Below are 230,686 nucleotides of genomic sequence, written 5' to 3' on the forward strand. Positions count from 1 at the left end.
TCTTTAACGGACCGAATCCAAATGGCTAATGCAATCAACGGTCCGATACTGGAAGATAAATGCTTCGGCTCATCCGGAAATTATTAACTTAACATTATATTAATACCCTCTTAACTTATAAATGAAAATTAAATGAAAGGTCGACAGTCCTTAGTTATATTTATTAAGCTCCTTAGCATCCTCTTTCTGCTGTTTTTTGTAGAGGATCAGAAAATATTTCCTCGCCTGACACATTTATTTTCTTCTCAGGGTCTTACGGGCGGACTCGCCTTTCTTGTGATTTGGATAAGCAGTATAATAGCTCTTTTAGTAACTTCTTTCTCATCTCAATATTATATCAGGCTTTTCTTCTCAATACTTATTTTTTGCACAACTATTCTTGGGAGTTCATTTTTTTTTATAAGTAACGGAACTCTGGGCTATGACAACTTGTACATCCTGTTTCAAAATGTCAATTATACAAGAGATGCTTTAATACAATATCCGTATGAAATACTCAAGGCACTCTTATATGCCTCACTGGCATTCACTTTTTTTATTAAGCCTTCGGAAATACTTGTCAACAAACATCGATTTTTGACGTATTTCTTAAACATCATACCTTTTGTACCGATTGTTTTGTTGTTTATAATAACACTGCTAAGGGGTGGATATGGCACGGCCGGAACGCCAATGCAATATAGAATCACAGCCTTAAGTTCCTTAATGGCTGTTGAAAATCTAGCCCAAAATGATAATGTTCGACAAAGGTCGAGCTACAAGGCTCAGCCTGACTCTGTCCCTGTAGATATCGTTTTGATTATGGACGAAAGTGTCCGTGCAGACTTTTATGATATTAATAACGAGAACTTAAACCTCACCAATTACCTGCAGAGTCAGAAAAAGAGAATATACAACTTTGGATTTGCCAGTTCGGGAGCCAATTGCAGTGCGGAGAGTAATCAAATAATTCGCTACACAGTTAATGGAGACAAGCTTGAGGAATCATTTAACACCCATCCGTACATGTGGGAATTCGCCCGCAACGCTGGTTATAAAACTGTCATGATTGAAGGACAAGCAAATAAAGGAAGTTTGAATGACCGCATGACTCAAAATGAACTATTGTACATTGATGAGTTTATTTACTCTGAGGGGAAAAATGACTTTGAGCGTGATCTGGACATTGCTCGTACTATAAAAAAGTTAGCATCCGCTAAACATGCAAAACCCCTATTTATTTACGCTGTTAAAAAGGGACTTCATTTTCCATACTCTGAAAAAGTTCCCGAAAACAAAAAAATATTTAAAAGCAATAGCCTTGGAAACGAAACCGGATCGAGAAATGACCTTATTAACTCGTATAAAAATGGGATAGCATATGTAACTGATCCTTTTTTCAAAATTTTGCTTGAAAAAAACGTTTACGATAATAGTATCCTCTTTTACACATCCGACCACGGTCAGAACTTGATGGATAATGGAACTAAGCAGAGTCACTGCTCGACGAGCAACACTTCACCCTATGAAGGACTCGTTCCATTATTTATCATCACAGATCATAAAAATTATAAAACAAAGTTTGAACAGGCTGTACTTCTAAATGCCGATAGAGCGAGTCACTTTAATATAATGCCTACCATATTGGATATTTTTGGATATAGTCAGTCGGACATTGAAAAGAACTTTGGAAAAACCTTGTTCGACGAAATAACCGAGCCCAGAAAATTCATAACCGGATTGCTAAAGGAGAATAATATCGGGTTTGGCGAAAGAAATACACATAACTGGGTAACTTTGCCGGATTCCATGAAAAGAAAAACAAACCATCGTTAGATTGAGTTTAAAGAGCTAAAATTTATTTATTAAAGCGGGTCATGGTTAACTCTGCTCCTGCACTGACAAAGCTGTAGATCATCTCGATTGAACGGTCGATTAAGGCAGGTAACTCTAATTGCTCATCATCATCAAAGCCACTTAACACATAGTCAACTTGACGGCCTTTAGGATAGTTGTCGCTAATGCCAAAGCGTAAACGGGGGTAGTTGACTCCTCCAACAACCGCTTCAATACTTTTCAAACCATTGTGACCTGCTGCACTACCTTTTGGCTTAAGCCTGATCGTGCCGAACGGCAGAGCCAGGTCATCTACAATAACCAGTACATTTTCAATGGGTATCCTCAATTCTTGCATCCAATAATTAACTGCCCGGCCACTTAAATTCATGTAGGTGGTAGGTTTGATCACATATACCTTGCGTCCCTTGTGAGAAAGCTCCGTATAATAAGCCAGGCGAAGGTTTGAGAATGACGCTTTTTCCCGCTTTGCCAGCTCATTAGCCACCATAAAACCTATATTATGCCGGGTATCCGCATATTCAGGACCTATGTTCCCCAGACCAACGATAAGATACTTCATAAGAATAAAGGATTAGAGAGCAAAGATGAAAGATAAAATCGCGAAGAATAAAAATCAGCGAATCTTTTTATCTGTGGAATGCAAAGAGAAAAATCAGTATGACCTCCAACAAAAAAGCAGTACAGAAATAACCCTGTACTGCCCTTAATCAGTGTAATCTTCTTATAATCGGTGTATTCCCAATTAAAATTATTTTCCTTTTGATTCCTGCTCAGCTTGTTTTAAAGCGCGAGACATGGTTACAGAAACGATAGTGTCATCGCCATTGTTCATAATTTTAAAGTTGTCGAACTTCAATTCATCCACCGCTACAGATTTACCAACCTCGAGTTTCTCAATACTTACTTCAACGTTCTGCGGCATGTCTTTAGGAAGAGATTTAACGCGCAATTTACGTAGCTTCTGAATTAATTTACCCCCTGTTTTAACACCCGGTGACGTGCCTGTTAATTTTACTGGAACTTCCATTACCACAGGTTTGTTGTCATCCAACTCCAAAAAGTCAACATGCAAAGGTAAGTCAGTTAAAGGATGAAAGTCTACATCCTGAATGATGGCTTTGGCTTTAACACCTGCAACATCAAGGTCAACGAATTGAACGTCTGGTGTATAAACCAAACCTTTCAAATCACTTGCAGACACTGAAAAGTGGATTTGGTTTTTTCCACCATAAAGAACTGCTGGCACTAAGCCCTGATAACGCAGCTCTTTAGCGTCTCTTTTCCCTACGTTCTCTCTTGGAGAACCGCTAATAGCAATTGATTTCATTATTATTTATTTTAGTTTGTAAGCTGGTTTAGTTGGTTAGGTGTTTAGTTAGCACCTTCCCTTTTTCAATTTTAATTAGTCTACCTTAAACAGGTCACTTATCGATCCGTGTTCGTTCACATTAGCTATTGCCCTTGCAAACAAATCGGCTGTTGATAATACTTTTATTTTCGGACTCGACGTCTTTAACGGAATAGTATCTGTTACGATCAATTCTGCTAAAGCAGAGTTTTCAATGGTTTCTATGGCCTTGCCTGATAAAACCGGATGTGTACAAACCGCTCTTACGCTGTTGGCACCGTTCTCCATAATTAACCCTGCAGCTTTGGCTAGTGTTCCGGCGGTATCACAAATATCGTCTATCAAAACAATGTCCTGACCGGTAACGTCACCGATTATTGACATCGACTCAATTTCGTTTGCACGTTTACGACGTTTATCACAAATAACAACTTCAGCGTTAAAAAATTTAGCAAAAGTACGTGCCCGGTATGATCCGCCCATATCCGGGGAAGCAATAGTCAGGTTTGGTAAGTTCAATGCTTTAATATGCGGTACAAAAATTACCGAAGCGTCAAGGTGGTCAACCGGAATATCAAAGAATCCCTGGATCTGTGCAGCATGTAAATCCATGGTCATGATCCGGTGAGCTCCGGCCGCTGTAATCAAGTTAGCCATTAGTTTAGCGCCTATTGCTACCCTTGGCTTATCCTTTCTATCCTGACGAGCTAATCCAAAGTATGGTACGACTACCGTTATGTAATGCGCAGAAGCACGCTTAGCCGCATCTGTCATCAATAACAGTTCTACCAAATTATCATTAGGCTGATTGGTGGACTGGATAAGAAAGATATCACATCCTCTGACAGTCTCATTAAAATGAGGTTGAAACTCTCCATCGCTGAATCGCGCGATTGTCAGATCACCTAATTCTTTACCATAAGCTTGAGCGATATTTGTTGCGAGGACGGTGGTTCCAGTACCGGAGAATAATTTAACAGGATTGAATGATAAGGGCATGGCTTGCGGTGTAACCGTATAAAAAAATTCGGATTGCACTGCTGCAATCCGATATTCTTATTTTTAAAAAGTTGCCCGACCAGGATTCGAACCTAGACAAACTGCACCAAAAACAGTCGTACTACCATTATACTATCGGGCAATTCAGTTCGCAAAAGAACTTCCTTTTTGAAATGGTGTGCAAATATAGAACGATATATGATTACCTCCAAATGATTTTAAATATTTTGATTTTTCTTTCTAGAGCATGGCGCGGGGGGTTAAATAGTGTTAAATGGTTGTGGTAGTTCTGGCATTTTCATTTCTAATCGTTATTTTCGGCAGCAATTTTTCCCTATCACAACAGTAAAACATGAATTATCAGAAGATTAACAATATTCTAGGCTGGGCATCTTTCCTCATTGCCGCCACTGTCTATACCTTAACATTGGAGCCAACCGTAAGTTTTTGGGACACTGGCGAATTTATTTCAGCAGCCTATAAACTACAAGTAGTACATCAGCCAGGAGCTCCCCTGTTCTTAATGATCGGTAAAATGTTCTCGTTACTAGCCGGAAGTGATGTAACCCGAGTTGCATTTTGGGTTAATATGAGTTCAGCACTGGCAAGTGCCGCCACAATTTTATTCCTGTTCTGGACCATTACCGCACTGGCAAAAAAGATAATTCTAAAACCGGGAGAAATTGCAAACACCAGCAAACTTGTGACAATAATGGGCTCAGGTCTGGTAGGCGCTCTGGCTTATACTTTTACTGACTCCTTTTGGTTTTCAGCGGTCGAAGCTGAGGTATATGCTATGTCGTCGCTATGTACAGCAATTGTTTTTTGGGCTATATTGAAGTGGGAAGAACATGCAGACGAGCCGCATGCCGATAAATGGCTGGTATTTATTGCCTATGTAATGGGACTTTCAATTGGCGTTCACTTATTGAATTTACTAGCAATACCCGCTATAGCCCTGGTTTATTATTTCCGCCGTTCACAAAACCGCACTTCCCGCGGAGCGATCCTTGCCCTTTTCATCGGAATCGTCATACTTGCATTTATTCAATACGGCGTAGTACAGTACCTAATCAAATTTGCGGCATACTCCGATTTGTTCTTCGTTAACACCCTTGGCTTGGGATTCGGGACCGGTGTTGCATTTTTTGTCGTCCTGCTGATTCTGGCTTTAACGTTTGGAATTCTGTATACCATCAAAGCCAGCAAAACCAGCTTGATGATATCTGCTATCTCATTTGTAGCCTTGATGGCTATAGGTGGCGGTTTCAAAGGACTTATCGTAGCCGCTATCTTACTTGCTCTGTTAGAATATCTTGTTCACATACGTCAAAAGCGTCGTGTGCTGAACCTCGCTTTAGTCAGTATTGTATTCATTATACTCGGATATGGCTCTTATGCGATGATCGTGATTCGGGCTAAAGCAGACCCTACATTAAACAACAGCGATCCTGACAACGCCTTTGCGCTCTTGAGTTATGTTAACCGCGAGCAATACGGAGACAGGCCCTTACTATACGGCCAGTATTTTGATTCGAAACCCATAGATAGCAAAGAGGGAGATATAATTTACCGTAAAGGCAATGAAAAGTATGAAAAAGCTGGCCGTAAGTTTGAACGCATATATGACCGGAATACCATCTTACCACGCATGTACAGTGATGATCCGCAGCATGTCAATTATTACCGCGATTGGATGGGCATGTCAGAAACGGAATCGCCAACTTTTATTCAGAACATCGGCTTTCTGATTAGTTATCAGACAAGTTTCATGTATTCCAGATACTTTGCCTGGAACTTCATTGGCCGGCAGAATGATGAGCAGGGCCACGGTGATTTCATTCACGGCAACTGGCTAAGCGGAATTAAGTTTATTGACAACATGCTGGTAGGAGGCCAGAACGACCTCCCGAAAAGCGAGCTTCAAAATAAAGCCTATAACCGTTTTTACTTTCTTCCTTTTATTCTGGGTATTATTGGTGCTGTATGGCACTTTAGAAAGAATCAGAAGGACGGAGGTATTGTAGCTTTGCTTTTCTTTTTTACCGGCTTAGCAATTGTCCTTTACCTTAACCAGAATCCACTGCAACCGCGGGAACGTGATTATGCATACACTGGCTCTTTCTATGCCTTTGCCATTTGGATCGGCCTAGGAGTAGCAGGTTTGGCATCTTTCATTCGGAAAAAGCTAGACCCTAAAACCGGGGCAATCATTGCTACCGTGATTGGACTACTTGCCGGACCAATCATTCTAGCTAAGGATGGCTGGGACGATCATGACAGGTCGCAAAAGTATACAGCGCGAGATTTTGCAGCAAATTATTTGCAATCATGTGCACCCAATGCCATTCTCTTCACCTACGGCGATAACGATACTTATCCGTTATGGTATGCTCAAGAAGTTGAAAATATCCGCCCGGATGTGCGTGTGGTGAATCTAAGCTTACTGGGTACCGACTGGTATATCCGGCAGATGAAAGAGAAAGTGAATGATGCCCCTGCATTGCCTATTTCTATGGATAACTCGAAGTTTGTACAGGGATTACGTGATGTGATTTATTATAATCCAAATTATTTACAGATACAAGGCGCCGCAGAGCTGAAAGACGTTTTTGACTTTTTGGTTTCTGACAATCCCAACGATCAGCCACCTTCTCAGTACCAGGAAAACGTGAATGAAAACATCCTTCCTACCAAGAATTTGAAGATCACCGTTGATGCTGAGCAGGTTTTGAAAACTAACACTGTTCCGGCAAGTAAGAAAGGTCAGATCGCACCGGCTGTTGAATGGCAGTATAATAAGAACTATGTCACCAAAACGGAGCTGGCTATATTTGATATCCTTGCTCATAACCAATGGAAGAGACCGGTGTATTTTGCTATTACCGTACCGGCCGACAATTACATTGGTCTGGATAGTTATTTATACAACGAAGGCTTTGCTTATAGGTTATTGCCCTTACAAAAAGCAGCAGTAGATTCAGCTGAGCAACAGCGTCCTGAGCTGGTGAATACCAGTGCCATGTATGATCACATGATGAATAAGTTTCAATGGGGAAATTTGAAGACCGTTAGTTATCTTGATCCGGAGTCAGTTAGAATGGTTGCTGTAGTGGTAAACAATTTCAACATTCTTGCAGAGAACCTATATAATGAAGGGCGGACCGAAGAAGCAAAAAAAGCTCTTGACAGATGTCTGAGTGTTATTCCTGATCGAAACTTTTCCCTTAACTTCACTATCCGTAAATTTTACATGGCCGACTTGCTTTACAAGCTTAAAGAAACCCAGAAAGCTAATAAGCTTATTGAGGATACTGCCGACTATATTACGGACGAACTCAATTACCTTCACGGAATATCTAAAACAAAAGAGAACCTTGGCGCACAAGATATTCAACTAGGTATGTCAATTCTGAATGAACTGGTAAAGGTTACAGCAGAAAACGGCCAAACCGCCCTAAATAAGAAGACAGAGAGCCAATATAAAGCGTTGGAATCTAAGTTTGTTGGAGGAAGAAATTAAAAATTAGTAATTTAATGTTCGAAGGCTCAGAAGATCATTTCTCTCTGAGCCTTTTATTTTAATATTTAATGCCCCTCAGATAAACGAGAGTAAAAAAAAGAGCAAGGAGTAAAAATCCTTGCTCTTTTACTTTGTGACAATATTACTTTTTCAATATAGCCGCCTGCTTTAACCTTGCTTACTGGTACTCCTAATGCCTGAATTTGGTTATACTTCAACCACAACACCCATCGAGCAAAACTTTTCGATCCGCTCATTTACAACTTGATCAATATCTTTTTTTCTCAGCACTTCAAGATCTTTAATGATCTGTTCTTTAAGGGTACTGGCCATTGCTGCGGGGTCATAGTGTGCACCACCCAGCGGCTCATTAATAATTCCGTCAATAAGTTTGTTTTTTAACATATTATCAGCGGTCAGCTTCAAACTTTCTGCCGCTCGTTCCTTATGATCCCAGGTGCGCCATAAGATAGCTGAACAGTTCTCAGGAGAAATAACCGAATACCAGGAATGCTCAAGCATTAAAACTCTATCTCCTATTCCTATCCCCAGGGCCCCGCCTGAAGCACCTTCGCCGATAATAACGCATATGATAGGCACTTTCAAAACTGACATCTCTAAAAGATTGCGGGCGATAGCCTCGCCTTGCCCTCTTTCCTCAGCTTCTAAACCAGGGAAGGCTCCCGGTGTATCGATCAGGCTAACTACAGGTTTATTGAACTTTTCAGCAAGTTTCATCAGGCGCAAAGCTTTACGATACCCTTCAGGGTTAGCCATACCAAAGTTGCGATACTGCCGCATTTTCGTGTTAATCCCTTTCTGATGCCCGATAAACATTACCGTTTGACCGTTAAGAGTTCCAAACCCCCCTACAATTGCTTTATCATCACCAACTGTCCTGTCGCCATGCATTTCAATGAAGTCGTCGCACATCATCTCTATATAAGCCATCGTATAAGGCCTTTCCGGATGTCGGGAAATCTGTACATTCTGCCAGCCGGTAAGGTTAGAGTAAATCTGCTGACGGGTATTAATCAGTTGAATTTCCAGCTCGCTCAACGTGCCAGACATATCCACCTTTGTTTTATCAGATACCTGTTTTATCTTATCAATCTGAGCCTGCAGATCAGCTATTGGCTTTTCGAAATCGAATGTTGTATTCATTACACTATCAATGAGCCTGCTAAAATAGCGTTTTTAGATTTGCTATTTAGCCTTTGTTTGAATCTCGTATCAAACGGCTATATTTTTTTAGCTGATCGGGAGTAAGTATGCGCCTTGCCTTCAGATGAGCTTGAAGGTGCGCATTCCGCAATTCTCCCTGGTACAGCCCAATCTGATTACAATAGTAAATGAGCGAGCCTTCATTTGCTTTCCCGGTGGAGAACAGTTCATTTAGTTTCTTTTCATGCTGTAAAATAAACCGGCCCATCTCTTTCGCTTTAAAGTCAAGTGCCTCAACCGCTGCGCCCAGCTGCTGTTTTTGAATGGTGGTTAACTTTAGTCCTTTCTCAAGACCAAGGACCTGTGCAGGCGAAGGATAATTATTCACTTCAGCTACATTAGTCATACCCATTGGCTCGCCCTTTTGGTATGCTATATATTCTTTCGCACTAAGCGAAGCGATGGGTGAAAGGGGAGCAACTTCCGAAGTATCAGGTAGAGCAGCAAGTTTTTTAACCGCTTTACTTTGCGCACTAACACTATTTAAAGTAAATATTAGAATGGAAAAGAAGATAATAAATTTCATTGCAGATTTTAAAGTAAAGATTTGTTCGAAGATAATATTTGATCGTCAACGTTATGGTTTTGGGTGGCTGGCAAGCACCAGATTCGTCAAAAGCTAGAACGGCTTTCAATAAAAGAAATTTTATGCGGAGGATGCATTAAATCAATTCCGCTGCATTTGACTCTGGGAACGTGTCTTTGGGAGATTGAGGATCCTCGGCGTGATCCAACCAGGCAATTGCTTCTTCCTTACGATCAAAAAACTGAGTTACAAAGAGTCCATGGGAATAATCGGCAATTTTATTGGCTGCCAGCTTACTGAATGTACTTTCAGAATGTATCCATGCAAAATAACGCAGACCAGCTTTTTCCATCGCCGGTAACCATACCTTTCCTCCCCACTCAGAGGCGAGTGCCCAATTTCCGAGAATATGCGTATTATCATTTAGTACCTTCGTACATTTATTTGCTTCGAGCAGCTGCAACATTTCTAAACATCCCTTCTTAATGGTTTCGAAATTCTGAAAGCCTTTCCAATTGGTTTCAAGCAAATGCAGTATGGGATTATATCGAATCTCTACTTTGCTGTCGCTATAGAAACTCTGGCCGTCTGTTTCTGGTTTTACCAAATGAGAAGTATCATTTAACGGCAGTGAGAAGAAAAACGTAGATCCTTTTCCCGGTTCACTTTCAATCCAATAGTTTCCATTATGGCGTTTGAGAATCTCCGCCGAGATAAATAAGCCCAGACCCAAACCCTGAAAACGCATGGCCGTATCATCCACCCGGTAGTACCTGTCAAAAGCTTTGTTAAGGTTATCCGGAGATATGCCAATGCCGAAATCCTGAATAGAAACGACCAGATTATTATCCTTCACCCTGGAGGCGACAACTACTTTATCTGCTTCCGGCGAATACTTAATGGCATTTGATAAGAAATTATATAGAACTTGTTCCAGCCGGAACCGGTCACCAAGCAGAATCACCTTATCCGAATGTTCAACAATTATCTTATGCTTTGGTGTCGTTTGCTGTATGCTTTGCACCACCTCCCTCAGCATTTCTTTAAAATAAAACACCGTGTTATTATATACTAGTTTCCCCGAGTTAATTTTTGATACATCAAGCAGGTCAGATATCAAACGCTCAAGACGCAAAAGCTGCTCGGAAGCTTTTACGGCAAATGGGCTCACTTTATGATCTGTACTAATAGCCCTTGCAATCAGCTGAATAGAAGCCTTGATGCTGGTAAGCGGAGTTTTTAGTTCATGACTCGCAATACTCAGGAACTCGTCTTTCTTGTCTGATAACTCTTTGATAGCCCGGGTACTTAACTCTTGCTCAGTAATATCAATTATACTTCCAACATAGCCCTCGAACACTGAATTGACGTAATGCGGATTGGCCTGTGAGAAAAACCATCGATAGGTTCCGTCGGCGGCTCTCAGCTGAAATTTCCCTTGGTATAACGAATGAGTTTGCAAAGTCTCCAACCAGTTACGGCGATAGGCGTCGAAATCGTCAATTAGCATCGCTTTTCGGTATCCATCGCCCAGACTCTCTTCCACAGGCAGGCCTGTAAATTCAGTCCATTTCTTGTTCAGGTAAACACACTTCCCAAACCGGTCAGATTTCCAAACAATAAAAGGTGTTTCCTCAGAAAGATTTCGGAAATAAGCCTCGTTATCCTGCAAGTGTTGCAACTGCATTTTCTGATCATGAATATCCGTATTAATCCCAACCCAATATACTATTTGGCCGTTTGCATCTTTAAATGGGACAGCATAAGCCTGGTGCCATCGAAATTCACCATCATGCCGCCTAAAACGGCTCTCAAGCAAATACTCCGTCCCTTGCTCACGTGCCTCATTCCATGCCCGCCGGTTCATCTCTACCTCATCAGGATGAATTATTTCCTTCCATCGGGGGCCGTCTTTTTCAATAGACCTTATGTCTGCGTATTCAAACCAAGCTTTATTTAAGTACTGTATTTCCCCCTCCGCATTGGTAATCCAAACCTTGTGTGGCATGGTGTCTGCCAGGAATGCAAACTTATTTTTACTGAGTTCCATTTCCTGGTTAGCCGTTACAAGTTCCGTTACATCATTCCCAAAAAATGCGACCCCATCAACTTTCCCATTATGGTCAAATACTGGGGCAAGCATATAATCAAGGTATATTGCCTTCGGCTCCCCGTCTTCATTTATATAATCGAGTTTATAGGCAGTCCCTTTGACAGGTTCACCAGTCTCAAAAACCTTTTGAGCGTTTAGCTTATCCTGTTCACGTCCTGTACTAGCAAAAACTTCTTCGTTAGTCTTACCTAATAAGTCAAGTTTACCTGAAATAGCAGAAATTGCCTTATTGACAAATACATACCGCAGCTCCGGACCCCTGCGGATCGATATATATGCCGGTGTATTCATAAATACAGCCTTAAATTCTTCCTGCTGCGTTTTTATAATATTTTCGTATTCTGCGGCTTTGTGTTCTGCGTCTTTACGCTGGGTGATATCAATAATGTAAGAAACGATATTTCCTTCTTTCTTGTCGTAAAGCGCAGAAGATCCGCAAAGGGCCCAAAACCTTGTTCCATCCTTCCGTTCAAGGTGTTTCTCAAACGGTTTATAATACCCTTCCTTCTCCAGCCGTCCAAGGGCAGCATCAGTCTCATCCTTTGACTCCGGTGTGATCACATGATCCCAACGGATCTTCGAATTGGCAAGATCGGCCCGACTATAGCCAACCATTTTTAAGAAGGCATCATTGGCATCAATCACCACACCTTGATGACTGGAAACCAATATTCCGATCACATTGGATTCGAATAATTTAGCAAATTTATACTCTGCGCTTTTAAACCTTTGTTTCCCGAGAGTAATGGTATCGGTAAGTGCTTGCCGTAATAGAATAAACAGTCCTAAAGCGATGAGGAGTAGAACCGCCAGACTTATTTTAAACGCTGTTAGTGAGATATGTTCGGAAAATAATAAGGCGATGGCCACTGCAATAATCAGCAGCAAAGTAAAGGACGCCCATTCCAACCGCTTGTAAAATAAACTATTATTCATTTTATCTGTTCCCCGATACAAAATACACAAATTATACCTTGCAGCAATTAGCAAACGCAGTTTTCAGACCATAAGTATCTCTATTTAAGTCAATGATGGAATCGTGAAGGAGAATTTGCTTCCCTGGCCAGCAACACTCTCAACCGCCAGCGACCCTCCGTGACGTTTAATAATTTCGGAAGAAATGTATAATCCTAATCCCAAACCTGAATATTGTACACCAGAGACGTCGACCCGGTAGAACCTGTCAAAAAGAAAAGGAAGTTTTTCAGGTGGAATACCAATGCCAAAATCCTCCACCGTTACCTTAACCATTATCCCTTCCCTGCTAATGTTTATCAAGATTTTGTCTGAAAGCGGAGCATATTTAACAGCGTTATTTACCAGGTTGACTACAACCTGGTCCAGCTTCTGGCGATCTGCATATACCTGCAAAGTGGTGTCTCCTGTTGTAATCAGCTGGTGCGTCCCTTCTAATCGAACATGGTCACAACACTCGTCAATAAGTGATGAAACCGTGAACAGCGACTTATTCAATGACAACTGGCCTTGCTCAATTTTGGTGCTGCTTAACAGGTCGTCAACAAGGCTGCTCAGCTTACCGAGGTTATAATTCGATTTCTCTACCAATGTCCTAAGCTTTTCAGAAGTCGCTTCGGTTTTTATTACTCTGCCCATGAGCTGTAACCCCGCTTTCAAAGTAGTGAGGGGGGTTTTCAATTCATGACTGGCTACGCTAATGAATTCATCTTTTTGCTGCTGTTGCTTTTTCTGATCATCTATATTCGTGCTGGTGCCAAACCATTTGATGATACGGCCCTCGGCATCCCGAATGGCTGTAGCTCTGCATAAGAACCAAACATGTTTGTTCTTTTTACGATCTGCAAACCGAAGTTCCATTTCAAAATCACTTCCATCGTCCACTGCTTTACTCCAGCTATGCAGGAATATAGGCGCGTCATCAGGATGAAGAATGGGAATTAGGCTAAGATCACCGAAATCGCGAGAAAATCCAGTAAAATCATACCACTGCTTATTGAAATAATTCAAAACTCCGTTAGCCTGGGCTGTCCATACAATTTGGGGCATTGAATTAGCCATTTGCCGGAATTCTTGTTCACTTTCTTCAGCCCTGTTCCGGCTAAGTACCTGGTCTGTGACGTCAATAGCTACAGCCAAAAGGCGCTTCGTACTTCCGGGTTCAGTTTTTATGGCTTCATAAATGAAGTTAAGGTAGGTTAATTCAGTCAGGCCATTACGAAGCAGATAAATAGGCAGTTCACTGGCAGTAAATCGCTCTCCGGTGTTATATACATTTTGTAGAATTTTTTCCAGACCCTGGTCCCGTGCCTCAGGCAAGCCATCGAAAATAGGTTTTCCTAATATCTCTTTTGAGGTTTTCTCCCATAACTCAAACATTTTCTCATTGGCTATTTCTACCACAAGGTCAGATCCTCTCAACACGCACATTGCCACAGGAGCCTGCAGGATCATAGTCCTGAAATTCTGCTCACTGTCTTCTAACAATCGCCGGGCTATGATCATCTCCGTTACATCAATAGCCATGTTAAGAACTCCGTAGATCTCACCCTCCGGATCCCGCAGAGCTTTGTAAGTAAAATTAAAATATCCGGTTTGAAGGACACCATCAATTACCAGATTTACTCGATCATGCTTTCCCCAATACGTTTCACCTGTGGTATATACTTTTTGAAGCAATTCAAAAAAAGGTTGACCCTCCAGCTCCGGAAGTGCATCAGCCAGATTCATCCCTATCACACTTGCAGGCTTCCCCCACAGTTTGAGCATGGCATCATTGGCTATTTGAATTTTCATTTCCGCACCCATGTAGATGGCAGTAGCAACTGGAGCCTGCTCCACCAGGTAATGATACCGCTGTTCGCTTTTCTGTATTTGCTTTTTAATGACTACCTGATCAGTAACTTCATTTGCTATCACCATAACACCCGAAACTCTTCCGTCAGATTCGACATAAGGCTCATAAATAGCATTTATAAATACGCTTTGAACACTTCCGTTTCTGACAAACTCTAATTCGAGTTCTTTGGCTTCATGCCGTTCTCCAGACTGATAGACCTTCCTTAATAGTTTTTCATAGTGGGTATCCGCAAATAGCCGAATAACCTCGAGAAGCGGCCGGTTAATAACTTCCGAGTACGATTTTTTCCAATATTCCAAAGCCTTGTCATTAACAACTTCGATTATAAAATCAGATCCCTTAAAAATGGATATGGCAGCCGGCATTTGGCTAAATAAATTTCGGAGATGCCTTTCACTGTCAATAAGCAATTCTTCGTGTGACTTTTCCTTTGTGATATCCTGCAGGGTTCCATTAAAGCGATAAGGATGTCCCTGCTTATTAAACAAAACTTTGCCTTTTACCTTTACCGTCTTTTCGTTAGCACCTAAGGGGCCCATGAGCTTATGCTCTATATTATAGACGCCACCGCTTACATTATTGATAGCGTCGTTAATAGCCTGCAATACCCGGGGCCGATCAGGGGCAGGCACCATTTTCAAAGCAGTGGCAAAGTCCACGTTTTCACCTGTTAAATTAAACCAATCGCGGAGCTGGCTATTGACCGTAAAGATTTTGCTAGCGAGATTTAAATCCCACACGCCCAGGTCAGCAGCATCAATTGCAAACTCATAGGTATCTCTGGTTTCTTGCAGTTCTTCAAATGCTTTTATCTTCTCAGTCGTTTCATAGCAGGTCACAAACACACCCTGTGGAATACCACTTTCATTATTGAGGGGGCTATAACTATAAGTCCAGTAAACATTTTCGAGACGGCCGTTACGATATACTGGCAGTAACTGATCTTCATACGAAACAGTCTCTGCATTCTCCATTACGCCCCCAATTATGGGTCCTATTGTATCCCATATTTCCTTCCAGGTATTATAACCGCTGGTGCCCAGTGCATTTGGGTGCTTGCCATTTTCACCCAAACCAGGGCGGTAGGCATCATTGTAAAATTGAATCAGTTCAGGTCCCCAGAATAGAAACATCGGGACCTGCGAATGAAGAATAATGCTTATGGCAATACGCAGACTTTGGGGCCAATTATCGGGACTTCCAATACTCGTTTCAGACCAGTTGAATGAACGGATTAGTGCTCCCATCTCTCCACCGCCCTTCAAAAAGGGGTAATTTACCATTGATATTTTCATTGTACTGAACTGAGATCGCGACTTTAGATATTGGCTCGCTTTAAACCAATTATTTTGCCTAAAATCCAAGGTATTATTTTTTTCTTAAAAATCTGTGTGCCTGCAATAGTTAAAACACTGTGGTCCAGTACGCTCCTAAATCCAGCTTATTAAAATTTACTTTTTCGCAACCATTAAGCTCGCAATGTGTTAGATATAGACATTTACTTAAATCTAAAAGTTATGAGTTTATTTAAAAATCTCCTTATTGGTGCGGCAGTTGTCGCTGGCGTTAATTATATCACCAAAAAAAGACCGGACGGAAGGTCAATGATGGACGATCTTAAAGAGAAAGCCCCCGAGTGGATGAATAAAGCAAAAGAATTTGGAAACACTCAAAAAAACCGTTTTAGCGAAACTACTGATCAGTTTAACCGAACTTCAGATCAGTTTTCACGTAATACGCCCACTACCGATAATTATTAACGTCTAAAGGCTCCGAAGACCCGGAGCCTTTAATTTTTTTCCCATTCCAAACAGTCATCCCTTTATAACGACTTACAAGTCAAAGCTACCTGCGTGAAAGTGGTGTTTAGTTTTCTTAATTTCATTCCCGTTAATTTCAAGACTTAGTATATTATCTTCATCGACTGCATCAGCAAGTTCGTTTTTAACGGAAGTCAGATAAGCTATAGTGTCTGGACGCTTTAACTTTTCGATATTTAAGTTTAATCGTTTTGCGTCTTTGATAGTTTTCGGAGGTACCGACTGCTCAAGCTTCGTCTTTTCATTCTTGATTTTTAAAATGTTCAAGTAAATCTCCTGACCGGCTATAACAGCGGCAAAAAGGCTGGTCACGAAGGCAAACCGTCTGATTGCTCTCTCGAGCTTGGCGTTTTTCTTTATCTTTTCCGGAAAATGAAAGTTAAATTCAAAATTAATGATGGACGAATTCCCGGTTTTTAACTCCTTAATTTCGAAATGATACCACTGATAAATATCTTCCTTATCCAGCCCGAATAGGTTGACCATATACTGATGCGTCTGCAGAATAATATTATTTATCTTTAAAAACGTTTCCAGGGGGAGGTAAGAATAATCCAGATAAACAGAGATAGACGGAAAACCGTCGTTAACGGTTTCCTCTTCAAGGTCTTCTGTTGCTGTCGTATTCATCTTATTAAATATACAGATTATCGAAGCAAACATTAATCCGAATGGTCTATTTTGTGAAGCCAGATTCAATAGTCAGGCAGATATGGGGAAAAGGTGATACCATCCTTTTCGTTTTTGCCGGTGCCTCCGCGGAGTTTGCCTTAAATAAAGCAGTAGACTGGCTTTACTACACCGGTAAGCTCCCCTCCGACCCTCTAGGACGCCTATTCAGCACTGTTTCTTATGCCCGTCAAATTGTATTTTCAGAACAAGAGGCCGCACTGAAGGCAATTGACAAGATCGCTTCCATACACAAGGCTGTAGAGAGCAAGCGCGAGAGCCAAATCCCCGACTGGGCTTATCGTGATGTACTCTTTATGCTTATCGACTATTCCATCCGGGCCTTCGAAGTGTTAGAGAGGCAGCTTTCTGAGGAAGAGAAAGCCGAAGTTTTTAATGTTTTTCAGAGGGTAGGATTACAGATGAACCTTCAAGGATTGCCTTCTACCTATCCTGGCTGGATAATAATGCGTGAAGAACATTTAAAGGAAAACTTGGCAAACAGTCATTTCACAACAGATTTGTACAAGCAATATCGTGAGCATCTTGGTCTGATCAGATACCAAATCTTATTGGAAGCCCAAGTCATGGTGGTACCAAAACGGGTAAACCAGCTCCTGTCCTTAGGTGAATTCCCCTGGTTGTCGCCAATATTAGCTTTCTATAAATTAAGCAGAGTAGTCAAAATGGATAGGTTGATCAAAAACCTAATCCTCCCAAAAGCCTATCAAAAAGAGATAGAGAATTTGGATGTTGATTTGGATGCCTAGAACCTGGAATTGATTTCGGCGTTTGGACCTGAATTTATGTGATGAGAGGATTAACGGGATTGATTTGGATGTCTGGAACAAATTACAACACAGATGATCATCGGAAATTGCGAACCCAACACCGCAGAATTAGCAGAATGATCTTCCGGATTTTAAGTATTTCGGTGATCCTAATTTGAAACCGTTGTTTTGCTGATATCTGTGATGGTAATGCCGAAAAAACAGTCATCCATACAGCCGTTGGGTATATAGCCGCAGCTCGAGATCATGCCGTTGTTTTTGGCTTCAAAGCTAATGGCGTTCTGTCTAACATCTACTTTTAGCCAGACCGCAGCTGCCTTTTCATATACCGCATCCAGTGTAATCGCTTGTGCGCCACCCGTATGCGAATTAAGAGTGGCGAAATCCTCTATCCAGGATTCAGTCATTGTTTGCTGCCCTGTCTGTCCGTCCGTGGTATAGCCCTTGTAAATTCTGCCAGCAACCACACCGTTCGACACGGTGATAATGGTCTTCGCACCAAAACCCGCCCACGAATAAGTGGCCACCGTATAGCTGTAACTATTATTTGACTCTTTCTTAAAATCCTTCCAGGCATCCCGGCTCTTCGCAAAATCCGATTGGACGCCATCCTTTTCACAGGCTGACAAGAACATTACAGCAATAAATAAACCCACTAGGTATTTCATCGTTTCTTTTAAGTTAAGATAAAGTACTTGCAATAGCAACGCGTCACAAGAACTTCCCTGGAATTTGTAGTCCGGACGCCCACAACTGGAATTTTAAAATCTATTACTATGGCAAGCTTGTCAGTCTGCTTTGATCATCTTTCCTAATAGCTATACGAAGTCCAGATTGTATTCGCTACACCCCTAGCGATATATTTCTTTATCTGTCTATAATTTACGTCCATATTTGAATCTAAGAATTGTCCATTCCTGAATTTGCCTTACAGAAAGCGAACAAATTAATATCTTAAAGTTCGCAAATGGAAAAACCAAGAAAAGGAAGTAAAGCAGGCCTTCCGCCCGTATTCGATGAAAACCGCAAAATCTTGATTGCCCGGGAGTATTTAACCGGCCAATTGAGCCACGGCCAGTTAGCTAAAAAGTATGGCCTGAGCGGAGAACATACCTCGCGTTATTTTGTCAGATGGTATCAGAAATGGCTGCAGGAAGCCCAGGCAGATCTGGGAGGTGTGGATGATGCTGAGCGTGAAAAGAAGCAATTGGAAAAACAACCATTCGAAGCCAATTTAAAGATCACCGCCCTGGAAATGATGATCCTTACAGCCGAAGACACCTTAGGAATCGATATCGTAAACCGTTCGCTATCTGTAAAGCTATTTCAGTATAAGACATATTAATACAGGAACAGTTTGAAAAAGTACCTTCTCGCCACCTTAATCTGACCTTGCTTTGCTCTTGTTCGTGTCTTGCCACTAAATTAGCGGCAAGACACGAACAAGACACGGACCAGTCCATTACATGAAGCTATTTTACAACTCTAAAAATTTATGAAAATGCCAGGCGAATACATCCGATTGTTTTTTAACTTTAAGGAACATATTTTTATCATGGGCAGGCAGATAGACACAGAGACTACCGAAACTATTGACAACATTATTTTCTATAAGCGGAATGGTAAGTTCCTAATGCGGACAATACAGAAGCAAGCTAAGACTTCCCAAAAAGCTGCCAAAGACTATGGCCGCGCATCTAATAAAGCGAAAGTTCTAAGGCAGCTTTTAGAATCTATGCTTCCTAATCCGAGAGATCGTGACATGCAAAACCGGTTGACTCCTGCTATGCGACAGTTTACGGCCCTGCTGACTGCACGGAAAGGAATTCAGCCAATGGAGAACCCACTAGCAGGCTTTCGTTTTATACTTAGTTCGGACTTAAAAGATTGTCTTCGTTTCTCAATAACAATTAGCCAGCAGCATGATGGCGATGTTGTCATTGAAATTCCTGTTATTAACCCCTTCCAGTCTATAGCTGCGCCGGCCGGAACAAGCAATGTCCAGCTTGAGCTGAGGGTAGTCGGCTTTAATTTAAATGATGCACAAACCTTTGAGGGTAATAGCCAATCGATTTCGATGTCGTATGTTGATGCAATGCAGCCTGCGGTAAATCAAATACTTGAAATATCTGCGCCGACAGGAACCATAATAGTAGTCGCCGCAGCGCTAAGTTACTGGAACAACGAAGGGCAAATTCGTCAAATCGGATTTATGCCAGTGGAGCTTGCTGCCGCGTTTATGCGTTCTTAAGCTTTTATTCAGAATCTACCAGGCAGCGTCTGGATTGGTCTGGAGTCGCGGATCGAAAGTAAATGCAGAAACTTTGACAATCATGATTTTATTGAAATGCGGATGATTTACGTTGAAAAGGTAATTAAATTCATTTTGAATAATTGCCGAGGGCACCTTTAATACAGCCGATCGTGAGGAATTCAACCATCCTTCGCTTATTTCTTGTGTTATGGGATAGTTAGCTACAGTATACCAGTCTTTTGCATTTATAGATAAATCATCAATGAAGATCTCTTTAATATCGAGGTGGTCAGGTATTTCGAAAGTGGTTATAGAAAAATCCCCGGAATGCAAAGAGGCTCCGGTCTTATGAACCGAAAGCTCTAAACATGATAATGCAGCCGATCCACCCGTGTATATAATCTGCCGGCCCTCATAGTTCCACCTGGCATAAATACCGGAAGCGGTTAACAGAGCAGCATAACGGGTTTGGCTGATTCGATAGGTAAACATCCTTTACCTAACCCAGAATGCCGTAATCTATGCGGTGTAATTCGGTCATCACGATGTTAATCCCGGTAATGGTATCTAATAAGTCGATTGGCTGGGCATTGATCCCAATATTGTGATGTGGTAACCAGTTTTTAAACTCTTCTAAGGTGCCAAATGTATCCATCCCTTTATCAAATAACTCGAACAGCTGGATAATATGTTCTGTAACACCCTGATTTAGCGCCTTGCCCTCATTAATGTACTTCCTCAAGGTAGGCTCGGTAAGGGATAGTATATGGGCAAGATCAACCTGTGTTACCCCCGTAAGGCGGATAAAGTCTTTTATGGCAGCTGCTTCTATCCCTCTTCTGATCACGACCATCTTAGCGGACGGAGACTTATAATGAACATGATAGCGTTCAAAGATTTCTTCGAATGAATTAGCTGGATGTTGTTGGGCAACAATTTTTTTATAGGAAATAGGGTTCGCATCGGTTTTGGCTTGTTTTGCCGTCACCTTAACCTTGCTACTTTTATCCGTTGTTTGTGTGTGCTTCCGCATACCTAAATGTAATTATTTTCTTTTTGAATAGAAATTTTTTTTGAATATCTATAATGACGTTTGGAATAATGAATCAAGCGGACTTGACTTGCTTTCTGAACATCAAGATCTCGAAACAATATCTTCCCAGGTTGAGTGAATTAGTCAACCTCATTCAATTGTCTCAGCTTTAGCTGGAGGCCAATAAACAATAAGACTTGATTTGACGTAGCCAGAACATGGATTGTGTATAGACAGTTTAGAGGTTTGGCCAAGGCCTTTAAATCAATGACATTTTATCCACTGGCCAAAGCCAGTGGCAATTGAATAGAAAGCTATCGGAAAACGAAATTGGGAAACGTCATTAAACAAGAAACCCCTCAAAACTTAATTTGAAGGGTTATCGTTGCTCCCAAGCCTGGACTCGAACCAGGGACCCTCTGATTAACAGTCAGATGCTCTAACCAGCTGAGCTACTTAGGAATTTCTGGGTTAACAAAAGCCTTTGAAGGCCTTTGTCCCGTTTGGGAATGCAATATTCGGGATTTAAAATTATTAATGCAATATTTGCGGAAGAATTTTTTTAAAATATTTTATGAGCTTACTTATTATAGGTTCAATGGCCTTTGATGCCATTGAAACTCCTTTCGGGAAAACAGATAAAATTGTAGGCGGCGCGGCCACATATGCCAGTCTATCAGCATCTTACTTTTATGAGGATGTAAAGATCGTAGCAGTGGTGGGTGACGATTTTCACCAGGAGGATATTCAGGAATTTAAAAATCATGGTATAGATGTGGAAGGAATTCAGATAAAAGAAGGTCAAAAATCTTTTTTCTGGGCTGGGAAATACCATAATGACATGAATAGCCGGGACACTTTAGTCACCGATTTAAATGTTTTGGCTGACTTTGATCCTATCATCCCGGAATCATATCAAGATTGCGAATATCTGTTATTAGGCAATCTTACCCCAACTGTTCAAACAACTACCATTGGTCGTTTAAAAAAACGCCCTAAACTAATTGTACTTGATACCATGAACTTTTGGATGGATGTTGCTTTAAATGATCTTTTAGAAACGATCAAGTTAGTCGATGTATTAACTATTAATGACGCAGAAGCACGCCAACTATCGGGAGAATATTCTTTAGTAAAAGCAGCGAATAAAATACTTCAGATGGGTCCGAAATACCTGATTATTAAAAAAGGCGAGCATGGTGCCTTACTATTTCATAAGGATCAGATCTTCTCTGCTCCCGCCCTTCCGTTAGCCGAAGTTTTTGATCCTACAGGAGCGGGCGACAGTTTTGCAGGCGGCTTTATTGGCTATATGGCTAAAGTGGGCACCGTTAACTTCAATAACATGAAAAATGCGGTTATATTCGGATCCGCCCTGGCTTCATTTTGTGTTGAAGAATTTGGAACTGAGAAAATAAAAAACCTAAAACATACAGAGGTTGAGGCACGCGTTCAGCAGTTTGTTAACCTGAGCAGTTTTGTCATCTAAAAATAGTTGATTTCAGCAGGCAGATAAACAGCTGCCTGCTATTATTTCAATATCCCTATTACTTCAAACTTCTCGAAAACGGATTGGGTATGCGGCGCATCTTTAAGCTCCGATGTAAGGTCCTGGCCGGCCCAATGTTCGTAATGTTGCCCTCGCTTCCACAAGCGGCTTTCTGATACGTCATAAATGAATCCCTGGTAAGCTACCCAGATCTCCGGTTTATCCTGGCCGTTACGAAGTGCTAACTGAAATCTAGAGTACTCCTGTAACTCTTTCATACTGCGCTTGATTTCCTGCTCTTCCTAAATCGTTCAAAAAACAAAATATTCATCAGCAGCATGGCCATTGAATAAAAAAAGTCCTCGAGCGGAATCGTGCCAACTCTAAGATCGCAGTTTTCAGCGTTGTTGTACATCACTATCGGAATGGATGTAAGAATCCCGTTAACTATAAAAAAAGGAATCACAGAAACTAAATAAGCAAGATAGAATCGGCTTAAATAAGACTTTTTGCTGAAAAATCCGGCATACAACACAAGCACTCCAAGCAGACTGAATGTTATCAGTGTATACACGCGGGCGTGAAACATTACCAGCATTACAATTGAAAAACAAAGAATAAGACTGTTTATGATGGCTATAAATGTTTTTAAAACATCTTGTTTTACATAATAATCGAGGCACTCATATATGAATATACAAGCGAACGGCACGGTGAAGAAAAATAAGATCTCCTCAATTGGCAGGTTAAATAAATAAACTCCAATTACGTATTCTTCGTTAAACGACCAGACATTTGTAATGGTAAATATGTAATCCCATATTAAAAAAACTAGTCCGCTTACGATTAAGGCAGGAAAAACAAATTTCCATTGCTTATAAAATTGCACACGCTTATCAAATGACAGCAGTATAGGAAATATTATCGTAAGGAAATTAATTAACAGGTAGGCTGATTTCATTTAATCGCTCAGGTTTTTAGATATATTTCTTGAGCAGTTTGACTTCTTCAGGGGTACAGCGATCTGATGTGATCATAAATTTTGCAATACTTGAGCGAAAGGCAGCATTCGCCTGTCCAAAATTCTTTTTTATAAATTGCTTAATGATCATCTGGCGGTCTTCAGTAAGTTCTTTACTGTAACCAAGGAAAGCCGGAGTGTAATGTTGGATGGAAAAACGCATAAAACGAATCTCGAGGTTATTGGGTTCAATCCTTAGTGCTTTCTCGAGCGTTTTTTGAGCCTTAGCTACATATTTCACCTTCTGATATGGATTCCAGCTGTGCTTCGCTTTAAGCGCCTCCAAGGTGCCCGTATAAGCAATGATCAATGGAGATGCGGAATCACGTGCGCTCAATTCAGCATATAACGAATCAGTTACCCTCGAACTCTCTACTGCGAGCATCATTGCCTGTTTAATGTTATCTATCTCTTCACTTCTGGTTTTCGCTGAAGAGACTTCGTACAATATAGTGAAACACAAGAATATCAATAGATACTTCATCTCTAATCTTTAGGCTTGGTTGAATCAAGGTTTATGCCACCGGGATATAAATCGTCCCTAACAACCGCATGTTTTAAACAGGGTAAAATGCAAATCTACAAATTCGTTTGCCGTGTTTAGGTGTAAAGAGTTTTGCTTTATTACCTTTATGGATACATGAATAAGGCTCACATCGCAGTGATTGGTTCTGGCTTTGCCGGACTCGCTGCTGCAGCATCACTTGCTAAGGAAGGTTTCGAAGTAACCATTTTTGAAAAAAATAATCAGGCAGGTGGCCGGGCAGGCTTGTGGGAAAAGGATGGCTTCCAATTCGACATGGGACCAAGCTGGTACTGGATGCCGGAAGTATTTGAAGATTTCTTTAACAAGTTTGGGAAAAAAGTCAGCGATTTCTATGATCTTAAACGTCTGGACCCCGGATACAGAATCTATTATGGCAAGGACGACATGATTGATATTCCGGCCCGGATGAAAGACCTGGAAGCGCTGTTCGAGTCGCTTGAGCCTGGAAGTTCGGTAAAGCTACAAGAATTCCTCCAACAGGCTGAATATAAATACCGTACCGGGATGGGCGATTATGTATTCAGACCATCACATTCTGTTACTGAATACCTGGAACCGGGGCTTATTATTGAAAGTTTTCGTATCCAGATGCTCACGAGTATGAGCAAGCATGTCCGTCAGTATTTTAAAAATCCCAAGCTCATTAAGTTACTGGAGTTCCCGGTTTTGTTTTTAGGGGCAACTCCTCAGAACACGCCGGCGCTTTATAGCATGATGAATTACGCCGATCTGGCATTGGGAACATGGTATCCCATGGGTGGGATGAATGAGATTGTACAAGCTATGATGGATGTGGCGATTGAACAAGGGGTAAAGATCCGCCTTCAGAGTGAAGTGATTAAAATACCAGTGGTTGACGGAAAAGCAACCGGGGTGTTAACAGCTGAAGGCTTTCACTCTGCAGATATGGTGATCGCCAATGCTGATTATCAATTTGTAGATCAAACCTTACTTGAGAAATCTTATCGAAATTATACTCCCAAGTACTGGGAAAACCGCACACTTTCGCCGTCAAGCCTACTCTTCTATTTGGGAATTGATAAGAAGCTGGAAGGAATTGAACATCATAATTTGTTTTTTGATGAAGATTTCGACCTGCATGCAAAGGAAATCTACACAGAACCACAATGGCCCTCTAAACCATTGTTCTACGTTTCATGCACTTCTAAAACAGATCCTAATGTTGCGCCTGAAGGTATGGAGAACTTGTTCTTTCTGATGCCTATTGCACCTGGTTTGGTTGACAGCGAAGAGATGAGAGAAAAGTACTATAATCTGATGATGGACCGGTTTGAAAAAGTGACCGGTCACCGTGTCCGCGATGCAGTGATTGTTAGGCGCAGCTATGCACTAGATGACTTTACAGCCGATTATCATTCCTTTAAAGGGAATGCATATGGACTGGCTAATACATTAAGGCAAACCGCTTTTCTAAAGCCTAAGATGCGTGCAAAAAAGATTAAAAATTTATTATTTACCGGTCAATTAACTGTACCCGGTCCCGGAGTGCCGCCTTCTATAATTTCTGGGCAGGTTGCGGCGAAAGAAGCTCAACGATATTTTAATGATTGAAAGCGTTCGTTAATTTCTTTAAAATTTATAAATTTAGGTAAACCTAATACCTAACGATGAAATTTCTGAAAATTTTGTTAATAATCTTAGCAGTGTTAACTGGGGTTATTGCCATTGGGGCAGAGTTTTTACCAAACACCTATACGGTATCTCGTTCAACAACCATTAAAGCCCCCGATTCCGTTGTTTATCAGAACGTGGTCAACTTCCATAATTTTTTAAAATGGAATCCGTGGAGCAGAATGGAACCGACCGCGATAGTAACCATTTCAGGGGACATTGGCAGCCCGGGTCATTTATATCAATGGGCGGGAAAAGAACTTGGGATAGGAAATATGCAGATCCAGGAAGTAAAACCTTACTCGGACGCTGACATTAAACTCACGTTTGAAGAACCCTTTAAAAGTGATGCTCAAAATCATTTTAAATTTGAAAAGGTTCTGGGAGGGACTAAGGTCACCTGGACTATGAATGACCAAAGTGATGCAACCCTAGATAAATGGATGTACCTGACAATGGATAATATGATGGGGAAGGATTTTGAGAGTGGTTTGAGAAACCTTAAAGAAATGTCAGAGAAAAACAAATAAATATTGCCTTTAAAATTAAGAGCGCCGGATATTCCGGCGCTCTCGTTGTTATGATGAATTAGAAAGGGGCTTTTTTATTCCGCTTCAGCGTAAGCTACACGTTTGGCAGCATTGTCATAAGGCTTTAAGCCTTTTTTAAGCAACTTTCGTGCTACGTGAATACGGGTTTTAACTGTTCCAATTGGAATGGCCAAGTGATCGGCTATCTCATGATATTTATGTCCCTCGAAATACATTGTAAATGGCACATAATATTCAGCTGGCAGCTTTCCCATCGCATTCTTAATGTCATCCATTATGAATTTCGATTCGCCTTGATTCTTGGTTGAACTAAACACCAGATTAGCAGAAGATATGTCGTCAGATTTAGTTACAAAAGAACTTATTTTAACAAACCGACGATAATTGTTAATAAAAGTGTTTTTCATTATCGTATATAACCAGCCTTTAAGGTTTGTACCCTCTTTAAACTTGTTATAATACGTGATGGCTTTAAGCATGGTATCTTGAACCAGGTCATTGGCATCATCTGCATCATGAGTAAAATGAAGTGCATACATCTTCAATGAACTTGCTTGCCGCATTACCAGGGTGTTGAATTCGATCTTAGTCATTTTGTTTAGGTTTTAGGTTAGATAAACAAATATTGTTCGTAATTCAAAAAAACAACGGATTGTTTAAGTAGAATGTATCTTAAAATACACAAACCATGTGCCCAACTTTGAAAAAAATCGAGATATGTATTATTGTGGAGGAAGTTTTAGTTTAAATACAATCGATTTAATAGGCAGTTAATTGAGGGTGACTTTCAGATAATATTTACTTCCCTTTCGAGGGTAACTCCAAACTTTGCCTGTACACTTTTGATTATCTCAGAAGACAGGTCAAAAATTTCATCGCCGGACGCATTTCCGTGATTTACAAGCACCAGGGCCTGATTTTTCCAGGTTCCTGTATTCCCAACAATTTTCCCTTTCCAGCCACACTGTTCAATCAGCCAACCCGCAGCCAACTTAATTCGCTCATTATCAAGCGTGTAATTGACAATGTCCGGAAAAGCAGACTGTATGTGTCTGAATTCTTCAAGGTTAATTACCGGATTCTTAAAAAAGCTGCCCGCATTTCCAATTGTTGCCGGGTCTGGAAGCTTGCTTACTCTAATGGTTGATACTACCTCAGACACATTTTCTATAGAAGGGTTTAATATCCCCCGATTCTGCAATTCCTGACCTATAGCACCATAATTTAATTTAGGGCTGAATATTTTAGACAACTTGTAAGTCACATCTATTATAATGTACTGACCCTTGAGTTCATTCTTAAATATGCTATCGCGATAGCTGAATCGACAATCTAAATTAGTGAACTCGCGAATTTCTCCGGTTTGTATTTCAAATGCCCTGCACGAATGGAACACGTCCATAAGCTCGACTCCGTAAGCACCAATATTTTGGATAGGTGATGCACCTACTGAACCAGGGATTAAGCTAAGGTTTTCAATGCCTGCAAACTGGTTATCGACACAGTAGTTCACCAGATCATTCCAAACTTCACCTCCTCCTGCTGTAACCAGAACAGTGTCGCCTATTATTTCACTATCTATGCCTTTGATGTTAATCCGCAATACTAGCCCATCATAGTCTTTTGTAAAAAGCAGATTACTGCCTCCGCCTAGGATCAATATCGGCTTGCCGGAAATTTGACTGGTGCTGCTTAGCTCTTGCAGATCTTCTAATGTATTAATTTCTGTATACCACCTGGCATAGGCCTGAACACCAAAGGTATTAAGGGATTTTAAAGAGATCTTTTCAAGAATGCGAGGCATGTCAGGGAAGCTTGCGAAAGTGTGAGATACGGAATATCGGCGAATGATGTCATCAAAGAGGTAAACAATCCTTTGAGATGTTGGAAATTATGGATTTCGGCGACATTATATATTGGCCGTATTGCTGATTAGAAACAATACGGCCAAATTACTTAAATGTGAATAGCTCTGTTTTCAGTGGCTGCCATACTTGCCTCGCGGAATGCTTCAGTGTAAGTAGGATGCGCATGGGAGATTCTGGCTATATCTTCAGCGGAAGCTCTAAATTCCATAGCTACCACTGCTTCGGCTATTACGTCGGCAACACGGGGGCCGATCATATGCACACCAAGAATCTCATCAGTATCAGCGTCCGCTAAAACTTTTATCAGCCCATCAGTATCCATACTCGCCCGGGCACGACCACTGGCTTTGAAAGGGAAGGATCCACTTTTATACTTACGACCCTGCTCCTTCAACTGTTCTTCGGTATAGCCTACGCTAGCCACCTCCGGCCAAGTATATACTACCCCTGGAATCAAATTATAATTAATATGAGGTTTCTGACCGGCAATCACCTCGGCCACAAAGGTTCCTTCATCCTCTGCTTTGTGAGCTAGCATTGCCCCCTTGATCACATCACCGATTGCATAAACTCCTGGCACCGAAGTTTCAAGGTGGTCATTGACCGGAATCTTGTTACCACGTTCCTCAGTTTTTATTCCTATTTTATCCAATCCAAGTCCTTCAGTATAAGCAATGCGGCCGACTGCAACAAGGCAGTAATCGCCTTCAAGGGTAACGTTCTCTCCTTTGGCATTTTCTGCGGTAAGGGTAACTTTGCTTCCCTTTACGGTTGCCCCAGTCACTTTATGACTCAGCTTGAATTCCATCCCTAATTTTGTTAAGGACTTCTGTAATTCTTTGCCAAGTGTTTTATCCATGGTACTTATTATCGAATCCATGAATTCGACAACAGTAACCTTTGAGCCAAGGCGAGCATACACAGATCCCAGTTCTAAACCGATGACACCGCCACCAATCAGAATCATATGTTTAGGAATCTCAGTTAGGTTGAGAGCTTCTGTGGAGGTAATTATGCGTTTGCCGTCGGATTTTAAGAACGGTAATTCGGTAGGTTTAGATCCGGTGGCTATTATCACGTTCTTAGCCGTTATACTTTCTTCGGACCCGTCGTCCTTTTTGATGCTAATTGTGTTTTTATCTGTAAAAGAGCCAAGGCCCAGATATGATGTAATCTTGTTTTTTTTGAAAAGGAAGGTTATTCCACCCGTAGTTTGCGCGACAACATCGTTTTTGCGTTTAACCATTTGATTGAGATCGGGCTTCAAATCTTTTAAATTAATTCCGTGCTCCTTAAAGTTATGAAGTGCATTGTGATAATGCTCTGTAGAGTCTAGCAGCGCTTTTGAGGGAATACAACCAACGTTCAGGCATGTTCCACCAAAAGTTGAATACTTCTCAATTACCGCCGTTTTTAGACCTAACTGAGCACAGCGTATAGCTGCAACATAGCCACCGGGGCCACTACCAATAACTACTACATCATATTGCATAAACGGATCGTTTAAAATTTGCCAAAGTTAAATAACCTTATAGAAAAATCAGTAAAACTAATCTTTAATTAAAATTACCTTGAGACAGATGACCTGCACAAGATTTTTACTTAATATAAAATCTTACGTACGGTGAAAAATTAGTTTTCGAGTATCTTAGCATCAACCAAATTGCTTTATTATGATGAAATTTTTCTGTGTTGCATTACTACTGTGGTTCTCTTTACCTGTTTCAGCCCAAAACCCTGACTCGGCTTACATCCGCGAGAATTATATTAAAACAGAGAAGTACATTAAGATGCGTGATGGTATTAAATTATTCACCGCTATTTATACTCCTAAGGATCAAACAAGAAAATACCCTATACTAATAAACCGCACACCTTATACGGTTTCACCCTATGGAACTGATCGATACAAAACCACGTTAGGTCCATCTATGCTATTTGCACGAGATGGCTACATCTTTGTATACCAGGATGTACGTGGGCGCTGGATGAGTGAGGGAGAATTTGAAGACGTGCGTCCTCACAATCCACGAAAGAAGTCCAAAAAAGATATTGACGAAAGCAGTGACACCTATGATACGATTGATTGGCTTGTTAAAAATCTTCCCTCCAATAACGGAAAGGCAGGCATTTATGGCATCTCCTATCCTGGCTTTTATTCTACTGCCTCTCTTCCTGGTGCCCACCCTGCTTTAAAGGCTGTTTCTCCGCAAGCTCCCGTTTCTGACTGGTTTATTGGTGATGACTTTCATCACAATGGCGCGTTTTTCTTAATGGATGCTTTCAATTTTTACTCAAGCTTTGGGGTTCCCAGACCGAAGCCAATAACGCCTGATAAGGGCCCCAAGTCTTTTACCTTCCCCGTGAACGATAACTATAAGTTTTTTTTGGATCTGGGGCCATTAAAGAATGTGAGAGCTAGGTATTTTGCTGACAGCATAAAATTCTGGAACGACCTGATGGCCCATGGCACTTATGATGAATTCTGGAAAGCGCGGAATATCAGAGAACATTTAAACAATGTTAAGCCAGCAACTATGGTTGTGGGTGGCTTTTTCGACGCAGAAGATACCTTTGGAGCTTTGGCAACATATAAAGCGATTGAGAGCAAGAATCCGGTGAATAAGAATACGCTCGTTATGGGCCCCTGGTTCCATGGAGGTTGGGCTCGCGGCACCGGCGAAATGTTTGGCGATATCAACTTCGCTCAGCCAACCAGTACCTGGTATCAGAAAAATGCAGAGTTTCCTTTTTTTCAAAGTTTATTGAAGGATAAAGGGCCTGCTGATCTTCCGGAGGCTCTCATCTTTGAAACAGGGTCTAATACCTGGCGGCGATATGATTCATGGCCGCCGAAAAATGCTGTTCAACGGAGCTTATATCTCCATCAGAATGGCAAGTTGTCATTCACCGCGCCAAAGGAAGCAGCAAGTTTTGATGAGTACATCAGCGATCCAAATAAGCCAGTTCCATATGCTGATGGTGTGCATCTGGGGCGTACTCGCGAATACATGATTGATGACCAACGATTTGCTTCCCGGCGTCCGGATGTGATGGTTTATCAGACCGATATTTTAACAGAGGATGTAACATTATCAGGACCTATAGTTGCTAACCTAATGGTCTCCACTACTGGCACGGATGCGGATTATGTTGTGAAGCTGATCGATGTTCTCCCTGATGATTATCCTAATAACAACCCCAATCCAAACAACGTCGAGATGGGGGGTTATCAAATGCTTATTCGCGGTGAAGTGATGCGTGGCAAATTCAGAAACAGTTTTGAAAAACCTGAGCCGTTTATTCCTAATCAGATCACGAAGGTTAATTATACCTTACCTGATGTTGCGCACACTTTTAAAAAAGGACATCGCATTATGATTCAGGTTCAAAATTCATGGTTCCCACTAGTTGACCGCAATCCACAAAAATTTGTAGATATCTATAATGCAGATGACAACGATTTTCAGAAAGCAGTTCATCGCATTTACCATGACGGCAATAATGCTTCTTCAGTTCAGGTTACTGTAACTGAAAAATAAATAGAAATAACTTATGTTCACAGCGTTATAAATTAAGCAGCTTATAAAAATGTCTGTAAAAATAAAAATTTTAGTAGCGCTATTGATCAGCGCTTGCTTTGTGAAAAACTCCCTGGCTCAATTATCCGTTTATAATAAAACCTTTACAAGAGCGGATTCGCTCCGGGGAAAATTAACACCACTTCGCACTTGCTATGATATTAATTATTATCATTTAGATGTTAAAATTGATATAGATAACAGGCGGATCAGCGGATCTAATCTTTTCAAATTCACTGCGACTCAGGATTTTGACAAGCTACAGTTCGATCTGTTTGAAAATTTGCAAATCAGTAAAATCGAATATCGAAACGAAGAAGTTCCTTTCAAGAGGGAAGCGAATGCTGTGTTCATAGATTTTCCGGCTAAAATCAAAAAATTGACTCGTGACGAGTTTACCGTTTACTACTCCGGAAATCTAACCATCGCGAAAAATGCTCCATGGGATGGAGGATTTGTATTTTCAAAAGACAAGACGGGTAAACCATGGGTATCTGTTGCTACCCAAGGATTTGGAGCCAGCTCGTGGTGGCCCACAAAAGATCATCAAGCAGATGAAGTTGATAGTATGCTGATCAGTGTGGCGGTTCCTAATGATTTGATGGACGTAAGTAACGGACGCCTTCGGTCAATCGAGAAACTAACAGATGGATATTCTCAATACAATTGGTTTGTATCCTACCCTATCAATAATTATAATGTTAGCGTAAACATAGCAGACTACAAACATTTTAGTGATGAGCACAATAACCAGAACGGGAAATTAACCCTTGACTATTACGTGTTGCCCGAGAATCTCGAGAAAGCGAAAACACAATTTGATGATGATGTGAAACCGATGCTTAGCTGCTTTGAAGATTGGTTTGGCTCCTATCCGTTTTACAGGGACGGCTTCAAGTTGATTGAAACACCATTTCTTGGTATGGAACACCAAAGTGCGGTCGCATATGGCAATAAATACAAGAAAGGATACTTGGGTCGTGATCTCTCGGGTACTGGTCTTGGTTTAGACTGGGATTATATCATTGTTCACGAAAGCGGGCATGAATGGTTTGGCAATAACATAACTTCCAGGGATATTGCCGATATGTGGGTTCACGAGGGATTTACAACTTATTCTGAAGGCCTGTATGTAGAATGTCGGAAAGGTAAAGATGCTGGCATTAAATACATTGCTGGGTTGCGCAAAGGCATTAGAAACGAAGCACCAATAATTGGTACCTATGATGTTAATAGCGAAGGATCCGGAGACATGTATCCTAAGGGGGCCAACATGTTGCAAACTATCCGTGCGGTATTAAATGACGATATCAAATGGAAGAAGATCTTAAGAGGATTAAACCATGAGTTTGGCTTGAAAACGACAAGCACTCAGGAAGTTGAAAATTATTTAAGTAAAGAAACAGGAATAAAGTTGCAGCCTGTTTTTGAGCAGTACCTTCGGACCACTAAAATCCCGGAGCTTAGCTATAAGCTTAAAAATAACAAGCTGAGCTATAAATGGACTAACACAGTTGAAGGATTCAAAATGCCAGTTCTGATTCATAATGGCAATAAAAGCCTCTGGCTAAAACCGGAGAATAAGGAGAAAACCATCTCGTTCAAAGGTGATAGCCTTAAGGTTGATGAGGCCTTTTATGTAAATGCGACGCAAACTTCGATTTTGTAAATTATTAAACTGCCTCAATTTAATTAATTATTATTATTCATATGCAACTTTAAGTCAGTTCATGTCGTCATATAGTTATTGCAAATCGTCGCAATAATATTTGACCCTAACTAAATAAGTATATGAAAAACTCTCTTTGCACACTGGCTATTGCAGCGTTACTTATCTCAGCAGCTGAAATCAGCAGCGCTGCCGGTACTGTGGTAACGATTACAAAATCAAAAAAAATTGCCGATGACGAGCGTAATGTATCAGGCTTCAGGGGCATATCTTCTTCTGGAAGTTTCGATGTGAAGATCACAATGGGTAGCAAAGAAAGTTTAAGACTGGAGGGTGATGATGATGTTATCAACGATATTGAAACAAAAGTTGAAAATGGCATTTTAAAAATTCGGAACAAAAAACAAGGAAACTGGAATTGGCGGTCGGTTCGCAGTAAGGTTACGATCTATATTACTGCAAAGTCGTTAAACAGCATTACGCTAAGTGGCTCAGGCGACATCAGTGTCAGTGGTGTCGTTAAGGCAGGCAACCTAACCAATATATTAAGCGGATCGGGAAGCATCTCACTAACCGCCGACGCTGACGAATACTCTGGGACTCTCAGTGGATCCGGAGAACTGCACGTAAGGGGAAACGCTGATAGAGCCATCATAAAAATTGGAGGTTCCGGAGATTTTGACGGCAGAGATTTCAAAACCCTGGAAGCTGACGTTAAAGTAAGCGGATCGGGGAATGTCACAATAAGGGCTGATAAGCATTTGAACGCTGCTGTTAGCGGTTCGGGTGATATTTCCTACATTGGTAATCCAAAGGTGGAAAAAACCAAAAGTGGATCTGGAAGTATCTCAAAATTATAAGAATACAATTGCATAATGGAAGCCAGCGGTAACGTTGGCTTCTTTATTTAATTGAGCTTTCCTTAAATCTGAATTATCTGCCGCTCAGTAAATTCCAATAGGACTAGTTAAGTTATATTAACTTTTTGACATCTATTTCGTACCAGGCGTATTGTCCATTTCTCCAAGACTAGTTTCTAAGAGACCGCGAGCCACTTAGGTTATATCTCAAACTGAAGGCTTGTTGGCTATCTGTAACTCCTTCTAACATATGTAAGGAAAAGGTGAACTTACCTTCGATGTTCCTATACCGGATCGGGATGAAACTAATATCAGTCCTATTGTATTGCTTAGCGGTATAGAACCGGTCCCCGTTTAATAAGTTATGCCCTTGGCCTAAATAAAGCGAATTCGTTACCCCAAAACGCTTATAGCCTGCGTGCATTTCAATCAATAAGCCCGCAGGGGTTTGCCAGTCCCCAATGGTGCGCGTGCGCTCAAACGACATGAGACCACCTGTATTAATAGTCAGTGAATCCAACCCGGTCTTACCGCTAAGATCTACTCCAACCTTAAGAGCGGCGGCTCCATTATCTTGAATATGATCGTCAGGAATTCTGATTGCCGGGAGTGCGTTATGAAACATCATTGCATAATGCGAAGTAAAGAATATACCGGTTTTGTAGTATCCCGAGAGTCCGAAAAGGAAAGTTTCCCTGTTAATATCCGTTTGGCGGCTTGTCCAGTCTATCCAAATGGTCTGGTGACCGAGTCGCGTATTTAACTTAACAAGCATACCCTCAACATTTGGGCGGAGATAAGAAAAAGTATCCTGTAAAATTGCTCTTGGATAATCGTCAAGTAAATTCAACCGGGGAAATGCGCCCATGTAGAAATTCCAGTTGTTCTTTTGGTATTGATAGTAAATAACTGGATCAACCTTTGCGGCAAATTCAGAAGATCCAAATTCATGAATTGCATTAAAGCCGATTCGAATCCGGTGCACACTATCCACTAATAGACCAACTTCCGGGGCAAACCTAGCTCCAAAGATCGTTTGGGAAAACCGATTTGATTTCATGTATTCACGGTTATCCGCGAATGTATGGAGATTAATATTCCCTTCTATTTCCTGCGCGATACTTGTAAAAGACAATGCAAATAACGAGATAGTAAAATAGATTATTCTCATCAAAATTTCGGTTAGCTAATGGTTAGAGGAATTTATTCGGCTGATTCTATCCAAGTTATGAACGAGTGAAAGCAGGATTCAATGTCCAATACTGCAAGAATCTGTTCAGCTATATTTATACAAATGAATAATCCCGCCGAAGCGGGATTATAACCTAATTTAAACGCCCAAAAGTAAACGGGCCGGATCTTCTAACAATTGTTTAACTCTCACAAGGAAGCCAACCGACTCTCGACCATCTATTATCCGGTGATCGTAGGATAGCGCGATATACATGATCGGACGGATAACCACCTGCCCATCCAGTGCCACTGGTCTCTCTACAATGTTATGCATTCCTAAAATTGCCGATTGAGGAGCGTTTATAATAGGAGTTGACATCATAGAGCCGAACACACCACCGTTAGTAATGGTAAAGGTACCTCCTGTCATTTCTTCGATTGTTAATTTGCTGTCACGAGCCTTACCCGCAAGTTCCACTACCGCTTTCTCAATTTGATCCAGACTCATGGATTCTGCATTACGGATAACCGGAACGACTAAACCTTTAGGTGCCGAGACTGCAATGGATATGTCGACAAAATCATTGTAAACAATTTCTTCACCGTCAATTCGTGCATTCACTGAAGGGAAATCCTTTAAAGCTTCGCAGACCGCCTTACTAAAGAATGACATAAAACCGAGTCCCACACCGAATTTTTCTTTGAACTTATCTTTATATTTTCCCCTCAGATCCATAACCGGACGCATGTCCACTTCGTTGAAAGTAGTCAGCATCGCCGTCTCATTTTTAACGGTCACTAAACGTTTGGCAACAGTTTTTCGAAGCGACGACATCTTTTCGCGACGCTCATTTCTTGAGCCAGCAACAACTGGAGCAGTAGCCACTTTAACCGGTTCCGGTTTGGCTTTTGCAGCCTCGGCCGGCTTCGATGCTTTCAGGGCATCTTCTTTGGTCAGACGTCCGTCGGGGCCACTGCCGCTTACGGTAGCGGCATCAACGCCTTTCTCGGACAATATCTTAGCCGCTGCAGGAGATGGAGCTCCTGAAGCGTATGACTTGTCACTTACAGCTGCAGATTGTGTAATTTCTTCCGGCTCTTTGCTAGCTGGCTTTTGTTCTCCTTTTTGAGGACTTCCAGCTCCTTCTTCTATCGTACAAACTGGTGCACCAATAGGAAGGGTGTCACCCTCCTGAGCAATTATTTTTAACGTTCCTGAAGCTTCAGCTGTAAGCTCGAAGGTAGCCTTGTCTGATTCCAGTTCAGCAATAACCTCATCCATCTCAACAAAATCCCCATCATTCTTTTTCCATTGTGATAGTACTACTTCTGAAATGGACTCGCCTACAGGCGGAACTTTGATCTCTAAACTCATATAGCTTTTTTTATAACGTATTAATCAACCTTAACGGCTTTATTCGTTGTTTTTTCAACTTTTTTCTTAACCTCCGGACCCGCAGCATCCTCAAACGCACGGCCGACAACAGAAAGCTGCTGGGCTATATGCTGTTTGGCATAGCCTGTAGCGGTACTGCTGCTTTCTTTGCGTGAAACAACTTTCAGATTTAAGTCAGAACCTGAGAACTTACGGCACATATATGGCCATGCACCCATATTTTCCGGCTCTTCCTGGACCCAAATAAATTGCGTGGCTTTACTGTATTTTGATTTAATACCATCAATCTTCTCAAATGGTGTCGGGTATAATTGCTCAAGACGTACTATCGCCACATCGCTACGCTTATCCGCTTGTTGTTTTTCAAGCAAATCATAATAGACTTTCCCTGAACACAACAGTACACGCTTAACGTCTTTAGCTTTTACAAAACTATCGTCAATTAACTCCTGGAAACTACCTGAAGTAAAATCTTCAAGTTTACTTACACACTGTGGACTTCGAAGCAGGCTTTTTGGCGTAAATACAATTAGTGGTTTTCTGAAATCGCGTTTTAACTGACGGCGAAGTACATGGAAAAAATTAGCCGGAGTAGTGCAGTTAGTTACCTGTATATTATTATCTGCACATAATTCCATGAATCGTTCTATGCGTGCTGATGAATGCTCGGGCCCCTGGCCTTCATAGCCGTGGGGCAATAGCATGACCAAACCATTTGACCGCTGCCATTTAGTTTCGGCTGAGGCAATGAATTGATCGATAATGATCTGCGCTCCATTGAAGAAATCACCGAACTGAGCTTCCCAAACGATTAGTGACAGCGGATTTGCCAAAGCATATCCGTATTCAAAACCCAATACGCCGTACTCTGAAAGATGCGAATTGTATATGTCAAATTTCGCAGTAACATCATTCAGCTGAGCTAAGGGAACATACTCTTCCTCCGAATCTTCAAGCGTTAATACGGCATGTCTATGTGAAAAAGTGCCTCGTTCAACATCCTGACCACTAACACGAACTCTAAAATCTTCTTTGACCAAAGTTCCGTAAGCCAGTAGCTCACCCATTGCCCAGTCGAAAGTCCTAGAGTCGACCATTTTTCGACGATCTTCAAAAAGCTTTTCAATCTTCTTGAAAAACTTTTTATCAGAAGGTAGCGTGCTGATTTCCTTTGCGATAGACAAAAACATTTCTTCAGAAACAGCAGTATTAGAGGGCGCGTGTATCTCCTTAGCCTCTGCCAGGCGCAAGCCTTTCCATGCCCCGGAAAACATTGGATTTACTTCTGAGAAACTCTCGTCTTCCTTGGATTCGTTCAGGCGCTCCTGTAAAAGAGCCCGAAAGTCCTTCTCCATTTCTTTAGCAAGATTAGCATCTACGCTTCCCTGCTCCATGAGCTTTTTGTTATATATTTCTCGTGGATTTGGATGCTTCTCAATAATCTTATACAATAACGGCTGAGTGAACTTGGGCTCATCCGATTCATTATGACCGTACCTGCGGTAACATAAAATATCGATGAATACATCGTTGTGATAAATCTGACGATATTCTACTGCCCTGTTAATGGCATAAACCAGTGCCTCCACGTCGTCGCCATTCACATGGAACACCGGCGATAAAGTCACTTTGGCCAGGTCTGTACAATATGTTGACGAGCGGGCGTCTTTATAATTGGTAGTAAACCCAACCTGGTTATTAATTACCAGATGTATGGTACCTCCAGTTCTATAGCCTTCCAGTTTTGCCATCTGAAGCACTTCATAGGTTATTCCCTGCCCGGCTAGTGATGCATCACCATGAATAAGGATAGGGGCAATCCGAGAATAATCTCCACCGTATTTGAAGTCAATCTTTGAACGAACAATTCCCTCAACAACCGGATCTACTGCTTCGAGGTGCGAAGGATTCGGGCATAAGCTGAGGTGTACTTTCTTTCCGTTGGCAGTCTCTACATCCGTTGAAAAACCAAGATGATATTTTACATCACCGCCAAAAGGAGAACTGGCGTCGTATCCTTTGCCCTCGAATTCAGAGAAAATATCCTTGTACGTTTTATGCATAATATTGGCCAGCACGTTCAGACGACCACGATGAGCCATGCCAATAACGAACTCTTCGATACCCAGTTCAGCACCTTTCTCAATAACTGAATCTAAAGCAGGAATAACCGATTCAGCACCTTCTAATGAAAAGCGTTTTTGTCCCAGGAACTTTGTCCCAAGAAAGTTTTCAAATACTACGGCTTCATTTAACTTTTTAAGGATTCTCTTTTTGGCTTCAATAGAAAAGTTCGGAGTATTTCGCTCCGATTCCATCCGGTTTTCAAACCACTTGATCTTGTCGGGGTTCCGGATATATTTATATTCAGCACCAATGGATTGGCAGTAGGTTTGCTCAAGCAGCTCCCGGATATCCCGAAGTTTTGCGGGACCCAGTCCGACTTCAATTCCAGCTGAAAAAACTGTATCCATATCAGCTTCAGTGAATCCAAAGGTGGCCAGTTCTTTCCCAGGAAAATAAGGGCGACGTTCTCTAACCGGGTTGGTTTTAGTAAACAAGTGACCTCTGTCCCGATAACCATTGATCATGTTCAGGACATTGATCTCCTTTAAAAGATGTGCATGTGTCTCACCACCCACTTCCGCTGTGCCCGAACCCTGGCTAAAATCGAAGCCTTCAAAAAACTTTTGCCAGCCGAAATCCACAGAATTGTTATCCTCTTTATATGATTGGTATAGGGAATCTATGTAAGCAGGGTCGGCGTTACTGAGGTATGATAATTTATCCATTTAACTTTAGTCTATAGCGGCACAAAAATAAGGTTTTCACCTCAGAAACAGCTATAACAAAAGCTGAATTTACAAAATGTCAATGGAGTGCTAATTCCGGCCAGCTAACTTTATTCCAAAGGCTAGAGATTTGGGTAGAGCTATTAATTATCTAAGCTTATGAAAATCTGGCGACATAAAATTCCGTAAGTATGTTAAGCTTATCATCACCAGCGGAAAGCTCTGATATCGTTACAATTGCGATTTTAAAAATGACAATATGCAAACAGTAGCAAGCCTAAAACTATAATCGAATCCCGACCTTCGGAGTTAATAAAATGGCACATGACATTTGAAAATAAAACCTTTTTAGTAATTGGTGCAAGTTCTGGCGTTGGTTTTTCAATTGCAGAAAAATTAGTTGCGAAAGGTGCTGAGGTTTTCTCGACTTCAAGAGACATTAACAAGGATTTCCCAGGGCGTAAAATTCAGTTGGATGTCTTGGGCGAGCTGGACGATTTCAATTTGCAACTCCCTGACCAATTGCATGGCGTGGTCTATTGTCCAGGTACGATTAATCTAAAACCCTTTGCCCGCCTGACCGATCAGGATTTTTTAAACGATTTTAATTTGAATGTGCTCGGAGCAATTAAAGTAATTCGCCAGGTAGTGAACAAACTTAAGAAAGCGGAAGGTTCAAGTATAATCTTATTTAGCACCGTGGCTACTAAAACAGGGATGAACTTTCATTCATCGGTTGGTGTGTCCAAGAGTGCTGTTGAAGGATTATCAATTTCCCTGGCAGCGGAATATTCAAACTCCGGAATTCGCGTTAATACGATAGCACCTTCCCTAACTGATACACCTTTGGCGGCTAACCTTCTTTCCACTCCCGAAAAACGGGAGATTTCGGCAAAACGTCATCCACTTGGCCGGATTGGCCAGGCAAGTGATATTTCATCAGCTGCCTTATTTTTATTATCTGAAGACAGCAGCTGGATTACGGGCCAGGTATTACATATAGACGGAGGGTTATCAGCCTTAAGATCATAGGAAGTTAAAACGATTACCGACAAGCGGTATTTTCAATCTCGGATTTGGTATATGTCAACCGAAGAGTTGGCAACCGAGAATAGACCCTGGGGACATACAAAGCATCTAATATTAAAAATATGACAACTGCAGAAGAACTACAAAATGCCTACGTTGATTATGTATTAACGCAAGGCGGAAAGCCTAAATCTGTCTATCTCTTCGCTAAAGAGAATAATTTGAGCGAGGAAGAGTTCTATAATTTCTTCGGGTCATTTGAAGGAATTGAAGAATCAATATGGACCGGGCTAATTACAAAGGCGCTTACGGAGGTTCAATCCCAGGAAATTTGGGAACAATATACTTCCCGTGAGAAGACCCTCGCATTTTTTTATGGATTTATCGAACTGATGAAGAGCAAAAGGAGCTTTGCACTTTATACGTTGAAGAATTCCGAAAGTGCAATTCGTACACCTCAGGTCTTAAAAGGAGCTAAAAACATCTTTGAAATTTTCGCCTCATTGATCATTGAGGAAGGGCTGGAAACCAGGGAGCTTGCCGATCGCCGGTTTTTCTCAGAAAAATATAAAGATGCGCTATGGGTACAATTTGTGTTCATTATAAATTTCTGGGCGAAAGATAGCAGCGCAGGGTTCGAGAAAACCGATGAGGCAATCGAAAAGGGGATCAATGTTACTTTTGATCTTTTTGAAAAGTCTCCACTTGATAGTCTCATCGATTACGGAAAGTTTATGGTGAACAACGGCGGTTTTAAACAGAACATGAAATTCTAAGTAGATCCTAGTCAGTATTATGAAAGAACAAGATAGTATTCCTACCTCCAAAGGCCAGCGTTCTGCACGCTTCGTCGCAACCGGATTTAAGGTGGGCGGGAATTACATTAAGCACTACTCTAAGAAATTATTCAATCCTGACTTGAACACTGAGGAATTGAATTTAAATAATGCCACTGATATATATGAATCGCTAAGTAAATTAAAAGGCAGCGCATTAAAGGTTGCTCAGATGTTAAGCATGGACAAGAATATTCTTCCGAAAGCTTACGTTGATCAGTTCTCTTTGTCGCAATATAATGCACCGCCACTATCCGGACCGTTAATTGTTCGAACCTTCACCAAATATTTTGGAAAAACTCCTGATCAGATTTACGACTACTTTAATATCAAGTCAACTAACGCAGCATCTATTGGGCAAGTTCATGAGGCTAGCCTGAGAGGCAATAAACTAGCTGTAAAGATCCAATACCCCGGTGTTGGTGATAGTATTTCTTCAGACTTAAAAATGGTTAAGCCCTTTGCCTTTCGGCTCTTAGGGATGAGCCAAAAAGAATTGGAAGTGTACATGAATGAAGTTGAAGACCGCCTACTTGAGGAGACAGACTATACACTTGAACTTAAGCGTTCTATTGAGTTCTCCGAAGCCTGCAAAGAAATTAGCAACGTGGTATTCCCAACGTACTATCCTGAACTATCCAGCAAGCGTATTATTACCATGGACTGGATTGAAGGACAACATTTAAAAGAGTTTATGAAATGTAATCCCTCTGCAGAGTTGCGCAACCAGATCGGACAGGCTTTATGGGATTTTTATAACTATCAACAACATGAATTAAGAGCTGTACATGCGGATCCTCATCCCGGTAATTTTTTGATCACGGCGGAAGGTAAACTTGGGATCATAGATTTTGGCTGCATTAAAGAGATGCCCGATGATTTCTATTATCCATTTTTCGCTTTGACAAGCACTAGCCTATTAAACGATAAGCAAGGCACCATCCACGCATTCAGAGAACTGGAAATGATCCTTCCTAAGGATAACGCTCTACAGGTTGAAACCTACTATAAGGCTTACAAAGAGATGATCCATCTGTTTGCACAACCTTATTTGTTCAACACTTTTGATTTTGGTAAAACTGATTATTTCAATGATTTGTATGCCTACGGAGAGAAAATAGCTAATATGCCTGAATTTAAACAGGCTCGTGGAGTGAAGCACTTTATTTACGTTAATCGCACCAATTTCGGTTTATACAACATGTTGCATGAACTTGGCGCGGTAGTTAAAACGGATACGTACAAGCCAAACGTAGATAGCTTTAATCTTACAGCGACTCAAAAAAAGCTACAGGTACCATGAGGGTAGCGATGAAATTTGATATTGTCCCAAACTTTCTTTTTTATACTGTAGGTCAACAATCAAATTCCGCAACGCAACGCCCGTGTTATTAGAGATACGGCAATCATAGTTGCCAAACGCAAGTAATTTTAATAATTTTCCTATGAAAATTAATTACATTTAAAAAAACCCAAACCAGCATGAGATCAGTCAAACATTTACTTGCTACCAAACCGTCAGTTATCTTTTCCGTTGAAAGCAATACTTCTGTTTTAGAGGCACTTCAGCTGATGATGAAAGAAAATATCAGTTCCCTGTTAATTATCGAGAACGAACAATTAAAGGGAATTTTTACCGAACGGGATTATGCTAGAAAGATTATTTTGCAAGGCCGCTCTTCTAAAGAAACTCCAATTTCTGAAGCCATGACCGCCGACCTTCTTACGGTTGGTCAAACCGACGGTATTGATCATTGCATGCAGGTAATGACCAAAATGCATATCCGACACCTTCCTGTGATGGATAACGACAAAGTTATTGGCATGATATCAATCGGTGACTTGGTACGGTTTGTAATAGAGGATCAAAAAAAGACGATCGAACAGCTAGAAAGTTATATAAATAGCTGAAAGCCAGTCTGAAGCAATCCGGCCAAACAATAAATTTTAACATTCCTAAATTTATCAAACTAAACAATCAGTTTTGTCTTTTACTTTAAATGAGCAAAACAATTCTGATAACGGGAGCGAGCGGCCTACTCGGTAAGCCATTAACCCGTATGCTTTTACAAAAGGGTTACTCAATCCACCACCTCAGCAGAAATCCCGAGCTTCATGGTAATCCCCGGATCACGGTTTTTAAATGGGATATTGACAAGAATGAAATCGATGAAAAATGTCTTAATGGCGTTACAGCCATAATCCATCTCGCAGGTGAGGGTATTGCAGAAAAACGGTGGACAGCTAAACGAAAACAGCAGATTATTCAAAGCCGGACTGCTTCCATAGGCATAATCTACGACTTGCTTAAACGAAATCCGGCCCACCAGGTGAAAAGCATTGTTTCTGCCTCAGCAATCGGTTATTATGGAGACCGTGGTGATGAAGTGCTTACCGAAGATTCTCCGCCTGGAAAAGGCTTTTTACCAATGGCTTGTATAGAATGGGAAAACGCAGTTGATAAAGGAACTGAATTAAATCTGCGGGTTGTCAAACTCCGTACCGGCACAGTTCTAAGCTCTGAAGGCGGAGCACTACCTGAAATTGCAAATCCAATTAAAAAGGGTATCGGAACAGCTCTGGGCAGTGGGAAGCAATGGATGTCATGGATACATATTCAGGATGTTATCAGGATGTATGTTTTTACCCTTGAAAACACCGATATGCAGGGAACGTACAATATGACAGCTCCAAATCCTGTAACAAACGCTGAAATGACCGAAGCACTAGCTAAGATCTTTGACAAAAAGCTCTGGCTGCCTAATGCCCCTGCCTTTGGCCTCAAAATAGTTCTCGGCGAGATGAGTTCTTTAGTGCTCGATAGTAATCGGGTCTCATCTTCAAAGATTGAAGACGCCGGCTTTAAGTTTGACTATGCGCAACTTCCAAATGCGCTGAAAGAGATCTATTCAGATTAATAGAGTTGAATGAGAAGATGTATAACTCTTTCGAATAAAAATCAAATAACTAAATACACTATCAGCATTAAATTAGTCAATTAATCCAGAGACCAGGAACAGACTGAGCCAACTTTCAGCACATAAAACTCTTAAAGGGCTTATACTACTCGTTTTTAAGATCGATAAGTTCGATGTCAAAGTCCAGTACCGAGTTTGGGGCAATACTACCACCTCCTGTCGTGCCATAAGCAGAACTTGAAGGAACTAATATCCGTATCTTTCCACCTTTCTTGATCAATGGAATTGTTTCTTTCCAGGCAAGGATTAAATTATCAAGCTTATCAGTAAAAGCTTTCTCTTTGGTTGCCGAATCGAAAATCGTTCCACTTAAAAGACGGCCGGTATAGGCAACTGTAATAGAAGTGGTTACTTTCACTTCATCAATGCCGCTACCAGGCGTAATTATCTTATAGTAAACACCGCTAGGCAATTTAGTAAACCCTGTTAACGACTTATCAACCATAAATCTATTAATTAAAGCGTCTTCCATTTCCGGCTGCGTTTTAACATCAAAGAGTTCAAGTTCACTATCCAAAACTTCATTGCCTTCAAATATCCCAGATCCATTCCGTCCAAATCCCAGAGTTGAAGGAAAAACAACCCTTACTTTCCCACCCTTATTAATCTTGCTTAACGCTAATCGCCAGCCTTCGGGAACTATATAACCCAAATAACTAGAGTTGTTGGAATAAGAAGCCGATGTGAAATACTCTTTACCATCAACAGATCTGGCAGTGTATGTGAAAAATACGACTTCCGAATTCTTAGGCGGTTGGCCTGTTCCTGCATTTAACACCTGGTAATAGATTCCAGAAGAATCCTTGGTAAGGCTGAGGTTTTGAGCGGTAATATAGCTTTCAATCTTTCGCTCGTCTACCTGCTGGATGGATTCATATTCTTTATCACATGCTGATAGAACAGAAATCAGCAACAAAGAAGTCAAAGTGTATTTTAAAAAAGATCTCATTTTTGGGATAAATTAATTCTTAGCGTTAACCAATTCAATGTCAAAATCAAGAACTGAATTTGAGGGGATTCCATTCTGGCTCTGGCGGCCATAGGCGTAGCCTGATGGAACAATCAGGCGAATTTTACCACCCTTTTGTATTAAGGGGATGCCAATTTGCCAGCCCGGTATTACCTCGCTAAGTTTAAAGTCCACAGGCTCGGTTGACTGCGGAATGGTATTACCGTTTAATAACCTTAAAGTATATTTTGCTGTGATCAAAGTATTACCGGTATAAACCAAGTCGCCAGTCCCTGGCTCAATTATTTGATAATATACCCCTGATTGATGTCTCAAGGCAGGAATATTATTGGTGGTGATAAACTCTTTAATTCGCATTTCGTCAACTGCCAACTGCTCTTCAGGACTAATTCCTTCGTCCATTTTACAAGAACCGAAAGCGGTGACTATCAATAAAAAAGCAAGCAAGATGTGTTTTAATCTCATATGCCCGCAAATTTATCCTTTTATCCGTCAAAATCTAAGGATTAACGTTTTTTAACTAAAATAGTCTAATGATTAAATTTTGATAACATATATAGCCGGCTGAAGACGTTGTACTTTCTTGTATCAAAGAGGGCTATTTCAAAGAATTAAGACAAGGCTATTCCAAACCAACCGGACTTCCACTTTAACTATAGCTTAAGTGCCGCCCAAGTTTAAAGTCTTGTATTATCCTTTCAGGCATTGTTAGTCCTTTGGGAAAGTAATCATCGCTGCATTATAAATATTCAAAAAGGGCTTCCATATTCTATCCATATTACATTAGTCGGTCGAAACAGTCCTATACCAGGTACTCATTTGAAGTCTTAAATCATTCTCAAAAAAAAATAAGCTAGAATAGTTCTTTCAACCTTTAGTTTGAGAGAAAAAAGAGGAGAGTAACTCAGTCTTTAGAATTAGGATCGTACCGCAAAATAAATCCGCTATCTCAGACAGCGGATTTATATTACGATGGAAATTACATGTCGTCAACTGGATTCCAACAACTAAGCAGGTTTTTTCCATACAACCACTTATACGTCATTTTAAAAGCAATACTTGTTTGCCTCAATAAGCTGCCTGGCCACCCGCTGACGTGCTTCCTTAATATTAAAAGGTTCAGCCTTGGTAAAACGGCGTAGTCCTACCAGCATCATTTTAAGTTCATCTCCTTCGGCAAAAGAATACAAAGCTTCTTTACCGGCAAGCGCTACTTTATCTAAAGCTGTTTGAAGATAGATGCGCATCATATCCAGTTGAGCCTTGCAAGATTCTTCACCGCGTTGTTTTACAAGCTTCTCTGTTCTCAGCAAAGTCGATTCAGCGATGTACACATAGCCGATAATATCGGCAATGTTCATCAATATCTCCTGCTCTTTTGCAAGGGTCATCATCAGCTTTTGAACCGCAGCACCTGCAATCATTAAACCGGCTTTCTTCAGGTTTTTTAGGATCTTCTTTTCCGCCGAAAATAATGTATCATCTTCTTCGCCGAATTCAGGGATGGACATCAACTCTCCCGCCACTGCCTGCGCAGATGTCATTAAATCAAGCTCGCCTTTCATGGCGCGTTTTAATAGCATATCTACTATCAGGATTCGGTTAATCTCGTTTGTGCCTTCGAAAATGCGATTAATCCTGCTGTCGCGATAGGCCCGATCCATCGGCGCCTCAGCTGAGTAGCCCATCCCTCCGTAGATCTGTACGCCTTCATCGACGATATAATCCAACATTTCAGATCCCCAAACTTTCAAAATGGCGCACTCAACGGCAAAAGTCTCTGTTGATTTCAATTTAGCTTTTGCCGGATCCATACCTTCTGCTACCAGGGCTTCGTAAGCGTCATCAATGTTTTGTCCCGCCCGATATGCAGCACTTTCAACAGCGTAGTTACGTGTCGCCATTTCAGCCAGCTTGTACCTGATCGCACCGAATTTTGAAATCGGAAGACCAAACTGGACGCGCTCGTTAGCATATATGATAGCTTGCGTCAATACACGACGTGATGAACCGATGGCAGCCACACCAAGCTTTATACGGCCTATGTTCAGTATGTTTACCGCTATCTTAAAGCCGTTCTCGCGTTCAGATAACAAGTTCTCAACCGGTACCGCGCAGTCGGTAAAGAACACCTGCCTTGTTGATGAGCCCTTGATCCCCATTTTATGTTCTTCGGGATTCATAGTGATTCCACCAAATCCTTTCTCGACAATAAAGGCAGACAGGTTTTTATCGTCGTCAATCTTCGCAAAAACAATAAACACATCGGCAAATCCTCCATTGGTGATCCACATTTTCTGACCGTTGATCAGATAATGGGTGCCTTCCGAATTCAATTTTGCTTTCGTACGGCCTGAGTTTGCATCAGAACCCGAGTTCGGCTCGGTAAGACAATATGCAGCTTTCCATTCGCCGGTAGCCAGCTTGGGAATGTACTTGTCCTTCTGCTCTTTATTTCCATAATAAAGAATTGGGAGCGTTCCGATGCCGGTATGAGCAGAAAGCGCCACAGCAAATGAGTGGCCCGGACCAACGCAATCCGCAACCAACATTGAAGTATTGAAGTTCTTTCCAAATCCTCCGTATTCCTCTGGAATAGATACTGCAAGTAAACCGAGTTCACCGGCTTTGTCCATCAGCGCTGGCATGAGGCCTTCTTCCTGATTGTCTATCCTTTCGAGATTTGGAAAAACCTCTGACTCTAAAAAATCCTCACAGGTTTTTTTGATCATCAGTTGCTCTTCATCAAATTCTTCGGGAATAAAAATATCCTCAAAAGAAGTGTCGCGGATGATAAACTCACCGCCTTTAATTGATTTATTCTTTTCTGTGGTCTCCATAATTTAGATTTTAGATGTGAGATATTAGGTCTGAGATATCAATCCTCCAATATTTAGGTTTTAGATATGAGATAATAGATATTAGATCTGAGATTCCATACCCACGATATTTAGATATGAGATATACGACCTAAGATTTCATTCCTACAGTATTTTAAATTGATTTCAACATATTTAAGTCTAGTATTTAACTCAAATCTATCGTCTCAAACCTCATATCTCTTTTAAAGCATTTCAAATATCCCCGCTGCTCCCTGTCCTGTCCCTACACACATCGTCACCATACCGTACTTTTTATTGCGGCGTTTTAATTCGTTAAATATTTGCACTGACAACTTTGCTCCTGTACATCCCAAAGGATGACCTAAAGCGATTGCACCACCATTAACATTTACTATATCAGGATTAAGATCAAGGGTTCGCATAATCGCTAAAGACTGTGATGCAAATGCTTCATTGAGCTCCATCAGATCAATCTCTTCCTTCTTCATTCCTGCTTTTTTTAGAGCCAGCGGAATCGCTTCAATTGGACCTATTCCCATAATGCGCGGAGGCACCCCGGCTACCCCGTAGCTGACTAGCCTGGCGATTGGCTGCACATTTAATTTTTTCAACATGTTTTCTGATACTACCAGAACGAAGGCAGCTCCATCAGAGGTTTGGGATGAATTGCCTGCTGTAATCACTCCATTGGCAGCAAAAACAGGCTTTAGTTTAGCTAGTTTCTCTGTGGTAGTATCTGCACGGGGACCTTCATCAGTATCCACGATATACTTCTTCGTTTTCTTTTTAAGGTTTTCATCAAGATAGGTTTCATTTACAGTGATGGGTATAATTCCATCATTGAGATGTCCGTTCTTTATAGCCTCAACAGCCTTCCGGTGAGAATTAAATGCGAAATCGTCCTGGTCGGTCCTACTTACATTATATTCTTTAGCTACTGCTTCTGCAGTGAGCCCCATGCCCCAATACCAATCCGGGTTGTTTTTTGCCACATCAGGATTAGGTACAAGTTTCCAGCCACCAAACGGCATTCCTGACATCACTTCCACTCCACCGGCTACAATACAGTCGGCCATACCTGAGCGGATCTTCGCAACAGCTATAGCGATGGTCTCGAGTCCCGAGGCGCAATACCGGTTTACAGTAACACCCGGCACTTTGTCGGTATCTAAACCCATTAACGAGATCATGCGAGCTACATTCAACCCTTGCTCACCTTCAGGTGTCGCGTTACCGACAATGACATCATCAATCTCCTCCTTATCCAGGTTAGGGACTGATTGAACCAGGTGCTTAACAACGTCCGCCGCCAGATCATCTGCCCTGGTAAAACGAAAAACCCCGCGTGGTGCTTTTCCCACTGCGGTACGGTATGCTGATATTATATATGCTTCCATATTGGTATTGAGATATGAGATTTGAGACTTGAGAGATTAGATATGCGATATTAGACTGGAATGTAACTTATATGAATAATCTATTGTTCTACTTTGGTTTTGAGCATTTTCTGAAATGCATAAGTCATTTTTTGTATCTCGTCAATCTGCAACAGCAGAGGATCTAAAACCTGATTTGATATCAGGTTTAGTCTACAAGCAATCATTAGCTGTGTTTGTAACTCGTATGATGATCTGTTAGCAATACCCATGAAGTTGTTAAACTCTTTTGGTGAATTTCTACCAGCGCCTTCAGCGATATTGGATGAGATTGAAACTGCTGCACGTCGAGTCTGACTCGTTAACCCAAATCGTTCGTCTAAAGGAAAAGCAGAGGTAGCCGTGTAGACATCGACTGCCAGATCAATAGCTTTATTCCAAATTTTCAACTCCTTTAAATTATTCATTGCTTGCAGGATTTAGCATTCTCAAATCTAATATCGCATATCTAAAATCTATCTATTAATTCCTCAATGGCTTTCCCTTTGTCAAAATGCTCTGTATCCGCTCCAGGGTTTTCTTTTCTGCGCAAAGCGACAGAAAGGCTTCACGTTCCAGGTCTAAAAGATATTGCTCTGATACCAGGGTCGGTGCTGACAGGTCACCGCCGCACATTACATAGCCCAGTTTTTCTGAGATCTTTTTATCATGTTCTGAGATGTAGTTACCAGCGAACATCGAATTAGCTCCGGCGTAGACAATGCCCAGACCACTTTTTCCAAGTACCCTAATATCCTTTCGTGGGACGGGTTTGGTGTAGCCCATATCGGCTAATTCAACCGCCTTCTCTTTTGCATCAGAAATCAGCCGGCTGCGATTCATGGTGATACTGTATTTATCTTTTTCAAGATATCCGAGTTCGAAGGCTTCTACTGCTGAAGTGGATACTTTGGCCATGCCGATGGTTAAAAAGCGATCCTTCAGCGCGTTTTGTTCGATTTGGCCATCCCTAAATTCATCCGACACCCGCAGGGCAAATTCTTTAGTACCCCCACCACCAGGGATCAGGCCGACACCAAACTCGACCAGCCCCATGTAGGTTTCAGCATTTGCTTGTACATGGTCGGCATGCAGACATAATTCGCAGCCTCCGCCAAGAGTTAAATTATGAGCCGCAGCAACTACGGGAATGGAAGAATAGCGTACCCGCATCATCGCATTTTGGAACATTTTTATTGCAATATTTATTTCATCCCAGTCTTGTTCTATGGCAGCCATGAAAATCATCCCGATGTTAGCGCCTGCAGAAAAGTTTGCGCCGTCATTACCTATCACCAGACCCCGGTAATCCTTTTCTGCAAGATCTATCGCTTTATTCAATCCTTGTATCACCTCTCCTCCGATGGTGTTCATCTTGGTATGAAACTCAAGGTTCAAAATGCCGTCACCCAGGTCTGTTATAGTAGTTCCAGAGTTCTTCCAGACTGTGTTAGTTCCACGTATGTTATTCAGAATGATTAACGCGTCTCTACCAGGTACTGGTTTATAGGTTTTCGAGGGAATATCGTAATATTTCTTAACACCATTCTCCACAGTGTAAAAGGAGTTGAATCCCGCACCTAACATTTCGGTTACCCACGAAGCCGGTTCTTTACCGTGTTTCCCCATCTCTTCTATCGATTCCTTCACGCCGATGGCATCCCAAACTTCAAAAGGGCCTAACTCCCATCCAAAACCGGCACGCATGGCATCATCGATGCGATAAAGTTCATCCGAAATTTCCGGGATACGGTCAGACACATACTCAAATAAGCCAGAGAATGAAATGCGAAAGAATTCTCCCGCCTTGTCGGTTCCCTTCGCGAAAACTTTCATTCGTTCCCTTAGGTCATCTATGGGCTTGGTTGCTTCCAGCGTTGTTGATTTGACCTCTTGCTGAGGCTTATATTCAAAAGTTTTGAGATCGAGTGATAAAATTTCACTTTGACCATTACTGCCTTTTACTTTCTTATAGAATCCCTGCTGGGTTTTATCACCCAACCATTTGTTCTCTTGCATTTTCTCAACATACGAAGGCAGGTTAAACAGATTGTGAGATTTATCATCAGGCAGGTTTTGATAGAGTCCCCCAGCAACATTGATCATAGTATCGAGGCCCACAACGTCCGTAGTTCTAAACGTAGCGGACTTAGGGCGCCCTAGTGCGGGTCCGGTAAACTTGTCAACCTCTTCTACGGTCAGGTCCATTTTTTCTACAAGGTGCAAAAGCGACATAATAGAATAAACCCCAACGCGGTTGGCAATAAATGCAGGTGTATCCTTACATAATACGGTAGTCTTGCCAAGGAATTTATCACCATAGTTCATCAGAAAATCTACGACTTCCTGATTCGTCTCAGGAGTTGGAATAATTTCCAACAATCTTAAATACCGGGGCGGATTGAAAAAGTGAGTTCCACAGAAATGAGACTTAAAGTCGTCCGTACGACCTTCGGTCATTAAATGGATTGGAATACCGGATGTATTTGACGTGATTAGTGTTCCTGGTTTGCGGTATTGCTCTACCAGATCATAAATTGATTTTTTAATATCTAAACGTTCAACGACAACTTCAATAGTCCAATCACACGAAGAAATATCCTTCATATTGTCATCAAAGTTGCCGGTCGTTATTCTGGTCACCACCTTCTTAGAGAAAACAGGAGATGGATTTGATTTTATAGCGGTTTCAAGTGCTGTATTAACGATTCGATTCCGAACCGCTTTGCCTTCAAGGGAGAGACCTTTGGCCTGTTCATCCGGAGTTAATTCTTTAGGTAGAATATCAAGCAGCAAAACTTCAACCCCTATATTTGCAAAGTGGCATGCTATACGTGATCCCATAATGCCTGAACCCAGAACTGCAACTTTTTTGATAGCGCGTCTCATAATTATTTAATGTTTGAAAATCCCTAAAGCGTTAATGTGTCTGATATTACTACCTTTTCTTATCTGCCTTTGCCTCTTTGCGTCGGATTATATTCTAATGTTAACTTGTTTATTTTATTTAATATAGCAGTCAATTGACGACGATCATCCTCATCGATGTGTGCATTTAGATATTCATTAAATTTACGAACCACATCTTTGGCAACCTGCTTCTTCTGTTTACCCAATACGGTTAAGAAAATCTTAACTGATCGCTTATCAACCTCATCTGCTTGCCTGTAAACCAAGCCCAACTTTTCCATACTATTTAAAGTTCTCGATAGGCTGGTTGATTTTACACCCATTAACGCAGCTATCTGAGAAACAGCAGTACCCTCTTCCTGAATATTGATCAGCATATACCCTAAAGCCTGCGTTATTCCATACCCAGAGGCAATTTGATTGTATTTATTAGCAACACTTTGCCAAACGATTTTTAAGGAATAATCTACCGTCTCTTCTTGTTTCATTAAACATACTATGCTTGCATAACAAATATGCATAATCCAAAAGTATTATGCAAGCATATTTAAATTAAAAACGCTTGCAAGTTTCACATGTATGTGGGTGAGGTTTTAGGTGGGAAATGAAAGCTTTGATCAGAGAAGTTTATGTGGAAATTATTCCCCAATAACGAAGTTAGGGCATTAATTTCCACATAAAAATTAGCGATCTGGAAAGATTAAAATTACAGGTAAAATTTATAATTGCCGATTTGGATATATCCAAGCAATAAACAGAAATCATAGAAGAAAGCTTTGTTGATTTTGCACAGTTGTTGCCTATTCCTTGATAGAACAACATTAAACTAAATCGTCATGAAAAGTTTTACTTCACGTTTGCTGAAAAATGAGTTGACATCAAAAGATGTAATCATTTCTTTTTTAGGAATTATTTCTACCACAATTCTTGTAATTCAGCTGGTAGACATAAGTATCCTTAACAAATAAACATCTCTTTAGACTGATACCATATTTTCCAGATCACTAAAATTTGGAACGTCTCTCAACCTTCCGGGCTTATTAGCCCGGATTTTTTTTTGCGCAATGATTACTAACCGGCAGTTGCAGGTGATAATTAGATCCATTATTAGTGTGATTCGGCCCAATACAATTAGTTAATCGAACTCCTGTTGTCTTATATTGATTACCAAACAACTTTAATGTATATAAGAGGTACAAGGCTTTGCCCGTAATTTTAAGTGGGGTATAGCCAATTAGAAAGTCTTGGAAGCAACTTTTGAAAGCTCTCTTTCTCAACAAAGAGAATATTTAAACTACCAGCCGAGAGCAGTATCGTCGCCACGGGGATCAGCTCCACCCTGGTAATATCCCCATTTAGTTTTTAGTATTGCATCCACACGACCGATCGGTCCACGCTCTCTCAGTTTGTATCCTTTTCGTTCGAGATTATTTTTGGTGAGACTATCCAATGCTTCTTTTTCGACAACAACTTCATCAGGAAGCCACTGGTGATGAAATTTCCTGGCATTCACTGCTGCCTGCATTCCTTTATCGAACTCGATTACGTTCAGGATTGTCTGAAAGACTGACGTTATTATAGTGGAACCTCCGGGGGTACCAACAACCATGAACAAGTCGCCATCTTTTTCAACTATGGTCGGCGTCATCGAGCTTAACATACGTTTATTGGGAAGGATTGAATTAGCTTCTCCGCCAACCAAGCCATACATATTGGGAGTTCCCGGCTTTACGGAAAAATCGTCCATCTCATTATTGAGCAGGAAGCCAGCACCTTTAACAAAAACCATTGAACCATAAGACCCATTTAGTGTAGTAGTTACAGATACTGCATTCCCCTGACGGTCGACTATTGAAAAATGGGTAGTTTCCTCACTTTCGCCCACATTTACATTCCCTGCCTTAACATCAGAACTCAGCGTAGCCTGATTCCAGTTCAAATCTTTCATTCGCAACTTCGAATAGGAGCTTTCCAGCAACTGGGGCTGAGGCACTGAGTAAAAATCAGGATCCCCCAAATGAGTGGCTCTGTCAGCATATACCCGTCGCTCAGCCTCAACTAAAAGCTGCACAGTGGAATCTGAATTAAAGCCCCAGCGCTTTAGAGGATAAGGCTCAACCGATTTAAGTAATTGCATTAGAGCTATGCCACCACTTGAGGGTGGAGGCATCGTGATGATTTTATAGTCTTTGTAATTTCCAACGATTGGTTTTCTCCATACAGCCTGATAATTCTTCAGATCCTCTGCGCTGATCACTCCCCCTCCCGCTTTCATTTCTGCTTCAATGAAAGCGGCAATCTCTCCACTGTAGAACCCATCTCTGCCTTTGTCTCTTATCTGTGTAAGGGTGTTCGCTAAATCTAGTTGGGACACCAGATCGCCTGCTTTCCATTGGTCGCTCTTAATATAATATCCTTTACCAGGATTATATTTAAGGAAGTCGGCCTGATTTGAGTTAATTTCCCGGGCCTGCTTCTCCGTTAATGCATACCCGTTCTGTGCAAGATCTATAGAAGGTTGCACCACTTTTGCCCAACTTAGTTTTCCATATTTTTGATGAGCCTTCACCATTCCATCCACACTTCCGGGAACTCCGGCAGCTAACTGTCCGTAAAGACTTTTATCAGTTATTGGGTTGCCCAATGAATCTAAATACATATTTCGGCTTGCTGCAGCGGGGGCTTTTTCTCTGAAGTCAAGAGTACTCACCTCACCAGATGCAGAACGATAAACCAGGAATCCCCCGCCACCCAGATTTCCCGCGTTGGGGTAAACAACTGCCAGGGCAAATTGAACCGCTACAGCGGCATCAACAGCATTTCCACCTTTCTTAAGAATATCCAGTCCTACTTTGGAGGCCAGAGGATGAGCCGTAACAACCATCCCCTTTTTATATTCACCACTATTATTCTTGCCTAGTTGCCCGCTCAGGCAAGAGGAAAATAAAACAGTTACAGAAAGTGTAAACGTTAGTAAACTGTATAACGATCTAAATTTCGACCTGTTCGGAATTCTTGTAAATCTTTTCAATTAGTACTTTGTTTTTATCGAGGATAAACTTACGCTTTAAACTTAGTTTAGGAGTCATTTCACCCCCTTCAATACTCCATTCAATCGGAAGTAGTTCAATTTTCTTAACTCGTTCCCACTTTCCGAAATCCTGGTTATAACGATCTACTTCCTCATAAATCTTTTTGATCACTTGCTTATTCCTAATTATTTCAGCATTAGAAGTATACGGAATATCCAATTTTACACACCAATCTTTTAAGGTTTGAAACGATGGGACTATGAGGGCCGATGGAAACCGTTCATTCTCACCCAGAACCATCACCTGCTCGATGAAGATTGATTCTTTGAACTTGTTTTCAAGTACTTGCGGTGCAACATACTTTCCTCCCGCGGTCTTGAAGATCTCTTTTTTACGATCAGTTATACGAAGATATTTTCCTTCAATCAGTTCGCCGATGTCTCCCGTATGAAAGAATCCCTCTTCGTCGATAACTTCTGCTGTAAGATCCGGTCGGTTATAATAACCTTTCATCACGTTTGGACCTTTGCACAAAATTTCGCCATCCGCGGCAATCTTGACCTGTACATCCTTAATTGCTTTACCTACGGTGCCAAACATGGTCTCACCCTTTTTCAGGCCATTTACCGTAATCACGGGCGAAGTTTCAGTAAGTCCATATCCTTCCAAAACAGGCATTTTAGCGGCCCAAAATACTCTTGCGAGCCTGGGCTGAAGAGCTGCACCACCAGATACCAGAGCGAGTATGTTTCCTCCGAGGGCTGCCCGCCACTTACTAAATATTAATTTATTGGCAATAGAGAGTTTGAGTTCATACAAAGGACCGTTTTTCCCTTCTAATTCGTATTTAAGGCCGAGATCTAATGCCCAGAAAAACAACTTACGTTTGAAGCCTGTCAATTCGGCTCCTTTGGCCACAATTCGGTCATAAACCTTTTCAAGCAGCCGGGGAACGGTGGTAAAACCGTGCGGCTTTACATCATTTATATCCGATACAATAGTTTCCATACTCTCAGCATAATACACCGATGCGCCTATGTAGAGATACATGTATACTACCATCCGCTCAAAAATATGCGACAGAGGCAGAAAGCTCAGCGCTTTTTCAAACCCATCGGGGTACATGACAGAAGAATTAAGAACGTTTGAAACGAGGTTATTGTGTGTGAGCATTACTCCCTTCGGAGTACCGGTGGTTCCCGAAGTATAAATAAGCGTTAGAATATCATCCGGTTTAACCTGATCCCGGAAGGTGTCCAGGTTTATTTGATTGTTTTCTTTGCCTAGTTCAATCACTTCCTGCCAGTTAGCGACGCCAACAACTTCCTGGATAGTATATATTTTCAGATTGCTTCCAATGCTTATTCTGGCTTTGTTCAGCTTTTCAAATAAAAGCTCATCTGATACAAAGGCAATTTTGATCTCCGCATCCTTCAAGATGTAACTAACATCATTTTCGGCAAGCGTCGGATACATTGGAACTTGGGTGGCCCCGGTTTGCATAATTCCGAAATCACAAAGGTTCCATTCAGGGCAATTGTTAGCCATGACCGCTACTTTTTCATCTTTTTTGATTCCGAGGGCAATTAAACCCCTGCTTAAATGATCGGATACCTCTAAAAATTCTTCAGTAGAATAACGCCGCCAAACACCCTTCTGCTTACCTGCAAATAAATCCTCTTTCTGGAAATTTTTATGGCAGTGGTCTAAAAGATCAAAAATGCGGGTTACTGACATAGTGAATATAAATTATTGGATAGCAAATTAATTAAAAATAAGGTGGCAGCCAAATCTGACATGTTTGACAAATGTCAGGCAAAAGCGCAGTTCGCGGTAACTGCTGATATACACTACGTTAACTCCCAATTCGGTAGCTAAACCGAATTTATAGCGCTGGTAATGCCTCTCTGGCACCGTTATTGAAAAACCGCTGAAAATTAAATTATGAAAAAAATACTTTTACTTTGTTTAACCGCAGGCATCATTTTGTTTGCTCAAACCGAATCTCAAGCTCAGCAAACTTATAAAAATGCGATAGGTGGCCGCCTTGGTACGGCTAATGGAATCACTTATAAAACTTTTATCTCTGGTGACAGGGCATTAGATTTTATTCTGAATTTCCGTTCAAACAACAATTATTCAACTTTTCGTTTCACTGGGTTGTATGAGATTCATAACAACATCAACAATGCTCCAGGTTTGAGATGGTACTATGGTCCGGGTGCGACTGTTGGCTCCAGAAAATTTAAATCAAATGACAATAGTGATTTATTAGTTAGTATTGACGGTGTTTTAGGTCTGGATTATAAATTTGATGGGGCGCCAATTAACCTCGCACTAGACTGGAAACCTGCAATTGAAGTTACTCCTAACACGGAATTTGACGCTGAAGGTTTCGGATTATCTATTCGGTTTACTTTCTAATATCAATCGTTTTAAAGCAGAAAAGGCTACTCAAAATCGGGTAGCCTTTTCTTTTTATAAAAGTCGATAATTTATTCAAGACCTAACCACTTGCTTCGAACCTTCAGTTGCATCGCAGTTGGATTCTCCATAGGGGTTATGATATATTTAACCATAGGATTCTTTAACAAGATAACCTCGATATTCTTAAGTATTCCATCCCGACTAACTAAAACAGTTATCTTATCACCTACTTTCTTTTGTGCTATTACCCTATCCACATCATTTATTCGAAAACCGTCAATTCCCAGTAACTCGTCGTTTACATTTAATCCGCCGACCCATGCAGCACTACTTCGGGAAACATTTGTTATCGTGACCTTACCATCATCACTAGAAGTTGTCACTCCTAAGAATGGTTCATTTTGACCATCGGCTGTATTTTCCAGGGATAAACCTGCGTAGCCTAAAAATTGCATATAGTCGATAGCTTTAGTACCATTTACGTAGTCCTTGTAAATATTGTCAAATGGCTTTCCGGCGATTTTTTCAGCCATAGCTTTAAATTCACCATCAGTATAGCCTCGATTGTCCTTCTTGTAAAAAGCATTGTACATCTCCTTCATAAGATTGTCCAGGCTCTTTTCTCCTTTGGTTGCATTAATAATTTCAAGGTCCATAACCAACGCAATAAGAGCACCCTTGTTATAATAAGAAATACCTGAATTTTTCGAATTCTCATTTGGACGATACTGTTTTATCCATGCATCAAAGCTGGCTTCAGCAACAGGCTGAACCCGATTTCCTGGTTGATTTTCAACGAGGTTTATTTCTTTAGCGACAACATCAAGATATCTCTCAGGACTGTGAAAGTTTGCCCTGCGAATAATTAGGTTATCATAATACGCTGTAAAACCTTCGGCAATCCACAAATCGCTAGTGTAGTTTTCAGAATCGTAATCGAATGGTCCCAATGCCACTGGACGAAGGCGCTTAACATTCCACACATGAAAGTATTCGTGGGCTACTAATGAGAGAAAATTTTTATAAGTGTTTTCATTGTTATAGCCAAACCTCGATGCACCTAGAACGGTCGAATTAAGATGCTCCAATCCCCCACCGCCTGAGCTATAGTTGTGTACAATAAATACATATCGTTTATTCGGATTTTCGCCGAAAACGCGAGTCGATTCTTCAACAACCTTAGCCATGTCTCTTTTGAGACGCTCCTTATCGTAATTACCTCCGCCGACCATAGCTACTTCATGCTTTACCCCCGAAGCTGTAAATTCAAAGACATCCTGTGTTCCTATTTCTATAGGTGAATCGTACAAAATATCAAAGTTAGGAGCATAAAAAGTATTCGCTTTACCATTAAGGCTTTTTAAACCTGTGGAAATTTTATTCCATCCTTTAATAGGATTAATTGTAATCGTAGAAGGTTGATTAATATCTCCTTTGGGATACATAAAGATGCCGGTAGTTGATAAAAAAGCATGAGATGCGTCCACAAAACTAGTTCGTACTGATACTTCGAAAGCATAAACCCGATAGTTAACTTTAAACCTGTCGGCTTTACCAGTGTTGATTTGCCAGGTATTTTTATTTACTTTTTTAACAGGCAGGCTGGCTCCACTAGTACCCGTTGCTTTTAGATCCTCAACATTTTTTGCGAATTCTCTTATCAGATATGAACCGGGTGCCCAAACCGGCATTTTTACTTCAACCTGCTCCTTTTTATTTCCGGACATTTCCATCTCAATATCTACATAATGAGCTTGTGGTTCCGTAAAGGAAACTTTAAAAGCAATTTTACTCTGAGCGCTTACCAAAGTGTTGGTTGTTGACATAATAACAGCTAAGATTAAAAATTTTAATGCGTATTTCATGCGTATCTTTTTTAACAAAAGTAATTTTTAAAAATTCTCCCCAAAATCAGTGTGTGTTTAAGGGTGTAAAATAGTTGCTACACACAACTGTTTTATATTTAACTAAATTAGATTTACACTGCAAAGTTATGACTAAGCAATTAGCCCTCTCAGTAGAAATAAATGTGGAGGTTCTTTAATGAAAGAGGTTCCAAAACTGATAGTTGTTACAATGATAATCTAGATCAACGAGGTAGGATGAAATTAATTTATGTGTATAAGTTGTACATGACTTTCATACCGAATTATCTAACATGTAGGGGTCCATTCACGCAAAACGAATTGAAAAAGACTGGCGGAGTATTAGCAAAGCTTACTTTAGCAGACTAAATCGCCGTTGCTAATGAATGCGATAAGTTAGTTGGTATCAAACATCGCGGGCCATACAGAACAAGTTAAGCAGTAGAAGGTAATTCCGGAATTATAATAAAGTTTAAGAAACAGTAGACCAAGCGAAATGAAAACCAAACACATTTTTTTTATCACCTTAGCCGTATTACTAACATCATTGGTTATTTATCGCCTCACACAAAGCAGTGGTAGTAAGGCGGCAGGTGGTCCTGGTGCAGGTGGCCCTGGTAAGGGTGGCCCTGTGCCTCCTACAAATGTGGAAGGTATCGTGGTCAGAACAGAAAATTTCAACAATGCCTTGGCTGTTTCCGGATCAATTGAAGCAAACGAACAGGTGCAGATTCGGAGTGAAGTTTCCGGCCTTGTTACAGGTATTTATTTTAAGGAAGGGGCTAACGTTAGCAAAGGTCAATTGTTATTAAAAATAAATGATCAGGAATTACAGGCTCAACTCTCCCAGGCTTTAACCAAACAAAAACTAGCAGCTGAAACTGAATACAGAGCAGGAGAATTGCTTAAAAAAGAAGCCATTAGTAAGGAAGAGTATGATGTGGCACTTGCTGATCTGCGCTCGTTGCAATCTCAAACACAGCTAAACAGGGCACAATTAGCAAAAACACAGATCAGGGCACCTTTTAGTGGTAAGATCGGATTGCGGGCAGTCTCTTCAGGAGAATATTTGACTCCAAGTACAACCGTTGCAAACCTGGTTAGCATAAATCCTGTTAAGATTACATTCTCTGTCCCCGAAAAATACTCCGGTCAGATTAAGCTAAATACTCAAATAAATTTCACAGTTGCCGGATCAGAAAAAAAATACACCGCTAAGGTTTATGCCATTGAACCAAGTATTGACATGACAACCCGGACCCTCCAGCTCAAAGCAACAGCGGATAATTCTTCAGGTGAATTACTCCCGGGATCTTTTGCTAAAATCGACTTGCCCTTATCTAGCTTAAACAATGCAATTCTTATTCCGACAGAAGCTATTATTCCGGTATTAAAAGGTAAAAAGGTTTTTGTAAGCGCCAAGGGAAAGGCAAAGGAAGTAATGGTAGAAACAGGCACGCGTACTGAGAAATCCGTACTGATCACGTCGGGCTTAAACGTTGGCGATACAGTACTAACAACCGGCATGATGGCATTGAAGCCTGAAGTTCCTGTTAAAGTCAAAATTGTAAACAATTAAGTCGCCTAATACCTAAGGCATTAAAAATATTGTTATGAGTATTTCAACCATCAGTATAAAGAGGCCGGTTCTGGCCATCGTAATGAACCTTGTACTGGTTTTATTCGGGGTCATTGGATTCAAATTTCTAGGTGTCAGAGAATATCCTTCCATCGATCCGGCGATAGTGTCGGTTCGCACATCCTATCCGGGTGCCAATTCCGATATTATTGAATCTCAAATTACCGAACCGCTTGAAAAGGTAATCAATAGTATTGATGGCATAAAAAACATTTCTTCATCCAGTAATCAAGGTTCAAGTTCAATTACCGTAGAATTCAACCTGGATAAAAACCTTGAAGAAGCCGCAAATGATGTACGGGATAAAGTTTCGCAAGCCGTACGTCAACTTCCTAAGGATATTGATGGCTTACCGGTTGTATCAAAAGCAGATGCTAATTCCGAGTCAATCATATCTATGACCGTTCAAAGCAATAAAAGAAACCAGCTTGAACTGAGTGATTATGCAGAAAATGTTCTTTCACAAAGATTACAAACGATTCCCGGGGTAAGTGGGGTTCAAATTTGGGGACAAAAGCGTTATGCCATGCGGATCTGGATCGATCCCGGAAAATTAGCTTCCTATAAGCTTACTGCTCTTGATGTGAAGAGCGCACTTGACCGGGAGAATGTTGAGCTGCCTTCCGGAAAGATATCAGGAGATGCAACTGAGCTTTCTATAAAAACTATCGGAAATTTATCTAGCGAGGAGGAGTTTAACAACTTAATTATCAAAAGTGACGGCGATAACATTATCCGTTTACGGGATGTTGGAAACGCAGTGCTGGGACCTGAAAACGAAGAAACGATGCTAAGAGAGTCGGGAACGCCGATGATCGGAATGGCTATTGTTCCGCAGCCAGGTGCTAACTATCTTGACATTTCCAAAGAATTCTATAAACGGTATGAGCAGTTGAAAACTGAATTACCCAAAGACTTTAAGCTGGATATTGCACTTGACAACACGATTTTTATAAAACGTTCGGTAACTGAGGTCGCCGAAACTATTCTCATTTCCTTAACGCTTGTTATTTTAATTATTTACTTGTTTTTCCGGGACTGGAGTATTGCATTCAGACCCCTGATAGATATACCGGTTTCCCTTATCTCCACTTTCTTTATAATGTACCTGTTCGGGTTCTCAATAAATGTACTTACTCTGCTGGCAATTGTTCTGGCTACTGGTCTGGTGGTTGATGATGGAATCGTAGTAACTGAGAATATTTTCAAGAAACTGGAAGAAGGATACAGCCCTATTCAAGCGGCCATCAAAGGGGCGAATGAGATTTTCATGGCGGTAATCTCTATTTCTATCACTTTGGCGGCTGTATTTCTGCCATTGATATTTTTAGAGGGCTTTGTGGGACGACTCTTCCGAGAATTCGGTGTGGTAATAGGCGCCGCAGTGCTCATCTCAGCGTTTGTTTCCCTAACACTGACCCCAATGCTGAACGCTTATCTGATGAAAGCCAATCAGAAGAAAACTAAGTTTTATAATCTGACAGAACCGTACTTTGAAAAGATGACATCTGGCTATGCTGAATCTCTAAGTGACTTTCTTAAAAAACGTTGGCTGGCGTTTCCTATTCTGGGCATCTGTATTGCTCTTATTACCATATTTTGGGTAACCCTTCAAAAAGAGACTGCTCCTTATGATGATCGTGGTTCTGTGAACATTAACGTAACCGCGCCTGAAGGTGCTTCATATGAATATACAGATCGGTTTATCCTGAAACTTACCGAGATGGTCGAAGATTCGATTCCCGAGAAGTTAACTAGTCTTACCGTTACTTCACCAGGATTCAGCGGATCAGGAGCTGCTAATACGGGTTTCATGCGAATCCGCCTGACAGATCCGGGCGACCGGGAGATGTCGCAGGCTGACATAGCTGCAAAATTAACCGGAATCACCAAAGGGTATTCGGAAGCTAAAACCTTCGTAGTACAGCAACCTACAATTTCAGTTAACCGCCGGGGAGGATTACCTATATCATATATCATTCAAGCTCCCAATTTTGAAAAGTTACGCGAAAAACTGCCAGTCTTTATGGAAACCATCGGGCAGGATCCTACGTTCTCGGTGACTGATGTGAACCTGAAGTTCAATAAGCCGGAGATAAACGTTTCCATCGATCGTGAGAAGGCTAAAAATCTGGGTGTGTCAGTTCTGGACGTTGCACAAACTCTGCAGTTTGCACTAAGCGGACAGCGTTTTGCGTATTTCAATATGAATGGCAAACAATACCAGGTAATTGGCCAGTATGACCGCAATGATCGAAATGATCCATTAGATCTTACCTCTATTTTTGTGCGTAATTCTGCGGGGGAACTTATTCAATTAGACAATCTGGTGAAGGTCGAAGAAACCAGCACCCCGCCGCAACTTTATCATAACAACCGTTTTATGTCAGCCACCGTATCCGCCGGGCTTGCACCGGGTAAAAGTATTGGCGACGGTATAGAGGCTATGGATAATGCCGCTGCTAAAGTCTTAGATGACAGTTTTTCGACCGATCTTAGCGGCGAATCCAGGGATTTTAAGGAAAGTTCCTCAAATACTCTGTTTGCTTTTGGACTAGCACTACTTCTTGTTTACCTGATTCTAGCCGCTCAATTCGAAAGTTTTATCGATCCATTTATCATCATTTTGACTGTTCCTATGGCAGTGGCCGGGGCATTCTTGTCTCTATGGCTTTTTGGCCAGACCTGGAATATTTTTAGTCAGATAGGGACGATAATGCTCATCGGACTGGTCACGAAGAATGGAATACTAATTGTGGAATTCGCAAACCAACTGAAAGAACAAGGTAAGTCTGTTCAGGAAGCCATCCGGCAAGCCTCAGTAGCGCGTTTGCGTCCAATTTTAATGACGAGCCTTGCTATTGCTCTTGGAGCTTTACCTATAGCTATGGCATTCGGGGCGGCCGCAAAAAGCCGGATGAGTATGGGTATTGTGATTATAGGGGGAACTTTGTTTTCATTAATATTAACGCTGTTCGTAATCCCTGCAATCTATTCATTATGGTCACGTGCACACAAGCATCAACCCGAGTTTGAAGAGAAAGAACCTCAAAAGAGCCCTATCGCTGAGTTAGTTTAATTCAACGATTGTAATCATTAATCATTAGAAACCGGGCCTTACCCGTCCTACCTTGTTGAAAAACGAATGAAATTTAAACTGCTCAATCTAACACTCACAGCCGCTTACTTGATATTTACAGCCGATGCTATTGCACAAGAAAGGCTGAGCCTTGAAGAAGCAGTGCAAATAGCACTTGAAAACAATTACGATATAAAGTTATCAAACAACAGTGTCGAGATATCAAAAACTGATATTAGTCGAGGTATCTCTGCTATGTACCCCGTGGTAACCGGAAATTTTAGTACTAATAATACAGTATCCAATACCAAGCAGACCTTATCCAGCGGTCAGGTTCAGGAACGTGATGGGGCTAAGAATTCTAATACCTCATACGGACCAGTATTGAACTGGAGGGTATTTGATGGATTTGAGATGTTCGCCCGTTATGATCAGTTAAAGGAATTTCATAAGCTTGAACAGTCAAACCTCAAATTAACGGTACAAAATACCGTTGCCCAAGTTGTTACCAGTTATTACGATCTGGTACAGCAACGCCAACAACTGCAAGCTTTGCGTACGGCACTCGACATTTCGCGTATTCGCTTAAAAAACTCTCAAAGCCGATATCAGATCGGAAAGGCAGCCAAACTTGAGGTATTGGCAGCTACCGTTGACCTTAATACTGACACCACTAATTTACTGCGACAGGCTGACATCTTTCGTAATACAAAAATTTCGCTTAATGAACTCCTTGCCCGTGAACTCAGTACAGATTTTACCGTAGCCGACACGATCATTATTGAGAGAGATTTGAGCCTTGGACAGATTCAGGAAGCTGCCACCAATGACAACCCGGAACTTCAAGGCGCGCAGATTAGCCAGCGAATTGCTGAATTGAATCTCAGGCAGGTTAGGGCCAACCGTTACCCAGATATAAATTTAACATCCGGCTATAACTTCAACCGTTCAACGTCAGAACTGGGCTTTGCTCAACAATCGCAGGGCCGTGGTCTGAACTACGGTTTAACCGCATCCATTAACATCTTTAGCGGGTTCTTGCAGAAGAAAAATGAAAGAATCGCGGATTTACAAATTGATAATTCAAAACTCACGTATCAAAAATTAATTCAAAACATAAACGCACAGATAGCTACGCTCTATCAAAACTATCAAACTAATATCGAGCTGGTCAAATTGGAGCAACAAAACCTAAGTGTAGCACAACAAAACTTAGATATCACCCTTGAAAAATTCAGGCTGGGTAGTGTGGCGCCATTAGAGTTTAGGGAAGCACAGCGAAACTATATAGATGCGAATGCCAGGTTTACTAATGCACAGTTTCAGGCGAAGCTGGCAGAGATTAATCTACAGCAGATAGCAGGCTCGCTTTCTTTGAAATAGACTTTCACTTGAAAAATCTAACTATCAAGCAATTACGCCCGTAAGTTGATAATTTTCGAAAATAAATTATATTTTCACTTAAATAATTTAGAACTATTAAATGAATACTACGTACAACTAGATAACGATCAAACTTTAAAATCACTGTGAATTCGCAAATGGAAGTATATAAGCATAAATCAGCTCTACTAATTGACGACAGTTACATCGATAATCTGATCAATCAAAAGATTTTACAGAGCGACAACTATGCTGAGACCATTAAAGTGATTGACTATCCGAAGATTGCAATTCAGTTTGTGAGGGAAAGCTTGATCACAGGTAAGAGCATTCCAGACGTTATATTTCTGGATCTTCGTATGCCAGAGATGAACGGATTCGAATTTTTAAAAGCCTTAGAAGCGATTCCTGAACTTAAACCAGATCAAATCAAAATATATATTTTATCTTCATCGCTTGATCCGAGTGATCTTAGGAAGATAAAGGCAAACAAGCTTGTAGCGAGATTCATAGGGAAGCCTCTTACGCGCCAGGTTTTATGCGATATATGATATTAAATGTTTTTAGTTGTTGATAGTGGTTCTACCAAAGCAGACTGGATTTTAACCAGCCGTACCCAGGGTTTTTTACTTGAATTTCGAACCAGTGGAATAAATCCCTTTTTTCTTTCTGAAAAAGGGATAATAAAGATCCTTCAAAATGCTTCTGAGATACAGCCTCATTTAAAAGATGTATCAGAAATCTACTTTTTTGGTGCAGGCTGTTCCAGCCCTGATCGCAGAGAAGTGGTATCAAATGCTTTATCCCAGATATTCAAAAATGCGTTTGTTAACGTTGAGGATGACCTGGCTGCAGCCGTTTATGCCACATGTGGAAAGAAGGAAGGTCTTAGCTGTATTTTAGGGACTGGTTCAAACATCACTTATTTTGATGGAGAAAAGATCACACCTGGCAATCATGGATTGGGCTATATCCTTGGCGATGAAGGCTCGGGAACATATTTCGGCAAAAAACTGATCACTTCCTATCTTTACGAGACTCTGCCTCCTCATCTTCATAAAGCCTTCAAGGGGCAGTATAATTTAGATAAAGCCACCGTAATAAAGCAGGTGTATGAGAATCCTGCACCTAACTTTTACCTGGCATCCTTTTGTAAATTCCTAAGCGAACACAAATCTGATCCTTTCATAGTCGATCTGCTAAAAGCCGGCTTTAGAGAATTTATTCAGACTAATATACAGTCCTACTCACAATATAAGCAGCTAACCTGCCATTTCATCGGTTCTATTGCGTTTCACTTTCAAGATGCATTGGTTTCCGTATGTATGGAATACGATATTAAGACCGGTAAAATACTCAAGCATCCGATAGAAGAACTTAACGAATTCATCCTCGAAAGGGAAATGACCAACGTTGTAAGTGCGAAAAAAGAATAAATTGTTAAGCACTTAATATTTTATAAACGAGGTTTCACCTAAAGACTTCCCGTTTGCTCCGGAATGAAATTTAGCCACATACACACCCGGCTCAAGCCAGGAAACATTAAAGGTGACTTCCTCACCTCGCGGGAAATGTAAGAGCTGCCTTTTCGCTCCCTTCATATCAAAAACTACTACCCTTAAGCTGGTTTCAGGAAGTGATTTCGTGTTAACAAATATTTGAGCACGTGCCGGATTAGGGTAAATGCTTACCGTATTATTCCCTTCGGTAAGTGGCACGTCAACTTCCTTTACTTCCTGTTTAAAAATAAGCGAAAATCTCCTGTCTCCAAAGGTTTTGGGATCGCTCTTATCAATGGTGAAGCAATAGGATAAATTCTTTTCGACCTTCGTCAATTGATCCGGATGCAATGAATCTTTTAGGAATATAATGGTCGATGATTGGGGTATATCCGTAAAATTAAGGCTGCAGGATCCGCTGTTGGTAGCATTGATAGATAGTTTTATCGTTTGTACTTCATCCAGTTGAGGCATAAAATTTATCGCCAGCTTCTTTTCATTGGATGAAACACTCGCTAAATTCACTGTACTTCCTCCAAAATATATAGCATCATTGTAGTCGGCGTCAGCAATCTCCTGCGGTCTAAATACTATGGTAGTCTCATCTTTATCATTCTCATCAGCAAGATTTAATCTTAGTACTTTAGCGTTTGACTTAACTACATCTGATATTTCTGGTGTGATGTTTTCACTTAAGATCAAATTATGCGAGGGATGAGCAAGCAACCGAGCAGGATATGAAGACGTTTTGCAGTCCTCCTTAAACGACACAGTACTTCCATCCACAGAAGTTCTCACATAGAAGCCCTGTCCCGTTTGAATATAAGGCGATCCTCCGTTATTGGAGATACCGTTCAGATAGGTGGCTGTTCCCCCGCCTGGCTTGAGAGTGATCACTTCATCATTAACGCCGGCGCTTCGGATTACTTTAGTCCAGTCAATGGCGGACGGGTAAGGATTACCGATGAGATTGTATCCGTTAAAATCACTGTTGGGATAATGGTTGTTGTATAGGGTAATTGCTGGTATATCAAATTTATTGATAATACCCGTGTATACAACCGTAACAGGTTCAGGAGGTGAATAAGGAGCATTGAGTTTAGAAGCATTCAATATATAACTCCCCCTTTGCATTCCTCTGAAAAAGGCTAATAAGCCTTCTCCCGCCGAGAAGTTCTGAGTTATATCTGTTACCGGTGAAAATAGAGAGCTTCCGGGAATAGCATGTGGATTATACCTGGTTAAAGTTTCGGCGTTAGGTTGTGCATTACCGCCCTGATTAAATCCTTTAACAGCTCCACCCGGGCCTGTCACAATAATATAATCTTTTAGCTGCTCCAGTGATTTCTTCTTGCCCGCTAAAATTTGGTCATCATTGAGTGGGGAGGAAATAGACCGATACCCCCTGTATTTCATACTTTCATTATCACCAGAAATATAAACCTGCACATTAACATCGCCTTTCACATCAGTATTGTTGAGCAACGACGAAATACCGGCAGCTTCATCCAATGAAGACAACAACGTTAGATTTCCGTCTGACACTAAAATTGATGAATTGCCAGTCAGACTAACTTGCCCAAATACATTCAATTTGTTAGCGAGAGTAATTACAGCATTACGGCTTTGAATATACGACTTCAGCGAATTCCCGAAAGGTGTCAATTGATCAAAAATTAATGAATAGCCGGTCAAGCTCGTTCCAGCTATCTTCAAGCTGGAATGCTTCGATCCGCTCAGACAAGCACTGCCAATAAAGCCAGGTATCACATTCAATATCAGCGTACCCGTTCCTAACAAAAAGACGTTGTTGTTAGATATATTCAGACTCCCAGAAACAATTAGATCTCCGGCTTCTAATCCTACTTTACCGGCCACTTTATCTACAATCAAGTTATTGAGCGTATGGTTGAATACCGAAGATTGATCAAAATTCAATTTGACCGATGTTGTATCCTTTCCCCGGATGGAAATGCTTGAATTGCCCGATCCAATAAACTTACCATTCCCGGAAAATTTACCGGCCGTGGGAGTTGCTCCATTCACACCCAAAGTAAGCGTTTGCGGAGGAAGGGTTAAGAGACTTGAATTATTCAGTTGCAGATTTTCCCTAATCACAAAGCCATTAGACAAACTTACTCCCGCAGGCCTGTTAATTATAAGCTCTTTGAACGAAGTACCACTACGAATTCTTAATGGAACAATCGCAGCTGCCTCCATATTATCAATAATCAGGGAACTGGTAGTAGATCCGGAGATAAACCCCGCACCTGTGACGTTTCCGTTTATAGTCAGGGTATTGTTGGACGTGACCACCAATCGATCAGAAGGTTTGACTAATATAATATCACCCAACAGTTTGATCATATTAGATGAGGTAGAAGGCGAAAATTCAACGGGCCGCTCAACAATATCAATTATCTTGTCAATTATAATGTGGCCGTAGTAAAAGTCAGGATAACTGGAAATCATTGTATTTAATATGCCTTTAATATTAAGTGTAACGTCCACATATCGGTTGACCTTATTAAAGCTGCTGCCGGGATAGGCAGTCAGGCTACCATTGAGAGTTAAGTTCAGTCCGTTGGTCGGCTCAAGGGAATAACTTTGAACGTTGATGTTAGAAAGATTCCAATATCCAGCGCCGGACCATAGACTATTTCCATGCAAAAAGATATCAGCCTGGTAAGTGGATGACTGCCAAAGATTAATTATTCCATTATTTGTGAGATTACCTTTTATTCGAAGCTTAACGTCATTGACGCCAACCACTAAAGAGCCTCCCTGCTCAATCGTGACGTTACCGAAAGCCTGGGTTGCAAGAAGCGAGGTATTAACACTGACAGTAGTCCCTGACGAGATAATGATGTCATCACCGGCATTAGGCACAGCTCCTCCCCATACACCAACATTGCTCCAATTACCGCTTGCCTGGCTAATCTTAATTGCTGCCAGCAGTTGTTGATTTAGAGAAGTAGTTAGAAGTAGAAAAGTAGTTAGAAGATTTAGAAAAGACTGAAAATTCATTTACCGTTGTTTGATAGACGGTGATGTATGAATGCTTACCTAAATATATACAATTTTAATATTGAAACAAAATATCTTATAACGATATGTAGTAATTCAAATAACGGGGATGAGATGAATCAAAATTGAAGTTGTCTCTGACGATTAAGTGTATAGAGTCCAAAGGATAGTGCTACACCAACTAGAAGTAAAAGACCGCTATCTAAAGGGACGGGATCATCGACATCCCAACATGTAACTCCATCCGCTTGGCACCCTCCGGGACACTTAAAAGGATCACTACATGGTATAGGTTGCGAATTAGCCCCGAATGAGATCATCAGTGCTACAATGAACACTATTAAAAAACGAAAATTGATAAGCGTATTTCTTTTCTCATTCATTTTGATATAGTTACGCAATTAGACTACTAAAACTGTTTTTCAAATATACAATTAACTAAAATGCTTTGTATCTGGCTGACGATTTTAATGCCATCTGATACCTTGCCTTGTTGCCTCTTAAGTCAGTAGATTCCAGAAGTTAAATCGCATTATCCAATGAATTTATGTGGTGGATTTGTTATCCCTAAGATCAATGATCCAGTTAAATATTAATATTCTCCGAGCCAGCTATAGAATCATTTATACCCGTTTTGAAGTTGATCGGGACATTTTAAGAACGTAAGTCCCAAAGTCGAAAACTATGCGACGCTAGACTGCTATAGCCCTACTATAAATTTAGAATGTGCTATCACTTTACTGGTTCCTTTTTCCTTTAGTTCTAGAAAATAAACTCCTTGTGCTAGACGGCTAACGTCGAACTTAATTATCTGATCTGAAGGGAAAGAAGAACTTTTGATTTTGTTTCCTTGAATACTATAAATTGCAGCGTCAATTTCAGGCTGGACGTTTCCAGAATATTGAACCTGGATTACCTCAGCTGACGGGTTGGGATATATTGTAATATTCATCATAGCTTCAAAAGCATTACCAGATAGGTCGATCATTTGCGGGTCAGTGATGGTGATGCTTCCATTTGTATTAAACTGCTTAAGCCGGTAATACCTTACAGTCGTAATCGGTGCTTTATCGACAAATGAAAATTTAATATCGTTCTGAATCCCTGCGTTCTCTACAAGCCCGATATTGCGGAACAGGATATTGTCATTAGAAACCTCTACCTCAAAGTACTTAACTTTTGTTGCGACAACTGTTTTCCATTTCAATTCAACGTTTGACTTAACTTCCTGCGCCGTAAAAACCGGCGCTGCAACCAACTCTGGCTTGAAGATCACTGTAAAACGGTTAGTGCCGTATGAGGCCGGATTTGCCCGATCAATAGAAAATTCGTACACCGATTGCTGTTTCAGATCAATTAATTTTCCTGGTGATAATACGTCCTTCAGGAAGATTTGGTAATCTTCACCAGCGCTCAGATCTGTGAAGCTTAACTTTGCAGCACCGCTCGTATTGGCGTTAACGTACAGCTTCAACTCCTGAATATCTTTGACATCCGGCATCGCATTGATGGAAGTGACCTGACCGTCACTGCTCAAACTACCAATCAGAACAGAATTTCCAGCAAAATATATTGCATCACTATCATCAAATTTTGAGCTTAATCCATCCTTAAATAAAATCAAAGTTTCGTCTTTTAAATCATTCTGCTGAATATTGATCCTTAAAAATTTATTCTTTTGAATGATGTCCTTCACTTTGCCATCATTCAGATTCGTGGCAAGCAATGTGATCGATGGAATTGTCAATAACCTTGGTGCGGCTTGCGATACGGTTTTATGGCTTTCCTTGAAAGTGAGCACGCCGGAATTTAGCGATTTTACATAGAATCCTTGCCCAGGCTGGATATATTGCGAAGCCATTGTTTCACCTGCATTAACGGCTGTTGGAACGTTGGAAATTACTTTCCTTGTGACAAAACCACCGCCTGCTTTATTTATTCGGATTTCATTGACTTCTAACAACCCTTGGTTCTCTGTCCATACGGCATCCCAATTTATGGCTGCAGGGTAAGGATTTCCTATGGCGTTTATACCATTGTTATTATCACCAGTGATTTTGCTATTCACCACGCTCGTTTGAATGTCTCCCTGGTTAATTGTGCCCTTATAATTAGCAGTTACATCTTCAGGAAATCCATAAGGGGTATTCACCTTATTTGCCGTGGCATTGACACGACTTCCACGAAAAAATACAAATGTTGTTTTACCTGCTTCAGCTTTCGTTTTAATTGTCGAAACGGGAATAAATGAAGCAATAGGCGATGCCGGCTCAGAGTAAGTGGTTAAGGTAACGGCATAGGGTTGCGCCCATCCTCCAAGATCAAAACCTTCAGCTGTACCAACGAATGGAGTTTTAGGCCCCGTTATAACGATCTTCTCCTTCAATTGCTGATATAATGTTTTGGAATAATCGTCCTTTACCGGAAAGGAGATCATCCGATTCCCTCTATTGGTCAGGCTGGAAGGACTTCCAGAAAGGAAGCTTTGTACATTAACATTACCGCTTACCTTAGCAATAATTGTATTAATTACGCCAATTTGGCCATAGCTTCCGGCTTTCGATTCCAGTGTTAAATTGTCATCGGCAATCAATTCTCCTTGAAGGACATTAACCAGATTGGTTATTAATATAGGATGAGAAACCTTGACTGTTGAAGCTAGGCCTGTTTTATCAATGGTCAATATTCCATTTAAAATGGCCGGTAAACCGTCGCCGGTAAGCTGATCGCTGGCACCTCTGTAGGTGTAATTGGCATTTGATGAGTAAGTCTTTAAACCTTGAACTTGAATAGACCCAAGTGTGGTCAAAGAAGAGATTCCCTTAGAATTTGATGTTATTAACGTAGCATTCGGAGCCAATGTGAAGGGACCTGGTCCAACTATCGCGTGCTCCTTACATTCCAAAGAACCATAGACTATTAGGTTAGACGCAGGCGATGGAGTTGAAAGAAAGATATTATGGTCTGGTAAAATCTCAATCCGCCGTGCAGACGCAGTAGGAATTTTCGTAGCGGTGATCCAGCCACTGCTACCATCCCTGGAAGTCTGCCAATTGTTTTCAATTGACCAGTTACCGGACGTTTTTGAACGATAAAAATCATTAGAAAGTACGGCTACATTAATGGCAGGAGGATTACCTTCAATTGAGCCTGTCCCGATAACCTTCCCCCCTAAATTTATCGCTCCCATGTTATCTACACTGCGTCGTTTGATATTACCCTGGCCGCTAGCATTAAAGTCAAGATTCCCCGAGACGTTTACTGTTCCGCTGCCAATTTCTAAATTTGCATATCCTGGCGAAGCATAAAAAGTTATACTAGAGCCAACATTTAGGGTACCGTCCCCAACATTAAATATTGTTGGATTAGAATCAACATTATTTCCGTAGATTTCAACTGGGCCCATCACGTTTAAGAATATTCCTGGATTAATCAAAAGGTCAGTATTATCTTTATTCGACTCTCCCACCATTAGCGTGCTGCAAATCGCGTTAATGTCAACGGTAACACTGTGCTCAGATTTAATCCAAACGATATCAGATGATGTAGGTATTTGTTGAGGACTCCAGGTTGTTAATGCACTCCAATTTCCGTCTTTGGCTGAAACAATAGTAATAGCTTGTGATTTAAATGCCAAAAACAACAACAGAAATGAAAAGCAGATTTTTATAAACGTAAAGATTCTCATAGGCAAAATGCAGTCGTTACAATTGAACAACTATTACGCCATCTAAATAAAAAAGTTCGTTTTAATTAAAACAATATCAATGCTACGATTGTGCGCTGCTCAAATAAGCAAATACACACTCCTTTCAGTTAGTTAAGTTGGAGTAAGCGTGGGAATTTCAAAAAAGTGAGAAATATTGTGCAATTAATTTCTCAGTGGGAAATCCCATCTTAGTCACTTTTCACAAATTTGCTCCTTCCCAGCAATTTTTCATTCGAGTTAAGTCTAATCTCCACAATGTAAACCCCAGGCACCAGGCTGTTCATATTGTACTGTAGCAAATCGAAGCTAACAGACTCCCGGGAGAAAACCTGACGACCGTACAAATCAAACACACTTACATTAACCGAACCGTCCGGCCGACGCAATAATTTAAATTCTACCTGGTCTTTTACCGGGTTAGGGTAGATAGCTAAGGCTTCCTTATTGATCTCATTTTCCAGATAATGCACTTTTTTAACTTCGGAATAGATAGTGTCACCAAGTAAGCTGATAATCCTGACCCGGTAATAATTATTACCCGCCAGAGGATAAGAGTCAGTAAAGTCGAACTTAGAAGCTGAGCCTTTTGCGTTAGCAGGCACGAATCCAACGGTCCCGAAGGTTTTTCCGTCTGTTGAGTGTTCAGCCTCGGAACCCATTATCTCGTCATCGCCTGTAATAACCCACTGCAATTCAGCTGCATTATCAGCCTTTTTAACCACGAAGTTCTTAACCTCCAATGGTTTCTTGACAGCAATTGATTTAAAGACGATTGTAAACCTTTTCCCAAAGGTTTCAGACTTGCTCTTATCTACTGTAAAATCATATGTTCCCTGCTTCTTAACTTCCGTTAGAAGATCCGGAAATAATGCATCCTTCAGTAGGATCTGACATCCTTTAAATTTGGGAATGTCGGTGAATCTGAATTTATAGGAACCTGCACGAACTCCATTCATATTTAATCTCACCTCCGCTATCTTGCTAATCTCCGGAACTCCGTTTATTGCAAGGTATCTTCCATCTGATGACATACTCGCGAGGTTTATTAAGCCCCCTGACATATAAATTACATCCTCGTAACCTGCAGTTTCTTTATTACCTTCTTCGAACACTATGGTGGTTTCCTCCGAATTCTGCCCATCAAATATGTTTAGTCTCAGTATTTCCTTACTGGACATAACCTCGTTCGGACCAAATGATATCGGATCAACTGACATCGTGATCTTCTGATCAATCGGCGCCCTCAGAAAACGTCCGGGAGATGCAGACGACTTTGCCCCCTCGGTGAATGAAAGAGTTTCACCTTCTGTTTTAGTAACCACATAAAATCCCTGGCCGGGTTGAATAATTGTCGTGCCCCCATTATTACTTACACCATTTATATAACTTGCTTGCACACCGCCGACTTTATAAATAATAACCGTATTCAATACATTAGTGGATGACTTGGTCACACTATTCCAATCAATACTGCTAGGAAAAGGATTACCAACCAAATTGTAACCATTTGTTGCATCGCCCGGAATAGCGCTGTTATGAAGTACAACAGGAGGAACGCTAAATTTATTTATTGGCCCAAAATAGTTCATTGTGACCGCGTCTGGTGCTGCGTAAGGCGCGTTAACCTTCGTAAAATTAGCAGCATAGCTGCCGCCCTGGCTTCCTCTGAAAAACAAGTAGAAACCGGTGCCGGAAACATTGTGCTCATGGATGGTGGGAATAGTTACAAAGTTAGGTGCGGTAGGTAATGCCGGTTCGTTAAAGCGGGTAATCGTTTCCGCGTAAGGTTGCGCCCACCCTCCCTGGTCAAAACCGTTTGCTTCGCCACCCGCCCCGGTCACTACAATATAATCCTTGATCTGGGCAAACGACTTCTTGCCGCTGGTTATTCCCGAGTCATTAATCGGCGATGACATGACCCTAAAGCCCCTGTTTGCGGAATTTACCCCATCACCCGTAATATAAGATTGCACATTTACATCCCCAATTACGTCTGAATTAGCATTCAGCTTCGTTATATTAGTTGAAATACTCGCCGTAGAAACCATAGTCAAATGACCGGCTGAGTTTATTATACCAGCTGTTGGATTCGCATTACCATACACCCATAACGAATTTCCTAAAAGAACTTCTTCTCCAATACTGTTTACTGTGAATTCTGATAATGCGTTGGTTGTTCCAATTGGCGTTGACTGTACAAACTTTAGACTCTGTGTAAGGACACCGTTAATGACCAACTCACTGCTCTTGCTTCCAATTAATAACCCCTGATTATTAATCGCTGATGTTGATGAAAGACCAAGTGTTCCCAGTGTTAATTTACGCCCGTTCAACTCAATGGTTGCATTACCCAACAGATCGAAATTATTAGACCTAAAATCCACGTTCATTTTAGGAAAGTTTCCATTTACCACATCTGGAATAATTACGCTCTCTCCATCAACGGGCACGCGACAAAGCCAATTTTCTACAGTAGTCCATAGATTATCCGTTCCACCACCAGTCCAAACATAACCTGGCCATATAATAAGATTTATCGCCAGACTAGCATTTGGAGTTACTGTACAGCTGACTGTGTTGGCAGGAGTGCGACTGCTTAAACTAATTATTGTCAAAGATTGTCCGTTATTCGCCGAAGTTACCAGAGCCTGAAAACTTGCAATCCCAGAGGCATCTGCGTTAATATTGTCAACAGTCACAGCTGTACCCGTACCAATTCGATAAGATACAGTTGAGATACTATTGGCTAACAAGCCCGTTAAATTCACTGTCATGTTGGTTCCGCTGGTCACGTTACAAAGTGGCGCCGCCGAAATAGAAGCCAGCGTTGGCGCAGGATTAATAACCAAACTAAACGGACTTGCGACACTTGCGCAACCGGTCGGATTATTCCTGACTGTAATATTTCCCATGTAAGTACCCGCGACAACCCCGGCTGGAGAAACTAGTCCAACCTGTCCGGCAGGAATCGGCGCGTTGTTAATATTTATAAAACCTGCATCAATCGCTGCTTGAGACCAAATAATACTGTATGTCGCCCCAGCTGCAACATTAGTTTGGCTATATGAAAGTGGAGTTGTTTGCGATGCAGCATTATAGCATGCAATGACAACATTGTTTCCCGAAGTGCCGGCGGTAATGGTGGGTACAGGATTTACTGTAACAGTCACTGTAGATACGCCTGCCGCGCATCCATCAATGTAAGAAGTCAAAGTATAAGTAGTGGTTACTGTCGGACTAACAGTCACACTGCCTGTTGTCGGATCGGTAAAAACGGTAGAGGGATTTGACGACCAGACATAAGTTATCGGAAGAACCGCAGGAACACTTACATCATCGATGGCCCAGCTGCTAGCTGTGGTACTCTCATATCTGAATCTAATTCTCAAATTTGATAAACCAATATAATCTGCTAATGAGATGCTTGTTGCTTGCAAAGTTCCGTTTACTCCTGTTATTCCGAAGCTTGTTCCGGTATATTGGGCCAGAAGGTTTTCAGCTGTATATGTAACTCCCCCGTCAGTAGAGATCTCAATAACTGCAGTAGCAGTACCAATTAAATTATATGCCTGCGTAAAATTGAAATTACTTGAATTTTGACCAATTAAACTAAAGACAGACGTCTCCAGTGTTGAAGTTCGTGCGCCATCAACGACAGCAAATTTACCTCCATTAGCGCCGTTATTGTAGGTAATGGTGCTAAAAGTCCTTGGACCGTTGGTTTCGCCCCATGGACCAGCATTTGAATTGTCCCGGCTTGCAGGCAAGAAGTCGCCTGTACTCTGACCATCTCTCCGCCATCCTGCCGGATTTGCTTCACTGAAATTTCCTGAGGAAGTCGAAATACCGGCAACGGGATAGCCGGATGTTGATGATAGAACTGAACTTTCTCCCACACATATTTGAGTAGGCGTAGCAATGGTTGTTGGTGTAGCTTTCACCAATACACTGGCGATACTAATAGTTGAATAAACGGGTGTGCATACCCCGTTTCCTATCACTGCTCTGTAAAGAGTAGTCTGCTGGATATTAGTGTAAACAAGATTCGTTGTGGTATTTGTAACAATTGCCCAAGTAGCACCTCCGTTTATCGATGATTCCCATCTTACAATATTTCCCGTATAACCGGCTAAAGTAATTGTTCCACCGTCACCAACGCAGGCTTCATGAAGCGAAGGGGTAAGTGTTCCACCCGTAGGTAAAGGATTAACAGTGATGGTTGCGACCACGGAATTAGCGGATGCACAAGTTCCATTCTTAACCACTGCACGATAATGCGTTGTTGCGGTAATATTACTGGCTGTTAAGGTGCTGCTTGTGTTAATTATTGGGATACCTGCTGTGGCAAAATTATCCAGTGATGATTCCCATCTGACCACATTGCCGTTTTGCCCGCTTAACGTGAGTACCGTACTGTTTGTTCCCGAGCATACAACACTTCCGCCGCTAATTGTACCGCCGACCGATAGAGGATCAACATTTAGTGTCGCTGTTGCACTGGGAACAGCAGCGCACACACCATTTCCAACCACCGCCCGGTAAGATGTAGTGGCTGTAATATTAGAAACCGTCAGAGTTGTGGTGATATTGTTAATAGGCGACCCTGCTGTAGTAAAATTGTTTAAGGAAGATTCCCATCTCACCACCGTACCGGTATGGCCGCTTAAAGTTAAAGTGGCGCTATTGGTGCCTGAACATACGGTTGCTGCTCCAGCGATTGTACCACCCAAAGAAACCGGGGTAACACTGACGGTTGTTGCCGCGCTGTTTGTAGCAGAGCACACGCCGCTTTGAATAATTGCCCGGTATGAAGTAGTGGCGGTTAAGTTAGTGGCGGTTAACGTAGTCGTGGTATTAGCTATTGAAGTACCTGCTGTAGCAAAATTATTTAATGACGATTCCCATCTGAGAACATTACCAACATGACCGCTTAAAGTTAAAACAGTACTATTAGTGCCTGAGCAAACAGTTGAAGTTCCACTGATCGTGCCACCAACGGAAAGTGGATTGACAGTAATCGTAGATACGGCCGAAAAAGCCATAGAACATGAGCCGCTCTGTACTACCGCCCTGTATGAGGTAGTAGCACTCAAATTACTTGCTGTGAAGGTATTCGTGGTGTTACCTATAGTGGTGCCGGCTGTTGCGAAATTATCCAGAGATGATTCCCAACGGATAACGTTGCCTGTGTGGCCACTTAAAGTTAAAATCGTGTTATTTGTGCCGGAGCATACAGTGACTCCCCCTGCGATTGTCCCTCCTGCGGAAACCGGATCGACGCTTACCATTGCTGCCAGACTATTTGCGATGGCGCAGGTACCATTCTGAATAACTGCCCGATAAGAAGTAGTCACGGTTACGTTGCTGACAATAAGCGTGTTCGTAGTATTAGTTATGGCTGTACCTGCCGTCGCAAAATTATTTACAGAAGATTCCCATCTCACGACTGATCCCGTATGCCCGCTTACCGTTAGTGTTGTACTATTGGTACCAGAACATACCGTGGCCGACCCGGCAACGCTACCACCCACAGAAACGGGTGTTATACTGATGGTTGCCGCAGTACTGCTCGCCGGTGCACATACACCGCTTTGGACAATTGCCCGGTATGAAGTATTTGCTGTCAGGTTACTTGCTGTTAATGTGTTAGTCGTATTAGAAATCGAAACACCTGCAGTAGCAAAATTATCCAGTGATGACTCCCACCTTATCACAGCACCTACATGGCCGTTCAATTTTAAAACGGAGCTATTTGTACCTGAACAAACGGTTGCGTTTCCGCTGACCGAACCGGCAACGGTAAGAGGATTGACGGTTAAGGCAGCAATATTAGATATTACCTGTGAACAACTGCCACTTGGACCGCTGACTACCACATCGTAGTTTCCGGAATTTGTGGTTAAAGATCCGGTTATTGTAAGGGTCGCTGTATTTGCTCCTGTAAAGTTGCCGCCGGAAACGGGAATCCCATTTCTTCGCCAAACATAACTGGCAACACTTCCAGAAGCTGCTGCAGTAAATGATACAGTCGCACCTGCACAAATCGTTTGCGAAACGGGCTGTGTTGTTATAGCCAAACTCTGATTAACAGTCAGCTGCGCATTTGCAGAAGTGACAGGTGCACAGGGAGCACCTCCACTTACCACTACAGTATAAGTTCCGGAGTGTGATACAGCTGCCTGGCTGATGTTTAAGGTGGCGGAGGTTGCTCCTGAAATAACCCCCGCTACGTTATTTACAACATTCCCATCCAGATACCATTGATAAGTCAATCCTGTACCAGTTGCGGCGATTGTAAAGCTAACCGGGAAACTTGAGCAGACCGATTGAGAAGCGGCAGGCTGGGTGGTTATAGCAATCGCCTGATTTACAACTAAAGCGGCGTTGGAGGATACTGCAGGTGTACACGGACCAATGCCAGTTACCTGGATACTGTACAGGCCTGCGTCTGCAGGAGTAACGTTGCTAAGAGTTAAGGTATTAGTAGTAGCTCCTGAAATATTGACTCCTCCCTTTCTCCATTGATAGGTCAATCCGGTACCAGTAGCCGCTACGCTGAAGGTTGCGGTACTTCCGGAACACAATGTCTGAGCGACCGGCTGAGTGTCAATAGCAACAATCTCGTTCACAACTAAGCCCGCATTATTTGACGTTAAAGGTGAACAGGGGCCGGTTCCGGTAACTACCACATTATAGTCGGTGCCTGCATCTCCCGGGGTAACCGAATTGAGATTCAACGTAGCTGAAGTAGCTCCCGCAATATTCGTGGTACCTCTCCTCCATTGATAAGTTAAGCCCGTGCCTGTAGCAACTACCGTGAAACTGACCGGACTTCCGGAGCAGCTTGTTTGCGAAACTGCCGGCTGGGTGATAATGGCAACCACCTGGTTTACCACTAGTGTCGATGTAGAGGATGTCACTGATATACAGGGAGCAGCACCGGTTACTACTACACTATAAGCACCGGCATCGCTGGTTGCTATATTATTAAGTGTTAGCGTTGCCGATGTCGCTCCGGGGATGTTAACTCCACCCTTTCTCCATTGGTAATTAAGGCCGGTACCTGTAGCTGTAACGCTAAAGGTTGCAGCACTTCCTGAACATAGAGTTTGAGTATTTATGGGCTGACTGGTAATGGCCACAACTTCATTGACTACCAGGGCCGCATTAGCTGAAGTAAGCGGACTACATGGGCCGGTACCTGAAATGACCACATTATAATCAGTTCCTGAATCTGTTACTGTAGCTGAAGGAATGGTTAAGGTTGCTGAAGTGGCTCCGGCAATATTAGTTGTTCCCCTTCTCCATTGATAGGTCAACCCGGTACCGGTAGCAGCCACCGTGAAACTTACAGCACTTCCCGAACAGACTGTTTGACTAGCTGCAGGTTGAGTAGTTATAGCAACGACCTGGTTGACTGCCAGCACTGATGTGGATGATGTAACCGGAGCACAAGGACTTGTGCCGCTAACTATTACAGTGTAGTTTCCAGCATCAGCTGTAGTCACATTATTTAGAGCAAGAGTGGAAGAAGTGGCTCCTGGAATGTTAACTCCGCCTTTTCGCCACTGATAGGAAAGGCCTGTCCCGGTAGCAGCAACACTGAATGTCGCGGTACTCCCGGAGCATAGAATTTGAGAGGCTAAAGGCTGACTAGTTATTAAAGGCACTTGATTCACAGTTACCGTGAGTTGCGCTGTTCCGGCTACTGCTGGTGTACAATTACCTGAGGGTAAATTCGTAGTAACAAGAAGGGTTACATTACCATTTGTTATCGCAGGAGTATAAGTCGCACTAACGGTAATCGGATTTGTTCCGGCTGTAACTACGTTGGTGAAAGTTCCACTTGGAGCACTCCACGTCGCGCTGGTAGCATTACCCGTTAATGTAGCTACGACATTTATGGGTTGTCCGGAACACACGGATTGATTCGAGCCGACTGTTACACCGGCAAATTTATTAACGCTGATACCAAAGGTCTGTGACACAGCACTGCTGCCGCATGGATTAGAAGCAACAACGGTAACCGGTTGATTATTCGAAATACTTGCTGCCGATGTTATATTAACCGTTACTTGATTACCAGATTGGGAGGCAATTACAAATCCCGGTGGGAATGACCAGGTATAGCTTGTTGCAACCCCACTAGCCAAAGCTCCGGCAGTATAGGTTTCAGTAGTAACGGGACAAACAGAATTACTTCCTGTAATTCTACCGGGACCTCCATTGGCAAAACTGGGCGCACCTACGTAAGTAGTCATCGTGACAGGATTGCTTGTCACGGTCACTGTAGAAACACAGGGAGCGTTTGACGTCATCACAACACTTATGATTGAGCTTGTTCCAAGCGAAGTGGCTGTATATGTTGCCCCGGTAGCTCCGGCTATGTTTACGCCATTATTTCTCCACTGGTACGTCGGTGCAGTACCTCCGTTTGTAGGTGTGGCTGTAAAGGTCACGGGCGTAGAACCTCCCGGTGATGTTGAGCAGATTGATGTTGAGGTTGAAGATATTGTAACCGAAGGAACCAACGTAGGATTTATTAGTACAGAAGTAGTTCCCGCAGCACTGGCACAACCATTAACAGTTACGGTCAAACTATATGTCCCAGCCATGGCTGCTGTAGCATTGTTAATTACTGGATTTTGTACGGCACTGGTAAAACCATTCGGCCCGGTCCAGGAATAAGTGGCTCCGGTAACAGCAGGTGTGGTTAAATTAATACTACTGCCAGGGCACACAGGACCGTTACTGCTTGCTGCCGGTGTCGCCGGAATAGGATTAACCACTACATTGGTTGTCCCGGCCGTGCTGGTACAACCATCCACGGTTATGATTAAACTATAAACCCCCGCCCTTGAAGCTGTAGCACCCGAGATGGTGGGATTTTGAACGGTACTTGTAAAACCATTAGGCCCTGTCCATGAATAGGTAGCTCCAGCTACTGCAGCCGTCGAAAGATTGATCGTCCCACCCACACAGACCGAACTGTTACTGCTGACAACGGGTGTTGCCGGGACCGCATTAACGACCACAGTTGTAGTTCCTGCGGGGCTGGTGCAACCATTTATAATGATTGTAACACTATAAACGCCTGCCATTGCCGTCGTAGCATTTGAGATCACCGGATTCTGAACCGCACTTATGAAGCCATTGGGGCCGGTCCATGAGTAAGTTGCTCCCGCAACAGTAGGTGTCGATAAATTAATAGGGCTGCCCACGCAAGCCGGGCTGTTACTGCTTGCTATTGGCGTTGCCGGGATGGCATTAATAACTACGGTTGTTGTACCAGCCAGGCTGGTACAGCCATCTAAGGTAATGGATACACTGTACACCCCTGCCATGCCAATTGTTGAGGCCGGTATAACAGGATTTTGATCGGTACTCGTGAAGTTATTCGGTCCAGTCCAGGAATAAGTGGCTCCCGCAACTGTAGGAGTAGCTAAGTTAATGGCGCTTCCCGCACAGACTGCTCCACCATTTGAAGCTGTAGGTCTCAACGGCAATGCATTCACAACGACAGAAGTACTGCCGGGTAAACTTGCACAGCCATTCACAGTTACAGTCACACTGTAATCGCCGGCCATTGCAGAAGTTGCATTAGCAATAGTTGGATTTTGCAGGGAGCTGGTAAAACCGTTTGGCCCTGTCCATGAATAAGTCGCGCCTGTTACCGATGCTGTGGTTAAATTAATTGTGCTGCCCGCGCAGAGCGGTCCGCTATTTCCGGATACAGGAGTCGCAGGAATCGGATTCACTATAACAGTAGTTGTTCCTGCCGGACTTATGCAGCCATTTAAGGTAACGGTCACGCTATACACCCCAGCCATTGCAGAAGCTGCATTTGCAATAGATGGATTTTGATCGGAACTGGTGAAACCTGCAGGCCCCGTCCACAAGTAAGTAGCCCCTCCTATTGTTGCTGTGCTTAGCGTAATATCACTGCCTTCGCAGACCGGACCAGTATTTGAAGCTATTGGCGTAGCTGGAATGTTGTTGACGGTTATAGGAAACTGGCTGCTGGTGACCGGGTTAGTTACAGTGCACGAAGCATTCGAAGTTAAAACAACTGTAACCACACTCCCGTCAGTTAAGCTCGCAGTTTTAAAGGTTGCACTAGTTTCCCCCGAAACATTTAAGCCGTTGATCTGCCACTGATACGCAGGCAACAACCCCCCATTAGTGGGATCTGCCGTAAATGTTACCTCGGTACCTGCACAAACCGCTCCTGAAGGACTAGCCGAAATACTAACTGTAGGTGTCACCGCAGCAAATAGTGATAATGATCCAAAACTTGTGGTTGCGTCAATACCGTTAAAACCCGTTGAACTGCTCGAAGTAATATTACCACTCGCAGCGGTAGTCGTTGTAGCCTGAACCTGCAAACCAGTAATTGTAAATGCGTCCAACCCATTTGCATTAGCTCCAGCGACTGTTATTGTCAAAGCTGAAGATGTTAAGCCATTGGTAGCTGTTCCAAGCGCAGAGATATTTGCGTTAGCTGTAAACGAATAAGTCAGTGTTGACAATGTATTAAACTCCCAGCCAGCCGGCGCGTTGAGCGTCAGGGTTAGAGGAGATCCAGTAAAATCAAAGTCACCACTGACCCCTTCAGTGATTACAATATTCCCCAGCGTAGTATAAGCAGGCGAACCACCACCTACAGCCGTATTACTACAGATATCTTGACCATTAACAGGCGCAGTAACAACAGTTTGCGCGAGAGACAATAAAGATCCCAACAATAAAAAACAAAGTGAGAAAGCTGTTTTAAGAACAGTTGATCTTAATAATCCGCTTATAGAAGAAGTATTCGGAAACCTTTGACCGGTCGATTTATTAACGAAGCAATCTGATGTAAATAGTCCTGTAAAAACTCCCATAGAATCCGGATAAATGTATTTCACAATTACCACTATCAAGCCACATCCAACTCCGTTTCAGGAATCAGAAGCTGCGACTTTAATAAGGGCTATTATAGAATTAGATAATGCTGGACCGGATGGATGGGCTCAACACGGTAATATAAAATAGAAAGACAACGATTTTAATTGTTGTAATCAAGAAAAACGGTATTTACATTAAACGAAACACTTTTTCTTGCTTTCTTTTTAATATACTAAGATAATAAAAGGAAAAACAATTATTTGAGGGGAGATACCAAAGGTTTTTGGCAATTTAATCGCTGCATGGGCTGTATTATCACACATTTCGTGCAAATGCTACACAAACTTATATCTTTTATAAAAGAGTAAAAATATAATACAATAAAATTAAAAATGTATTAAACAGGTTCTCAGAATATCAGGATAAGAATCTCAATACGGGAAATATATCAACAAATGGAGGAAGTAAATCCTGTTAAAATGGAAAGGGAAGAAACTTATTCCCCTATCCCGCCAGCTCCGGATTCACAGTCAAAAACTCCTGATACGCTTCACTCAACTCTTTCGCTGAACGCACTACAAAGTCCTGACCCCAGGGATCCCATGAGATAAATTTGAGTTTTTCCTCACCAGACGTTTCATTATTTTTCGAAGATTTCGAGACCTCTTCAAACACTCCAAAATTGCCTAAAGTATAGTAATTTATACAGGTATATTTACTATCTAATAGATGTGACTTAACTAATTCGAAACCCATGGAGTCAATCCAGTTTTTGATGGCTGTAATTTTAGAGGCATGCATGACGTGCTGATTTTGAAGGTATTAAGCTAACGAAAAAACGCAACTCTAGTTTTATTTATCTTTAAATAAGCGATATCTCTGTTAACGACTGGTAAAAATCTGTATTAGGTATTTTCCTCATTTTGAAAAATTCTTCGCTTTAAAAAAGTCGGTGGGAAGGAGGGCCTGAACTCACAAAATTCTAAGAGCGGGAACTGCAGGAACGATATTGTAGCTTTCCTCGGGTCTGGTTCGTGTCTTGCCGCTAAATTAGCGGCAAGACACGAACCAGAGTAAAGCAAGACACGACCTGGTTCTTCATTAATATGCTTGATTGCCTCTGGTTTTTAAATCGAAGCGGATTGGTACCCTGCCTTAGAAGACAGACCAGGTTGGAAAATGCGTTAGGATAATCTCATAAGTGTAAAACGAGGTTCTGAATAGAAAATATCAACTTTTTGTACTATTGTCTATCCAGCAACTCAACACAGTAGCGAATGGATGTCTTGCAACATCAGTTGTTACATGAGAATCACCTTTTAATAATATAGATATATGTTTTTACTGGGCCTGTTCGTTCATCGATTTCATCTTTAGTCTAAATACTGCTAATTGTTAACAGGTCCTTTAACCCCTTTTTGACTTTTCTTTTTAGTACCCTTTCCTGGCGTTCTATTCATATCACGGTGTTTTTGCATTTCGGCCTTGTTCATCATTCGCCTTTGATTAAACATATTTTGATTTTTATAAATTCTTCCCGACATATCCATGCACTCCCCGTTTGACATCCGAAGCCGTTCCTGGTTTTTTAAAGCATATGATCCGTCGGGATTAACCACGGTTCCATTCTTCAATTTTATTTGGCTTTTAACTTCATTCCTCACTCCCTGCCTCATCTGGTATAGTTTTCCATCCTGAAAATGCAGATGTTCTTCCTGATGTATCCTGTCCCGCTTTTGGATACCACTCCTTGTCTGGTCTCTTTTAAGTGAAGTATCCTGTGCCTGCACAGTGCCAGCAATCATAATAAATGAGATCATAACAGTGTTTAAATTTTTCATGACGATCTTTTTTGATTCAAATTAAAATTACATCCCTTCTTTTGCTGAACTACTGATCATTGTCAATTGGCTTACTGATTCCAGTCTTGTTTGCACCGGCTTTTGATATCAGTGGAAAAGCAAGTCTGTCATTGGATAAAGAGGATTAAACTTCCCTTTTTAAAAAAATTCAATAGCTTATTGACTATAAATTGAAGCCGTAGGATTTTCTATTTTAGAATGGATTATGAATGGAAATTATGACGGAGGAAATATCAGAATTCATGATATCAGTTTTAACCGGTATTGCTTAATACTAGCAAATGTTGTTACTCCTACTGCCTTTTAAAAGACTTAATGCGCAAGAGCCTTTAAAAAAGCTGAGCCAAGCTTCCTTTAATAAAAAAACCCCGAAAAATCGGGGTCTGGGGTGGGAGTTACTGGATTCGAACCAGCGACCCTTACCTTGTCGAGGTAATGCTCTAAACCAGCTGAGCTAAACTCCCGGAAATAAGAAAACCCCGATGAATCGGGGTTTTCAGTGGGAGATACTGGGTTCGAACCAGTGACCCTCTGCTTGTAAGGCAGATGCTCTGAACCAGCTGAGCTAATCTCCCCGTGTTTGGGAATGCAAATATATACCTCTGATGCTATATCCCAAAATAATTTTCACATTTTTAGCTAAGCACCTCTTCCAGAACAAGATGCGATTTTATCTGGCCAAAACTTTCTATGTGCAAACGGTAATATTCAAGAATTTTTGCCAGCAAAGTCCTTCGATCCGGGCCGGAGATGTGAAGCAAATGCAGATTATCAAAGTTACTCTGCAGAAGTTTCAGCCATAAGCTGGTTAAAGGCTGCTCGATTAATGAGCTATGCGGCGGCATCTGTTTTGCGAAATTTCCATTGGTCAGATCAAAATAATTGGCTGAATGGGCAACACTTAAATCTGGGTAAAAGCCCAGGAAGCGGGTTAATCGCAATAGGAAATAGAGATGAAAGTTAGCTGCTCCGGCCTCTATCCTATCCAGGATTTCGATTGCGTGGAAAAGGAATTCAAATAATACTTCGTCGGCGGTTTGCTGTTTAATGGCCTTGTAAAGCACCTCGTTTAAAAATAGTACCAGCGAACTCTTTACAATGTCGTAAGGGATACTTAGAAATACGGGTTGCTGCCTTACTTCTGAAACACGTTGAATATTACCGCTCGATTTATGATAAACCACCATTTCCAGCAGGTGCAAAGGCTGTAAAATATTCATGCTAATTTTTGCCTTTGGCTTCTTCACCCCATTGATCAAATAGGATTGAAGGCCGAACTTCTCGGTAAAGACCTGCACCACAACACTGCTTTCAGCATAGCTGGTAGTTTTTAATACGATGCCCCGGGTTTTATGAAGCATGATTAAATGAGCTTGGGTACGAATACCATAAGGCCTATTAGTACGGCAAGAAAAGTTGTAATTAAAACTGCGGCTGCGGCAACATCTTTCACCACCCCAGCTTTTGTATGATAGTTTGGCGACACCAGGTCAACCAAAACCTCTAAAGCAGTATTGAATAACTCGGCAATTAACACAATACCAATAGCAAAGAAGATCCACAGCCACTCCCCTGTATTCAGTTTTAACAGATACCCAAGCAAAAGAGCTAATAAAGCGCTGAAACTATGAACCTTGAAATTTAATTGAGTACGGAAAGCGTAACTAAGGCCTTTCCAGGCATAGGTAAAGCTCAGAAGGAATTTTTTCATTGTTGCAGGCTGTAAAGGCTTTACTTGCCTTTGTTAGCTTCATCGGCATTCTCAAGTTTTTCCGCATCATCGGCTCTCTGCTCAAGTAGGCCGCGGCGTTCAATCTTCCGGATAAAACTGTAAATGATATACAGAAATCCTAAACCAAAGGCGATGTATCCAATTATCATTGCCCAGCCGTATTTCATCAGTTCAGTATCCTTCAGATAATATCCGAATAAGATGAGCCCAACACCCGCTAAAAATAGCAGTAGACCGCGTTTCAGGTATTTATTAATCATAATAGTATTTACTAACAAACATACACATTAGTTTTTTCGAATATATTCAGCACTTCTTTCGATTTAAATGTTTCATCTGACTGTAATTTCACATCCGGAAAACGCACTATTCACCCAATATACTAAGATTTTAGGCTTTATTTTCATAACTTTGCAACCTTAATTTTAAGGGATAAAGCGCTGATGTACAAAGAATATAAGCAACTTAATTTATCACAAACCGGGAAAGATATTCTGGAGCATTGGAAAGCTAATGACATTTTTGGGAAAAGTATTTCAAATCGTCCGGCTTCCAAACCTTATACATTCTACGAAGGACCACCGTCGGCAAATGGGATGCCAGGCATCCATCACGTGATGGCGCGAGCTATTAAAGATATTTTTTGCCGTTATAAAACGCTTAAAGGTTACCAGGTAAAACGCAAGGGCGGGTGGGATACCCATGGTCTTCCCATTGAGCTGGCTGTTGAGAAGAAACTGGGCATTACCAAAGATGATATTGGGAGAAAGATCTCTGTTGAAGATTATAATTCGGCTTGCCGGACCGAGGTCATGAAATACACTGACATCTGGAACGACCTGACCGAGAAGATGGGTTATTGGGTGGACCTTGAAAAACCTTACATCACTTATCAAAACGAATACATTGAAAGTTTATGGTGGATTTTAAAAGAGTTCTACAATAAAGGGCTTCTTTATAAAGGATATACCGTTCAGCCTTATTCGCCGGCGGCAGGTACAGGATTGAGCTCGCATGAGTTGAATCAGCCTGGCACCTACCGAATGCTGAAGGATACTTCTATCGTTGCGCAGTTTAAAGTTAAACCTGACCAGGTGCATCCGTTGATTCCGACTTTATTTTCTGATGAAGCTGAGGATACGACTATTCTGGCCTGGACAACCACCCCGTGGACGTTACCTGCCAACTGCGCTTTAGCGGTTGGTGAAAAAATATCGTATGTAAAGATCAAAACCTTTAATCAATACACTTTTGCCCCTGTAAGCGTTGTGCTTGCGAAGGAACTTGTTTCTAAATATTTTAAAAAAGAGGCTGAGAACATTTCTTTCCAGGATTATAAGTACGGTGATAAACTTATTCCGTGGGAGATTGCGGCAGAGTTCAAAGGAGCAGATTTATTGAATCTTCGCTACTTCCAGCTAATGCCGTATGTGAGCAATGAAAATCTGGAGAAAAATGCCTTCCGTGTTATACCTGCTGACTTTGTGACTACCGAAGATGGAACGGGCATAGTACATACCGCTTCTGTGTTTGGCGCTGATGACTTTAGGGTTTGCCGGGAGAATAATATTCCCTCGGTAATGGTTATCGACGAGAAAGGAAACGAGTATCCGCTGGTAAACAGGCAGGGAAAATTTGTTGATGAAGTAACGGATTTTGCCGGCCGCTTCGTTAAGGAAGAATATTATAGTGACGAGGAGCGCAAAGATCCGGACTTCAAGCCGACAGACGTCCTTATCGCCATCAAGTTGAAAGAGGACAATAAAGCCTTTGATGTTAAAAAATACGAGCACAGTTATCCGCATTGCTGGCGTACAGATAAACCGGTTTTATATTACCCTTTGGATAGCTGGTTTATTAAAACTACTGCTGTAAAGGACCGGATGGTTGAACTGAACAAAACGATTAACTGGAAACCAGAATCAACAGGTACCGGCCGTTTCGGTAATTGGCTGGAAAACCTGGTTGACTGGAACCTTTCCCGTTCTCGTTTTTGGGGAACACCCTTACCAATCTGGCGAAGCGAAGATGGATCTGAGGAGTTATGCATCGGATCTATAGATGAACTGAATCAGGGCATAAGAAAATCTGTGGAGGCAGGTTTTATGGATGTCGCTTTCGAGCTTAAAGACATGCATCGTCCGTATGTGGATGATGTGATCCTTGTATCGCCCACAGGTAAAAAGATGTATCGGGAAACTGACCTGATTGATGTCTGGTTCGATTCGGGTGCAATGCCTTATGCCCAGTGGCATTTTCCATTTGAAAATAAGGAAGAATTTAAAAATGCTTACCCGGCAGATTTTATAGCCGAAGGTGTAGATCAAACCCGGGGGTGGTTCTTCACTCTACACGCAATAGCTGTGATGCTAAGCGAAACAAGTGACGAGATTAAAGCCATCAATAAAGAGATAGGCAATAGTGGTATATCTTTCAAAAATGTCGTTTCAAATGGCTTAGTGCTTGATAAGAACGGTAACAAAATGTCGAAACGCCTTGGCAATGGTGTTGACCCCTTTGAAACCATAGATAAATATAGTGCCGATGCCACACGTTGGTATATGATCAGTAATGCATCGCCGTGGGACAATTTAAAATTTAATATTGAAGGTCTTGATGAGGTAAGGCGCAAGTTTTTTGGCACCCTATATAACACTTACGCTTTCTTCTCCTTGTATGCGAACATTGATGGTTTTGCTTACAAGGAGGATGAAATAGATATTTCCCAAAGACCTGAAATTGATCAATGGATCATTTCATTACTTAATTCACTAATAAAGGAAGTCGATTCGTACTATGCTGATTTTGAACCTACAAAGGCTGCACGAGCAATTCAGAACTTTGTTGATGAAAATTTAAGTAATTGGTATGTTCGTTTGTGCAGGCGTCGCTTTTGGAAAGGAGAATATACCATTGATAAGATTTCAGCATATCAAACCCTTTACACCTCTTTAACAACAATCGCAAAATTGATGTCGCCCGTTGCGCCCTTCTTTAGCGACCGCTTATTTCTGGATCTAAATTCGGCAACCAGCAAAGAGCAGTCTGAATCAGTGCATCTGGCTGATTTTCCTGAATATAGAGAGGCCTTAGTTGATAAAGCGCTTGAAGAGCGAATGAGCCTGGCTCAGGATATTTCTTCTATGATCTTATCATTAAGGAAGAAATCTGGCATCAATGTACGTCAACCCCTATCAAAAGCATTGTTGCCCGTGTTGGATCAAGGCTTTGGAGCTAAAGTGCAGATGGTCAAAGATTTGATATTGTCAGAAACTAATATAAAAGAGATTCAGTTTATAACCGATACCGCTGGCGTTATCAGCAAAAAGATAAAGCCAAACTTTAAAGCACTCGGCGCGAAAGTAGGTAAGGATATGAAGCTGGTAGCTAATGCCATCAACTCCTTCAGTCAGGCTGATATAAGCCAGCTCGAATCAGAGGGTCAGATTGCTATTCCCGAAACACAATATACTATTGATCTGGTTGACGTGGAAATATATGCGGAAGACGTTCCCGGCTGGCAGGTAACTTCTTTGGGCAACCTGACGGTCGCTCTGGATGTAACCATTACTGAAGAGCTTCTTCAGGAAGGGATTTCACGGGAGCTGGTCAACCGGATTCAAAATTTGAGAAAAGAATTGAATTTTGAGGTGACGGATAAAATTGACGTACGTATACAGGAGCACCCATATATCGCGCAGGCGGTAAGAAATAATTTATTATATATTTGCGCCGAAATCCTGGCAAATTCATTAATAGTTGATAATGAAGCCGCTGAAGGAAAAAAAGTTGTCATAGATGATAAAGAAATCATGATTTTAATAACAAAAGCCTAACATGGAGAACAACGAAAACAACAATAGAGTAAAAACAAGGTATGCTGATTCAGAATTGCAGGAGTTCAAAGACATCATCCTTGAAAAACTGAGAGTAGCCAGGGAAGAACTTGGTTTATTAACACAATCTTTAAGTAGCCCGAATACGAACGGAACAGATGATACTGCGGGAACTTATAAGACTCTAGAGGATGGGTCTGCAACGTTAGAGAAAGAATCAATAAACCAATTAGCGTCCCGTCAGAAGAAGTTTATCGAGAATTTGGAAAGCGCATTGGTACGCATAGAAAATAAAACTTATGGCGTTTGTCGCGAAACGGGCAAACTTATTCCAAAAGAACGTTTACGTGCGGTTCCGCATGCAACTTTAAGCATGGAGGCTAAACTCAAGCAGGGATAAATGAAGGGGTATACCAAACCGTTTCTGGCGGTTATTATAATTTTAATAGCCGACCAGGTGCTTAAGTTCTGGATTAAGCTGAATATGTCCCTTGGACAAGAGTTTAAGCTGCTTGGCGACCGCGTGCTTATTCATTTTACGGAAAACAATGGAATGGCATTTGGGATGGAGTTCGGCGGTGAGGCCGGTAAACTGGCGTTAACGCTTTTCCGTATTGCTGCGGTCTGTGCAATTGGCTATGCAGTCGTCTACATGGTGAAGAAGAAATACCATCGTGGCCTGATAATTAATGTGTCACTTATCTTTGCAGGAGCTTTAGGAAACATTATTGACTCTTCGTTTTACGGGCTAATATTCAGCGAGAGCAGTTACTATCAGCCCGCAGTACTATTTCCTGCCGAAGGCGGTTATTCTAGCTTATTCCACGGTAAAGTGGTTGATATGTTCTATATGCCTATTCTGCAGGGCATCTATCCTTCCTGGTTTCCTTTTTGGGGTGGTCAGGAATTTATCTTTTTCCGCCCGGTGTTTAATATCGCTGACTCGGCAATATCAATCGGTGTGATCATGATCCTGATTTTTCAGAAAAGGTATTTTAAAGAAGAGAAGAAAGAAGAATTGTATCCCCACAGCGAAGTGATCGAAGAATAAATACAATGTCCAAATAGGTAGCTATGCAAATGTGCAAATGCCTGCGACTTTATCACAAATAATGAATTGACTCCCGTTCTCAAAAACGGGAGTTTTTTTCTGCAGATGCATCACACTATCACAATTACAATTCATTTGCACATTCGCACATTTGCACCTCCTGCTTATGGAATTGGCATGAATATTACATCCTAAAGAAAAGTCAAATACTTAAAACACCATTTATATGAAAAAAATATTAGCCGTTGCGCTCTTAAGCGTTTTCACCCTTTCCGCCTTCTCACAGAACATTGATACCCGTCGCAAAATAGAAGTCACCGGTTCTGCCGAAACAGAAGTCACCCCGGACATTATTTATATCTCAATCTCTTTAAAGGAGTATTTTAAAGACAATAATAACCGTAAGAAAGTAGAGATAGAAGAACTGGAACGTCAGCTGCAAACCGCTGTAATTAATGCCGGTATACCAAAAGAGAATTTTACCATTAACAATATTTCAAGCTATACCGACTACTGGACTAAAAAGAAAGACCCGAACTTTCTGGCTAGTAAACAATATCGAATAAAGGTTTCCGAGCTTACAAAGCTAAATGATATTATTTCTGCTGTTGATCCTAAAGGCATCGCTTACAGCAACATTGATGGTTATGACTATTCTAAAATAGAGTCCTTAAAAAAGGAGTTGAAGGTAAAGGCACTCGTGGCGGCCAAGGATAAAGCCACCTACCTGGCCGCGGCAATTGGTCAAAAAGTTGGGTCGGCAATAGAAATTCAGGAGATTAACAATGAGTATTATCCGCAGCCAATGTACCGCGCGAATACCATGATGAAAGCTGAAATGGCTGATGCGAATCAAATGCCTGATATCGATTTCAAGAAGATCAAACTCAACTACCAGATGAGGACAGTGTTTGAAATTCAGTAATTATTACCTAGAGTCTAAAAAAGCCCTTTGAGCAATCAAAGGGCTTTTTTAATTGCAATGTAGGCGGATAGAATAGAGCTATACAACATAACTCCCCATTTCATTTACTTGTATCAACTCAACAATATTTACTCTTTGCTATGTAAATTCTTAACTTCGAAACACAACATAAGGATATGGATACGCTGGTTGAAAAAAGAAATGATGTTCCTTCTAAAAAAAAACTCTTTTACAGCATCAGGCCTGAGTTGCGTGATTACCTGCTTAAGTACGATCGGGAAGTAAAACTACCTGTACAATATTCTGACCTGCTCCGCTTTAACCTGAAAACACCGTTACGCGACAAGGAAGGGAATGATACTCTATGGCATACCGTATTCTATGATGAACGCGAGATGTCGGAACTGTTTCCAAACCTTACCCATATCTATGCATTACTTAATACTGATGGCGACGTTAAAGTAATGGAGCACTTATCGGTAGCACGAATTGATTATTGCCTGTTCGGAAATTCGAAACCATTTAGGGTAAGGATCATTAACAGGCTAAATGATAACTACGACCATTTTTACGTTAAAGTTGCTGATGCTTCGCGAGTTTACGGGCTAGAGCTGGAACATATATTATCACCTAACCGCATTACCTATTTAACCGATAACAATACCTTAATTGAAGAACACATAGCGGGGCTTCCTGGTGATGTCTTCATTGATCATTACATCACTAACCAATCAAAATTTAACCAGATACGGATCAGTAAAGAGTTCATTAAGTTTAATGAACGGTGTTTTGTAAGACTGCTTGGCGATATGCGCTCATACAATTTCGTAGTCGACATTACGCCGGATATAGAGGGTAATCAATATCGTATCAGAGCGATAGATTTTGATCAGCAATCATATGAAGGGAAGCTAAGGCTATACTTACCGCATTACTTCAAGGAGAACATAAAACTGGTTCAGCTCGGAATGAAGCACATGACTGAAAAAAGCATGCTGCAATATCAGGAGGAAGAGCGTACACTGGTTTCTCATCGCGTTCGGTCCGCTCACTACCGCTTAAATGACCTTTTCAATGTAATGTGTATTGATCATATCTCGCCGGTTGAGAAAGTAATGCAGTTAGGCGAAGAACTCTCAAAACACCACAATAACCCTGTCTTTAGTCGCTGTATCACTATGGGACAAATCGTTTACGAACTCCTGAATTTGATCGTCGGCAAACGATTGAGCTTATAACTGAGGTCGGATACACCCAGGATTCATCATGATATCTATCCCTCTGGCTTAATTATTGAAATTAAGAATCAATTTTAGAGTAATTGTGGAATTGAGGTCGCAACAGCTGATCCTTCTATTAAGTTGAACCAAAAAGTTTAAACAATCATTAATGCAGACAGCAAATAATTCAAAGATCAAGTGGGTAGAATGGGTGTCACATCTCATGGATGAACAATTCAGAATTCCGGGGACCAGCTTTAGGTTCGGACTTGACCCCATATTAAACTTAATCCCTGTGGTTGGCGATCTTTCAGGATTTGCTGTCTCAGCAGCACTTGTTGCAACAATGGCTAAACATGGTGCCAGTGGTAAAGTCTTGACATTAATGGTTCTAAATATAGTTTTGGACGCTACAATAGGAGCTATACCCATATTAGGCCAAATTTTCGACTTCACATATAAAGCCAATACCAGAAATATCAAGTTGCTAAGAGCACATTACGCTGAGGGCAAACATACAGGAAGTGGCAAAGGGGTTATTTCAATGATTGTTATTGTACTAATACTCTCATTTGTTCTGATCACTTTCGCTGCCTGGAAGGTACTGGAATGGCTATTGAGCCTTTTTTAAATAAGAAAGCCATTGAGCTATCAACGGCTTTCTCTATTGTTAGGCAGAAAAGGGTCTTAATATACATAACTGTTTTTACTCCGGTTATCTGATATTCTTTCATCTTGAACCCGGTCTTTGTTATGCTTTAAGTCCAGACTGATATACACCTCAGTGTCATCAATACCGCAGGCCATTTGCATAGGTTCACGGGTTATTTTGAAATAAGTATCATACCCAATGGGCAGACTTTCCAGTTGCGGTTTGACTTTGACGGGGGTTAATGTGATATTTACGGATGCTATGGCCTTAGAAGTAGTTTGAGTCTTAGCGAGGCAGTAAGTATAACCTCGTTCAATCAGAAATCCTAATAGGTGAGGAGTCAAAACTGTTTTCATAACGTATGGATTTAGTGTTCGGTTTTAGGTTTATAGCTTAAGTAAATATATCTATATTATACCCCTGTGTAAAGAGTGTTAATACTCAAAAGCGTTGCGGTAAGTACGCGATATTTATCTTAAAGCTTTCTATCAATAGTTTAGCAAAAACTTACCCCAATGTGTACAGTCTCGCACCAACAACTATAGAAAACACCAAACACCCAAAAGAGAGAGACTAATTTCTCGGGTAACAAATATATTAAATTAATACAAACAAACAAGACTTACTTTTCTATCTATAATCTTTTTCGCAGAGTAATTTTCTTACAATAAAATAGGTTTTTACGATGCTGGAAAGCATAAGAAATATTACAGGCGTAGAAGAAATTAGAAATTATTTAATAATACCACTCCTGAAAGCATGCATTATTAAGGCTGCGGAGTTGGGAACTCCGGTTTTCTCAATCAGGCTTTGCCGATGACCTTCGACAGTACGCCGGCTGGTAAATAGCTTTTCTGCAATTTCATTGTTCGTGAAACCTTCGGCAATCAGTTTTAATACTTCTAACTCACGCTTGGTAAAGTCATTAAATCCATCAATATCGGCCTGAGTGGCTTCGTGAGTAGATAATTTGGCGAACATTCGCAGACTGAGCTCCGAACAAATATATCGCCCACCCGCCATAACGTGTTTTAAAGCGAAGATCAATTCATCCTTGCTTACGTTTTTTAATAAATAACAGTGTGCTCCGGCATTAAATGTTTCAGCTACATACTTTTCATGATCTGACATGGAAAGTATGACAATCTTTAAATTCTGAAAATTCGAGCTTAAGTATTTAATTAGTTCATTACCCGTCATTCCGGGCATGTTGAGATCAGCAACAATTAGATTTACACCGGCTCCTTCCTCAAGAATACGTATCGCTTCCTTTCCGTTTGCAGCCTCTCCTATTACCTTGATGTTCGCTTCGTTATCGAGCAAGGATTTAATACCGTTTCTAACGATGTTATGATCTTCAGCTAATAATACACTTATCAAAATATAGAAAGATTTTAAAATACAGGTTCCTCAATATAAATACCGGTAGAAAGTTTTCGAAAGCAAATATGGAATTAGTTAGACACATCAAGGTATGTATTTATACCTGTTTAGAAAAATACTTATCATTTCCCGACTAATAATAGAGCGGAAAATACGTATGTAAATATAACAGTAAAACTTCGTTATAAGTTTTACCATTAAGTAGCCAGGGAATTGCTAAATGGTATGTAAGGATTTAGATATATTCAAATCCTGTATATGGCACTAATACAGAAGGAATTCTTATCCCATGTTCAGTTTGGTTGTTTTCAAGGAGCGATGCCACAATACGGGGCAAAGCAAGTGCACTTCCGTTAAGGGTATGGGCAAGTTGAGGCTTTCCTTCCTTTCCCTTATAACGGAGTTTTAACCGGTTACTCTGATAATTCTCGAAATTAGATACGGACGATACCTCCAACCAGCGAGCCTGCGCCGCACACCAAACTTCCATATCATATGTTTTGGCGGAAGTAAAACTCATATCGCCGCTACACAGGCTTAGTACACGGTAAGGCAATTCGAGGGCTTTTAATAATGACTGCACATAAGTACTCATCTCCTCAAGGATATCATAGGAATTGTCGGGGTGAACAACCTGCACAATTTCAACTTTATCAAACTGATGTAAACGATTTAATCCCCGAACATGTGCTCCGTAGGAACCCGCTTCTCTGCGAAAGCATGGGGTATAAGCACAATTCTTTATAGGTAATTCCTCTTCCTTAACAATTACATCTCTATACAAGTTGGTCACAGGCACCTCAGCAGTAGGAATCAGATAAAGGTTATCAATACCAACGTGGTACATCTGTCCTTCTTTATCGGGTAATTGCCCTGTCCCAAAGCCTGAAGCTTCGTTCACAACAATCGGCGGCTGTATTTCGCGGTAGCCCGCTGCCGAGGCCTGGTCTAAAAAGAAGTTAATTAAGGCCCGCTGCAATTTGGCTCCTTTCCCTTTATAAACCGGGAAGCCTGCACCGGCAATTTTGTTGCCCAGCTCAAAATCTATAATATCATATTTTGTAGCAAGTTCCCAGTGCGGCAATGCATTCTCCGGCAGCTCCGGCATTTCACCATATTCATAGGCAACTACATTCTCTTCGGGAGTTGATCCATCAGGGACAGATTGGTGGGGTAAGTTCGGAAACTGCAGTAACAGATTTTGAAGTTGAATTTCCTTATCGGCGAGTATGTCACGAAGTTGGTTTGTTAATTCCTTGGTTGAAGATGTTCTTGCTTTTACTGCTTCGGCTTCCTCCTTCAGCCCCTGGCGCATCAGATCGCCAATTTGCTTCGCGCTGGCATTGGCTTCTGCCACCAAAGACTCTAATCGGGTTTGCGTGGCCCGGCGTTCTTCATCCAGCAAAATAGCCTGATCTATCAATTCTGGCTGTTTAAACTTCTTGAAAGCCAAACGTTCCAAAACTCTGTCTCTATTTTCGCGGATATAACTAACTTGCAACATCGGATTTCTTAATTTTTTGACAAAGATATAAACAGTTCGGAGTTTGAAGTTTAGAGATGACATTTTTAGTGTTCTCTGCAAATTCCTGTTCAACCCCTTTAATACCCCATGACCGGCAAACTTTATCTGGTACCCACTCCGATTGGCAATCTGGAAGATATGACCTTCAGAGCTATACGTGTATTGAAAGAGGCAGATCTTATTCTTGCGGAAGACACCCGCACCAGTGCACCTCTGTTAAAGCATTTCGGAATCGAAAAAAAGGTTTTCTCACATCATCAGCATAATGAGCATAAGTCCGTAACAGAAATTGTTCGCTTTCTGAAAGAAGGCCAACAGATTGCGTTAATTTCCGACGCCGGCACACCCGCCATTTCTGACCCCGGCTTTCTGCTGGTGCGGGAGGCTATTAAAAATAACCTGCAGGTGGAATGTCTCCCAGGCGCAACCGCCTTTGTTCCCGCCCTGGTTAACTCTGGCCTATCAGCCGACAGGTTTACATTTGAAGGGTTTCTTCCCGTAAAAAAGGGGCGTCAAACGCGCCTTAAAAGCTTGATCGAAGAAGAAAGGACAATGATCTTTTATGAATCTCCCCACCGGTTATTGAGAACCCTGGAGGAATTTGGCCAATATTTTGGAGACCAAAGGCAAGCATCCGTATCACGTGAATTAACTAAGATGTTCGAAGAAACAGTAAGAGGAACCTTCGCATCCATCAAATTGCATTTTGAGACCAATACTCTAAAGGGAGAATTTGTAATTTGTGTTGAAGGGAAGGTTAAAGAGCAAAGAATAAAAAGCAAAGACAATCAAGCGATTTCAGATAAAAGTACTAATCATTAAATAATCGAAAATGTTAATAGATCAATATATAACCGACGATCAGGATCCTAAAACTACAGAAAAGGTTATAGGAAAACTTCGTGACATGCTTACCTCTGGTGAGGCCATTGTATATCTGGCCATCCAAAAAAAGCCGGCCGTTACCCTGATTCCTGATTGCATTGCTGTTACTAACAAGCGACTGATCTTTTGCCTCCCGGAAAATCTTGGCCTGACCACCAATTTTATCACCTTCACCTGGGAAGATATTAAGGAAGTATCCTTCAAAGAAGAGTTTTTTGGCAGCAAATTCATCGCTGTGCCTCAACGTGGCGAAAACGTTGCAATAGATTATATTCCAAAAGTGCAGGCGCGGAAGCTTTACCAGTTTTCAAACGAACAGCTTGAAAAACAAAAAGAATTGAGTCGCAATACAAACTTTGAAGAGAGAAAGCCAATAAGCGAACTGGCGGAGGATCCTGAATACGCATCGTACACCGAAATCGAAAAGGAAGAAATTCCATATCTCAGTCAGCATTCTTCTCCCGAATCAGCGCCGGAAGCCGATGATGAGGTCACCTTAAAATTGAAAAAGTTGAAAAATCTTTTCGAGAAACAACTCATCACTCAGGAAGAATACGAGAGTAAGAAAGCTGATATTTTATCCCAACTATAAGCGCAGGTGAAGAAAAATTATGCCTATGCGCTGTTAAGTGCTTTTTTACTCTGGCTTTCCTGGCCCCCTATGCCATTCACTGCGCCTCTGTTATTTGTTGCACTTGTTCCTCTATTGCTGGCAGTGGAAAACATTTTAACCCGGGATATATTCCCAAAGGGACGAAAGATTTTCCGCGTCAGTTTCTTATGTTTTGTCGTCTGGAATACAGCTTGCATTTTCTGGGTATTTAATTCTCTTCATGCAGTAATGCCTACCTGGATGGCTGCAATTATTTCCATTATACCATTCGGATTAGGCGCGTTGCTAATGGCAGTAGCATTCTGGTTGTATTATAGGATGCGTCGTATCAGCAGTCGATGGTGGAGTTATATAGCGCTTGTGTGTTTCTGGATGGGTTATGAATATCTGCATCAAACCTGGGACTTGTCATTCCCATGGATGAACCTTGGAAATGGTTTCGCCGGCATGCATTCGGTGGTACAATGGTATGAGTTCACTGGAGTCTACGGCGGCACATACTGGGTATTAATGTCGAATATCCTGGTATTTGAAACCTTTCTTGCTTTTAAGGCATCACCCAAACTCAACAAACATCACTGGCAACTGATATCGCGTTCGGCATTACACATCCTCGTTCCGATGGTGATTTCCCTTTTTATGTATTATAGATATCAGGAGAAACCAAACCCTGCTAATGTGGTGGTAGTGCAGCCCAATATTGATCCGTATGCAAAGTTCTCATCTTTAGCATCTTCAGAACAAGTAGCTACTTTAATAAGACTGTCAGATTCTTTGGGGCAGCCGAATACAGAATACTTTATATGGCCGGAGACAGCTATCCCGGAATATACAAATGAGGCCTCGATACGAACAGATCGCAATTATAACTTAGTAGCTCAATTTCTGTTTAAGTATAAAAATGGGAATGTAATCTCGGGTATCTCGAGTTATGCAGTTTTTGACTCGCTGGTTTCATCCTCAGCCAGTTTTGAAGAGGGTCTTGGAGCATATGTCGATAAATACAATGCTGCTATACAGATAGAAAATTCGCCAGAAGTGCAGTTCTATCATAAATCTAAATTAGTTCCGGGAGTTGAACAAATCCCATTTTCGGCGTTAAGCTTCTTACAACCAGTTTTTTCCGGCTTTGGAGGAGGCGGCAGTTATGGTAGCCAGCCAAAACCTTCTGTTTTTTACTCACAAGGTGGTATCGGTGCTGCACCGGTAATTTGCTACGAGTCGATCTGGGGAGAATACGTTGCGGATTACGTCCAGCAGGGCGCACAGTTCATCGCCATCATTACTAATGATGCCTGGTGGGGAAATACACCCGGCAAAGACCAGCATCTCTTATATGCCAAATTAAGAGCAATAGAAACAAGGCGCTGGGTAGCTCGTTCGGCAAATACAGGAATTTCAGCTTTTATAAATCAGCGTGGTGATATTGTTAAACGGTCCGGATGGTGGAAAACCGATGCTTTAAACGCGGATATCAACTTAAACGACGAGCAAACTTTCTATGTTAAGCACCAGGATTATATCGCTATTGCCGGCTGCGTCGGAAGCGTAATATTTGGGATGTTTATAATTATCCGTTTGTTTAAAAGAAAGAAAGCTCTTACAATGCACCAGATTTAAACCAAATCTTGTAAATTGATCATTGAACGAATAATCCACCCTTAAATAACCATCAAATGAGTAATGATCGTCGTAAATTTCTACAGCATCTAAGCGGCCTTGCTGGCTTGGCAGTACTGCCGGGCGTGTTCAGTGCCTGTTCCCCGAAAGTGAACTCCCAGGCTAATCTCGCAGCTAAATACCCCTCTGATTTATTCTTTGACATCTCCCTTGCACAGTGGTCGCTTCACAAGGCATTTTTTGCAAAGGAAATTGACCCGCTTGACTTCCCCGTTATTGCTAGAAAGCAATATGGCATCGGTGCGGTAGAGTATGTAAATGCTTTTTACAAAGACAAGGCAACAGACACTGCCTATTTGAATGAACTATTGAAACGCTGTAAGGACAATGATGTGAAAAATCATTTGATTATGTGTGATGGGGAAGGCAACCTGGGAGAACCGGACGAAAAGAAACGACTAACTGCAGTAGAAAACCATTATAAGTGGGTAGATGCTGCCAAGTATTTAGGTTGTGCAACTATTCGGGTTAATGCTTTCGGCGTAGGTACCAGGGAAGTCGTACATCAGGCTGCCGTTGATGGCTTAAGTCGCTTAAGTGAGTACGCAAAAAAAGAAAACATCAATGTAATCGTAGAAAACCATGGGAGCTACAGTTCTGACGGAACGTGGTTGTCATCTGTAATGAAGGAAGTGAATAAACGAAATGTAGGTACGTTGCCTGATTTCAATAATTTCTGCGTAGAACGCGAAGGCGGAAAAGAATGGGGCGGACAATGTATCAAAGAGTACGACCGCTATAAAGGAACGCTTGAAATGATGCCTTTCGCGAAAGGCGTGAGCGCTAAAACCATTGATTTCAATGAGAACGGTGACTGTGTAGAAACCGACTATTATAAGATGCTGAAGATCGTTAAGGATGCAGGCTTTAAAGGATATATTGGGATTGAGTATGAAGGAGAAAAGCTTTCAGAACCAGAGGGAATAAAGAAAACAAAGGAGCTACTGCACAAGGTAGGCTCCGGTCTTTCTTAAGTTAAAATGCACCAAATAAGAAAAAGCTGCTTAAAGCAGCTTTTTTTATTTAACAAGCACTCAAATACCCAACCTATTTTATCGGATCGTGATTCTCAATAGTCAGAACTGAAAACTTCCAAATCCCATCCTCTCCTCTTTTAAAGATGAAGTTATAGTTGCCTGATGATCCAATTGGAGCCTGATCGGGTGGCGTTAAGGTTAATGACCAGGTTCCGGCCAGATAGCCCAGATCTCCTGATGCCCCTGAACGTTCACTTTTCCCATTAAGATTGCTGGTATGAGGCATTTGTCGGATAACAAAATTTTTTGCCACCTCCTCCTTACCTTTATATATCGCGCGACCACTAATCATGATCACATCATCTGTGAACATGGAAATTACAGCGGCGGAGTCTTTTTTGTTCCACGCGTTATAAAGTGCAGTGTTTAAAGAATCTATTGAAGCAACTGAAGCTGCATCTGCAGAAGCGCTGTTTCTGTCGTTTGTACTTTGATTACATGCTGCCAGCAAGACTGCAGATAGAATGATAAAAGCAAGTTTTTTCATCTTGGTTAATTGTTTTGTTACTAAATATAGCACAATAACCGTAAAAGGAAAAAACTCCCTAACTCAAATATTTCCCTACAATCGGAATTCTGCGGCCCATACCAAAAGCTTTGGGCGACACCCTCAATATTGGCGGGGCTTGCTTGCGTTTAAATTCTGCTACATTAACCATTTTCAAAACTCTGCATACGAGGCTCTCTTCAAAGCCCTGTGCAATAATACTGGCTGAACTTTTCCTGAGTTCTATATATTGAAACAGGATTTTATCTAAAACATCATATTCTGGCAGAGAATCGGAGTCTTTTTGTCCGGGCCGAAGTTCTGCAGAAGGTGGTTTAACAATACTGTTCAATGGGATGATTTTTTGGTCCCGGTTGATATATTCAGCCAACTTATAGCATTGAGTTTTATAAACATCTCCCAATACGCCTATAGCACCCGCCATATCCCCGTACAGTGTGCCGTAACCGACAGCGCATTCGCTTTTGTTGGACGTATTTAGTAAGATGTAGCCGAACTTATTAGACATGGCCATCACCGTGATAGCACGACAACGAGCTTGTATGTTCTCTTCAGCAACATTAAACGGAAGATCCTTGAATACTGGCTTCATCATGTTTTCAAAAGCCGAAGCCGCCTCCTTTATCGGAATAATCTCATGCTTGCAACCCAGGTTTTCGACCAGATCAAGAGCATCTTTCAACGAATGTTCAGTGGAATATTCTGACGGCATTAAAACTGCCATGACATTTTGAGGCCCTAAAGCTTCCGCGGCGAGCGCACAAACAAGGGCCGAATCAATACCACCTGATAATCCCAGCACTGCTTTGCTGAATCCTGATTTGTCAAAGTAGTCCTTAATCCCCATCACCAGCGCATTATGAATCTGCTCAATATCATTCTGCGGATTGTGAACAACAGGTTGATAATGCTGAATTTTGCCGTCGGCGAACTCGTAGATCTTCACCTCTTCACGGAAATAGGCCATCTCATCAAGAAGCAGCCCTTCATTATCAAACGCAAGTGAACCACCATCAAAAATAATCTCTGTTTGAGCACCTACATGGTTCACATACAACAGGGGAAGATTGTATTTTCTGCAGTTATCGCTCAGGATCAGCACCCGTTCTTCATCGTGATTATAAGAGAAAGGTGATGCGGCAATATTGATCATCAGTACCGGATTCTCTTTAATAAGCTCATCCATGGGCTCATCCAGATACATCGGGTTATCATTGATGTTCCAAAGATCTTCGCATATTGTCAGAGCAATCGTCTGACCCATAAATTGAATGCAACTGAACTTAGCAGCGGGTTCAAAATACCGGTACTCGTCAAACACATCGTAGTTAGGAAGCAAAGCCTTATGCGCTACCGACTTTACCTTTCCATCTTCAATAAAATATGCTGAATTAAATAAATCCTTTCCCTGAACTTTCGGATTGGCCGTTGGCAAACCAATAATGCAAGCAATACCATTACAGACTTCAGTTATTTTATCAGCAGATTGCTTACACAGCTCAACAAATTCGGTGAACTCCAGAAAATCAGCTGCGGGGTAACCACATACTGAAAGTTCTGGAAATACGATGAGATCTGCTCCCTGTTGCTTAGCATCATGAATTGCAGCTATGATCTTTTGGGTATTCGAATCGAAGTTGCCAATATGGAAATTGAGCTGTGCGAGTGCTATTTTCATTGTTTAATTTATTGGGTACTCACTCCTGAAACAAGGCGAACTGACCTAGAAAAAAATCCCCAGGTTTAATGCGATGTATGAGTTCTTTGCTTTTGCTTCACCATCAAAAACATCGGTAAAACCATTACTGTATGTCAATCCGGTAAGCAAATTCATATTTTCACCCATTTTCCATTCAGCACCTCCGCCTAAAACCAAACCGGCTCTGAACATATTTACCATATCGCCAATGTCTTTGTTTTTCTCGTCTGGGGTAGCAGCGTTAGTAAACATAATATCTTGCTTGCTGCCAATGTTAATTCCGGTGTTTATACCAAACTGGCCATAGAAGCGTCTGTTATCAGTTTCAATACTTTTTAACTTAAGTGTCAAAGGAACTTCAAGATATTGAAGTTTATAAATAGAGGTGCTAACTCCCGGCTCAGCGGCTTTAGCGTTTAGTGTACTGACAGTTAAAGCAGTCGAAAAATAATAATTATCAGAAAAAGGGATATCAGCTAATACTCCATAAGAAAAGCCAGTCCGCATTCCGTCAGGCTCAATCGCGGGTGTTTGACCCGAAGGAAACGTAAGCCATCCAAATGTAGGTGATGTGGTAAAGCCCAGCTGCACCTTATTGCCTTCTGTGTACTGTGCATTGGCTAATAAAGGCGCTAAAAAAATAGCCAGGAAAAGTAGTCTGTTCTTCATGTAATGTTGCTTAAAAAAAATTTAAATAGTTTGAAATAATTGTATGGATGCAAAAACCATTAACATCGTTTCATATTTTCGCTGTCTAAACAGAAATGATGAAGTTTAAAAGATGCCCGCGAATCTACCTGATTTTTCTCACATGCCTTTCAATAGCTTCCTGCAAAAACGAAAAGGAAGTTGATTTGAGCCACATTAAGGTTAATCTTTCAATTGAACGGTTTGATAAAGAGCTCTCCACGCTAACGCCCTCGCAGGTTTCTGTTAAAGCTCCGCTGCTAAAGCAAAAATATGGCCACTTTTACGCCGATTTTATGGAGAGCATCCTCGGTGTTGGACCTGTTACTGACACTTTATACTATCCGCAATTAAGGGCTGTATTGAATAATCCAGACTACAAGGAACTGGCCTCCGAAGTGTCACGCACCTTTCCCGATCTGCAGGATCAGCAGGATGAACTTACCGAAGCCTTCAAGCATATCAAATACTATTACCCTAAAACAAAACCACCCCGCCTGATCTCATTTTTCTCTGGCTTTTCCGTTCAAACCCCGGTAGGGAATGACTATATCGGCATTGGTTTAGACATGTTTCTGGGCCGTCAGTCAAAATTCTATCCGGCGCTGCTACAAAGTATTCCGCAATATATTTCCAGAAGATTTACTAAAGAAAATATTACGCCACGTATTGTTGAAGGCTTTATCAGAGAAGATATGTTTCCGGATATTGATTCAGATCGCTCACTGCTGTCTAAAATGATCTATAACGGGAAGATACTTTACATGTTGGATGCGGTAATGCCGGGCATAGCTGATAGCTTAAAAGTGGGATATACCTCTGGACAGATCGATTGGGCACGAACTAATGAACCCGGAGTATGGGCTTATTTTCTCCAGAATAACCTGCTGTATGAGACAGACTATATTAAGTTTCAAAAATATCTTACAGATGCACCCTTCACGCCCGGTATGGGCGACGACTCTAAATCTGCTCCCAAGTTAGGAGTATACACCGGCTGGCAGATTGTTAAAAAGTATATGGAGCGTAATTCGGAAGTTACCTTGCAGGAGTTGATGAAAGAAACCGACTCCCAAAAGATCTTGAACGGCTCCAAGTATAAGCCACGGTAATTTGTTCTGAAGGTGGCTGCTACAAGAAAAAGGCTCATACCGCGAATGCGATATGAGCCTAAATAAAATCGATAAAGCAATTATCTCATAATATCCAGCACAGCCTTTATAGAGACCACAATTCCAATAACAAACAGAATATTAGAAACGATGTCAATAAACTGCCATGTACCTGTAAAACGAAGCATCACACCAACCAGCCCAATAATAATTCCGATAGTCATTAGCCGATAATGACTAGTGGCATTAGCGTTGTCTGTATGTGCGCTCTTAGTATATGTTTCCTTTAAGTTTTCCATCTTACCTTTTTGATGGCGCTAAATTACAAATCTATTTCAGAAAAGATGAACACAAATTGCGGAAAGCAGTTGCATTTGTTATTGCCTGACTATTTCGTAATCGGTTAGTTTAATGTACTGGTCCGCAGTCTTAAATATCCAGGCACCTTCTGCTTTCCCTTCCGTTATTATTTCCATTTTTTTCACGAGGATTTTTTGCTCTTTTATTTCCAGGAACACACCTGGCCTTGGCGAAAAAGCTGCCACCCGGCGTTGCAACTCTTTTCCGGTTTGTTCCAAATCAAACTTGCAAAGTTCAGATGGTACCTGCCCACGATAGCCTGCCTCTTCATTAGCCTCAATAGGCCGAAGATCCTCCAAGTCGCCATTTTGGAAAAAAACTGGTAAAGCGCCGACCATTGCTTCGGCTACTTTATTAAATAGCGATTCAGATGTTTCATCTTTGTCCAACTTTATCTTCTCTTTAATGAATACTTTTCCCTGGTCGACCTTATCGGTCATTTGATGAATGGTGTATCCTGTGAAGGCTCTGTTTTCATACACGGCCCATTTCCAAGGAATGGGGCCTTTTTCTTCTGGCAGTAACCCGCCATGAAAATTGATAGCCCCCATTGGCGCAAGTTCTAATAAGTTTTTAGGAAATATCTGATGATAGCCCACCACAATAATTCTATCAATGGAATAACTTCGCAATTCTTCAATAAACGAAGCATCCTTAACCGATTCAGGGCGGATATAACGTATTTGATATCGGTCACATAGTTCCACAGCCAAATTATGATAAGAGGATTCAATAGGCGGAAAAACCACTACTTCTGGAAAAGCTTTCACTTTTTCGAGAACATTCAGACCATCCATTAGTAACTTATGGATGCCAAACAATGCAATCTTCATCTTGTAAACCTAATAAAGTTTACAGAAAAAAAATGTTTAAGAATCTATTTTTTTTTCAAACACTTGGCTTTCTTAGATGCAGTGCAACAGCAGCTTAGTCGGACAGAATTGAGCTGAGAAGTGAAGGTGAATCCGCAAAAACACAATTGGCTCCACATTTGTTCAGAGAACGTAAATAGAATATCCCTGATACACCTATAATTTGTGCTTATGTGTTAATCTCAAAAAGTTAATACTTTTAGGCAACAACAATTAACTTAAAACATGTCTCAAAGTAAAAAAAAGATCCTCATTTCTTGTAGTGCCCCTTCATCGCTAATTAAATTCCGTGGGAAACTAATTGAAGAACTAGTAAAAAACAATAAGGTGTACGTTTTTACCCCCAAAATCACGGATGAAAAAATGAGGGTGAAACTGACCCAGATGGGTGTTGAGATTTTCGAAAATTCGTTACAGCGAAACAACATTTCTATAGTTTCCGATTTGAAATATGTGCTTTCTTTAGGCCGAACCATTCGTAAAATTCAGCCTGACGTATTTTTTTCGTACACTTTTAAGCCCCTGATTTTTGGTTCAATTGTAGCCTCGTTAATGAATGTTAAAAACAAAGTGGCCATGTTAACTGGTTTAGGATACAGTTTTACGGATACAGGCAAGAGCACCGGCAAATCAATTACACAAGCGTTGCTGAAATTTAGCTTAAAACTTAACCGGGACCTGAAGATCGTTTTTCAAAACCAGGATGATCGGCAGGAGTTGCTTTCCAAAAACATAATTGATCAAAAAAGCAGAACATATATTGTAAACGGGTCTGGCGTAGATCTCGATTTTTACGAGTACTCTAAGCCTGAGGAGAATAATATTCGGTTTTTGCTTATTGCCCGGTTAATTAAAGCCAAAGGTGTTCAGGAATTTTATCATGCTGCCAAAATTATTCACGAGAAATATCCGTCCGCCAAGTTTAGCATCGTTGGCTCGTACGATAATAGCCAGATAGATAGCATAGATTCGAACTTGCATCAGGAGATTATTAATAGCAACTTTATCGATTATACTGGCTGGGTAGATGACGTCAGACCATATATAGTAGATTCTTCAGTTGTTGTACTCCCATCATATAGAGAAGGCACGCCGCGGTCGATTTTAGAAGCAATGGCCATGGGGCGTGCGGTAATAACAACAGATACACCTGGCTGCCGGGAGACTGTGAATACCGACCCGATATTAGTTAACGGTCATCTTGTACCGATAAAGAATATCTCAGAACTCGTTTCCAAGATGGAATCGTATATATTAAATCCGAGCGACCGCTTAAAGGATGGCATTAACGGCAGGGCTTACGCTAAAGAAAAGTTTGATGTTCACAAAGTAAACCAGCAAATGCTGTCGATTTTATTGCCAGAAAATTAGATGAATTCCCTTACTAACGAGCGTTACCCCCGGAGTTAAACATAATCATGATGTATAAACATTTTTTTAAGAGGCTGCTTGACTTCATCTTTGCTATTGTAATTTTCATACTGGTCTCTCCGATTTTCTTAATAACGATACTTATCTTGAGCATTTATTATCGTGACAACCCATTTTTTACGCAACTCCGCCCAGGTTTAAACGGCAAAATTTTCCGGTTGTTAAAATTTAAATCCATGGTCAATAAGTATGATCACCGTGGAGAATTGTTGCCTGATGCTCAACGAATAACTGCAGTCGGAAAATTATTGCGGAAAACATCTCTGGACGAGATGCCGCAGCTAATTAATGTAATGGCAGGTGATATGTCGTTTATTGGCCCGCGGCCATTACTAATTGAATACCTACAATATTATACTGAGCGTGAAAAATTGCGTCATCATGTAAGACCTGGAATAAGCGGTCTTGCGCAGGTTTCAGGCAGAAACAATATAGATCTGCCTCAAAGGCTCGAATTAGATGTTCAGTACGTTGAAAACCTCTCGTTTGCAAATGATTTTAAAATTGCGCTAAAGACAATCCAAAATGTGTTGAGCGGAAAAGACATCACCATTATCACTTCAGACAAAAGACTTAAAGACTATCGACCTGAAGATCCAAATTTGAAACGAAACGTGGAGATTCAATAATTAAACTCACAGAGGGTCACTAACCAAGTTTCATATAGAAATGATCAAATCGAAGATATTTATCTGCATTCGATGAAAATTCCGGATATAAAGATTAAAGTACATGGATAATTAATGAACATGTCCAAAGACTGAAATTTCAATATTTCCAAAAACACTTATTTGCCAACACCTGTTTTAGATCTATACTTACACATCTATTGAAAACTACTGACATGGCAAAGTATTCGAAAAAAGCACAGGATAAGGTGGAAGAAACTATGCATGAAATGAAGGAAGGAAAGCTTAAAAGCGGCTCGGGTAAAAAAGTAACCAACCCTAAACAAGCTGTGGCCATCGGCCTGAGCGAAGCCCGCAAAGAAGGTGCAAAAGTTCCTAAAAAGAAGGAATAGCAATTTTCAACTTTTATCTGCTAAGCTCGCTGCAGTTGCAGACCAGATTCTCATTACGTCCTGTAAACTGCGCTGTAATATCACACAGCATTGCCTTTCCTTTATTCTGGCTGAAAGGCGTTTCCGCCCGTCTCAGAATAGCTTACAACATTTAATAACCCAATGCGCCACTGAAGTACTACTATTTACGCACCATTTGAGTAGTCAGGAATTTCGTTCAGGGGTGGTTGAAGTTCAGCTCAGGTTTGATGATAATTTTCGATCGTCAACTTGATCTTTTATTTAAAAGTAAATCTGGAATTGAAATTAGGGGAACCGGTATTTAAAACAGCGAATTATTAAAATTCGAGACTGTCTTTTTAAACCCGCAAGCGCGCGGTAATTTTTTCTGGCACATATTGAATGGATGGAAGCATTTGCGGATCTGCCAGGAACAAAAAAGAGGCCCCTTAGCAATAAAGCTAAAGGGCCTGAATTTAAATTTTGTTTTAGGAACGGTTCGCTTATCCGTTGGATAATGCTGCGGCACCACTCACAATCTCTGTAAGCTCTGTGGTAATGGCAGCCTGGCGCGCCTGGTTGTAAGAGAGTTTTAACGCCTTCAACAAGTCTCCTGCGTTCTCCGTTGCTTTATCCATAGCAGTCATCCGAGCGCCGTGCTCTGAAGCGTGGGAATCAAGAATAGCTTTGTAAACCTGGATCTTGATAGATTTAGGAATTAACTTCTCTACAATTTCTTCCTGGGCTGGCTCAAAGATGTAATCGATTTGTTTTGATGAATCGACGTTGTTAATTGACCGTGGCACGGGGAGTAACTGCTCTGAAGTAAGAATCTGTACGGCAGCGTTTTTAAACTGATTGTAGACCAGTTCTACGCGGTCATAATCACCGTTGGCAAAGCCTTCCATTATTGACTCAATAATTTTTGAAGAGTTTGCAAAAGTCAGATTGGTGTACAGCTCGTGGTTGTTACCGATGACGTTGTACTTGCGTTTCTCGTAGAAATCATGTGCTTTCTTGCCGATTGCAACAATTTTTACATTGCCTTTCCGGAACTGCTCAGGGTATTTTTCAGCGATAAGGTTATTGGTGGTTTTGATCACGTTCATATTGAACGCACCAGCCAAACCACGGTTAGACGATACCGTAATAATTAATACTCTTACCGGCTCACGTTCCTGGATGTAAGGGGAATTAGATTCTTCCAGACTGGCTGAAAGGTTACCCAACATTTCCTTCATCTTATTGGCATACGGACGCAGCTGTACAATTGCGTTTGTAGCCCGCTTTAACTTAGCTGCCGAAACCATTTTCATGGCTTTGGTGATCTGCTGAGTTGACGATACAGACGCTATACGGTTTCTTACTTCTTTTAAATTAGCCATTTTCTAAGTACGAAGTACTTAGTATTTAATACTTAGACCGAACGATCTAAATACTAAGTACTAAATACTAATATCTCATTTAATACTTTCCAGCCAGTTCTTTAGCCACTGTCTCCAACGCGTTGGTGATGCTATCGTCCAATTTTCCAGCTTTAAGGCCAGCTAAAACTTCAGGATGACGTTGCTCTAGTTGCTGAAGATATTCTGCTTCAAATTCTTTGATCTTGTTTATAGGAACATTACGCATTAGGTTTTTAGTACCTGCGTAAAGAACTGCTACCTGTCTTTCAACAGACTCTGGAGAAAACTGTCCCTGCTTTAACAATTCTACGTTACGAGCTCCTTTATCTAATACAGATTTAGTAGCTGCGTCAAGGTCAGAACCGAACTTAGAGAAAGCCTCTAACTCGCGGTATTGCGCCTGGTCTAACTTTAAGGTACCAGCCACTTTCTTCATCGACTTGATCTGCGCGTTACCACCCACACGTGATACCGAGATACCAACGTTAATAGCCGGACGTACACCTGCATTGAATAAGTTTGACTCAAGGAAGATCTGCCCGTCAGTAATAGAAATTACGTTAGTCGGGATGTAAGCCGAAACGTCACCCGCTTGTGTTTCGATAATCGGTAAAGCGGTTAATGAGCCACCACCTTTTACCAGGTGTCTGATAGATTCAGGTAAATCGTTCATTGATTGAGCGATTCCGTCATTGGAGTTAATTTTGGCGGCACGTTCAAGCAAGCGACTGTGCAGGTAGAATACGTCACCTGGATATGCTTCACGGCCCGGAGGACGTTTCAACAATAATGAAACTTCGCGGTAAGCAACTGCTTGCTTAGAAAGGTCATCATAAATGATCAATGCCGGTCTTCCGGTATCACGGAAGAACTCACCAATGGCAGCACCAGCAAAAGGCGCGTAGAACTGCATCGGAGCAGGATCTGCTGCTGATGCGGCAACCACACAGGTAAATGGCATTGCACCATTTTCTTCCAGCGTTTTAACGATTTGCGCAACGGTAGAGTTTTTCTGGCCGATAGCAACATATATACAGAATACAGGCTGACCTGCTTCGTAGAATTCTTTTTGATTGATGATGGTATCAATACACACGGCAGTCTTTCCTGTCTGACGGTCACCAATAACCAACTCACGCTGCCCTCTACCAATCGGAATCATCGCGTCAATCGCTTTGATACCTGTTTGTAATGGCTCAGTAACCGGCTGACGGTAAATCACACCCGGAGCTTTACGCTCAAGAGGCATCTCGTAAGTTTCGCCAACGATTGGTCCTTTACCGTCGATAGGCTGACCTAATGTGTTTACCACACGGCCAAGCATGCCATCGCCAACTCTGATCGAACCAATTTTGTTGGTACGTTTTACCGTATCACCTTCTTTGATCTCGTCAAAAGCACCTAACAATACAACACCAACGTTATCTTCTTCAAGGTTTAAAACGATACCCTGTAAACCGTTATCAAATTCAACCAGCTCGCCTGATTGAACTTTTGTTAAACCGTATACGCGGGCAATACCATCACCCACTTGCAATACAGTACCAACCTCTTCGAGTTCGGCTTCTGATTTAAAGCCCGACAATTGTTGTCTTAAAATCGCCGATACTTCATCTGGTCTTACCTCTACCATAGTTTTTATTTATGAGTATTATGTTGTTTTAAATCTTTGTTGTTGTTCGTAGTATTATCTGAGTAGTTGCTTTTGCTCTTATCTCAAGAGTCAACATCTAATTAGACCACTCCCTTTTGGGAAAATTCTTTCTTAAGTTTATTCAGCTGGGTAGAGATACTTGTATCAAATTGCTTATCACCTACCTTCAATACAAAACCGCCAATCAACATCGGATCTACATTGGCTGTTAAAATAATTTCACCTTTTGTTGATTCTTTGATCACCTCTTCAACCTGCCTTTTGTTTTCTTCGCTTAACGGAGCCGCAGTCGTTACAGTCGCTTTTACTATGTTTTTGCGAATATTGTAGGCATTGATAAACTCTTTGGCTGTTTCAAACAATACTTCTGAACGACCCTTTCTCACCACAATTCCAAAGAACGTCATGATCATCGGATGCAGCCGTGGTCCAAATAACTCAGTCAATATAGCCGACTTTTTATCTGGTCCCAGTATAGGGTTTTTTAATACCGCCTTAAGCGTAGGGTTCGCGCGAAGAGTACGAAGAAAAAACTCCATATCGGTTCTCACCTTTTCTAAAGCATTCTGCTCCTCGGCCAGGTCGATCAACGATTTCGCGTAACGCGATGCTACTTGTAATTCAGACATAATTGTAAATGTGCAAATGTGCGAATGTGTAAATGTGCAAATTTTGTAAAGTACAAATGGTATTCTGATACGTTAATCAAGCATTTGCAAATTTGCATATTATCTCATTTGCAAATTAATTTAACTTCACTTCCTTCAGCAGATCGCTAACCAAAGCATCCTGCTTATTTTGATCTTGAAATTGCTTTCGTAATATCTTCTCGGCTATCTCTAATGATAAAGTAGCAACCTGATTCTTCACTTCAGCCATAGCTGCAATTTTCTGATTGTCGATCTCTACTCTGGCTTTCTCGATCATTTTTGCGCCTTCTGTTTGCGCAGAAGTTTTTGCATCACTTACAATCTGATCTTTAAGTTCTTTCGCCTCCTTCAATATGGCATCTCGTTCTAAACGTGCCTGCTTTAGAAGTTGCTCATTCTCGCTGGTAAGTTTGGCCATCTCCTCTTTAGCCATTTCTGCTTTGGCTAAAGCGTCTTCAATTGACCGTTCACGCTCATCTAAAGCCTTAACAATAGGCTTCCACGCGAATTTACTTAGTAAGAAGAATAAAAGCAGGAAAGCTACTGTTGACCAGATCAACAATCCCGGATCCGGGCTTACTAATGGATTTAATGCTAATAACATTTATGTTGTGTTTTTGAGTTTAATCACATAATAAAAAAATGAGCTGTTGCCAATCGCAACAGCCATTTTTATTAACCTACGTTACCAGTTCCTAAGAACGCTACAACCACACCAAACAGAGCTACCGCTTCAACGAATGCTGCCGCGATTAACATTGCTGTTTGAATTTTAGATGCCGCTTCTGGCTGGCGAGCCATACCTTCCATGGCTTTTCCACCAATTTGTCCGATACCGATACCAGCTCCTATTGCAGCTAATCCGGCACCAATTCCAGCGATACTTCCGACGATCATAATTTGATTTTTAAATATATGTTAAACTAAAATGAATTCTAATTAGTGTTCGGCATGTTCTTCAACCGCCATGCCTATAAATAACGCGGACAGAATGGTGAAAATAAACGCCTGTATAAAACCTACCACCAGCTCTATCACACTGATAAAGATGACGAAGGGAACTGCTACGCCCGCCACAAATACAGACTTAAGGATGAAAATAAGGGATATTAAACTTAGGATTAAGATGTGACCGGCCGTAATGTTGGCAAAAAGTCGGATCATCAATGCAATAGGCTTCGTGAACAGACCAATGATCTCTACAGGGATCATCAATGGATATAACCACCATGGAACATGCGGCTTAAATACATGACCCCAGTAGTTTTTGTTACCGTTAACTGTAGTTAAAACAAATGTACAAACTGCCAGCATCATGGTCACGGCGATGTTGCCGGTAACGTTGGCGCCCCCCGGAAAGAAGGGAACTAAACCCATCAGGTTATTCAACCAAACAAAAAAGAATACTGTTAACAGGTAAGGCATGAACGCAGCATAACGGTATCCCAACTGTGGCCTGGCTATATCATCACGCACAAAAATAATTATGGGCTCTAATAGTGACTGCAATCCTTTAGGGGCTTTACCTACCCTGGTTTTGTAAGATTTGGCTACGCTGATGAATACGACTAATAAAATAACTACCGATATAAGTAGCGAAGTAACATTTTTGGTAATTGAGATATCTAAGGGCTTAGCGTTAAGCACTTCATTGCTCTTACCTACTTCGATAAACTCACCATGCGAATTGGGTGTTTCTGAAGCATAAAAGAATTTACCATGAAAGTTAACAAGCTTCTGTCCATTTTCTTCAAACACCGTTTTAGCATGTTCATCTTTATCATGTTTATTGTATAAAAAAGAAACAAGTCCGTTGTTAGTCCAAAGAATTACTGGTAAAGGCACAGATACTTTGTGTTCGCCGTGACCCCAGAAATGCCATTCGTGCGAGTCGGCAATATGGTGCAAAATGGTTTCAGAGATACTTTCTTTTTTCTCACCTTCCTGACCATGTTCTACCTTGGCGGCAGAGATAGAATCGGCTTCAGCTTGCTGCTGTGCAGAAACATTTACAGTTACAAGGGAGAGAAAAACGGCAGATAATAGTGCTACTGCTGTTTTTTTTAAATTGAAAATATGCCTTAAATCCATGTATTGCGAGGATATTACTTTGTATTTTGGTTGCGCAAGTTACGTAACAAACAATATATTTCAAATACGGTATTAAAGAAATATAGATAAAAAAAATTGACCATAAATTTAACCGGTTCGACCTTAAAATTAGAGATGTAAACCAGCGCGATAATCATGCAAAACAGAAAGCGGATAGTCATGCCACCGAGCAAGGCCTGACCAGAAGCTTTGTTACTAATTCCTGCCATTACATAGGCCATTAAGAAAATAATTAATGTCAAACCTGAGAAAAAAGCAAACAACACCCAGAAATTAGGGATCAGCATGTTTTTTTCAGGAAAGTAATGATCGATAGCCAGGGGAACGGCAGCTAGAATGACAGAAAAGAGAATGAAGAGAATAAAGAACCTTTGAATGCTCACGCTTTTAGTTGTCTGATGGTTTGATAGATCGATGCACAAACGCCAATAACACAAGCTAGAGCTGTAACCCATTGAATTTGATGATCGTAATATTTATCGATCTTATAACCTATAAAAGCACAAAGACCAATAATAGCCATCATCTGAAAGGCTACACCGGTATATTTGGCATAACCGGTCAATGCGCTCTTTTCTTCCTTTAGATCTTCATCATGATGATCTGGTTTTTCTGGTTCCATACAGTTAAGTGCTTGCAGCAAAAGTATCAATTTTTAAATAACGGATTATATGACAGTGACTTCATTATGGAAAACCATATATTACATACAGAAGATTTTAACTGAAATTGAAATACTATATTTACAAAGCGGCACTTTAAAGGAAATAAAATAATTTTGCCTTTATAATGTTATAATTATTCAAATCTCACATTGAAACCGGCCTTAAACATAATATTTTACATTTTCTGCACCACTTTTATCATAACGCAGTTTTCTGGTTGCAGTGCACAAAAAGATACGGTGGCAAGTCGGGGGATGCAGAACTTAACGGCTCGTTATAATATATTGTATAACGCAAGGGAGATCCTGAAAGAAAGCCAGCAAATTATAGAGCTTGCATATCAGGACAATTATGATGTGCTGATCTCTGCTTATAAAGAGCCAAACGAAACGCTCTCTCAGCCTGAACTGAATAAACTGGATGAAGTAATTTTGAAAGCAAATTCCATCATAAACGATAAATCTCAAAGTAAATATGTTGACGATGCTTATTTTGCTATTGCCCAAGCTAATTTCCTTAAATCCAATTTTTATAATGCTACAGAGTTTTTCAATTACATTTACAACTCCTATCCAAAACAGCCTGAATTAAGGCAGGCTGCTTTAGCCTATAAGGCGCGTTCTCTTATCAATTCAGAGCTTTTTACAGAAGCAAAAAGCACACTAGACACTGCGTTCAAGTATTTAAGTACAGAAGAGAAGTCTGTTGCGGATTTGTACGCAACCAGAGCTCAGCTAGCTATTTATGGGCATAAGGATGAGGAAGCGATTGTTGATCTGCAGAAAGCAATCGATTTCTCAAAAAAAGGTCAGAACAGAATCCGCTGGACTTATTTGCTTGCGCAGCTTCAGCAGGTCACCGGAAAAACAGAGTCGGCACTGGAAAATTATACGAAAGTAATTAAAAGTAATGCCCCATTTGATATGGCTTTTAATGCTACTCTGAGTCACCTAAGTATTCGTGATGAGCAAAGCGGTCGTGCGATTGACAAGCCAAAGCAATTACTATCATTGCTTAAGGACGACAACAATCTTGGCTTTTCGGATCAGGTCTATTTTAAAATTGGGAAGATCTATGCGGATCAGGGTGATCTGGACCTGGCCATCGAGAACTACAACACATCCGTTAGAAAGAGTATCCGCAATGAAAACCAAAAAGGTTTATCATATCTGGCTTTAGCGGATATCTATTTCAAGCAGGCGGATTATGTAAAATCAAAATCCTACTATGATAGTACACTTACTTCTCTTTTGCCCCAGTCTCAGGATTATGAGTTAATTGTAAAGAAAGCAAATAGCTTAGAACTCTTGTCTAACAGACTATCAGTAATAGCACGTGAAGACACTTTACAAATGCTGGCTAAACTTCCGGAAGCTGAGCGCAAAGCACGGATTGGGGTATTAGTTCGCCAACAGGCTGAAAAAGCTGTTCGACCGGATGCGAACACAAATGTAAATCAAGGCTCTTTTGGGATACGACAACCTGCCCCACAAAATAATGGCCCAGAAAAGTTCTATTTTAATAATCCGATCGCACTAAGTCAGGGATTGTCGGACTTTAAGCGGGTCTGGGGCAACCGGAAACTGGAAGATAACTGGCGCAGGAGCCAGCGTTCCTCTGCCGATATTGCAGGTGCCAGTTTAAACGAGTCCGGTTTTGGCATACCCGCTAATCCGGATGAGGGTACTGTTATACCTCAGGACGTGGGCGTTTCAATCACTAATTCTGTCCCAACAACGCCTGAATTACTTGATTCGTCAAACCAGCGGATCAATTCAGCTTATTATGATATCGGCAATTACTATCGGGAAGTTTTAAATGATGAGCCGGAGGCAATTATAACATATGAAACTATGCTCGCTCGTTTCCCTGACAACAGTCTGAAGTTACCGCTTTATTACAATTTGTACAGGCTGTATGCGAGCAGTAACCCAAAGAAATCATTGGAGTACAAGAATATCCTTTTAAATCAATATCCGGAATCACCCTTTGCCAAAATTATCAGGAATCCGGGCTATACCGCCCAAACAGACGAGCAGGAAAGCGCACTTCATGAATTTTATAATAAAGTGTATGAAAACTACACGCAAAAAAAATATCGTGAGGTTTTGAGTCTGACCAATCAGGCAAAGCAGACATTTGCGGCAAATAAGCTTTCTCCGCAGTTAGCCTACCTGAATGCACTTGCCTTAGGGCACACTCAGAGGTTAAATGTATTGGATAGTGCCTTTAAACAAATAATAACCGACTTTCCGGAAGAGAAGCTGATCGTCCCACTGGTTCAGCAACATTTACGGTTCATCGATTCTAACAGAGTTTCGATGAGCAGGAGAACTTATGCTTTGGTTGATTTCGACTCTTCGGAACCTCAATTTGTTGAAGAGCCGGAAGCAGAAGCAGTAGCTGCTGTGATCGGAAATACAACCGCAACCGGTAATACTGTTAATAATACAAACGTCAGTAAGCCGGTAGTTCCCGAGCAAAAGCCTGTTCCGACGGCTTTAACTCCTGCACCGGCCGAAAGCAGTCTTTTCACGCTAAATGAATCGCCGGAATATTATTTCGTAATAAATGTAGCGGATCCATCAGTAAACCTAAGCTCTTCCAGATTCGGCATTGGGCAGTTCAACCGGGCAAATTTTTCGGGTAATGGAATAAAACATCAGTTAAAATCGGTTAATAGCCAAAATCAACTGATATTTGTCGGGGCTTTTTCATCTAAAGAAGCCGTAGCGGATTATTACCGTAATATCAATCCGTTAATGAAACAGATTATGAAAGTCCCTTCTGAGAAATACGGTACTTTTTTTATAAGTAAGGAAAATCTGGATAAATTAACTGACCGGGAAACCATTAACAAATACAACGAATTTTATCTGCAAAATTTTGGCAGAAGCGAATAATAAACATGAATAATAAAAATAACAAGTTAACTAATCAAGATCTTAACCGCTATACAATAAACTTCTGGAAATGGATTATAGGATTTATAGCCTTGGGGGCCATTATTATTTTCAGCATCGGTCTGGGGCTGTTTGGAACCCTGCCATCGTTCCGCGACCTCGAAAATCCTAAGAGCAACCAGGCATCAGAAGTCATTTCTGATGACAATGTAATATTAGGTACCTATTATATACAGAACCGGACCAATGTTCGATATGATGAACTTTCCCCCAATGTAATTAATGCGCTGATCGCGACCGAGGATAAGCGTTTCTATAATCATTCGGGAATTGATTTCAAGCGAAGCTTTGCTATCCTCTTTAAAAATCTTATCGGTAAAAAAGAAGGCGCAAGTACCATTACTCAGCAACTGGCTTTAAACCTGTTTTCCAAAGAAGGGCGGGCAAAGAACAGTGTTAAGCGAGTTATTCAAAAATTACAAGAACTAATTTTAGCCGTAAAATTAGAGCGTCAGTACACGAAAGAGGAAATCATCACGATGTATCTGAATACCGTGGATTATGGTGCTTATAATACTTATGGAATAAAATCGGCAGCACGTACATACTTTAGCACGACCCCGGATAAACTGGAACCTCAGCAGGCGGCGATATTAATAGGAATGTTAAAAGGTCCTTCCTATTACAATCCACTCCGTAATCCGGAACGAGCTCTTGCGCGCCGAAACACCGTTCTGGAGAATATGCATAATGCGAGTTATCTGAGTGATGAAGAGACAGCACGCTTGAAAGATCTGCCATTAAAGCTCTCGTTCAATGCGTCAGATCATAACGATGGATCAGCGGCCTACTTCCGTGCAGTACTCAAAAAAGACATTCAAAAAACCTTTGAAGAAAATTCTATCGCTAAAGCCGACGGTACACCTTACGATCTGGATCGTGACGGGTTGAAGATTTATACTACTATCAATTCGAAGATGCAGAACTATGCTGAAAAAGCACAGCGTACCTATCTCAGAGAACTACAAGTCCAGTTCAATCGTCAGTTCCGCGGCCGCGACCCGTTTAAAGCTGAAGGAGCAACCGAACTAATTGATCTGGGGATTAAAAGATCCGACCGTTATCAGCAATTGAAATCTGAAGGGAAATCCAAGGAGGAGATTATGGAAGATTTTAAGCGGCCGGTGAAAATGACCATTTTCAGTTGGAGGGGTGATATTGATACTACCATGCGACCCATTGACTCCGTCAGGTACTATAAAATGATCTTGCGAAATGCTGTTATGTCAATGGAACCTGAAACCGGTTATGTGAGGGCCTGGGTTGGGGGAAATAATTTCGAATATTTCAAGTATGACCAGGTAAAAATGGGAACGCGGCAGGTAGGCTCCACAGCCAAACCATTTACATATGCTGCGGCAATCAATGCGGGTTTCTCGCCGTGTTACACCGTTCCGAATGAACCGATAACCATTGAGGGATGGACGCCCCGTGCATATAATTCTATTCCCGGACATTTGACATTGAAACGAGGATTGGCCAATTCACAAAACTTTATAACTGCGCGAATGATGTATGAGGTGGGTGCAACTGCTGTATCAACTCTTACTAAAAATATGGGTATTACCAGTGATGTTCCAGCTTTTCCTTCTATTTGCCTGGGTTCTTTCGATGCCTCAGTTTATGACATGGTTGGAGCATATTCTACATTTGTAAATCACGGTATCTGGACAGAACCCCTCTATTTGTTGCGAATTGAAGATAAGAACGGCAACGTGATATACGAGCGCAAACCACAGGTTAAGGTCGCATTGAATCCGCAGACTGCTTACGTGATGACTAATATGCTTAAAGCAGTTGTAACTGATGGAACCGGAAGGCGATTGAGAGGCAGGTACAATCTTTTGAATCCAATAGGGGGAAAAACAGGAACGACTCAGAATAACTCGGACGGATGGTTTATTGGCATTACACCTCAGTTAGTTACCGGCGTTTGGACCGGTGCTGAAGACCGTGCCATTCACTTTGCTACAACCAATGACGGTGAAGGCGCGAATACCGCTTTACCTATATTTGCACTTTACATGAAAAGTGTCTACGCCGATAAGAGTTTACAGTACAGCAAAGGTGATTTTGAAGTTCCAAAAGGAGGAGTCAATGTCACTCTTGACTGCGGTGCTTATACGAAACAGCAATCCGGAATAACTGAAGTAGACGAAAAGCTAGGATTTTAAAAGAGATATTAGACGTGAGATATTAGATTTTAGAAGCCCAGGATTATCAATCTCAAATCTACATCTCAAATCTCACCTAATATCTCAGATCTAACATCTCAAACCTCTCTATGCCCTTTGATCATCGCACTGCTTTACAAAAGATTCCCGGAAAACCGGGAGTCTACCAGTTCTATGACCAGGCTGGTGAGCTAATCTATATTGGTAAAGCGAAAAACCTGAAGAACAGGGTTGGCTCCTATTTCAACAAAGACAACTATAAGGTAAATGCTAAAACCCGCGTATTGGTCAGTAAGATCAGTAACATCACTTTCACGATTGTTGACACCGAAATTGATGCGTGGCTGTTAGAGAATAGCCTGATAAAAAAGCACCAGCCGAGATACAATGTTTTATTAAAAGATGACAAAACGTATCCATGGATTGTTATCAAAAACGAAAGGTTTCCCCGGATCTATTGGACTCGTAACTTAATAAAAGACGGCTCTACCTATTTCGGTCCATATGCCTCGGTAAGCATGATGCATACTATTCTCGGTATGGTCAAAGAGATCTATCCTTTACGTACCTGCAATCTCCCGCTTACGCCTTCGAATATTGAGTCCGGAAAGTTTCGGGTTTGCCTGGAGTACCAGATCGGGAACTGTAAAGGACCCTGCCAGGCATTTCAGACCCAGGAAGATTACAATCAAAATATTGAAGAAATAAAGGATATTTTGAATGGGAAGACCAGTGCTATAATCAGGCGACTAAAAAATGAGCTCGATCAATCGATTACCGACCTAAATTTTGAGCTTTCTCATCGCTTAAAAAGAAAGTATGATTTGCTTGAAAAATATCAAAGCAAATCTACAATCGTCAATTCTTCTATTACCGATGTAGATGTTTTCAGCATAGCTACTGATGAAAAGCATGCTTTTGTAAACTACCTGAAAGTAATGAACGGAACGGTAACCACGACACAGACTCTGGAATTAAAAAAACGTGTTGAGGAGACTGATCTGGACCTGCTTACCATTGCCATATCAGAATTCAGAACAAGGTTTAACAGCGTATCAAGAGAAATCATTGTTCCGTTTGACATTGACTGGGAAGAAACTGGAATTAAGTTTACGGTGCCTAAGTTGGGTGAAAAGAAAAAATTGCTGGAGCTTTCACAAAAGAACGTGGCTTTCTTTAAACGGGATAAGCTGGAGCATTATGAGAAGCTCAACCCGGAAGTGCGGATTGAAAGGTTACTGACTCAGATGATGAAAGATCTGCGGCTTAATCAGCTTCCAAGACATATTGAATGTTTTGACAACTCGAACTTCCAGGGCAAGTTTCCTGTTTCTGCTATTGTGGTTTTCAAAGATGCACGCCCTTCTAAAAAAGACTACCGTCACTTTAATGTGAAAACAGTTGAGGGGCCGGACGATTTCGCCACTATGGAGGAAGCTGTCTTTAGACGTTACCGACGGATGCTGGACGAAGGAGACAGTTTACCCCAGCTTATTGTTATTGATGGTGGTAAAGGTCAATTATCCTCGGCAATTAAAAGTTTGAAGCTTTTGGGGATAGAAAACCAGGTGACGATCATTGGCATTGCCAAGCGTCTGGAGGAAATTTATTATCCCAACGATCCCTACCCTCTATATCTCGATAAAAAGTCTGAATCTTTAAAGATCATCCAGCAATTAAGGGATGAAGCTCATCGGTTTGGTATCACCTTTCACCGCTTAAAGCGTAACAAAGCTACCCTGGCTACTGAACTTGAAAGCATCCCCGGCGTTGGCAGAACATCTGCCGATAAGTTATTACGGAAGTTTAAGTCGGTAAAGAACATCCGGGAAGCTACCGAAACTCAGTTACTGGAAGTTCTAAATTTGAAACAGACTCAAGCTCTTTTGAATTACTTCAGCCAAGCATAGCTCTACTTTCTCTCCCTTTAATTTCACGATGGTTTTTTTGCCTTCCTGTTTAATTAGTTGCATTTAAGGTTAACTTTTTAAAAAAGAGTTCGTATAAATCTCCAAGCTCTCGAACTCATGATGCAATCAGAAATAACTGTCTTCAATAATAAACTCTAAACAGGAATATATGGAGATTTTTACCCGCTGCTTTATACAGTATTTTCGTTCAATCATTTTTACCCTCTATCAAAAAATAGAGGGTAAACTTTCTATATATGTAAAGTTAGGAGCGCTTTTAATACTTCTATCTGGTTTTCAGCTCGACGCATGGGCTCAGTGTGACAATGCGGTAACCTCGGGGAATTTTTCGAACATTGCACCTGATGAATACCCATCAGTAGGAAATTATTTTCCGGGGGCACCCGGGCACCTATTAAAAGTTGTGAACAACAACGGTAGTATAGGAGCACACATTAAAAAAAGCCTTAATTATTCCCTAAAACAAAACCTAACCAACCTTACATCTGACACTACCTATACCTTCTCCTTTAATTATAGCCTGTTAGACGACTGTCATGCAAACGCCCAGACATCGTTTAGAGTTCAGCTACTTTCCGGATCAACCGTTTTAACTAGCTACGATATTAACGCCACGAACGGTGGTGGTATTCAAACTGTGGCTCTAACATTTACTACGCCGCCAGGAGTGACATCTGCATCAATCGTTTTCACAGACCCTGCCTCAAATAAACCTTCCTGTGGAGCTGTAATCGACAATCTCTTTATTTTATCTCCATTTTCAGTTTCAACTACCCAGGTGGACGTGAAATGCTTTAATCAAGCCACCGGCAGTATTACAGTAACTGGAAAAGGTGGGGCCGGCGCTTATCGGGCATATTACAGTAAGGATGGAAATGCAGCAGTAAACATACCCATAGTAAACCAGATGGGAACTGCAAAGAACTTACCTGCCGGAGTATATACTGTAACATTGGTTGACGCTAATGGATGCCCTAAAGAAACTATTGTAAATATCACCCAGCCTGCAGCGCCGATCAGTATAAATCCGGTAAAAACAGACGTAAAATGTGCCGGGCAGGCAGATGGCACCATTTCCTTGAATCCAACCGGCGGTACCGCTCCTTATACTTACTTGTGGAGTAATGGTGCAACAACACAAAATATTTCAGGTTTAGCAATCGGCTCGTATAGCGTAATCGTCACTGATGCTAACGGTTGTCAGGCTTCGTATTCTGTAAATATTATGCAGCCTTCGCCCTTAGTTATCTCAACAGCTAAATCGGACCTCTCCTGTTTTGGGGGAAGCAATGGACAAATTTCATTATCTGTTGCCGGCGGTACTGCACCCTACACTTATAGCTGGTCGAATGGAGCCATAACTCAAAATGTAAATAGTTTAGCCGCAGGGAATTATACAGTTACCGTAATTGATGCGAAAGGTTGCTCTAGTAGCCAAACCGTTACTATCGTAGCGCCTGCTGAACTTTTAATGACTGCAACCCCAACTCAGGTTGTATGTTATGGAGGCAATACCGGGGCAATAAATCTAGCGGTAACGGGCGGTGCCGCACCTTATGCTTACCTCTGGTCAACGGGGGCAAGTAGTCAAAACGTTTCTAACCTCTCAGCAGGCACTTATACTGTGACGGTTCGGGACAGTAAAAATTGTTCAACTACACAATCATTCACAATTACACAACCTTCAAAAATAGTAATTGCAAATACCACTAGCAATGTAAGTTGTTTCGGCAGCAGCGATGGCTCTATTTCACTCTCTCCATCAGGCGGTAGTGCACCTTATGCCTTTCTGTGGAACACCGGCGAAAACACCCCTGATATTTCCGGCTTAAAAGCGGGAACCTACAGCGTAACGGTAACTGATGCAAACGGTTGTAATGCCGTTAAAACGGTGAATGTATCACAACCTGCCACGCTGTCTTTAAGTTCTTCCCAGATAAATATTAAATGCTTTGGGACGAACACTGGTTCAGTAAACCTGGTAGTAACCGGGGGCACTGCTCCGTTCACTTATAATTGGAACAGCGGAGCTTTCGTAACTGAAGATCTGTCTGCAATACCCGCAGGAACATACTCTGTTGTTGTTACTGATGCGAAAGGCTGCACAGCAACACGAACTGTAACCGTCTCCGAACTTCCTGCTCTGGCTCTTACAACCAGCATTACAAATGTTAAATGTTTCGGTGCCAACACCGGATCAATTAATCTCAGTGTAATTGGAGGAGCAGCGCCCTACACCTACAAATGGAATACCGGAGCAACTACTCAGGATATTAATAGTTTATTAGCAGGTACTTATAATGTTATAGTCACTGATGCCAATGGCTGTGTTGCTACGTTGCCAGTTACAGTTTCTCAACCAACCTTACCCCTAAACGTTTCTCTAACAGCAGTAACAAATGTTAGTTGCTACGATGGCAATAACGGAAGTATCGATATTTCTGTTTCTGGAGGAGTTGCGCCCTACTACTATGACTGGTCTGAAGGGCAATATTCTGAAGACCTGTCCGGACAAAAAGCAGGAAATTATTCTGTAGTGGTTACCGATGCCAACGGATGTACGAAAACACTTACCGTAACTGTCACTCAGCCAGCAGAAATAAGGGTGACCTTATCTAAGAAAGACCCAATTTGTGTCGGCGCTTCAAATGGTTCTATCCAGCTATTAAACGTAACCGGGGGTTTTGCACCCTATACATATACATGGACAAAAGATGGAGATCCGCTAGCGGCTCCGGATCTTAATGCCTTAACAGCCGGAGTATACGAAGTAGCCGTAACAGACCAGAAAGGGTGTACAACTACTCATCGAATTGCTTTAAATGATCCTATACCGATAACTATTACTGTAAAGCAAATTGACTTAATATGCGAGGGCTCTGATCCTGCAGCAAGTATCAGTCTGGATATCAGCGGAGGAACAGGCCCTTATCAAAAAGTCTACACGCCGATTGATGCTACTACATCACTGCTTACAGTAACTGATGCCCTTGGATGTACCCAAACGCAGATTGTCCCATTCTCTATTGAACCTCCCATTATGGTTGAGGCGTCTCATAATAATATTTTATGTTATGGAGACCATACAGGCGAAATCAGGGTTTCTGTAACTGGAGGAAACGCGCCCTATAAATATATCTGGACAGATGCGCCGGGGCTGGATGAAGCTGTAAGAACGGGCCTGCCTGCCGGAACCTATGAAGTAAAAATTCTTGACGCTACTGGTTGCGAATTGAACTCCTTAATAGTCGATATAAGCCAACCAGCTGCTCCTTTTACCATTACCAATGTCAGTCTAACAAATGTTACCTGTAACCTGGGAAACGATGGTAGTATCAGTTTAGACGTTTCCGGAGCAACTACAAATTATTCGTACTTATGGTCAAATGGGGCTACTACTAAAAATATCTCCAACCTGTCGGCAGGAACTTACACCTTAACGATAACTGACGCGGTTCTATGCCAGAAAGTTATTCCATTTGAAATAACCGCACCTCCGCCAATTGCTGTGACGATGCTGCCTGAAAACATTTCATGCAACGGAGTAAGCGATGGGAAAATAAATCTTTCTGTAACGGGAGGTACTGGTGCCTATGCTTATAAATGGGATGATCTGCCATCCGGACCTTTCACCAGTGGCCGCTCAGGTCTTGCTCCTGGTACCTATGGCGTGATGGTGACTGACGCAAACGGTTGTACAGCATTCAAATCCATTACTCTAAATCAACCTAACAAGCTTCTCCTGGAAGCTGAAGCTACAGATGTTGACTGCTTTGGAGGTCAGACAGGAACCTTAACAGTTGAAATTAATGGTGGTACCGCTCCTTATTTTTATAAAGGTAGTCCAGTAAGCAGTCCGCTCGTGATCAGCAACCTTCTCGCTGGTCCGGTGTCAGTTACCATTACCGATAAAAATGGTTGTGAACAAACTATCTCCAAAAATATTGGCCAACCTTTAGCTTTAAACTTTACAGCAACTCCAAAGAATGTAAACTGTAAAGATGGAAATGACGGGCGGATTACGTTATCCGGAAGTGGCGGCACGGCTCCCTATTCCTACTTATGGTCAACCGGAGTAACCACACAAAACTTAAGTGGTCTTACCAAGGGGTTATACTCTGTTATTATCACCGATGATAATGGTTGCACGTTTTCTATTAACAATATATTAATAGCGGAACCAGCACTGGAATTAAACCTCAGCTCCTCTCAAACTGATGTTTTGTGCTTCGGATCAGCAACAGGCGCAATTAATCTTACTGTAACTGGCGGAACAGCTCCTTACAAATATATCTGGTCAAATGGGCCACAAACAGAAGATATTGCAAATCTTGCTGCAGGTATTTACGGTGTTTTAGTAGTTGATGCTAATAACTGCCAAACCTCAGCTTCGATAACCATAGCCCAACCAGCGGCGCCCGTAAGTATTACTGCCGCAACGGAAGACATTAAATGCTTCTCTGACCAGACAGGAACTATAACCGTGAGTCCAGCGGGCGGAACAAGTCCGTACCAGGTTAAATGGTCTACGGGCGAAACGACTTGGAACCGCAACGGTTTGGCGGCAGGTATTTATTCAGGAATTGTTACGGATGCAAGTGGTTGCTCAACAGATTTTGCTATTCGGATCTCAGGACCCGAACAAATGGTTGTTAATGTTAGCAAAGGAGATAATATTTGCTCTGACGGGACCGCGGGGTCAGCGATGGTTAATGTATCTGGAGGTATAGCCCCTTACACTTATCTTTGGTCAAATGGCCAGACGACACAAGAAATTACTGGTCTTACTTCCGGAACCTACACCGTTATTGCCACAGATGCTAATGGTTGTATTTCAGCCACTGGTTCAGTTACTATCCTAGCACCGGCACCTATTACTATAGCAGCTGCTCAAACTAACATTGAATGCTACGGCGATAACTCCGGTTCGATCTCAATCAATGTAACCGGAGGTAACGGACCCTATTTTTACGAGTGGTCAAATGGCTCCATATCTCAAAACCTGGCTAATCTAACTGCAGGATCATATTCGGTTAAGGTAACGGATATCAATGGTTGCTTTGTTGTGAGTGAGACCATTACCTTGACTCAACCTGCTCAGCCCCTTTTTGCTACAGTAGTTAAACAGAATGTCACGTGCTTCGATGGTCAGGATGGATCCTTAAACTTAACGGCTTCCGGCGGAACTATTGGAACAGGCTACACTTATCTTTGGAATGATGGTTCCACTGCTGCGAGTAGAACAAACCTGAAAGCAGCTGTTTATTCTGTTGTAGTTACCGATGCTGCCGGATGTACCTTCTCATTAAACATCCAGGTATATCAACCTTCTCCAGTTACAATACTGGTTAATAAAACAGATGTTGACTGTTACGGAGATGCAACAGGTTCCATTCAGCTTAATGTGTCAGGTGGAAATCCGGCCTATACTTATTCCTGGAAAAAAGACAATGTCACTATTACACCGGATCTAAATGCCCTGTCAGCTGGTATTTATGAAGTAACGGTTACAGATTCCAAAGGCTGTGATCCCGTTACCCAAACCATTGTCATTACGCAGCCAACGGCATTATTAACCTTTACCGCAGTAAAATCGAAAGATGTAAGCTGTAACGGTGGAACAGATGGTGCTGCGACAATAACAGTGGGAGGCGGAACGCCAGATTATACTTTCTTATGGACAAGAAACGGTGAGACCATAGCCGAACCCGCAACCAATATGCTCTCTGCAGGTGTTTATAGCGTAACTGTATATGATGCAAATGGCTGCCAGTTCACAGCTGCAAGTTTCACTATCAATGAACCACCTGTTTTAACAGCTTCGGCCACTTCATCACCCATCTTATGCTTCGGTGGGACAACCACAATAACTGCGAGCGGTGCAGGTGGATCGCCAGGCTACAGTTACAGCCTAAACGGCTTACCATACCAACCATCACCTACCTTTACCACGGTTGCTGGTGTACATGAAATCAGCGTTAAAGATCTCAACGGCTGTATCGCGACCTACCAGTTGACCGTTCAACAACCTGAGCAACTGAACTTCACAGTCACTATTCCTGAGATTCTTTGCAGCAGCACATCCTCTTCATCAACAAGTGTAGTTGTAAACATCACAGGGGGAACAGGGCCATATATTACCGATCCTATTGTACACCTTTCAGGTAACGATTATCGTGTTACTGTACGAGATCTAAACGGTTGCGTGATCATTCAGGACATTGTTATCACTCAACCCAATCCGATCCTTGTTTCGGTAGCCCAAGAAAACATAACCTGTTTTGGATTACAGGATGGTATAATAAAAGTATCAGTAGATGGAGGTGTAACACCATACTCATTCAGCATTGATGGCTCGGCGTTCACAAACTTTACAGGCATTTTTTCTGGCCTTGCGGCAGGCCAGCATACGGTTATCGCCAGGGATGCTAATGATTGTAGAATTTCTCTTCCAGTAACTTTAACAAGTCCCCCAACTGACTTAAGTGCCGTTATAACCCCCGGAAGTATCACATGTTATGGCGGTACAACTTCGGCCACAGTTGTTGCAAGCGGAGGAACTGTAGGTACTGGGTATTCTTATTTATGGAGTACCACTCCGGCTCAAACGACTGCAACAGCCACGGGATTAACGGCCGGCGATTATACTGTGAAAGTGACAGATGCCAACGGATGTAATATTACCACCTCAGTTGTAACTATTACTCAACCCAATCTATTTGCTTTAACAAGCGCCAGTGTTACTTCTCCGGTTCTTTGTTTCGGCGGAACGGCGACCGTTACCCTTACGTCCTCAGGCGGTACAGCTCCAATATCTTATACTCTTAACGGAGTTGTGAATGACCATGGTGTTTTTACGGATGTCAGCGCTGGTGCTGGCTTAACTTATACAATTTCGGATGCCAATGGATGTAATCCAATCACAGGAACTATTGATGTAACGCAACCTTTGACCCTCCTTGGATCATTAACTAAAAACACCAAAGTAACCTGTTTTGGAGGCAACGATGGTGCCTTGACAGTTATCGGGGCAAATGGCACGGCACCATATAAGTACAGTATAGATAATGGAGTAACTTTTCAGCCTACAGGAACATTTACTAATCTGGTGGCGCGATCCTATACCGTTTTAATCACTGACGCGAATGGTTGTACTGATGAAGAGATAGTGGTTATTGCCGAACCAACCGCTTTAACTTTAGCGGTATCTTCTAAAACGGATGTTTCATGTTATGGTGGAAGCACCGGATCAGTAACCGCCGGAACGGTTGCCAATGCACTGGGAACACTTGCCTACAGCTGGAAGAATGCAGCGGGTACTGAAGTGGGAACAACGTCCTCCGTAAACAACTTGCCCGCGGGAGTTTATACGCTTACAGTTAATGACAACTGCCAAAGCTTAACGAATAACGTAACCATTACTCAGCCTGCCGATTTAAAAATAAACATCAGCGGCCAGACTAATATCAATTGCTTCGGTGAGGCTACTGGCGCAGCAACCGTTCTGGCAACCGGTGGAACAGGAACCTACACTTACTCATGGAACACAATTCCGGTGCAAACCGGTACTACCGCTGTCGGCCTGATTGCCGGAACTTACATCGTAACGGTAAATGATAAAAACAACTGTACAACCACCAGGACGGTAATCATCACCGAACCAATACAAGCCTTGACAGCAGCCATCAGCTCCCAGACCAATGTCACCTGCTTTGACGACGCCAAAGGCCAGGCAACCGTAACGGCAACCGGCGGCACGGGAACCTATACTTACTCATGGAATACCACGCCGGTGCAGACAACTGCCACGGCTACCAAACTGGCGGCGGGAACCTACACCGTAATCGTAACTGATGCAAACGGTTGTACCACAAGTCAGACAGTAACTATCTCAGGACCGACACAAGCATTGTCCGCGACTATTAGCAGTCCGGTGAATGTCAGCTGTTTTGGAACAGCGACCGGATCAGCAACCGCTTCAGCAACCGGAGGAACCGGCGTCTATACCTACTCCTGGAACACTTCACCGGTGCAAACCACGGCTACGGCTACTAACCTGGCTGCCGGAACTTACATCGTTACGGTGACTGATGCCAACGGATGTTCGGATACCGAAGAGGTAATCATTACCCAACCGGCTGCTGCCTTGATTGCCACGATCAGCAGCCCTGTCAATGTCAACTGTTTTGGAACAGCCACCGGATCAGCAGCCGCTTCAGCAACCGGGGGAACCGGCGTTTATTCGTATTCCTGGAATACTTCACCGGTACAAACGACGGCTACCGCTACTAACCTGGCTGCCGGAACCTATACTGTCACCATCACCGATGCCAACGGATGCTCGGATACCGAAGAGGTGACCATTACCCAGCCGGCTGCTGCCTTGATGGCCACGATCAGCAGCCCTGTTAATGTGAACTGTTTTGGAACAGCCACCGGATCAGCAACCGCTTCAGCAACCGGGGGAACCGGTGTTTATTCGTATTCCTGGAATACTTCACCGGTACAAACGACGGCTACCGCTACTAACCTGGCTGCCGGAACCTATACTGTCACCATCACCGATGCCAACGGATGCTCGGATACCGAAGAGGTGATCATTACCCAGCCGGCTGCTGCTTTACTCGCAGCCATTACCGTCAACAACCCGGTCAACTGTTTTGGAACAGCCACCGGATCGGCAACCGCTTCAGCAACCGGGGGAACCGGCGTCTATACCTACTCCTGGAATACTTCGCCCGTACAAACCACGGCTACCGCTACTAACCTGGCTGCCGGAACTTACATCGTTACGGTGACTGATGCCAACGGATGTTCAGATACCGAAGAGGTAATCATTACCCAGCCGGCTGCTGCTTTACTGGCAGCCATTACTGTCAACAACCCGGTTAACTGTTTTGGAACAGCCACCGGATCAGCAACCGCTTCAGCAACCGGCGGAACCGCTGTTTATTCGTATTCCTGGAATACTTCACCGGTACAAACGACGGCTACCGCTACTAACCTGGCTGCCGGAACCTACACCGTTACGGTGACTGATGCCAACGGATGTTCGGATACCGAAGAGGTGATCATCACCCAGCCGGCTGCTGCTCTACTGGCAGTGGCCACTATGAACAACCCGGTCAACTGTTTTGGAACAGCCACCGGATCAGCAACTGCTTCAGCAACCGGCGGAACAGGCGTCTATACGTATTCCTGGAACACTACGCCCGTACAAACTTCAGCCACGGCTACTAACCTGGCTGCCGGAACTTACATCGTTACGGTGACTGATGCCAACGGATGTTCGGATACCGAAGAGGTGATCATTACCCAGCCGGCTGCTGCTTTACTCGCAGCCACTACCGTCAACAACCCGGTCAACTGTTTTGGCACAGCCACCGGATCGGCAACCGCTTCAGCAACCGGGGGAACCGGTGTCTATACGTATTCCTGGAATACTTCACCGGTGCAAACCACGGCAACGGCCATTAACCTGGCTGCCGGAACCTATACGGTCACCATCACTGATGCCAACGGATGTTCGGATACCGAAGAGGTGATCATTACCCAGCCGGCTGCTGCCTTGATTGCCACGATCAGCAGCCCTGTCAATGTCAACTGTTTTGGAACAGCCACCGGGTCAGCAACCGCCTCTGCAACCGGGGGAACCGGTGTCTATACGTATTCCTGGAATACTTCACCGGTACAAACCACGGCGACGGCTACCAACCTGGCTGCCGGAACTTACATCGTTACGGTGACTGATGCCAACGGGTGTTCGGATACCGAAGAAGTGATCATTACCCAGCCGGCTGCTGCTCTACTGGCAGCGGCCACTATGGATAACCCGGTCAACTGTTTTGGAACAGCTACCGGATCGGCAACTGCTTCAGCAACTGGCGGAACCGGTGTTTATTCGTATTCCTGGAACACTACGCCGGTGCAAACCACGGCTACGGCTACTAATCTAGTGGCAGGAACTTATACTGTCACCATCACCGACGCCAACGATTGTTCGGATACCGAAGAGGTGATCATTTCCCAGCCGGCTGCTGCTCTACTGGCAGCGGCCACTATGGATAACCCGGTCAACTGTTTTGGAACAGCCACCGGATCGGCAACTGCTTCAGCAACCGGGGGAACCGGCGTCTATACGTATTCCTGGAACACTACTCCCGTACAAACTTCAGCCACAGCAACCAATCTGACTGCCGGAACTTACATCGTTACGGTGACTGATGCCAACGGATGTTCGGATACCGAAGAGGTGATCATTACCCAGCCGGCAGCTGCTTTACTGGCAGCCACTACCGTCAACAACCCGGTCAACTGTTTTGGAACAGCCACCGGATCGGCAACCGCTTCAGCAACCGGGGGAACCGGTGTTTATACCTACTCCTGGAACACTACGCCCGTACAAACTTCAGCCACGGCTACTAACCTGGCTGCCGGGACCTATACGGTCACCATCACCGATGCCAACGGATGTTCGGATACCGAAGAGGTGATTATTACCCAGCCGGCTGCTGCCTTGATTGCCACGATCAGCAGCCCTGTTAATGTCAACTGTTTTGGAACAGCCACCGGATCAGCAACCGCTTCAGCAACCGGGGGAACCGGCGTCTATACGTATTCCTGGAACACTTCACCGGTGCAAACCACCGCTACGGCTACTAATCTAGTGGCAGGAACTTACATCGTTACGGTGACTGATGCCAACGGCTGTTCGGATATCGAAGACGTGATCATTACTCAGCCGGCTACTGCTTTACTGGCAGCCATTACCGTCAACAATCCGGTCAACTGTTTTGGAACAGCCACCGGATCGGCAACCGCTTCAGCAACCGGGGGAGCCGGCGTCTATACGTATTCCTGGAACACTACGCCCGTACAAACTTCAGCCACAGCAACCAATCTGACTGCCGGAACTTACATCGTTACGGTGACTGATGCCAACGGATGTTCGGATACCGAAGAGGTGATCATTACCCAGCCGGCAGCTGCTTTACTGGCAGCCACTACCGTCAACAACCCGGTCAACTGTTTTGGAACAGCCACCGGATCGGCAACCGCTTCAGCAACCGGGGGAACCGGTGTTTATACCTACTCCTGGAACACTACGCCCGTACAAACTTCAGCCACGGCTACTAACCTGGCTGCCGGGACCTATACGGTCACCATCACCGATGCCAACGGATGTTCGGATACCGAAGAGGTGATTATTACCCAGCCGGCTGCTGCCTTGATTGCCACGATCAGCAGCCCTGTCAATGTCAACTGTTTTGGAACAGCCACCGGGTCAGCAACCGCCTCTGCAACCGGGGGAACCGGTGTCTATACGTATTCCTGGAATACTTCACCGGTACAAACCACGGCGACGGCTACCAACCTGGCTGCCGGAACTTACATCGTTACGGTGACTGATGCCAACGGGTGTTCGGATACCGAAGAAGTGATCATTACCCAGCCGGCTGCTGCTCTACTGGCAGCGGCCACTATGGATAACCCGGTCAACTGTTTTGGAACAGCCACCGGATCGGCAACTGCTTCAGCAACTGGCGGAACCGGTGTTTATTCGTATTCCTGGAACACTACGCCGGTGCAAACCACGGCTACGGCTACTAATCTAGTGGCAGGAACTTATACGGTCACCATCACCGATGCCAACGGATGTTCGGATACCGAAGAGGTGATTATTACCCAGCCGGCTGCTGCTTTACTCGCAGCGGCCACTATGGATAACCCGGTCAACTGTTTTGGAACAGCCACCGGATCGGCAACCGCCTCTGCAACCGGCGGAACCGGTCTCTATACCTACTCCTGGAACACTACTCCCGTACAAACTTCAGCCACAGCAACCAATCTGACTGCCGGAACCTATACTGTCACCATCACCGATGCCAATGGCTGTTCAGATACCGAAGAGGTGATCATTACCCAGCCGGCTGCTGCTTTACTCGCAGCGGCCACTATGGGTAACCCGGTCAACTGTTTTGGAACAGCGACCGGATCAGCAACCGCTTCAGCAACCGGGGGAACCGGCGTCTATACGTATTCCTGGAACACTTCACCGGTGCAAATCACGGCAACGGCCACTAACCTGGCTGCCGGAACCTACACCGTTACGGTGACTGATGCCAACGGATGTTCGGATACCGAAGAGGTGATCATCACCCAGCCGGCTGCTGCTTTACTGGCAGCGGCTACTATGGATAACCCGGTCAGCTGTTTTGGAACAGCCACCGGATCAGCAACCGCTTCAGCAACCGGGGGAACCGGCGTTTATTCGTATTCCTGGAATACTTCACCGGTACAAACCACGGCTACCGCTACTAACCTGGCTGCCGGAACATATACTGTCACCATCACCGATGCCAACGGATGCTCGGATACCGAAGAGGTGACCATTACCCAGCCGGCTGCTGCTTTACAGGCAGCCACTACCGTCAACAACCCGGTCAACTGTTTTGGAACAGCCACTGGATCGGCAACCGCTTCAGCAACCGGGGGAACCGGCGTCTATACGTACTCCTGGAATACCACGCCGGTGCAAACGACGGCTACGGCTACTAACCTGGTGGCAGGAACTTACATCGTTACGGTGACTGATGCCAACGGATGTTCGGATATCGAAGAAGTGATCATTACTCAGCCGGCTGCTGCCTTGATTGCCACGATCAGCAGCCCTGTCAATGTCAACTGTTTTGGAACAGCCACCGGGTCGGCAACTGCTTCAGCAACCGGGGGAACCGCTGTTTATTCGTATTCCTGGAACACTACGCCGGTGCAAACCACGGCTGCGGCTACTAATCTAGTGGCAGGAACTTATACTGTCACCATCACCGATGCCAACGGGTGTTCGGATACCGAAGAAGTGATCATTACCCAGCCGGCAGCTGCTCTACTGGCAGCGGCCACTATGGATAACCCGGTCAATTGTTTTGGAACAGCCACCGGATCAGCAACCGCTTCAGCAACTGGGGGAACAGGTGTTTATTCGTATTCCTGGAACACTACGCCCGTACAAACGACGGCTACGGCCACTAATCTGGCTGCCGGAACTTACATCGTTACGGTGACTGATGCCAACGGATGTTCGGATACCGAAGAAGTGATCATCACCCAGCCGGCAGCTGCCTTGATTGCCACGATCAGCAGCCCTGTCAATGTCAACTGTTTTGGAACAGCCACCGGGTCGGCAACCGCTTCAGCAACCGGGGGAACCGGCGTTTATTCGTATTCCTGGAATACTTCACCGGTACAAACGACGGCTACCGCTACTAACCTGGCTGCCGGAATCTATACTGTCACCATCACCGATGCCAACGGATGCTCGGATACCGAAGAGGTGACCATTATCCAGCCGGCTGCTGCTTTACTCGCAGCCACTACCGTCAACAACCCGGTCAACTGTTTTGGAACAGCCACCGGATCAGCAACCGCTTCAGCAACCGGGGGAACCGGCGTTTATTCGTATTCCTGGAATACTTCACCGGTACAAACGACGGCTACCGCTACTAACCTGGCTGCCGGAACCTACACCGTTACGGTGACTGATGCCAACGGATGTTCGGATACCGAAGAGGTGATCATCACCCAGCCGGCTGCTGCTTTACTGGCAGCCATTACCGTCAACAACCCGGTCAACTGTTTTGGAACAGCCACCGGATCGGCAACCGCTTCAGCAACCGGGGGAACCGGCGTCTATACCTACTCCTGGAATACTTCGCCCGTACAAACCACGGCTACCGCTACTAACCTGGCTGCCGGAACTTACATCGTTACGGTGACTGATGCCAACGGATGTTCAGATACCGAAGAGGTAATCATTACCCAGCCGGCTGCTGCTTTACTGGCAGCCATTACTGTCAACAACCCGGTTAACTGTTTTGGAACAGCCACCGGATCAGCAACCGCTTCAGCGACCGGGGGAACCGGAGTCTATACGTACTCCTGGAATACCACGCCGGTGCAAACGACGGCTACGGCTACTAACCTGGTGGCAGGAACTTACATCGTTACGGTGACTGATGCCAACGGATGTTCGGATATCGAAGAAGTGATCATTACCCAGCCGGCTGCTGCTCTACTGGCAGTGGCCACTATGAACAACCCGGTCAACTGTTTTGGAACAGCCACCGGATCAGCAACTGCTTCAGCAACCGGCGGAACAGGCGTCTATACGTATTCCTGGAACACTACGCCCGTACAAACTTCAGCCACGGCTACTAACCTGGCTGCCGGAACTTACATCGTTACGGTGACTGATGCCAACGGATGTTCGGATACCGAAGAGGTGATCATTACCCAGCCGGCTGCTGCTTTACTCGCAGCCACTACCGTCAACAACCCGGTCAACTGTTTTGGCACAGCCACCGGATCGGCAACCGCTTCAGCAACCGGGGGAACCGGCGTCTATACGTATTCCTGGAATACTTCGCCGGTGCAAACCACGGCGACGGCTACCAACCTGGCTGCCGGAACTTACATCGTTACGGTGACTGATGCCAACGGGTGTTCGGATACCGAAGAAGTGATCATTACCCAGCCGGCTGCTGCTTTACTGGCAGCGGCTACTATGGATAACTCGGTCAGCTGTTTTGGAACAGCCACCGGATCAGCAACTGCTTCAGCAACCGGCGGAACAGGCGTCTATACGTATTCCTGGAACACTACGCCCGTACAAACTTCAGCCACGGCTACTAACCTGGCTGCCGGAACTTACATCGTTACGGTGACTGATGCCAACGGATGTTCGGATACCGAAGAGGTGATCATTACCCAGCCGGCTGCTGCTTTACTGGCAGCCACTACCGTCAACAACCCGGTCAACTGTTTTGGCACAGCCACCGGATCGGCAACCGCTTCAGCAACCGGGGGAACCGGCGTCTATACGTATTCCTGGAACACTTCACCGGTGCAAATCACGGCAACGGCCACTAACCTGGCTGCCGGAACTTACATCGTTACGGTGACTGATGCCAACGGCTGTTCGGATACCGAAGAAGTGATCATTACCCAGTCGGCTGCTGCTCTACTGGCAGCGGCCACTATGGATAACCCGGTCAACTGTTTTGGAACAGCCACCGGATCGGCAACTGCTTCAGCAACCGGGGGAACCGGCGTTTATACTTACTCCTGGAATACTTCGCCGGTGCAAACCACGGCGACGGCTACCAACCTGGCTGCCGGAACTTACATCGTTACGGTGACTGATGCCAACGGGTGTTCGGATACCGAAGAAGTGATCATTACCCAGCCGGCTGCTGCTCTACTGGCAGCGGTCACTATGAACAACCCGGTCAACTGTTTTGGAACAGCCACCGGATCGGCAACCGCCTCTGCAACCGGGGGAACCACCGTCTATACGTATTCCTGGAACACTACGCCCGTACAAACTTCAGCCACGGCTACTAACCTGGCTGCCGGAACTTACATCGTTACGGTGACTGATGCCAACGGATGTTCGGATACCGAAGAAGTGATCATTACTCAGCCGGCTGCTGCTCTTTCTGCTACCCTTCTAACCACAAACACAAGTTGTAAAACCACAGCAGACGGGAAAATTACAGTCAACGTAGTCGGTGGCACCGCACCATACACTCATGTGTGGAACAACAATCCTGCATTAAATCAATCGAGCTTAAACGGTATCATAGCAGGAGCATATACAGTAATTGTAACCGATGCTTCCGGTTGCACAATTACGCTAAGCGGGTCGGTATCTGGCACAAACTGCGACCCCGCACCACAGGACGATAACTTCCCGGGTACAGAAGACACACCGGTAAACGGATCAGTAACAGGTAACGATTCAGATCCCGATGGCGATCCACTAACTTATACACTCACCGAGGAACCTGAAAACGGAACAATTGTCTTCAATCCTGATGGCTCCTTTACTTTCACTCCAAACCCAGGCTGGAACGGCACTACTGAATTTGAGTATGAGGTTTGTGATGCCCAAGGTGCATGTAAACCGGCGACGGGAACTATTATCGTTGCTGCCGAAAATGACCCGCCAGTTGCTGTTGATGATCAGTTCACCACGGTGGAAGACATCTCTTTTAGCGCCTCTGTTGAACCAAATGATTCAGATCCGGATGCTGATGTATTGAGCTTTTCAATCATCTCCCAGCCGTCGACCGGAGAATTAGTATTCAAAGCGGATGGCAGTTTCGACTATACACCACTAAAGGATTTCAACGGAACCGTTACCTTCGAATATAAAGTTTGTGACCCTACAGGTCTTTGCGACAATGCCATTGCAACAATAGTCGTTACCCCTGCCAATGATGGTCCGACTGCCCTAGATGACGAGTTCGATGTTGAAGCTGGTAAGCCATTGGCGGCAACAGTTTTCCTTAATGATTCAGATCCGGAAAACGATGTCTTAACCTTTAAGCTAATATCTCAACCCGAAAACGGTCAGGTTACTTTCAATGCCGACGGCAGTTTCATCTATAAAGCTGCTAACGGATATGTTGGGAATGATTATTTCCTTTATGAAGCCTGTGACCCATCGGGGGCCTGCGATCAGGCTCGCGTTACCTTAACGATTCCCCAATCTGCAATAGTAACGTTAACCCCCTCGGTCAGCAGGATCTATGAAGGAAATCAAGTGACAATAACGGCTAAATTAAATATGCCGGTCTCTGAAGATGTTGTGATAACAATTGAACGAAGCGGAGATGCAGTTGAAGGCGAGGATTATAACTTGTTTGAAAATTTCGTTACGATTAGAATTCCTGCCGGTCAGACAACCACGACTGAATACTTTGTTATCGCTGCTTCCAATGATGATATTGTAGAGCCGGATGAGTTTGTATTTTTCACTATCACAAACGTAAATTCTACAGCGGTAACCATCGGCAGCGGTGCTGATGTCACTATTTTGAATCAACTTCCACCGGTTAAAGAAGTTACAGATGAGAATGAAACCAATCCAGCTATTAAACCGGATCCTTTGATCTCTCCTAATGGTGATGGCGAAGGTAATGAGCACTTCATTATCGGCAACATCGAATCTTTTCCGGATAACGAAGTACTTATCTTTAATCGTTGGGGAAATGAAGTTTACCGGATCAACGGCTACAACAATGGAGATAAATCATTCCAGGGAAGCGCAAATACCGGAATTCTAACCAATTTGAATAAAAACCTTCCCGAAGGCGTTTATTACTATATCATTTACACCACGGATGCCGATAAAACCAAAAGATTGAATAAAGGATACTTAATCTTAAAAAGATAAGATTTTAACCATCACAATATAAATATCGGAAACCTTAATCCTTGCACTTCGTAAACAGAGCAAATGACTTAAAATCAATAAGTCATTTGCTTAAAGAAATGAAAGTTAAAGGGTTATCAGTATTTGTTTTTCTCTGCGGTTTAGGGCTCAATGCCCTCGGTCAGCAGAAAGCAATGTATACCCAATACATGTTTAACACCATGGCCATTAACCCGGCGTATATTGCGGTTGATGAGCAGATGGCTGTTACCATGTTATCCCGTCACCAGTGGGTTGGATTTGAAGGTTCTCCAAACACTCAAACTGTTTCCCTGCATACGCCTATTAAACAATCAAATACGTTTGTTGGTGCACAAATTTTAAGAGATCAGATAGGTGAAGTGATAACCGAAACCGGAGGTTATTTAACCTTGACTCAAAGGGTAGCAGTGGGATTAAAGACATACCTTGCAGTTGGCATCAACGGTGGCCTGAGCAGCTTTAAAGCAAGTTACTCAGAACTATATGGTGACAGTCCTGGCTCCATAAATGACCCGCTATTTGAAAATGAGAGTTCTATACGCGGTAACTTTGGTTTAGGTGTTATGATGTTTTCCGATAAGTATTATGTGGGAGTTTCTTCACCACACTTTTACTATACAAACCTTTCTTTATCTGAAACTGCAACAGAAACCAGGCCTCACTATATGTTGCAGGGCGGCTATCTTGCAAAGCTTTCTAATAGCGTCAAGATTAAGCCTAACCTTTTAATTAAATACGTTAACGGGTCGCCGATTCAATTTGATATGAACGCTAATGTTCTGCTTAATGAAACTCTCTGGCTGGGCGCCTCCTACCGTACAATGGATTCATTTAGTGCCGTGGCTTCATTATATGTCACTAACAACATTCAATTCGGTTATTCCTATGACGTAGCTCATACCGCTTTATCTAAGGTGCAGAAAGGGTCTCACGAAGTAATGCTGCAGTTTCGAATAGGAGTTAAAGGACGTAATCAGCCAAAGTGTTATTTCTAACCTAAGTACTGCTCAAAACCGATAAAATTTCAACGCTGTTTAGGTGATTCACGATTTATAAATCTACCTGATCTCACAATTTAACTCGTCTACCTTTCTTACTCTTGAACACATCTTAAGTGCCGTACTGACCAGGCGAATAAGCGCTTCCTGCTTGCACAAACAAAACTGCATTGATCTTACCACAAACTTCTTGATAAATGTGCATTGGTAACGTAAAATTATCCATGTATTCGAAAATCAGCTCTCCAGCGATTGCTTCCCTTTGCCATAGCTATTTTTGCTCAATTGGTACAGCGGTCGCTGGGCAGGCGATTGGACAGTACTGGTGACAAATGCGTTTCGAAATTAAGCTGATATTGGCAGTTCTACCGGCAAGCCTGCCGGAAAGGTTCTAGCCGTATAGTAAAATCTGTACCCTACACTTGAGCAGTATGTCGGCTTAGGCCTTAGCCATCAAAAGCCGAAAACTAACTCGAAAAAAAAGCCCTCCATTCGGAAAGCTTTTTCAAAATCATATAATGTGTTGTTAGTACGACCAAAGATCATGTTCGCGGTTCATCAAATCTTTTCTGATCCGCTCTGACTCCTGTAATCTGTCAATTCCCTGGGCGTAATCTTTAATTCTCAGATCTTCCGGGTTAGATTCTTTAACGATATAACTAGCAAACAAGCGCTTCATAAATATATCATCATAGCTTAATCCTGTAGCGTCGTTGCGACGGTTGACAACCTCCTTAGTCACCAGTATTTGCCTTACTTCAGGGAAATAGATCCAGAAAGCCGGCTGATCATCAAGGGTCTGACCGGCAGCCTTTACCTTAACCATAGGAGCAATACCAATAATCCGTGGTTCAAATACTGATCGCTGCTTATCGAAAATCCAATCTTCTTTGATTCTAAACTTCACAATACTGTCAGCATTAAACTCACCTGCTTTAACTGTTGTCCCTGTTTGATTGCCTTCATCATCAAAAATCGGCACCAGAACACTGTCTGCAAATCGACCCATTGCCTGCTCAGGTTGTAGCAAAGTTGAGAATTCATCACCATTAACATCCTCTTTAGTAGAGGTTGCATCATAAGCGGTAAGCTCACCAGCCATCACTGCTTCCATAATGATATCAATCAGGCGACCTTTTGGCGATGCAAACACCATATTCATCTTATCGCGAAGATCGATCTCACGCCATACACGTTTGCTGAACATGACGTCCAACTCACGAAGGTGAGCATACGGAGTCACCTTAGCATCCAGGATGTTCGTCTTTTTATAGTAGCCATCAACCGGCCGGTCAACCGGAGTAGGTTTAGTACTATTGTTTAAATTAGGAGCCTGAGCAAATGCTGAGGCACCTAGAATAAGGAAAGCTAAGGTTAACAAGTTCGTTTTCATAACCTGATTAATTTGCTGTTAATACAATTCCGTCTAATTGACGTTGTGTTCCATCAGGGCCCACGGCCACGATGTTATCGAAAATTACCCTTGTGCCCGGAGTTACTCCATTCATTGCAGCCTGCATCTGTGAACTTAACGTATTTCCGTTGGTTTGTAGTATCACTGCATCAGCCCGAGGCCTTGCAATTACCAGGTTAAACCGGGTCACTTTAAACTTCGCATCAAAGTCAAAGTTCTCTAATATAGCGAAGATCGAATTTTGAGATTTAATAACTACCGAGCTCATTGTTCCTCCTGTCTTTCCGGCAAATTTTGCTTTAGGATCAGGAATACGCTTAACTCTAAAATCACTACTACCAATATTTTGTACTTTACCGTTTATTTCTGCTGATACATTTACTTTAGCTGCTCCGGCAGAGCTTACATTCACTGTATATTTTCCGTTAGAACCAGAGATACTGCCACCAGTCATACTTACCCGAAGATTTTCTTTTGGTATACCCGGAGCAGATACCGATACCGGATTGGGAACGCCAATATAAAACACATTCATCTTGTCCGGAGACACTACTGCCGAAGGACGTGACACCTGATATTTTTGTTCTGCAGTACGGTATTCTTTCACTGAACCATCTGTCTGTTTAACACGTACCGTACCTACCCATGAGAAGACACCTTCGCTGCCGGTATTTACAGAATATACTCCCTTTCCATCTCTTACCTGCAGGTTACTACCGCCTACCGAAATAGAAGGGTTCGATTTTGAATCATAAGCAGTTAAAAATACTTCAGCAGTATAAGGCTGTCCCGCAATAACATATGATGTTGGAGCAACTGCGACCGCAGCAAATTGATCAAGGTTAACTACCGCCTGATCCATTTTACCTAAAATCTTCTTCACAGTTTCAGACTCTGCATTCTTCGTATCAGCCTGAATCTTTGAGAGAGCCGTAATAGCAGCAGTCAACGGAATTCCATCACCAAAGTTCATTTGCTCCCAGGTTTTACGCACCCCTGCCCTGCTTGGCGGATCAACAGCGTGAAGAGAAAAATTCACTCCGTTGCGTTCTTTCTCATCTAATAATGCAAGCAGTTTAGCGCGGGTATCATTTATCTTTTTCTTTAATACTTCTCCGCGTTTTTGGTTAATCATTAATCGTGGGGCAATATCCAGGTTATCTCTTTTATTGATATCACCGGTTGCCTCGTTGTATCCATCGCCTTCCTTTACAAAAAGCTTTTTCAACTCTTCAATGTGCGCGTCAAGTTCGCGGGCATACTGGCTCGCCTTCTTAGCGCGATCATAGATCGGCTTAGCTCGTACGGGCTCTTCCTTTAACTTGGTTGCCTCGAAGGCGGCGAAAGTATTATCCACACCGTTTTGAACGTTTTGAGTGGAGGCTGTTAAACTATCTGTTAAATTTTTGAAGGCATCTAAAATTGAATCACTTACATTCAGCGCTACTAAACCCAGCAAAACCAGGTATAGTATTCCAATCATACGTTGTCTTGGGGTTTGTTTACCTCCAGCCATGTGTCTTTTTTGTTAAAGTGTTAATTGTATTATGAATTATGACTGGTTTAAACACGAGGCTGATTCATGGCGGAAAGCATATTTCCGTAGATAGAATTTAGAGAGGACAAGTTTTTCGCTAGACGGCCAACCTCTTCTTTAAACATTTTTGAATCTTCCATAGACTCATTAAAGTTCTGCATCGTCGCTGATAGGTTTTGGTAGAACTTATTCATTGATTTCAAATGCGCACTTGAATCCTGAAGTTCCAACTCATATACTGCATTTAATGCTGAGAGATTCTTAGCAAGATGATTTACTTGCTCATGATAGGCCTTTGAATCAATATTAGTTTCAGCCATTTCAGACAGACTTCCGGTTGCTTTATCGAAGGCAACGCTTAACCCGTCAAATTTCTGTGAAGCTGTTTTCACCTTACTTGTAAATTCATTTGTTGCTCCTGACGCATCAGCAATGCTGGATATACTTGCTACTTTATCGCCAAAAGTACGTAAGCCGGTTCCCAGGCTCTCAATCAAATCAGGTCCTATCTTCGCATCTTCCATCATTTTATCCAATGCGGCAGTGGAGGAAACTGACGATTGTGCCACGCGGTTGCTGGATTTTGGTAATTCTCCATCAAAATCCTCATCTAACTCCGGATAAACACGTGCCCATTCGGGATCTTTTGGCTCTTGCTGAAATCCCATAACAAAAAACAATATAGCTTCTGTAATCAAACCCGCAGCAATCATCATCTCACCACCTTTCCAGTGTAAAATCTTGAACATCAGTCCAATGATAACAACAGTTGCACCCCAGGATATTAAGGAATTAATACCCAATTTGAATTTAGCTTTCTTAGCCATAAAAATTATAAGATTTAGAGATTTTTAAGATGATTAAATTGAATATTAACGTTTGTCATTGATGTCACGTCCCTGGTATTTGGAGATGCAACGGAAGCCAATGTACGACTTTGAGGTGTCCTGATATTCAAACGTATTTGCCGAGTTTTGAAGGAAATAACCAATATCTTTCCATGAACCACCGCGTACAACTTTACGCTTTAAAACCTCCGGATCCTCAGCGCGGGCTTCATAATTAAATGTAGGGTTTAAGTCGTGAACGAAGGTAGAAGCTGATTCATCATAAGCAGATGAAGTCCACTCGGCAACGTTACCCGACATATTGTATAGACCAAAATCGTTAGGATAGTACGATCTGACGTTGACAGTGAAAGTACCTCCATCATCGATGTAATTACCACGACCTGGCTTAAAGTTGGCCATTAAACAACCTTTCGCATTGCGGATGTAAGGTCCGCCCCATGGATAGCTGGTTCCAACACGACCGCCGCGGGCTGCATATTCAAATTCTGCTTCAGTAGGCAGGGCGTATTCAGACCGAATCGGAATTCCACGACTCTCTCTGTATGATTCGTTAAAACGAGTCCGCCAAACAGTGAAGGCACGAGCCTGCCGCCAGCTTACTCCTACTACGGGGTAATTGGCAAATGCCGGGTGAGAAAAATATCCCTGTGTCATCGGCTCGTTCTGTGCATAGGCAAAATCCGATAACCAACTCAGCGTATCCGGATAAATGGCAACGGTATCACGCATGATGAAATCTGACCTCTTTTTAGATTTGTCATTGCGGAAGTTAGATGCTTCACGCAATTTCATGATGGCAAAATTGTATTTCAGAAGACGAATATCCAACTCATTGCGATCGAATACACGGTCTTCGCCCTGGTAATACATTGCCTCAAGTTTACTGGCGTTAGCTGCTGCCCCCTTACCACTCCAGATACTGGACCCATCACCAACTTTCTTCCAGTCAATGTATTTCTTACCTGTAGTGTTTGTAGCTCCCTTTCCCTTAGGTTGCAGATAGAACTTATCATCCTGAAGATAAGTAGTAACAGCGATGGAATCTCTGACCCAGTTTACAAACTGGCGATATTCACTGTTAGTTATCTCCGTCTCATCCATGTAAAAAGCCTGAATAGTAACTTGCTTGTTCTGAGAAACTTGCGCGAATGTGATATCCTGATCGGTTTGCCCCATAATAAAAGTTCCTGCCGGAACGTATACCATTCCGTATGGAACTTCGTTATTTCTAAACTTCTTATTAGAGACGCCAATCAGTTCGCCGTTAGACCCACCTTTACCACAACTGCTTGCCAAAACGGCAATAGCTATAAAAGCGCTAAAATAAATTTTTCTCATTTGGGTTGTTCTCAGGTTGTATTCCTACTTCAAAACTATCTCGAATATATACAAAAAACACGTTATCTGCATAAAAAGAATACTTTTCTACCAGGTCTCAATGTAACTTTTACATTTAAACATAGGGCTGAAACTATCTAATTTTACTGGATAATATAAAACGCTATTGTAATGCCGTATTCTATTAACTTAAAATTATTTTTGCTTTACGTAGGAAATTAGATAAATGTTTCCCCTAAAATAAAAAATGTTTTAAAAATGCGCTATCAGATTGCAGATAGATTTAATAATCTTTTTAAAGCAACGGCTATTTTACCGGATTAGGTAACTTATTTGTTGACTAGCTTAATATATTGCTCGATGGCCATAGTCATGCTTGGGGCATTGGGGGTGGGTGCGGGAATATCTAATATCAAATTATGATCAATCACAGCCTTATGAGTACTGGCGCCGAAGGCTGCAATCCGGGTGTTATTTTGTACAAAGTTCGGGAAGTTAATAAACAACGACTGAATGCTGGAAGGGCTGAAAAAAGCAATTACATCATAAAAGACTTCTGCCAGGTCAGACAAATCACTACAAACCGTACGGAATAAAACCGCAGATTTATAGTCGTATCCGTTTTCCAGCAAAAATTTCTGAGTTTCCTCAGCAGCCACATCTGAACATGGATAAAGGAATTTTTCTGCAGTGTGCTTCTTTAACACCTCAGCCAGATCAAGTGCACTCTGTTTGCCGAAAAATATCTTGCGCTTACGATACTGGATATACTTCTGGAGGTAAAGAGCAATGGTTTCTGAGATACAAAAGTATTTCATGTCTGCCGGCACGTCATACCGCAGTTCTTCGCAAACGCGGAAAAAATGATCCACTGCGTTCCGGCTGGTAAAAATAATTGCAGTGATTTCTGCAAGATTGATTTTCTCTTTACGAAATTCTTTAGCAGGTACTCCTTCTACATGTATGAACGATCGAAAATCGATTTTAAGATTATATTTTTTAGCTAGTTCAAAATAGGGTGACTTATCAGTTTCTGGTTTGGGAAGGGTGACAAGGATACTTTTAACTTTTTTGTTCTTTCTAGCGTCGGTAGATGCTTGCATAGTTTTTCGGCTTAGAACCTAAGTGCTTTGATTAGAATGATTACTGGGCAGATTTCGAGGGCACAAAGGTATATAAATAAATAGAATTTTGAAAAATGAGAGCCTGACAGGACGTTCTTTCCCGCCCGTAAAAATTGCATGGCGAAGACCACAACAATGAACAATATTGCCATATAAGTATACACTCCGGCGTATCGCTGAGGCGTAAGGCTATAGGCAATAACCAGCGGTATAAAAATAAGCGCCGCATTAAAATAACTCAGGTATAAGATGGTTACATATTCTTTAACTAGCTTTTGAATACCAAAAAAGAAACCAAGAACTCTCAATACAATAATTTTCAGCGTGAACAAGCCAATTACAAAGGCCGACAGGATTAAAAACCATTCAAAACCTTTGTACTCATATTCAAGCTGAAAGTGCTTACCCGACAGGTATAAAAACATTCCCATGGTAAGGCCGAAAAGCAGATATAAGAATAAGAATGGCCATGAACTGAAAAGGTTATCTTCCTTGTTGATCTGACTAAGTGTACGATCACTATAAAACGACTCGACAATTGATCTAAGCTCTTTAGAGAATGCGTTTTTCAGAATAGCAAAAAACAAAACCAGCACCATAATAGCCGCCAAAACCCACGTCTCCCCTGTTAAACGCACCTTTCCTTCATTAAACCGAGTACTTTTTTGAGGAAACTTCTTGGCCCATGCTGCGAAGTCAAAATTCTCAACCTTATAAAGATCGATCAGGCTGTCTAAGAAGCGATTCGGTCGGTTAGGATCCGGTGCTGCGATCCATACTCTGGAAAGAGAATCGCCAATTTTCTTTATAGAATCCAGCCTTAACTGGTTAAATTTGAATTCAGCTGCGTCTATCGCATCGCGACGGTAAGCTGGGTCAGGCTTTGCAATATCTGGCTTACCAGGCAGAGTATCAGATTGCGCATGTGCAGTTCCCTGCAAAAGCACAAAAAGAATCAAAAACCCAATCAAACTCCTAACCATATCTACTTTTGAAATTCCAAAGTTTATTTTGCCGATTTGCAAATTTACATCTTTATTAAGTGGTTTTCTGCATCCAATGTTACTTGAAAATTAATTAATTATCTCAAAGACATTCAATCCATAGCATTAACCGCTTAAAAAAAACGGCCATAGCAACCCCCCTGTCCCACTTTTAAATCTAAGTTTAAACTCCGCATTGACTGGTCAGGGAATAGGCTCCTCACTATGGGGCAAATTTATCCGCAGGCGGTTAGAATATTTCCCGCATAAATACTGGTAGAAACGGCCTTAGAGCTTGGACCCGTAATCGAGCTCCTCTTTCTTCTTCATGATAAACTGCGGCTAAAGTATGTTTTTTACTTTTTGACACAGTTCATTTTCCACTCTCCTAATCCTAGTATAAGACACGCTGAGCTGTTTCAGGTTTGGTAGGGCTTTCGTAGTAGTTTCCTAGTAGTTTCCTAGTAGTTCGCTAGTAGTTTTCTACTATCAGGTTACTATCAAATCACTATTAAATTTCAATAAGGTTATTTGAATTGCAAAACCATTTATTTATCAGTGCTAGTCGTGATATAAGTCAGCAAAGAGTATCCGGGTAAGTTAGAGTAAAAGAGATGCTGACCAAGAACTAAAAAAGAACTAAAATGAGACAACTTTTGGTTATGTCAATGCGGGGTTTTGCGACTATTTCGGACAGCTTCGTTTATCGTAATTGTTGCAAGCAGATCAGAAGGCAGGAGTTAAGAGGGGGCTATCATCAATTGTTATAATTGACTTAAAGCCAACTACGATCATTTTACGTCACATCGATCATTCAAAATAAGCTTAAATTTGCGGCTATGGCCGGAATCTATCTTCATATCCCCTTTTGTAAAAAAGCTTGTCACTACTGCGATTTTCATTTCAGCACTTCCATTCGTTACAAGGATGAAATGATTGCCGCAATACGCGCGGAACTAATTCTTCAAAAAGGCTTTTTAGATAATGCGCCCATTGAAACGATCTATTTTGGTGGGGGCACTCCCTCGATCCTGTCGGCCGACGACCTGAAGCTAATTGTTGCGGACATTTATGAGAACTTTACGGTGAGCAAAAGTCCGGAAATCACTCTGGAAGCGAACCCGGATGACCTGCACCCCCAGAAGGTAAAAGAGTTAAAACAGACCTTAATCAACCGATTCAGTATCGGTATCCAGTCTTTTTTCGAGGAAGATTTGATCTGGATGAATCGTGCACACAATTCGCGGGAGGCAGAAAGTTCTGTAAAACGGGTGCAGGATGCCGGCTTTGAAAATATCACTGTTGACCTCATTTACGGTTATCCGCTGCTTAGCAATGAGAAATGGGATTCGAACATCCAACAAGTAATTGAATTTGGTGTTCCGCATGTCTCGGCTTACAGCATGACCGTTGAGCCAGCTACTGCTCTTGCCTCCTTCATCCGCAAGGGCAAACAGCAGGCTATGAATGAAGCACAAAGTGCTGACCAGTTTCTGATGTTGATGGAGTCGCTTCAGGAGAGTGGCTTTGAGCATTACGAGATCTCGAATTTCGCCAGACCGGGGCACTACTCTCGTCATAACTCAAATTATTGGAATGGAATACCCTACCTGGGAATCGGGCCTTCAGCACATTCCTATAAAGACAGTGTCCGTCAGTGGAATGTGGCTAATAATACTCATTACATGAATTCAATAGGGAAAGGTGTAATTCCTGCTGAATTGGAAAATTTGACAGAGGAGAACCAGATTAACGAATATATTATGACCTCCCTAAGAACAGCGGCGGGAATGAACCTGGAAAGGATAACCGAAAAGTTCGGAAGCGGCTACCGCTCGGAGATTGAAAACGATCTGGCCAGATTTGCTGATAAAAATTGGGTTGATCAGAATGCTTCGCTAGTGACCTTAACAAGAAATGGTAAGTTATATGCTGATCATATTGCATCGGAGCTTTTTGTTGGGTAGATATTTTTAAAACAGATATTTTGAAAGTTACCGTTTCCAGTCTCTAAGAAATCAACCGCATTTCGGCTTTTTATTAAAAAGATAAAATCCAGACTTATGTGATTGCCGTAGTTGAACTTAAATCACAACTAACTCAATCAACATGAAAAAAATTCTCATTTTGGCTATTACACTAGCATCTGCTGTAATCAGCACGCAAACTTTTGCTCAAAACACTAAAATGGTCGGCGGTGCAGAGATGTATCCCGCAAAAGACATTGTAGACAATGCCGTTAATTCAAAAGACCATACCACTCTGGTAGCTGCCGTAACTGCTGCTGGGTTAGTAGAAACACTAAAGACTGCAGGGCCTTTTACAGTTTTCGCACCGACTAATGCGGCCTTCGATAAACTTCCGGCAGGAACGGTTGGCGAGTTGGTTAAGCCTGAAAATAAAGCTACCCTAACTAAGATCTTAACCTATCATGTAGTTTCCGGCCGTTATGGTGCAGCTGATATTGCAAAAGCTATTAAAGCAGGGAATGGAAAGGCCGAATTCACAACGGTAAGTGGTGGGAAATTATCTGCTTCCATGAATGGCAAGAATTTGATTCTAACGGACGAAAATGGTGGAACATCTATTGTGACTATTGCTGATGTCTACCAAAAAAACGGAGTAATTCATGTGGTCGATAGCGTGGTTATGCCAAAATAAATCAGTTAATTATTGATAAAAATCCCGGTTTTATTTGCCGGGATTTCTATCAATGAGATTATAAAGAAAGTTACTGACATTGGTTGGCCGTGGCCACATTTTCTGCAAATGGAATAGGGAAACATTCCCAAACATTATCACCAACTCGATCAATGGGTAATTGCGCCAGCCGCCCGTACCGGCGCATATCCACCCAGCGATGTCCCTCCATAAATAAGGAATACCGCCTTTGTTTAAGCGTTTCATTAGTTAATGCTGCCTCGGTTACTGCTCCGGCGTATGGAAGTAAATTGTTAGCGGTCCTGATCCTGTTCAAAGCAACAACAGCATTTGCAAAAGCTCCGGTACGGATACTAGCTTCTGCATATATCAAAACTAATTCCTCGTTCCGGATAATTGGGATCCGATCAGTATTAGTTTTATATAGGGCAACATCGTGAGTTCCGGTTAAGTTGCTCAGAGTTGCGGGAGTAGTACGAAGTGATACTTTATTCAAGCGGAGATCATTCCCTTCGCCAGCGGCAATTGCATCACTTCTAAAAGTTGGATGGGCCAACCTAACCTCTCCGGTTGCATTGGGGGGTAGAAACACAGGGTTCACCTGGTCACCGCTAGCACCCGAAAAGACATGATAAACTCCGGTATTCAAATCGCCTGTCAAGCTCAAAAAAGAATTACTAAGGTGTGTAAGGGCTTCGGGAAACTTTTCGCGGTAAACTGCAACTCTGGCTGCAAGCGCACGGTTAAATCTGGCAAAACCCGCGGGTGTATCAAATCCGTCAAACCCGTCCGAAAGCGGGTATGCAAGAGTCGTACCGGCAGCATTTATCTGCGTGTTACCCTGCTCGAGCAAAGATGCAATCTCAGTTAATGCCTCAGCTGGGGGCACTATTGGGCCGAGGTTATCGGGGTCATTTACTTCTATCCTTATCCCATTTTTATTGTACAAGTTAAGTGTCAGCAATAAATGGTAGGCCTTAATGGTATTGGCAAAACCGAGGTATCCCTGTTTCTGTTCTTCGGTTGCTTTAGAAGTATTTCCGACTGCTTGAATAAGAATATTACAGTTTTTCACAGTCCGGTAAAAGGCATTCCAAGGCCTTGTCGTATAAAATGAATTATTGTCCAACACCGCATTACCCGCGCCCATTAAGTCTTGAGTATAACGCGGGTCGGAACCCGAGAACCGGAACATTTCTCTTCCAACAGCTCCGTAATCATCAATGTAAAACGAAAGCTGATCACGCATACCGGATTCAGTGCCTGTTACCAGGTTATTTAATTCTGGAATTCCCGCATTCTGCAGTACTCCTTCCAGGCTTGGATTATTGGGATCCACCGTATCATCAAGTTCACAACCGGGAACGATGATCATAATAAAACACAGCAAAGCACCTAAAATGCCGGTTCTATTTTTCAGATGAAATTTAACTTTTCTCATGGCTTAGGGCTTAAAAATCAAGTGATAAATTGAAGAACATCCGTTTAGCAGAGGGGTAAGGGGTTACTTCTACCGCTGTAGAGAAGCCTGCAGCTCCAAAATTTGAAACTTCAGGATCATAACTTTCATACGGGGTGATTGTAAATAGATTTGTAGCTGATACACCCAACTTTACGTTTGAAACCACATCGTTAAAAGCATTTTTTACCCAAACGGCTGGAAAGGTATAATACAAGCCCGCATCTCTTAAACGCAGATAATTGGCGTCCTTAACAAACCCTCTTGCTGTTACCCCAAAGTTATTAATTCGCTCAGTTGCATTATTAATCCCATCACCGTCATCATCATCGCTGTAGTCCCTGGTCGTTCCGCCAAGGTCAGTTAAAAACTCAGTCAGGTTGATATTCTGCCCGCCATTCTTCCAGTGTAGCACAAAACTGAGGGTCAGATTCTTAAGTATCGTAAGATCGTTTGAAAAGCTCATTTGAAACTTGGGCTCGGCATCACCCAACACTACCACTCCTTGCGGCCCGTCTACGCCTACTATCTGGGTGGCGGATTTGCCCTCTTCAATCCTAAACGAACCTAAATTATTACTAAAAGCCCCTACGTTAAATGCTGGAATATCGAGTTTGACCATTTTTGACCTGTTCAGCCAGAAGCTGGTTCTCGAATTCCATTTAAAGTTAGCTGAACTTACAGGGGAAACTGTTAAACCCAGTTCAACTCCCCTATTTCGTAATGTGCCTCCGTTGATAAACTTCTGGACAAAACCGGATGATGAGGGAACATTCTGAGTGAATATCAGATCCTTGCCTTCACGGTTATAGTAAGTGGCATCTAAGGCTATTTTTCCTTCTAGTAAGCTCAGGTCGAAGCCTGTTTCAAATTCCTGCTGGCGCTCCTGCTTGATTTGATCATTGCCACGCTGAACAAAACCCTGGGAGTTCACCACTCCTATAAAAGTACCGCCAAACCCACCAATATTTGCTGGAGAAAAAACTGTGTACTTCGATCCGAAAGGGGGGAAATTTCCCGATTCGCCATAAGCTGCTCTAAGCTTCAGTTGGTTAATCGCGTCTAATGTCCAAAAGCCAAAATTGGCCACATTAAGGGCCAGGGATACTTTCGGGAAGGTTTCATATTTGTTAACATCCGCATTGTCAGAAGATTTATCAAAACGAACACCTCCGTTAAGAATGATTTTGTCATCAAAATTAATTTCTTCCTGAACAAACAGTCCACGGTTCTTGCGTGGTATACGTTGCTGGAAAACCGTTACCGCGGATGCCTGGTTTAAGTTTGTTTGTGAACCGGTGAGCCTGGTCGCCGCATTCAGGATTTGATTCTGGTCAAAGTCCTCCATAGTCGCCCCGCCCGAGGTGGTAAAGTTCAATTTTTTATCCAAAGCTGCATAGCTATTAACCAGGTAAGCTGAGATGTTAGTATTGAAATTATTGGTATTGCCCTGTATTGAAGCTCCATCGGTACCGTTGCCGCCTGATTGAAATTGCAGGGTATTAGGAAAGATGGCCCGTGTATGTAAATTATAGTAATCCATTCCTCCTCTGACAATCATTTTAGTGGTGGATTCTTCTCCTTCCTGCAAAAAGGCAGTGAATGTGCCGCCTCCAATAAACCGGTTGACTTTTTCGTTATTAGTCATTAGGTCGCGGGTTTCAAGGGGGTTCGAGGCTGCATACGGATTCCTGGGATATACGCCATTGGCATCAGGAAACAAGTCAGCATAGGTGGGTGTGTTTGCTAAAGCTACCCCAAGAGATACACCTGTATTATCATTATTGGTTAACCCTCTATCTGTGGAAGAATTAACGTAGTTAGTACTTATTGATACGTTAAACCTGTTGGATATCCGGTGATCAACATTTGCCCTTACGGAAGCCTTTTTGTATCCTGTTGATGAAATTATCCCCTCTTCATCCTGGTAGAGTCCTGAAATTAGAAATTTCGTTTTATCATCGCCTCCTGAAAGACTCAGGGATGAACCTGAAAGCAAGCCCTTATTGCCATATAGCTCTTTTTCATAGTCATAGATTTTGCCGCTTGTCACCGCATTCCTATAGAGTGCTTTCTGAGCATCAACTGCGGGCTGGTTGGTTACGACTCCCGCAGTAACTGATTGGAAAAATGCCTGAATCTTGTCTTCGTTCCAGGGGCTTACACCTAAAAGCTTACTTGCCGTAGAATATCCAATATTCTGAGAAAAAGAAATCTTGGTTTTCCCGGACGCTCCTTTTTTGGTAGTAATGATCACAACCCCTGAAGACGCCAGGGATCCATATATTGCTGCGGCCGACGCTCCTTTCAGCACCTCTACACTTTCAATATCTGCAGGGTTTAGATCAGCTATCCGGTTAGACGGATTATCCTGGTTAGACGTACTGCTGGCTCCCCGGGAAGCTTGAGTGACTGTGTTCAATCCCCCGGAAATGGAGGAATTATCTATAAAGACACCGTCGATAACGTACAGTGGCTGGGTATTACTGTTTACAGAGGTTAATCCCCGCAGCCGTACCGAAATCCCACCTCCTGGTGCACCGCTGGCGGCAACGATATTTGCGCCCGCCAGTTTTCCATTGAGCGCTCCCTCCAGGGTTTGCGAAACCGCAGTTCCGGTTAACTCTTTTGCTGAAATAGTAGCGACCGCATTTGCCAGATTACTTCGCTTTACGCTGGTGGCTAAACCGGTAATAACAACTTCCTCAAGTTTGGCTAAATCTTCGCGCATGCTGATGTTCATATTTGAGCCCGCTCTCGCATCCTGGCTGACATAACCCAGGAACGAAAATTCAAGGATAGCATTTTCGGGAACATTGTTTAAGGAGAAGGAGCCGTTGGTGCCCGTGGCCGTTCCGGTTAAAGAGCCCTTTACTTTTACGGTCACACCCTGAAGAGGTTGCCCGGTGCTGGCCTCAGTAACTCTGCCCGAAGCGGTTATCTGTGCCATGGATGCAAGCGGCAAAAAACTTATTGCCACCACAAGAAATGAGAGTAACAATTTCGATTTCATATTTAGCAATTTTTTATACTAAATATACTAAATATCAACACGTTACATGTTAAACATTCTGGTTACAAAGAGAATTCTTGAAAGGAAATTTTCCTTCAAAAGACGAAAGAAAAGAAAATTAAAGTCTAATAATAGTCAACTGTGGAAAGAGAAAACAGCTTTAAATTAAACAAGAAGTGAAGAGGTCCACTTGAGGAAAAATAATGATTAGCTGGAATGATCAGCAATGATAATCCATTCGCCGTTTATCTGTCTAAGCAGAAGCGTAAAAAATCCTTTTGGCTGGTCCTTCTGCCGTTGCAGATGCCATGCGCCCAGAACGAAAGCATCCTTGGCAGTGATAAACCTTACTTCCTTAATATCGAAGCTTAGCATTCCCATGGCCGCTTTGTCGGGATATGACTTTCGGTAATTATCCCGTGTTGTTTGCCAGCCATACTTTGGTCCGTTGTGACCTACAAAAAGGAGTGAATCAGACTTCCAATAGGTTTGCATGAAGCCATCTAAATCGCCCTTATTCCAAGCCCGCCTTTGGGTATCCAGAACTTTTAATACCGCTTGTTTTTCCTGAGCGACAACATTAACCGCGAATAATAAAATACAGCTAATAAAAACAAGTCTTTTCATAACTCTAAAATGTATAATTTCATTCCAAAGATAAACTATATGAATAAGCAGGTATTATGTTTCGGAGAAGTTTTATGGGATACCTTGCCGGAAGGCAAAACTCCCGGTGGCGCGCCTATGAATGTGGCGATCCACTTAAAACAACAGGGCATTAACTCAACCATGGCCAGCAGGGTTGGTTCGGATGAGGCTGGGAGGGAGCTGATAGAATTTTTAAGAATACATGATCTTTATTCGGATTTAATTCAACGGGATGAAAAATTGCCTACCTGCGTGGTAGGTGTTGAACTGGATGAAAAGCGCCAGGCAACTTATACGATTCCTTATCCGGTATCATGGGATAATATACAGCCGGATCCGGCCTTGCTTGAAGCGGCCAATAAAGCCAGTGTGATTGTTTTTGGCAGCCTGGCTAGCCGTGAGGAAACTACCCGAAACACATTGATGGAGCTATTGAAAAGTAATGCCTTAAAGGTTTTTGATGTAAATATCAGGGCTCCTCATTTTGAAATGAACAACTTGAAGATCCTTGGAGGGATGTCAAACATCATTAAGATGAATTCGGAAGAACTGGATATGCTGGCTGGCACTGAACTGGCACACCTTTCGCAGAAAGAGAAAATTTCGTTCCTGGCAGATTATATGGGGGTCGATACCTTATGTATTACAAGAGGTGATTCAGGAGCAATAACTTTAGTAGAAGGGGTTTTTTACGAACATCCGGGGTTTAATGTTGACGTTATAGATACGGTTGGCGCAGGCGACGCGTTTCTGGCTGCGTTTATTGCCGGCATACTTAAAGAAGAATCACCAAATACTATTCTTCAAAAAGCCTGTGCGGTTGGAGCTTTTGTAGCTTCGCACCATGGTGCAAACCCCGGTTATGATCCTCAAAAAATAATGGAGATTTCCCGGCAACTCGCCTAATTACATCTGACTGTCAAAATAAACCGATGATAATAAAGGGGGCGAACAAAACTTTTAACTTCGGGTTCTCGTTATTTATTTGAAAGGCACACTATGCGGGGGCACGGATTCTCGAAATACATTCCTAATGATCTTCCTAAAGGCGGGTTCGACGAGTTGTTGAAGTTATTTCTCGAACTGCTCAATTATACTTCCGGCGATCCAAATGAGGCGCTGGCCTGGATGAATGAGCTTGATAAGCAGTACAATCTTACCAACGACGAGTACGGCATGGGGGATTTTATTGATGATCTTAAAAAGAAAGGCTATCTGGATGAAGATGACCAGAAGTCAGGTGCCTTTAAGATTACTGCACGAACCGAGCAAAGTATTCGGCAATCAGCACTTGAAGAGATCTTTGGGAAACTAAAAAAGTCAGGAAAGGGTAATCATAATTCGAACATATCGGGCCTGGGAGAAGAGAAGAATGCCGACCGAAGGGAGTTTCAATTCGGCGATAGCCTGGATCAGATTGATATGACTGCTTCGATCCATAATGCTCAGGTCAACCATGGTATCGGAGATTTTACGATGACCGAACGGGATCTGGAAGTTGAAGAAAAAGACTACAAAACTATTACTTCTACAGTTTTGATGATCGACATTTCGCATTCCATGATTCTTTATGGTGAAGACCGGATTACTCCGGCCAAAAAGGTTGCTATGGCGCTTGCTGAACTGATTAATACCAAGTATCCCAAAGACACCTTAGATATTGTCGTGTTTGGGAATGATGCGTGGCCGATAGCTTTAAAAGATTTGCCTTACCTCCAGGTAGGCCCTTACCATACCAACACTTATGCAGGCCTCGAGCTTGCAGTAGATCTTCTTAGAAGGCGTAAAACCCATAATAAGCAAATCTTTATGATCACTGATGGAAAGCCCACCTGCTTAAAAGAAGGAAATAAATACTATAAAAACAGTATCGGACTTGACCGGAAAGTGGTTAATAAGACTTTGAATATGGCTGCCCAGTGCAAACGATTAAACATTCCGATAACGACGTTCATGATTGCCCGCGACCCCTATCTCCAACAATTTGTAAGGCAGTTTACGGAAATTAATGGCGGAAAAGCATTCTACAGTTCGTTGAAGGGATTAGGTGAATACATTTTTGAAGATTACATACGCAACAGGAGAAAGACGGTGAGGTGATTTGCTAATTGTCAATTTGCTAATGCAACAGGCTTAGACCTAAGTAAAATACTGCTATTAGCCAACTATCAAGATTTGGATAATCTAAAAATGGAATGGCAATTTTGACAAATTGAATGTAGAAAAGAATCTCGCAAATTGACAAATTGTAAAATGGACAAACTAAACATAAAAACATTAGGTGAATTAAAACAATCAGGCTACCGTTCCCGGTCTGTGAAAGAAGAGTTACGCGAAAATTTAATCAGCCAGCTTAAAAATAAGGAAGCGGGTTTTGAGGGCATTATTGGTTACGAAGACACTGTGATTCCTGATTTGCAAACTGCCATTTTATCAAAACACAATATTCTCTTGCTTGGTCTTCGCGGACAGGCAAAAACCCGGATAGCGAGGCTAATGATCAGTCTGTTGGACGAGTATGTACCGTACATTGAAGGTTCTGAACTCTTTGAAGATCCGCTTAGTCCTATCTCCTGGTTTGGAAGGAACGAGATTGAAAATAAGGGCGATGATACTCCAATAAGCTGGCTTCATCACTCTGAACGTTATACCGAAAAGCTGGCGACGCCCGATGTCACTGTTGCAGACTTAATTGGTGATGTTGATCCAATCAAAGCGGCTACGATGAAACTGACCTACTCGGATGAGCGGGTGATTCACTTTGGCCTGATTCCCCGTGCCCACCGGGGTATTTTTGTGATCAATGAGTTGCCGGATCTTCAGGCCCGGATTCAGGTATCGCTTTTTAATATTCTGCAGGAAAAAGACATTCAGATACGTGGCTTCAAGTTACGGCTCCCTCTGGATATTCAATTTGTATTTACCGCCAACCCTGAGGATTATACAAACAGGGGCGCAATTGTGACTCCTTTAAAAGATCGTATTGAAAGCCAGATCCTGACTCATTACCCCCGCAGTGTTGAAATATCAAGAAAGATAACGCAGCAGGAAGCTTCCATAACCAAACAGCAGCTTGAAAGTGTGGAGGCTGACGGATTAGTTAAAGAACTGGTTGAGCAGATCGCTTTTGAAGCACGCAATTCAGAATACATCGATAAGAAGTCAGGTGTATCTGCCCGGCTCACTATATCGGCTTACGAAAACTTGATCAGTAATGCGGAAAGACGAATGCTGATCAATGATGAGAAAAGCACATTTGTCCGGATTTCTGACTTTCTGGGAGTTATCCCTGCGATAACAGGCAAAATAGAACTTGTTTATGAAGGCGAATTGGAAGGTCCGGCCAAGGTGGCAAACATCCTTGTAGGCAAATCAATCAAAAATCTGATGACCCAGTTCTTCCCAGATCCTGAAAAATTAAAGAAATCTAAGAACGCCAATCCTTATACTGAAATTATAACATGGTTCGGGTCGGGCAACTCAATCAATATTTTAGATAACCTTCCAGGCCGAGAATACAAGAGTCTGCTGCTTGCTGTTCCTGGTCTGAAGGAAGTTGTTAAACAGTTTCATCCGCGTTTAAGCGAAAACCAGCAGTTTTTACTCATGGAGTTTTTGCTTCATGGTCTTGCTGAGTATTCGCAGGTTAGCAAATCATTTCTCGACAATGGCTTTGCCTTTACCGATATGTTTAATAGCCTGTTTAGCACTGAATTTGGCAGCGAGGATGATGACTATGGCGATGATAAGGGTAGATATTAATACCTGAATTCGAAGCTTTCATTAAATTTCCCAATAAGGTTTATTCAAAAGAATGACTAATAGAATTTTTATGCTTATGATCCTCAGTGTCATACTGATCATCATTGACCTCTATATATATAAAGCAGTCTCCTCTTCTTTTTCTGGCTGGACTTCCAAAAAGCAAAGACTATTTAGAAATACTTTCTGGACTTACTCTCTACTAATCTTAGGAGGAGTGTTTGTCAGCATATATTTTAACATCCGCCTGACGGTAAGAGCGGTCATTTTGGTAGCGTTCTTTTTAACTTTTGTCACCAAGGTTTGCTTTTTGCTCTTCCTTTTTGTGGATGACCTTCGTCGTGGTTTGATTTGGATAAAACGGAAATTGCTGCCCCAGCCTTCGCCGGTCGAGTCAACTCCTGCAAAGGAAAATACTATTCCACGCTCCGAGTTTTTGGTAAAAGCAGGCACTCTGGTAGCTGCCATACCCCTTGCTTCTCTTACTTACGGGATAGCATCGGGCGCTTACGATTATAGAGTTATCAGGCAGAAGCTGGTACTACCCAATTTGCCGCGCAGCTTTGAGGGCTTAACACTGGCTCAAATTTCTGACATACACTCTGGGAGCTTTTATAATCGGAAAGCGGTTTTAGGAGGTGTTGAACAATTACTTGCTCAAAAACCTGACATGATTTTCTTTACCGGAGACATGGTTAATAACCTGGCTTCCGAGATGCGCGATTACCAGGATATAGTCGCTAAACTGAAAGCGCCACTGGGAGTCTTTTCCGTGCTGGGTAATCACGATTATGGCGATTACCATTTTGGGAAGGAGCCATCTGCTGCAAAAACAAAGAACCTGATCGATGTAAAGCTCACCCATAAAAATATGGGCTGGGACCTTTTGTTAAATGAGAATCGCATGGTTAAAATTAACGGCGAGGAGATTGCGATTTTAGGGATAGAAAACTGGGGGGCGGGACGCTTCGTGAGGCATGGCAGGCTAGATCTTGCGATAAAAAACACTGAGGATTCACCCGTCAAGCTCTTGCTGTCTCATGACCCATCACATTGGCGTGCTCAGGTGATAAAAGAATATCCTCAGATAGATGCGATGTTTAGCGGACATACTCACGGAATGCAGTTTGGAGTTCGTATGGAAGAACTCCAGTGGAGTCCGGTCCAGTATATTTATCCGGAGTGGGCGGGGTTATATCGCGAACAAAATCAGCAATTATATGTAAACGTTGGCTATGGATTTTTAGGCTATCCGGGACGAGTTGGAATTCAGCCTGAAATTACGATATTTGAATTAAGCAGGACATAGTCTTTATTAAACGTGCCTATTAGACTTTTAAATATGGTTGATGTAATTATCTTCTATGAAGTCCCGAATAAGTAGCTATTTACGGGATACCCTCGACTGCTTATTATTCAGCAACCTTTTCATTGCTCTTTGTTCTGTAGCCCAAGGTCTGGTGACTTATCATCTGCTCGGTGCCCGGCCTGAAAAATTTGTCCTCGCCCTATTGTTCTTTGCCACAGTGGCTCAATATAACTTCAGCATTCTTCTGGCAAAGCCTGAAGATCCACAAAAATCACCTTTCAGACGAGTGAGATGGATATTCTCACATCACCGGTTGATGATTTCCTTGACCATCATCTCGGTGTTATCATTAATTCCGCTGATCTTGTTCTTATCTGTTCCTTCTCAGATTTTACTGTTTTTCCTGGGAATATTTTCTGTAGCGTATGGGTTACCAATCTTTAGTTTTCACGATAAAAAATTTGGCCTCCGGAACATTCCAGGCATCAAGCTTTTTATGATTGCTACGGTCTGGTCGCTGAGTACAGTGCTGCTCCCTATTTTAGAATTGGAAAGCTCAGGCCTGCTTCACATATCGAACCGGGATACTATTTTACTAATCGCGAAGCGTTTCCTTTTCGTGGCGGCTATTACGATCCCGTTTGATATTCGGGATCTCTTTCAGGATCGCAGCAGTGCCTTAAAGACAATCCCGGTTATGGTTGGAGAGAAAAAAGCTTACTTGTTTTGCCAGATTTTGCTGGTTGCGTACCTGGTTTTGCTGTTCCTTTTCAGCGAGAGTTTTGATAAAAACTTTATAGCTTTAACTCTTACTATTATTCTTTCGGGATGGCTCATCTTCAAATCCAACTTTGTAAGGAATGAATATTACTATTTCCTCTATCTGGATGGAACGCTGATCCTTCAATTCCTGATGCTTTTCTTCTTTAGCCTTATACCTTTTTAATTTTCACCTCTCAGGTCAAATGTATTTGCATCAACAGAAATGTGGTACCTTGTTTGCCTAATGAAAGAAACCTTGTTAACCCTTATATGATTAAGCCATCTGTTCTCCTTTTGTTTGTCAGTCTAGCTTTTACCTCCTGCAGCAATAATCCTGGTAACAGCAATGAACAACGCTTGCGTACTGAGAATTTTCAGTTGCGCCAGCAAATAGACAGTCTAAGAGATTTAATTAGCAAATCTAATCGTAATACCGAGGCTGATACGCTCTTGAAGCTTCCTGAAGAGAGGTCTGTAACCAGCGACGGAGGCTTCACTGGCACACATGCTCTGAGTCTACAATGGATAGGCTGGGATAAACCGGGTAGTGCGACCATTATCCCTGCTGAAAATGGCTGGTATACCATCACCGGGAAACAGGAAAAAAACGAAGACTATTTAAAAATAAACGGGCGCATAAAACCGTTGAACGAAAAGGAACTCGAGTTTATAGGAGAAATTGAAACACTTGTTACGCACCTTAATAATGGGCAGCCTTGCTTGAAAACTGGAAAAAAGTTATTCAAAGCAACTGGCGATCGTCAATACTGGCGTTTGCAGGATATGAATAATTGTGAAGGATCAACCCTTGATTACATTGATATCTACTTTTAATTACATAAAGTGTGGTGTGACCCTTAGAACCCGTTGATTGCTTAAAAAAGCGGTGTTTAGGCTACCAGACAGACTATCGTGTCCGCAATTACTTGAATTAAGCAACGGAAAATTTATAGCCTACACCACGCACAGTTTGTAAGTAATGGGGCCTGTCAGGATTATCTTCGATCTTTTTACGCAGGCGAACAATATGCATGTCCAAGGTCCGGGTGTTAACATCCGAATTATATCCCCAAACCACCATCATTAGTTCATCGCGATTAATGATTTTATTCTCATTTTTCAGGAAATACAACAAAATGCGGTTTTCTAAAATGGTCAATTCTATTTTCCGCCCATCTTTAATCAACGAATGCGTGTTGGGATGATGCTCCATATCACCAAACTTGTGCATTTCGGACTTTTCGTTGTTTATGGCATATTTAATTTTATTCTCAATTAAGGCCACCAACACATCCATGTTGAAAGGCTTAGTAATATAATCCGACACCCCAAAGCTGTATGCATCGATTTTATCTACATCCTGTGCTTTAGCAGTGGTCATAATAATCTGGTTATCGAAGCCTTTCTCCCTAACTGCCTGGCAAACGTCAGACCCCTGCTTATAAGGCAGCATCCAGTCAAGCAACACAATATCTGGCTTCTCATCCATAATCAATTCTTCAGCAGCAAGTCCATCGGCAGCTTCCACTACTTTGTAGCCTTCCGCCTGTAAACGGTGCACAACTAAAAATCTAAGGTTCTCATCGTCCTCGACAACTGCAATTTTGATCTCTTTCTGCATAATAATTATTTAAATACTGTTTTAGGTGCACCCGCAACTGATTTGTCGTAAGGTAGTTCTATCTTGAATTCTGACCCTATACCCACTTTGCTTTTTACGGTTATTGTTCCGTTCATAAAATTAACCAGTTCTTTACAGAACGCCAAGCCGAGGCCAGCACTCCCCTGCTGATTATACTGACTTTGTATCCGGTAAAACTTTTTGAAAATATTTGAAAGCTCATCATCGGGAATACCGATACCCTGATCAGCAAAACGGAAAACAAGGTTTTTCTTTACCTTTTTTATTACTATATCTAATTCCTTTTTATCGGTAGAAGAATATTTATAAGCATTGTCGATCAAATTTTGGAAGATACTTCCTAATAGAACCGGATCTGTTCTAAATTGCTCTATGCCCTCGATTTTGTAGCGAATATTGAAATTAGGGTACCGGATCTGGTAAGCATCAACCATATTTTGACAAAATATCTCCAGATTGATTATCTCCTCTTTTACGCTGATGGCCTTGTTTTCAATTTGAGTAAATGACAACAGTTTATTCATCATATCGTTCAACTTATCGGCTTCTTCATCAAGAATTTTTCCATAATGAGCACGTTCACGATCTGAAAGCTGTGAAGCACTTCTAATGTTGTTACCAGCTATTTTAATAACACTGACAGGGGTTTTGAATTCGTGAGTTAGATTATTGATAAAGTCATACTGAAGTTTAAACATCTTACTGTTGATGTTCAGGTTTCTAAATATCAGATAGGCAATCAGGATAAGTACAATGTAAATAACCAGTAGACTAATTGCAACAGGTAAAAAGCGTGTATTTATCTCGCGGGTGAGATAGCCCCTTGGTGAACTGATGTATAGTTTATAATCACTCAGAGCTCCGGGAAGAGGTGTTTCTGTGCTAATCTGGTCAGGCATATTCTCCAGAGACTCGTAAACGAGGGGCTTTATCTGAATCTTTTGGTATAGCTCCGGGTGCTGATTATCAATTTTAAGCTTATAAGGATCCAGGTAAAACGTGATGAGATCCTGTTCATAAACTGGCGAAGCAGCCTGATCTTTAAACATGAGATCTTTGAATATCCGCAGGTCTTCAGGCCTGGGAGTATTCATATAAGTTATACGTTTGGAGTTAATGCTGTAGGATATATTAAAGACATCTTCTCCGCTTAAGGCGCTCGTGGTATCCGCCGATTCAATGAAGCCTGCAAACTTGACTGCCATCTTGTTGAATTCATCGCCGGCATTTAACGACAATGTGTTAGGGTTGCTGCTTTTGAACAATACAATTGAATCTGGGCGAATATCCGGACCAAACTGGTAAACTGCTTTTGGGCCCATAGAAAAGTTATTTACCCTAATACCATCCATTATGCGATGATTGCTTATACCAGTATCATAAAAGACAATTCTCCCGACAAAGGGAAAATTAACGAATATAGTATCTGCGTATTTGGCAACTGATGCCGAATCCAAATACCCCTGGTAGAAAGAAATTTGGGGAATTTTGTTTTGGAAGAAGTTATTATACGGTGCGATTGTCTGATCGAGTACGTCAATCTTCTTAGAAGAAAACTCATTTTCTACATTTTTAACCGTAAGGCTATATGCTAGAATGAGCCCAACAATCAGCGAGACAGAAATTAGTACCAGAAACGTAATAATCAGCGAAAAGTTCTTACGATAAAGCTGTTTCTGCTCTCTCATAACTAGTTCTTATTCAAGTTTCCTTCTAGAAACTGTTCAAGTTGTTGATAAAACTCTATCCTATTTTCAGGTTTTTTAAAAAAATGACGTTCATCCTCCTTCAAAATATATGTTACCGGAACGTTTCTCTTTTTGAGTTCCTTTACAAACTGGTTTGTCTCGTTTACATTAACACGCGGATCTTTGGTGCCCTGAGCTATTAAAACCGGAACCTTAATCTTATCTGCGTGAAAAACAGGGGATCGATTGCGGAAATAATCGGCATCCGTCTCCGGGTCGCCGACCATTTCAAAATACATCTTTTGATAAGGCCTATAATATGGAGGAATTCCCTTCACATATGAAAAAAGATTTATAAGCCCCGAATAGGATGCACCACATTGATATAGCTCAGGATTGAAGCACAAGCCATGCAGAGCAGCGAATCCGCCAAAACTTGCGCCATAAATCCCAATTCTCTGGGGATCAGCAATGCCTTCTTTTATAAGCCACTTAACCCCATCAGTAATATCGTCCTGCATTTTACCTCCCCATTCTTTAAATCCTGCTATCCAAAAAGATTTACCATAGCCGGTAGATCCTCTAAAGTTTACCTGAAATACGGCGAAACCCCTGTTAGCCAAAAACTGCACTTCGGAATTATAGCCCCAGGTATTACGAAGTGATGGGCCTCCATGCGGTAATACAACAACCGGAAGATTCTTCTCCTTCGCTCCAAGAGGTAGGGTGAGATATCCATTTATGGTTAGGCCGTCACGCGATTTATAACTTACCGGCTTCATGGGCGCCATCTCATTTTCTTTTAGGGATGAGTTGACATCGCCTAGCTTTTGCAGCTTATTGTCTGACACAGTGTATAGGTAATATCTGCCTGGATTGCGATCGGTAAAAGTCCGGATAATGAATTTTCGTTCAGCGGAATCCTGGTCTGTAATTTTAATTTCCGTATTGGGAAGCAACTCTTCCAATCGCTTGTACATTTCCTTTGTCTCACTGTCAAGGTAATGGCGCTCCTTTTTCCAGGTTTCGTAACCTGCGTAGATCATTTTGTTTTTTGATCTTGAGAAAGCCCCTTCCGATACATCTACATCCGGATGAGTATAAATCTCCCGATGTTCTTTCCCTGTATTACAGTTCAATTCAACCAACGCCTTCTTATCGCGATTCTGGTTGGTTAAAATATAAACGCAGGAATCTTTGCTAAAACCCAGAAAGTTAATTGAGGTCTTAAAATTGTTTTTAATAACTGGTTTAAAGTCCGCGCTTTCTGAATTTCGATATATCAGAGTTTCATCCACACCGTCACTGGTTAACGCAAGCCGGAGTTTACCGGCAGAATCGGGATAGAACTCAGTTATGTTTCCAGGATTACGTACTAAAAGAGAAATGTCCCCTGTATGGATGTTCATTCTGTACGCATCAAAAACCGTAGAGTCGCGCTTATTCAGCGCAACAAGTATGTTATTATTATAAGCTTTGGAAGTTATCAGATAAATTTTGGAACTTGGATAAGCAATTAAGTTTCGAGTATCAGTTCCGTCTTTTTTAACAGCGAACAAGCGGAGATCGGCTTCAGGACCTGCGCTCTTAAGATACAAAATCTCGTTATTATTTGCCCATGAGTAATACGCTATGCTTTGGCTGGTGTCACTTGTAAGACGGATTACATGATTACCATCGACAGTTTGAACAAAGATATTCAGTCGGTTCTGGTAAGGCTCCAAATAAGAGATGAATTGTCCGTCAGGAGAGATGGAAAAAGCGGTCTTCTCAGGATTCTTGAAAAAATCTTCAACGGGAATTCTACGGGTTTGTTTCTCTCGGGCGCATGATGCAAAGACAAGCAAAGCCATAAAATATATTCCTACTTTAAATAGCCTCATTCTTAAGTGATGAATTTGTGCAAATAAGCCAAAAAATCGTGTGAGTAGCGGTAAAAATGCTATTGCAACCAAATTATTACCCGTAATGTTAATCAATCTTAATTCTACAATTATTGTAAAATACTAAAACGCTGAAGTAATCACTTAAATAAACGGTAACATTTAAAGTACATGTAAATACACGATGAGACAATCCTATTTTCACCAGCGTATTGCCTTAATAAGATCAAAAAACCTTGCATATTTATTACCTTTAACTTATGCGGAAAATACTGCTTTTAATCACTTTCCTCTTAGCTGCTGTCCACTCCAATGCACAGCAGAACGATGATATTCTGGCGGCTCAGTTTTATCAATCAGGAGATTTTGAAAAAGCTGTTGTGATCTATCAAAGATTATTCAGCGCAACTAAAAATGCCGCCTACTATGATCCGCTGTTTACCAGTTTACTAAATTTAAAAAGATACGAGGAGGCTGAGCAACTTGTCAAAAGACAGTTAAAATCGTCACCCCAGAACTATATATACTCGGTTGATTTGGGACGTATTTTACAGCAACGTGGCCACAAGGAAGAAGTCGAGGCTATATATAGCAAGTTGGTTAGTTCAATACCCAAAAATGAAGCAGCGATACGCGAATTGGCGAACGCTTTTTACCGGGCAGACGCTTATGAATATTCCATAAAGACCTATCAGGCTGGGAGAAAGGTATTGGGTGATGAAAAAGCTTTCGGATTCGATCTGATTGGATTATACAGGTTTCGGAAAGACAAAATTATGCTTATTCAGGAATACTTGCTACTGCTCGAAACAACTCCGGAAATTTTAAACCAGGCACAGAATGTTCTGGCTAACCTGTTTGAGGACGGGAGTGATTATGATCTGCTTAAATCTGCTTTATTAAGACGTCTGCAAAAAGACCCGGAGAACCTTGCTTTCTCAGAACTTTTAACCTGGCAGTATATCCAGCAAAAAGACTTTGATATGGCTTTAAGACAGACGTTAGCTTTAGACCGCCGGCTAAAAGAAGAAGGCGAAAGGGTTTTAAGTCTGTCAAGGATACTAGCCGAAAACAAAGCATTTGCACAGTCAATAGAAGCTCTTAATTATTTAGCCTCCAAGGGCACCGACAACCGGTACTACATATCGTCTAGAATCGATCTTTTGAATGTAAAGACCCGGATGCTGACTACCGGAGGCAAATTTAGTAAAGAAGAATTGTTACAGCTTGAGAAAGATTATTTGTTTCTCCTCGAAGAATTTGGTCGCAATTCAGGTACGGCTTTCGCGATACGTCAATTGTCTAATCTTCAGGCTTACTATTTACATAAACCACAGGAAGCTGCAGAATCTCTTGAAGGTCTATTAGAATTACCCGGTTTACCGCCATCAACCGTAGGCTCGGCAAAACTTGAACTTGGAGACATTTACATTTTAACTGGTGAAGTATGGGAAGCGGCACTCATCTACGGGCAAGTAGAAAAGCAGTTTGCTAATGAGCCACCAGGTCAGGAAGCAAAGTTCAAGAATGCGCGGCTGTCTTACTTCCAGGGAGACTTTATGTGGGCAAAAGCTCAGTTGGATGTACTTAAAGCGTCAACCTCGCAGTTATACGCGAATGATGCCTTGAATCTCCGGTTGCTTATCTCCGACAATCTGCAGAATGAGACAGATACAAATGCTCTAAAAACATATGCGCGGGCTGATCTTTCCATTTTTAAAAACCAGCCAGAAGAGGCACTTTTAACTCTGGATAGTATCAATAAACAATTTCCGGGAAACTCTCTTGCTGATGATATTCTTATGGCCAAGGCCAGAGTTTATATTAAACAGAATAACCTCAGTGCCGCCAGCACCGAACTTCAGAAGATTATTGAGAACTTTTCTTTTGATCTATGGGCCGATGATGCTTTGTTTACACTCGCCGGAATCTATGAAACAGGTCTAAAAAATCCTGAAAAGGCCCAACAGCTTTATCAAAAGATCATTACGGATTTCCCTGGCAGCTTATATGTGGTAGAAGCCCGAAAACGCTTTCGACTACTAAGAGGCGATAAGATTGGCTAAAATTGATTTTGCCGCGCCGCGATTATCCATAATTCTCAACGACTATCTTTGCCCCCATGATCTTATATAACGTAACAATAATTTTGGACGAAGAAATACATACGGATTGGTTAATCTGGATGAAGCAGCAACATATTCCGGAGGTAATGGACACTTCCTGTTTTGCATCATACAGGATGTTAAAAGTGCTTGATTCTCCAAATGAAGGGGTAACATATTGCGTGCAGTACGTTGCCGACTCGATTGAAGAATACAATAGATACTTACTCAATTTCGCCCCTGCATTAAGAGCCACGTTTCCTGAAAAGTTTTCTAATAAATTCGTTATCTACCGGACATTAATGGAATTTATAGATTGAAGGGAATTTGGTTCCCGAAAAACAGAAACATCCTTCCGTTAGGAAGGATTTCATTGAAAAAAACAGCGATTATTACATCGCTGTTTTTTTACGGCATATTCAGCTTATTTAATAAGATTATATAGCTCGTCAAGTTTGGGTGATAGTACGATCTCAATTCTCCGGTTACGGCTGCGTGCGTCGGAAGTGGAAGCCTGGTCAATCGGTTGAAACTCACCTTTTCCCGTTGCGGTAACACGGCTGTTTTCAATCTTCTGCACATCAGTAAGGTATCGAACCACGGAGGTCGCACGTAATACGCTCAGATCCCAATTATCCTTAATCTGTCCAAGGTTCACTACTCTTTGGTTATCCGTATGACCCTCAACCGAAATATTGATTTCAGGCTGGGTTTTTAAAACCTTTGCAAGTTCCAATAATACTTGTTTTCCCTTCTCATCAATAACAATGCTTCCGGAGGGGAACAGCAGTTTATCGGTTAGTGAAACATATACTTTTCCATCGCGAATATCAACCGACAGGCCACTTTGCTGGAAACCAAGTAAAGCCTTTTGTAATTTATTTTTAAGAGCGTTCGCAGCTTCATCGCGTTTATGCAAAATCTCCTCAACTTCCCGTAGCCTTGCCTCCCTCTTCTTTAAATCCTCAGCTAATTTATTGATCTCTGTGGAGCTGTTAGACCGCAATGAAGCATAGTTAGCATCCAAACCTTTTAAGCGGTCTTCAAGGTCGCCTAAACGACTATTCAAACGGCTTGTATCAGCACGAAGACGTTCCACTTCACCTTCAAGGCTTTCTATCGTTGCACGCGAGTTTTCCCAACCCAGACTTAGAGAGTCCTTTTGAGCCAGAAGTGCATTGTATTTTTTTGGCGATAAGACAACACAAGAGCTTAATGAGACTAATAAAAGTCCGACAAATGTTATTAGGGTAAGTTTATTCATATGAATTCAATTAAGATATAGCATTTCTTAAAAAAACAATAAAGGGGTAAATGGAGTCAAAACCTTCAACGACGTTTTGCAAAGCATCTGGTTTTTTAAGTTCAGATGATTTCAAGGGAATGGTGACTGTGTAGCTTTTGAGCTTCAAATACTCAATATCAGGATGATCTGATGGGTAGCCTTTAGGCGCTGTTTTCAATGTGTGCTCAGTGTCCAGCCCGCCTTTTAGCCTATGTAGTTTCAGCTGCCCGATCGTTCTTCTGAAATCAGTGCTGTTATAATCAATTTCTTGCCTAATGAGCTTGAGCTGCTCCCTCTCAGGCATCCAGCAGCCACCAGCGACAAAACATTCCTGCGGGCTTATATGAAGATAATACCCTGGGCCATTGAAGTTTTTTCCATAAGGGGAGATACCTGCACCAAAGTTATTTTTGTATGGGGTTTTATCAAGGCTGAAACGGATATCGCGATAAATGCGCATCACGCAATCTGTCGGATCAAGGTCGGCTGGAATTGCCTTATCTATTACTGCGAGCCCCATAATTACTTCGCCAACAAAATCAAGAACGTTCTGCCTGGCTTCATCGTGACGCTTTTTATTTAATGCGAACCATTCACGATTGTTATTGGCAGCAAGATCACTAAGAAAACTAAAAGTGTCGGCTTTTATCATGAAAAAGGGTTTCCGGTTAAGAAGCCGAATCTAATGATTTCCTTTCTCATTAATAAATTTGGTTATATAGGAGGACTGAAGCTAGTTAAGATTGATCTTTTCGTCTTTTATGTCGACCGCTACATTTTTACGCCGATACTTGGTATACCAAACATATCCTACACCTGCAATGGCAATGTAGGGTGCTGCAAGCAATAACAAAATCCCCGTGTTTAGCCCTTTGCCTTGAGTATTACCGTTCTCTACAGAATTCTCAGCGGTTAAAGTACACATGGAGCACTGCGCGGATGAATCGAACGAGGTGAATATTATTAACGATAAAATAAGTACAGCCGTAATAACTCTTATAGCTTTCATGATATCTAATATTAAAACCTGAGCGTTGATCTTTTACTTCTAAAATTTATAGTAAGGAGAGATCATTAAATATACTGCCACTCCGGTGACTGTAACATATAACCAGATAGGATAGCTCCATCTGACCAGTTTTTTGTGTTTCTCTACCTGCATCTGTAGTCCTCGCTGAAAACTTAATAACACTAACGGCAATACTACCGCTGCAAGTATTATATGTGTTATCAGAATGAAATAGTATATATACCTTACAACACCTGTACCCCCATACGTTGTTTTAATTCCGGTTGAATGAAATATAATATAGGACACCAAAAATAAAGAAGATAGCAGAAATGTGGTAATGTTTATTTTTTTATGAATTGCTATCTCTTTCCTTTTAATGAAGTACAAAGATAGTAGGAGTAAGACTGTGCAAGTGCCATTAATGATTGCATTTAAAGTTGGCAGCAGCAATACCCACGAAGGGATAGCCGATTTGTCTGGGAAGATATTGATAAGATTACTTTGCAGCAGAGCTATAACAGAAAATACAACTATTGATAATATTAAAATAAGTCTGAAGGTGATCTTTTCAGTCATGAGTAGTTTTATTAACGATCTTTGATATTCCGCAACTCTTCAGTTATCAGAACTTTAATCTCGTCGGTTATTCTGTCAACTTCTTCTTTGTTTGCTGAATCGTAATACCCGCGAATTCGTTGCTGTGGATCTAAAAGAATAAGCATTGGACTATGTATAAAATTTATTCCAGTTGACGCAGTGTCTTTCAGAGCATCTACTAAAAAATCTTCCCTGGAAATAGTGTATATACTGTCCATATCACCGGTTAACAGGTTCCAGTTAGACGACCCGTGTTTAAAAGCGGCGCGATACCCTTTTAAAACTTCAGGAGTATCATATTTAGGATCCACGCTTATCGAGTAGAATTGAAGCAAGCGATTTCTGGAAAACTTATAGCTCAATTCCTCCATCTGCTTATTCATATCCTTGCAGAAGCTGGGACAACGGCTGAAAAAGAAATTAACTACGGTAATCCTATGACTGTCAGCTGGAAAGGTGATGGGCTGTCCATCCTGATTAGTTAGCTTAAATGGGCGTACGGTATGGTAAGTCGTATCCGGAATTTGTGTACCCCGCCAAGTATGAAATGTGGAGGCTACTTCCTTAGGGCCAAATATACTAAGAGGCCTATACCTGTTCTTGCCCTTTTCCTGAAGCAGATAATATAATAATCCTGGCACCGCAAGAAGGATTACCAGGATTAAAACCTTTTTTAATGGGAAAGAAGTTCTATTCATTAATTCATATGCACACCCAGATACGAACCTTCTGTGAGCATCAAAATTATAAAGTAGACTATAAAGATTAATGATACTGTAAGACCAGTCTTCAGAGCTAACCTCTCAAATTTAAGGTGCATAAAGTATGCAATTATATAGAAAGCCTTAACAAGAGTTAAAATAATATAAGCAAAGTTAGCTATCCCATGTCCTATATAGCCATGAGGTAGAAAGTAAAGGGCGATAGCAAATTCAAGAGCGGTTATTCCGAGAAGGTAAAAGAAAACCTGCCAGATCTTCTTCTTGGTCATTCCTTCATGCTCATCGGCATGCTCTAAATGTTCATGTGTTTTTTCTGCAGACATGCTGTGTAACTTTATCAGAATTAAACTAAATAGAAAAACGTAAATACAAATACCCAAACAAGATCTACAAAGTGCCAGTACAATCCAACTTTCTCTACCATAAGATAGCTGCCTCTTTTAGCAAAAACATTGGTTAAAGTCATTATGAGAATAATAATATTTACAATAACGCCTGTAAAAACGTGAAATCCATGGAAACCCGTGATGGTAAAAAACAGGTTTGAAAACTGAAGTGCACCAATACTTTCAATGCCTGTATACGATGCAGGAAAAGCTCCCCACCAATAGCCTTCATGAAATAAATGCGTCCACTCAATAGCTTGACATCCAAGGAACATTAATCCACCAATAATTGTCCCGATCATCCACCATACGACCTCTTTCTTCGAGTTCCGATGACCTGCCTCAACTGCCAGAACCATTGTAACTGAACTCATAATCAAAATAAATGTCATCACCCCAACAAATACCAGCGGATATCCATGGTCAGCAATACCAGGTATAGATTGAAACACAACGTCCGGATCAGGCCAGGTCGTTTTGCTAAACCGCTGAGCTCCGTAGTAAATCAGAAAGGCAGAGAATGTGAAAGCATCTGAAAGTAAAAAAAACCACATCATCAATTTGCCATATTCAACAGCAAACGGGGATCTTCCACCGCTCCAGGCGTCGGTTTTTATTTCATCAATTTGTGATACAGTAGAACTCATTTAAGTGATGTGAAAAGGTTTGTTATTGGTTCAAAAGTAAGAAAACATATAGATAAATCCATAGTATATCAATAAAATGCCAAAATATGGCGGTTACTTCCAGCCGGAATAAATTACGCACCTGAGCTATATTTTGAAATGCTCCTGCAAGTGATATTATCAGCATAATCAAGCCGGCAAAAATATGCAGCATGTGTAGTCCGGTGAAGACGTAGATAAACGATTGCGAAGCGTTATAATTTACAAAATAAACCCCCTGCTGGGTAAGCACTTGCCACGCATTGAACTGCATTAACAGAAAGACAATCCCGAGTATGAAGGTTCCACCAAGATAAAGCTTCTGCATACCAAACTGAAGCTTTCGCGCAGCCATATATGCAAGATGCATTGTGATACTGCTTATAATTATAATTGCTGTGCTATATTTAAATGCCTGCGGGAGAATTGTTTTCAAGCCCCGATCAGGACTGCCTGCGGTGTATACAATAAATCCACTGGTTAACCCGGCGAATATCATGAACGAGGAGATTATAAATAACCAAACTAAAAATTTCTTGGCTTTAAGGTTTTGCTTATCCTCGACCTCAGTAGGTCCAGTGTATTTTTTCATTTGGATACTAGTTTTAAGTGGTAATGAAGCTTCCATATTTATTAACTCTAGATGTCAGTATATCTATACCAGCTGAAAAGTTCAACTTTAAAATCACATTCCATATTGCCTGATACATTCAATTTTACTTTCCCGGCGCTATCAGGTCAAATAGCAACGCTAATTGAAGCAATGGCAGATAAAAGAACGAGGCGTACATCAATTTTTTAGCCGAGCCTACATTTAAGTCGGTAAAAAGCCTGATGGCCTGCCAGGTAAAATATACTCCTCCAAAGATTGAAATAATACCATAAACATACCCGCCAAAATTATAGAATACAGGCATCAATCCTACCGGGATTAATAATAATGTCGTTATCAAAGTGATTGCTGCAGAAGTTTTATCTCTATTTGTAGTAGGAAGTAATCTGAAGCCAGCCTTTTTATAATCGTCATCAAGCACCCAGGCAATCGCCCAAAAGTGGGGAAACTGCCATACAAATTGAATAATAAACAGAATAACAGGTAACCACGAGATACTTGGATTGTCAAAAGCGGCAAAGTACCCAATTAAAGGGGGCAGTGCGCCAGGTATAGCTCCTACAAATACAGCGATCGGCGATATTCGCTTCATGGGTGTATATAAAAAGGCATAGAAGAAGATAGAAAATACTGACAAAACTCCCGTAAGAAAATTCAACTGTAACAGTATCATAGTACCGACAATTCCCATAAACAAGCTTAATACAAGCGCTTGCCCGGTATTCATCCTTCCTGACGGGATGGGACGGTCCATAGTTCGTGACATTAACTTATCAAGATCCTTCTCGATAATTTCATTGAAACCGTTGGCAGCTGAAGTTACCAAAAAACCACCCACCGTTAAAATAACCCAGTTAATCCAAATGATGTCTCCCTGTATCTTACTTCCGATCAGAAACGAAACCGAGGCTGAAAAAACAACTGTAAGTGTAAGTCTAAGCTTTATTAATTTATTAAAATCCGATATGATGTTTCTCACGCTAGTTTCCGACTATACAATTTATTCCTTCCCAACAATAGCATTAAGTAGAACTGGGCACCAAATAGTAACGTTGCCAGCAGAATATGAACGGCCTGTGCAACCGGCGGCAAAGCTAAGTATGATAAAACGATTCCGGTAATTATTTGAAGAATTAGAAAAATCATTACAAACGATACATATTTAAATTGCAGACCGGTGAGAGAATAGCCAGCGCGAATCATTAAGAAGATAATAACATTTAGTACCACCATCAGAATCGCCAGGTCACGGTGTAATTCAAAGTTAAGACCCACGTTTGCGACCCATTCAGCACGATTGAGATTATCCATTGATGAAGCGATAGCATCGATCTGTTCTCTTACAGTGGTTCCTAGAGCAATTTGAAATAAGCTTATAATGACAACACTAATTACAAGACCTTTTAGCAAGCCCGCTGGTCTCGTGGTCAGAAGATTTCTGTCACGCCACACTCTGGCTAGAAAATAAGTATAGATGCTAATCCCTAAAATAGCTACGGCAACCACCATATGCACCGTTACCACCCAAGCCATTAGATTAGTACTAACCACAATGGAACCGAGCCAGCCCTGGAAACCGACTAGTACCAAGTTTAGCAAACTCCAAAAGAATATCTTTCTACGAGTTCTTAAATATGTGAATGAAAAGATTACACAAAATATAAGTAGAATACCGTAAACTGCTCCTATTAACCGGTTTACATATTCAATCCAGGTATTTGCAGCGTTGAACTCCTCAGGCTCCAGAATACTTTTATCATTCCTGATTCTCTCCGCCATCTTGCCAAAACCAAGGAAATCCAGAGTGTTAGCAAACCTCAGGTTTTTTTCAACTCGTTTATCAACGTATTTTTCCCTATAATGAGATGGTAACTGTGACACATCAGTTGGCGGCACATACCGGTCAAAACATTTTGGCCAGTCAGGACATCCCATGCCGGAACCTGAACTTCGAACTATCCCTCCGGCGAGGATTAGAGCGAAAAGAGCAACTATAGATATTAAATTAATCCGTAGAAATCTCTTTTCACTTGCGGGGTACATTTACTTTGTCCTTGGTTTGGTAAGGTATTATAAAAAATCAGTTGGCAACGGATGAATGTTGCCAACTGATAGATATTTAAATAGAAAGATTAGACTTCCTCGGTGCTTTTAATTTTAGCGGGGTTCTCTCTTGTCCAATCTTCCTGTATTTTTTCAGCAGCAGCGTTGCCCTCGAAATCATGAGGCATGTTGGAACTCATAGTCTCCGAAAAAGGCGTTGTCTGCAGAATGTAGTCTTCATCATGACCTGGTTTGCTATAATCATAAGGCCAGCGATAGACTGTAGGAATTTCACCAGGCCAGTTTCCGTGCAAGCGTTCAACCGGCGTAGTCCACTCAAGAGTATTGGATTGCCAAGGATTCTGTGAAGCTTTCTTACCATAGAAGATCGAATAAAAGAAATTCCATAAGAATGCAACTTGTGCAAGCGCGGAGATAATTGCCGCCCAGGTAATAAATGTATTCACAGTTAACCATTCTTTCATAAATTCAAATTCGGTGAAAGCATAGTAACGGCGAGGTACACCATCCAGACCCATAAAGTGCATTGGGAAGAAAACTAAATAAGCCCCTATAAATGTAAACCAGAAGTGAATATACCCCAATTTTTCGTCCATTAAACGTCCGAACATTTTGGGAAACCAGTGGTAAACACCACAAAGCATCCCAAAGATGGCTGCAGATCCCATAACAAGGTGGAAGTGTGCAACTACAAAATAAGTATCATGTAAATTGATATCCAAAGCCGCATTCCCTAAGAAAATACCAGTTAAACCTCCTGAAATGAAGAAAGAAACCAAGCCTATCGCAAATAACATAGCTGGTGTGAATCGGATGTTCCCACGCCATAGCGTAGCCAGGTAGTTGAAAGTCTTCACAGCTGACGGCACAGCGATAATCAATGTAGTGATCATAAATACCCCTCCAAGGAAAGGATTCATCCCCGTTACGAACATATGGTGCCCCCAAACAATGAAAGATAAAACGGTAATACCGATCAGAGAATAAACCATTGCGTGATAACCAAAGATAGGTTTACGAGAATTTACCGAAATAACCTCTGACGTGATACCCAGTGCAGGCATGATTACAATGTAAACCTCCGGGTGGCCAAGGAACCAAAATAAGTGTTGCCATAAGATCGGACTACCACCCTGATTTGGTAAAACCTGACCTGCGATTACAATATCAGAAAGATAAAAACTTGTTCCAAAGCTTCTGTCAAAGATTAAAAGAACAACTGCTGATACCAGTACCGGGAATGATAGAACCCCTACGATAGCAGTTAAAAAGAACGCCCAGATAGTTAACGGCATTTTCCACATGTCCATACCTTTAGTACGCATGTTTAATACTGTACTGATATAATTCAGCGCTCCGATTAAGGAAGAGGCGATAAACATGGCCATGCTAATTAACCAGAGAGTCATACCTATCCCTGAACCTGGAATTGACTTGGGTAAAGCGGAAAGAGGCGGATAAACTGTCCACCCCGCACTTGCCGGGCCCGTAACAGTAAAGAAAGATGCCATCATCACCACACAAGCTGAAAAAAACAACCAGTATGATAGCATGTTCATAAACGGTGAAGCCATATCCCGGGCTCCCAATTGTAAGGGTATTAATAGATTACTGAAAGTTCCACTTAATCCGGCAGTTAGTACAAAGAATACCATCATGGTACCGTGTATGGTCACCAGTGCCAGGAAGAACTCCGGCTTTATCCTTCCACCTTCAGCCCAGCCACCTAGAAATGTCTCCAGTAATGGAAAGGTTTTGTCTGGCCAGCCCAATTGCAAACGAAAAAGTACAGATAGCATCATCGCGATGACCGCCATGATAATACCAGTAATCAAAAATTGCTTTGCAATCATTTTATGATCCTGGCTGAAAATGTACTTGGTTATAAAAGTCTCTTTATGATGACCATGTTCATTACCGTGATCATGGTTATGTAGTACGGCTGTGTCGTGTAATGCTGTGCTTGCCATAATCTCTCTATCTATTTATATTGTTATTTAACGCAACTGTATTATTTGTTTCCGAAGTTTTAACGTCTGCCATTTGAAGTTCTTTCTTCATATCATCATTATAAATAAGGGGCAGCTTTGCAAGAAAGGCAGCATATTCGGCCTCGCTAACCACAGTAACCTTACTCTGCATGTTGTAGTGACCACCACCACAGATTTTAGCGCATAATAACACAAAGTCAAACTTTGGATTATTTCTCTTTTCACGCATTTCTGCTGTAGTATATTTAGGGGTGAACTGGAAGAATGTTGGCATTCCCGGAACAGCGTTCATCTGAACCCTAAAGTCTGGAATGTAAAAGCTGTGCAGCACGTCTTTAGAACCAATCATTACCCGGGTAGGTCTGTTTACAGGAATTACTATTTCGCCTGCAAGTTTATCATCCCAGCTTTTTTGGTCTTTAAAATCAATACCTAAACCGTTAGTCGGAGTTATCAATTTATAGTTACTTACCCCAACCTGGTTGTCATTCCCTGCATACCTGATATTCCATTTGAATTGCTCTCCGCGTACTTCAATTAAAACAGCTTTCTTTTGCTCTGCTTCAGAAGGATTTGTAATTCCTCTCCAGGTGAAGAAACCCAACAGAACCAATATAGTCAAGACTATAGCCGGTACAATTGTCCAGATCCGCTCAACAGCATTATTGTGTGGGTAGAAATAGGCTTTACGCTCAATAGAACCTCTGTACTTAAACGAGAATCCGAATAGAAAAATGTGAGTTAAGACGAAAACAATTGTAGTAATGATGGTTGTGACGTAGAACATCAGGTCAATGTCCGCACCGTGCACGGTGGCTGATTCAGTAACGCTCATGCGGCCCTGAACATCATAAGACCAATAAACTCCATACAAGCCAACAATCAGGGCAATTATGAATAAGCCTCCATTGATCTTTCGCCAGTCATAAGCGGCATGTTTACCCTGCATCTCACGGCTAAGCTCGTACACTCTTAAAATCTTCCCTATAATACCTATAAATACGCAAAGTAGAAAAAACAACAGTACATAAAACCATGCTGATTTGTAAGTAGCACTGTGGTCTATCTCGGCCGCTATAGCGGTTGCGGCGTTCTTCGCGGTATCAACAGCAGTGCTGATTAAGGGAGCAGAAGTCGGACCAACTGTAGCTGGGGCTGCTGTTGCTGCCGTATCAGCTGTTTTAGCGGCTGAGCTGTCGCCCGTTTGCGCAAGCAAAGACAACGAGCTTCCCGTAAGGATGCAAATGACCACGAATGCAACCAGCTCTTTTATTTTATATTTTTTTATCAAACCCATTTTCTATAATAATATAGTTGTGTCTTAATTATAACCTCTACTAAACATGGTGATGTACACTTTCATCAAGGAAAGGATGATGTACAGGAACCAGTGATTTAGTGCTTAGAGATCTTAACATAAGGAAGGTAAATAAGCCAGTAAATCCGATGGCAATACCTATTTCAATTATTCCAAACCCGCGGTGTTCTGCTACTGTTCCCGGCATGATCATCATGTAATAATCAAGCCAGTGACCGGCTAGCAACATAATACAAACAAACATCAGGGTATTCGTTTGACGCTTTGAATCCCTTGTCATAAGGATAAGGATCGGGGCAACAAAGTTAATTACAATATTCAACCAGAACCAGGGTAGGTATTCAGGTTCAAAACGATGATAGAAGTATGATGTTTCCTCAGGCATGTTTGCGTACCATATTAACAAGAATTGAGCAAACCAAACGTAAGTCCAGAAGATAGAGAATGCAAAGATAAATTTCCCGAGATCATGTAAGTGATTCTCGTTTATCCAGGTCATGTAACCTCCCTTTTTCAGTAAAATAACTGTTAAAGTAATCGCACATAATCCTGATACCCACATAGCCGCGAAGTTATACCAACCGAACATAGTGGAGAACCAGTGAGCTTCCAGTGACATGATCACATCAAACGACCAGATCGGTGTAGTAAACCCGAATACGATCAGAAAAATAGCTGACCATTTAATGCTTTTATTGTAAGAATTTAGTCCACCTTCCATGTCTTCATTAGCTGAAAAACGCGTCAGCATTAATGAAAAAATACTATAGCTGGCTAAAAAAATAACTAACCGGGTTAGAAAGAACGGAACATTCAGGTATCCGGCTTTCCCGGCAATTAGGTGATCGTAATTAGGGCTGTTCGGATCAGTAAGGCCTTCTCCAGTCCAATGATGATATAAGTTGTGTGTAAACAAGCCTGCGGCGCAAACCACAAATAAGATAACAGAAGCGATTGGCAAAATCCTCGCGAAAGCCTGAGGTATCCGTAGTAAACCAGCGGACCATCCTGCCTGCGCAACATATTGCACGGCCAGGAAAAATGCCCCTGCAGCACAAACGCAGGTAAAATAATAAGCCATCAGCAATAAATTGGCAAAAGTACGCTCAGCATGATCGGTTAAGAATCCGAAAATGATGGCTAGCACACCAATGAGGATAGCGACCAAACTCCAGGTTTTCGGCTTGCCTGAAAATTCGTATTGTTCAGTGAAATTATGACTGTGGTTGTGAGTTCCCATCTGGTTTTAGCAATTGATTACTGTAATTTTTGTAGTTCATGAACGTACATAACAATTTTCCAACGCTCCTCCGGAGTCAGTTGATATTTATGCGGTCCCATTAAATTTACCCCGTAAGTAATGGTGTGAAAGATCTTTCCATCAGTAAGGTCTTTCATAGCCCCTCCTCTTGAAGATGTGCCAGTGCCATAAGCAGGCGGCGCAGGAAACTTATCCAGCTTAATGATTGAACCATCACCTTTACCTTCAGGCCCATGACAATGCGAACACATGCTAACATAAAGAGCCTTACCTTCTTCGAGTGTTGGGATTGTTACCGGAAAAGGATTCTTTAATCCAGCGCTGGCTGCCTGGTAACCTTCAGGTGTGTTCGGAAAATCATCTACCTTATCAAATCCGACTGGCACGGTATTCACAGGTGGAAGCTGCGCTGTTTGACCACTTTTAAAATTCTTATTAGGCTGATCTGGATCATATGCCTTGTGGCTATACATATTTGGCGCATACTGCCATCCCGGACTTCGTTTATCTCCGCAGGAAGATACAACTGAGGCAACAGCAATGGTCCAAAATGCAACATGCAGTAATCGGAGCTTATTCATAACTAACATATTTCCTTTCATTGTGCTTAATTTCAACAGCACCGGCATCTTTTAAAATGTTATCAATTTTGTCAGGATACGGATTTGCTTTAACATCAATTGCCACTACAAACCGATCGTTAGTCGCGCGGAGGTCCATTACTCTTGGCGCACGCCCCGGGAATAAATGATTTACGAAGAAGTACGTAAAGACCATCCCAAATGAGCAAAATAAAACAGTCACCTCAAACATGATCGGAATAAAATCCGGGAATGCAAACGCGGGCTTACCTCCGATATTTATCGGCCAATCCAAAACCAGCATATAGTAGATCATTGAAAACGCAGCAATAGTACCCGTTATACCGAAGCAGAACGCTACGATTGGTAACCTTGAGCGTTTAACGCCTAATTTGTTTTCTATTCCGTGGATGGGCATCGGCGTGAACACATCGTAGATACTTACATTGTTCGCCTGAAGCTTGTCTATCCCGTGCATTAGATCATCAGGATCCTCAAAATGACCTAATATATATTTAATATTGCTCATGGTTAGATTTTAGCGTATTCCGCTTCTGGCGAAACACTATCATATTTATTTAGGGATTCTTTATAGAATTCAGCGTATTCCTTCGGTACTGAATCCTCACGGATTAGTCTCTGTTTCGACTGATCACTGGAGCTCTTCAGCAATAACTTAACCTCAGCTATGGCAATAGCCGGCAGTACGCGAAGGAAGAGAAGGAACAAGGTGAAAAACACTCCTATTGACCCGATGAAAACACAAACGTCAATAACCGTAGGATAGAACATCACCCAACTTGATGGAAGGTAATCCCGGTGCAGTGATGTTACAATGATCACGAAACGCTCGAACCACATACCGATGTTTACTACGATAGATAAAATCCATGAAGCAGCAACACTTGTACGTATCTTTCTAAACCAGAATAATTGAGGAGATATAACATTACATGTCATCATTATCCAGTAAGCCCACCAGTATGGCCCGCTAACCCGGTTTAAAAACGCATATTGCTCGTATTCGGCGCCCGAATACCATGCAATGAATAACTCAGTTAAATAAGCCACACCGACAATTGATCCCGTTAAAATGATGATTTTATTCATCGATTCGATATGGAACATCGTGATGTAATTCTCGAAGCCCATAACTTTACGGGTTACCAGTAACAAGGTTTGCACCATCGCGAACCCCGAGAAAATAGCTCCTGCAACGAAATAGGGAGGGAAAATAGTTGTGTGCCAACCCGGTATGACCGAAGTAGCAAAGTCCATAGATACAATAGTGTGTACTGAAAGTACTAACGGTGTAGAAACACCGGCCAGAACCAAACACACCACCTCAAAGCGCTGCCAGGTTTTAACAGAACCATTCCAGCCAAATGATAAAATAGAATATATACGGCGGCGCAAACCAGTTGCGCGGTCACGTATAGTCGCTATATCTGGTAATAACCCGGTATACCAGAATATCAATGAAACAGAAAAGTAAGTAGAGATCGCAAAAACGTCCCAAACAAGCGCTGAGTTAAAGTTTACCCATAATGATCCGAACTGATTCGGGAGCGGTAATGCCCAATAGGCCATCCAGGGGCGGCCCATATGTGCCACAATATATGTAGCAGCACAGATTACAGCGAAAATGGTCATTGCTTCGGCCGAACGGTTGATGGAATTTCTCCAGTTTTGCCGGAAAAGCAACAGCACCGCAGAGATTAGTGTCCCCGCATGACCAATACCCACCCACCAAACGAACCCGGTGATATCCCAGGCCCAGCCGACGGTTTTATTCAATCCCCAGGTCCCGATACCGAACCAAAAAGTATAGCTAATGGATACAACCCACAACAAGGCGCCCAGGGCGGCAATGGTAAAGCCAATCCACCAGGCTTTATTGGGTTTATTTTCTACCGGAACCAAAATATCGTTGGTAACCTTGGCGTAGGTGATATTCGAGCCGGTTACTAATGGTTCTCTAAGTATAGATTCGTGATGAGATGACATATTCCTTTTAAAATTTCTGTGTGTTATGAAATTATATTAAGCCTCTACAGTATTTCTAACTTTTGTCTGGTATCCAATGCCAGGCACTGTGTTGATCTCTTCTAATACGTAGTAGGTACGTTCACTTTGCAATGCTTTTGAAACCTCGGACTCCGGATCATTACCATCACCAAAGATAATCGCGTTTGTCGGACAGGTTTGCTGACATGCTACTTGGATATCGCCATCTTTAATTGGACGTTTTTCCATTTTAGCCTTAAGCTTTCCACTCTGAATACGTTGAATACACATCGAACACTTCTCCATAACCCCACGTGAACGTGGAGTTACATCTGGATTTAATACCAGTTGTGTGAACTCATTGTTCAGGTAATTATCAAAACGTGAATCATTCCAATAGTTAAACCAATTGAAGCGGCGTACTTTATACGGACAGTTATTCGCACAATATCGGGTACCTATACAGCGGTTATAAGCCATATGGTTCAAACCTTCCGAAGAGTGCATCGTGGCAATAACCGGACAAACAGTTTCACATGGTGCATGCTCACAATGCTGACATAACATCGGCTGGTGAATAACAGAAACGTTATCCATATTCTCCAGGTGCTTGATCTCGTTCTCCTCCGTTACTTTTGCATCTCCTTCATTGAAAGTATAGTAGCGATCAATACGGATCCAGTGCATCTCGCGACGACGGCGTACCTCATCACGACCAACAACCGGAATATTATTCTCCGCATTACAAGCAACTACGCAAGCGCCGCAACCAGTACAAGCATTCAGGTCAATAGCCATCACCCAGTTATGACCAGGTTGCTCGTATTTATCCCAAAGGTCATATTTATTTGTGGCCGGTCCCTTACCAGTTCCGGCAAGAGGATCCTTAAGGTAGTCCTTAAGCGTAGTTTCACGAACTATATTACGGCCTTCAATGGTATGATGGGTTTGCGTTTGCGCTAATTCGTATCTCCCACCAGCCTTGCTAATAGTAGCAGAGGTAGTATTTTGGAAGGTGCCATTTAAAAACTTCAGAAACGGGTAGGCATTTTTACCTACCTCTACTGCGGCCTTTCCGGCTTTTGTGCGGCCATATCCTAAAGCAATAGAAACCGTACCTACAGTTTGCCCGGGTTGAATAAGTACAGGTAGAGTGACGCTGTACGTATCAGATTTTACTTCCACAAGGTCAAACTCAGCAATGCCAAGCTTTTCTGCATGCTTAGGCGCAATAGCTACGTAGTTATCCCAGGTTACCTTTGAAACAGGATCTGGCAATTCCTGCAGCCATGGGTTATTCGCCGCTTTGCCATCTCCGATAGCAACGTTCTCATAAATATGCACCTCAACAGCGTTGTCTCCGCCTTTAACCAATGCATTACTCTGGTTAATAACCGTTTGAGCAACCGCATTTAAGTCACGCGAAAAAGAACTGGCAGTAACCGGTTTCTCACCCAGGTAGACAGAGCCTTTTTGTAATAGATCCTTCCAGGTTGAACCTGATTTAGATAAGATATTCGCAGTCCAGTTGTTCTGCACATACTGATAATAATCTTTAACAGCATTGTTAGACCATATCAGGAAACCTTCCTCAGCATAACGGGTGTCGTTAACCGGATTAATCGTCGGCTGAACAATAGTGTAATATCCCTCAACCGGATTTGAATCTCCCCATGATTCAAGGTAATGATGTGCCGGGGCAACAATCTGGCATAGTGATGCAGTCTCATCCTGGCGGTCTGCAAATGAAACACGAAGTTTCACCTTTGCCAATGCATCGGTAAACTGCTTTCCGTTAACAAAATCGTATGCCGGATTAGCCTTCAGGAAAAACACCGCATCAACTTCGCCACGGTTCATCTCATTTATGAACTCTACAAACTCAGCATCGTTACCCGCATATTGATATGAAGCATTAGCAAGGTCGATCGTTGTTCCGTAACTTCCTATCAATGAATTAATGGCATTTACTAATATTTGTGTAGAAACATCATTTGAACCACTAACTACCAGACCTCTTCCCTTTGCAACCAATAGTTCCTTTGCAACCAGCATAATCGCCTTCTCTGCATTCGGATTGTTCGCAAGTTTTTTGGCACCTCCAAGTGTACCGCCAAGGGCATTATATAAATTTACTAAAGCAATTCCCTGCTCAGAAGGCTTTAATTGAATACGTGTATCAGCGTTAGTTCCTGTCATACTCATACCCGATTCAAACTGAATATGGCGTGACATTTTTTTATTCTTTAACGAAGCATTATTCCGGTTAGAAACATATTGACGATTGTATTCAATCGGTGATATCCAGGTCCCCAGAAAATCAGCATCAAAACTCACAATGAGGTCAGCCCTATCGAACCGATATTTCGGAAGTGCTGCAACACCGAAGCTGTTTTCATTAGCTTTAATAATACCAGTATAGGATACAGCATCTACCTGCACATGTTTTGTGTTAGGGTACTGCGCTATAAAATCGCGGATGACAGCCTTTGTAGAAGGGCTGTTGATCGTTGTGGTTATAATTCTGATCTTTTTGCCTCCTGCCTGTACTTTACTTAACTCGCCCTTAACAAATTGGTCAAGCTGAGCCCAGGTAGTAGTGTTTCCGTTATAAGTAGGTCCTTTAAGCTTAGAAACATCATAAAGGTCTAAAACAGAGGCTTGGCCCTGAGCCGATAGCTTACCCCGGCTTAAGATACAGTTTGGATTACCTTCAATTTTAATCGGACGGCCCTCACGTGTTTTAACAAGCACGCTGTGTCCGTTAAAGCTAGAAGAATAGTAATTTGGTATTCCCGGTACAATCTCTTCAGGTTTTACCAGATAAGGGATCGATTTAGTTACCGGAGCTGGGTTACAAGCTGCAAGCGTAACAGCACCTAAGCCAAACCCAAGTGCCTTTAAAAAGTCGCGGCGGGGAGCTACGGTACTTAAACCAGCCTCGTTAAGAACCTCCTCAATTGGAAGTGCTTCCGAAAATTCGCCTTTATTCTTTTCGACAAATTCTTTGCTGTTCTGTAGTTCTTCTAAACCTTTCCAGTATTTTTTATTGCTTTCCATTTAAGCTATATAAACTGTATACGTAAGTTCTAATAATTTATTAATAATGACATTTACCACACTCTAAACCACCTAAAACGGCTGCAGTAACCTTCTCACCTTTCTTAAGCTGATCGTGAGCAGCCATCAGTTTATCATAGTACGAATTATCCTTATGATTTACTTCTGTTTCCTTATGGCAGTTAATACACCATTTCATCGTCAAAGGAGAGAACTGATAAACCTCCTCCATGGTTTGGATCGGCCCGTGACATTTTTGGCACTCAATTCCAGCTACTTTGACGTGCTGCGAGTGATTGAAATATGCAAAATCAGGAAGATTATGTATCCGTACCCATTCAATCGGCTTCTGATTAGTTCCATAAACACGTGTCTCCGGGTTATAATCAAGCGCCTTATAGATCTTCATGATTTCAGGAGAGATCTCACCATCATATTTATCGGTTGCCTGGACGTAGTTATGACAGTTCATACAAACATTTGCCGAAGGTATTGAAGCTTGTTTTGCTTTAAAGGCCCCGGTATGGCAATACTGGCAATCAATTTTATTTACACCGGCGTGCAGCTGATGGGAGAATTTTATTGGCTGAACTGGCTGATAACCCGTCGTAACCCCAGTTTCCCACATACCTTTCCATCCTACTGACCCTAAAAAGATCACAATAAGCAACACCACAAAAAAGATAAACTTCTTGTTTTTACTTAGCTTCTTTAATCCCGCAAATCGATCGCCCTTCACCTCCTCTTCTTCCGGCTCGATTCCTTGCTTTTGTAACATTACCCTTTCCAAAGTATTGATAACACGGTTTAGTACAAGGATCACAAGAAAAGCTATAATGATAACAGCAAGTAACCCAATCAGCATAAAGTTGCTGACCTCACCATCACCTGTTCCTCCACCTGTGGTACCGTCCGCAGCAGCGCCTGTAGCACCTGCAGCCGCAGCACCTGCCGGCTTATCACCTTCTGCCTTAATATATGCATAGATGTTTTTAACATCATCATCCGAAAGCTCCGGAAAAGCAGTCATCATCAGCGGCTTGTACTGGTCAAATAATACTTTTGCTGCCGGATCGCCACTCGCAATCATTGAAGGTGCATTTTTCGTCCATTTAAGAAGCCAGGCTTCATCATGACGATCATTTACACCCTTCAACGCCGGACCAATTACCTTTTTGTCGATACCGTGGCAGGCTGTACATTTTTGCTTAAAAATGGCCGCTCCCGCTCCCGCATCCTGCGCGAATGACACCGAGACAGTGGCAACGCTTAAAGATGAAATTAAGATCAGGGATTTGGTAACACTTCTAAAAAACAATGAGATGCTTCTCATATTGAGTATGTTATGCTAAAATTTGAAATGTAAGAAATAGAAATTTGATGATTGTTTACCAACATTTTTCGGTTGACAAAAGTATACTTTATTCAAACAACGGTGACATTTTCGTGACCTATATTACTAATTTATAATCATTCTAAATAAATGAGAAAACGCCTTTTATATTAAATAAAAGACGTTTTATCTGGGTGTCCTATTAACACCGAAGCGAAAGATTTGTAAGTAAATGCAAACCCGAAACAATAATACCAGATAAGGATGAAACGATCACCTAATGTACTCATTTCTTCAAACTTTTCTTCGCCTCGCATCCGTTGAATCTAACTCCGTAAAATTATCTCTTGTTCTTCAATCTTGATTCGTTACTTTATGTCGCTCGTCCCTAAGCACCCGCTTTATTGTTCTTCCTCCTTATTGCTTCAGAACCCACGCAAAAATGAGAGGGGCAACAATGGTTGCATCTGATTCAACTATAAACTTTGGAGTATGAATATCCAGCTTACCCCATGTGATCTTCTCGTTAGGAACAGCGCCTGAGTAAGAACCAAACGAAGTTGTAGAATCAGATATCTGGCAGAAATAACTCCAAAAAGGAATGTTCTCCATCTCCAGATCCTGGTAAAGCATCGGCACCACACAAATAGGGAAATCACCGGCAATACCGCCTCCTATTTGAAAAAACCCAATCCCCTTACCCTCTGAATTTTTAACATACCAGTCAGCAAGCCATCCCATATATTCGATCCCGCTCTTAACAGTCGACGCTTTCAACTCGTTTTTAATCACATAAGATGCAAAGATGTTTCCCATGGTCGAATCTTCCCAGCCTGGTACCACGATAGGTAGATTTTTCTCCGCCGCAGCCAACATCCATGAATTCTTTGGATCTATCTCATAATATTGTTCAAGAACCCCACTTAATAGCATTTTGTACATATACTCATGCGGAAAAAAGCGTTCCCCTGCATCTTCGGCATCTCTCCATATCTTTTGAATATGTTTCTGTAACCTGCGAAATGCTTCCTCTTCCGGAATGCAGGTATCAGTTACCCGGTTGTAGTGATTCTCTAAAAGATCCCACTCATCCTGCGGGGTTAACTCCCTATAATTAGGCACTCTTTTGTAATGTGAGTGAGCAACCAGATTCATAATATCTTCTTCCAGATTTGCGCCCGTACAGGAGATAATAGATACTTTGTCCTGACGGATCATCTCGGCAAGTGAGATCCCCAACTCGGCTGTACTCATCGCACCAGCAAGCGTAATCATCATTTTACCACCTTCGTCAAGGTGAGTTTCATATCCTTTGGCGGCATCAACTAATGCCGCAGCGTTAAAATGCAGATAGTTTCTCTCAATAAACTGAGATATAGGTCCTCTTTGAGTGCTCATATGATCATAATTTAGTCGCCAAAAGTAAGTAATTGAGATTGAGGAACAGAAAAATCAAGCAAGCTTTATTCATAACCTACTTTTGCAACACCTGTAAACAAAACTCTATCTTCGCATATATGAATAAACATTGTGTTTGTCTACTGATTCTTGCGGCAACTTTCGTCATTTCTGAAAAATCTCATGCGCAGAAGAAGCTCATCAAAAAGCTATTCTCAAATGAGAAAGATAGCACTCGTTCCAGTAGTTTTGTACCTCTGCCAGCTGTTGCCTATTCGCAGGAAACCGGTTTGGAATTCGGAGTACTTACTTTATATTCTTTTTATTCTGATCGCGAAGATACGCTCACAAGGAATTCTTCCATCCAGGGCCTTGCAACGTATACCACGCAGCAGCAAGTGAACCTTCAATTCAAGACTGACTATTGGACTCCACAGAATCGTTACCACATACTAAACGAAATTCGCTATAAAGATTTCCCATTCAGCTTTTACGGAATCGGCAATAAAACCTTCGAAGCCGATAATCAGAGTGTTGTTCAAAGGTTATTTCGCTTCAAAGCTGAAGGGGAGAAAAAAATGGGCAGGTATGCCTATACAGGACTCCACCTAAGCTTTGAAAACCATCAGTTCAATTACGTCGACGAGCTGAGTAATATTACCAATCCCATATTGCTGCGCGGCAGGGATGGTGGGAAAGTACTTTACCTGGGTCTATCTCAAATAATCGACAGTCGTAACAAAAACACCTATCCAACTTCAGGAACCCTGTTGAAATTAAATTACTCCTTTGCACCTGAGATATTTGGTGATGACAATTTTAGTGGCAGCTTAACAAAACTCGATTTTAGAACTTTCAAAGCTTTAAGTGCCAAAACTATATTAGGGTTTAACGTGGAATACCAAACGCTTCAGGGCAGTAACACTCCCTTTTACCTGATGCCTCAACTGGGTAATGACAATATGATGAGGGGTTACTATACCGGTCGTTTCCGCGATCAAAATCTCCTTGCTGCACAGGCTGAATACCGCTATCGCTTTCACCCACGTTTTGGAGTCGTCGGCTTTCTGGGTGCTGGAACAGTCTACTCAAATGGAAATATGGAATTTAAAGAAGTAAAACCCTCGTACGGTGGTGGTTTCAGATATTTCTTTGACGTTGAAAGAGGCTTGAGCATCCGGTTGGATTATGGCGTCGGCGAAAAACGAACAATGGAAAAAAGGCAATCGGGCTTTTATATTTCGTTGGGTGAGTCTTTTTAATCCCTATTCCACTTTCCGTGAAAAGATCATCCGTACTAAGTACAAATATCACCAGTAAGTTTTTGGCCAATGAAGGATAGTAATAGGTTGTAATACTTACCTTAACGGCATGAATGAATTACAAAGTCATTTCCCAAAAGCCAGCATTTACATCGTTTTCATGTTTCTTATTGTAAGTCCCCAAGCATACAGTCAGGATTACAAACAGGTTCATCACAAAAATATTCTTATCGATGCCCATAACGATATCCTGACAACAGCAATATCCGACGGCTTGAGTTTCGACCACGATTTAAAAGGCAAGACGCACTCTGACCTAAAGCGAATGAAAGAGGCTGGCATGGATATACAGATCTTCTCCGTATGGTGCGACGGGAACAAGCAAAATCCTTTCGCTTACGCTAACAGGCAAATCGATACGCTTTATTCTTGGGTATCACGCAACCCAAAAGAAATGATGCTTGTGAAAACACCGGCTGATTTGAACAAAGCGGTTAACCAGGGTAAACTAGGATCAATGATTGGTGTTGAAGGGGGACATATGATCGAAAACGATCTTAAAAACCTCGATATATTATTCGAACGTGGTGCCCGCTATTTAACTTTAACGTGGAATAACTCAAACCCATGGGCAACATCTGCTGCAGATGAAAATATGCCTCCCCATTCACCATTATCCGGCGAATCTCAAAAAAGAGGGTTGACTGACTTTGGCAAACAAGTGGTGCAGCGCATGAATCATCTTGGAATGATGGTAGACCTCTCCCATGTGGGAGAACAGACATTCTGGGATGCCATAAATACCAGCACTAAGCCAGTTCTTCTTTCCCACAGTAACTGCTTTAGCTTGAGCCCCGTATCTCGCAACCTTAAAGACGAACAGATATTGGCCATTGGCAAAAATGGAGGTGTAATCGGTCTTAATTTCTATTCGGGATTTCTTGTCGAAGATTTCCAAAACCAGTATCGCGGTTTCAGACAGAAACACAGTGCTGAGCGCGATTCACTGTTAAAAATTAATCCGGAGCCTTACTTCGCCGAAGAGATCTTATCAAAAAAATATGCTAATGAGCTTGAGAAGATGCGTCCCCCTTTATCGATTATCGTAGATCATTTAGACCACATCGTTAAATTAATTGGTGTTGACCACGTTGGCTTCGGCTCTGACTTCGATGGAATCACCTCCACACCGAAAGGACTGGATGATATCACGGGCTATCCGCAAATTACCAAAGAGCTAATAGCCCGCGGCTACAGCAAAAAGGATATCAGTAAAATTATGGGCGGCAATTTTATCAGGCTGTTTAAAGCGAATATGAATTAAGATACAAAACGTTAATGCCTATAACACGTTATTAAAAAAACAGATTTATGCTTAACAAGACCATTGTCTTCCTAATAGCCGGAATACTACTTTTTTCTTTCAATAAAATTCAAGCTAGTAATCTAAACAATTACACCGCTGCAAAACCAAAAGAAACACCTAAACGAGTAGTACACGATTTTTTGATCTGGTATAAAAAGAACCGGGAGAATTTACAGAGGTATAATTTAGTACCTCTCAAAACCGGAGACACCGCGAGCGCTTATAGGGTCGACTTTCAGGAAGCTGATAAATACTTAAATGAGCTGAAAAAAAGCGGCTTTGTATCCGATAAATATATTGCTTCTTTTCGAACGTACCTGGAGGAGAGCGATGCAAATCTGGAAAAATATCCACAGTATGATGGCACACCCAATGGATTTGGCTTTGACCTGGTTCTCAAGGCAAGTGACTATAATGAAATATTAGACCGTCTAAATAAGATGAAGATAATTACGAAACCAGTAAATGCTGACACTGCAAAAGTATATATAAGATTCCCTACCGTTGTAATGGCTCTGACCCTCTCCAGGTCAGGTAACACCTGGCTGATCGACTCTTTGGATTATGTGTAATTCGATTGATAACAACAAAAAATCGCAATAATTAGTCTCTGGGTTCATTTACAACCATTCAGTTAACGAAACGATATCATACTCATCAAATTTTCAAATCCTCAAACTTCAAATCAATTTCAAAACCTAACCGTAAAATCTTCCTTTACCTGGCCGGGTCGAATAAACACCAAGCCGATCCAAAACAAGTCAATAGTTACTGTAACTTGCGGATGAGCCTTGATCTCCTGCCAGGCTTCTTTCATGCCCTTGCTCCAATAAATATCATCGAATATCATCATCCCATTTGCACTGAGCTTAGGCAAACACCACTTAAAATAGTTCAACGTCGCATCCTTACGGTGATTTCCGTCTACAAATACCAGGTCCAGACTCTCTAGCTCACTTACAATTCCCGGTAAAATTTCATCAAAATTTCCTGTTTGAAGATTTACATTTCCTATATTCAACTGACTTAAGTTTCTGGCGGCAACAGAAGCAGTTTCAGGACAACCTTCAATGCTTGTAACAAAGGCCTCAGGAGCCGCTTTAGCCAGGTATGCAGTGGTGATACCCAGGCAAGTACCAAGCTCAACAATACGATTTGGCGAAACGTGTTTCGCCAACCGATAGATTAATTGAGCAAGACGGCGAGGCTTGAGCGCGTTCTTTGCAATCGTTTTAACTAACTTTTGTTTGTTGTTATTTAAATGCGAACCTGCTCCCAGATCTGTCACATTAATCACATGATTATCTACCAATAAAGCAGACCGCAAACCTTCTATCTCCTGGTATTCAGATTTGGCATGAAAATCGTAAATAATTTCATCCACCAGGCGATAAACAAAGGGCGAATGAATGCCATGCCGTGTTTTAGCAGTAAACCGGTGTCGCAGGTAATTTAAAACCAATGGCATATTGATCATGGGGCAAAATTAGATAAAGGATTGACAAGAAGAATTAAAATACCATTTATGACGATGGAAGTAAATGTCAAAGAAATAGAATCACTGATTAAACTGCTTGACGACCCTGACACCGAGGTTGCAAATCATGTGGAAGAAAAGCTTCTTTCTTATGGCAGCGAAATAGTGAGTTACCTGGAAAAAGCATGGGAGCAGTCATTTGAAGGAATTTTGCAACAGAAAATAGAGAACCTGGTGCATAAAATTCAGTTTGAAGCTGTAAAGAAAGATTTGCAATTATGGCATTTGGGGGGTTCCTTCGACTTATTACAGGGAATGCTCATCATAAACAAATATCAATATCCTGACCTGGACGAGCAGAAAGTCATAAACCAAATAGAAGTCATAAAGCGCGACATATGGATGCAGATGATTTACGAGATGAGCGCTATAGAAAAAATCAAGCTCATTAACCATACACTGTATGGGTCCTATGGTTTTTCGGGCAACACTACCCATCATCAGGATGCTAATAATTCTTATCTAAGCCATGTACTTGAAACCAAAAAAGGAAACCAGATAAGTCTTGCTGTGATCTATTCCATCATCGCCCAAAAATTAGATATTCCGGTTTATGGAGTCAACTTACCGCAGCATTTTATTTTAGCGTATGTTGACGAGAGTCAGGAGAACGACTTTCAGAACAATATCTTGTTTTATATTAATGCTTTTAACAAGGGATTTATATTTGGCCGTCGCGATGTTGATTCGTTTCTTAAACAACTGAATATTCAACCTGACAAACAGTTCTATGAGCCCTGTTCAAATGACGAAATCATTCAACGGGTACTTCGCAACCTGATAAGTTCTTACGACAAAGCTTCAGCTATTCATAAGGTAAACGAAATCGAAGAACTGTTAGAGATCTTCCATATCCCCTAATGCAGAAAACGCTGTCAGGGTTCAAAACCCTAACAGCGTTGCGTTAACCCTGTCTGCGTTAAAAGATTTTTTAAAACTCCATCATATAAGCCTTTAAAAACTCAGTCAGATCACCATCAAGTACAGCCTGAGCATTAGACGTCTCATGACCAGTCCGGAGATCCTTCACTAGCTTATAAGGGTGTAACACATAGTTCCTTATCTGCGATCCCCATTCTATCTTCTTTTTATTTCCTTCTATGGCAGCGGTAGTTTCTCGTCGTTTTCGAAGTTCAATTTCATACAACTGCGATTTAAGCAGGCGTATCGCATTTTCTTTATTCTGTAACTGAGAGCGCGATTCCTGGTTCTTAATGATAATGCCTGAAGGCTTATGATATAACCGAACCGCAGTTTCAACTTTATTCACGTTCTGACCACCAGCTCCGCCTGAGCGGAATGTCTCAAATTCAATTTCGGCAGGATTGATATCAATTTCAATCGTATCGTCAACAAGTGGATATACATACACTGATGCAAAGGAGGTATGCCTCTTCGCATTTGAATCAAAAGGCGATATGCGCACCAGTCGGTGTACACCGTTCTCGCCCTGTAAATAACCATAAGCAAAATCACCTTCAAATTGGATAGTAACCGTTTTTACACCCGCAACCTCCCCTTCCTGCATATCCTGCTCACTCACTTTAAAGCCGTTCTTCTCTCCCCACATGATATACATCCGCATCAGCATAGCAGCCCAGTCACAACTTTCGGTGCCACCGGCTCCAGCTGTGATCTGTACAACCGCATTCAACTGGTCTTCCTCAGAGCTTAGCATATTTTTGAACTCGAGTTCTTCCACCTTTTCCACGGCTGTTTGATACTGCTCTTTCATCTCCTCCTCGGTAGCATCTCCTGCCGAGTAAAATTCAAGCATTACTGATGCATCCTCCACTGCTGCTTCTGCCTCTTGAAAAGCATTAGTCCACACTTTTTTTGATTGAATTGAATGCAGTACCTTTTCCGCATCCTTAGGCGAATCCCAAAAATCAGGCTTTAAAGTTATCGCCTGTTCTTTATGAAGTTCATCGAGTTTCAGGTCGACGTCAAAGATGCCTCCTCAGGGACGTTACTCTGTCCCTTAAATCCTGCAGATTTTCTTTTGTCATCCGGCAAAAATATAAAATAAGCATCTTTGAAAGCAGACAATTTTACGCTAATGAAAAAAAGTCTTTTAACCCTGATCTTAACAGCTTGTTTTATCTCCTGCAATGCTCCCAGCTCAACCAAGAACCATGTGGATTCAACATCAAAGGTTGTGGTCGACACCATTTCTCCCGCCATTGATCAAACGCCGCTTACATTCACCGGGATGTACACCTTTGGCAATGAAGTAAACACCTTCCGGGATTGCAGTAATCAGAACACCTACTGGGTTAATGACAGCCTTGCCAGTCTCAGGAAAGTTTACGAAAAAACAGTACAGCCGCTATCGTACCCATATGAAAGTATTTATGCGGAGATTAAGGGGTATCTGGCAGGCAAATCAAAATTGGGTTATGCCTCTGAATATGAAAATGTACTGGTAGTAACAGAAATAATCAAGTTGGAAGCAAAGAACCTGAGAACCGATTGTTATGATTACGAATTTATTGCCTTGGGCAACGAGCCTTTCTGGTCGGTTAACATCGTCCCAACGGAGCAGCAGATTATTTTAAAAGATATAGGTGAAAACAAAGTTTATCAGTTCCCATACCAGCCTGCCAATATAGGCGGAGGCATTCATCGTTTCGAAACAAACAATGGCGCAAAAGACAAACTCGTGATTGTGATCAGGGAAGAAACATGCAGCGATGGCATGTCTGATAATATATACCGCTATTCAGCCGAAGTAGTTATTAATGGTCGTACCCTAAAAGGATGTGCTGTAAAGAAAGGCGATAATATTGGAGCCCGACCATGACTTAAATCATATTTTTTTACAATACGTATATACATTACCATGATTGAACGAGTTACCCAAGCCCGTTTTAAAAATTAAAAAAGGCGATCCGCATGTGATCGCCTTATAATATTTATACGAATTGGATTTATACGAATTGGATTTATCCTTATTTCTTGAAAAAACCACCGATCACTTCACCCAAGCCGCCTTGTTCGGTATTGGCTGGCTGCTGATCATCCTTTTTGTTGAACATTCCCATCACATCGTTCAAATCAAACTTGCCATCTGGGCCTGCAAACTGTTTTAACATACTTTGCAGATCAAATCCTTTATCGTTCGGGTCATTTGTGCGATTAACAAACTTCGCAATAAGAGCAGGGATTATACCTGCCGCAGCACCGCTGGCGGCATTTCCATCAATACCCATCCCACCGAGCTTACTTGCAAATAAATCTTTTATCTTACTAACGATAGGGTTATTTAAAAAATCCCCTCCTTTAAACAGTTGCGACAATTCACTAAAATTCCCAGAAGACGCCTTCTCTTGAAAAACTTCTTCTATTGATCCGGAAGCAGCCTGTATAGCCTGCTCATTATGTTCGTTTGGAATAGCCGGATTCTTCACGATGGTTTCTTCGGCTTCTTCTCTTACCAGGTTGTTGAGGTTTTCTAACATGACGTTATTGTTTAATAATCGAAATTTAAAATGAGTTGCACAAGTAACGGAGGAAAGCCTATATAGTTTTCAGAGAAATTTCAACATTAAATTGCCTTCTTAAAAACCGTCAGCTTTAATTTCCTTTACGGTTACAGTTCCATACTTCTCTGCTATTTTCTTTATCTCATCCGCTTTGCCAACCAGCACAAATTGCAGATTGGCTTTCGGGAAGTATTTGGTTACAATATCTTTAACCTTAGCTGACGTTAAACCATCTACATTACTTTGAAAGTTATTGATGAACGATTCGTCGAATCCGTACCAGAACATTTCTGTAAGTAATCCGGCAAGCTGACCTGCGGTCTCGTAATCAGGCGGAAACTGACCTTTAACATAGTTCTTAGCTGAGGTCAAGGTCTCATCATCAATTCCTTTCTCATGCAGGCGTTTCAACACTTCCAGAGCTAAATCAATTGTCTGCTCTGTAGTTTTCGAAGCAGTGAATGTTGAGATTGAAAAAGTTCCTGCATTTTTCAATGGCGAAAAACTACTTCTTGCTCCGTAGGTAAGTCCTGAATTAACGCGAAGCTCATCATTTAACCACGAGGTAAAACGTCCGCCGAAAACCGTGTTCACCACTTCAAGCGCGACGTAATCTGGATTATCTCTACGTATGCCGGGCCCCCCGATCAAAAAGGTGGTTTCTCTTGCATCGTCCTTATTAATCAGAAGAACACGGTTAGACTTCGCTGCTAACACCGGTTGAGAAGCCAGGTTTTTCTGGGCTCCCGTCGATTTCTTCCAGCCACTAAACAATTTAGTGAGGCGGGCTTTCATCGCCTTGGTATTGAAATCGCCAACAACAGCAATTGCTGACCCTGCTGGTGAATAGTTCGCTTTATAAAACGCCTTTAAATCATCCGCATTGAGTTTGCCTACCGTAACCGGGCTGCCACTCACTGCATTTGCATATACGTGATCTCCGTACATAAATTTGTCCCAGTAAGAACCAATTACAGACCGGGGGCTTTCTTTGGCTCGCTCTAAATCAGATAATACCCGTTTCTTTTCTTTCTCGAATTCCGCTGCATTGAACACCGGGTCGGCAAGCATTTCTTTGAGGATTGGAAACACTTTATCCTGGTCTTTAGTGGCAAATTTTGATGATAAGCCAGCGGATTCTTTAGTAGCGTATGTATTTAGCCTTGCGCCGATGAAATCCAGCTCACTCTCAATTTTTTCTTTTGAAAAGCTTTTCGTACCATATTGTAATCCAGATGCAGTTAAGGAAGCCAAACCGCTTTTAGTGCCGTCGTAAATAGCTCCTGCCGGTACGATGGCTGATATGCTTATCGTTGGAACTTCATGCTGCTCCATCAGGTAGATAGTTAATCCGTTTGGCAAGCTAAATTTTTCATAAGCCGGGACTTTGAAAGCCGCTGCCTTAGTTTGTGCCAAGCTTATGTTGCCCAATGCCAAAAGTGAGACGAAGGCAACTAATATATTTTTGATCTTTTTATTCATCTGATTTATTCCTCCACGTTAGCTTTTAAGACTCCAACTGTACGGTTAGACTTTTTGAAATATTCATTGGCCACCCGCTTAACATCAGCCATTGTGACTTTTTCGTATTCAGCAGGTGCATTAAACATTTTTTTATAGTCGCCAAAGAAAAGCTCATAAGTACCTATGTTATTCGACTTCCCGTTAATTGTTTCTATCTGACTATAGAACTGCATCAGTTTTTGATTTTTGATCTTCTGCAGCTCTGTGGCTGTGATGCCGTCCTTCTTCAATTTTTCGATCTCTTCGTAGATCGCCTTTTCAAGATCGGTCTCACTAACTTTCTGTGCGGTTATCGCATAGATCTGAAAAAGGTTGGGATCGAAAGTTTCGTCGAAGCTGGTTCCTATCGAAGTAGCCAATTGCTTCTTATCAACCAGGGCTGAATAAAGCCGCGAAGTATTACCGGAAGACAAGATTGAGCTTAAAATATCCAGCGCGTAATAGTCCTTATGCTTAGTCTCCGGAGTATGGTAACCGATTAGCATATAGGGAGTGGTAACTTCTTTCTTAACTGTCACTCTTCTTTCGCCTTCCTGCGGAGGCTCGACCAGGTGTACGGGCTTAGGCGGTGCATGTGCCGGGATAGGCTCCATGTACTTCTGAGCTAAGCGTTTTACTTCATCCAGCCTCACATTGCCCGAAATTACCACAACCGCATTATTCGGCGCATAGTAAGTTCTGAAGTATTGCTCAAGGTCTTCCTTTGTCCAATTTTTAATATCGGTTTCGTAGCCAATCACCGTCCAGTGATATGGATGTTCCTGAAATGCCGCGGCATTAACAGCATCACTTAGCACGTTAAAAGGTGAATTCTCTATACCTGTACTCCGTTCAGAGAGAACAACTCCCCGCTCGCTCTCAATCATGCCAGTATCTATACTTAGGTTGGCAATGCGATCTGATTCCAGGTCGAACATAGTCTCCATAGCTGAAACAGGAAACCAATCGGTATACACTGTAACATTCTGAGTTGTGTAGGCATTGTTTGCACCGCCGTTAAATTCCATGGTACGGTCAAACATCTTTGGACCGAACTTTTTGGACCCGTTGAACATCATATGTTCGAAAAAGTGCGAAAGGCCAGTAATTCCCGGATATTCATTTCTTGATCCTACCTTATAAAAAAGGTACATATTGGCATTGGGGATGGAACTGTCTTCCATCACTAAAAACTTCATCCCGTTCGTTAAGGTAAATGTTTTTACATCATCGGCCTTGATCTGGGCAAACAGCGGAACGCTAAAGCACAGAAACAAGAAGCATATTAATTTCTTCATTCTCTTAATAAATGGCGTTAAATAATTGAAAAGTCATCCAAATTAAGAGATTAAAATTAATCCGCATACAATTGAGGGTAATATTGGCATTACTGATAGGATTTAAGTAAGGATTCCCGCAGATCTGCGCTGATAAGGATCGCAGATTTACGCGGATCTGGTTCGGTGGTCGCAGGATTGCTGCTCGTTACAAACGAAAGTCATGTCAGCAGGACTTTGGCATCTCCAGAAACGGACGAAATTCAATTCAAAAAAGAAATCTTATTCTAAGTAGAATTTGATCGGCGAAGACCTGCGTATTTATCTGCGTAAATCTGCGGGAAAGGTTTTGTCAACCTAAATAACTATCTTTTGATTAAAACAAGATGCTTACTTTAATGAGTATGAATGAAAACGAATTATCGTACCTAATCCGTGAAGCCATCTTCAAGGTTTATAATACGCTAGATCCTGGGCTACTCGGATCAGCTATGAAGCAGCGCTAGTCTCGTAGCTATACAAGTACCCGTTCCCATGGTATATAATTCTGAAAAAATGGAAGCAGGTTACCGGATAGACCTATTGGTAAACAATATGATCATTCTTGAAATAAAATCAGTTGAAAACCTAACAGAGGTCCGCCATAAGCAAGTTCTTACCTATTTAAGGCTCGCCAGCATAAAACTCAGGTTGCTGGTCAATTTTAATGTAAGCGACATTTCAAGGGGCATTTTCAGAAAGGTCAACAGGCTATAAAATATAGCTTTCCCTTTTCTAAATATACATGTATTTTTGCCTTCCTAAATTGCATACATGTTCCCCAAAATAGAATTCAGCCGTACAGAATCGTTCAAAGATCTAAAAGATCATTTTTTAATCTTAAAGGAGGCCCATCTCCGCGATCTTTTTCTACAATCACCAAACCGCTTTCAAGAGTTTTCTATTCATTTTGAAGATATTCTTCTAGACTATTCGAAGAACCGGATTACGAAAGATACCCGCGATCTGCTGATTGAACTTGCTAAAGAATGTAATCTGAAGCAAGCGATTGAGGCAATGTTCAGTGGCGAAAAAATCAATGAAACAGAAGGCCGCGCCGTTCTGCACACCGCACTCCGTAACCCTAACCGCAGCGGACTAATAATCGAGGGCCATGATATCCTTCCGGACATCCACAAAGTATTGGATCAAATGGAACGTTTTTCTAACCAGGTAATTACTGGCGAATGGAAAGGCGGCACTGGTAAAGCAATACAGCACATTGTAAATATCGGTATAGGCGGTTCTGACCTTGGTCCGGTAATGGTTACCGAAGCTCTGAAAGCGTATTCAAATCATCTGCAATTACACTTTGTGTCCAATGTCGACGGAACACATATAGCTGAGACGTTGAAGAATATCGATCCGGAGACTACGCTCTTTATGATCGCTTCAAAGACATTTACAACGCAGGAGACTATGGCTAACGCTTTTTCTGCACGTCAATGGTATCTCGAGAATGGTGGTACCGAGGAATCGGTTGCCAGGCATTTTGTGGCTATCTCTACGAATGAAAAGGGTGTGCGCGAATTCGGCATTGATCCGCAGAATATGTTTGGCTTTTGGGATTGGGTAGGAGGACGTTATTCTCTTTGGAGCGCCATCGGATTAAGCATATCCTGCAGTATCGGCTTCAACAATTTTAAAGAATTACTGGCAGGTGCTAATGCCATGGATGATCACTTCCGTGAAACTGAATTTGACCAGAACATCCCGGTGATCCTGGCCTTGCTAGGGATTTGGTATAACAATTTCTTCAACGCTCAAAGTCAGGCAGTTCTACCCTACGATCAGTACATGCATCGCTTTGCGGCTTATTTCCAGCAGGGCGATATGGAAAGTAACGGTAAGTCAACTGACCGGAATGGTGAGCCTATTGATTACCAAACAGGGCCAATCATTTGGGGGGAACCAGGTACAAACGGGCAGCATGCTTTCTATCAATTAATTCACCAGGGGACGAAGCTAATACCCTGCGATTTCATCGCCCCGGCACAGAGTCAGAATCCCTTGGGCGAGCATCATACTTTGCTAATGTCTAATTTCTTTGCCCAAACAGAAGCGTTAATGAACGGCAAAACACTCAAAGAAGTAAAAGCAGAGCTGAAATCGGCCGGTAAAAGCGAAGAAGAGATTGAAAAGATAGCGCCTTTTAAGGTATTTGAAGGAAATAGACCTACCAACTCTATCCTTGTTAAAAAGATTACACCTGGAGTATTAGGTTCTCTTATAGCCATGTACGAACACAAGATCTTCGTTCAGGGAGTTATATGGAATGTTTTTTCTTTCGATCAGTGGGGCGTTGAGCTGGGAAAGCAATTAGCAGGGCAGATATTACCTGAACTAAAGAGCAATGAAGCTGTGAACTCCCATGACTCGTCTACAAATGGCTTGATTAATCAATATAAGAATTGGAGGTAAAAATTCGGCTGTATCAAACATTCTGAGATGAAGACTGACAATGTAATCCAAAATAAATCATATGCATTCTCAGTCCGCATAATAACACTCTGTCAGTTTTAGTAAATGACCGTAAAGAATATGTTTTATCAAAACAGATTTTACGTTGTGGCACTTCTATAGGTGCCAACATTGAAGTAGCGATTGGAGGTCAGAGCAAAAAGGAATTTCATTTCTAAACCGTCAATTGCTTATAAGGAAGCTCGCGAAACACATTATTGGATTAGGCTGCTGGCAGATACCGGCTATCTGGATAAAAACATGAGAATTAGTCTTTTAAATGATGTCGAAGAACTTTTAAAGATTTTGGGTTCAATCCGAAAATCACTGCCCCAGACATCAGTAGGTGACTCATATCCGATGGAACCAGCTCTTAAATTTTGATTGCTAATTTTTAATTCTTAAATGCTAATTCCCCTTCAATTCCACCTGAAATAGCTTAGCCCATTTTTTCCCGGTAATAAATAAACGCCTGCCTCTACTATCCCACGCTATGCCGTTTAACACGTCGGTATTGGGATAATTGTAAATAACCGGAAGTAAATCACTCATGTCTATTTCACCGGTAACCTGGCCATTCGCAGGATCAATGATCACAATGCGATTTGAGTTATATACGTTCGCATAGAGCTTACCGTCTATCAGCTCCAGTTCGTTTAACTGGTCAACGGGGCCCTTGTGATCATATACTTCTATGTAGCCTTCTTCGAGATAGCTTTGACGGTTCAAAAAGTAGATCAGGTTACTTCCATCAGATTTATAAAGCCTTTTACTGTCAGAACATAAGCCCCACCCCTGTTGGCTGTTCTGGTATGGGAATTCAGAAAGCTTTTTCATTGAATTTTTATCGAATACCACACCTACATTGTTTTGCCAGCTTAACAGGATAATCTTATCGTCAACCAGCGTTAAACCTTCTGCAAAAAACGTGTGCGGGAGATCAACTTTCTGGACGACTTTTCCAGTAGCGGGTTCCACTTTCCGTAAACTCGAATAGCCTGTTTCTGGAGTATTTCCACCGTCGCTTTCAAAGAAGAAACCATCATGATATTCCAGACCCTGCGTATACGATGCTGTATCGTGATCAAACACTTGCTGCACTTTGTAGCTAAACTTTTGAGGAGCGACATTGGACTTCAGGATAATATTGGTATTAACCTCCTCCGGCTGGTCTTTTCGATAGATCTTAGCGGTAATGAGGCGGTTTCCTAAAGAAAGGTTTTTAGTTTCGATTACACCCTTTCCCGGGCGGTTATTACTTACCTGGCGTTTACCATCCACTAAGTAAATTATCGAATCTACTGCTGCACTATCATCAAGTTGTATCTGTAAAGTGAGCTTATCACCTAAGTTGACGCTTGTGCCGGCCTCCGGACTTATCCAAAAACTGCCTTCCTCTGAAGAGGTTTCTTTGTTATCTGGACTGCACTGAACAAGAAATAACAAAACGAGTGGGTAGAGATACCTTAATTTGAAACGCATTGACCTATTTTTCCGACTAAGATACATTATTATCAAAAATCTATGGCCAGAAGGCATCTTCAATATGGTTTAACACATGCTTGCCTGTTACGTCGAATAGGATAGCGATCACATCAAATCTGACTTCTCCCTGGTGGCTCATCAGGTAGATATATTCATCGGCTCCATAGGTCATTTGTTGTTGCTTGGGAATGATCACAAAATCTTCCGGATCTCCAAAGCTATTGCTGCTTCGGGTTTTTACTTCCACAAAGATGATCTTCCCTTCTTTGTATGCAATCAAATCTATCTCTGACTTTTTATGAGTCCAGTTTTCTTCGAGAATCTCATAGCCTCCCTTCTCCAAAAATGCTTTCGCAAGTTGTTCGCCTTTACGTCCGAAGTTCAGATGTTTAGCCATAAGAGATAAATGATGTATGTGGTTAGTAGACTATAACCTATTATTTCACTATCACAGAACCTAAGAATAAAGATATTCCCTTTTCAACTTCCTTAACCTGCAAATAACGTCGCATTAAAATGATCTGGTTATTCTCATCAGTTTCAGTTTGTATCTCATCCCTGATATTCTTAAGAATATGATCAACCTTACGTTTTTTCAAATGAAATATGCCACCAAGGATAGTAGCCCGTAAGTTCTCAGTCTCATCCTTTACATAGATCTTTCGCTTTGCAAACCAATTTTCACTCAACATATATGGCGACGAAACGAGCGATATCGAAAGATCAGCTATCTGACGATTAGCATGTTTAATAAAATTCTGAACAGAAGGCAGATCACCGTCCTCTAATTTAGATTTATACTCCGCAATGATCAAACTGCATTCGGTATTATCAAACGTGACGTCTGACAAGTTGGAAATAACGTAAGGAGCAATATAAGTATCGGTTATTCCATCCCAGTGAACCAGTTCATGGCCGTAGTTAAGTAGCAGCCGGACGATCTCTTTCTCCTGGTGTTCATCACTGTCGATGCCTTCAACTGTTTCAATAAACAGATCCTCGGGAGGCATTTCTTCCTGACGGGGAGCATAGCTTTCCTTTTTAGCTTTACCCATCCGCATTTTATTCAGCTCTGAGATCAGCGACCGTTCCTCGATCTGTAGCAACGAGCTGCACTCACGGAGAAAAACAGATGCTTTAATGCTGTCGGGAATTTTGGCAATACTTTCAACCACCTCGCGAATCATACCCGCTTTCTTTATCGGGTCTGTACCTGCATCCTTTAAGAGGATGCTGGTTTTGAATAAGATAAAATCCTTTTGATTCTGATCTATGTAACTCTTAAAGGCTGCACTACCGAACTTCTGGACGTATGAATCAGGGTCATGTCCATCTGCAAACAATACAACCTTTACATTCAGCCCTTCCTCAAGGATCATGTCCAGCCCACGCAGTGATGCCTTAATTCCTGCCTCATCCCCATCGTAAAGAATGGTAATGTTCTTGGTGAAACGACCAATCAACCGAATTTGCTCAACTGTAAGAGAGGTTCCGGAGGACGCCACAACATTCTCAATACCCGCCTGGTTCACTGATAACACATCCGCGTAACCTTCTACCAGGTAGCAGGTGTCTTCATCACGCATTGCCTTTTTGGCGAAAAACAGGCCATAAAGAACATTGGATTTATGGTAGATATCACTCTCCGGCGAGTTTACATACTTCGGTACTGCTTTATCTGTCTTTAACGTGCGTCCGCCAAAGCCAATAACACGGCCAGTAAAGCTATGAATGGGAAACATGACCCGTCCGCGAAAGCGATCATAGATCTTATCGCCATCTTTTCGGATTGTTAAACCTGTCTCCTCCAGGAACTGGCTATTGTAACCATCAGAAATGGCTTTCTTAGACAAGGCATCCCATGAATCCGGTGAATATCCAAGTTCAAACTTTTTGATGATGTCCTCCCGAAAGCCACGCTCTCTGAAATAGCTCAGACCGATATTATTCCCTTCTTCCGTTTCCAGCATCTGCTGATGAAAAAACTTAGCCGCATAAGCCGAAACGATGTATAAACTCTCCCGACGGTTACTTATCGCTTGTTCCTCCGGTGTATTTTCTACCTCGGCGATCTCAATATTATATTTGTTAGCAAGGAAACGCAAAGCGTCAGGATATGCTGCCTTTTCATGATCCATGATAAAGCGCACGGAGTCGCCACCTTTACCGCAACCAAAGCATTTATAGATCCCCTTTGTTATCGAAACATTAAAAGAAGGAGTTTTCTCATTGTGGAACGGGCATAAACCCAGTAAGCTGGTACCCCGCCGTTTTAAATTCACGAAATCGCCAACTACCTCCTCAATGCGGGCAGCCTCTAATATCTTATCTACGGTTTCTTGTGGGATCAAATCTTAAATGTGTGGGAATGCAAAGTTAAAAGGAAACTATTTATAAATATCCTCTCTGTGGCCAATGCCCAAGATCAAAACAACAAATAAATAATGTTTTTAAATTAAGAATAAAGTCTTACATCCCCAATTCATAACCCTTATGCAGAATTAGGAAGCTAGCCCGTTCTTCCCGTTTAAAGGGAATATCCCAGTTGCCCTGGTAGGTAATTTTGGTTGGCAGAAGAGTTTGCTCGTTACCGAAATAACTAAGTTCAATGTTCATTTGTACATCAAAGTCGAACGCAAGATTATCAAACTTCATATCCACGTAGCGTCCCAGTATCTGAAGATTCCGCATATCGAATATGGTAGTCAGCTCCTTAATCATAATACCGTCCTTGGTATAGTTTGACAGCCCGGGCTTCATATTTACTTTAAACCGATAAACCGGAATAGAGTCAAGATATGTTCCTTTAGCATACGAATAATCATAATACTGCCGCATGTTAGCGGTGAACAATTCGGTTTTCTTGCTGATGAATGGAACCCCTTTCACCGGTCTGCCCGGACTAAAGATCAAAGTCTTAAGCTTGTCCTTATATGATTCGTTGCTTTCACCTTTTTTACCTGAAACAGGCGCTGATGGGGTAAAGTCAGAATTATAGGCGTTCATGAAAATGTAATCAAACATTTCTACCGTATATAATTCGTACTTACCATTCCTCTTATACACATCGCCGCTGTCGCGTTTTGCCAGAAACTGCATCTTATAAGGACCGTTATTATTATGAAAGATCTTCCGGTAGATTTTGCCGGATACCTCATTTTTCTTATCGTAAGTGAATACCCGGTTCTCCGCATTAAAGCTGTATTTCTTCATATTGCGGAAAGCCTCGTAAAAGCTGGTATCCCGCAATATTTCATCAATAAAAGACTGAGCCGTCAAGCGCGATGAGGTAATGTTCACCGCGGAATCAATATGAATAGTGCGAATGGTATCAGGATTAAACCTTGGGATTTCCTGACTGAAAGTTGCAATTGAGAGGGAAATTAAGGTTAGTGTACAAAATATAGTCTTCATGTTTCGTGCTAATCGACTACACGCTCTTGACAATTTTTCTATTCCCATAAGCTCGAGTCTCAATATAAGTTAATTCCCCAACTGCTTCAGTGCAATATAGGCCATCAGACCTGTACTAACAATCAAAGCGTTTTCGTCGACGTCAAAAGTGGGGGTATGTACAGACGAAGTAATTCCTTTTTCTTCATTGCGGGTACCTAATCTATAAAAGCAGGCATCAGCTGCCTGCGAATAATAGGCAAAGTCTTCAGCTGCCATCCATATATCCAAGTCTTCAACATTCTCCTTGCCAAGATAATCTTCAGCGTAGGCCCTTGCGTTCGCTGTAAGCTTTTCTTCATTCACAAGAAATGGATAACCATTAACAATATTGAAGTCGCAACTTCCACCCATTGCCTCAGCGATACCTTCGGCCATCTTTTTCATTTTCACATGCGCCTGTGCACGCCATACTTCATCCATAGTACGAAATGTGCCTTCCAGCTTTACTTCATTTGGGATGACGTTGGTAGCTCCATCAGCAATCACTTTTCCGAAAGACAAAACAGACGGCAACTTAGGGTCGGCAATGCGACTTACAATTTGCTGCAGAGCGATAATAATGTGTGAGGTGATTACCACCGGATCAATATTCTGTTGCGGTTGGGCTCCGTGGCCACCTTTTCCATGCACAGTTACATAGATTTCATCCGTAGAAGCCATATACTTCCCTGAACGGAAGCCGACTTTTCCGCAGTCAATCAAGGGCATCACATGCTGACCAAGCACTGCTGAAGGTTTAGGATTCTCTAAAACACCTTCTTTGATCATCAAACTCGCTCCTCCAGGAAGCTTCTCCTCTGCCGGTTGGAAAATGAACTTGATCGTACCTCCAAACTCATCCCGCAACTCTGATAAGATCCTGGCGGTGCCCAGTAAAGAAGATGTATGCACATCGTGACCGCAGGCGTGCATCACACCAGGGTTCTTAGAAGCGTAGGGGACTTGATTAGCTTCAATTATTGGTAGAGCATCCATATCTGCCCGTAATGCAATCACAGCATCCGAAGGTTGCTTGCCGCTTAAAAGTGCAACAATACCCGTATCAGCCATCTTTTGATAAGGAATGCCCAATTTGTCAAGAGCCGCAGCTACATAAGCTGAGGTTTGATATTCATGAAACGATAACTCGGGATTCTGATGGAGATGCCTCCGATTGATAACTACTTCCTGATGGATCTGGCTTGCAAGATCGGCGACCTTCTGTTTCAACATCTTTCAACGCGGATTAATCGATTCGGCAAAAATGAAAAGCCCTTCGTAACTCGGCCTTAATTTATTAATCAGCTTTTCAGCTTCAAGCCTCGTACGGAAGTCCCCTACCCTCAATTTATAATAAGGCTCGGCATAGCTGATGTAGCTTCTGATTGCAGGATACAGCGCTTTAAACTTCGTCTGCTCGGCATAAACTGTTTTACGATCAGTGCTCGAGAATATTTGAACTCTGAAACCGGTGGCTCCAGCTTTCTTTGACGATCTGATCAGGGCAGCTCTCCGGGCAATCAAACTGTCAATCTGCGGATCTTTGATCACTTCCACTTTTCCGCGTTGTTGGGCATACGCCCCACCGGCAAATAGAAAAGTGATCAAAAATCCGATACTCAGAAAGACTCTCTTCATTTTTTTAAACTACGCCCACCCCATGGCAGTTCTTGTATTTTTTACCGCTGCCGCAAGGACAAGGGTCGTTCCGCCCGATCTTATGTTCAACACGGATAGGCTGGGTCTTCTGAAGTTCACGGGTATCATCAACCGGAACACCATTGGCAGCTTGCGCAAGCTCTGGTTTAGATACTTTTAACTTGCTAAGGTCCTGTTTAGGTTGTGGACGTGCTTCCCGCACTTCTTCTGGCTGTTGTTGTGGGATATTCCCCTTAAACAGGAAGCTCACGATGTCTTTATTAACGGTAGCCAGCATTTGTTTGAATAATTCAAACGCTTCCATCTTATATACTATCAATGGATCTTTTTGCTCGTAAACCGCATTTTGTACAGATTGCTTCAGTTCATCCATCTCACGCAAATGCTCTTTCCAGGCTTCATCTATCAATGCAAGCACCACGGATTTTTCAAAAGACTTGAATACCTCATGACCATGAGTTTCTACAGCTTTTTTCAAATTAGTAGTAACCTGTACCGAACGGACTCCGTCTGAAAACGGCACTACAATATTTTCAATGTACTCACCTCGTTCGCGTAAAACATCCTTTAATACCGGGAAGGTTTGCTGAGCAACGCCTTCGGATTTACGGTGGTAAAAGTCATTAATGATTGTAAAAACTTTGTCAGTAAGGTGGCTGATCGATGTATCTGAAAATTGTTTATGATCAACTTCAGGATCTACAGAGAAAATACGAATGATCTCTAATTGAAATCCCTCAAAGTTGTTTTGCTCTTTATACTCGGTGACGATATCCTCAACAACGTCGAAAATAGTGTTGTTCAAATCGAGATCCAGACGCTCGCCGAACAAAGCATTACGACGTTTAGAATAAATGACCGTACGTTGCGAGTTCATCACATCATCATATTCCAGCAAACGTTTTCGGATACCGTAGTTGTTTTCTTCAACCTTACGCTGCGCACGTTCAATAGATTTAGTGATCATTGAATGCTGAATCACTTCACCTTCTTCAATTCCCATCCGCACCATAATATTGGAGATACGCTCAGAACCGAATAAACGCATCAGGTCATCTTCAAGCGATACAAAGAATTGCGTTGAACCCGGATCTCCCTGACGACCTGAACGACCGCGTAGCTGACGGTCAACCCGACGAGACTCATGTCTTTCTGTACCAACAATAGCTAAACCACCGGCTTCCCTCACTCCCTCACCAAGCTTAATATCTGTACCACGACCAGCCATGTTAGTGGCGATCGTAACCGTACCTGATTTACCTGCTTCGGCAACAATATCTGCCTCCTTCTGGTGAAGTTTAGCGTTCAGTACATTATGTTTAATTCCCCGAAGTTTAAGCATTCGGCTTAATAGTTCTGAGATCTCTACAGACGTGGTACCTACAAGCACCGGCCTTGCGGCCTCAGTCAATTTCGTTATTTCATCCGCAACAGCGTTATATTTCTCACGAACGGTACGGTAAACCATATCCTCCTGATCTTTCCGCTGTGTCTGAACATTGGTAGGTATTTCTACCACATCCAGCTTATAGATCTGCCAAAGCTCCCCTGCCTCTGTTGTCGCAGTACCGGTCATACCACAAAGTTTGTGATACATACGGAAGTAATTCTGCAAAGTGATGGTAGCATACGTTTGAGTCGCATCCTCCACTTTAACGTTTTCCTTAGCCTCAATAGCCTGGTGCAAGCCGTCTGAATAACGACGGCCGTCCATGATACGGCCCGTTTGCTCGTCAACGATCTTGATCTTTCCCTCGTCAATAATATATTCTACGTCCTTCTCAAATAAGGTATAAGCTTTCAAGAGCTGGTTGATAGAGTGTATGCGCTCTGATTTAATCGAAAAATCACGCATCAATTCATCCTTACGGGCTATCTTTTCTTCGTTAGGAAGATTTGATTTCTCCAGGTCAGCAATTTCAGTACCTACGTCAGGCATAATAAAGAAACTAGGATCTTCACCTGCAGCTGTAATCAGTTCAACACCCTTCTCAGTAAGCTCTACCTGGTTATTCTTCTCATCAATCACAAAAAACAATTCAGAATCAACTTTAGGCATTTCCTTGCCCTGATCCTGCATGTAATAATTTTCACTCTTAGTAAGAACCTGCTTAATACCTGACTCACTTAAGAATTTTATTAGCGCTTTAGTTTTCGGCAATCCTCTGTGAGCCCGAAGCAATGCAAGTCCGCCATCTTCATGCCCGGTCTTACCATTCGCAATCGCCTTCTTTGCGTCATTTAATACGCCTGTGATATAACTTTTCTGGTGATTAACAAGGCGCTCGATACGTGGCTTTAAATCATAGAACTCGTGCTCATCACCCCGCGGTATTGGTCCGGATATGATCAGTGGCGTACGAGCATCGTCAATCAGAACCGAATCCACCTCATCCACCATGGCAAAATGCAGTTTACGCTGCACCAAGCTTTCCGGAGATTGCGTCATATTGTCACGCAGGTAATCAAAACCAAACTCATTATTGGTACCAAACGTAATGTCAGCAAGATAAGCTTTACGGCGTTCATCCGAATTTGGCTGATGCTTATCGATGCAATCAACGCTCAAGCCATGAAACTCAAATAAAGGTCCGTTCCACTCAGAGTCACGACGTGCCAGGTAATCATTCACCGTTACTATATGAACTCCTTGTCCGGCCAGAGCGTTTAAGTAGGCCGGTAAGGTTCCCACAAGAGTTTTTCCTTCTCCTGTAGCCATCTCGGCAATTTTACCCTCGTGCAGCACAATACCCCCAACAAGCTGAACATCATAATGAATCATGTTCCAGGTTACTTCACTGCCTGCAGCAATCCATGTATTATGATGGATTGCCTTATCAGCTTGAATGACAACATTTGGTTTTTTAGCTGCAAGTTCTCTATCAAACTGGGTCGCTGTAACTTCAATCGTTTTGTTCTCCGTGAAACGACGGGCCGTATCCTTCATCACCGCAAATGCTTCCGGTAATATATCCTTTAAAACTTTTTCAAGTTCCTTATCCCGGTCTTTCTGAAGTTTGTCTACCTGGTCATACAACTCAGTTTTTTCACTCATCGGCAGATTTTCAGCTTCCGCCTGAGTTTTTAATTCTGATATCTGCCTGTCTATATCTGCCAAACCGGATTGTATCCGGGCCCTGAAATCAAGCGTTTTTTGACGAAGATCATCGTTGCTTAAGCCGGCGAGTTTGGCATATTCTTCTTTAATTTTTTCAACTATAGGCTGAATCAATTTTATATCCCGTGACGATTTGCTTCCAAAAAGCTTACCTAAAAATCCTAACATATTCTGTTTCAGTAGTTAATTTATGGCCCTTTAAAGCGGGCAAGCCTATTTATACAACAATTAAGCCATGGGCCGGCATCCGCCAACATGGCACTTTAAGTGCGCAAAATTACTATTTTAAAATAAGAGTTTTGGCCGTTGCAGGTGAGATTTAATATTAATGTAAACGATTAACGGAAACGAATTTGCCGGAGTTAAACTTAGTAGTGTAAAAGGTCATTAAAGAGTGCTCTCGTCAAACGGGCCTAAGTTATTGGATATAAGACAGGCGTAATTAGGTCAACTTTTAATAAGCGTTCATCAGCCCGGGTACTGGCAGGGGTTTCCTGGTAGTTTAGTAGTAGTTTCCTAGTAGTCAGCTAATAAAAAACTGCGAGGAAACTACTACGAAACCTCTATTATATCTCTTAAAAAAATGAACGATCCTAATACATTAGTGACCGAAAATTCGAAAAGGTGACTCAGCATGCGCGGACTTCAAATTTGTTTTGAACTGATCAGCTGCCTATCCGAAATAAATGCCTGTTGTTTCTCTCTTCCCAAACTAAAAAATATCTTTGCTCCATGAATATTCTCATACTAGGTTCCGGAGGCCGCGAAAGCGCTTTTGCATGGAAAATCTCTCAAAGTCAGCTTTGTTCTCAACTCTTTATAGCACCAGGGAACGGCGGCACCGGGGCGTTTGGAAATAATGTCAATCTCAAGATTACTGATTTTGACGCTATTCGAATTTTTGTGTTGAAAAACAACATTAAAATGGTGATCGTAGGGCCGGAAGAACCCCTTGTAAAAGGTATCCATGATTATTTTCTTGAAGATCCGCAGTTGAAAGCAGTTCCGGTTATCGGACCTCAGCGCCGGGGTGCACAGCTGGAAGGAAGCAAGGACTTCTCTAAACAGTTTATGCAAAGGCATAACATTCCGACGGCAAATTACAGGTCCTTTACCAAAAGCACATTACAGGATGGTTTAGCATACCTGCAAACTCAGAACTTACCGATCGTTTTGAAAGCGGATGGTCTGGCCGGTGGCAAAGGTGTTCTAATATGCACCTCTATGGAGGACGCTGAAACCGAATTAACTGCCATGCTAAATGATGCGAAATTCGGAGAAGCGAGCAGTACGGTGGTGATCGAAGAATTTCTACAGGGCATTGAACTATCAGTATTCGTCTTAACAGACGGCAACTCCTATAAAGTATTACCTGAAGCCAAAGATTATAAACGTATTGGGGAGGGCGACACCGGGCTAAATACGGGTGGCATGGGTGCTGTCTCACCGGTTCCTTTTGCAGATGAAGACTTTATGCTTAAAGTGCAGGATCGTATCATTATTCCTACTATTGAAGGATTGAAAAAAGATGAGATCCCTTACAAAGGCTTTATCTTCATCGGTTTGATGAATGTAAACGGCGAGCCTTTCGTAATCGAGTACAATGTCCGTATGGGCGATCCGGAAACTGAAAGCGTCATTCCAAGAATTGAAAGCGATTTTCTAGAGCTTTTGATGGGAGTTGCAGAAGGAAACCTGATTGAAAAACAACTTATTATATCTTCCAAAGTTGCCGCCACAGTGATGCTGGTAGCGGGCGGTTACCCGGGCACTTATTTAACAGCACGCGGAGTTACAGGCATGGATAACGTTCGCGATTCTTTAGTGTTCCACGCGGGAACTGAGTTGGATAATGGGGTTGTTAAAACTGCGGGCGGGAGAGTGATGGCAATAACTTCTCTGCAGGACAATCTATTTGATGCAGTTCAAAATGCAACTGCCGATGCTGGTCGTATCTATTATGATGGGCGATATTATAGACATGATATTGGAACAGATTTGTTCTAGCAGCAATAACCACCATTTACAAATATTGAAAGAGCCGGCTAATTCCAGCCGGCTCTTTTCAATCTACATCAATACGTTTAGATTTTATTTTAAAGCTGCATCGTCAGCAGTCGAGTTGCAATGGTGCGCACCTATGCAATTGGACAGTAGGGTTGCGTCCGCTCTTAAAGAAGCATTTGAACCGTAAGTATTAATCGTTTTATCAGTTTGCTGAACACGCAAACCACTTTTTTTGTCTACGATGGCAGCGAAATAAGTTTCAATCCTGTCCAGTGCTTCGTCTGCTCCGTCGCAGGCTGTTACGCCAGCGCCATTTGCTCCACCTTCCTTGCTCAGTTTATAAGCTAGACCTTGCAGAAAAGCTTGCTTCGCGTCAGTTTTGCCTGTCTTGGCATTAGAACTGAAAAAGATAGCCCTTGCCTGGCTATAAGTATAAGATTTGTCTCCAAACTCCATCTCGGTAATTGGTAACCACTGAGAACCATTTGGCTTGGCAAACCAGTATCCCTGGCTAAAGAAACAACCTCCTGTAGGTGGTAGTGGTGTTTCACATTCCTTGATGACATAACTAAAATAACGCGAATTTGGATTTCGGCTTTCCGGCTTCAGGTTGCCAGCCCACACCATCCCTCCACCGCCGCCTGGCACAACAGCATAAGTGGCGATATAAATGGTGGTTCCCGCTAATGTCAACGGATCTCCTAAAGAACTTAAGGGAATGGTATACGAAAAAGTTCTCAGCACATCTGAATGCTCGGTTACCTCTTCCAGCACACTTGGAGAAGGATTAAGATCTGAAGGTGGAGAAGTATAAATACCGTAACCCGTTTTTGAGAACCTTGAAGCGTTACCTGAAACGGCAAATGTTAAAGTTAGATCTGTAAGCGTCTGGCATATGGCGACTGTACCGACCACCTCATCATTATTGCCAACCGTTTTGTACATATTTTCATTGCTGCAGGTTGAACAATCCACAGCCGAAGTCGCGCCCACAGCAATAGCATTTTGCTCACTTGGTGTAGCAGAATTATCTCGTTTACAAGCATAGAATAAACAGGACACCATAAAAAATAAGGACAGAAATGTCCAGCCGTAAAATCTAGTTGATTTCATAAGATTTAAATGAGGAGTGAGAACGTTAGTTAAAATGAGAGTTTTGGAGACTATAACTTGGTAGTGATCGGACTACATGGGACCCGCACGAATTAAAAAATACGTTCCAACCAACACCCGACTAATTAACTGAATTTGGTAGCTATCGCCCATAAAAGAAAATTTAGCACTCTCAGGAATAAGAAATAGTCGCAATAGCAATGACGAACAGAGAACTAAAGCTACTCATTTTATCTACTTAATATAAAATATTTCAAAATAGTTGTATAATAATATTTTCCAATTGAATTGATTGACTTAAAGTTATTCTGTTCGAACCACATAGGGATAGCAATCTTGGCAGTTTTATTAAAAGAATATAAAAATCATAAATTTGACCCATGACAAAAGACCTTAAGTTGGCCGTACTAATTGATGCTGATAACGTTCCATATGCTAATGTGAAAGAGATGTTTGAGGAAATAGCCAAGTACGGAACACCCACTTTTAAGCGGATCTATGCCGATTGGACAAAACCTACAGTGTCGGGTTGGAAGAAAGTGCTCCTGGAAAACGCCATAACACCCATACAGCAATACAGCTATTCAACCGGCAAAAACGCATCTGACAGTGCCCTCATTATTGACGCTATGGATATTTTATATACAGGGAAAGTGGACGGATTCTGTATTGTTTCCAGCGACAGCGATTTTACCAGGCTGGCAACACGACTTAGAGAGGCCGGAATGAAGGTGATTGGCATTGGCGAGAAAAAAACCTTAAACCCCTTTATAACCGCCTGCGACAAGTTCATATATATTGAAATCCTTAAACAGGAAAAAGAGGAACAACCGGAAGTACAGGGTAAAAAGCCATCTAAAAACGATAAAGCAAAAACCAATAAGCCTTTAAATCAAATCGATCCCCAGGTAATCCGACTACTTTCCGATAGTATAACAGATCTCGCAGATGAGGGAGGCTGGGCCTTTTTAGGAGAATTAGGTAACCTTATGCTAAAGAAAAAGCCTGACTTTGATCCACGAAATTATGGGTTTCCTAAAATGCTCCCCCTAATCAGAAGCATGAATAAGTTTGAGATCGATGAACGCGACAGCGGGAAGATTAACATCAAACATATTTACGTCAGAAAAAAAGGAAACTAATGTCCTATCCATTGTTGCTTAGAAGGACGTGGAAGTTCAGTTTTACCGTGAGCAAACATCAAGTTAGAGGTTGGTAAATAGAAAAATTAAACTTGCAATCTCGTTCTTGACTATCTTTTCCGAAGGGTGATTGGTGCTAAAAGAACTACAATGCGGTTGGACACTGATAGAATATGCACTACCAACCACGCAGGAAAATCATGGCAGGCTTTGTGAGAAATCTAGTTCTTTAAAACTTCAGTTAGCTTCTCAATCAATGCAGGGCCTCGCAAATCACGTGCAATTATCTTTCCCTTTGGATCTAAAAGGAAATTACGAGGAATGGCAGTAATCCCGTATAACACCGCAGCTTCACTTGACCAGTATTTAAGGTCTGATACATGGCTCCAGGTAAGCTGATCGGTTTTTATTGCATTCAGCCAGTTTTTCTTTTCGCGATCCAATGAAACGCCGAAGACGGTAAACCCTTTATTCTTGAAAGTATTATAAGCAGACACGACATTCGGATTTTCCTGCCGGCAGGGACCACACCATGAAGCCCAAAAGTCGAGAAGAACGTATTTGCCTTTCACAGAACTTAAAGCGACCTTCTTCCCAGTCGTATCTGCTAAATTAAAATCAGGAGCGATGGCACCTATGGACGTCTTTTTTTCCTTTTCAATGTATTTATGAATTTCAATAGCTGATTTGCCGGACTTTATCTGTGGACTCAGGCTATTAAATAGAGAATCGGCTTTAATATAATTGCCTGTTAGCTGTCCCAATTGCGGGAGAATCAGCAACGAGATATAAGCGTTTGGATTCTGCACGATAAAACCCTGCTGGAAGCTGATCATCTCTTCCTGTGCTTTACTAAAAACCGGCCCGTACTTCAACTGCACCGAATCTGCAGCGACTCCACTAGTGAGCTCTGCCTGTGCTTCTGTGTTTAACCGGGCAAAAAGTTCTGTGTATTTTGCCTGGCCTGTGTTAAACTTTTGAAAATCGTTATTTGCCTGCGAACCCTTTACCAAAGCTGTAGCAAGCTTGTCGTTAATAGTAACATTGATTTTCCCTGCGTCCAGAATAAATTGAAAGGACTGATCTGTTCCGGGCTGAAGTTTCTCAGTTAATGAAAGGAACCCCGGTACAGGCTCAGATACATCACCTGTAATGCTAAAGGCACCATTCTTAACTACGATTTCCCGAGCTTTAGCTGTAGGTAAATTCTGAAAATTTCCCACCACAAAATATAGTTTGCTAATTCCACTCGAACCAGTGGTTCCTTCAATTTCGAAGGTTCTTTTCTGAGCAACCGCAGATAATGCGCTCAAAGCAAAAAAAGCAAAGCTTATGAATTTTATGAATTTCATTAATTTGAGTATAATTATAAAAGTAAAGATGCTGATAAAAATGGTTTCCGGAAATATGATACCTTACACAATGTAAAGTGTGACAAATCAGAGGCTTTGCTTAAGAACAAAACCTGGAGTAAATTATTGTAATTAACGTTCATAATTTTAATATAATGACTGACCATATTTCTTCTGAATATCCTGAGAAAATTAAAAAACATTTCAAAGTTGTTTACCAGCAGAGCCCGTTGCTTGTACGCTCGCCCGGCAGAGTAAACCTGATTGGAGAGCACACTGATTACAATATGGGCTTTGTGCTTCCCGCAGCTATAAGTAAAGCAATATACCTAGGTGTTCAAAAGCGTGAAGACAATGAAATCCACCTGGTATCTTTTGATTACGATGATCAGTATAAAACTACTCTTGAAGCAATTAACCGCTCCGGTAAATTATGGCCAGACTATATTTTAGGTGTCGTTGAGCAACTTCAAAAAGCCGGCGCTACCTTTTCCGGATTCAACCTGGTTTTTGGAGGAGATATTCCAACCGGTGCAGGGCTATCTTCCTCCGCAGCCCTGGAGTGCGCTGCCGGATTCGCCTTTAACGAGCTTTTCAACTTCGGATTTAGCAAGATCGAGATTGTTAAAATGGGCCAGGCAGCCGAAAACCAGTTTGTAGGTGTGAACTGTGGTATTATGGACCAGTTTGCCAGTGTTTTCGGCCGCGAAAAGAACCTTATTCGTCTTGATTGCCGCAGCCTGGAATACACTTATATCCCGTTTAATGATGATGATATTGAAATCGTTCTATTCGACACACAGGTAAAACACTCCCTGGCGTCCTCAGCATACAATGACCGCCGGGCGCAGTGTGAGAAAGGAGTCGCGTTGATCAGCAAACATAATCCTGAAGTAAAAAGTTTACGCGACGCTACAGAAGAAATGCTGTTGGCTTACGTAAAGCCTGTTAACGAGGAAACCTATAACCGATGTCATTATGTAGTTTCCGAAATACAGCGTCTTCTGGACGGATGTGAAGACCTCGAGAAAAATGACTTGAAAGCCTTTGGCCAGCGTATGTTCGAAACACATGCGGGTCTGCGCGACCTATACGAAGTGAGTTGCCCGGAGCTTGATCACCTGGTAAACCTGGTTACCGGCAATTCGGGTATATTAGGTGCCCGAATGATGGGTGGCGGTTTTGGAGGCTGTACTATCAATCTGGTCAAAAAAGAAGCGGTTGACGAGCTTATCGAACATGTGACCGCTGGATATAAGGCACTGACGGGCAGAGATGTACAGGTATATATAGCCAGTATTCAAAATGGAACCAGCTTGATCTAGCTGCGTTTGAACACCAAAAAAGATAAGGTTTAATTAAGCAGCATCTCTTAGATTTTAAAACTTAAGAGATGCTGATTAAACGGCCAATACAGGCACCATGAAAGGTTAAAACTTATTTTAGTTGCAAGGAGCCAACAGAAAGTTTTAAATTTTGTCCAAACCGTCTGTGAGCGCCACTACCAGTAAATAGAGTACAAAGCAACGAGCAGCCCGAGTACGATCACAGCACCTACTGTAAATGCGGGAGCAGTCTTAAACATACCTTTATCAATTTCAAGACCTTTTGGATTAACACCATTGCGGGTTTCATAAATACTGATGAAGTACATCACGATCACACAAATAGCGAAAACAAAGCCCATACGGTCAATAAATGGAATTTCATACACTCCACTGGCGTTGGCAACCGCAAAACCCATTGGTTCCAGGAACGACAGATCTACATATGCCGGCATGGCTTTAAAAACCACCGAAAGAATAAATCCTCCAATGGTAGCGAAAAGTGCGGCATTGGATGTTGTTTTCTTCCAGAAGAAACCAAGGATGAACATCGCGAAAACACCCGGTGATACAAAACCTGTATACTCCTGAATGTATTGGAATCCCCCCTTTTTATCAATTCCCATATACGGGGCTATCAGGATGGCCATAAGCATAGAAACCACAACTGTGATACGGCCGATGTTTACCTGGCGGGGTTCGTTCGCATCTTTGTTGATAATCTTCTTATAAATATCCAGCGTAAATATCGTGGCAATACTATTCGCTTTACCTGCTAACGAAGCAACAATAGCTGCAGTGAGTGCGGCAAATGACAAGCCTTTCAATCCCTGTGGAAGCAAATTCAAGAGTACAGGGTAGGCTCTGTCAGGATTCACCTCCCCGCCCTGCAACATCTCCGACTGAAAGTTTCCTTCCTGATATAAAACAAAAGCTGCAATACCCGGAATGACTACGATCAAAGGCATCAGCATTTTCAAGAATGCAGCAAATAGAATTCCTGTGCGCGCCGTCTTAAGATCAGCGCCAAGTGCGCGCTGTGTTATATATTGATTACATCCCCAATAATTCAGATTGACGATAAGCATCCCTCCGATCAGCACACTTAATCCGGGCAGATCAGAATAATTGACATTTTCTTTCTTGAAGATCATATGGAAATGATCATCAGCCTTTTCCGTTAAAAGACTAAATCCATTTAAAACACCTGGAGTACCAAAATGCGTAGCCACAAGGTCTAATGCCAAATATGTTGTTGCCAGACCGCCCAGGATCAGGAAGAACACCTGGATCACATCAGTATATCCGATAACTTTCATCCCGCCAAGGGTAATAATGATAGCGAAAACGCCCAGCAGGTACATACAGGCCGTAAGATTGATTCCAGAGATGCTGTTTATAGCCAGTGCCCCAAGGTATAAGATCGAAGTAAGGTTCACCACAACATAGAGAAGCAGCCAGAACACCGCCATGATCATAGATACAGTGGCATTATACCGCTGGTTCAGGAATTGCGGCATAGTATAAATCTTATTCTTTAAATAGACGGGAATGAAGAAAACGGCAACTATGATCAGCGAAAAGGCAGCCATCCATTCGTAGGTAGCAATCGCTAATCCCATCTTAAAGCCGGAGCCGCTCATGCCAATAAATTGTTCTGCCGAAATATTTGAGGCAATTAGCGAAGCGCCGATAGCCCACCACGTCAGACTATCTTTAGCTAGAAAAAAATCTTTTGAATTCTCCTTTTTCGACTGCTTTTGACGATAGACCCACCAGCCGTATGATGAAACAATGATGAAGTAAATAAAAAAAACTACATAGTCGGCAGTCTGAAGTCTATTCATGAATGGCTGTATCTGGTTAGGTGAAACTGGGTTAACTTAAAAGACTGAATGTAGAAAAATTAATTAAATCTTAATACGGTCTCTTAAACTTTTCTACAACCCTTAACTTAACTTCTGAAAAGTACGCCACCAAAGGTCCGGCATTTCGCCGCCTACAGCTGTTTGGTAATCTTCGTAGCCACACGGAACCATATGATAACGTTCATTCATAGAAATTCCGGTGGGGTATGGAACCTGCATCCACCAGCGATCTGTCTTCTTACTTTTTACAAAAATTAGCTCGTGTGAGCCGTCTTTCATATTGGCCCTGTAGATGATGTATTGAGATTTCGGTTGCAACGGGAAATCTTTTTTGCGATTATAGAACCCATCCACAAAATACCAGAGCATCTGCGCCAGTAATAATGCTGTTTGGCCATTCCGGTCAAATGCTGGGTTGAATTCATAAAAGCCAATCGATGTGAGCTTATCATTCATGCCTGCATACCGGCAGATCTGACAGGCCTCTTCGCCATAGAAACCATTCGGAGTCGAGTTAGCGTTCCCACCTGCATCCGATGAGCGGATTGCAGAAATATCAAAACTCACCATATTTGCATTTCGGATTATTGGTTCTGTCCGGCTTACATTTCCATACACATCACCTAAACGATGCACATCAAAATATAACTTATCCATTACCTTCAACGAATCCTGGCTGACAAAATAAGTTTGGAAACCCATATTGCTGAAGTTAAAAAGATAATTAGGCTCGTGCAGCAATATCTTGTTAAGATATGACGTCGAGGCGGTTTCAATGGTTCCCTCTTTATTTTCGTCTATATCAAAGTGAGAATCAATTACTAAGAGATCAACTTTTTGCTCGAGCTCTTCATAAGCCATATACTGAGCGTAGGTCAGGTCTTGTCCCCCTCCCAGAATCACCGGAAGGATATCTCTTTTAACCAGCTCGGCAATCACCATCTTCAAGGCTACATACGTATCTGAAACTTTTGCCCCTGGCTTTATATTCCCCAGATCAACTATTTTAGTCGAATAATCACCCTGGAAAAGCGTATAAAATCTTTCCCTTATATGATCCGGAGCAAGCGCCGTTCCCTGGTTATTAACTGCGTTCCGGTCTTCAAGTACTCCAATTAAAGCAATGTCGTATTTATTATTCTCCAGATCAGGGAAATCATGACTATGGATTTCCAGCTTATCACCCATCTGGCTCAGATAAAAACCTTCTTTTGGAGTTAATTTATCAAGACTTATGGGCGATAAAAAATCAGCTAACGACATCGATGCAGTATAAAGGAATTCAAATAAGGATTGCACGCAGAACACACAACCTTCAACTATGGGCAAATATCTATTTTATTCATTTACTTTTGAAAGCAAATTCTAACATTCCTATAAATGATCTTAGTAACAGGCGCAACCGGATTTCTAGGCTCTGAACTGGTCAGACAGTTGTTGCAGCAAGGCAAACCTGTCAGGGCATTAAAGCGGGAATCATCGGTTATTCCGTCAATTTTATCAGAACACACTTCTATTGATTGGCGTGATGGTGATGTTATTGATTACTATACTCTGAAAGAAGCGATGGAAGATGTCACTGAGGTTTATCATTGTGCTGCTCTGATATCATTCCGCAAAGAGGATAAGAAAAAACTGTTCAAGGTCAACGTAGAGGGTACCGCCCACCTGGTTAATCTCTGCCTTGAAAATAAGGTGAGAAAGTTAGTTCATGCAAGTTCGGTAAGCACCATAGGACAAAACAAAAGTGGTGACCCCAGTAGTGAAGATGACCATTGGCAGTTCAATAAAACGCAAAGCAATTACTCCATATCAAAATATGAAAGCGAAATGGAGGTGTTCCGCGGAATCGCAGAAGGTTTAAATGCGGTGATTGTTAATCCATCAATCATTATCGGTAAAAGTGCTGGAAGTGAAGGCAGCGGGCAATTATTCGAAACAGTGCGCAAAGGGTTAAAATTCTATCCTGGCGGCTCGTGCGGATTGGTGGACGTAGAGGATGTTGCGAGAATTATGATTCAGCTGATGGACAGCGAGATCCAGACCGATCGGTTTATCATCAACTCAGAAAATATGACCTACCGCGATTTGTTCACGTCAATAGCAAATGGTTATGGTTTAACACCTCCGGCTATTAAACTCAATCCATGGATATTTAAAGCCGGCTTTTTAGTCTCATCAATCGCAAAAGCGTTTACGGGGAAAGAGCAAGCAATCACAAAGGAAATCATAACCAGTGCTTTTAAAATGCCGAAATATTCCAACAGGAAGATAACGGAAGCCTTAAATATTCGCTTTAAACCAGTTAGCGAAAGCATCACTGCAATTTGCAACGGTCATTATAATCTTAAAATACATTGAAAAAATACTATATCATCGATTTTGACAGCACTTTCACCCAGGTTGAAGCCCTGGACGAATTAGTTAGAATTTCATTAAAGAACCGTCCGGATAAAGAAGCCGTCTTTAAAGAGATTGAAGATCTGACAAATGCTGCAATGGAGGGGAAGATGTCTTTCCGTGAAAGTTTGACCAAGCGCGTCGCTTTATTACATGCAAACACTGATCATTTAAAGCAACTAGTTACAAGGCTCAAAAAGAAGGTCTCCGCCTCCTTCCTAAGGAACAAAGAGTTTTTTAAAAAACATGCTGATGATGTGCTGATCGTATCGGGCGGTTTTAAAGAGTTCATCACGCCTGTTGTTACTCCTTACCATATTCCGAAAGAAAATATCTATGCAAACACATTTCTATTTGATGTAGACGGGAATATTATTGGTTACGACTCAGATAACCCCCTTTCAGACGAAGGAGGGAAAGTAAGACTCTTGAAAACGCTGAACTTACCTGGCGAAATTTATGGTATTGGCGACGGTCACTCCGATTTCCAGCTAAAAGAGTTCGGTATGATTAAAAAGTTCTACGCCTTTACCGAAAACATAGAACGCAAAACGGTCACCGAAAAAGCAGATCACGTGACCCCTAGCTTCGATGAATTTTTATACATCAACAATTTGCCCAGGGCTATTTCTTATCCTAAAAACCGTATCCTATGCCTTATTATTGGCAATGTTCCGGAAGAATCAGTGCAAATATTAAAGAAAGACGGGTTCTCAATCCGTCAAAAAACCAGCTTTGAGGAAAAGTACGTTGCCGATGTGGGTATGATGCTGTTGGGAAACGGGGAGACTATTGAACCTGAAAAATTGGAACGGGCCGTTAAGCTAAAAACCATTGGCTACCTCGGTAACAGTAAGCAAAAGCTTTCGCACGAGATTTCTACCCGGTTAGGAGTCGTGATTTTTGATGATCCGAAAAACAACTCAAGAAACGCGGAATTTATACCGAAGCGAATGGCCCGGTTCATTAACCAGGGCGACACACACTTAAGCTCAAATTTTCCCCAGCTGCAGCTCCCAAGAATGTCTGGGGCTCACAGGCTTATTCATATTCACAAGAACGTGCCCGGTATTATGGCACAAATAAACCGCGTTTTTGCACATCATAACATCAACATTGTAGGACAGTTCTTGATGACTAATGCCAGCATCGGTTATGCCATTACTGATGTAAACTCCGAGTACGACAAACAAGTCCTCAAAGATCTCAGGCAGATCGATCACACCATTAAATTTAGAATTCTCTATTAAAGAAATTATGGCATGAAGGATTTCTTACTAGTGTTTGCAGGTGGTGGTCTAGGTAGTGTAGCCCGCTTTCTGATCGGTAAAATTTACAAGAACTGGCAACCCCACTTTCCAGTGGCAACGCTGACAGCTAACTTTTTAAGCTGCCTTGTCTTTGGAGCTGTCATCATGCTTGGAGTTAACAAACTGAATCTAAATTACTCACTTAAGCTGCTGCTTATCACTGGCTTTTGTGGCGGGTTTAGCACCTATTCAGCATTTACATTTGAGACGGTGGAGCTCTTCAAGAGTGGTCATCAGGGATTAGCGCTAAGTAATATTATATTGAACTTCGCTTTAAGCGTATCCGGTTTATATCTCGGCATTTTCGCTGTAAAAGCTTTGGGATAAGTATCGATCAATAAGAAAATAGCATATCACCAGCAGAGCGCCGGTTGCAGAAAATAAGAATAAAGCCCTGGCGCCAAATTGATACCATAGCAGCCCGGCCACAGAACTGGCAACCAAGGTGCAAAGGCTGCTAAAAGCGGAGAAAGTTCCAATTGCAGTGGCAGTATCTTTCCTTTCGGCAATATTAGTGATCATAGCTTTTGAAGTACCTTCTGTGCATGCCGCATAAACACCATACAACAAGAAGATCAGGAAGAAACCTGCATTTGTCGTATTAAAAGCCATACCCACATAAACGAGCATAAACACGAACAGGCCAGCAATGAGTATACGCTTACGCCCTATTTTGTCGGCAATGATCCCTGCGGGGTAGGCACTTAACGCATACACCAGATTGTAAAATATATAAGTTCCGATCACAGCGGTATCACTAAGCCCCTGCTCCTTCATCATCAATAGTAAGAAGACATCAGAGCTGTTAATGATCGCAAATGCCAGTAAACCCCTCAGCAAGTGACGGTAAGCCGGCGGGCTGTCTTTCCAGTATCGCACAAAAGAAAAAAAAGAAAAAAGCTTTTCAGTTCTTTCAAATGCTCTTTGATTTCGTTTTTCCTTTAGGAAAAACGTTGTTAAAACACCCAGAAAACCCGGAATGAATGCCAGCATGAATAGTAAAATGTAGTTGCCCGGATAGAAATACAAAAATAACAATGCAAGAGCGGGTCCCAATACAGCTCCTGTTGTATCCATCGATCGATGAAAGCCAAAAACCAGTGCCTTGTTTGCCGACGTACTTTCATCAGATAAAACAGCATCACGCGCACCGGTGCGCAAACCCTTACCAAGGCGGTCAATACTGCGAGCCAGAAATATCCACCATGGATATATAAACACAACCATCATCGGTTTTGAAATCGCGCTAAGAAAATAACCAGCCTGTACAAAAGGCATCCGCCTACCCATCCGGTCAGACAACTGACCGAAATAGCCTTTGCTTAAGCCTGCCAGAGCTTCTGCAAAACCTTCTAAAACACCTATCAGCGCTATCGAAAATCCTATATGCCGCAAATAAACCGGCATCACCGGGTATAACATCTCGCTGGAAACATCCGTCAGCAAGCTCACCACCGACAGAATCCAGACTGTGCGGGTTAATATTTTCACTCCATTAAAATACTACTATCTTTTCAGAAGATACATAATATTATCAGACTCAAAACACCCAGACCAAATTACCTGATGAAATTTGACTGTTTCTCAGTATAACATTCTCTCTTAAGATTAATAACTTTGCTTTATGGAAACTACTCCCGAAATAATAGAAAGGCTAGAAAAACTTCAGGAAAAATATGCAGCGATGGGACAGGATATGGCTTCATACCTTGATGGTCTGCTTCACGCTGATTTTCTGACCTATTGGGATTATATCCATCTGGACACCCTACTGAGCCTTCAAAACCCAAAAACGCCCTTCCCTGATGAGCAGATCTTCATCATGTACCATCAAATCACCGAATTATATTTTAAGCTCTGCCTGCACGAATGCAGGCAGATAAGCAATCATCCGAATCTGACTACTCAATTCATGATTGATCGGATAAAAAGGATCAATTCTTATTTCCAGGCGCTCATCGGTTCTTTCGAGATCATGGTTGAAGGGATGGAAAAGGAACAGTTCCTGAAATTCAGGATGTCACTGCTCCCTGCCAGTGGTTTCCAATCCGGTCAGTACCGTATGATTGAGATTTATTCCACTGATTTTGGTCAGCTTGTGACACCCGAAAAACGGATCCAACTGGAACATAGTTCTGAAGAAGAGCAGTTTGAATCTATTTACTGGAAGTTTGGCGCAACCGAGCTTTCAACGGGTAAGCAAACCCTTACTTTAAAACAGTTCGAAAAAAAATATGCTGTAGAGTTTATCGCCTTAGCGAAGAACACAAAGAGCAGCAACTTTAGAGCGTTGCTAAGAAAACTTAAGGCAACCGGCGAAGACACAACCCAGCTTGAGTCCGAACTCCGGCAGTTAGATACACAGATCAATGTCACCTGGCCACTCGTTCACTATAAATCCGCGGTGCGGTATTTAAATCGCCAGCCTGAAGAGATTAAAGCAACCGGCGGCACTAACTGGCAGAAATATCTGCCTCCACGCTTTCAAAAACGCATCTTCTATCCCGAATTATGGACGAGAAGCCAGATTGACGAATGGGGTAAAAGTTGGGTTGTGAGTGTACTGCCTACACTGGATAATTAGAAGTTTTTAGTCGTTAGTTGCCGGATTTCCTTAATTTTGTACTTTTTAAAACCCTAAGGCATTGATTGATACACTAAACATTCCCGTAAATAGAATACCGGTTTCACGCTTAAGTCAAACTGATTTCGACAATCTTAGTTTCGGCCGTACCTTTTCAGACCATATGTTCGTGGCTGATTATGAGGATGGAGAATGGAAAAACTTACAGATCGTGCCTTATGCGGAATTCAGCATAAGCCCCGCAGCCTCTGCCTTACATTATGGGCAAGCAATATTTGAGGGGATTAAGGCGTACAAGCAGAAGAATGGCGAAATCAGTATTTTCCGCCCGCTTAAAAACTTCGAACGTTTTAATATTTCTGCCGACCGTATGGTAATGCCCGCTGTGCCAGAAGATATCTTCATGCAGGGCATGGCTCAACTGATCAATTTAGACCGTGATTGGGTACCATCACAACATGGTCATTCCCTTTACATCCGACCGTTTATGTTTGCTAACGAGCCGGCAATCGGGGTTCACGCATCCGAATCCTACAAATTCATGATTATTACAGGGCCTGCCGGAAATTACTATTCGAAGCCCTTAAACGTTAAAATCGAAACTTACTACACGCGCGCAGTTGAAGGTGGTGTAGGTTATACCAAAACCGCCGGAAATTATGCCAGTTCCTTATACCCTACTCAACAGGCGCAAAAAGAAGGTTTTGATCAACTTATCTGGACCGACGCAAAGGAGCATGCCTATATTGAAGAATCGGGAACCACGAACGTTATGTTTGTAATAAACGATGTTCTGATCACTCCCACCAGCCGTGACACGATTCTGGATGGTGTTACCCGCAGCAGTATTTTGGCGCTTGCCAAAGCCTGGGGAATGCAGGTTGAAGAACGCCGGGTGAGTGTAGTAGAAGTAGTAGAGGCCGCCAAAAATGGCACTTTGCAGGAAGCTTTTGGTGCCGGCACTGCTGCAACCATCGCCCACATTGCGCAAATTGGTCACGAGGGTGAAACCTACACCCTCCCTGAACCCACAGCCCGCGAATTTTCAAACAAAGCACTAAAAGCCCTGAGCGATATCCGCTACGGATTAGTTGAAGACGAGTTCGGCTGGAATTATATTGTGTAGATCTTTATCCTTAAAAAGGTAACGGTCTGGTTCGATGATCCTTCAAATAAACGGTATTAATCGAAGGATTATCGAACTTGATACCAGAAGCACTTTTAAGGGAGATGTTTCAGCCGGCCATGTGTTTGGAGCTACACTTCCTTCTGAGTGTTAACGCTTTTTTGGTGGGGTTAGACATGTATAACGTTGTAGACTAATAAGACATGTTTGAATAGATCAACACTCCTTTTTGCGCTTCTGCAGAAAACGCTAAAACATCGTCAGTTGGGCTAAATTTTACAGTTGTTCCTGCGCAGTCCAATATATAAACAGCTAATCCACCACTTCCCATTGCCATCCTGATATAAAAAACAGATTTGGTTTGATAAGATGTTA

172 protein-coding genes, 4 tRNA genes and 1 pseudogene (2 of these 177 only partly in view) are annotated in these 230,686 nt (G+C 42.0%); 69 read left to right on the top strand and 108 right to left on the bottom strand.

Annotated features, from left to right (window positions below; translation table 11 throughout):
- Positions 1-7, bottom strand: a pseudogene (locus AC1MCB_RS13360) (aminoacyl-tRNA hydrolase) (its annotated part extends 371 nt beyond the left edge of the window); the annotation flags it as partial.
- A 698-nt stretch (positions 8-705) separates the two neighbouring features.
- On the opposite strand from AC1MCB_RS13360, the gene AC1MCB_RS13365 reads away from it, so the two are divergent.
- Positions 706-1,815: a sulfatase-like hydrolase/transferase gene (locus AC1MCB_RS13365; protein WP_479965209.1), complete on the top strand. Its 1,110-nt coding sequence runs from the start codon at positions 706-708 to the stop codon at positions 1,813-1,815.
- A 22-nt stretch (positions 1,816-1,837) separates the two neighbouring features.
- On the opposite strand, the gene pth is transcribed toward AC1MCB_RS13365, so the two are convergent.
- The 4 genes from pth to AC1MCB_RS13385 all read right to left on the bottom strand — a co-directional run bounded on the left by pth (position 1,838) and on the right by AC1MCB_RS13385 (position 4,328).
- Entirely contained in the window at positions 1,838-2,398 is a 561-nt protein-coding gene (gene pth, locus AC1MCB_RS13370; RefSeq protein ID WP_479965210.1) for an aminoacyl-tRNA hydrolase, read from the bottom strand.
- A 189-nt stretch (positions 2,399-2,587) separates the two neighbouring features.
- Positions 2,588-3,166, bottom strand: a complete 579-nt coding sequence (locus AC1MCB_RS13375; RefSeq protein ID WP_479965211.1) for a 50S ribosomal protein L25/general stress protein Ctc — start codon at positions 3,164-3,166, stop codon at positions 2,588-2,590.
- A gap of 75 nt (positions 3,167-3,241) precedes the next feature.
- Positions 3,242-4,186 (bottom strand): ribose-phosphate pyrophosphokinase, encoded by a 945-nt coding sequence (locus tag AC1MCB_RS13380; protein ID WP_479965212.1) that lies wholly within the window; start codon positions 4,184-4,186, stop codon positions 3,242-3,244.
- Positions 4,187-4,257: 71 nt separating this feature from the next.
- Positions 4,258-4,328, bottom strand: a tRNA-Gln gene (locus tag AC1MCB_RS13385).
- A gap of 210 nt (positions 4,329-4,538) precedes the next feature.
- On the opposite strand from AC1MCB_RS13385, the gene AC1MCB_RS13390 reads away from it, so the two are divergent.
- A complete protein-coding gene (locus tag AC1MCB_RS13390; RefSeq protein ID WP_479965213.1) occupies positions 4,539-7,709 on the top strand; it encodes a protein O-mannosyl-transferase family in 3,171 nt (1,056 codons plus the stop codon).
- A 207-nt stretch (positions 7,710-7,916) separates the two neighbouring features.
- Here AC1MCB_RS13390 and AC1MCB_RS13395 read toward each other — a convergent pair whose 3' ends face one another.
- The 4 genes from AC1MCB_RS13395 to AC1MCB_RS13410 all read right to left on the bottom strand — a co-directional run bounded on the left by AC1MCB_RS13395 (position 7,917) and on the right by AC1MCB_RS13410 (position 15,703).
- Positions 7,917-8,873, bottom strand: a complete 957-nt coding sequence (locus tag AC1MCB_RS13395; protein ID WP_479965214.1) for an acetyl-CoA carboxylase carboxyltransferase subunit alpha — start codon at positions 8,871-8,873, stop codon at positions 7,917-7,919.
- Positions 8,874-8,919: 46 nt separating this feature from the next.
- On the bottom strand, positions 8,920-9,459 hold the full coding sequence (locus AC1MCB_RS13400) for a hypothetical protein (protein WP_479965215.1): 540 nt from the start codon (positions 9,457-9,459) through the stop codon (positions 8,920-8,922).
- 136 nt (positions 9,460-9,595) lie between these two features.
- On the bottom strand, positions 9,596-12,508 hold the full coding sequence (locus AC1MCB_RS13405; protein WP_479965216.1) for a PAS domain-containing sensor histidine kinase: 2,913 nt from the start codon (positions 12,506-12,508) through the stop codon (positions 9,596-9,598).
- A gap of 84 nt (positions 12,509-12,592) precedes the next feature.
- Positions 12,593-15,703 carry a sensor histidine kinase gene (locus AC1MCB_RS13410; protein WP_479965217.1) on the bottom strand — a complete coding sequence of 1,037 codons (3,111 nt, stop codon included), beginning with the start codon at positions 15,701-15,703 and terminating at the stop codon, positions 12,593-12,595.
- Positions 15,704-15,925: 222 nt separating this feature from the next.
- Between AC1MCB_RS13410 and AC1MCB_RS13415 the strand changes: the two genes are divergently transcribed.
- A complete protein-coding gene (locus AC1MCB_RS13415) occupies positions 15,926-16,168 on the top strand; it encodes a YtxH domain-containing protein (protein ID WP_479965218.1) in 243 nt (80 codons plus the stop codon).
- Between the two features lie 72 nt (positions 16,169-16,240).
- Here AC1MCB_RS13415 and AC1MCB_RS13420 read toward each other — a convergent pair whose 3' ends face one another.
- Positions 16,241-16,858 (bottom strand): hypothetical protein, encoded by a 618-nt coding sequence (locus AC1MCB_RS13420; RefSeq protein WP_479965219.1) that lies wholly within the window; start codon positions 16,856-16,858, stop codon positions 16,241-16,243.
- A gap of 41 nt (positions 16,859-16,899) precedes the next feature.
- On the opposite strand from AC1MCB_RS13420, the gene AC1MCB_RS13425 reads away from it, so the two are divergent.
- Positions 16,900-17,667, top strand: coding sequence for an oxygenase MpaB family protein (locus AC1MCB_RS13425; RefSeq protein WP_479965220.1), 768 nt, complete (start codon positions 16,900-16,902; stop codon positions 17,665-17,667).
- A 170-nt stretch (positions 17,668-17,837) separates the two neighbouring features.
- Here AC1MCB_RS13425 and AC1MCB_RS13430 read toward each other — a convergent pair whose 3' ends face one another.
- Positions 17,838-18,356, bottom strand: a complete 519-nt coding sequence (locus tag AC1MCB_RS13430) for a hypothetical protein (RefSeq protein WP_479965221.1) — start codon at positions 18,354-18,356, stop codon at positions 17,838-17,840.
- A 299-nt stretch (positions 18,357-18,655) separates the two neighbouring features.
- Here AC1MCB_RS13430 and AC1MCB_RS13435 point away from each other — a divergent pair, with 299 nt between their 5' ends.
- On the top strand, positions 18,656-19,033 hold the full coding sequence (locus AC1MCB_RS13435; RefSeq protein WP_479965222.1) for a transposase: 378 nt from the start codon (positions 18,656-18,658) through the stop codon (positions 19,031-19,033).
- Positions 19,034-19,183: 150 nt separating this feature from the next.
- Positions 19,184-19,939, top strand: coding sequence for a hypothetical protein (locus AC1MCB_RS13440; protein ID WP_479965223.1), 756 nt, complete (start codon positions 19,184-19,186; stop codon positions 19,937-19,939).
- 15 nt (positions 19,940-19,954) lie between these two features.
- Here AC1MCB_RS13440 and AC1MCB_RS13445 read toward each other — a convergent pair whose 3' ends face one another.
- The 3 genes from AC1MCB_RS13445 to AC1MCB_RS13455 form a co-directional block, all read right to left on the bottom strand.
- On the bottom strand, positions 19,955-20,434 hold the full coding sequence (locus AC1MCB_RS13445) for an RES family NAD+ phosphorylase (protein ID WP_479965224.1): 480 nt from the start codon (positions 20,432-20,434) through the stop codon (positions 19,955-19,957).
- A gap of 7 nt (positions 20,435-20,441) precedes the next feature.
- A complete protein-coding gene (locus AC1MCB_RS13450; RefSeq protein ID WP_479965225.1) occupies positions 20,442-20,975 on the bottom strand; it encodes an antitoxin Xre/MbcA/ParS toxin-binding domain-containing protein in 534 nt (177 codons plus the stop codon).
- A 388-nt stretch (positions 20,976-21,363) separates the two neighbouring features.
- Positions 21,364-21,437 (bottom strand) — tRNA-Asn (locus AC1MCB_RS13455).
- 112 nt (positions 21,438-21,549) lie between these two features.
- On the opposite strand from AC1MCB_RS13455, the gene AC1MCB_RS13460 reads away from it, so the two are divergent.
- Complete coding sequence (locus AC1MCB_RS13460) at positions 21,550-22,464, top strand: PfkB family carbohydrate kinase (RefSeq protein WP_479965226.1); 915 nt, start codon at positions 21,550-21,552, stop codon at positions 22,462-22,464.
- 41 nt (positions 22,465-22,505) lie between these two features.
- Here the strand turns inward: AC1MCB_RS13460 and AC1MCB_RS13465 are convergent, their stop codons facing one another.
- Genes AC1MCB_RS13465 through AC1MCB_RS13475 form a run of 3 tightly spaced genes read right to left on the bottom strand, consistent with a single transcriptional unit; the run spans position 22,506 to position 23,969 of the window.
- Positions 22,506-22,742 carry a cytochrome b5 domain-containing protein gene (locus tag AC1MCB_RS13465; protein ID WP_479965227.1) on the bottom strand — a complete coding sequence of 79 codons (237 nt, stop codon included), beginning with the start codon at positions 22,740-22,742 and terminating at the stop codon, positions 22,506-22,508.
- Complete coding sequence (locus tag AC1MCB_RS13470; protein ID WP_479965228.1) at positions 22,739-23,425, bottom strand: lycopene cyclase domain-containing protein; 687 nt, start codon at positions 23,423-23,425, stop codon at positions 22,739-22,741. The genes AC1MCB_RS13465 and AC1MCB_RS13470 overlap by 4 nt, the downstream gene beginning before the upstream one ends.
- A 16-nt stretch (positions 23,426-23,441) precedes the next feature.
- Positions 23,442-23,969 (bottom strand): hypothetical protein, encoded by a 528-nt coding sequence (locus AC1MCB_RS13475; protein ID WP_479965229.1) that lies wholly within the window; start codon positions 23,967-23,969, stop codon positions 23,442-23,444.
- A 156-nt stretch (positions 23,970-24,125) separates the two neighbouring features.
- Between AC1MCB_RS13475 and AC1MCB_RS13480 the strand changes: the two genes are divergently transcribed.
- Positions 24,126-25,604 carry a phytoene desaturase family protein gene (locus AC1MCB_RS13480; protein WP_479965230.1) on the top strand — a complete coding sequence of 493 codons (1,479 nt, stop codon included), beginning with the start codon at positions 24,126-24,128 and terminating at the stop codon, positions 25,602-25,604.
- A 56-nt stretch (positions 25,605-25,660) separates the two neighbouring features.
- Positions 25,661-26,194, top strand: coding sequence for an SRPBCC family protein (locus AC1MCB_RS13485; RefSeq protein WP_479965231.1), 534 nt, complete (start codon positions 25,661-25,663; stop codon positions 26,192-26,194).
- A 74-nt stretch (positions 26,195-26,268) separates the two neighbouring features.
- Here the strand turns inward: AC1MCB_RS13485 and AC1MCB_RS13490 are convergent, their stop codons facing one another.
- From AC1MCB_RS13490 to lpdA, 3 genes are all read right to left on the bottom strand, one after another.
- Positions 26,269-26,808 carry a sigma-70 family RNA polymerase sigma factor gene (locus tag AC1MCB_RS13490; protein WP_479965232.1) on the bottom strand — a complete coding sequence of 180 codons (540 nt, stop codon included), beginning with the start codon at positions 26,806-26,808 and terminating at the stop codon, positions 26,269-26,271.
- A 194-nt stretch (positions 26,809-27,002) separates the two neighbouring features.
- Positions 27,003-28,019 (bottom strand): UDP-N-acetylmuramate dehydrogenase, encoded by a 1,017-nt coding sequence (gene murB / locus AC1MCB_RS13495; RefSeq protein WP_479965233.1) that lies wholly within the window; start codon positions 28,017-28,019, stop codon positions 27,003-27,005.
- A gap of 152 nt (positions 28,020-28,171) precedes the next feature.
- A complete protein-coding gene (gene lpdA / locus AC1MCB_RS13500) occupies positions 28,172-29,575 on the bottom strand; it encodes a dihydrolipoyl dehydrogenase (protein ID WP_479965234.1) in 1,404 nt (467 codons plus the stop codon).
- Between the two features lie 181 nt (positions 29,576-29,756).
- On the opposite strand from lpdA, the gene AC1MCB_RS13505 reads away from it, so the two are divergent.
- The 3 genes from AC1MCB_RS13505 (at position 29,757) to AC1MCB_RS13515 (ending at position 34,193) form a co-directional block, all read left to right on the top strand.
- Complete coding sequence (locus tag AC1MCB_RS13505; protein WP_479965235.1) at positions 29,757-31,625, top strand: CocE/NonD family hydrolase; 1,869 nt, start codon at positions 29,757-29,759, stop codon at positions 31,623-31,625.
- 49 nt (positions 31,626-31,674) lie between these two features.
- Entirely contained in the window at positions 31,675-33,333 is a 1,659-nt protein-coding gene (locus AC1MCB_RS13510) for a M1 family metallopeptidase (protein WP_479965236.1), read from the top strand.
- A 122-nt stretch (positions 33,334-33,455) separates the two neighbouring features.
- Positions 33,456-34,193, top strand: a complete 738-nt coding sequence (locus AC1MCB_RS13515) for a head GIN domain-containing protein (RefSeq protein WP_479965237.1) — start codon at positions 33,456-33,458, stop codon at positions 34,191-34,193.
- 169 nt (positions 34,194-34,362) lie between these two features.
- On the opposite strand, the gene AC1MCB_RS13520 is transcribed toward AC1MCB_RS13515, so the two are convergent.
- From AC1MCB_RS13520 to AC1MCB_RS13530, 3 genes are all read right to left on the bottom strand, one after another.
- Complete coding sequence (locus AC1MCB_RS13520; protein WP_479965238.1) at positions 34,363-35,364, bottom strand: hypothetical protein; 1,002 nt, start codon at positions 35,362-35,364, stop codon at positions 34,363-34,365.
- Positions 35,365-35,523: 159 nt separating this feature from the next.
- Positions 35,524-36,741, bottom strand: a complete 1,218-nt coding sequence (gene odhB / locus AC1MCB_RS13525) for a 2-oxoglutarate dehydrogenase complex dihydrolipoyllysine-residue succinyltransferase (protein ID WP_479965239.1) — start codon at positions 36,739-36,741, stop codon at positions 35,524-35,526.
- Between the two features lie 20 nt (positions 36,742-36,761).
- Positions 36,762-39,554: a 2-oxoglutarate dehydrogenase E1 component gene (locus AC1MCB_RS13530; RefSeq protein WP_479965240.1), complete on the bottom strand. Its 2,793-nt coding sequence runs from the start codon at positions 39,552-39,554 to the stop codon at positions 36,762-36,764.
- Between the two features lie 324 nt (positions 39,555-39,878).
- Here AC1MCB_RS13530 and AC1MCB_RS13535 point away from each other — a divergent pair, with 324 nt between their 5' ends.
- The 5 genes from AC1MCB_RS13535 (at position 39,879) to AC1MCB_RS13555 (ending at position 44,337) form a co-directional block, all read left to right on the top strand.
- Positions 39,879-40,586 carry an SDR family NAD(P)-dependent oxidoreductase gene (locus tag AC1MCB_RS13535; protein WP_479965241.1) on the top strand — a complete coding sequence of 236 codons (708 nt, stop codon included), beginning with the start codon at positions 39,879-39,881 and terminating at the stop codon, positions 40,584-40,586.
- 119 nt (positions 40,587-40,705) lie between these two features.
- Positions 40,706-41,359: a TetR family transcriptional regulator C-terminal domain-containing protein gene (locus tag AC1MCB_RS13540; RefSeq protein ID WP_479965242.1), complete on the top strand. Its 654-nt coding sequence runs from the start codon at positions 40,706-40,708 to the stop codon at positions 41,357-41,359.
- A 19-nt stretch (positions 41,360-41,378) separates the two neighbouring features.
- A complete protein-coding gene (locus AC1MCB_RS13545) occupies positions 41,379-42,722 on the top strand; it encodes an ABC1 kinase family protein (protein WP_479965243.1) in 1,344 nt (447 codons plus the stop codon).
- 179 nt (positions 42,723-42,901) lie between these two features.
- Complete coding sequence (locus AC1MCB_RS13550; RefSeq protein WP_479965244.1) at positions 42,902-43,330, top strand: CBS domain-containing protein; 429 nt, start codon at positions 42,902-42,904, stop codon at positions 43,328-43,330.
- 89 nt (positions 43,331-43,419) lie between these two features.
- Positions 43,420-44,337, top strand: coding sequence for a TIGR01777 family oxidoreductase (locus AC1MCB_RS13555; protein WP_479965245.1), 918 nt, complete (start codon positions 43,420-43,422; stop codon positions 44,335-44,337).
- A 145-nt stretch (positions 44,338-44,482) separates the two neighbouring features.
- Here AC1MCB_RS13555 and AC1MCB_RS13560 read toward each other — a convergent pair whose 3' ends face one another.
- From AC1MCB_RS13560 to AC1MCB_RS13600, 9 genes are all read right to left on the bottom strand, one after another.
- Complete coding sequence (locus AC1MCB_RS13560) at positions 44,483-45,346, bottom strand: FKBP-type peptidyl-prolyl cis-trans isomerase (protein ID WP_479965246.1); 864 nt, start codon at positions 45,344-45,346, stop codon at positions 44,483-44,485.
- 12 nt (positions 45,347-45,358) lie between these two features.
- Complete coding sequence (locus tag AC1MCB_RS13565; RefSeq protein ID WP_479965247.1) at positions 45,359-45,832, bottom strand: FKBP-type peptidyl-prolyl cis-trans isomerase; 474 nt, start codon at positions 45,830-45,832, stop codon at positions 45,359-45,361.
- A gap of 581 nt (positions 45,833-46,413) precedes the next feature.
- A complete protein-coding gene (locus AC1MCB_RS13570; RefSeq protein WP_479965248.1) occupies positions 46,414-48,207 on the bottom strand; it encodes an acyl-CoA dehydrogenase family protein in 1,794 nt (597 codons plus the stop codon).
- A gap of 224 nt (positions 48,208-48,431) precedes the next feature.
- A complete protein-coding gene (locus AC1MCB_RS13575; protein WP_479965249.1) occupies positions 48,432-49,607 on the bottom strand; it encodes an acetyl-CoA C-acyltransferase in 1,176 nt (391 codons plus the stop codon).
- A gap of 80 nt (positions 49,608-49,687) precedes the next feature.
- Positions 49,688-50,053, bottom strand: a complete 366-nt coding sequence (locus tag AC1MCB_RS13580) for a four helix bundle protein (protein WP_479965250.1) — start codon at positions 50,051-50,053, stop codon at positions 49,688-49,690.
- Positions 50,054-50,108: 55 nt separating this feature from the next.
- Complete coding sequence (locus AC1MCB_RS13585; protein ID WP_479965251.1) at positions 50,109-52,514, bottom strand: 3-hydroxyacyl-CoA dehydrogenase/enoyl-CoA hydratase family protein; 2,406 nt, start codon at positions 52,512-52,514, stop codon at positions 50,109-50,111.
- Between the two features lie 59 nt (positions 52,515-52,573).
- Positions 52,574-53,023 (bottom strand): MarR family winged helix-turn-helix transcriptional regulator, encoded by a 450-nt coding sequence (locus AC1MCB_RS13590; protein ID WP_479965252.1) that lies wholly within the window; start codon positions 53,021-53,023, stop codon positions 52,574-52,576.
- An 806-nt stretch (positions 53,024-53,829) separates the two neighbouring features.
- Positions 53,830-55,467, bottom strand: coding sequence for a gamma-glutamyltransferase (gene ggt / locus AC1MCB_RS13595; protein ID WP_479968740.1), 1,638 nt, complete (start codon positions 55,465-55,467; stop codon positions 53,830-53,832).
- A 58-nt stretch (positions 55,468-55,525) separates the two neighbouring features.
- Positions 55,526-57,304 (bottom strand): AMP-dependent synthetase/ligase, encoded by a 1,779-nt coding sequence (locus AC1MCB_RS13600; RefSeq protein ID WP_479965253.1) that lies wholly within the window; start codon positions 57,302-57,304, stop codon positions 55,526-55,528.
- A 207-nt stretch (positions 57,305-57,511) separates the two neighbouring features.
- On the opposite strand from AC1MCB_RS13600, the gene AC1MCB_RS13605 reads away from it, so the two are divergent.
- Positions 57,512-57,991, top strand: a complete 480-nt coding sequence (locus AC1MCB_RS13605; RefSeq protein WP_479965254.1) for a hypothetical protein — start codon at positions 57,512-57,514, stop codon at positions 57,989-57,991.
- Positions 57,992-58,062: 71 nt separating this feature from the next.
- On the opposite strand, the gene AC1MCB_RS13610 is transcribed toward AC1MCB_RS13605, so the two are convergent.
- Positions 58,063-59,859: a M61 family metallopeptidase gene (locus tag AC1MCB_RS13610; protein ID WP_479965255.1), complete on the bottom strand. Its 1,797-nt coding sequence runs from the start codon at positions 59,857-59,859 to the stop codon at positions 58,063-58,065.
- 496 nt (positions 59,860-60,355) lie between these two features.
- Between AC1MCB_RS13610 and AC1MCB_RS13615 the strand changes: the two genes are divergently transcribed.
- From AC1MCB_RS13615 to AC1MCB_RS13635, 5 genes are all read left to right on the top strand, one after another.
- Positions 60,356-61,438, top strand: a complete 1,083-nt coding sequence (locus AC1MCB_RS13615) for an efflux RND transporter periplasmic adaptor subunit (RefSeq protein WP_479965256.1) — start codon at positions 60,356-60,358, stop codon at positions 61,436-61,438.
- Between the two features lie 34 nt (positions 61,439-61,472).
- Positions 61,473-64,577, top strand: a complete 3,105-nt coding sequence (locus tag AC1MCB_RS13620) for an efflux RND transporter permease subunit (RefSeq protein ID WP_479965257.1) — start codon at positions 61,473-61,475, stop codon at positions 64,575-64,577.
- A gap of 66 nt (positions 64,578-64,643) precedes the next feature.
- Entirely contained in the window at positions 64,644-65,960 is a 1,317-nt protein-coding gene (locus AC1MCB_RS13625; protein ID WP_479965258.1) for a TolC family protein, read from the top strand.
- 158 nt (positions 65,961-66,118) lie between these two features.
- Positions 66,119-66,511 carry a response regulator gene (locus tag AC1MCB_RS13630; RefSeq protein WP_479965259.1) on the top strand — a complete coding sequence of 131 codons (393 nt, stop codon included), beginning with the start codon at positions 66,119-66,121 and terminating at the stop codon, positions 66,509-66,511.
- 6 nt (positions 66,512-66,517) lie between these two features.
- Positions 66,518-67,396: an N-acetylglucosamine kinase gene (locus AC1MCB_RS13635; protein WP_479965260.1), complete on the top strand. Its 879-nt coding sequence runs from the start codon at positions 66,518-66,520 to the stop codon at positions 67,394-67,396.
- 12 nt (positions 67,397-67,408) lie between these two features.
- Here the strand turns inward: AC1MCB_RS13635 and AC1MCB_RS13640 are convergent, their stop codons facing one another.
- The 10 genes from AC1MCB_RS13640 to AC1MCB_RS13685 all read right to left on the bottom strand — a co-directional run bounded on the left by AC1MCB_RS13640 (position 67,409) and on the right by AC1MCB_RS13685 (position 88,936).
- Positions 67,409-70,486 carry a T9SS type A sorting domain-containing protein gene (locus tag AC1MCB_RS13640; protein ID WP_479965261.1) on the bottom strand — a complete coding sequence of 1,026 codons (3,078 nt, stop codon included), beginning with the start codon at positions 70,484-70,486 and terminating at the stop codon, positions 67,409-67,411.
- Positions 70,487-71,186: 700 nt separating this feature from the next.
- The gene (locus tag AC1MCB_RS13645; RefSeq protein ID WP_479965262.1) at positions 71,187-74,174 is read right to left on the bottom strand and encodes a T9SS type A sorting domain-containing protein; all 2,988 of its coding nucleotides are present in this window, start codon (positions 74,172-74,174) and stop codon (positions 71,187-71,189) included.
- A 209-nt stretch (positions 74,175-74,383) separates the two neighbouring features.
- Entirely contained in the window at positions 74,384-85,078 is a 10,695-nt protein-coding gene (locus AC1MCB_RS13650; protein WP_479965263.1) for a T9SS type A sorting domain-containing protein, read from the bottom strand.
- 508 nt (positions 85,079-85,586) lie between these two features.
- Entirely contained in the window at positions 85,587-85,883 is a 297-nt protein-coding gene (locus AC1MCB_RS13655; protein WP_479965264.1) for a hypothetical protein, read from the bottom strand.
- A 587-nt stretch (positions 85,884-86,470) separates the two neighbouring features.
- Positions 86,471-86,923: a DUF6799 domain-containing protein gene (locus tag AC1MCB_RS13660; RefSeq protein WP_479965265.1), complete on the bottom strand. Its 453-nt coding sequence runs from the start codon at positions 86,921-86,923 to the stop codon at positions 86,471-86,473.
- 410 nt (positions 86,924-87,333) lie between these two features.
- A tRNA-Val gene (locus tag AC1MCB_RS13665) sits at positions 87,334-87,408 on the bottom strand.
- Between the two features lie 36 nt (positions 87,409-87,444).
- Positions 87,445-87,519, bottom strand: a tRNA-Val gene (locus AC1MCB_RS13670).
- Positions 87,520-87,579: 60 nt separating this feature from the next.
- A complete protein-coding gene (recO, locus tag AC1MCB_RS13675) occupies positions 87,580-88,305 on the bottom strand; it encodes a DNA repair protein RecO (RefSeq protein ID WP_479965266.1) in 726 nt (241 codons plus the stop codon).
- A 2-nt stretch (positions 88,306-88,307) separates the two neighbouring features.
- Entirely contained in the window at positions 88,308-88,655 is a 348-nt protein-coding gene (locus AC1MCB_RS13680; RefSeq protein WP_479965267.1) for a diacylglycerol kinase family protein, read from the bottom strand.
- A 20-nt stretch (positions 88,656-88,675) separates the two neighbouring features.
- Positions 88,676-88,936: a signal peptidase gene (locus AC1MCB_RS13685; protein WP_479965268.1), complete on the bottom strand. Its 261-nt coding sequence runs from the start codon at positions 88,934-88,936 to the stop codon at positions 88,676-88,678.
- A gap of 183 nt (positions 88,937-89,119) precedes the next feature.
- Between AC1MCB_RS13685 and ileS the strand changes: the two genes are divergently transcribed.
- The 6 genes from ileS to AC1MCB_RS13715 all read left to right on the top strand — a co-directional run bounded on the left by ileS (position 89,120) and on the right by AC1MCB_RS13715 (position 96,339).
- Positions 89,120-92,512: an isoleucine--tRNA ligase gene (gene ileS, locus AC1MCB_RS13690; protein WP_479965269.1), complete on the top strand. Its 3,393-nt coding sequence runs from the start codon at positions 89,120-89,122 to the stop codon at positions 92,510-92,512.
- A 1-nt stretch (position 92,513) separates the two neighbouring features.
- A complete protein-coding gene (locus AC1MCB_RS13695; RefSeq protein ID WP_479965270.1) occupies positions 92,514-92,912 on the top strand; it encodes a TraR/DksA family transcriptional regulator in 399 nt (132 codons plus the stop codon).
- Positions 92,913-93,563, top strand: coding sequence for a lipoprotein signal peptidase (locus AC1MCB_RS13700; protein ID WP_479965271.1), 651 nt, complete (start codon positions 92,913-92,915; stop codon positions 93,561-93,563).
- 226 nt (positions 93,564-93,789) lie between these two features.
- Positions 93,790-94,488, top strand: a complete 699-nt coding sequence (locus AC1MCB_RS13705) for an SIMPL domain-containing protein (protein ID WP_479965272.1) — start codon at positions 93,790-93,792, stop codon at positions 94,486-94,488.
- Between the two features lie 176 nt (positions 94,489-94,664).
- Complete coding sequence (locus AC1MCB_RS13710) at positions 94,665-95,726, top strand: hypothetical protein (RefSeq protein ID WP_479965273.1); 1,062 nt, start codon at positions 94,665-94,667, stop codon at positions 95,724-95,726.
- 151 nt (positions 95,727-95,877) lie between these two features.
- Entirely contained in the window at positions 95,878-96,339 is a 462-nt protein-coding gene (locus tag AC1MCB_RS13715; protein ID WP_479965274.1) for a DUF4112 domain-containing protein, read from the top strand.
- Positions 96,340-96,395: 56 nt separating this feature from the next.
- On the opposite strand, the gene AC1MCB_RS13720 is transcribed toward AC1MCB_RS13715, so the two are convergent.
- From AC1MCB_RS13720 to serS, 3 genes are all read right to left on the bottom strand, one after another.
- Complete coding sequence (locus tag AC1MCB_RS13720) at positions 96,396-96,716, bottom strand: hypothetical protein (RefSeq protein WP_479965275.1); 321 nt, start codon at positions 96,714-96,716, stop codon at positions 96,396-96,398.
- Between the two features lie 376 nt (positions 96,717-97,092).
- The gene (locus tag AC1MCB_RS13725; RefSeq protein ID WP_479965276.1) at positions 97,093-97,740 is read right to left on the bottom strand and encodes a response regulator; all 648 of its coding nucleotides are present in this window, start codon (positions 97,738-97,740) and stop codon (positions 97,093-97,095) included.
- A 238-nt stretch (positions 97,741-97,978) separates the two neighbouring features.
- The gene (serS, locus tag AC1MCB_RS13730) at positions 97,979-99,247 is read right to left on the bottom strand and encodes a serine--tRNA ligase (RefSeq protein ID WP_479968741.1); all 1,269 of its coding nucleotides are present in this window, start codon (positions 99,245-99,247) and stop codon (positions 97,979-97,981) included.
- 108 nt (positions 99,248-99,355) lie between these two features.
- Here serS and rsmI point away from each other — a divergent pair, with 108 nt between their 5' ends.
- The 4 genes from rsmI to AC1MCB_RS13750 are packed head-to-tail and all read left to right on the top strand — an operon-like array spanning position 99,356 to position 103,420.
- Positions 99,356-100,090 (top strand): 16S rRNA (cytidine(1402)-2'-O)-methyltransferase, encoded by a 735-nt coding sequence (gene rsmI / locus AC1MCB_RS13735; protein WP_479965277.1) that lies wholly within the window; start codon positions 99,356-99,358, stop codon positions 100,088-100,090.
- 10 nt (positions 100,091-100,100) lie between these two features.
- Positions 100,101-100,745 carry a PH domain-containing protein gene (locus AC1MCB_RS13740; RefSeq protein WP_479965278.1) on the top strand — a complete coding sequence of 215 codons (645 nt, stop codon included), beginning with the start codon at positions 100,101-100,103 and terminating at the stop codon, positions 100,743-100,745.
- A gap of 6 nt (positions 100,746-100,751) precedes the next feature.
- On the top strand, positions 100,752-102,386 hold the full coding sequence (gene lnt / locus AC1MCB_RS13745) for an apolipoprotein N-acyltransferase (protein ID WP_479965279.1): 1,635 nt from the start codon (positions 100,752-100,754) through the stop codon (positions 102,384-102,386).
- Positions 102,387-102,442: 56 nt separating this feature from the next.
- The gene (locus AC1MCB_RS13750; protein WP_479965280.1) at positions 102,443-103,420 is read left to right on the top strand and encodes a sugar phosphate isomerase/epimerase family protein; all 978 of its coding nucleotides are present in this window, start codon (positions 102,443-102,445) and stop codon (positions 103,418-103,420) included.
- 73 nt (positions 103,421-103,493) lie between these two features.
- Here the strand turns inward: AC1MCB_RS13750 and AC1MCB_RS13755 are convergent, their stop codons facing one another.
- Genes AC1MCB_RS13755 through AC1MCB_RS13765 form a run of 3 tightly spaced genes read right to left on the bottom strand, consistent with a single transcriptional unit; the run spans position 103,494 to position 106,359 of the window.
- Positions 103,494-103,970 (bottom strand): YybH family protein, encoded by a 477-nt coding sequence (locus tag AC1MCB_RS13755; protein WP_479965281.1) that lies wholly within the window; start codon positions 103,968-103,970, stop codon positions 103,494-103,496.
- 58 nt (positions 103,971-104,028) lie between these two features.
- Positions 104,029-105,669 carry an NAD+ synthase gene (locus AC1MCB_RS13760; protein WP_479965282.1) on the bottom strand — a complete coding sequence of 547 codons (1,641 nt, stop codon included), beginning with the start codon at positions 105,667-105,669 and terminating at the stop codon, positions 104,029-104,031.
- A 45-nt stretch (positions 105,670-105,714) separates the two neighbouring features.
- Entirely contained in the window at positions 105,715-106,359 is a 645-nt protein-coding gene (locus tag AC1MCB_RS13765; protein ID WP_479965283.1) for a porin family protein, read from the bottom strand.
- Positions 106,360-106,457: 98 nt separating this feature from the next.
- Between AC1MCB_RS13765 and gldB the strand changes: the two genes are divergently transcribed.
- Positions 106,458-107,489 carry a gliding motility lipoprotein GldB gene (gene gldB, locus AC1MCB_RS13770; protein WP_479968742.1) on the top strand — a complete coding sequence of 344 codons (1,032 nt, stop codon included), beginning with the start codon at positions 106,458-106,460 and terminating at the stop codon, positions 107,487-107,489.
- Positions 107,490-107,569: 80 nt separating this feature from the next.
- Here gldB and AC1MCB_RS13775 read toward each other — a convergent pair whose 3' ends face one another.
- Together AC1MCB_RS13775 and AC1MCB_RS13780 are read right to left on the bottom strand one after the other, a co-directional pair.
- Complete coding sequence (locus AC1MCB_RS13775; protein ID WP_479965284.1) at positions 107,570-107,788, bottom strand: hypothetical protein; 219 nt, start codon at positions 107,786-107,788, stop codon at positions 107,570-107,572.
- Between the two features lie 78 nt (positions 107,789-107,866).
- Positions 107,867-108,682, bottom strand: coding sequence for a methionyl-tRNA formyltransferase (locus AC1MCB_RS13780; protein WP_479965285.1), 816 nt, complete (start codon positions 108,680-108,682; stop codon positions 107,867-107,869).
- Between the two features lie 264 nt (positions 108,683-108,946).
- Here AC1MCB_RS13780 and AC1MCB_RS13785 point away from each other — a divergent pair, with 264 nt between their 5' ends.
- The 3 genes from AC1MCB_RS13785 to AC1MCB_RS13795 all read left to right on the top strand — a co-directional run bounded on the left by AC1MCB_RS13785 (position 108,947) and on the right by AC1MCB_RS13795 (position 111,173).
- Entirely contained in the window at positions 108,947-110,092 is a 1,146-nt protein-coding gene (locus AC1MCB_RS13785) for a glycosyltransferase family 4 protein (protein WP_479965286.1), read from the top strand.
- Positions 110,093-110,142: 50 nt separating this feature from the next.
- Positions 110,143-110,781 (top strand): sugar transferase, encoded by a 639-nt coding sequence (locus AC1MCB_RS13790; RefSeq protein WP_479968743.1) that lies wholly within the window; start codon positions 110,143-110,145, stop codon positions 110,779-110,781.
- 215 nt (positions 110,782-110,996) lie between these two features.
- Complete coding sequence (locus AC1MCB_RS13795; RefSeq protein WP_479965287.1) at positions 110,997-111,173, top strand: DUF6496 domain-containing protein; 177 nt, start codon at positions 110,997-110,999, stop codon at positions 111,171-111,173.
- A gap of 503 nt (positions 111,174-111,676) precedes the next feature.
- Here the strand turns inward: AC1MCB_RS13795 and atpG are convergent.
- The 8 genes from atpG to AC1MCB_RS13835 all read right to left on the bottom strand — a co-directional run bounded on the left by atpG (position 111,677) and on the right by AC1MCB_RS13835 (position 117,617).
- A complete protein-coding gene (gene atpG, locus AC1MCB_RS13800) occupies positions 111,677-112,558 on the bottom strand; it encodes an ATP synthase F1 subunit gamma (RefSeq protein WP_479965288.1) in 882 nt (293 codons plus the stop codon).
- Between the two features lie 79 nt (positions 112,559-112,637).
- The gene (gene atpA / locus AC1MCB_RS13805) at positions 112,638-114,212 is read right to left on the bottom strand and encodes a F0F1 ATP synthase subunit alpha (RefSeq protein WP_479965289.1); all 1,575 of its coding nucleotides are present in this window, start codon (positions 114,210-114,212) and stop codon (positions 112,638-112,640) included.
- A gap of 101 nt (positions 114,213-114,313) precedes the next feature.
- Positions 114,314-114,862, bottom strand: coding sequence for an ATP synthase F1 subunit delta (gene atpH / locus AC1MCB_RS13810; protein WP_479965290.1), 549 nt, complete (start codon positions 114,860-114,862; stop codon positions 114,314-114,316).
- 115 nt (positions 114,863-114,977) lie between these two features.
- The gene (locus tag AC1MCB_RS13815) at positions 114,978-115,487 is read right to left on the bottom strand and encodes a F0F1 ATP synthase subunit B (RefSeq protein WP_479965291.1); all 510 of its coding nucleotides are present in this window, start codon (positions 115,485-115,487) and stop codon (positions 114,978-114,980) included.
- A gap of 71 nt (positions 115,488-115,558) precedes the next feature.
- Complete coding sequence (gene atpE / locus AC1MCB_RS13820; protein WP_160908721.1) at positions 115,559-115,777, bottom strand: ATP synthase F0 subunit C; 219 nt, start codon at positions 115,775-115,777, stop codon at positions 115,559-115,561.
- A 45-nt stretch (positions 115,778-115,822) separates the two neighbouring features.
- Positions 115,823-116,974 carry a F0F1 ATP synthase subunit A gene (atpB, locus tag AC1MCB_RS13825; RefSeq protein ID WP_479965292.1) on the bottom strand — a complete coding sequence of 384 codons (1,152 nt, stop codon included), beginning with the start codon at positions 116,972-116,974 and terminating at the stop codon, positions 115,823-115,825.
- A 14-nt stretch (positions 116,975-116,988) separates the two neighbouring features.
- The gene (locus AC1MCB_RS13830) at positions 116,989-117,378 is read right to left on the bottom strand and encodes a hypothetical protein (protein WP_479965293.1); all 390 of its coding nucleotides are present in this window, start codon (positions 117,376-117,378) and stop codon (positions 116,989-116,991) included.
- Entirely contained in the window at positions 117,375-117,617 is a 243-nt protein-coding gene (locus AC1MCB_RS13835; RefSeq protein WP_479965294.1) for an AtpZ/AtpI family protein, read from the bottom strand. Before AC1MCB_RS13835 ends, AC1MCB_RS13830 begins: the two co-directional genes overlap by 4 nt.
- 297 nt (positions 117,618-117,914) lie before the next feature.
- Between AC1MCB_RS13835 and porW the strand changes: the two genes are divergently transcribed.
- The 5 genes from porW (at position 117,915) to AC1MCB_RS13860 (ending at position 142,983) form a co-directional block, all read left to right on the top strand.
- Positions 117,915-120,563, top strand: a complete 2,649-nt coding sequence (gene porW, locus AC1MCB_RS13840) for a type IX secretion system periplasmic lipoprotein PorW/SprE (protein ID WP_479965295.1) — start codon at positions 117,915-117,917, stop codon at positions 120,561-120,563.
- Positions 120,564-120,568: 5 nt separating this feature from the next.
- Positions 120,569-122,797: a transglycosylase domain-containing protein gene (locus tag AC1MCB_RS13845; protein ID WP_479965296.1), complete on the top strand. Its 2,229-nt coding sequence runs from the start codon at positions 120,569-120,571 to the stop codon at positions 122,795-122,797.
- Between the two features lie 110 nt (positions 122,798-122,907).
- Entirely contained in the window at positions 122,908-124,707 is a 1,800-nt protein-coding gene (uvrC, locus tag AC1MCB_RS13850; RefSeq protein WP_479965297.1) for an excinuclease ABC subunit UvrC, read from the top strand.
- 169 nt (positions 124,708-124,876) lie between these two features.
- Positions 124,877-141,967, top strand: coding sequence for an Ig-like domain-containing protein (locus AC1MCB_RS13855; protein WP_479965298.1), 17,091 nt, complete (start codon positions 124,877-124,879; stop codon positions 141,965-141,967).
- 98 nt (positions 141,968-142,065) lie between these two features.
- Positions 142,066-142,983, top strand: coding sequence for a PorP/SprF family type IX secretion system membrane protein (locus AC1MCB_RS13860; RefSeq protein ID WP_479965299.1), 918 nt, complete (start codon positions 142,066-142,068; stop codon positions 142,981-142,983).
- 529 nt (positions 142,984-143,512) lie between these two features.
- Here AC1MCB_RS13860 and porN read toward each other — a convergent pair.
- The 6 genes from porN to AC1MCB_RS13890 all read right to left on the bottom strand — a co-directional run bounded on the left by porN (position 143,513) and on the right by AC1MCB_RS13890 (position 150,275).
- Complete coding sequence (porN, locus tag AC1MCB_RS13865; protein ID WP_479965300.1) at positions 143,513-144,379, bottom strand: type IX secretion system ring subunit PorN/GldN; 867 nt, start codon at positions 144,377-144,379, stop codon at positions 143,513-143,515.
- Positions 144,380-144,386: 7 nt separating this feature from the next.
- Complete coding sequence (gene porM / locus AC1MCB_RS13870) at positions 144,387-145,916, bottom strand: type IX secretion system motor protein PorM/GldM (RefSeq protein WP_479965301.1); 1,530 nt, start codon at positions 145,914-145,916, stop codon at positions 144,387-144,389.
- A 47-nt stretch (positions 145,917-145,963) separates the two neighbouring features.
- A complete protein-coding gene (gene porL, locus AC1MCB_RS13875; RefSeq protein WP_479965302.1) occupies positions 145,964-146,764 on the bottom strand; it encodes a type IX secretion system motor protein PorL/GldL in 801 nt (266 codons plus the stop codon).
- A gap of 45 nt (positions 146,765-146,809) precedes the next feature.
- Complete coding sequence (porK, locus tag AC1MCB_RS13880) at positions 146,810-148,126, bottom strand: T9SS ring complex lipoprotein PorK/GldK (RefSeq protein ID WP_479965303.1); 1,317 nt, start codon at positions 148,124-148,126, stop codon at positions 146,810-146,812.
- Between the two features lie 329 nt (positions 148,127-148,455).
- Positions 148,456-149,229, bottom strand: a complete 774-nt coding sequence (locus AC1MCB_RS13885; RefSeq protein ID WP_479965304.1) for a uroporphyrinogen-III synthase — start codon at positions 149,227-149,229, stop codon at positions 148,456-148,458.
- Between the two features lie 11 nt (positions 149,230-149,240).
- Entirely contained in the window at positions 149,241-150,275 is a 1,035-nt protein-coding gene (locus tag AC1MCB_RS13890; RefSeq protein ID WP_479965305.1) for a DUF4271 domain-containing protein, read from the bottom strand.
- A gap of 797 nt (positions 150,276-151,072) precedes the next feature.
- On the opposite strand from AC1MCB_RS13890, the gene hemW reads away from it, so the two are divergent.
- Positions 151,073-152,200, top strand: a complete 1,128-nt coding sequence (hemW, locus tag AC1MCB_RS13895) for a radical SAM family heme chaperone HemW (RefSeq protein ID WP_479965306.1) — start codon at positions 151,073-151,075, stop codon at positions 152,198-152,200.
- A 142-nt stretch (positions 152,201-152,342) separates the two neighbouring features.
- The gene (locus AC1MCB_RS13900) at positions 152,343-152,894 is read left to right on the top strand and encodes a fasciclin domain-containing protein (RefSeq protein WP_479965307.1); all 552 of its coding nucleotides are present in this window, start codon (positions 152,343-152,345) and stop codon (positions 152,892-152,894) included.
- A 70-nt stretch (positions 152,895-152,964) separates the two neighbouring features.
- Here AC1MCB_RS13900 and AC1MCB_RS13905 read toward each other — a convergent pair whose 3' ends face one another.
- The 3 genes from AC1MCB_RS13905 to AC1MCB_RS13915 form a co-directional block, all read right to left on the bottom strand.
- Positions 152,965-154,335, bottom strand: coding sequence for a RagB/SusD family nutrient uptake outer membrane protein (locus AC1MCB_RS13905; protein WP_479965308.1), 1,371 nt, complete (start codon positions 154,333-154,335; stop codon positions 152,965-152,967).
- Positions 154,336-154,345: 10 nt separating this feature from the next.
- Positions 154,346-157,366: a SusC/RagA family TonB-linked outer membrane protein gene (locus tag AC1MCB_RS13910; protein WP_479965309.1), complete on the bottom strand. Its 3,021-nt coding sequence runs from the start codon at positions 157,364-157,366 to the stop codon at positions 154,346-154,348.
- 207 nt (positions 157,367-157,573) lie between these two features.
- On the bottom strand, positions 157,574-157,993 hold the full coding sequence (locus AC1MCB_RS13915; protein ID WP_479965310.1) for a YybH family protein: 420 nt from the start codon (positions 157,991-157,993) through the stop codon (positions 157,574-157,576).
- Between the two features lie 39 nt (positions 157,994-158,032).
- On the opposite strand from AC1MCB_RS13915, the gene AC1MCB_RS13920 reads away from it, so the two are divergent.
- The 6 genes from AC1MCB_RS13920 (at position 158,033) to AC1MCB_RS13945 (ending at position 164,681) form a co-directional block, all read left to right on the top strand.
- The gene (locus AC1MCB_RS13920; RefSeq protein ID WP_479965311.1) at positions 158,033-158,920 is read left to right on the top strand and encodes a carbohydrate kinase family protein; all 888 of its coding nucleotides are present in this window, start codon (positions 158,033-158,035) and stop codon (positions 158,918-158,920) included.
- Between the two features lie 93 nt (positions 158,921-159,013).
- Complete coding sequence (locus AC1MCB_RS13925; protein ID WP_479965312.1) at positions 159,014-160,114, top strand: vWA domain-containing protein; 1,101 nt, start codon at positions 159,014-159,016, stop codon at positions 160,112-160,114.
- A gap of 153 nt (positions 160,115-160,267) precedes the next feature.
- Entirely contained in the window at positions 160,268-161,776 is a 1,509-nt protein-coding gene (locus AC1MCB_RS13930) for a sigma 54-interacting transcriptional regulator (RefSeq protein ID WP_479965313.1), read from the top strand.
- A gap of 52 nt (positions 161,777-161,828) precedes the next feature.
- Entirely contained in the window at positions 161,829-163,085 is a 1,257-nt protein-coding gene (locus AC1MCB_RS13935; protein ID WP_479965314.1) for a metallophosphoesterase, read from the top strand.
- A gap of 55 nt (positions 163,086-163,140) precedes the next feature.
- The gene (locus tag AC1MCB_RS13940) at positions 163,141-164,031 is read left to right on the top strand and encodes a UbiA prenyltransferase family protein (protein ID WP_479965315.1); all 891 of its coding nucleotides are present in this window, start codon (positions 163,141-163,143) and stop codon (positions 164,029-164,031) included.
- An 86-nt stretch (positions 164,032-164,117) separates the two neighbouring features.
- Positions 164,118-164,681 carry a hypothetical protein gene (locus tag AC1MCB_RS13945; RefSeq protein WP_479965316.1) on the top strand — a complete coding sequence of 188 codons (564 nt, stop codon included), beginning with the start codon at positions 164,118-164,120 and terminating at the stop codon, positions 164,679-164,681.
- Between the two features lie 97 nt (positions 164,682-164,778).
- Here the strand turns inward: AC1MCB_RS13945 and AC1MCB_RS13950 are convergent, their stop codons facing one another.
- Genes AC1MCB_RS13950 through AC1MCB_RS13960 form a run of 3 tightly spaced genes read right to left on the bottom strand, consistent with a single transcriptional unit; the run spans position 164,779 to position 169,060 of the window.
- On the bottom strand, positions 164,779-165,468 hold the full coding sequence (locus AC1MCB_RS13950; protein ID WP_479965317.1) for a response regulator transcription factor: 690 nt from the start codon (positions 165,466-165,468) through the stop codon (positions 164,779-164,781).
- Positions 165,469-165,473: 5 nt separating this feature from the next.
- Positions 165,474-167,177 carry a sensor histidine kinase gene (locus AC1MCB_RS13955; RefSeq protein ID WP_479965318.1) on the bottom strand — a complete coding sequence of 568 codons (1,704 nt, stop codon included), beginning with the start codon at positions 167,175-167,177 and terminating at the stop codon, positions 165,474-165,476.
- A 2-nt stretch (positions 167,178-167,179) separates the two neighbouring features.
- Entirely contained in the window at positions 167,180-169,060 is a 1,881-nt protein-coding gene (locus tag AC1MCB_RS13960; RefSeq protein ID WP_479965319.1) for a S9 family peptidase, read from the bottom strand.
- Positions 169,061-169,320: 260 nt separating this feature from the next.
- Here AC1MCB_RS13960 and AC1MCB_RS13965 point away from each other — a divergent pair, with 260 nt between their 5' ends.
- The gene (locus AC1MCB_RS13965) at positions 169,321-171,126 is read left to right on the top strand and encodes a tetratricopeptide repeat protein (protein WP_479965320.1); all 1,806 of its coding nucleotides are present in this window, start codon (positions 169,321-169,323) and stop codon (positions 171,124-171,126) included.
- A gap of 56 nt (positions 171,127-171,182) precedes the next feature.
- A complete protein-coding gene (locus AC1MCB_RS13970; protein ID WP_479965321.1) occupies positions 171,183-171,485 on the top strand; it encodes a DUF4286 family protein in 303 nt (100 codons plus the stop codon).
- Between the two features lie 104 nt (positions 171,486-171,589).
- Here AC1MCB_RS13970 and AC1MCB_RS13975 read toward each other — a convergent pair whose 3' ends face one another.
- The 19 genes from AC1MCB_RS13975 to AC1MCB_RS14065 form a co-directional block, all read right to left on the bottom strand.
- The gene (locus tag AC1MCB_RS13975; RefSeq protein WP_479965322.1) at positions 171,590-172,429 is read right to left on the bottom strand and encodes an OmpA/MotB family protein; all 840 of its coding nucleotides are present in this window, start codon (positions 172,427-172,429) and stop codon (positions 171,590-171,592) included.
- A 10-nt stretch (positions 172,430-172,439) separates the two neighbouring features.
- Positions 172,440-173,102, bottom strand: coding sequence for a DUF2461 domain-containing protein (locus AC1MCB_RS13980; protein WP_479965323.1), 663 nt, complete (start codon positions 173,100-173,102; stop codon positions 172,440-172,442).
- Between the two features lie 81 nt (positions 173,103-173,183).
- Positions 173,184-173,459, bottom strand: coding sequence for a hypothetical protein (locus AC1MCB_RS13985; RefSeq protein WP_479965324.1), 276 nt, complete (start codon positions 173,457-173,459; stop codon positions 173,184-173,186).
- 39 nt (positions 173,460-173,498) lie between these two features.
- A complete protein-coding gene (locus tag AC1MCB_RS13990) occupies positions 173,499-174,038 on the bottom strand; it encodes a DUF420 domain-containing protein (RefSeq protein WP_479965325.1) in 540 nt (179 codons plus the stop codon).
- 11 nt (positions 174,039-174,049) lie between these two features.
- Entirely contained in the window at positions 174,050-174,757 is a 708-nt protein-coding gene (locus AC1MCB_RS13995; RefSeq protein WP_479965326.1) for an SCO family protein, read from the bottom strand.
- Complete coding sequence (locus tag AC1MCB_RS14000; protein WP_479965327.1) at positions 174,757-175,104, bottom strand: cytochrome C oxidase subunit IV family protein; 348 nt, start codon at positions 175,102-175,104, stop codon at positions 174,757-174,759. Before AC1MCB_RS14000 ends, AC1MCB_RS13995 begins: the two co-directional genes overlap by 1 nt.
- A 20-nt stretch (positions 175,105-175,124) precedes the next feature.
- Positions 175,125-175,814, bottom strand: a complete 690-nt coding sequence (locus AC1MCB_RS14005) for a cytochrome c oxidase subunit 3 (protein ID WP_479965328.1) — start codon at positions 175,812-175,814, stop codon at positions 175,125-175,127.
- 22 nt (positions 175,815-175,836) lie between these two features.
- Positions 175,837-176,424: a cytochrome c oxidase subunit 3 gene (locus AC1MCB_RS14010; RefSeq protein WP_479965329.1), complete on the bottom strand. Its 588-nt coding sequence runs from the start codon at positions 176,422-176,424 to the stop codon at positions 175,837-175,839.
- Between the two features lie 124 nt (positions 176,425-176,548).
- On the bottom strand, positions 176,549-177,424 hold the full coding sequence (gene cyoE / locus AC1MCB_RS14015) for a heme o synthase (RefSeq protein ID WP_479965330.1): 876 nt from the start codon (positions 177,422-177,424) through the stop codon (positions 176,549-176,551).
- Entirely contained in the window at positions 177,421-178,488 is a 1,068-nt protein-coding gene (locus tag AC1MCB_RS14020; RefSeq protein WP_479965331.1) for a COX15/CtaA family protein, read from the bottom strand. The genes cyoE and AC1MCB_RS14020 overlap by 4 nt, the downstream gene beginning before the upstream one ends.
- Before the next feature lie 89 nt (positions 178,489-178,577).
- A complete protein-coding gene (locus AC1MCB_RS14025; RefSeq protein ID WP_479965332.1) occupies positions 178,578-180,479 on the bottom strand; it encodes a cytochrome c oxidase subunit I in 1,902 nt (633 codons plus the stop codon).
- A gap of 7 nt (positions 180,480-180,486) precedes the next feature.
- Positions 180,487-181,797 carry a cytochrome c oxidase subunit II gene (locus AC1MCB_RS14030; RefSeq protein ID WP_479965333.1) on the bottom strand — a complete coding sequence of 437 codons (1,311 nt, stop codon included), beginning with the start codon at positions 181,795-181,797 and terminating at the stop codon, positions 180,487-180,489.
- A 40-nt stretch (positions 181,798-181,837) separates the two neighbouring features.
- On the bottom strand, positions 181,838-183,058 hold the full coding sequence (locus tag AC1MCB_RS14035; protein ID WP_479965334.1) for a quinol:cytochrome C oxidoreductase: 1,221 nt from the start codon (positions 183,056-183,058) through the stop codon (positions 181,838-181,840).
- Between the two features lie 17 nt (positions 183,059-183,075).
- Positions 183,076-183,660 carry a c-type cytochrome gene (locus AC1MCB_RS14040; protein WP_479965335.1) on the bottom strand — a complete coding sequence of 195 codons (585 nt, stop codon included), beginning with the start codon at positions 183,658-183,660 and terminating at the stop codon, positions 183,076-183,078.
- A complete protein-coding gene (locus AC1MCB_RS14045; protein WP_479965336.1) occupies positions 183,653-184,189 on the bottom strand; it encodes a DUF3341 domain-containing protein in 537 nt (178 codons plus the stop codon). The genes AC1MCB_RS14040 and AC1MCB_RS14045 overlap by 8 nt, the downstream gene beginning before the upstream one ends.
- 2 nt (positions 184,190-184,191) lie before the next feature.
- The gene (nrfD, locus tag AC1MCB_RS14050) at positions 184,192-185,667 is read right to left on the bottom strand and encodes an NrfD/PsrC family molybdoenzyme membrane anchor subunit (RefSeq protein ID WP_479965337.1); all 1,476 of its coding nucleotides are present in this window, start codon (positions 185,665-185,667) and stop codon (positions 184,192-184,194) included.
- A 36-nt stretch (positions 185,668-185,703) separates the two neighbouring features.
- Complete coding sequence (locus AC1MCB_RS14055; RefSeq protein WP_479965338.1) at positions 185,704-188,727, bottom strand: TAT-variant-translocated molybdopterin oxidoreductase; 3,024 nt, start codon at positions 188,725-188,727, stop codon at positions 185,704-185,706.
- A gap of 40 nt (positions 188,728-188,767) precedes the next feature.
- Entirely contained in the window at positions 188,768-190,060 is a 1,293-nt protein-coding gene (locus tag AC1MCB_RS14060; RefSeq protein WP_479965339.1) for a cytochrome c3 family protein, read from the bottom strand.
- A 417-nt stretch (positions 190,061-190,477) separates the two neighbouring features.
- Positions 190,478-191,458, bottom strand: a complete 981-nt coding sequence (locus AC1MCB_RS14065) for a deoxyhypusine synthase family protein (RefSeq protein ID WP_479965340.1) — start codon at positions 191,456-191,458, stop codon at positions 190,478-190,480.
- 119 nt (positions 191,459-191,577) lie between these two features.
- Here AC1MCB_RS14065 and AC1MCB_RS14070 point away from each other — a divergent pair, with 119 nt between their 5' ends.
- The 3 genes from AC1MCB_RS14070 (at position 191,578) to AC1MCB_RS14080 (ending at position 194,658) form a co-directional block, all read left to right on the top strand.
- A complete protein-coding gene (locus AC1MCB_RS14070) occupies positions 191,578-192,720 on the top strand; it encodes a BamA/TamA family outer membrane protein (RefSeq protein WP_479965341.1) in 1,143 nt (380 codons plus the stop codon).
- Between the two features lie 109 nt (positions 192,721-192,829).
- A complete protein-coding gene (locus AC1MCB_RS14075; protein ID WP_479965342.1) occupies positions 192,830-194,044 on the top strand; it encodes a dipeptidase in 1,215 nt (404 codons plus the stop codon).
- 47 nt (positions 194,045-194,091) lie between these two features.
- A complete protein-coding gene (locus AC1MCB_RS14080) occupies positions 194,092-194,658 on the top strand; it encodes a hypothetical protein (protein ID WP_479965343.1) in 567 nt (188 codons plus the stop codon).
- Between the two features lie 119 nt (positions 194,659-194,777).
- Here AC1MCB_RS14080 and AC1MCB_RS14085 read toward each other — a convergent pair whose 3' ends face one another.
- Positions 194,778-195,563 carry an O-methyltransferase gene (locus AC1MCB_RS14085; protein ID WP_479965344.1) on the bottom strand — a complete coding sequence of 262 codons (786 nt, stop codon included), beginning with the start codon at positions 195,561-195,563 and terminating at the stop codon, positions 194,778-194,780.
- Between the two features lie 48 nt (positions 195,564-195,611).
- Here AC1MCB_RS14085 and AC1MCB_RS14090 point away from each other — a divergent pair, with 48 nt between their 5' ends.
- Entirely contained in the window at positions 195,612-196,484 is an 873-nt protein-coding gene (locus tag AC1MCB_RS14090; RefSeq protein ID WP_479965345.1) for a transglutaminase-like domain-containing protein, read from the top strand.
- A gap of 70 nt (positions 196,485-196,554) precedes the next feature.
- Here AC1MCB_RS14090 and prfB read toward each other — a convergent pair.
- A protein-coding gene (gene prfB, locus AC1MCB_RS14095; RefSeq protein WP_479965346.1) for a peptide chain release factor 2 occupies positions 196,555-197,632 on the bottom strand; the annotation gives its coding sequence in 2 pieces (ribosomal slippage) (positions 196,555-197,571 and positions 197,573-197,632; 1,077 coding nt in all).
- A 50-nt stretch (positions 197,633-197,682) separates the two neighbouring features.
- Between prfB and AC1MCB_RS14100 the strand changes: the two genes are divergently transcribed.
- Positions 197,683-198,426 (top strand): hypothetical protein, encoded by a 744-nt coding sequence (locus AC1MCB_RS14100; RefSeq protein WP_479965347.1) that lies wholly within the window; start codon positions 197,683-197,685, stop codon positions 198,424-198,426.
- Positions 198,427-198,574: 148 nt separating this feature from the next.
- Here the strand turns inward: AC1MCB_RS14100 and AC1MCB_RS14105 are convergent, their stop codons facing one another.
- The 3 genes from AC1MCB_RS14105 to AC1MCB_RS14115 all read right to left on the bottom strand — a co-directional run bounded on the left by AC1MCB_RS14105 (position 198,575) and on the right by AC1MCB_RS14115 (position 201,909).
- Complete coding sequence (locus AC1MCB_RS14105) at positions 198,575-199,084, bottom strand: hypothetical protein (RefSeq protein WP_479965348.1); 510 nt, start codon at positions 199,082-199,084, stop codon at positions 198,575-198,577.
- 99 nt (positions 199,085-199,183) lie between these two features.
- Positions 199,184-200,590, bottom strand: a complete 1,407-nt coding sequence (locus tag AC1MCB_RS14110; RefSeq protein WP_479965349.1) for a M16 family metallopeptidase — start codon at positions 200,588-200,590, stop codon at positions 199,184-199,186.
- Positions 200,591-200,595: 5 nt separating this feature from the next.
- Positions 200,596-201,909 carry a M16 family metallopeptidase gene (locus AC1MCB_RS14115; RefSeq protein ID WP_479965350.1) on the bottom strand — a complete coding sequence of 438 codons (1,314 nt, stop codon included), beginning with the start codon at positions 201,907-201,909 and terminating at the stop codon, positions 200,596-200,598.
- Between the two features lie 534 nt (positions 201,910-202,443).
- Between AC1MCB_RS14115 and AC1MCB_RS14120 the strand changes: the two genes are divergently transcribed.
- The 4 genes from AC1MCB_RS14120 to AC1MCB_RS14135 all read left to right on the top strand — a co-directional run bounded on the left by AC1MCB_RS14120 (position 202,444) and on the right by AC1MCB_RS14135 (position 204,771).
- Entirely contained in the window at positions 202,444-202,644 is a 201-nt protein-coding gene (locus tag AC1MCB_RS14120; RefSeq protein ID WP_479968744.1) for a GxxExxY protein, read from the top strand.
- A 57-nt stretch (positions 202,645-202,701) separates the two neighbouring features.
- Positions 202,702-204,348 (top strand): glucose-6-phosphate isomerase, encoded by a 1,647-nt coding sequence (pgi, locus tag AC1MCB_RS14125; protein WP_479965351.1) that lies wholly within the window; start codon positions 202,702-202,704, stop codon positions 204,346-204,348.
- 137 nt (positions 204,349-204,485) lie between these two features.
- Positions 204,486-204,566, top strand: coding sequence for a hypothetical protein (locus AC1MCB_RS14130; protein WP_479968745.1), 81 nt, complete (start codon positions 204,486-204,488; stop codon positions 204,564-204,566).
- Positions 204,532-204,771, top strand: a complete 240-nt coding sequence (locus AC1MCB_RS14135) for a four helix bundle protein (protein WP_479965352.1) — start codon at positions 204,532-204,534, stop codon at positions 204,769-204,771. The genes AC1MCB_RS14130 and AC1MCB_RS14135 overlap by 35 nt, the downstream gene beginning before the upstream one ends.
- A 24-nt stretch (positions 204,772-204,795) precedes the next feature.
- Here AC1MCB_RS14135 and AC1MCB_RS14140 read toward each other — a convergent pair whose 3' ends face one another.
- The 7 genes from AC1MCB_RS14140 to secA all read right to left on the bottom strand — a co-directional run bounded on the left by AC1MCB_RS14140 (position 204,796) and on the right by secA (position 214,252).
- A complete protein-coding gene (locus tag AC1MCB_RS14140) occupies positions 204,796-205,869 on the bottom strand; it encodes a glutaminyl-peptide cyclotransferase (protein WP_479965353.1) in 1,074 nt (357 codons plus the stop codon).
- A gap of 40 nt (positions 205,870-205,909) precedes the next feature.
- Positions 205,910-206,269 carry a YraN family protein gene (locus tag AC1MCB_RS14145; RefSeq protein ID WP_479965354.1) on the bottom strand — a complete coding sequence of 120 codons (360 nt, stop codon included), beginning with the start codon at positions 206,267-206,269 and terminating at the stop codon, positions 205,910-205,912.
- A gap of 40 nt (positions 206,270-206,309) precedes the next feature.
- A complete protein-coding gene (gene dnaG / locus AC1MCB_RS14150; RefSeq protein WP_479965355.1) occupies positions 206,310-208,223 on the bottom strand; it encodes a DNA primase in 1,914 nt (637 codons plus the stop codon).
- 118 nt (positions 208,224-208,341) lie between these two features.
- Complete coding sequence (locus tag AC1MCB_RS14155; protein WP_479965356.1) at positions 208,342-209,286, bottom strand: hypothetical protein; 945 nt, start codon at positions 209,284-209,286, stop codon at positions 208,342-208,344.
- 69 nt (positions 209,287-209,355) lie between these two features.
- Positions 209,356-210,540, bottom strand: a complete 1,185-nt coding sequence (locus tag AC1MCB_RS14160) for a M20 metallopeptidase family protein (protein WP_479965357.1) — start codon at positions 210,538-210,540, stop codon at positions 209,356-209,358.
- A 3-nt stretch (positions 210,541-210,543) separates the two neighbouring features.
- On the bottom strand, positions 210,544-210,945 hold the full coding sequence (locus tag AC1MCB_RS14165) for an SPOR domain-containing protein (RefSeq protein ID WP_479965358.1): 402 nt from the start codon (positions 210,943-210,945) through the stop codon (positions 210,544-210,546).
- Between the two features lie 4 nt (positions 210,946-210,949).
- Positions 210,950-214,252: a preprotein translocase subunit SecA gene (secA, locus tag AC1MCB_RS14170; protein WP_479965359.1), complete on the bottom strand. Its 3,303-nt coding sequence runs from the start codon at positions 214,250-214,252 to the stop codon at positions 210,950-210,952.
- Positions 214,253-214,816: 564 nt separating this feature from the next.
- Between secA and purD the strand changes: the two genes are divergently transcribed.
- Positions 214,817-216,091 (top strand): phosphoribosylamine--glycine ligase, encoded by a 1,275-nt coding sequence (gene purD / locus AC1MCB_RS14175; protein ID WP_479965360.1) that lies wholly within the window; start codon positions 214,817-214,819, stop codon positions 216,089-216,091.
- A gap of 84 nt (positions 216,092-216,175) precedes the next feature.
- On the opposite strand, the gene AC1MCB_RS14180 is transcribed toward purD, so the two are convergent.
- Positions 216,176-217,204 (bottom strand): hypothetical protein, encoded by a 1,029-nt coding sequence (locus AC1MCB_RS14180; protein ID WP_479965361.1) that lies wholly within the window; start codon positions 217,202-217,204, stop codon positions 216,176-216,178.
- Between the two features lie 380 nt (positions 217,205-217,584).
- Between AC1MCB_RS14180 and AC1MCB_RS14185 the strand changes: the two genes are divergently transcribed.
- Positions 217,585-218,346, top strand: coding sequence for an NYN domain-containing protein (locus tag AC1MCB_RS14185; protein WP_479965362.1), 762 nt, complete (start codon positions 217,585-217,587; stop codon positions 218,344-218,346).
- A gap of 221 nt (positions 218,347-218,567) precedes the next feature.
- On the opposite strand, the gene AC1MCB_RS14190 is transcribed toward AC1MCB_RS14185, so the two are convergent.
- Positions 218,568-219,698 (bottom strand): redoxin domain-containing protein, encoded by a 1,131-nt coding sequence (locus AC1MCB_RS14190; protein WP_479965363.1) that lies wholly within the window; start codon positions 219,696-219,698, stop codon positions 218,568-218,570.
- Between the two features lie 155 nt (positions 219,699-219,853).
- Between AC1MCB_RS14190 and AC1MCB_RS14195 the strand changes: the two genes are divergently transcribed.
- Positions 219,854-221,023, top strand: coding sequence for a galactokinase (locus tag AC1MCB_RS14195; RefSeq protein WP_479965364.1), 1,170 nt, complete (start codon positions 219,854-219,856; stop codon positions 221,021-221,023).
- A 176-nt stretch (positions 221,024-221,199) separates the two neighbouring features.
- Here the strand turns inward: AC1MCB_RS14195 and AC1MCB_RS14200 are convergent, their stop codons facing one another.
- Positions 221,200-222,870 carry a sodium/sugar symporter gene (locus AC1MCB_RS14200; protein ID WP_479965365.1) on the bottom strand — a complete coding sequence of 557 codons (1,671 nt, stop codon included), beginning with the start codon at positions 222,868-222,870 and terminating at the stop codon, positions 221,200-221,202.
- A gap of 102 nt (positions 222,871-222,972) precedes the next feature.
- Positions 222,973-224,154, bottom strand: a complete 1,182-nt coding sequence (locus tag AC1MCB_RS14205; RefSeq protein WP_479965366.1) for a formimidoylglutamase — start codon at positions 224,152-224,154, stop codon at positions 222,973-222,975.
- 117 nt (positions 224,155-224,271) lie between these two features.
- Here AC1MCB_RS14205 and AC1MCB_RS14210 point away from each other — a divergent pair, with 117 nt between their 5' ends.
- From AC1MCB_RS14210 to crcB, 3 genes are read left to right on the top strand one after another with little or no spacing between them, the layout of a single operon-like run.
- Positions 224,272-225,252 carry an NAD-dependent epimerase/dehydratase family protein gene (locus AC1MCB_RS14210; RefSeq protein ID WP_479965367.1) on the top strand — a complete coding sequence of 327 codons (981 nt, stop codon included), beginning with the start codon at positions 224,272-224,274 and terminating at the stop codon, positions 225,250-225,252.
- Entirely contained in the window at positions 225,249-226,541 is a 1,293-nt protein-coding gene (locus tag AC1MCB_RS14215) for an HAD-IB family phosphatase (protein ID WP_479965368.1), read from the top strand. Before AC1MCB_RS14210 ends, AC1MCB_RS14215 begins: the two co-directional genes overlap by 4 nt.
- Positions 226,542-226,553: 12 nt before the next feature.
- Positions 226,554-226,928, top strand: a complete 375-nt coding sequence (crcB, locus tag AC1MCB_RS14220) for a fluoride efflux transporter CrcB (protein ID WP_479965369.1) — start codon at positions 226,554-226,556, stop codon at positions 226,926-226,928.
- On the opposite strand, the gene AC1MCB_RS14225 is transcribed toward crcB, so the two are convergent.
- Positions 226,890-228,092: an MFS transporter gene (locus tag AC1MCB_RS14225; protein WP_479965370.1), complete on the bottom strand. Its 1,203-nt coding sequence runs from the start codon at positions 228,090-228,092 to the stop codon at positions 226,890-226,892. The genes crcB and AC1MCB_RS14225 overlap by 39 nt on opposite strands.
- 133 nt (positions 228,093-228,225) lie before the next feature.
- Here AC1MCB_RS14225 and AC1MCB_RS14230 point away from each other — a divergent pair, with 133 nt between their 5' ends.
- The gene (locus tag AC1MCB_RS14230; RefSeq protein ID WP_479965371.1) at positions 228,226-229,185 is read left to right on the top strand and encodes a tryptophan 2,3-dioxygenase family protein; all 960 of its coding nucleotides are present in this window, start codon (positions 228,226-228,228) and stop codon (positions 229,183-229,185) included.
- A 61-nt stretch (positions 229,186-229,246) separates the two neighbouring features.
- Positions 229,247-230,311, top strand: a complete 1,065-nt coding sequence (locus tag AC1MCB_RS14235; RefSeq protein WP_479965372.1) for a branched-chain amino acid aminotransferase — start codon at positions 229,247-229,249, stop codon at positions 230,309-230,311.
- Between the two features lie 193 nt (positions 230,312-230,504).
- Here the strand turns inward: AC1MCB_RS14235 and AC1MCB_RS14240 are convergent, their stop codons facing one another.
- On the bottom strand, positions 230,505-230,686 hold the 3' portion of the coding sequence (locus AC1MCB_RS14240; RefSeq protein ID WP_479965373.1) for a hypothetical protein. 16 nt of this gene lie beyond the right edge of the window; the window shows 182 of its 198 coding nt (coding positions 17-198); its start codon lies off the right edge, out of view; its stop codon occupies positions 230,505-230,507.

It is taken from the genome of Daejeonella sp. AP26 (assembly GCF_056680515.1).

What these genes read in the sequence shown, in the direction of transcription:
- AC1MCB_RS13365 (WP_479965209.1), top strand. Translation starts at nt 706, where the DNA reads ATGGCTGTTGAAAATCTAGCCCAAAATGATAATGTTCGACAAAGGTCG.
- pth (WP_479965210.1), bottom strand. Translation starts at nt 2,398, where the DNA reads ATGAAGTATCTTATCGTTGGTCTGGGGAACATAGGTCCTGAATATGCG.
- AC1MCB_RS13375 (WP_479965211.1), bottom strand. Translation starts at nt 3,166, where the DNA reads ATGAAATCAATTGCTATTAGCGGTTCTCCAAGAGAGAACGTAGGGAAA.
- AC1MCB_RS13380 (WP_479965212.1), bottom strand. Translation starts at nt 4,186, where the DNA reads ATGCCCTTATCATTCAATCCTGTTAAATTATTCTCCGGTACTGGAACC.
- AC1MCB_RS13390 (WP_479965213.1), top strand. Translation starts at nt 4,539, where the DNA reads ATGAATTATCAGAAGATTAACAATATTCTAGGCTGGGCATCTTTCCTC.
- AC1MCB_RS13395 (WP_479965214.1), bottom strand. Translation starts at nt 8,873, where the DNA reads ATGAATACAACATTCGATTTCGAAAAGCCAATAGCTGATCTGCAGGCT.
- AC1MCB_RS13400 (WP_479965215.1), bottom strand. Translation starts at nt 9,459, where the DNA reads ATGAAATTTATTATCTTCTTTTCCATTCTAATATTTACTTTAAATAGT.
- AC1MCB_RS13405 (WP_479965216.1), bottom strand. Translation starts at nt 12,508, where the DNA reads ATGAATAATAGTTTATTTTACAAGCGGTTGGAATGGGCGTCCTTTACT.
- AC1MCB_RS13410 (WP_479965217.1), bottom strand. Translation starts at nt 15,703, where the DNA reads ATGAAAATATCAATGGTAAATTACCCCTTTTTGAAGGGCGGTGGAGAG.
- AC1MCB_RS13415 (WP_479965218.1), top strand. Translation starts at nt 15,926, where the DNA reads ATGAGTTTATTTAAAAATCTCCTTATTGGTGCGGCAGTTGTCGCTGGC.
- AC1MCB_RS13420 (WP_479965219.1), bottom strand. Translation starts at nt 16,858, where the DNA reads ATGAATACGACAGCAACAGAAGACCTTGAAGAGGAAACCGTTAACGAC.
- AC1MCB_RS13425 (WP_479965220.1), top strand. Translation starts at nt 16,900, where the DNA reads ATGGTCTATTTTGTGAAGCCAGATTCAATAGTCAGGCAGATATGGGGA.
- AC1MCB_RS13430 (WP_479965221.1), bottom strand. Translation starts at nt 18,356, where the DNA reads ATGAAATACCTAGTGGGTTTATTTATTGCTGTAATGTTCTTGTCAGCC.
- AC1MCB_RS13435 (WP_479965222.1), top strand. Translation starts at nt 18,656, where the DNA reads ATGGAAAAACCAAGAAAAGGAAGTAAAGCAGGCCTTCCGCCCGTATTC.
- AC1MCB_RS13440 (WP_479965223.1), top strand. Translation starts at nt 19,184, where the DNA reads ATGAAAATGCCAGGCGAATACATCCGATTGTTTTTTAACTTTAAGGAA.
- AC1MCB_RS13445 (WP_479965224.1), bottom strand. Translation starts at nt 20,434, where the DNA reads ATGTTTACCTATCGAATCAGCCAAACCCGTTATGCTGCTCTGTTAACC.
- AC1MCB_RS13450 (WP_479965225.1), bottom strand. Translation starts at nt 20,975, where the DNA reads ATGCGGAAGCACACACAAACAACGGATAAAAGTAGCAAGGTTAAGGTG.
- AC1MCB_RS13460 (WP_479965226.1), top strand. Translation starts at nt 21,550, where the DNA reads ATGAGCTTACTTATTATAGGTTCAATGGCCTTTGATGCCATTGAAACT.
- AC1MCB_RS13465 (WP_479965227.1), bottom strand. Translation starts at nt 22,742, where the DNA reads ATGAAAGAGTTACAGGAGTACTCTAGATTTCAGTTAGCACTTCGTAAC.
- AC1MCB_RS13470 (WP_479965228.1), bottom strand. Translation starts at nt 23,425, where the DNA reads ATGAAATCAGCCTACCTGTTAATTAATTTCCTTACGATAATATTTCCT.
- AC1MCB_RS13475 (WP_479965229.1), bottom strand. Translation starts at nt 23,969, where the DNA reads ATGAAGTATCTATTGATATTCTTGTGTTTCACTATATTGTACGAAGTC.
- AC1MCB_RS13480 (WP_479965230.1), top strand. Translation starts at nt 24,126, where the DNA reads ATGAATAAGGCTCACATCGCAGTGATTGGTTCTGGCTTTGCCGGACTC.
- AC1MCB_RS13485 (WP_479965231.1), top strand. Translation starts at nt 25,661, where the DNA reads ATGAAATTTCTGAAAATTTTGTTAATAATCTTAGCAGTGTTAACTGGG.
- AC1MCB_RS13490 (WP_479965232.1), bottom strand. Translation starts at nt 26,808, where the DNA reads ATGACTAAGATCGAATTCAACACCCTGGTAATGCGGCAAGCAAGTTCA.
- murB (WP_479965233.1), bottom strand. Translation starts at nt 28,019, where the DNA reads ATGCCTCGCATTCTTGAAAAGATCTCTTTAAAATCCCTTAATACCTTT.
- lpdA (WP_479965234.1), bottom strand. Translation starts at nt 29,575, where the DNA reads ATGCAATATGATGTAGTAGTTATTGGTAGTGGCCCCGGTGGCTATGTT.
- AC1MCB_RS13505 (WP_479965235.1), top strand. Translation starts at nt 29,757, where the DNA reads ATGATGAAATTTTTCTGTGTTGCATTACTACTGTGGTTCTCTTTACCT.
- AC1MCB_RS13510 (WP_479965236.1), top strand. Translation starts at nt 31,675, where the DNA reads ATGTCTGTAAAAATAAAAATTTTAGTAGCGCTATTGATCAGCGCTTGC.
- AC1MCB_RS13515 (WP_479965237.1), top strand. Translation starts at nt 33,456, where the DNA reads ATGAAAAACTCTCTTTGCACACTGGCTATTGCAGCGTTACTTATCTCA.
- AC1MCB_RS13520 (WP_479965238.1), bottom strand. Translation starts at nt 35,364, where the DNA reads ATGAGAATAATCTATTTTACTATCTCGTTATTTGCATTGTCTTTTACA.
- odhB (WP_479965239.1), bottom strand. Translation starts at nt 36,741, where the DNA reads ATGAGTTTAGAGATCAAAGTTCCGCCTGTAGGCGAGTCCATTTCAGAA.
- AC1MCB_RS13530 (WP_479965240.1), bottom strand. Translation starts at nt 39,554, where the DNA reads ATGGATAAATTATCATACCTCAGTAACGCCGACCCTGCTTACATAGAT.
- AC1MCB_RS13535 (WP_479965241.1), top strand. Translation starts at nt 39,879, where the DNA reads ATGACATTTGAAAATAAAACCTTTTTAGTAATTGGTGCAAGTTCTGGC.
- AC1MCB_RS13540 (WP_479965242.1), top strand. Translation starts at nt 40,706, where the DNA reads ATGACAACTGCAGAAGAACTACAAAATGCCTACGTTGATTATGTATTA.
- AC1MCB_RS13545 (WP_479965243.1), top strand. Translation starts at nt 41,379, where the DNA reads ATGAAAGAACAAGATAGTATTCCTACCTCCAAAGGCCAGCGTTCTGCA.
- AC1MCB_RS13550 (WP_479965244.1), top strand. Translation starts at nt 42,902, where the DNA reads ATGAGATCAGTCAAACATTTACTTGCTACCAAACCGTCAGTTATCTTT.
- AC1MCB_RS13555 (WP_479965245.1), top strand. Translation starts at nt 43,420, where the DNA reads ATGAGCAAAACAATTCTGATAACGGGAGCGAGCGGCCTACTCGGTAAG.
- AC1MCB_RS13560 (WP_479965246.1), bottom strand. Translation starts at nt 45,346, where the DNA reads ATGAGATCTTTTTTAAAATACACTTTGACTTCTTTGTTGCTGATTTCT.
- AC1MCB_RS13565 (WP_479965247.1), bottom strand. Translation starts at nt 45,832, where the DNA reads ATGAGATTAAAACACATCTTGCTTGCTTTTTTATTGATAGTCACCGCT.
- AC1MCB_RS13570 (WP_479965248.1), bottom strand. Translation starts at nt 48,207, where the DNA reads ATGGAGACCACAGAAAAGAATAAATCAATTAAAGGCGGTGAGTTTATC.
- AC1MCB_RS13575 (WP_479965249.1), bottom strand. Translation starts at nt 49,607, where the DNA reads ATGGAAGCATATATAATATCAGCATACCGTACCGCAGTGGGAAAAGCA.
- AC1MCB_RS13580 (WP_479965250.1), bottom strand. Translation starts at nt 50,053, where the DNA reads ATGAATAATTTAAAGGAGTTGAAAATTTGGAATAAAGCTATTGATCTG.
- AC1MCB_RS13585 (WP_479965251.1), bottom strand. Translation starts at nt 52,514, where the DNA reads ATGAGACGCGCTATCAAAAAAGTTGCAGTTCTGGGTTCAGGCATTATG.
- AC1MCB_RS13590 (WP_479965252.1), bottom strand. Translation starts at nt 53,023, where the DNA reads ATGAAACAAGAAGAGACGGTAGATTATTCCTTAAAAATCGTTTGGCAA.
- AC1MCB_RS13600 (WP_479965253.1), bottom strand. Translation starts at nt 57,304, where the DNA reads ATGTCAGTAACCCGCATTTTTGATCTTTTAGACCACTGCCATAAAAAT.
- AC1MCB_RS13605 (WP_479965254.1), top strand. Translation starts at nt 57,512, where the DNA reads ATGAAAAAAATACTTTTACTTTGTTTAACCGCAGGCATCATTTTGTTT.
- AC1MCB_RS13610 (WP_479965255.1), bottom strand. Translation starts at nt 59,859, where the DNA reads ATGAAATACGCATTAAAATTTTTAATCTTAGCTGTTATTATGTCAACA.
- AC1MCB_RS13615 (WP_479965256.1), top strand. Translation starts at nt 60,356, where the DNA reads ATGAAAACCAAACACATTTTTTTTATCACCTTAGCCGTATTACTAACA.
- AC1MCB_RS13620 (WP_479965257.1), top strand. Translation starts at nt 61,473, where the DNA reads ATGAGTATTTCAACCATCAGTATAAAGAGGCCGGTTCTGGCCATCGTA.
- AC1MCB_RS13625 (WP_479965258.1), top strand. Translation starts at nt 64,644, where the DNA reads ATGAAATTTAAACTGCTCAATCTAACACTCACAGCCGCTTACTTGATA.
- AC1MCB_RS13630 (WP_479965259.1), top strand. Translation starts at nt 66,119, where the DNA reads ATGGAAGTATATAAGCATAAATCAGCTCTACTAATTGACGACAGTTAC.
- AC1MCB_RS13635 (WP_479965260.1), top strand. Translation starts at nt 66,518, where the DNA reads ATGTTTTTAGTTGTTGATAGTGGTTCTACCAAAGCAGACTGGATTTTA.
- AC1MCB_RS13640 (WP_479965261.1), bottom strand. Translation starts at nt 70,486, where the DNA reads ATGAATTTTCAGTCTTTTCTAAATCTTCTAACTACTTTTCTACTTCTA.
- AC1MCB_RS13645 (WP_479965262.1), bottom strand. Translation starts at nt 74,174, where the DNA reads ATGAGAATCTTTACGTTTATAAAAATCTGCTTTTCATTTCTGTTGTTG.
- AC1MCB_RS13650 (WP_479965263.1), bottom strand. Translation starts at nt 85,078, where the DNA reads ATGGGAGTTTTTACAGGACTATTTACATCAGATTGCTTCGTTAATAAA.
- AC1MCB_RS13655 (WP_479965264.1), bottom strand. Translation starts at nt 85,883, where the DNA reads ATGCATGCCTCTAAAATTACAGCCATCAAAAACTGGATTGACTCCATG.
- AC1MCB_RS13660 (WP_479965265.1), bottom strand. Translation starts at nt 86,923, where the DNA reads ATGAAAAATTTAAACACTGTTATGATCTCATTTATTATGATTGCTGGC.
- recO (WP_479965266.1), bottom strand. Translation starts at nt 88,305, where the DNA reads ATGCTTCATAAAACCCGGGGCATCGTATTAAAAACTACCAGCTATGCT.
- AC1MCB_RS13680 (WP_479965267.1), bottom strand. Translation starts at nt 88,655, where the DNA reads ATGAAAAAATTCCTTCTGAGCTTTACCTATGCCTGGAAAGGCCTTAGT.
- AC1MCB_RS13685 (WP_479965268.1), bottom strand. Translation starts at nt 88,936, where the DNA reads ATGATTAATAAATACCTGAAACGCGGTCTACTGCTATTTTTAGCGGGT.
- ileS (WP_479965269.1), top strand. Translation starts at nt 89,120, where the DNA reads ATGTACAAAGAATATAAGCAACTTAATTTATCACAAACCGGGAAAGAT.
- AC1MCB_RS13695 (WP_479965270.1), top strand. Translation starts at nt 92,514, where the DNA reads ATGGAGAACAACGAAAACAACAATAGAGTAAAAACAAGGTATGCTGAT.
- AC1MCB_RS13700 (WP_479965271.1), top strand. Translation starts at nt 92,913, where the DNA reads ATGAAGGGGTATACCAAACCGTTTCTGGCGGTTATTATAATTTTAATA.
- AC1MCB_RS13705 (WP_479965272.1), top strand. Translation starts at nt 93,790, where the DNA reads ATGAAAAAAATATTAGCCGTTGCGCTCTTAAGCGTTTTCACCCTTTCC.
- AC1MCB_RS13710 (WP_479965273.1), top strand. Translation starts at nt 94,665, where the DNA reads ATGGATACGCTGGTTGAAAAAAGAAATGATGTTCCTTCTAAAAAAAAA.
- AC1MCB_RS13715 (WP_479965274.1), top strand. Translation starts at nt 95,878, where the DNA reads ATGCAGACAGCAAATAATTCAAAGATCAAGTGGGTAGAATGGGTGTCA.
- AC1MCB_RS13720 (WP_479965275.1), bottom strand. Translation starts at nt 96,716, where the DNA reads ATGAAAACAGTTTTGACTCCTCACCTATTAGGATTTCTGATTGAACGA.
- serS (WP_479968741.1), bottom strand. Translation starts at nt 99,247, where the DNA reads ATGTTGCAAGTTAGTTATATCCGCGAAAATAGAGACAGAGTTTTGGAA.
- rsmI (WP_479965277.1), top strand. Translation starts at nt 99,356, where the DNA reads ATGACCGGCAAACTTTATCTGGTACCCACTCCGATTGGCAATCTGGAA.
- AC1MCB_RS13740 (WP_479965278.1), top strand. Translation starts at nt 100,101, where the DNA reads ATGTTAATAGATCAATATATAACCGACGATCAGGATCCTAAAACTACA.
- AC1MCB_RS13750 (WP_479965280.1), top strand. Translation starts at nt 102,443, where the DNA reads ATGAGTAATGATCGTCGTAAATTTCTACAGCATCTAAGCGGCCTTGCT.
- AC1MCB_RS13755 (WP_479965281.1), bottom strand. Translation starts at nt 103,970, where the DNA reads ATGAAAAAACTTGCTTTTATCATTCTATCTGCAGTCTTGCTGGCAGCA.
- AC1MCB_RS13760 (WP_479965282.1), bottom strand. Translation starts at nt 105,669, where the DNA reads ATGAAAATAGCACTCGCACAGCTCAATTTCCATATTGGCAACTTCGAT.
- AC1MCB_RS13765 (WP_479965283.1), bottom strand. Translation starts at nt 106,359, where the DNA reads ATGAAGAACAGACTACTTTTCCTGGCTATTTTTTTAGCGCCTTTATTA.
- gldB (WP_479968742.1), top strand. Translation starts at nt 106,458, where the DNA reads ATGAAGTTTAAAAGATGCCCGCGAATCTACCTGATTTTTCTCACATGC.
- AC1MCB_RS13775 (WP_479965284.1), bottom strand. Translation starts at nt 107,788, where the DNA reads ATGGAAAACTTAAAGGAAACATATACTAAGAGCGCACATACAGACAAC.
- AC1MCB_RS13780 (WP_479965285.1), bottom strand. Translation starts at nt 108,682, where the DNA reads ATGAAGATTGCATTGTTTGGCATCCATAAGTTACTAATGGATGGTCTG.
- AC1MCB_RS13785 (WP_479965286.1), top strand. Translation starts at nt 108,947, where the DNA reads ATGTCTCAAAGTAAAAAAAAGATCCTCATTTCTTGTAGTGCCCCTTCA.
- AC1MCB_RS13790 (WP_479968743.1), top strand. Translation starts at nt 110,143, where the DNA reads ATGTATAAACATTTTTTTAAGAGGCTGCTTGACTTCATCTTTGCTATT.
- AC1MCB_RS13795 (WP_479965287.1), top strand. Translation starts at nt 110,997, where the DNA reads ATGGCAAAGTATTCGAAAAAAGCACAGGATAAGGTGGAAGAAACTATG.
- atpG (WP_479965288.1), bottom strand. Translation starts at nt 112,558, where the DNA reads ATGGCTAATTTAAAAGAAGTAAGAAACCGTATAGCGTCTGTATCGTCA.
- atpA (WP_479965289.1), bottom strand. Translation starts at nt 114,212, where the DNA reads ATGGTAGAGGTAAGACCAGATGAAGTATCGGCGATTTTAAGACAACAA.
- atpH (WP_479965290.1), bottom strand. Translation starts at nt 114,862, where the DNA reads ATGTCTGAATTACAAGTAGCATCGCGTTACGCGAAATCGTTGATCGAC.
- AC1MCB_RS13815 (WP_479965291.1), bottom strand. Translation starts at nt 115,487, where the DNA reads ATGTTATTAGCATTAAATCCATTAGTAAGCCCGGATCCGGGATTGTTG.
- atpB (WP_479965292.1), bottom strand. Translation starts at nt 116,974, where the DNA reads ATGGATTTAAGGCATATTTTCAATTTAAAAAAAACAGCAGTAGCACTA.
- AC1MCB_RS13835 (WP_479965294.1), bottom strand. Translation starts at nt 117,617, where the DNA reads ATGGAACCAGAAAAACCAGATCATCATGATGAAGATCTAAAGGAAGAA.
- porW (WP_479965295.1), top strand. Translation starts at nt 117,915, where the DNA reads ATGCAGAACTTAACGGCTCGTTATAATATATTGTATAACGCAAGGGAG.
- AC1MCB_RS13845 (WP_479965296.1), top strand. Translation starts at nt 120,569, where the DNA reads ATGAATAATAAAAATAACAAGTTAACTAATCAAGATCTTAACCGCTAT.
- uvrC (WP_479965297.1), top strand. Translation starts at nt 122,908, where the DNA reads ATGCCCTTTGATCATCGCACTGCTTTACAAAAGATTCCCGGAAAACCG.
- AC1MCB_RS13855 (WP_479965298.1), top strand. Translation starts at nt 124,877, where the DNA reads ATGGAGATTTTTACCCGCTGCTTTATACAGTATTTTCGTTCAATCATT.
- AC1MCB_RS13860 (WP_479965299.1), top strand. Translation starts at nt 142,066, where the DNA reads ATGAAAGTTAAAGGGTTATCAGTATTTGTTTTTCTCTGCGGTTTAGGG.
- porN (WP_479965300.1), bottom strand. Translation starts at nt 144,379, where the DNA reads ATGAAAACGAACTTGTTAACCTTAGCTTTCCTTATTCTAGGTGCCTCA.
- porM (WP_479965301.1), bottom strand. Translation starts at nt 145,916, where the DNA reads ATGGCTGGAGGTAAACAAACCCCAAGACAACGTATGATTGGAATACTA.
- porL (WP_479965302.1), bottom strand. Translation starts at nt 146,764, where the DNA reads ATGGCTAAGAAAGCTAAATTCAAATTGGGTATTAATTCCTTAATATCC.
- porK (WP_479965303.1), bottom strand. Translation starts at nt 148,126, where the DNA reads ATGAGAAAAATTTATTTTAGCGCTTTTATAGCTATTGCCGTTTTGGCA.
- AC1MCB_RS13885 (WP_479965304.1), bottom strand. Translation starts at nt 149,229, where the DNA reads ATGCAAGCATCTACCGACGCTAGAAAGAACAAAAAAGTTAAAAGTATC.
- hemW (WP_479965306.1), top strand. Translation starts at nt 151,073, where the DNA reads ATGGCCGGAATCTATCTTCATATCCCCTTTTGTAAAAAAGCTTGTCAC.
- AC1MCB_RS13900 (WP_479965307.1), top strand. Translation starts at nt 152,343, where the DNA reads ATGAAAAAAATTCTCATTTTGGCTATTACACTAGCATCTGCTGTAATC.
- AC1MCB_RS13905 (WP_479965308.1), bottom strand. Translation starts at nt 154,335, where the DNA reads ATGAGAAAAGTTAAATTTCATCTGAAAAATAGAACCGGCATTTTAGGT.
- AC1MCB_RS13910 (WP_479965309.1), bottom strand. Translation starts at nt 157,366, where the DNA reads ATGAAATCGAAATTGTTACTCTCATTTCTTGTGGTGGCAATAAGTTTT.
- AC1MCB_RS13915 (WP_479965310.1), bottom strand. Translation starts at nt 157,993, where the DNA reads ATGAAAAGACTTGTTTTTATTAGCTGTATTTTATTATTCGCGGTTAAT.
- AC1MCB_RS13920 (WP_479965311.1), top strand. Translation starts at nt 158,033, where the DNA reads ATGAATAAGCAGGTATTATGTTTCGGAGAAGTTTTATGGGATACCTTG.
- AC1MCB_RS13925 (WP_479965312.1), top strand. Translation starts at nt 159,014, where the DNA reads ATGCGGGGGCACGGATTCTCGAAATACATTCCTAATGATCTTCCTAAA.
- AC1MCB_RS13930 (WP_479965313.1), top strand. Translation starts at nt 160,268, where the DNA reads ATGGACAAACTAAACATAAAAACATTAGGTGAATTAAAACAATCAGGC.
- AC1MCB_RS13935 (WP_479965314.1), top strand. Translation starts at nt 161,829, where the DNA reads ATGACTAATAGAATTTTTATGCTTATGATCCTCAGTGTCATACTGATC.
- AC1MCB_RS13940 (WP_479965315.1), top strand. Translation starts at nt 163,141, where the DNA reads ATGAAGTCCCGAATAAGTAGCTATTTACGGGATACCCTCGACTGCTTA.
- AC1MCB_RS13945 (WP_479965316.1), top strand. Translation starts at nt 164,118, where the DNA reads ATGATTAAGCCATCTGTTCTCCTTTTGTTTGTCAGTCTAGCTTTTACC.
- AC1MCB_RS13950 (WP_479965317.1), bottom strand. Translation starts at nt 165,468, where the DNA reads ATGCAGAAAGAGATCAAAATTGCAGTTGTCGAGGACGATGAGAACCTT.
- AC1MCB_RS13955 (WP_479965318.1), bottom strand. Translation starts at nt 167,177, where the DNA reads ATGAGAGAGCAGAAACAGCTTTATCGTAAGAACTTTTCGCTGATTATT.
- AC1MCB_RS13960 (WP_479965319.1), bottom strand. Translation starts at nt 169,060, where the DNA reads ATGAGGCTATTTAAAGTAGGAATATATTTTATGGCTTTGCTTGTCTTT.
- AC1MCB_RS13965 (WP_479965320.1), top strand. Translation starts at nt 169,321, where the DNA reads ATGCGGAAAATACTGCTTTTAATCACTTTCCTCTTAGCTGCTGTCCAC.
- AC1MCB_RS13970 (WP_479965321.1), top strand. Translation starts at nt 171,183, where the DNA reads ATGATCTTATATAACGTAACAATAATTTTGGACGAAGAAATACATACG.
- AC1MCB_RS13975 (WP_479965322.1), bottom strand. Translation starts at nt 172,429, where the DNA reads ATGAATAAACTTACCCTAATAACATTTGTCGGACTTTTATTAGTCTCA.
- AC1MCB_RS13980 (WP_479965323.1), bottom strand. Translation starts at nt 173,102, where the DNA reads ATGATAAAAGCCGACACTTTTAGTTTTCTTAGTGATCTTGCTGCCAAT.
- AC1MCB_RS13985 (WP_479965324.1), bottom strand. Translation starts at nt 173,459, where the DNA reads ATGAAAGCTATAAGAGTTATTACGGCTGTACTTATTTTATCGTTAATA.
- AC1MCB_RS13990 (WP_479965325.1), bottom strand. Translation starts at nt 174,038, where the DNA reads ATGACTGAAAAGATCACCTTCAGACTTATTTTAATATTATCAATAGTT.
- AC1MCB_RS13995 (WP_479965326.1), bottom strand. Translation starts at nt 174,757, where the DNA reads ATGAATAGAACTTCTTTCCCATTAAAAAAGGTTTTAATCCTGGTAATC.
- AC1MCB_RS14000 (WP_479965327.1), bottom strand. Translation starts at nt 175,104, where the DNA reads ATGTCTGCAGAAAAAACACATGAACATTTAGAGCATGCCGATGAGCAT.
- AC1MCB_RS14005 (WP_479965328.1), bottom strand. Translation starts at nt 175,814, where the DNA reads ATGAGTTCTACTGTATCACAAATTGATGAAATAAAAACCGACGCCTGG.
- AC1MCB_RS14010 (WP_479965329.1), bottom strand. Translation starts at nt 176,424, where the DNA reads ATGAAAAAATACACTGGACCTACTGAGGTCGAGGATAAGCAAAACCTT.
- AC1MCB_RS14020 (WP_479965331.1), bottom strand. Translation starts at nt 178,488, where the DNA reads ATGTACCCCGCAAGTGAAAAGAGATTTCTACGGATTAATTTAATATCT.
- AC1MCB_RS14025 (WP_479965332.1), bottom strand. Translation starts at nt 180,479, where the DNA reads ATGGCAAGCACAGCATTACACGACACAGCCGTACTACATAACCATGAT.
- AC1MCB_RS14030 (WP_479965333.1), bottom strand. Translation starts at nt 181,797, where the DNA reads ATGGGTTTGATAAAAAAATATAAAATAAAAGAGCTGGTTGCATTCGTG.
- AC1MCB_RS14035 (WP_479965334.1), bottom strand. Translation starts at nt 183,058, where the DNA reads ATGGGAACTCACAACCACAGTCATAATTTCACTGAACAATACGAATTT.
- AC1MCB_RS14040 (WP_479965335.1), bottom strand. Translation starts at nt 183,660, where the DNA reads ATGAATAAGCTCCGATTACTGCATGTTGCATTTTGGACCATTGCTGTT.
- AC1MCB_RS14045 (WP_479965336.1), bottom strand. Translation starts at nt 184,189, where the DNA reads ATGAGCAATATTAAATATATATTAGGTCATTTTGAGGATCCTGATGAT.
- nrfD (WP_479965337.1), bottom strand. Translation starts at nt 185,667, where the DNA reads ATGTCATCTCATCACGAATCTATACTTAGAGAACCATTAGTAACCGGC.
- AC1MCB_RS14055 (WP_479965338.1), bottom strand. Translation starts at nt 188,727, where the DNA reads ATGGAAAGCAATAAAAAATACTGGAAAGGTTTAGAAGAACTACAGAAC.
- AC1MCB_RS14060 (WP_479965339.1), bottom strand. Translation starts at nt 190,060, where the DNA reads ATGAGAAGCATCTCATTGTTTTTTAGAAGTGTTACCAAATCCCTGATC.
- AC1MCB_RS14065 (WP_479965340.1), bottom strand. Translation starts at nt 191,458, where the DNA reads ATGAGCACTCAAAGAGGACCTATATCTCAGTTTATTGAGAGAAACTAT.
- AC1MCB_RS14070 (WP_479965341.1), top strand. Translation starts at nt 191,578, where the DNA reads ATGAATAAACATTGTGTTTGTCTACTGATTCTTGCGGCAACTTTCGTC.
- AC1MCB_RS14075 (WP_479965342.1), top strand. Translation starts at nt 192,830, where the DNA reads ATGAATGAATTACAAAGTCATTTCCCAAAAGCCAGCATTTACATCGTT.
- AC1MCB_RS14080 (WP_479965343.1), top strand. Translation starts at nt 194,092, where the DNA reads ATGCTTAACAAGACCATTGTCTTCCTAATAGCCGGAATACTACTTTTT.
- AC1MCB_RS14085 (WP_479965344.1), bottom strand. Translation starts at nt 195,563, where the DNA reads ATGATCAATATGCCATTGGTTTTAAATTACCTGCGACACCGGTTTACT.
- AC1MCB_RS14090 (WP_479965345.1), top strand. Translation starts at nt 195,612, where the DNA reads ATGACGATGGAAGTAAATGTCAAAGAAATAGAATCACTGATTAAACTG.
- AC1MCB_RS14100 (WP_479965347.1), top strand. Translation starts at nt 197,683, where the DNA reads ATGAAAAAAAGTCTTTTAACCCTGATCTTAACAGCTTGTTTTATCTCC.
- AC1MCB_RS14105 (WP_479965348.1), bottom strand. Translation starts at nt 199,084, where the DNA reads ATGTTAGAAAACCTCAACAACCTGGTAAGAGAAGAAGCCGAAGAAACC.
- AC1MCB_RS14110 (WP_479965349.1), bottom strand. Translation starts at nt 200,590, where the DNA reads ATGAATAAAAAGATCAAAAATATATTAGTTGCCTTCGTCTCACTTTTG.
- AC1MCB_RS14115 (WP_479965350.1), bottom strand. Translation starts at nt 201,909, where the DNA reads ATGAAGAAATTAATATGCTTCTTGTTTCTGTGCTTTAGCGTTCCGCTG.
- AC1MCB_RS14120 (WP_479968744.1), top strand. Translation starts at nt 202,444, where the DNA reads ATGGAAGCAGGTTACCGGATAGACCTATTGGTAAACAATATGATCATT.
- pgi (WP_479965351.1), top strand. Translation starts at nt 202,702, where the DNA reads ATGTTCCCCAAAATAGAATTCAGCCGTACAGAATCGTTCAAAGATCTA.
- AC1MCB_RS14140 (WP_479965353.1), bottom strand. Translation starts at nt 205,869, where the DNA reads ATGCGTTTCAAATTAAGGTATCTCTACCCACTCGTTTTGTTATTTCTT.
- AC1MCB_RS14145 (WP_479965354.1), bottom strand. Translation starts at nt 206,269, where the DNA reads ATGGCTAAACATCTGAACTTCGGACGTAAAGGCGAACAACTTGCGAAA.
- AC1MCB_RS14155 (WP_479965356.1), bottom strand. Translation starts at nt 209,286, where the DNA reads ATGAAGACTATATTTTGTACACTAACCTTAATTTCCCTCTCAATTGCA.
- AC1MCB_RS14160 (WP_479965357.1), bottom strand. Translation starts at nt 210,540, where the DNA reads ATGTTGAAACAGAAGGTCGCCGATCTTGCAAGCCAGATCCATCAGGAA.
- AC1MCB_RS14165 (WP_479965358.1), bottom strand. Translation starts at nt 210,945, where the DNA reads ATGAAGAGAGTCTTTCTGAGTATCGGATTTTTGATCACTTTTCTATTT.
- secA (WP_479965359.1), bottom strand. Translation starts at nt 214,252, where the DNA reads ATGTTAGGATTTTTAGGTAAGCTTTTTGGAAGCAAATCGTCACGGGAT.
- purD (WP_479965360.1), top strand. Translation starts at nt 214,817, where the DNA reads ATGAATATTCTCATACTAGGTTCCGGAGGCCGCGAAAGCGCTTTTGCA.
- AC1MCB_RS14180 (WP_479965361.1), bottom strand. Translation starts at nt 217,204, where the DNA reads ATGAAATCAACTAGATTTTACGGCTGGACATTTCTGTCCTTATTTTTT.
- AC1MCB_RS14185 (WP_479965362.1), top strand. Translation starts at nt 217,585, where the DNA reads ATGACAAAAGACCTTAAGTTGGCCGTACTAATTGATGCTGATAACGTT.
- AC1MCB_RS14190 (WP_479965363.1), bottom strand. Translation starts at nt 219,698, where the DNA reads ATGAAATTCATAAAATTCATAAGCTTTGCTTTTTTTGCTTTGAGCGCA.
- AC1MCB_RS14195 (WP_479965364.1), top strand. Translation starts at nt 219,854, where the DNA reads ATGACTGACCATATTTCTTCTGAATATCCTGAGAAAATTAAAAAACAT.
- AC1MCB_RS14200 (WP_479965365.1), bottom strand. Translation starts at nt 222,870, where the DNA reads ATGAATAGACTTCAGACTGCCGACTATGTAGTTTTTTTTATTTACTTC.
- AC1MCB_RS14205 (WP_479965366.1), bottom strand. Translation starts at nt 224,154, where the DNA reads ATGTCGTTAGCTGATTTTTTATCGCCCATAAGTCTTGATAAATTAACT.
- AC1MCB_RS14210 (WP_479965367.1), top strand. Translation starts at nt 224,272, where the DNA reads ATGATCTTAGTAACAGGCGCAACCGGATTTCTAGGCTCTGAACTGGTC.
- crcB (WP_479965369.1), top strand. Translation starts at nt 226,554, where the DNA reads ATGAAGGATTTCTTACTAGTGTTTGCAGGTGGTGGTCTAGGTAGTGTA.
- AC1MCB_RS14230 (WP_479965371.1), top strand. Translation starts at nt 228,226, where the DNA reads ATGGAAACTACTCCCGAAATAATAGAAAGGCTAGAAAAACTTCAGGAA.